190 protein-coding genes, 6 tRNA genes and 3 pseudogenes (2 of these 199 only partly in view) are annotated in these 230,686 nt (G+C 63.6%); 83 read left to right on the top strand and 116 right to left on the bottom strand.

Annotated elements, in window-relative coordinates; translation table 11 throughout:
* Window positions 1-883 carry the 3' portion of a presqualene diphosphate synthase HpnD gene (gene hpnD / locus CDV44_RS06470; RefSeq protein ID WP_087687132.1) on the top strand. Its footprint begins 86 nt before the window's first position, so only the last 883 of its 969 coding nucleotides appear in the window; its start codon lies beyond the left edge, outside the window; it ends in the stop codon at window positions 881-883.
* Between the two features lie 39 nt (window positions 884-922).
* On the opposite strand, the gene CDV44_RS06465 is transcribed toward hpnD, so the two are convergent.
* The 3 genes from CDV44_RS06465 to CDV44_RS06455 form a co-directional block, all read right to left on the bottom strand.
* Window positions 923-2,158, bottom strand: coding sequence for a DUF1501 domain-containing protein (locus CDV44_RS06465; protein WP_087687131.1), 1,236 nt, complete (start codon window positions 2,156-2,158; stop codon window positions 923-925).
* 8 nt (window positions 2,159-2,166) lie between these two features.
* Window positions 2,167-3,726, bottom strand: coding sequence for a DUF1800 family protein (locus tag CDV44_RS06460; protein WP_249277415.1), 1,560 nt, complete (start codon window positions 3,724-3,726; stop codon window positions 2,167-2,169).
* Window positions 3,727-3,926: 200 nt separating this feature from the next.
* The gene (locus CDV44_RS06455) at window positions 3,927-4,241 is read right to left on the bottom strand and encodes a hypothetical protein (RefSeq protein WP_140413464.1); all 315 of its coding nucleotides are present in this window, start codon (window positions 4,239-4,241) and stop codon (window positions 3,927-3,929) included.
* Window positions 4,242-4,410: 169 nt separating this feature from the next.
* Between CDV44_RS06455 and ompR the strand changes: the two genes are divergently transcribed.
* From ompR to CDV44_RS06435, 4 genes are all read left to right on the top strand, one after another.
* Window positions 4,411-5,136 carry a two-component system response regulator OmpR gene (gene ompR, locus CDV44_RS06450; protein ID WP_058378278.1) on the top strand — a complete coding sequence of 242 codons (726 nt, stop codon included), beginning with the start codon at window positions 4,411-4,413 and terminating at the stop codon, window positions 5,134-5,136.
* A gap of 144 nt (window positions 5,137-5,280) precedes the next feature.
* Window positions 5,281-6,624: an ATP-binding protein gene (locus CDV44_RS06445; protein ID WP_087687128.1), complete on the top strand. Its 1,344-nt coding sequence runs from the start codon at window positions 5,281-5,283 to the stop codon at window positions 6,622-6,624.
* A 257-nt stretch (window positions 6,625-6,881) separates the two neighbouring features.
* Window positions 6,882-7,430, top strand: a complete 549-nt coding sequence (locus tag CDV44_RS06440; RefSeq protein WP_058378276.1) for a peroxiredoxin — start codon at window positions 6,882-6,884, stop codon at window positions 7,428-7,430.
* Between the two features lie 59 nt (window positions 7,431-7,489).
* A complete protein-coding gene (locus CDV44_RS06435; protein WP_058378275.1) occupies window positions 7,490-8,017 on the top strand; it encodes a carboxymuconolactone decarboxylase family protein in 528 nt (175 codons plus the stop codon).
* Between the two features lie 131 nt (window positions 8,018-8,148).
* Here the strand turns inward: CDV44_RS06435 and ispF are convergent, their stop codons facing one another.
* The gene (gene ispF / locus CDV44_RS06430) at window positions 8,149-8,670 is read right to left on the bottom strand and encodes a 2-C-methyl-D-erythritol 2,4-cyclodiphosphate synthase (protein ID WP_087687127.1); all 522 of its coding nucleotides are present in this window, start codon (window positions 8,668-8,670) and stop codon (window positions 8,149-8,151) included.
* Between the two features lie 30 nt (window positions 8,671-8,700).
* Window positions 8,701-9,423 (bottom strand): 2-C-methyl-D-erythritol 4-phosphate cytidylyltransferase, encoded by a 723-nt coding sequence (gene ispD, locus CDV44_RS06425; protein ID WP_087687126.1) that lies wholly within the window; start codon window positions 9,421-9,423, stop codon window positions 8,701-8,703.
* Between the two features lie 108 nt (window positions 9,424-9,531).
* Here ispD and mfd point away from each other — a divergent pair, with 108 nt between their 5' ends.
* The 7 genes and pseudogenes from mfd to CDV44_RS06390 all read left to right on the top strand — a co-directional run bounded on the left by mfd (window position 9,532) and on the right by CDV44_RS06390 (window position 19,834).
* Complete coding sequence (gene mfd, locus CDV44_RS06420; protein WP_087687125.1) at window positions 9,532-12,996, top strand: transcription-repair coupling factor; 3,465 nt, start codon at window positions 9,532-9,534, stop codon at window positions 12,994-12,996.
* 204 nt (window positions 12,997-13,200) lie between these two features.
* Entirely contained in the window at window positions 13,201-14,418 is a 1,218-nt protein-coding gene (gene argE, locus CDV44_RS06415; protein ID WP_087687124.1) for an acetylornithine deacetylase, read from the top strand.
* Between the two features lie 253 nt (window positions 14,419-14,671).
* On the top strand, window positions 14,672-15,955 hold the full coding sequence (locus CDV44_RS06410) for an MFS transporter (protein WP_087687123.1): 1,284 nt from the start codon (window positions 14,672-14,674) through the stop codon (window positions 15,953-15,955).
* A 64-nt stretch (window positions 15,956-16,019) separates the two neighbouring features.
* Window positions 16,020-17,026, top strand: a pseudogene (locus CDV44_RS06405) (threonine/serine dehydratase).
* Window positions 17,027-17,032: 6 nt separating this feature from the next.
* Window positions 17,033-18,085 (top strand): ornithine cyclodeaminase family protein, encoded by a 1,053-nt coding sequence (locus tag CDV44_RS06400; protein ID WP_087687122.1) that lies wholly within the window; start codon window positions 17,033-17,035, stop codon window positions 18,083-18,085.
* 111 nt (window positions 18,086-18,196) lie between these two features.
* Window positions 18,197-18,763 (top strand): cysteine hydrolase family protein, encoded by a 567-nt coding sequence (locus CDV44_RS06395; RefSeq protein WP_087687121.1) that lies wholly within the window; start codon window positions 18,197-18,199, stop codon window positions 18,761-18,763.
* Window positions 18,764-18,808: 45 nt separating this feature from the next.
* On the top strand, window positions 18,809-19,834 hold the full coding sequence (locus tag CDV44_RS06390; protein WP_087687120.1) for a GlxA family transcriptional regulator: 1,026 nt from the start codon (window positions 18,809-18,811) through the stop codon (window positions 19,832-19,834).
* A 57-nt stretch (window positions 19,835-19,891) separates the two neighbouring features.
* Here CDV44_RS06390 and CDV44_RS06385 read toward each other — a convergent pair whose 3' ends face one another.
* From CDV44_RS06385 to CDV44_RS06370, 3 genes are all read right to left on the bottom strand, one after another.
* Window positions 19,892-25,906 carry a hypothetical protein gene (locus CDV44_RS06385; RefSeq protein WP_087687119.1) on the bottom strand — a complete coding sequence of 2,005 codons (6,015 nt, stop codon included), beginning with the start codon at window positions 25,904-25,906 and terminating at the stop codon, window positions 19,892-19,894.
* Between the two features lie 2 nt (window positions 25,907-25,908).
* Window positions 25,909-31,128, bottom strand: coding sequence for a hypothetical protein (locus CDV44_RS06380; RefSeq protein WP_141118684.1), 5,220 nt, complete (start codon window positions 31,126-31,128; stop codon window positions 25,909-25,911).
* A gap of 670 nt (window positions 31,129-31,798) precedes the next feature.
* Window positions 31,799-37,630, bottom strand: a complete 5,832-nt coding sequence (locus CDV44_RS06370) for a hypothetical protein (RefSeq protein WP_087687116.1) — start codon at window positions 37,628-37,630, stop codon at window positions 31,799-31,801.
* A gap of 334 nt (window positions 37,631-37,964) precedes the next feature.
* On the opposite strand from CDV44_RS06370, the gene serB reads away from it, so the two are divergent.
* Complete coding sequence (gene serB, locus CDV44_RS06365; RefSeq protein WP_087687284.1) at window positions 37,965-38,861, top strand: phosphoserine phosphatase SerB; 897 nt, start codon at window positions 37,965-37,967, stop codon at window positions 38,859-38,861.
* 502 nt (window positions 38,862-39,363) lie between these two features.
* Window positions 39,364-42,234, top strand: a complete 2,871-nt coding sequence (locus CDV44_RS06360) for a hypothetical protein (RefSeq protein ID WP_141118683.1) — start codon at window positions 39,364-39,366, stop codon at window positions 42,232-42,234.
* A gap of 124 nt (window positions 42,235-42,358) precedes the next feature.
* On the opposite strand, the gene CDV44_RS06355 is transcribed toward CDV44_RS06360, so the two are convergent.
* From CDV44_RS06355 to CDV44_RS06305, 10 genes are all read right to left on the bottom strand, one after another.
* On the bottom strand, window positions 42,359-43,585 hold the full coding sequence (locus tag CDV44_RS06355) for a cystathionine beta-lyase (RefSeq protein WP_249277414.1): 1,227 nt from the start codon (window positions 43,583-43,585) through the stop codon (window positions 42,359-42,361).
* A 53-nt stretch (window positions 43,586-43,638) separates the two neighbouring features.
* Window positions 43,639-44,820, bottom strand: coding sequence for a beta-ketothiolase BktB (bktB, locus tag CDV44_RS06350; protein ID WP_087687114.1), 1,182 nt, complete (start codon window positions 44,818-44,820; stop codon window positions 43,639-43,641).
* 97 nt (window positions 44,821-44,917) lie between these two features.
* On the bottom strand, window positions 44,918-45,862 hold the full coding sequence (locus CDV44_RS06345) for a sugar kinase (RefSeq protein WP_087687113.1): 945 nt from the start codon (window positions 45,860-45,862) through the stop codon (window positions 44,918-44,920).
* Window positions 45,863-45,971: 109 nt separating this feature from the next.
* On the bottom strand, window positions 45,972-47,339 hold the full coding sequence (gene rimO, locus CDV44_RS06340) for a 30S ribosomal protein S12 methylthiotransferase RimO (RefSeq protein WP_087687112.1): 1,368 nt from the start codon (window positions 47,337-47,339) through the stop codon (window positions 45,972-45,974).
* A 255-nt stretch (window positions 47,340-47,594) separates the two neighbouring features.
* Window positions 47,595-48,209: a polyhydroxyalkanoate synthesis repressor PhaR gene (gene phaR, locus CDV44_RS06335; protein ID WP_087687111.1), complete on the bottom strand. Its 615-nt coding sequence runs from the start codon at window positions 48,207-48,209 to the stop codon at window positions 47,595-47,597.
* Between the two features lie 163 nt (window positions 48,210-48,372).
* A complete protein-coding gene (locus tag CDV44_RS06330; protein ID WP_058378256.1) occupies window positions 48,373-49,113 on the bottom strand; it encodes a 3-ketoacyl-ACP reductase in 741 nt (246 codons plus the stop codon).
* 189 nt (window positions 49,114-49,302) lie between these two features.
* The gene (locus CDV44_RS06325; protein WP_087687110.1) at window positions 49,303-50,484 is read right to left on the bottom strand and encodes an acetyl-CoA C-acetyltransferase; all 1,182 of its coding nucleotides are present in this window, start codon (window positions 50,482-50,484) and stop codon (window positions 49,303-49,305) included.
* Between the two features lie 62 nt (window positions 50,485-50,546).
* Window positions 50,547-52,397 carry a class I poly(R)-hydroxyalkanoic acid synthase gene (gene phaC, locus CDV44_RS06320; protein ID WP_371328729.1) on the bottom strand — a complete coding sequence of 617 codons (1,851 nt, stop codon included), beginning with the start codon at window positions 52,395-52,397 and terminating at the stop codon, window positions 50,547-50,549.
* Window positions 52,398-52,895: 498 nt separating this feature from the next.
* Window positions 52,896-53,741, bottom strand: a complete 846-nt coding sequence (gene pgeF, locus CDV44_RS06310; RefSeq protein WP_087687108.1) for a peptidoglycan editing factor PgeF — start codon at window positions 53,739-53,741, stop codon at window positions 52,896-52,898.
* The gene (locus tag CDV44_RS06305; protein ID WP_087687107.1) at window positions 53,722-54,882 is read right to left on the bottom strand and encodes an RluA family pseudouridine synthase; all 1,161 of its coding nucleotides are present in this window, start codon (window positions 54,880-54,882) and stop codon (window positions 53,722-53,724) included. The genes pgeF and CDV44_RS06305 overlap by 20 nt, the downstream gene beginning before the upstream one ends.
* Before the next feature lie 21 nt (window positions 54,883-54,903).
* Here CDV44_RS06305 and CDV44_RS06300 point away from each other — a divergent pair, with 21 nt between their 5' ends.
* Both CDV44_RS06300 and CDV44_RS06295 read left to right on the top strand, forming a co-directional pair.
* Window positions 54,904-55,728, top strand: a complete 825-nt coding sequence (locus CDV44_RS06300; RefSeq protein ID WP_087687106.1) for an outer membrane protein assembly factor BamD — start codon at window positions 54,904-54,906, stop codon at window positions 55,726-55,728.
* Window positions 55,729-55,885: 157 nt separating this feature from the next.
* Complete coding sequence (locus CDV44_RS06295) at window positions 55,886-56,614, top strand: glutamine amidotransferase (protein ID WP_249277412.1); 729 nt, start codon at window positions 55,886-55,888, stop codon at window positions 56,612-56,614.
* A 66-nt stretch (window positions 56,615-56,680) separates the two neighbouring features.
* Here the strand turns inward: CDV44_RS06295 and CDV44_RS06290 are convergent, their stop codons facing one another.
* The 3 genes from CDV44_RS06290 to CDV44_RS06280 all read right to left on the bottom strand — a co-directional run bounded on the left by CDV44_RS06290 (window position 56,681) and on the right by CDV44_RS06280 (window position 60,158).
* A complete protein-coding gene (locus CDV44_RS06290; RefSeq protein WP_087687278.1) occupies window positions 56,681-58,912 on the bottom strand; it encodes an ATP-dependent DNA helicase in 2,232 nt (743 codons plus the stop codon).
* A gap of 134 nt (window positions 58,913-59,046) precedes the next feature.
* Complete coding sequence (locus tag CDV44_RS06285; RefSeq protein WP_058378251.1) at window positions 59,047-59,250, bottom strand: YdcH family protein; 204 nt, start codon at window positions 59,248-59,250, stop codon at window positions 59,047-59,049.
* Window positions 59,251-59,324: 74 nt separating this feature from the next.
* A complete protein-coding gene (locus tag CDV44_RS06280; RefSeq protein ID WP_140413462.1) occupies window positions 59,325-60,158 on the bottom strand; it encodes a hypothetical protein in 834 nt (277 codons plus the stop codon).
* A 171-nt stretch (window positions 60,159-60,329) separates the two neighbouring features.
* Here CDV44_RS06280 and CDV44_RS06275 point away from each other — a divergent pair, with 171 nt between their 5' ends.
* On the top strand, window positions 60,330-62,681 hold the full coding sequence (locus CDV44_RS06275) for a Tex family protein (protein ID WP_087687104.1): 2,352 nt from the start codon (window positions 60,330-60,332) through the stop codon (window positions 62,679-62,681).
* 78 nt (window positions 62,682-62,759) lie between these two features.
* Here the strand turns inward: CDV44_RS06275 and CDV44_RS06270 are convergent, their stop codons facing one another.
* From CDV44_RS06270 to CDV44_RS06200, 16 genes are all read right to left on the bottom strand, one after another.
* On the bottom strand, window positions 62,760-64,613 hold the full coding sequence (locus CDV44_RS06270; RefSeq protein WP_058378248.1) for a potassium transporter Kup: 1,854 nt from the start codon (window positions 64,611-64,613) through the stop codon (window positions 62,760-62,762).
* Between the two features lie 408 nt (window positions 64,614-65,021).
* Window positions 65,022-65,753: a DUF2968 domain-containing protein gene (locus tag CDV44_RS06265; RefSeq protein WP_087687103.1), complete on the bottom strand. Its 732-nt coding sequence runs from the start codon at window positions 65,751-65,753 to the stop codon at window positions 65,022-65,024.
* A gap of 537 nt (window positions 65,754-66,290) precedes the next feature.
* Window positions 66,291-67,688 carry a sigma 54-interacting transcriptional regulator gene (locus tag CDV44_RS06260; protein ID WP_058378246.1) on the bottom strand — a complete coding sequence of 466 codons (1,398 nt, stop codon included), beginning with the start codon at window positions 67,686-67,688 and terminating at the stop codon, window positions 66,291-66,293.
* A 95-nt stretch (window positions 67,689-67,783) separates the two neighbouring features.
* Window positions 67,784-69,931 (bottom strand): pilus assembly protein TadG-related protein, encoded by a 2,148-nt coding sequence (locus CDV44_RS06255; protein ID WP_087687102.1) that lies wholly within the window; start codon window positions 69,929-69,931, stop codon window positions 67,784-67,786.
* Between the two features lie 6 nt (window positions 69,932-69,937).
* The gene (locus CDV44_RS06250; RefSeq protein ID WP_170935862.1) at window positions 69,938-70,561 is read right to left on the bottom strand and encodes a DUF3613 domain-containing protein; all 624 of its coding nucleotides are present in this window, start codon (window positions 70,559-70,561) and stop codon (window positions 69,938-69,940) included.
* A gap of 76 nt (window positions 70,562-70,637) precedes the next feature.
* Window positions 70,638-71,735 carry a tetratricopeptide repeat protein gene (locus CDV44_RS27750; RefSeq protein ID WP_141118682.1) on the bottom strand — a complete coding sequence of 366 codons (1,098 nt, stop codon included), beginning with the start codon at window positions 71,733-71,735 and terminating at the stop codon, window positions 70,638-70,640.
* Between the two features lie 2 nt (window positions 71,736-71,737).
* Window positions 71,738-72,772, bottom strand: coding sequence for a type II secretion system F family protein (locus tag CDV44_RS06245; protein WP_087687100.1), 1,035 nt, complete (start codon window positions 72,770-72,772; stop codon window positions 71,738-71,740).
* A gap of 16 nt (window positions 72,773-72,788) precedes the next feature.
* On the bottom strand, window positions 72,789-73,712 hold the full coding sequence (locus CDV44_RS06240; RefSeq protein WP_087687099.1) for a type II secretion system F family protein: 924 nt from the start codon (window positions 73,710-73,712) through the stop codon (window positions 72,789-72,791).
* Entirely contained in the window at window positions 73,709-75,088 is a 1,380-nt protein-coding gene (locus CDV44_RS06235) for a CpaF family protein (RefSeq protein ID WP_058378240.1), read from the bottom strand. The genes CDV44_RS06240 and CDV44_RS06235 overlap by 4 nt, the downstream gene beginning before the upstream one ends.
* Window position 75,089: 1 nt before the next feature.
* Window positions 75,090-76,421, bottom strand: a complete 1,332-nt coding sequence (locus tag CDV44_RS06230) for a hypothetical protein (RefSeq protein WP_087687098.1) — start codon at window positions 76,419-76,421, stop codon at window positions 75,090-75,092.
* Window positions 76,422-76,449: 28 nt separating this feature from the next.
* Window positions 76,450-77,847, bottom strand: a complete 1,398-nt coding sequence (locus CDV44_RS06225) for a type II and III secretion system protein family protein (RefSeq protein ID WP_087687097.1) — start codon at window positions 77,845-77,847, stop codon at window positions 76,450-76,452.
* A 101-nt stretch (window positions 77,848-77,948) separates the two neighbouring features.
* The gene (gene cpaB / locus CDV44_RS06220; RefSeq protein WP_087687096.1) at window positions 77,949-78,968 is read right to left on the bottom strand and encodes a Flp pilus assembly protein CpaB; all 1,020 of its coding nucleotides are present in this window, start codon (window positions 78,966-78,968) and stop codon (window positions 77,949-77,951) included.
* Between the two features lie 102 nt (window positions 78,969-79,070).
* Window positions 79,071-79,550, bottom strand: a complete 480-nt coding sequence (locus tag CDV44_RS06215; RefSeq protein WP_140413460.1) for a TadE/TadG family type IV pilus assembly protein — start codon at window positions 79,548-79,550, stop codon at window positions 79,071-79,073.
* A 162-nt stretch (window positions 79,551-79,712) separates the two neighbouring features.
* Window positions 79,713-80,192, bottom strand: coding sequence for a prepilin peptidase (locus tag CDV44_RS06210; RefSeq protein WP_087687094.1), 480 nt, complete (start codon window positions 80,190-80,192; stop codon window positions 79,713-79,715).
* A 13-nt stretch (window positions 80,193-80,205) separates the two neighbouring features.
* Window positions 80,206-80,403, bottom strand: coding sequence for a Flp family type IVb pilin (locus CDV44_RS06205; RefSeq protein ID WP_087687093.1), 198 nt, complete (start codon window positions 80,401-80,403; stop codon window positions 80,206-80,208).
* Between the two features lie 24 nt (window positions 80,404-80,427).
* Window positions 80,428-80,613, bottom strand: a complete 186-nt coding sequence (locus CDV44_RS06200; protein ID WP_058378234.1) for a Flp family type IVb pilin — start codon at window positions 80,611-80,613, stop codon at window positions 80,428-80,430.
* A 1,144-nt stretch (window positions 80,614-81,757) separates the two neighbouring features.
* Here CDV44_RS06200 and CDV44_RS06195 point away from each other — a divergent pair.
* From CDV44_RS06195 to CDV44_RS06175, 5 genes are all read left to right on the top strand, one after another.
* The gene (locus tag CDV44_RS06195; RefSeq protein ID WP_087687092.1) at window positions 81,758-82,069 is read left to right on the top strand and encodes a hypothetical protein; all 312 of its coding nucleotides are present in this window, start codon (window positions 81,758-81,760) and stop codon (window positions 82,067-82,069) included.
* Between the two features lie 27 nt (window positions 82,070-82,096).
* On the top strand, window positions 82,097-83,725 hold the full coding sequence (locus CDV44_RS06190) for a collagen-like triple helix repeat-containing protein (protein WP_087687091.1): 1,629 nt from the start codon (window positions 82,097-82,099) through the stop codon (window positions 83,723-83,725).
* A gap of 315 nt (window positions 83,726-84,040) precedes the next feature.
* Window positions 84,041-85,300: a collagen-like triple helix repeat-containing protein gene (locus CDV44_RS06185; protein ID WP_140413443.1), complete on the top strand. Its 1,260-nt coding sequence runs from the start codon at window positions 84,041-84,043 to the stop codon at window positions 85,298-85,300.
* An 83-nt stretch (window positions 85,301-85,383) separates the two neighbouring features.
* Window positions 85,384-86,115, top strand: coding sequence for a MarR family winged helix-turn-helix transcriptional regulator (locus CDV44_RS06180; protein WP_087687089.1), 732 nt, complete (start codon window positions 85,384-85,386; stop codon window positions 86,113-86,115).
* A 98-nt stretch (window positions 86,116-86,213) separates the two neighbouring features.
* The gene (locus CDV44_RS06175; RefSeq protein WP_087687088.1) at window positions 86,214-87,524 is read left to right on the top strand and encodes a collagen-like triple helix repeat-containing protein; all 1,311 of its coding nucleotides are present in this window, start codon (window positions 86,214-86,216) and stop codon (window positions 87,522-87,524) included.
* Between the two features lie 287 nt (window positions 87,525-87,811).
* Here CDV44_RS06175 and CDV44_RS06170 read toward each other — a convergent pair whose 3' ends face one another.
* The 3 genes from CDV44_RS06170 to CDV44_RS06160 form a co-directional block, all read right to left on the bottom strand.
* A complete protein-coding gene (locus CDV44_RS06170; RefSeq protein ID WP_249277425.1) occupies window positions 87,812-88,222 on the bottom strand; it encodes a DUF2147 domain-containing protein in 411 nt (136 codons plus the stop codon).
* 265 nt (window positions 88,223-88,487) lie between these two features.
* Entirely contained in the window at window positions 88,488-88,964 is a 477-nt protein-coding gene (locus tag CDV44_RS06165; protein WP_170935861.1) for a DUF2147 domain-containing protein, read from the bottom strand.
* Window positions 88,965-89,153: 189 nt separating this feature from the next.
* Complete coding sequence (locus tag CDV44_RS06160; protein WP_170935860.1) at window positions 89,154-89,777, bottom strand: DUF2939 domain-containing protein; 624 nt, start codon at window positions 89,775-89,777, stop codon at window positions 89,154-89,156.
* A gap of 273 nt (window positions 89,778-90,050) precedes the next feature.
* Here CDV44_RS06160 and CDV44_RS06155 point away from each other — a divergent pair, with 273 nt between their 5' ends.
* Window positions 90,051-90,377 carry a hypothetical protein gene (locus tag CDV44_RS06155; RefSeq protein ID WP_087687084.1) on the top strand — a complete coding sequence of 109 codons (327 nt, stop codon included), beginning with the start codon at window positions 90,051-90,053 and terminating at the stop codon, window positions 90,375-90,377.
* 28 nt (window positions 90,378-90,405) lie between these two features.
* Here the strand turns inward: CDV44_RS06155 and zapE are convergent, their stop codons facing one another.
* From zapE to CDV44_RS06135, 4 genes are all read right to left on the bottom strand, one after another.
* Window positions 90,406-91,503 (bottom strand): cell division protein ZapE, encoded by a 1,098-nt coding sequence (zapE, locus tag CDV44_RS06150; protein WP_087687083.1) that lies wholly within the window; start codon window positions 91,501-91,503, stop codon window positions 90,406-90,408.
* A gap of 108 nt (window positions 91,504-91,611) precedes the next feature.
* A complete protein-coding gene (gene lpdA, locus CDV44_RS06145; RefSeq protein ID WP_058378225.1) occupies window positions 91,612-93,042 on the bottom strand; it encodes a dihydrolipoyl dehydrogenase in 1,431 nt (476 codons plus the stop codon).
* A gap of 93 nt (window positions 93,043-93,135) precedes the next feature.
* Window positions 93,136-94,395 carry a 2-oxoglutarate dehydrogenase complex dihydrolipoyllysine-residue succinyltransferase gene (gene odhB / locus CDV44_RS06140; protein WP_058378224.1) on the bottom strand — a complete coding sequence of 420 codons (1,260 nt, stop codon included), beginning with the start codon at window positions 94,393-94,395 and terminating at the stop codon, window positions 93,136-93,138.
* Between the two features lie 89 nt (window positions 94,396-94,484).
* Window positions 94,485-97,346, bottom strand: coding sequence for a 2-oxoglutarate dehydrogenase E1 component (locus CDV44_RS06135; protein WP_087687082.1), 2,862 nt, complete (start codon window positions 97,344-97,346; stop codon window positions 94,485-94,487).
* 564 nt (window positions 97,347-97,910) lie between these two features.
* On the opposite strand from CDV44_RS06135, the gene CDV44_RS06130 reads away from it, so the two are divergent.
* Complete coding sequence (locus tag CDV44_RS06130; protein WP_087687081.1) at window positions 97,911-99,743, top strand: assimilatory sulfite reductase (NADPH) flavoprotein subunit; 1,833 nt, start codon at window positions 97,911-97,913, stop codon at window positions 99,741-99,743.
* A gap of 53 nt (window positions 99,744-99,796) precedes the next feature.
* On the top strand, window positions 99,797-101,521 hold the full coding sequence (locus CDV44_RS06125; RefSeq protein WP_087687080.1) for an NADPH-dependent assimilatory sulfite reductase hemoprotein subunit: 1,725 nt from the start codon (window positions 99,797-99,799) through the stop codon (window positions 101,519-101,521).
* Between the two features lie 109 nt (window positions 101,522-101,630).
* Here the strand turns inward: CDV44_RS06125 and CDV44_RS06120 are convergent, their stop codons facing one another.
* Window positions 101,631-102,026: a hypothetical protein gene (locus tag CDV44_RS06120; RefSeq protein ID WP_087724677.1), complete on the bottom strand. Its 396-nt coding sequence runs from the start codon at window positions 102,024-102,026 to the stop codon at window positions 101,631-101,633.
* Between the two features lie 103 nt (window positions 102,027-102,129).
* Complete coding sequence (locus tag CDV44_RS28650) at window positions 102,130-103,749, bottom strand: methyl-accepting chemotaxis protein (protein WP_087687078.1); 1,620 nt, start codon at window positions 103,747-103,749, stop codon at window positions 102,130-102,132.
* A 292-nt stretch (window positions 103,750-104,041) separates the two neighbouring features.
* Between CDV44_RS28650 and CDV44_RS06110 the strand changes: the two genes are divergently transcribed.
* From CDV44_RS06110 to CDV44_RS06090, 5 genes are all read left to right on the top strand, one after another.
* Window positions 104,042-104,344, top strand: a complete 303-nt coding sequence (locus tag CDV44_RS06110) for a hypothetical protein (protein WP_087687077.1) — start codon at window positions 104,042-104,044, stop codon at window positions 104,342-104,344.
* A 236-nt stretch (window positions 104,345-104,580) separates the two neighbouring features.
* Window positions 104,581-105,213, top strand: coding sequence for a LysE family translocator (locus tag CDV44_RS06105; RefSeq protein ID WP_087687076.1), 633 nt, complete (start codon window positions 104,581-104,583; stop codon window positions 105,211-105,213).
* A gap of 131 nt (window positions 105,214-105,344) precedes the next feature.
* Window positions 105,345-107,861, top strand: a complete 2,517-nt coding sequence (locus CDV44_RS06100; protein ID WP_371328728.1) for a penicillin-binding protein 1A — start codon at window positions 105,345-105,347, stop codon at window positions 107,859-107,861.
* 289 nt (window positions 107,862-108,150) lie between these two features.
* Entirely contained in the window at window positions 108,151-108,900 is a 750-nt protein-coding gene (locus CDV44_RS06095) for an AzlC family ABC transporter permease (RefSeq protein WP_087687075.1), read from the top strand.
* The gene (locus CDV44_RS06090) at window positions 108,897-109,220 is read left to right on the top strand and encodes an AzlD domain-containing protein (protein WP_087687074.1); all 324 of its coding nucleotides are present in this window, start codon (window positions 108,897-108,899) and stop codon (window positions 109,218-109,220) included. The genes CDV44_RS06095 and CDV44_RS06090 overlap by 4 nt, the downstream gene beginning before the upstream one ends.
* Before the next feature lie 138 nt (window positions 109,221-109,358).
* On the opposite strand, the gene gshA is transcribed toward CDV44_RS06090, so the two are convergent.
* Window positions 109,359-111,011, bottom strand: a complete 1,653-nt coding sequence (gshA, locus tag CDV44_RS06085; RefSeq protein ID WP_371328735.1) for a glutamate--cysteine ligase — start codon at window positions 111,009-111,011, stop codon at window positions 109,359-109,361.
* 470 nt (window positions 111,012-111,481) lie between these two features.
* On the opposite strand from gshA, the gene CDV44_RS06080 reads away from it, so the two are divergent.
* Entirely contained in the window at window positions 111,482-112,255 is a 774-nt protein-coding gene (locus CDV44_RS06080) for a sulfite exporter TauE/SafE family protein (RefSeq protein ID WP_087687073.1), read from the top strand.
* Window positions 112,256-112,302: 47 nt separating this feature from the next.
* On the opposite strand, the gene CDV44_RS06075 is transcribed toward CDV44_RS06080, so the two are convergent.
* Entirely contained in the window at window positions 112,303-113,991 is a 1,689-nt protein-coding gene (locus tag CDV44_RS06075) for an AMP-binding protein (protein ID WP_170935859.1), read from the bottom strand.
* 268 nt (window positions 113,992-114,259) lie between these two features.
* Between CDV44_RS06075 and CDV44_RS06070 the strand changes: the two genes are divergently transcribed.
* Window positions 114,260-114,336: transfer RNA gene (locus CDV44_RS06070), tRNA-Pro, on the top strand.
* Window positions 114,337-114,396: 60 nt separating this feature from the next.
* On the opposite strand, the gene CDV44_RS06065 is transcribed toward CDV44_RS06070, so the two are convergent.
* The 4 genes from CDV44_RS06065 to CDV44_RS06050 all read right to left on the bottom strand — a co-directional run bounded on the left by CDV44_RS06065 (window position 114,397) and on the right by CDV44_RS06050 (window position 117,874).
* Complete coding sequence (locus tag CDV44_RS06065; RefSeq protein ID WP_087687071.1) at window positions 114,397-114,768, bottom strand: lactoylglutathione lyase; 372 nt, start codon at window positions 114,766-114,768, stop codon at window positions 114,397-114,399.
* A gap of 15 nt (window positions 114,769-114,783) precedes the next feature.
* The gene (locus CDV44_RS06060; protein WP_087687070.1) at window positions 114,784-116,178 is read right to left on the bottom strand and encodes a DUF1254 domain-containing protein; all 1,395 of its coding nucleotides are present in this window, start codon (window positions 116,176-116,178) and stop codon (window positions 114,784-114,786) included.
* 152 nt (window positions 116,179-116,330) lie between these two features.
* Window positions 116,331-117,083, bottom strand: a complete 753-nt coding sequence (locus CDV44_RS06055; RefSeq protein ID WP_087687069.1) for a YoaK family protein — start codon at window positions 117,081-117,083, stop codon at window positions 116,331-116,333.
* A gap of 125 nt (window positions 117,084-117,208) precedes the next feature.
* Window positions 117,209-117,874 (bottom strand): hypothetical protein, encoded by a 666-nt coding sequence (locus CDV44_RS06050; RefSeq protein ID WP_141118681.1) that lies wholly within the window; start codon window positions 117,872-117,874, stop codon window positions 117,209-117,211.
* 196 nt (window positions 117,875-118,070) lie between these two features.
* Here CDV44_RS06050 and CDV44_RS06045 point away from each other — a divergent pair, with 196 nt between their 5' ends.
* The 3 genes from CDV44_RS06045 (at window position 118,071) to CDV44_RS06035 (ending at window position 119,477) form a co-directional block, all read left to right on the top strand.
* On the top strand, window positions 118,071-118,259 hold the full coding sequence (locus CDV44_RS06045) for a hypothetical protein (RefSeq protein ID WP_058378210.1): 189 nt from the start codon (window positions 118,071-118,073) through the stop codon (window positions 118,257-118,259).
* A 28-nt stretch (window positions 118,260-118,287) separates the two neighbouring features.
* Entirely contained in the window at window positions 118,288-119,088 is an 801-nt protein-coding gene (locus tag CDV44_RS06040) for a class I SAM-dependent methyltransferase (protein WP_087687067.1), read from the top strand.
* A gap of 143 nt (window positions 119,089-119,231) precedes the next feature.
* Complete coding sequence (locus tag CDV44_RS06035) at window positions 119,232-119,477, top strand: hypothetical protein (protein ID WP_058378207.1); 246 nt, start codon at window positions 119,232-119,234, stop codon at window positions 119,475-119,477.
* An 82-nt stretch (window positions 119,478-119,559) separates the two neighbouring features.
* Here the strand turns inward: CDV44_RS06035 and CDV44_RS06030 are convergent, their stop codons facing one another.
* A complete protein-coding gene (locus CDV44_RS06030; RefSeq protein ID WP_087687065.1) occupies window positions 119,560-119,916 on the bottom strand; it encodes a hypothetical protein in 357 nt (118 codons plus the stop codon).
* A gap of 240 nt (window positions 119,917-120,156) precedes the next feature.
* On the opposite strand from CDV44_RS06030, the gene CDV44_RS06025 reads away from it, so the two are divergent.
* A complete protein-coding gene (locus CDV44_RS06025; protein ID WP_141118680.1) occupies window positions 120,157-121,245 on the top strand; it encodes a hypothetical protein in 1,089 nt (362 codons plus the stop codon).
* A gap of 55 nt (window positions 121,246-121,300) precedes the next feature.
* Here the strand turns inward: CDV44_RS06025 and CDV44_RS06020 are convergent, their stop codons facing one another.
* Complete coding sequence (locus CDV44_RS06020) at window positions 121,301-122,833, bottom strand: diguanylate cyclase (protein WP_087687063.1); 1,533 nt, start codon at window positions 122,831-122,833, stop codon at window positions 121,301-121,303.
* A 29-nt stretch (window positions 122,834-122,862) separates the two neighbouring features.
* On the opposite strand from CDV44_RS06020, the pseudogene CDV44_RS06015 reads away from it, so the two are divergent.
* Window positions 122,863-123,321: pseudogene (locus CDV44_RS06015) on the top strand (BLUF domain-containing protein); the annotation flags it as partial.
* Window positions 123,322-123,489: 168 nt separating this feature from the next.
* On the opposite strand, the gene CDV44_RS06010 reads toward CDV44_RS06015, so the two are convergent.
* From CDV44_RS06010 to CDV44_RS05980, 7 genes are all read right to left on the bottom strand, one after another.
* Window positions 123,490-124,536, bottom strand: a complete 1,047-nt coding sequence (locus tag CDV44_RS06010) for an ABC transporter substrate-binding protein (protein ID WP_058378197.1) — start codon at window positions 124,534-124,536, stop codon at window positions 123,490-123,492.
* A 103-nt stretch (window positions 124,537-124,639) separates the two neighbouring features.
* Window positions 124,640-125,785, bottom strand: a complete 1,146-nt coding sequence (locus CDV44_RS06005) for an FAD-binding oxidoreductase (protein ID WP_087687061.1) — start codon at window positions 125,783-125,785, stop codon at window positions 124,640-124,642.
* On the bottom strand, window positions 125,778-127,253 hold the full coding sequence (locus tag CDV44_RS06000; RefSeq protein WP_087687060.1) for an NAD(P)/FAD-dependent oxidoreductase: 1,476 nt from the start codon (window positions 127,251-127,253) through the stop codon (window positions 125,778-125,780). The genes CDV44_RS06005 and CDV44_RS06000 overlap by 8 nt, the downstream gene beginning before the upstream one ends.
* Window positions 127,250-127,684, bottom strand: a complete 435-nt coding sequence (locus CDV44_RS05995; RefSeq protein WP_087687059.1) for a (2Fe-2S)-binding protein — start codon at window positions 127,682-127,684, stop codon at window positions 127,250-127,252. Before CDV44_RS05995 ends, CDV44_RS06000 begins: the two co-directional genes overlap by 4 nt.
* A gap of 23 nt (window positions 127,685-127,707) precedes the next feature.
* Window positions 127,708-128,502, bottom strand: a complete 795-nt coding sequence (locus CDV44_RS05990; RefSeq protein WP_058378193.1) for an ABC transporter permease — start codon at window positions 128,500-128,502, stop codon at window positions 127,708-127,710.
* Window positions 128,503-128,540: 38 nt separating this feature from the next.
* On the bottom strand, window positions 128,541-129,446 hold the full coding sequence (locus CDV44_RS05985; protein WP_087687058.1) for an ABC transporter permease: 906 nt from the start codon (window positions 129,444-129,446) through the stop codon (window positions 128,541-128,543).
* On the bottom strand, window positions 129,439-130,572 hold the full coding sequence (locus tag CDV44_RS05980; protein ID WP_087687272.1) for an ABC transporter ATP-binding protein: 1,134 nt from the start codon (window positions 130,570-130,572) through the stop codon (window positions 129,439-129,441). Before CDV44_RS05980 ends, CDV44_RS05985 begins: the two co-directional genes overlap by 8 nt.
* A 298-nt stretch (window positions 130,573-130,870) precedes the next feature.
* On the opposite strand from CDV44_RS05980, the gene CDV44_RS05975 reads away from it, so the two are divergent.
* Both CDV44_RS05975 and CDV44_RS05970 read left to right on the top strand, forming a co-directional pair.
* A complete protein-coding gene (locus tag CDV44_RS05975; protein WP_087687057.1) occupies window positions 130,871-131,743 on the top strand; it encodes an IclR family transcriptional regulator in 873 nt (290 codons plus the stop codon).
* Between the two features lie 157 nt (window positions 131,744-131,900).
* Window positions 131,901-132,377: an OsmC family protein gene (locus tag CDV44_RS05970; protein WP_087687056.1), complete on the top strand. Its 477-nt coding sequence runs from the start codon at window positions 131,901-131,903 to the stop codon at window positions 132,375-132,377.
* A 24-nt stretch (window positions 132,378-132,401) separates the two neighbouring features.
* On the opposite strand, the gene CDV44_RS05965 is transcribed toward CDV44_RS05970, so the two are convergent.
* The 3 genes from CDV44_RS05965 to CDV44_RS05955 all read right to left on the bottom strand — a co-directional run bounded on the left by CDV44_RS05965 (window position 132,402) and on the right by CDV44_RS05955 (window position 134,842).
* A complete protein-coding gene (locus CDV44_RS05965) occupies window positions 132,402-133,049 on the bottom strand; it encodes a glutathione S-transferase family protein (protein ID WP_058378189.1) in 648 nt (215 codons plus the stop codon).
* A 110-nt stretch (window positions 133,050-133,159) separates the two neighbouring features.
* Window positions 133,160-133,771, bottom strand: a complete 612-nt coding sequence (locus CDV44_RS05960) for an alpha/beta fold hydrolase (RefSeq protein WP_087687055.1) — start codon at window positions 133,769-133,771, stop codon at window positions 133,160-133,162.
* Window positions 133,772-133,879: 108 nt separating this feature from the next.
* The gene (locus tag CDV44_RS05955) at window positions 133,880-134,842 is read right to left on the bottom strand and encodes a DUF72 domain-containing protein (RefSeq protein WP_170935857.1); all 963 of its coding nucleotides are present in this window, start codon (window positions 134,840-134,842) and stop codon (window positions 133,880-133,882) included.
* A gap of 409 nt (window positions 134,843-135,251) precedes the next feature.
* On the opposite strand from CDV44_RS05955, the gene CDV44_RS05950 reads away from it, so the two are divergent.
* The 5 genes from CDV44_RS05950 to CDV44_RS05925 all read left to right on the top strand — a co-directional run bounded on the left by CDV44_RS05950 (window position 135,252) and on the right by CDV44_RS05925 (window position 140,959).
* Complete coding sequence (locus CDV44_RS05950) at window positions 135,252-135,818, top strand: flavin reductase family protein (RefSeq protein WP_087687270.1); 567 nt, start codon at window positions 135,252-135,254, stop codon at window positions 135,816-135,818.
* Entirely contained in the window at window positions 135,815-137,107 is a 1,293-nt protein-coding gene (locus CDV44_RS05940; RefSeq protein WP_212677076.1) for a sensor domain-containing diguanylate cyclase, read from the top strand. The genes CDV44_RS05950 and CDV44_RS05940 overlap by 4 nt, the downstream gene beginning before the upstream one ends.
* An 89-nt stretch (window positions 137,108-137,196) precedes the next feature.
* Window positions 137,197-137,778, top strand: a complete 582-nt coding sequence (locus CDV44_RS05935) for a TMEM175 family protein (protein WP_058378185.1) — start codon at window positions 137,197-137,199, stop codon at window positions 137,776-137,778.
* 67 nt (window positions 137,779-137,845) lie between these two features.
* On the top strand, window positions 137,846-138,064 hold the full coding sequence (locus CDV44_RS05930; RefSeq protein WP_058378184.1) for an RNA-binding S4 domain-containing protein: 219 nt from the start codon (window positions 137,846-137,848) through the stop codon (window positions 138,062-138,064).
* 231 nt (window positions 138,065-138,295) lie between these two features.
* Window positions 138,296-140,959, top strand: a complete 2,664-nt coding sequence (locus CDV44_RS05925; protein ID WP_087687052.1) for an EAL domain-containing protein — start codon at window positions 138,296-138,298, stop codon at window positions 140,957-140,959.
* A 46-nt stretch (window positions 140,960-141,005) separates the two neighbouring features.
* On the opposite strand, the gene CDV44_RS05920 is transcribed toward CDV44_RS05925, so the two are convergent.
* Window positions 141,006-141,239, bottom strand: a complete 234-nt coding sequence (locus CDV44_RS05920) for a DUF3717 domain-containing protein (RefSeq protein ID WP_087687051.1) — start codon at window positions 141,237-141,239, stop codon at window positions 141,006-141,008.
* Window positions 141,240-141,626: 387 nt separating this feature from the next.
* On the opposite strand from CDV44_RS05920, the gene CDV44_RS05915 reads away from it, so the two are divergent.
* The 4 genes and pseudogenes from CDV44_RS05915 to CDV44_RS05900 all read left to right on the top strand — a co-directional run.
* Window positions 141,627-142,061, top strand: a complete 435-nt coding sequence (locus CDV44_RS05915; RefSeq protein ID WP_140413446.1) for a hypothetical protein — start codon at window positions 141,627-141,629, stop codon at window positions 142,059-142,061.
* A gap of 90 nt (window positions 142,062-142,151) precedes the next feature.
* Complete coding sequence (locus CDV44_RS05910; protein WP_087687049.1) at window positions 142,152-142,466, top strand: hypothetical protein; 315 nt, start codon at window positions 142,152-142,154, stop codon at window positions 142,464-142,466.
* Window positions 142,467-142,847: 381 nt separating this feature from the next.
* Entirely contained in the window at window positions 142,848-143,186 is a 339-nt protein-coding gene (locus CDV44_RS05905; RefSeq protein WP_087687048.1) for a hypothetical protein, read from the top strand.
* Window positions 143,187-143,398: 212 nt separating this feature from the next.
* Window positions 143,399-143,566: pseudogene (locus tag CDV44_RS05900) on the top strand (rubredoxin); the annotation flags it as partial.
* A gap of 7 nt (window positions 143,567-143,573) precedes the next feature.
* Here CDV44_RS05900 and CDV44_RS05895 read toward each other — a convergent pair.
* The 15 genes from CDV44_RS05895 to CDV44_RS05825 all read right to left on the bottom strand — a co-directional run bounded on the left by CDV44_RS05895 (window position 143,574) and on the right by CDV44_RS05825 (window position 160,648).
* Entirely contained in the window at window positions 143,574-143,837 is a 264-nt protein-coding gene (locus tag CDV44_RS05895) for a hypothetical protein (protein ID WP_174554605.1), read from the bottom strand.
* A gap of 158 nt (window positions 143,838-143,995) precedes the next feature.
* On the bottom strand, window positions 143,996-145,579 hold the full coding sequence (locus tag CDV44_RS05890) for a sensor domain-containing diguanylate cyclase (protein ID WP_087687046.1): 1,584 nt from the start codon (window positions 145,577-145,579) through the stop codon (window positions 143,996-143,998).
* Window positions 145,580-146,040: 461 nt separating this feature from the next.
* The gene (locus CDV44_RS05885; protein ID WP_087687045.1) at window positions 146,041-148,314 is read right to left on the bottom strand and encodes an EAL domain-containing protein; all 2,274 of its coding nucleotides are present in this window, start codon (window positions 148,312-148,314) and stop codon (window positions 146,041-146,043) included.
* A gap of 329 nt (window positions 148,315-148,643) precedes the next feature.
* The gene (locus tag CDV44_RS05880) at window positions 148,644-149,039 is read right to left on the bottom strand and encodes a MerR family transcriptional regulator (RefSeq protein WP_087687044.1); all 396 of its coding nucleotides are present in this window, start codon (window positions 149,037-149,039) and stop codon (window positions 148,644-148,646) included.
* A gap of 65 nt (window positions 149,040-149,104) precedes the next feature.
* Window positions 149,105-149,497, bottom strand: coding sequence for an integration host factor subunit alpha (locus CDV44_RS05875; RefSeq protein WP_058378175.1), 393 nt, complete (start codon window positions 149,495-149,497; stop codon window positions 149,105-149,107).
* Between the two features lie 61 nt (window positions 149,498-149,558).
* Window positions 149,559-152,000 (bottom strand): phenylalanine--tRNA ligase subunit beta, encoded by a 2,442-nt coding sequence (gene pheT, locus CDV44_RS05870; RefSeq protein ID WP_087687043.1) that lies wholly within the window; start codon window positions 151,998-152,000, stop codon window positions 149,559-149,561.
* Window positions 152,001-152,085: 85 nt separating this feature from the next.
* The gene (gene pheS / locus CDV44_RS05865; protein ID WP_058378173.1) at window positions 152,086-153,099 is read right to left on the bottom strand and encodes a phenylalanine--tRNA ligase subunit alpha; all 1,014 of its coding nucleotides are present in this window, start codon (window positions 153,097-153,099) and stop codon (window positions 152,086-152,088) included.
* A gap of 138 nt (window positions 153,100-153,237) precedes the next feature.
* Window positions 153,238-153,597: a 50S ribosomal protein L20 gene (rplT, locus tag CDV44_RS05860; protein ID WP_058378172.1), complete on the bottom strand. Its 360-nt coding sequence runs from the start codon at window positions 153,595-153,597 to the stop codon at window positions 153,238-153,240.
* A gap of 25 nt (window positions 153,598-153,622) precedes the next feature.
* Entirely contained in the window at window positions 153,623-153,820 is a 198-nt protein-coding gene (rpmI, locus tag CDV44_RS05855) for a 50S ribosomal protein L35 (RefSeq protein WP_087687042.1), read from the bottom strand.
* A gap of 176 nt (window positions 153,821-153,996) precedes the next feature.
* Entirely contained in the window at window positions 153,997-154,515 is a 519-nt protein-coding gene (gene infC, locus CDV44_RS05850; protein WP_084656116.1) for a translation initiation factor IF-3, read from the bottom strand.
* Between the two features lie 52 nt (window positions 154,516-154,567).
* Window positions 154,568-156,475: a threonine--tRNA ligase gene (thrS, locus tag CDV44_RS05845; protein ID WP_087687041.1), complete on the bottom strand. Its 1,908-nt coding sequence runs from the start codon at window positions 156,473-156,475 to the stop codon at window positions 154,568-154,570.
* 240 nt (window positions 156,476-156,715) lie between these two features.
* Window positions 156,716-156,792: transfer RNA gene (locus CDV44_RS05840), tRNA-Val, on the bottom strand.
* Window positions 156,793-156,978: 186 nt separating this feature from the next.
* On the bottom strand, window positions 156,979-159,288 hold the full coding sequence (locus CDV44_RS05835; RefSeq protein WP_371328727.1) for a bifunctional (p)ppGpp synthetase/guanosine-3',5'-bis(diphosphate) 3'-pyrophosphohydrolase: 2,310 nt from the start codon (window positions 159,286-159,288) through the stop codon (window positions 156,979-156,981).
* 47 nt (window positions 159,289-159,335) lie between these two features.
* Entirely contained in the window at window positions 159,336-159,692 is a 357-nt protein-coding gene (locus CDV44_RS05830) for a RidA family protein (protein WP_087687040.1), read from the bottom strand.
* 68 nt (window positions 159,693-159,760) lie between these two features.
* Window positions 159,761-160,648, bottom strand: a complete 888-nt coding sequence (locus tag CDV44_RS05825) for an alpha/beta fold hydrolase (RefSeq protein ID WP_087687039.1) — start codon at window positions 160,646-160,648, stop codon at window positions 159,761-159,763.
* Between the two features lie 180 nt (window positions 160,649-160,828).
* Between CDV44_RS05825 and CDV44_RS05820 the strand changes: the two genes are divergently transcribed.
* Window positions 160,829-161,620, top strand: a complete 792-nt coding sequence (locus CDV44_RS05820) for a 3-hydroxybutyrate dehydrogenase (RefSeq protein ID WP_087687038.1) — start codon at window positions 160,829-160,831, stop codon at window positions 161,618-161,620.
* Window positions 161,621-161,802: 182 nt separating this feature from the next.
* On the opposite strand, the gene CDV44_RS05815 is transcribed toward CDV44_RS05820, so the two are convergent.
* Together CDV44_RS05815 and CDV44_RS05810 are read right to left on the bottom strand one after the other, a co-directional pair.
* The gene (locus tag CDV44_RS05815; RefSeq protein ID WP_058378165.1) at window positions 161,803-162,441 is read right to left on the bottom strand and encodes a CoA transferase subunit B; all 639 of its coding nucleotides are present in this window, start codon (window positions 162,439-162,441) and stop codon (window positions 161,803-161,805) included.
* 23 nt (window positions 162,442-162,464) lie between these two features.
* Window positions 162,465-163,163: a CoA transferase subunit A gene (locus tag CDV44_RS05810; RefSeq protein ID WP_058378164.1), complete on the bottom strand. Its 699-nt coding sequence runs from the start codon at window positions 163,161-163,163 to the stop codon at window positions 162,465-162,467.
* A 238-nt stretch (window positions 163,164-163,401) separates the two neighbouring features.
* Between CDV44_RS05810 and CDV44_RS05805 the strand changes: the two genes are divergently transcribed.
* Window positions 163,402-163,947, top strand: coding sequence for a PAS and helix-turn-helix domain-containing protein (locus CDV44_RS05805; RefSeq protein WP_058378163.1), 546 nt, complete (start codon window positions 163,402-163,404; stop codon window positions 163,945-163,947).
* 32 nt (window positions 163,948-163,979) lie between these two features.
* Here the strand turns inward: CDV44_RS05805 and CDV44_RS05800 are convergent, their stop codons facing one another.
* The 3 genes from CDV44_RS05800 to CDV44_RS05790 all read right to left on the bottom strand — a co-directional run bounded on the left by CDV44_RS05800 (window position 163,980) and on the right by CDV44_RS05790 (window position 166,521).
* On the bottom strand, window positions 163,980-164,393 hold the full coding sequence (locus CDV44_RS05800; RefSeq protein WP_140413447.1) for a thioesterase family protein: 414 nt from the start codon (window positions 164,391-164,393) through the stop codon (window positions 163,980-163,982).
* 94 nt (window positions 164,394-164,487) lie between these two features.
* Window positions 164,488-165,549, bottom strand: a complete 1,062-nt coding sequence (gene dctP / locus CDV44_RS05795; RefSeq protein WP_087687037.1) for a TRAP transporter substrate-binding protein DctP — start codon at window positions 165,547-165,549, stop codon at window positions 164,488-164,490.
* Between the two features lie 195 nt (window positions 165,550-165,744).
* Window positions 165,745-166,521, bottom strand: a complete 777-nt coding sequence (locus tag CDV44_RS05790) for an SDR family oxidoreductase (RefSeq protein ID WP_058378161.1) — start codon at window positions 166,519-166,521, stop codon at window positions 165,745-165,747.
* A 178-nt stretch (window positions 166,522-166,699) separates the two neighbouring features.
* Here CDV44_RS05790 and CDV44_RS05785 point away from each other — a divergent pair, with 178 nt between their 5' ends.
* Together CDV44_RS05785 and CDV44_RS05780 are read left to right on the top strand one after the other, a co-directional pair.
* A complete protein-coding gene (locus CDV44_RS05785; RefSeq protein WP_058378160.1) occupies window positions 166,700-168,370 on the top strand; it encodes an electron transfer flavoprotein-ubiquinone oxidoreductase in 1,671 nt (556 codons plus the stop codon).
* A gap of 236 nt (window positions 168,371-168,606) precedes the next feature.
* Window positions 168,607-168,837, top strand: a complete 231-nt coding sequence (locus CDV44_RS05780) for an MliC family protein (protein ID WP_170935856.1) — start codon at window positions 168,607-168,609, stop codon at window positions 168,835-168,837.
* A 111-nt stretch (window positions 168,838-168,948) separates the two neighbouring features.
* Here CDV44_RS05780 and aroC read toward each other — a convergent pair whose 3' ends face one another.
* From aroC to CDV44_RS05765, 3 genes are all read right to left on the bottom strand, one after another.
* On the bottom strand, window positions 168,949-170,052 hold the full coding sequence (gene aroC, locus CDV44_RS05775; RefSeq protein ID WP_058378158.1) for a chorismate synthase: 1,104 nt from the start codon (window positions 170,050-170,052) through the stop codon (window positions 168,949-168,951).
* A gap of 64 nt (window positions 170,053-170,116) precedes the next feature.
* On the bottom strand, window positions 170,117-172,036 hold the full coding sequence (locus CDV44_RS05770) for an MFS transporter (RefSeq protein ID WP_087687035.1): 1,920 nt from the start codon (window positions 172,034-172,036) through the stop codon (window positions 170,117-170,119).
* Entirely contained in the window at window positions 172,033-172,488 is a 456-nt protein-coding gene (locus CDV44_RS05765; protein ID WP_058378157.1) for a CBS domain-containing protein, read from the bottom strand. The genes CDV44_RS05770 and CDV44_RS05765 overlap by 4 nt, the downstream gene beginning before the upstream one ends.
* Window positions 172,489-172,977: 489 nt before the next feature.
* Here CDV44_RS05765 and CDV44_RS05760 point away from each other — a divergent pair, with 489 nt between their 5' ends.
* The 3 genes from CDV44_RS05760 to CDV44_RS05750 are packed head-to-tail and all read left to right on the top strand — an operon-like array spanning window position 172,978 to window position 175,467.
* Window positions 172,978-174,270, top strand: coding sequence for an O-acetylhomoserine aminocarboxypropyltransferase (locus CDV44_RS05760; RefSeq protein WP_087687034.1), 1,293 nt, complete (start codon window positions 172,978-172,980; stop codon window positions 174,268-174,270).
* 14 nt (window positions 174,271-174,284) lie between these two features.
* Window positions 174,285-175,103 (top strand): alpha/beta fold hydrolase, encoded by an 819-nt coding sequence (locus CDV44_RS05755; RefSeq protein ID WP_087687033.1) that lies wholly within the window; start codon window positions 174,285-174,287, stop codon window positions 175,101-175,103.
* 40 nt (window positions 175,104-175,143) lie between these two features.
* Window positions 175,144-175,467 (top strand): DUF962 domain-containing protein, encoded by a 324-nt coding sequence (locus CDV44_RS05750; protein WP_087687032.1) that lies wholly within the window; start codon window positions 175,144-175,146, stop codon window positions 175,465-175,467.
* Here the strand turns inward: CDV44_RS05750 and CDV44_RS05745 are convergent.
* On the bottom strand, window positions 175,457-176,782 hold the full coding sequence (locus tag CDV44_RS05745) for a YihY family inner membrane protein (RefSeq protein WP_087687031.1): 1,326 nt from the start codon (window positions 176,780-176,782) through the stop codon (window positions 175,457-175,459). The two genes, CDV44_RS05750 and CDV44_RS05745, sit on opposite strands and share 11 nt — an antisense overlap.
* Window positions 176,783-176,959: 177 nt before the next feature.
* Here CDV44_RS05745 and wrbA point away from each other — a divergent pair, with 177 nt between their 5' ends.
* From wrbA to CDV44_RS05695, 10 genes are all read left to right on the top strand, one after another.
* Window positions 176,960-177,547, top strand: a complete 588-nt coding sequence (gene wrbA / locus CDV44_RS05740) for an NAD(P)H:quinone oxidoreductase (protein WP_058378154.1) — start codon at window positions 176,960-176,962, stop codon at window positions 177,545-177,547.
* A 102-nt stretch (window positions 177,548-177,649) separates the two neighbouring features.
* Window positions 177,650-178,186 carry a DUF2069 domain-containing protein gene (locus tag CDV44_RS05735; RefSeq protein ID WP_087687030.1) on the top strand — a complete coding sequence of 179 codons (537 nt, stop codon included), beginning with the start codon at window positions 177,650-177,652 and terminating at the stop codon, window positions 178,184-178,186.
* Window positions 178,183-179,604 carry an FAD-binding oxidoreductase gene (locus CDV44_RS05730; RefSeq protein ID WP_087687029.1) on the top strand — a complete coding sequence of 474 codons (1,422 nt, stop codon included), beginning with the start codon at window positions 178,183-178,185 and terminating at the stop codon, window positions 179,602-179,604. The genes CDV44_RS05735 and CDV44_RS05730 overlap by 4 nt, the downstream gene beginning before the upstream one ends.
* 613 nt (window positions 179,605-180,217) lie before the next feature.
* A complete protein-coding gene (locus CDV44_RS05725) occupies window positions 180,218-180,571 on the top strand; it encodes a hypothetical protein (protein ID WP_087687028.1) in 354 nt (117 codons plus the stop codon).
* A 223-nt stretch (window positions 180,572-180,794) separates the two neighbouring features.
* Complete coding sequence (locus CDV44_RS05720) at window positions 180,795-181,295, top strand: MerR family transcriptional regulator (RefSeq protein WP_087687027.1); 501 nt, start codon at window positions 180,795-180,797, stop codon at window positions 181,293-181,295.
* Window positions 181,296-181,310: 15 nt separating this feature from the next.
* Complete coding sequence (locus CDV44_RS05715) at window positions 181,311-182,930, top strand: MFS transporter (protein ID WP_087687026.1); 1,620 nt, start codon at window positions 181,311-181,313, stop codon at window positions 182,928-182,930.
* A gap of 123 nt (window positions 182,931-183,053) precedes the next feature.
* On the top strand, window positions 183,054-183,896 hold the full coding sequence (locus CDV44_RS05710; protein WP_087687025.1) for a zinc-dependent peptidase: 843 nt from the start codon (window positions 183,054-183,056) through the stop codon (window positions 183,894-183,896).
* Window positions 183,897-184,062: 166 nt separating this feature from the next.
* Window positions 184,063-184,329, top strand: a complete 267-nt coding sequence (locus tag CDV44_RS05705) for a type B 50S ribosomal protein L31 (RefSeq protein ID WP_058378148.1) — start codon at window positions 184,063-184,065, stop codon at window positions 184,327-184,329.
* A 270-nt stretch (window positions 184,330-184,599) separates the two neighbouring features.
* Window positions 184,600-186,330 (top strand): glycosyltransferase family 39 protein, encoded by a 1,731-nt coding sequence (locus CDV44_RS05700; RefSeq protein ID WP_087687024.1) that lies wholly within the window; start codon window positions 184,600-184,602, stop codon window positions 186,328-186,330.
* A 17-nt stretch (window positions 186,331-186,347) separates the two neighbouring features.
* Window positions 186,348-187,715, top strand: a complete 1,368-nt coding sequence (locus tag CDV44_RS05695; protein WP_087687264.1) for an MATE family efflux transporter — start codon at window positions 186,348-186,350, stop codon at window positions 187,713-187,715.
* A 57-nt stretch (window positions 187,716-187,772) separates the two neighbouring features.
* Here the strand turns inward: CDV44_RS05695 and CDV44_RS05690 are convergent, their stop codons facing one another.
* The gene (locus tag CDV44_RS05690) at window positions 187,773-188,459 is read right to left on the bottom strand and encodes a hypothetical protein (RefSeq protein ID WP_249277411.1); all 687 of its coding nucleotides are present in this window, start codon (window positions 188,457-188,459) and stop codon (window positions 187,773-187,775) included.
* A 136-nt stretch (window positions 188,460-188,595) separates the two neighbouring features.
* Between CDV44_RS05690 and CDV44_RS05685 the strand changes: the two genes are divergently transcribed.
* From CDV44_RS05685 to gudD, 3 genes are all read left to right on the top strand, one after another.
* Window positions 188,596-189,525: a LysR substrate-binding domain-containing protein gene (locus CDV44_RS05685; protein ID WP_087687023.1), complete on the top strand. Its 930-nt coding sequence runs from the start codon at window positions 188,596-188,598 to the stop codon at window positions 189,523-189,525.
* A 128-nt stretch (window positions 189,526-189,653) separates the two neighbouring features.
* Complete coding sequence (locus tag CDV44_RS05680) at window positions 189,654-190,373, top strand: SDR family oxidoreductase (RefSeq protein ID WP_087687022.1); 720 nt, start codon at window positions 189,654-189,656, stop codon at window positions 190,371-190,373.
* Between the two features lie 257 nt (window positions 190,374-190,630).
* Window positions 190,631-191,959 carry a glucarate dehydratase gene (gene gudD, locus CDV44_RS05675; RefSeq protein WP_087687260.1) on the top strand — a complete coding sequence of 443 codons (1,329 nt, stop codon included), beginning with the start codon at window positions 190,631-190,633 and terminating at the stop codon, window positions 191,957-191,959.
* 227 nt (window positions 191,960-192,186) lie between these two features.
* Here gudD and CDV44_RS05670 read toward each other — a convergent pair.
* From CDV44_RS05670 to CDV44_RS05640, 7 genes are all read right to left on the bottom strand, one after another.
* Window positions 192,187-192,263 (bottom strand) — tRNA-Asp (locus CDV44_RS05670).
* 99 nt (window positions 192,264-192,362) lie between these two features.
* Window positions 192,363-192,439: transfer RNA gene (locus CDV44_RS05665), tRNA-Asp, on the bottom strand.
* Between the two features lie 97 nt (window positions 192,440-192,536).
* Window positions 192,537-192,612: transfer RNA gene (locus CDV44_RS05660), tRNA-Glu, on the bottom strand.
* Between the two features lie 174 nt (window positions 192,613-192,786).
* Window positions 192,787-192,862, bottom strand: a tRNA-Ala gene (locus CDV44_RS05655).
* A 215-nt stretch (window positions 192,863-193,077) separates the two neighbouring features.
* Window positions 193,078-195,225: a polyribonucleotide nucleotidyltransferase gene (pnp, locus tag CDV44_RS05650; RefSeq protein WP_058378143.1), complete on the bottom strand. Its 2,148-nt coding sequence runs from the start codon at window positions 195,223-195,225 to the stop codon at window positions 193,078-193,080.
* Between the two features lie 305 nt (window positions 195,226-195,530).
* Window positions 195,531-195,800 carry a 30S ribosomal protein S15 gene (rpsO, locus tag CDV44_RS05645; RefSeq protein WP_087687021.1) on the bottom strand — a complete coding sequence of 90 codons (270 nt, stop codon included), beginning with the start codon at window positions 195,798-195,800 and terminating at the stop codon, window positions 195,531-195,533.
* Window positions 195,801-196,051: 251 nt separating this feature from the next.
* A complete protein-coding gene (locus tag CDV44_RS05640) occupies window positions 196,052-197,326 on the bottom strand; it encodes a branched-chain amino acid ABC transporter substrate-binding protein (protein ID WP_087687020.1) in 1,275 nt (424 codons plus the stop codon).
* A gap of 142 nt (window positions 197,327-197,468) precedes the next feature.
* Here CDV44_RS05640 and CDV44_RS05635 point away from each other — a divergent pair, with 142 nt between their 5' ends.
* Window positions 197,469-197,984, top strand: coding sequence for a hypothetical protein (locus tag CDV44_RS05635; RefSeq protein WP_087687019.1), 516 nt, complete (start codon window positions 197,469-197,471; stop codon window positions 197,982-197,984).
* A gap of 9 nt (window positions 197,985-197,993) precedes the next feature.
* Here CDV44_RS05635 and CDV44_RS05630 read toward each other — a convergent pair whose 3' ends face one another.
* The 8 genes from CDV44_RS05630 to CDV44_RS05595 form a co-directional block, all read right to left on the bottom strand.
* Window positions 197,994-199,136 carry a MerR family transcriptional regulator gene (locus tag CDV44_RS05630; protein WP_087687018.1) on the bottom strand — a complete coding sequence of 381 codons (1,143 nt, stop codon included), beginning with the start codon at window positions 199,134-199,136 and terminating at the stop codon, window positions 197,994-197,996.
* A gap of 224 nt (window positions 199,137-199,360) precedes the next feature.
* Window positions 199,361-200,905 carry a 2-isopropylmalate synthase gene (locus CDV44_RS05625; RefSeq protein ID WP_058378138.1) on the bottom strand — a complete coding sequence of 515 codons (1,545 nt, stop codon included), beginning with the start codon at window positions 200,903-200,905 and terminating at the stop codon, window positions 199,361-199,363.
* Window positions 200,906-201,120: 215 nt separating this feature from the next.
* Window positions 201,121-201,606 carry a peptidoglycan-binding protein LysM gene (lysM, locus tag CDV44_RS05620; protein WP_058378137.1) on the bottom strand — a complete coding sequence of 162 codons (486 nt, stop codon included), beginning with the start codon at window positions 201,604-201,606 and terminating at the stop codon, window positions 201,121-201,123.
* Between the two features lie 222 nt (window positions 201,607-201,828).
* Window positions 201,829-202,707, bottom strand: a complete 879-nt coding sequence (locus CDV44_RS05615; protein ID WP_058378136.1) for a phosphatidylcholine/phosphatidylserine synthase — start codon at window positions 202,705-202,707, stop codon at window positions 201,829-201,831.
* A 181-nt stretch (window positions 202,708-202,888) separates the two neighbouring features.
* Window positions 202,889-203,524: a phosphatidylserine decarboxylase gene (locus CDV44_RS05610; protein ID WP_058378135.1), complete on the bottom strand. Its 636-nt coding sequence runs from the start codon at window positions 203,522-203,524 to the stop codon at window positions 202,889-202,891.
* Window positions 203,525-203,746: 222 nt separating this feature from the next.
* Window positions 203,747-204,763, bottom strand: a complete 1,017-nt coding sequence (gene ilvC / locus CDV44_RS05605) for a ketol-acid reductoisomerase (RefSeq protein WP_058378134.1) — start codon at window positions 204,761-204,763, stop codon at window positions 203,747-203,749.
* A gap of 79 nt (window positions 204,764-204,842) precedes the next feature.
* Window positions 204,843-205,334 carry an acetolactate synthase small subunit gene (ilvN, locus tag CDV44_RS05600; RefSeq protein WP_023595471.1) on the bottom strand — a complete coding sequence of 164 codons (492 nt, stop codon included), beginning with the start codon at window positions 205,332-205,334 and terminating at the stop codon, window positions 204,843-204,845.
* A gap of 87 nt (window positions 205,335-205,421) precedes the next feature.
* The gene (locus tag CDV44_RS05595; RefSeq protein ID WP_058378133.1) at window positions 205,422-207,191 is read right to left on the bottom strand and encodes an acetolactate synthase 3 catalytic subunit; all 1,770 of its coding nucleotides are present in this window, start codon (window positions 207,189-207,191) and stop codon (window positions 205,422-205,424) included.
* A gap of 447 nt (window positions 207,192-207,638) precedes the next feature.
* Between CDV44_RS05595 and CDV44_RS05590 the strand changes: the two genes are divergently transcribed.
* The 11 genes from CDV44_RS05590 to CDV44_RS05540 all read left to right on the top strand — a co-directional run bounded on the left by CDV44_RS05590 (window position 207,639) and on the right by CDV44_RS05540 (window position 216,244).
* Window positions 207,639-208,211 carry an RNA polymerase sigma factor gene (locus CDV44_RS05590; RefSeq protein WP_058378132.1) on the top strand — a complete coding sequence of 191 codons (573 nt, stop codon included), beginning with the start codon at window positions 207,639-207,641 and terminating at the stop codon, window positions 208,209-208,211.
* Window positions 208,208-208,639: a DUF3619 family protein gene (locus tag CDV44_RS05585; RefSeq protein WP_058378131.1), complete on the top strand. Its 432-nt coding sequence runs from the start codon at window positions 208,208-208,210 to the stop codon at window positions 208,637-208,639. Before CDV44_RS05590 ends, CDV44_RS05585 begins: the two co-directional genes overlap by 4 nt.
* Window positions 208,640-208,661: 22 nt before the next feature.
* Window positions 208,662-209,540, top strand: a complete 879-nt coding sequence (locus CDV44_RS05580; protein WP_170935855.1) for a DUF3106 domain-containing protein — start codon at window positions 208,662-208,664, stop codon at window positions 209,538-209,540.
* 262 nt (window positions 209,541-209,802) lie between these two features.
* Window positions 209,803-210,306 (top strand): RDD family protein, encoded by a 504-nt coding sequence (locus tag CDV44_RS05575; protein ID WP_087687016.1) that lies wholly within the window; start codon window positions 209,803-209,805, stop codon window positions 210,304-210,306.
* Window positions 210,303-211,289, top strand: coding sequence for a triacylglycerol lipase (locus tag CDV44_RS05570; RefSeq protein WP_087687015.1), 987 nt, complete (start codon window positions 210,303-210,305; stop codon window positions 211,287-211,289). The genes CDV44_RS05575 and CDV44_RS05570 overlap by 4 nt, the downstream gene beginning before the upstream one ends.
* A 269-nt stretch (window positions 211,290-211,558) precedes the next feature.
* The gene (locus CDV44_RS05565; protein WP_371328734.1) at window positions 211,559-212,485 is read left to right on the top strand and encodes a UDP-2,3-diacylglucosamine diphosphatase; all 927 of its coding nucleotides are present in this window, start codon (window positions 211,559-211,561) and stop codon (window positions 212,483-212,485) included.
* 113 nt (window positions 212,486-212,598) lie between these two features.
* Window positions 212,599-213,636, top strand: a complete 1,038-nt coding sequence (locus CDV44_RS05560) for a glycosyltransferase family 1 protein (RefSeq protein ID WP_087687014.1) — start codon at window positions 212,599-212,601, stop codon at window positions 213,634-213,636.
* Window positions 213,637-213,674: 38 nt separating this feature from the next.
* The gene (locus tag CDV44_RS05555; protein WP_058378126.1) at window positions 213,675-214,109 is read left to right on the top strand and encodes a diacylglycerol kinase; all 435 of its coding nucleotides are present in this window, start codon (window positions 213,675-213,677) and stop codon (window positions 214,107-214,109) included.
* Between the two features lie 141 nt (window positions 214,110-214,250).
* The gene (locus tag CDV44_RS05550) at window positions 214,251-214,919 is read left to right on the top strand and encodes a TetR/AcrR family transcriptional regulator (RefSeq protein WP_058378125.1); all 669 of its coding nucleotides are present in this window, start codon (window positions 214,251-214,253) and stop codon (window positions 214,917-214,919) included.
* Window positions 214,920-214,922: 3 nt separating this feature from the next.
* The gene (locus CDV44_RS05545; protein WP_087687013.1) at window positions 214,923-215,519 is read left to right on the top strand and encodes a TIGR00730 family Rossman fold protein; all 597 of its coding nucleotides are present in this window, start codon (window positions 214,923-214,925) and stop codon (window positions 215,517-215,519) included.
* 194 nt (window positions 215,520-215,713) lie between these two features.
* Window positions 215,714-216,244: a DUF2062 domain-containing protein gene (locus CDV44_RS05540; RefSeq protein WP_087687012.1), complete on the top strand. Its 531-nt coding sequence runs from the start codon at window positions 215,714-215,716 to the stop codon at window positions 216,242-216,244.
* Window positions 216,245-216,283: 39 nt separating this feature from the next.
* On the opposite strand, the gene CDV44_RS05535 is transcribed toward CDV44_RS05540, so the two are convergent.
* Window positions 216,284-216,928 carry a DUF924 family protein gene (locus tag CDV44_RS05535; protein WP_087687011.1) on the bottom strand — a complete coding sequence of 215 codons (645 nt, stop codon included), beginning with the start codon at window positions 216,926-216,928 and terminating at the stop codon, window positions 216,284-216,286.
* A gap of 43 nt (window positions 216,929-216,971) precedes the next feature.
* On the bottom strand, window positions 216,972-217,703 hold the full coding sequence (locus CDV44_RS05530; protein ID WP_087687010.1) for an alanyl-tRNA editing protein: 732 nt from the start codon (window positions 217,701-217,703) through the stop codon (window positions 216,972-216,974).
* Between the two features lie 302 nt (window positions 217,704-218,005).
* Here CDV44_RS05530 and CDV44_RS05525 point away from each other — a divergent pair, with 302 nt between their 5' ends.
* Together CDV44_RS05525 and CDV44_RS05520 are read left to right on the top strand one after the other, a co-directional pair.
* Entirely contained in the window at window positions 218,006-218,521 is a 516-nt protein-coding gene (locus CDV44_RS05525; RefSeq protein WP_140413448.1) for a tetratricopeptide repeat protein, read from the top strand.
* Between the two features lie 25 nt (window positions 218,522-218,546).
* The gene (locus CDV44_RS05520; protein ID WP_087687008.1) at window positions 218,547-219,449 is read left to right on the top strand and encodes a hypothetical protein; all 903 of its coding nucleotides are present in this window, start codon (window positions 218,547-218,549) and stop codon (window positions 219,447-219,449) included.
* Window positions 219,450-219,476: 27 nt separating this feature from the next.
* Here CDV44_RS05520 and CDV44_RS05515 read toward each other — a convergent pair whose 3' ends face one another.
* Genes CDV44_RS05515 through CDV44_RS05505 form a run of 3 tightly spaced genes read right to left on the bottom strand, consistent with a single transcriptional unit; the run spans window position 219,477 to window position 223,091 of the window.
* A complete protein-coding gene (locus tag CDV44_RS05515; RefSeq protein WP_058378118.1) occupies window positions 219,477-219,923 on the bottom strand; it encodes a group II truncated hemoglobin in 447 nt (148 codons plus the stop codon).
* 35 nt (window positions 219,924-219,958) lie between these two features.
* The gene (locus CDV44_RS05510) at window positions 219,959-222,508 is read right to left on the bottom strand and encodes an ABC transporter permease (RefSeq protein WP_249277410.1); all 2,550 of its coding nucleotides are present in this window, start codon (window positions 222,506-222,508) and stop codon (window positions 219,959-219,961) included.
* Window positions 222,495-223,091 (bottom strand): DUF4126 domain-containing protein, encoded by a 597-nt coding sequence (locus tag CDV44_RS05505; protein WP_058378117.1) that lies wholly within the window; start codon window positions 223,089-223,091, stop codon window positions 222,495-222,497. The genes CDV44_RS05510 and CDV44_RS05505 overlap by 14 nt, the downstream gene beginning before the upstream one ends.
* On the opposite strand from CDV44_RS05505, the gene CDV44_RS05500 reads away from it, so the two are divergent.
* Entirely contained in the window at window positions 223,090-223,344 is a 255-nt protein-coding gene (locus CDV44_RS05500; RefSeq protein ID WP_087687007.1) for a hypothetical protein, read from the top strand. The genes CDV44_RS05505 and CDV44_RS05500 overlap by 2 nt on opposite strands.
* Before the next feature lie 21 nt (window positions 223,345-223,365).
* Here the strand turns inward: CDV44_RS05500 and sugE are convergent, their stop codons facing one another.
* The 6 genes from sugE to kdpA form a co-directional block, all read right to left on the bottom strand.
* Window positions 223,366-223,683 carry a quaternary ammonium compound efflux SMR transporter SugE gene (gene sugE / locus CDV44_RS05495; RefSeq protein ID WP_058378116.1) on the bottom strand — a complete coding sequence of 106 codons (318 nt, stop codon included), beginning with the start codon at window positions 223,681-223,683 and terminating at the stop codon, window positions 223,366-223,368.
* Between the two features lie 211 nt (window positions 223,684-223,894).
* Window positions 223,895-224,605, bottom strand: a complete 711-nt coding sequence (gene kdpE / locus CDV44_RS05490) for a two-component system response regulator KdpE (protein WP_087687006.1) — start codon at window positions 224,603-224,605, stop codon at window positions 223,895-223,897.
* Window positions 224,598-227,435 (bottom strand): sensor histidine kinase KdpD, encoded by a 2,838-nt coding sequence (locus CDV44_RS05485; protein ID WP_087687254.1) that lies wholly within the window; start codon window positions 227,433-227,435, stop codon window positions 224,598-224,600. Before CDV44_RS05485 ends, kdpE begins: the two co-directional genes overlap by 8 nt.
* A 217-nt stretch (window positions 227,436-227,652) precedes the next feature.
* Entirely contained in the window at window positions 227,653-228,237 is a 585-nt protein-coding gene (gene kdpC / locus CDV44_RS05480; protein ID WP_087687005.1) for a potassium-transporting ATPase subunit KdpC, read from the bottom strand.
* A gap of 54 nt (window positions 228,238-228,291) precedes the next feature.
* A complete protein-coding gene (gene kdpB, locus CDV44_RS05475) occupies window positions 228,292-230,418 on the bottom strand; it encodes a potassium-transporting ATPase subunit KdpB (RefSeq protein ID WP_058378113.1) in 2,127 nt (708 codons plus the stop codon).
* Window positions 230,419-230,446: 28 nt separating this feature from the next.
* Window positions 230,447-230,686, bottom strand: the 3' portion of a protein-coding gene (gene kdpA / locus CDV44_RS05470; RefSeq protein WP_087687004.1) for a potassium-transporting ATPase subunit KdpA. The gene runs 1,566 nt beyond the window's last position; only the last 240 of its 1,806 coding nucleotides appear in the window; its start codon lies beyond the right edge, outside the window; its stop codon occupies window positions 230,447-230,449.

Here is a 230,686-nt window from a genome sequence, read left to right as displayed (position 1 = left end):
GAAGCGCATGCAACCCCACGAGACAGCCGACGACGATGTCGGCACCCCCGCCGGCCCCACACAGGCCAACGAGTATTGCCGTCAGAAAGCGGGGCCGCAAGGCTCGGCGCTCTACTACGCCCTGCTGCAACTGCCGCCGTCCAAACGCGATGCCGCCTATGCCGTGCACGCGTTCTGTCAGGAAATCGCCGACATTCACAGCGCCGTGCACGACCCCGGCGTCGCGCACGCGAAGCTCGACTGGTGGCGGCAGGAACTCACGAATCTCTTTGCAGGCAAACCGGTGCATCCGGTCACGCGGGCGCTCGCGCCGGTGGTCAAGGACACGGGACTGTCGCGCACCGCGTTCGATGCGGTACTGCATGGCGCAGAGATGGATCTGTCGCAGATGCGCTATCTGGATTTCGCCGGTCTGAATCACTACTGCGACGCCGCCGGTGGTGCCCCCGCCGAACTCGCCTCGCATGTGTACGGCTTCGACGACGCGCAGACGCCTTCGGCCGCCCGCGCACTTGGCCATGCCATCGCGCTGGCACGGCGCGTCACCGAGGCGGGCGTCGATGCCCGCGCCGGTTATGTCTATTTCCCGATCGATGAATTGCAGCGCTTTGGCGTGACCGCCGCGGATATTCAGAACGGCAAGTATTCGCCGGAATTTCTCGCCCTGATGAAGTTTCAGGATGCGCGGGCGCGCAAAGCCATTCGCGAGGCCATGGCCGCCATCCCCAAGCGCGACCGCCGCAAGCAAAAGCCGCTGCTCGCCCTCGCCGCCCTGCAACTCGCCCTGCTCGATGAAGTCGCCGCGAGCGACTATCAGGTGCTGCACCAACGTATCGATCTCACGCCGCTGCGCAAGTTCTGGCGCGCCTGGCGAGCACGATAAACGGCTGGCGGCACGTTGCCGCCAGCCAGCAACACCGTGCTATGCCCGCAAAATATCCAGCGGACGGAACGGGCCGCCCAGCACCGATTGCGGGTTGAGCCCCCACCACCGCTGCAACACCGTCGCGTAGACATCGCGGAAGTCGACCGCAAACGGCAGGTTGCCGTTACCGTCGAGCCGGTCCAGTCGCGGCACGTCGCCATACATCCCGCCACGCACTCGCCCACCCGCCACAAAATGCGGCGCCACCGTGCCGTGATCGGTACCGCTGCTCTGATTCTCGCGCGGGCGCCGGCCAAACTCGGCATACGTCACGATCATCGTCGACTGCCAGCGATTCAACTCGGTCAGCCCGGCGCGCAATGCCATCATCCCGTCCGCCAACTGCCGCAGCAGGTTGGCCTGCTGCCCCGGCTGGTTCTGGTGCGTGTCGAATCCGTTCAGCGTCAGGCGAAGCACGGCCACGCCGCGCCCGGGTTGTGGCACCCCCGTCGGTGAATCGGCCGCAGCCACCACCTGCAAGGCGGTCTTCACTACGTTGCCGAATGCGCCTTGCGGCATCGGCGTCTTGAGCACGTATTGCCCCTGACGCGGGCGCAAGCCGTCGGCGGCCTTCACGATATCGTTCTCAACGCGCAGCACATGCGCCAGCGCCGGGTTGCTCACCTGCGCCGCATTGGCAGACGCGAGACTGGCGTCGCGCAGAAATTGCGCCGGGTTGGTCAGCGTAACCGCGCGTGCACCACCCGCCAGCGGCCCTAGCTCCGCACTGCCGACGATCACGCCATCGGCGTCGAAACCGGTCGGCACCGCGTGTTCGGCAAACGCCCGCGAGAGCCAGCCGTCTCGCAGGTACTCGTCAGAGCGCGACGCGGTGTTCCAGATTTCGATCGAACGGAAGTGCGACAGATTCGGCTGCGGATACCCCACGCCCTGCACGATCGCCAATTCCTTTGCCTGCCACATCGGCATGAGCGCCCGCAGCGACGGATGCAGCCCGCTACGGTCGTCGAGCTGCACGACCTGATCGCGCTTGATGCCGATCGTCGGGCGCAGCGTCGCGTAGGCAGAATCGGCGTAAGGGATCACGGTATTCAAACCGTCATTGCCGCCCTTCAGCTCGATCAGAATCAGCAGATTGCCGTAGTTGCCCGCCCCGGCAAGCGCCCCCGGGAACGCACCGCCGAGCGATTGCGTGGCGGCCAGCAACGGTGCCGGGGTCAGCCATGCGGCCCCGAGGCCACCGGCGAATGTCAGAAAATCGCGTCGATGCATGTCACACCTCACTTCAACTGATAAGCCGGATCCATCAACAACGACTGCAAATACGCTGCACTATTCTCGCTGGCCGTTTGCGGTGCGGCCGGTGCAAACGGCAGTACCGCCCGCTGCAAGGCGTCGCGCGTGCCCGCCTCGGGCACATCGACCGGCCCCAATGCATAGGGTTGCAGCCAGCGCGCCAGATCGAACCGAACGCCGGCCACCGTGCGCGGCATCGAAGACGGCGGCTGGAACGCCGTGCGCTGCACGCCCGGGCGCGCCGTCACCATCTGCGGCGCCATCGCCGGGCCGCCCGCGTTGGCGTTCTCCGTCGCACGGAACATGCGCTCGACGAACTGCTTGCGCGCCAGCAGCGTCGTGCTGTCGATCCACGCATCGCCGCCGGGCCAGCCCTTCACATTGGGCGGGCGGAACAAGTCCTGCCCGAGTACCCGCATCTGCTGCGCGAGCATCGCCGGATCGTCGTAGCCGATGTCGAACTCACGCACCGTGTCCGTCACGAACTCCGATGGAGATTTGACTAGCGTGCCGCGCGTTCGTGCGTCCCAGAATGCAGGTGTGAGAAGCAGCGCCTTCAACGCCGCACGAATGTCATAACCGCTCGAACGGAACACGTCGGCCACGCGGGTGACTTGTGCGGTGTCGGGGGTCGGCGAAACGAACTCGCGCCATAACTTGGTGGTGACGAACGTCGCGGTCTCAGGCCGGGCGAGCAGAATGTCGAGCATCTGGTCGCCGTCGAAATTCCCCGTCTGGCCGAGCACGGTCTTGGTGTCGGTGTCGTGGAAATTCGGCCGCCAGAGGTAAGTCATCGTCGGCCGGTCGATGCTCCAGCCGGTGTAGGCCCTTGCCGCCTCGCGCACGTCCAGTTCGGTGTAATGCCCCTCGCCCAGCGTGAACAATTCCATCACTTCGCGGGCGAAGTTCTCGTTCGGGTGCCCCTTGCGGCTGCCTGCCCCATCGAGATAGATCAGCATCGCCGGGTCTTTCGACACGCTGTGCAGCAAGGTGCCGAAGTTGCCCAGTGCATTGGCACGCAGCAATACGTTCTGGCGATAGAGCACCCCCGGCTCGCGCACCTTGTCGTCGCTTGAGACGAAGTGGTTATGCCAAAACATGGTCATGCGCTCGGTGAGCGGTGACGGCGTGGTTGCCATCTCCTGCGCCCACCAGCCGGCCAACTGGTTCGCCATGAGATTGCGGCGCTGGTCGAGTGCGCGGCGCTGCTCTTGGGTCAGGTTTTTGACCGCCTCGCCGTAGAGCGGCCCCTCGTTGACCCATGCGGGCACCGGCGTCACCGCCGTGCGGCGGGTCTGCGCGAGCAACCGGTCGACCGCCTCGGCACGGGTCAGGCCGACAAACGGGGCCAGCTCACGCGCGTCGGGGGCGTAACCGGTCCGTGTAAGGAGATAGCGGGCATCGCTTTCGCTCAACGTGCGCTGAGCCGGATCGGCAGCGGTGGGGGCGTGGGTTGCGCGGTGTGGGGCATGCTGCGTGGGCGTGGCTGGCTTGGCGCTGGCGTTCTGCCCGGGTAGTGCTGTCAGCGCGACTACCGCCACCATCGCTGCGGCGAGAGATGACCGGGCAATTGCCGCGCTATCGGGCCGAACGAACCGTTCGGACGCTATACGTCCCGGCCAACGGCGGGCGCAAAAAAAGCCAGCGTCGATCGAGGCTGGCTGGATTCGGTTCGGCTTCATGAGGCGCTCGCATCACAGGGGGCAACGTTGGCGAACGGGGCTGGGCTTCGTCTTTAAACGGATCAGTGGCTATACAACTCGCGCACTGCATCCTGAATATGCTGACGAAGCAAGCGCCGGTCTTCCGGGGTCATGTGGCCGTTGGGACGGCGGCCCGCCGGCGGATTCGGCAGATCGTCGGCACGACGCTCGGCATTCGAATCGTTGGCGGGTGAATTCTTTGGCGCGTTGCGTTGCTGCGGCGAAGCACGCTCGACCTTCGGGGCGGCGTGCGTCTGGGCGCTGAAATGCGGCACGGGACGGGCATACGTCACGCTCAGGTGTCCCCAGAGCATGATCCCCCCGAACAGTAGCGAAAACTCAGCAGCCCATCTCATCTTTTGCGTATGTCCTTCATGCCACGCGGCAGGTTTTCGCCCTGGCAGGGGTGCAAGTGTACCCACTGCCTATGGTCAGCGCACAAGCCGTAGGGTAAATTATGTAACCCTTTGTAACCCGCTTTGGCGGCCTCCTCAGTTCGCGGCATTTCGAGCTAAGATACGTGGCATGGAAAATAAAAACGCTTCCAAAATTCTGGTTGTCGACGACGATCCGCGCTTGCGCGACTTGCTGCGTCGTTACCTCGGGGAACAGGGCTTCAATGTCTTCGTGGCCGAAAATGCCACGGCCATGAACAAGCTTTGGGTGCGCGAGCGTTTCGATCTGCTCGTGCTGGACCTGATGCTCCCCGGTGAAGACGGTCTCTCTATTTGCCGCCGTCTGCGTGGCGCGAACGACCGCACGCCGATCATCATGTTAACGGCCAAGGGCGAGGATGTCGACCGAATCGTCGGCCTCGAAATGGGTGCGGACGATTATCTGCCGAAACCCTTCAATCCGCGCGAACTCGTCGCCCGCATTCACGCCGTGCTGCGCCGTCAGGCCCCGCCTGAACTCCCCGGTGCGCCCAGTGAAACCATGGAGACGTTCGAGTTCGGTGACTTCGCCCTGAACCTCGCAACGCGCACGCTCACCAAGAACGGTCAGGAAATTGCACTGACCACCGGCGAGTTCTCCGTGCTCAAGGTGTTCGCCCGCCATCCGCGCCAGCCGCTCTCTCGCGAGAAGCTGATGGAGCTGGCACGCGGTCGCGAATACGAAGTCTTCGACCGCAGCCTCGACGTGCAGATCTCGCGTCTGCGCAAGCTGATCGAGCCGGACCCGGGCAGCCCGCGTTTTATTCAGACGGTCTGGGGCCTGGGCTACGTCTTTATCCCGGACGGCGGCGCGTGATCGCTCGGCTTCACGTCTCACGCATTAAAACGACGCCGGTCGCGACCTCTTCGCGCACCGGCGTCGTGTCTTATCCGAGCAGGCCACTGATGGCTGGCCGGGCAACCGTGCACGCACGCATTTCGCATTAGACGGAGCAACCCCATGCATCCGATCCGGATGGTACGCGGGCTGTTCGGCGGTCTGTTCTGGCGTACTTTCTTCCTGATTGCCCTGCTGATCGGCGTGAGTCTGGCCGCCTGGTATCAGAGCTTTCGCGTGATCGAGCGCGAACCGCGCGCGCAACGCGTGGCGCAGCAACTCGTCTCGATCGTCAAGCTCACGCGCACCGCCCTGCTCTATTCCGAGCCCGACCTGCGCCGCGCCCTTTTGCAGGATCTCGAGAGCAACGAAGGCATTCGCGTGTACCCGCGCGAGCCCGCCGACAAGATCGAGAAGCAAGCCAGCGGCGTGGTGACCGATCTGATCACGCGCGACGTGCAGCGCCGGCTCGGCACCGACACGGTCATCGCCTCGTCGGTGAATGAAATCCCCGCGATGTGGATCAGCTTCAAGATCGATGAAGACGACTACTGGGTCGCCATCGAACAAGATCGCATCGACACCGCCACCGGTTTGCAGCTGTTCAGTTGGGGCACGTTCGCGCTGGCGCTTTCACTGATCGGGGCGGCCTTCATTACGGCGCTGGTGAACCGGCCATTCGCGCGGCTCGCGCACGCCGCGCGCGCCATCGGCGGCGGCCACCGGCCCGACCCCTTGCCAGAGCGCGGCATGGGTGAGGCCGCCGAGGCGAACCGCAGCTTCAATCAGATGGTGCAGGAGCTTGAGCGGCTGGAAGCCGACCGGGCGTTGATGCTCGCGGGCATCTCGCACGATCTGCGCACGCCGTTGGCACGTCTGCGGCTGGAAACCGAGATGAGCCCCTCGGAAGAATCGGTCAAGCGCGACATGATCAGCGACATCGAACAGATGGACGAGATCATCGGCCGCTTCCTCGATTACGCCCGCCCGGCCTCGCGCACTGTGCTGCAAACCATCGATCTCTCGGAAACCGTGCGCGAAACGGTGCACGCCTTCGAGGGCCGCGAAGATCTGAACATCACCGTCGAACTGGGCGAAGAGGCCTTCGTGCTCGCCGAGCGCACGGACCTGAAGCGCCTGCTCAACAACCTGATCGAGAACGCCCGCAAGTACGGACGCGATGCCGAGAGCGACATCGCCAACGTCCACATCACGACACGCGTGCTCGGTGAGCGCGTCGAGATGCGCGTGCGCGATACCGGCCCCGGCATTCCCGAGGAACAACTCGCACTGGTCTTCCGTCCGTTCTACCGTGTAGACACCGCCCGCACCAAGGCCGACGGCACGGGGCTCGGCATGGCCATCGTGCAGCGCATCGCGTCGCGCTACAAAGGGCAGGCAACGCTGAGTAACGTGCGCCCCGGCTCCGGTCTTGAAATCATCGTGTCATTTCCGCTTGCTAAATAAGGCGTATCGTGCGGAAATTGGCCCTCGCGAATGGGGTTCCGAATCGCTTCATGATGGCCCTCACCCCGGGCCACTCACAAAATCCTATCGACGGGATTTGATTTAACTATCCCCGCAATAAATACAAACTATTGCTGTCGATAATTCGATAGCGTATAATCCGTTAGTTGCCCGGGATCGCGTGAACCCGGGTAGTTGCAGGTTGCGATGTATTTGAAGACATCCAACGTTAACCGCATCAATTAAGGAGTAAATCGATGAAAACTGTCGGCGACAAACTCGAAGCGTTCTCGGTAGAAGCGGCAAAGCCTGGTTTCAACAACCACGAAGAAAACGGCGTGTCGGCTTTCGAAACCATCACCGAAGCCTCGTTCCCGGGCAAGTGGAAGATCATTTACTTCTACCCGAAGGACTTCACCTTCGTGTGCCCGACCGAAATCGTCGAATTCGGCAAGCTGAACGGCGACTTCGCCGATCGCGACGCTGTGCTGCTCGGCGGTTCGAGCGACAACGAATTCGTGAAGCTGGCATGGCGCCGTGAGCACAAGGACCTGAACAAGCTGAACCACTACTCGTTCGGCGATGTGACCGGTTCGCTGATCGACCAGCTCGGCGTGCGTGACAAGGAAGCTGGCGTGGCCCTGCGTGCAACGTTCATCGTTGACCCGCACAACGTCATCCAGCACGTTTCGGTGAACAACCTGAACGTCGGCCGTAACCCGGAAGAAGTGCTGCGTATTCTGGACGGTCTGCAAACGGACGAACTCTGCCCGTGCAACCGTGCGGTCGGTGGCAACACGCTGTAAGTTTTGCCTCGAAGCCCGCGCGAGCGGGCTTTTTCAGCCCAACGCAATAGGAGAAATTTATGGAATTCCTGAACGCGATTAAGGCGCAGATTCCCGATTACGCCAAGGACATCCGCCTGAACCTCGACGGTACGATCGCTCGTTCCTCGCTGGAAGGCACCGATGCCGTGGGCGTGGCCCTTGCCGCTGCGTTTGCCGCGAAGAGCCAGCCGCTGATCAAGGCCATCCGTGAATCGGGTGTGCTGCCCCCGGAAGAGCTGGAAGGCGCGTTGACCGCTGCCGCGCTCATGGGCATGAACAACACGTGGTACCCGTATCTTGAGATGGCTGACAACGCCGAGCTCAAGAACGAGAAGGCCCAACTGCGCATGAACGCCTACGCCACCCGTGGCGGCGTGGATCAGCGACGCTTCGAGATGTACGCGCTGGCCGCGTCCATCGTCGGCAAGTGCCACTTCTGCGTGAAGTCGCACTATCACCTGCTCGCCACCGAACAAGGCATGAGCACCGCGCAACTGCGTGACGTCGGCCGTATTGCCGCTGTCATCAACGCTGCCGCGCAAGTGATCGCCGCTGAAGCGGCATAAAGCCGATAGGTCGAAAGGTCATCGTCAGGCTTTCGTCTGACGACGCATCAAGCAAAACGGCGCTGCCGGGTTTATCCCCGCAGCGCCGTTTTCATTGGCAAGGGGGCATGCCCCCCCTCACATCTCAAGCCTTACGCGCCGATCAGCAACGCCGCCGCCTGTGCCTCGATACCTTCCTGACGGCCGAGATAACCGAGCTTCTCGTTGGTCTTGGCCTTCACATTGACCTGACCGACGGTAATCCCCAGCGCATCGGCAATCGACTGCGTCATCGCGGCGATATGCGGTGCCAGCTTCGGCGCCTGTGCGATCACCGTGCAGTCGATGTTGACGATCTCGTAGCCCTGCGCACGCACCCGGCGCATGGCTTCTTGCAGCAACACGACGCTGTTCGCGCCCTTGAACGTCGGGTCTGTGTCCGGGAAGTGACGGCCAATGTCGCCGAGCGCCGCCGCGCCCAGCACGGCATCGGTGATCGCGTGCAGCAGCACGTCAGCGTCCGAGTGGCCGAGCAGGCCGCGATCGAACGGAATGATCACGCCGCCCATCACCAGCGGGCGCCCCGGGACGAGCGCATGCACGTCGTAACCCTGACCGATGCGAAGTTTGGACAAGGCGGCGAGCGAAATAGAAGAAACAGCTTGTTCAGTCATGAAGGGATCGTCAAATGCAGGAGACCCGGCTTATGCCGGGCGAGCCGTGCCGAGAAATGCCTCGGCCAGCGCGAAATCTTCGGGATACGTGACCTTGAAGTTACGCAGACTGCCACGCACGAGCTTGGGGGCGTGCCCCATGCGCTCGATGGCGCTGGCCTCGTCAGTCACTTCAGCGCCGGCGGCAAGCGCGTCTTCGAGCGCCTGACGCAGCATGCCGAGACGGAACATCTGCGGCGTTTGTGCCTGCCACAGGCCATCGCGCGATTCGGTGGCGGCCACGGCCGCCAGTGCGCCGGCAGCCGCCGGTGCGGCTTCACGCTTGAGCGTGTCGGCCACGGGCAGCGCCAGAATGCCGCCGACGGGGTCGTCGCGCAGGGCTTCGACCAGCGTGCGGATCAGCGCCGGCGTGATGCCCGGGCGGGCGGCGTCGTGCACCAGCACCCAGTCGCTGTCCTGCGCGCCGAATTCGGTGAGCGCCTGAAGGCCGCCAAGCACCGACGCGTGACGCGACGCCCCGCCGCAGCGGCGCACGGCGAAACGCAGCGGGCCAAAGCGGCGGCCATCGAAGTGATTGTCGTCCGGCGCCAGCACCAACACGGTCTGGGCGAACTCGGAACAGGCGTCAAACGCGGCGAGCGCATAGTGGAGCATGGCGCGTCCGCCCACGCTCCGGTACTGCTTGGGCACGTCGGCCCCGGCGCGCACACCGGCCCCGGCGCACGGGATGACAGCAAAAAGTCGGTCGCTCACGATAAAACGCAGGTAAGGGTAAAGCGGGGATTTTATAATAGACGCTGATCTTCACGGGGCCCCATCTTCATGCAGCCCCGTGCTTTGCCATTTCTGCAACGCTTTTCTATGTCATCCGCTAACGCCATATCCCGTAATACCGTGCCTGTGCCGCTCGTAAAAGCGGGACAGCGTTACGCCTTCGCCGGTGCCCACGCGTCGTCTGACGCCCTGCTCATCGCCCGCTACTTCGCAGCCAATCGGGAGCGCATGCCGCTGCTCGCGGTTGTCTGCGCGCAGGCGACCGACGCGCTGCGACTCCAGCAAGAACTCAAGTGGTATGCGCCTGATGCGCGCGTGCGTCTGCTGCCCGACTGGGAAACGCTGCCGTACGACACGTTCTCGCCGCACCAGGACCTGATCTCGGAACGGCTGGCCACCTTGCACGATCTCGGCGAAAAACGCTGCGACATCGTGCTCGTGCCGGCCACGACCGCGCTCTACCGCATGGCCCCCGCCAGCTTCATGGCGGCCTACACGTTCTACTTCCGGCAAGGCGAACGGCTCGACGAAGCGAAGCTGAAGTCGCAGTTCACGCTCGCCGGTTACGAGCATGTATCGCAGGTGATGCGTCCCGGCGAGTATTGCGTGCGCGGCGGCCTGATCGATCTGTTCCCGATGGGCTCGCCCCTGCCTTACCGTCTCGATCTGTTCGACGACACGGTCGACAGCATCCGCGCCTTCGACCCGGACACGCAGCGCAGCCTGTATCCGGTCAAGGAAGTACGCCTGCTCCCGGGGCGCGAATTCCCGTTCGACGAACCCGCCCGCACCGCGTTTCGCGGGCGCTGGCGCGAGGTGTTCGAGGGCGACCCGAGCCGCAGCACGATCTACAAGGACATGGGGAGCGGCGTGCCCTCCGCAGGCATCGAGTACTACCTGCCGCTGTTCTTCGAAGAGACCGCCACGCTCTTCCACTACCTGCCGCCCGATGCCCAACTGGTGTTCGTCGGCGATCTGGAAGGCGCGATCCAGCGCTTCTGGAGCGACACGCGCCAGCGCTACAACTTCCTCTCGCACGACCGCGAGCGCCCGGTGCTGCCGCCCGAGCAACTGTTCCTGCTCGATCAGGACTTCTTCACATTTGCCAAGCCCTTCGCCCGCCTGACGCTGGCGAAGCCCGGCGACGGCAGTTGGGCGATCCCGCTGCCGGCGATCTCGGTCAACCGCCGCGCCGACGATCCGCTGGCCGCCCTGCGCGCCTATCTCGCCCGTACGCCCGCGCGCGTGCTGCTCTGCGCCGACTCTGCGGGCCGTCGCGAGACACTGCTGCAACTGCTGCACGACAACGATCTGCGCCCGGTCCCGGTCGAATCGCTCGAAGATTTTCTGACCTCGGATGCGCGCTTCGCGATTGGCGTGGCACCGCTCGCTTCAGGCTTTCTGCTGCCGACGGAAGACCTCGCGTTCATCACAGAAAACGAGCTTTACGAAGGGTTGGCGCGCCGTGTCGGCAAACGCCGTCAGGAACAGGCGACGTCGGTCGACTCGATGGTGCGCGACCTCGCCGAGCTCAAGGTCGGCGACCCGGTGGTGCATAGCCAGCACGGCATCGGCCGCTATCAGGGGCTGATCAGCATGGACCTCGGCGAAGGGGAAACCGAGTTCCTGCATCTCGACTATTCCGGCCAGAGCAAGCTCTACGTCCCCGTCTCGCAACTGCACCTGATCTCGCGCTACAGCGGCGCCGACCCGGACACCGCGCCGCTGCACTCGCTGGGCTCGGGCCAATGGGAGAAGGCCAGACGCAAGGCCGCGCAGCAGATTCGCGACACGGCAGCCGAGCTGCTCAACCTGTATGCCCGCCGCGCCGCGCGCTCGGGCTATGCGTTCGAACTCTCGCCGCGCGACTACGAAAAATTTGCCGACAGCTTCGGTTTCGAAGAGACCCCCGATCAGGCCGCCGCCATCAACGCCGTCATGGCCGACATGACCAGCGGCAAGCCGATGGACCGGCTGGTGTGCGGCGATGTCGGCTTCGGCAAGACCGAAGTCGCGCTGCGTGCCGCGTTCATCGCCGTGCTCGACGGCAAGCAGGTTGCCCTGCTCGCCCCCACGACGCTGCTCGCCGAACAGCATGCCCAGACCTTCTCCGATCGCTTCGCCGACTGGCCGGTGCGCATTGCCGAACTCTCGCGCTTCAAGACCACCAAGGAAGTGAACACGAGCGTGAAGGCCATCAACGAGGGGCAGGTCGACATCGTGATCGGCACGCACAAGCTGCTCTCGAACGACATTCGGTTCCAGCGTCTGGGGCTGGTCATCATCGACGAGGAACACCGCTTCGGTGTCCGTCAGAAGGAAGCCCTCAAGGCGTTGCGCGCCGAAGTCGACGTGCTCACACTCACGGCGACGCCGATTCCGCGCACGCTGGGCATGGCGCTCGAAGGCCTGCGCGACTTCTCGGTGATCGCTACCGCGCCGCAAAAACGTCTGGCCATCAAGACGTTCGTGCGACGCGAGGAAGACGGCGTCATTCGCGAAGCCATGCTGCGCGAACTCAAGCGCGGCGGTCAGGTGTACTTCCTGCACAACGAAGTCGAGACCATCGAGAACCGCAAGCTGGAACTGGAGGCACTGGTGCCCGAAGCGCGTATCGTCGTCGCCCACGGGCAGATGCACGAGCGCGATCTCGAGCGCGTGATGCGTGACTTCGTGACCCAGCGCGCCAACGTGCTGCTGTGCACGACGATTATCGAAACCGGCATCGACGTGCCGACCGCCAACACGATCCTGATGCACCGCGCCGACAAGTTCGGGCTTGCGCAGCTGCATCAGTTGCGTGGCCGCGTCGGCCGCTCGCATCACCAGGCGTACGCCTATCTGCTCGTGCACGATCCGAAATCGCTCACCAAGCAGGCTCAGCGACGTCTGGAAGCGATTCAGCAAATGGAAGAACTCGGCGCCGGCTTCTATCTGGCCATGCACGATCTGGAAATTCGCGGCGCAGGTGAAGTGCTCGGCGACAAGCAGTCGGGAGAAATCCACGAGATCGGCTTCCAGCTCTACACCGACATGCTCGCCGACGCCGTAAGCGCACTCAAGGCAGGCCGCGAGCCGGACCTGAACGCCCCGCTGGCTGTCACCACAGAGATCAACCTGCACGTGCCCGCCATCTTGCCGAGCGACTACTGCGGCGACGTGCAGGAGCGTCTGTCGCTGTACAAGCGCTTGGCCAACGGCACGAACGCCGACGCGATCGACACGATTCAGGAAGAACTGGTCGACCGCTTCGGCAAGCTGCCGCAGCAGGCGCAGGCGCTGATCGAGACGCACCGCATGCGTCTGCTCGCCAAGCCGCTGGGCATCACCAAGATCGATGCGAGCGAAGAAGCCATCGCCCTGCAATTCGAGCCCACGCCCGCCGTGGACCCGATGCGCATCATCGAACTGGTGCAGAAGCATCGCCACATCAAACTGGCCGGTCAGGACAAACTGCGCATCGAAGCGAAGCACCCGCAACTGACCGATCGCGTGCGTGCGATCAAGGAAACCTTGCGCGCCATCAGTTCACCCGGCGCCCGTGCGGCCTGACATGAGCAACACACCGTGGGCAATTCATCGGAAGAAAACCAAGGGCAAACCCGCATGCGCGTGCGTGGCTTGCATGGTTTACCCGCGCAAATAACGATGAATTCCCGCAATGCAAGAATGGTTGTGCAAGCAATCTTTTACCTCTAAATTATTTTTGAGTACCATTTCCCGGTACGTATGACTGGAAGATTCCCGGAGATTCGAATGACAAGCGCTTCCCCCCTGAGCTCTGCGACGCAAGCCGCCAACGACGCCCAACCCGCATCGCTCGACTGGATCAAGAAGCTGGTCAGCATCGACACGACGAGTCGCGAATCGAACCTCGGCCTGATCGAGACGGTGCGCGACAGCCTGAAGGACGCCGGCGTCGAGCCGTGGCTGTCGTATGACGCCACCAAACGCAAGGCCAATCTGTTCGTCACGCTGCCCGCGGCCGACGGCAACACGCAAGGCGGCATCGTCCTGTCGGGCCACACCGACGTGGTGCCGGTCGACGGCCAGCCGTGGGACACCGACCCGTTCAAGCCCGAAGTTCGCGATGGCAATCTGTATGGCCGCGGCACCTGCGACATGAAGGGCTTCATCGGCGCGGTCATGACCCAACTGCCCCAGATGCGCGACGCCAAGCTCAAGACGCCGTTCCACTTTGCGTTCTCTTACGACGAAGAAATCGGCTGCGTGGGCGCACCGGTGATGCTGGCCGAACTGCGCGAGCGCGGTATTCGCCCGGATGGCTGCATCGTCGGCGAGCCGACCAGCATGCGCGTGATCGTGGCGCACAAGGGCATCAACGCCTATCAGTGCTGCGTGCGTGGCCATGCCGCGCACTCGTCGCTCACGCCGAAGGGCTCGAACGCCATCGAATACGCCGCGCGCCTGATCTGCTACATCCGCGATCTGGCCGATCACTTCAAGCAAGTCGGCCCGTTCGACGAGTTGTTCGATGTGCCGTTCACCACGGCGCAAACGGGCACGATCTCGGGCGGTATCGCACTGAACACGATCCCGGCGCTGTGCGAATTCGTTTTCGAATACCGCAACCTGCCGGGCGTTGACGCCGAAGGCATCTTCGCGCGCATTCAGCAATACGCGATCGAAGAGCTGGTGCCGAAAATGCAGAAGGAACACCCGAACGCCGGCATCGAGTTCAAGAAGATTGCTGCCGCCCCGGCGCTCGACGCTTCGGAGCAGGACGCCATCACGCAACTCGTGCGCGCCCTCACCAAAGACACTGACAAGCGCAAGGTGGCCTATGGCACTGAAGCCGGTCAGTTCCAACTGGCAGGCGTGCCGTCGATCGTGTGCGGCCCGGGCAATATCGAACAGGCCCACAAGCCGAACGAATTCGTTTCGCTCGAACAGATCGCCCAGTGCGAATCGTTCCTGCAAAAGCTGATTCGTAGCAACACCGTCGGCGCCTGAGCCCCTGCCTGAGCCACTTTCGGCAACCGCACCGACTGACGTATCACCGGGCCGCATTCCGCTTCTGGATGCGGCCCGTTGCCATGGCGCTTCACCCCTGAAGCGCGTTGCAGTACCTGATCGCAGTACCAGACGCCCGTCGAAAGCAACGCAACGCCAAGACTTTCGCAAGAGCGCACAGGACGTCCAAACGAGCAAGATAACAAGCACTCAACGCATACATAACGCACGACAGGATCTGGAGATCTCGCACATGAGCGCAGCAGCCCCCGACGCGACGGCCCCGGCCGCCCGTACTTCCCCGCACGCCTGGCGTGTGATTGTCTCGGCCTCGATCGGCAACGCCCTCGAATGGTTCGACCTCGTGGTGTACGGCTTCTTTGCCGTGACCATTGCCAAGCTGTTCTTCCCGACCGGTAACGACACGGTGTCGCTGCTGATCGCGCTGGGCACGTTCGGCGTGTCGTTCTTCATGCGACCGCTCGGTGCCATCGTGATCGGCGTGTATGCCGACCGCGCAGGCCGCAAGGCTGCCCTTACGCTCTCGATCCTGTTGATGATGGTGGGCACGCTGCTCATCGCCATCATGCCGACGTATTCGTCGATCGGCATTCTCGCGCCTATCGGCATCGTGCTCGCCCGCATGATTCAGGGCTTCTCCGCCGGTGGCGAGTTCGGCAGTGCCACGGCGTTTCTGGCCGAGCACGCGCCGCAACGCCGTGGCTTCTTCTCGAGCTGGCAGGTCGCGAGCCAAGGCCTCACCACGCTGCTCGCAGCCGGTTTCGGCGCATTGCTCACGGGCAACCTGACGCCCGAAGCCATGGCCTCGTGGGGCTGGCGCGTGCCGTTCTTCTTCGGTCTGTTGATCGGCCCGGTCGCGTACTACATTCGCCGCCGTCTGGATGAGACGCCTGAATTCCTCGACGCCGAACCGACGCAAAGCCCGCTGCGCGACACGTTCACGAGCCAGAAGGAGCGCCTGCTGCTGGCCATCGGTGTGGTGGTCATGGCGACCGTTGCCACGTATCTCGTGCTTTACATGCCGACGTATGCCGTCAAGCAACTGGGCATTCCGTCATCGGCTGCCTTCTCGGCCGTGCTGCTGACGGGCGTGGTGCAGCTGATCGTCGCGCCGATCGTCGGCCACTGGTCGGACACGCATGGCCGCACCAAGCCGATGCTCGCCGCCGCCGTGGCACTGCTGGTACTCGTCTACCCGATGTTCCGCTTTCTGGATGCCAACCCGACGTTCGGTTCGCTCATGGTGTTCCAGATCGTGCTGGGTCTGCTGATGACGACCTACTTCGGCGCCCTGCCCGCCCTGCTCACCGAGTTGTTCCCGGTACAGGTGCGCACCACGGGCCTGTCGCTGGGCTATAACATCGCGGCAACCGTGTTCGGCGGCTTCGCACCGTTTATCATCACGTGGCTCATCGGCGCTACCGGTAACAAGCTCGCGCCGAGCTTCTATCTGATTGTTGCGGCATTGATCAGCATTACCGCCCTGCTGCGCGTGCGTAGCATCGGTCTGCGCTAACGCTATCCGCCGCGCCTATTCTGGAGACAATGTCCAAGTGACTCACCCGAACGCCACCCCGGACCTGCACGCTGAAACCATCGACGGCCAGCCCGCGCCCACCAAAGAAGCCATTGCCGCGCTGCACGAGCAACTCAAGCCGTACGTGCGCAATACGCCGGTCTTCACGCGTCGCGATTTCCCCACGCTGGGCGACACGCAACTGACCTTCAAGTACGAACTGCTGCAAGCCTCGGGCACGTTCAAGGCACGGGGGCGTTCTCGAATCTGCTGGCGCTCAGCGATGCGCAACGTCAGGCCGGTGTGACCTGCGTTTCTGCGGGCAACCACGCCGTGGCTGTTGCTTACGCTGCGCAGGCGATGGGCGTGAGCGCGAAGACGGTGATGCTCAAGACGGCCAGCCCCGCACGTTCGTCGCTGTGCCGCGAGTACGGTGCCGACCTCGTGCTGGCCGAGAACGTGCATGAGGCGTTCGAGACGGTCAAGCGCGTGGAGCAGGAGGAAGGCCGCTTCTTCGTGCATCCGTTCAACGGCTATCGCACGGTGTTGGGCACCGCAACGCTCGGCTACGAATGGGCACAACAAGCCCCCGATCTCGACGCCGTCATCGTGCCGATCGGCGGCGGCGGCCTGATCGCGGGTGTCGCGACTGCATTCAAGCTGTTCGCCCCGCACGTGAAGGTCTACGGCGTGGAACCGGCAGGTGCCGATGCCATGGCGCAGAGCTTTGCGAACAACGGTCCGGTCAAGATGGGGCCGATGACGGGCATTGCCGACAGCCTGATGGCACCGCACACCGAGCTGTACAGCTACACGCTGTGCCGCCGTCATATCGACGAACTTGTGACGGTGACCGACGACCAGATGCGCGCCGGCATGCTGACGTTGTTCCGTCAGTTGAAGCTGGCCGTGGAACCGGCTTGCGCGGCAGCCACCGCTGCCCTGATGGGGCCGCTGCGCGAGACGCTTGCCGGCAAGCGCGTGGGCGTGCTGTTGTGCGGCACGAACACCGACCCGGCCACGTTCCAGCGCCATATCGACGCCGCACTGGCGGCAGAAGCCAACGCCTGACCGACGATGACCGCTACTTCGCCCTCGCCTGCCGTTCTGCTGCTCGACGCCGCACAAGTCGCGGCGCTGATGCCCGTTGCCGACGCGATTCCCGTCATGTCGGAGATGTTCGCCGCACTGGCGCGTGAGCAAATTTATTTGCCCCTGCGTCAGATCATCCGGCCGCCGGAAGCGCTCGGTGCGAAAGGCATGCTGGGGATGATGCCGGCGTTCATTGCCGGAAGCGCAGGGAATGGAGCGGGCGGAGACAACCCGCCGGTCTACGGCGCGAAGGTCGGCACATTCTTCCCCGGCAACAGCACGCTGGGGAAAGACCCGCATCAAGGCTGCGTCGTGCTGATGAGCGGCGAGACGGGCGAGTTGCTGGCGATCATGAATGCCGCCGAGATCACCGGCATTCGCACCGCCGCCGTCACCGGGCTGGCGACCCGCCTGATTGCACGCCATGACGCGACCCGTCTCGCGCTGATTGGCGCGGGCCATCAGGCGCACTGGCACCTTGCCGCCTTGGCTGCCGCGCGACCGTTGCAACACGTTCGCGTGGCCAGCCGCTCGCGCGCCAGTGCACAGGCGTTTGTCGACAAGGAACAACCGAACTACGGCTTCACGCTGGAGGCCGCCGACAGCGTCGAAGCCGCCGTGTGCGACGCCGATATCGTCGTGACCGTCACCAACACCACCGAGCCGGTGCTGCACTCGGCTTGGCTCGCACCGGGCACGCACGTCAATCTGGTCGGCAGCAGCACGCCGCGACATCGCGAAGCCGATACCGAGTTGATGGCACGCGCCAGACTGTTTGTCGACCGCCGCGAGTCGACCGTCAACGAATCGGGCGACTATCTCGCCGCCGCCGCCGAAGGCCGCATCGGTCCGGAGGATCTGCTGGCCGAACTCGGCGAGTTGGTCATCGGCCGACACCCCGGCCGGACCAGCGCAGAGGAGGTCACGCTGTTCAAATCGCTCGGCATGGGTGCGCAAGACGTCGCGCTGGCCGCCGCGCTGTATCGGCGTGCGCAGACCCCGTCAGGCGAAAACGTTGGGGTACGCGCCGCCATCTGAGCGCCGCAGGCCTGTCCGAATCCGTCCGATTCCCGTCCGCACAAGGTCTGTCGCCCGCGCGTGAACCTCCGTAATATGGGGCCATCGTCACACCACCCCACGGAGTTCGTCATGTCGCAAGCTCAATCGTCACAAGCGTCCCGCACCGCCCTGCTCGTCATCGATGCTCAGGAATCGTTCCGCCAGCGCCCGTACTGGCGTGAAGACGATCTGGCCACGTACTTCTCGCGTCAACAGGCACTGGTCGACGGCGCAGTCGCCCGTGGCGTGCCGGTCGTGCAGGTCTTTCACATCGACTCGGGCGTGTTCGCGCGTGCCTCGGGCTTCGTGCGTACGCTCGAAGAGCTTCGCATCGAACCGGTCTTTACGGTGGATAAGGTCAAGCACAGCGCACTGGCCGGCTCCACGCTCGGCCCGTGGCTGGTGGAACATGGCATCACGCGCCTGATCGTGTCGGGCATCCGCACCGAACAGTGCTGCGAGACGACCACGCGTGCCGCGTCCGACGCGGGTTACCAAGTCGATTTCGTCACCGAAGCCACGCTCACGTTCCCGATGACGCACCCGCGCACTGGCCGTGAACTGTCGGTGGCAGACCTCAAAGAACGTACCGAAACGGTGCTCGTCGACCGCTTCGCGCGCATCGTCACCGTTGAGGAAGCGCTCGCGGCGGTGTAACGTCGGGGTCTGTCCGAAATTGTCCGTCGTCTGGGCGCTCACGTGATGCCGCGAATTCAACCTGTCTACCTGCTGGTCATGCCTGACGCGCTGCTGCTCGATATCGCCGCGCCAGCCGAAGCGTTGCGCATGGCCAATTTGCAGCAGGATACGGTTCGCTTCGTGTTGCATTACGTGGGCACCCGGGCGTCGGTCGACACGTCGATCGGGTTGCGGCTTTCCCCATTGACCGTGCTGCCCGATGGCGTCCCCGAGGATGCATGGGTTGTCGTGACCGGCACGGTGGAAAAGCCGCTGCCGATCGCGGCGGCCCACGACGACGCGGCGGCTTCGGCGGCACTGGCCGGCTCAGTTGACTCGGGCGACGAAGCCGAATCACTGGCCGTCGCGTGGCTGCGGCGCACGGTGCGTCCCACACACCGGCTGGCCTGCATCTGCACCGGCGCGTTGCTCGCCGCACGGGCGGGGTTGCTCGACGGGCGCATGTGCACCACACATCACGGCAGTTGCGACGCACTACGGGCGCTGGCACCGGGCGCACGTGTGGCCGACAACCGGCTCTATGTGCAGGATGGCAACGTCTGGAGCAGCGCGGGCGTGACCACCGGCCTTGACCTGATGCTCACGCTCATTGCCGAAGTCACCAGCCCGCTGTGTGCGGCTGCAATTGCCCGCCAGATGGTCGTCTATTCGCGCCGCGCAGGCGCCGACCCGCAACTCTCGCCGTGGCTCGAAGGCCGCAATCACCTGCACCCGGCCTTGCACCGCATGCAAGACGCCATCGCCGCCGATCCCGCGCGCGACTGGACACTCGCCGCCATGGCAGAGATCGCCAGCACTAGCGAGCGGCAGGTCACGCGGCTCTTTCGCGAACACTCCGGCACCGCCCCGATCGACTACTTGCATCGCCTGCGCATTGCGCTGGTGAGAGAAATGCTCGGCAACAGTCAGCTTGATCTTGAACGTATTGCCGAGCGCGCGGGTTTCGCTTCGGCGCGTCATATGCGCCGCGTGTGGCACAAATTCGAAACGGTACCGCCGAGCCATGCACGCCGCCCCGTGAACCACTAACCGCTAAACACTAACCGCTAAACACTGACCACTAAGCGCCGCTGATGCCCGCCGGTGTCATCGGAAGTTCTGCCGCGGGTGCCAGCCCGGCTGCGGAAAATTCGGCCATGCCGGAGCGTGCAACAGCAACGCATTCTCCTGGTAGTCGAACGGCAACACGCCCCGCGAATCGGCAAACGTCGGCGCGGCATTCAGAGCGTCTTCAATCGTGTCGAAATCAACGTATTTGACGTGTCGCTTACCCGCCCGCGCGATGTAAGCGGCCTGCCACTGCGCTTCGCTGACGATGTACCCAAAGTACGGGGGATGCAGCGTATCGGGCAGCGCATGACTCGCGAAAATATCGACGACGACCCGGCAAGGCGTCTCGCTTCGGCGGAACGGCTTTTCGGCATCGCCGACCAGCGCATAGGACCAATCGGGTTTGAATTGATTGGCGTGCGACCACGTCAGCACGACACGGCACCGAATGTTGGTCACATTGAACCGTTGCATGGCCGCGTGAATCGACGCCAGCAGATTGGCGTCGGCGCCGTCCGAGCGCCGCTCGATGGCCGTGAGCACCAGCGGCACCGCCACGATCTCCTGCTCCAGCAGCGTCCCGTCGACCGTCCCGTTGCTGGCAGGCGGGCAGCGGGGTTCGATATGAATTCCCGGTGTGAGCCCTTCTGCGCACATCGAGACGGGCGTGCCGTCTTTCAACACCACACCGTCGCCGGTAAATGCGAGCAACGTATTGTTTGCCAGCAGATCGATGCGCTCCAGACGGGGCGGCAGGCGTCCATCTTCGAAGCGTCTCGTCCATCCCGCCACGACGCCCTGCCCCAGACTGAACATTTCGTACCACACCTGCACGTCGTAGTCGTTCCCCAGCGGGCTGGTCAGAAAGAGGCGATAGCCCGGCGGCACGGCGGCGAACGATGGTGCGTCGCTGATGCGGATGAGTCCCCGCCCGGACGTCCCGGACGTGTAGCCATCGGCGCTGATCGGCATCGAATCCCAGATGGTGTCGATGACTGCCGCAAAGCGGTCGGTCGCCTGCATATGGAAGCTGGCGTTGAGCAGCGACCGGCCGAACGTGCTGCTGCCCACGCCCCACTCGACGAGGCCGGCCATCTCGCCACGCGCCACGCCCTTGGTGTAAGGCGTCAGGTGCGCATCGACAAAGTTGATCGCCTGCATCACCGCATCATCCGGTGCCTTGCCGGCCAGCGGGTACGTGCCGTTCGCGGCAGCCGCTTCACGTGCCATCAGTCCGATGGAATGAGCCAGCGAGAGATCGGGGCCCGTCCATCGGGTATGGACCAACGCCGCATCGGTGATCTCGCGGGGCGGTGCAAACGGCGTATCGGATGTCCTCGGCCGCAAGAGCGCACGCACCGCGCGGGTGAGTTTTTTTGCATCGTCCGGCGGCAACACGCTGGCGGCATAGGCCACCAGAAACAGCAGGTCGTGCGAGCGGTCGTCCTGCATACAGATGTCGACCGCGCTGGCCCGGCAATGCAGGTCCCAGAAGATTCGACTATGCAGGTCGTTCACCATATCGCCATGCCCGCCCCGACGGGTCACGAAGGTCACGGCGGCCAGCGGGTCCGGGCTCGCGTCGCCGGGCACGCCGGGCACCGCACCATCCTCGTTCAGCAAGCCCCGGTAGACCCACAGCCGGTGTTCGCTGAGATGAGGCCTGACGAAGGCTTGCAAGGCCTGCCGTCCCTTGATCGTGAGGTTGCCCGTCCAGCCGAACGCGTCTCCCGTGATCAGCGACAGCAGCAGGTAGTTGCGCACACCGTCCGACACCCGCGCTTCATCCAACCGGTCGACACCGCTCAATGCGACCACGCCGTACAACGTGGCGTCGTACAAGCGCGCCGTACGCAGTGGCTCGACCCCTTGTAGCCGCCGCAACGCCAGCCCCTGATTCGCCGCGTCGAGAAACGGCAGGTGCCAGAGCAGCAGCCCCGTCTCGACACGGGCGAGCACGTCGGACAATGCTGCCTTGAATTCGGACACATTCCAGCGCTGGAATATCTGATGACGAAACCCGGACACTTGATAGGCTGCAATCTGATCGATCTTGCGCAACCGCATGCCTAACCGATTGGCTCGCCACAGCGCCACGATATCGGACCACGACACCTTTTCTTCAAACGTTTGCGATGCCGGCAGCAGTCTCGCCAGTGGGCTCAGCGGCGGGCCCGGCAGCGGATTCAGGGGAGGATTCGGCAGTATCGTCTCGGGCGCTGCCGACGGCACGGGCCGCACCGCCACGCGCCCCGCGTCGGGGTCGAATATCGGGATGGCGGGCACGCGCTGGCGAATCGTTTCGTCGATGAACATCGAGAACATGGCACCGGAGACCTCCACGCTGCCGTTGCCGTGAAACGTCAGAATGTCGGCATGCTTGCCGGCGAAATCGATGACCGCAAAATCCGTCGGCAACGTCACGATGGCGGGATCGGTGCCGCTGCCCACCACCTCGCCGTCACCACACGTCATGCCGGCGAAGAACATTGTGCCGAACTCGTCCGCCAATGCGATGGCGTATCCCTGCGGCAATCGCAACAGCTCATCACGCGTCGTGACCGGGGCGAGTCGCAGCCCGAGAAAGCCGTTGACGTTGCGGTTTCGGATGGCCACCGTCCTGCGTATATTGCTGTCGCTGCTCCCGCCATAGGCCGCGCGCACATGATCGATGACATCCCACGGGCGTTGCGGCGTTTCCATCGGCGATGCGTTATCAGGCAAATGCAGGTCGGCGAGACCGACAAGGCTCTGCACCATGGCGCGGCGTTCGTCGGAATTCGGGGACGGCATGGCGTCCATGGCCGCATGACTGCTGCGTAGCAAATGGCCCGACGCCGCCAGCGTGTAGCCGAACGCCGCCCTGAAGATCCGCCATTCGGCCGCGCCGATGGGCAAGAGATGCACGAACATCATCAGCGTGCCCAGCTTCATGTCGTGCTGCGCTTTGCGCATGCCGGCCAGATCGGTGTCCTTGGCCTCCGCCGAAATCAGCATCAGGTTGGCGAAGCTGGTCGCCACCCCGGTGCCGAACGCGGCCGGTGATACCCAGACTGACAACGGGAATGCGCCGAACAGGAGCGGGAAAAACACCCCGGAGCCTTGCAGCATCGCGTGCTGTATCGCGAGCCGGTCGCGGCGATCGCGCCATGACTTGGTGGCAATACGTACGCCCATGTTTTCGCGCACGGTGCGGACTTCCGCCTTCCACAACTCGTCCCGGATCGCGTTGCTCGACTGGAACTCGAAGTCGGGTTGATACATCTCCCGCCGCGTCTCGGTATTGGCGAACCATAGGCCGACCGGCCCGCCGTCGCCCGGCCCCCAGCCGATGCCCGACCCCGGGCCCGTCTTCCTGCCGATACGGAACTGAAGATCGCTGATGTGTACGGGGTTGTCGAGCTTGACGAGATCGCGCGCCGACAAGTGACTCGTCATGAACTCCCGGAAGAGCGCGCCTCGCTCGACCGTTCGATCCCACCAGAGCCAAGTGCCGCTCTTGAGCGAGACCAGCAATGCGTTTTCACCGTTGGTATGGCGCGCCGCCAGCAAGCCGGGCATGACTCTTTTGTGGAACGTCAACAGGCGCAACGTGTTGCCTCGCTCGCTTTCGGCAGCGGCCTGCTTCACGATGTCGGCGGCCCATGCGGGGCTGCCTTCGGACAATCTCGCCTGCAAGATCATGGCAAACGTGCGGGCATTGACGTAGTGCCCAAACGCCGCGACCGCCTCCGGCGCACGTTCCAGTTGCGCCAGATGGGCGATGTCGGCGTCGTACAAGGCCTGCCGGAAGTCGTCGTTGTTGACCGCGTTCAACAGGCGGGCCACCTCGGGATTACCGTCGCTGACCGCTACCGACCGGACTTCCTTTGTCGCCCCCAGCTTCAGTGACTCTTTCTGGTAGTGATGCCCCAGTGCGACGTCCCGCAACCGGTACTTCTCGACGGTCGTCAACGTCATGGACGGCACGCCATGCGCGTTCCCCATGACGAGAAACGGGATCGAGCGATACGTCACGTTGACCCATTCGTCGAGCATCGCCGTCACGTTCGACGGCACAAGGCCCGCACTGCGCTGCGTCAGCACGTCCTTGATCAACCATGCGGTGTGCGAGTCCGCCGCATCCCGGTAAGTGTGCGCGGCGTCGTCCCATGCCATCCAGTCGCCCAGTGTCAGCAACTTGCTCAGACTCAAGCCATCTCGCAGATCCCGGACGGCCGGCGGTGGCGGCGGTCCCTCTGCGCGCCGGGCTTCGCTGATGGGCGAAGCCGAGGGCGATTCTGCGGATGAACCCGCCGGTGACTCTGCCTGCAAATCCGTTGGCGAATCCACCCGCAGCGGATCGTCGCTCAGCCATGACGCGGCCCGGTCGTAGGCATATCGGGCCGCTGCGGCCACGCTCACCGCGCCAAGCGCAAGCCCGCCCACCTGCACCGTGCGCGACTTCAGTCCCACGCGTAATGCGCGGGTCATGGTCCAAGTGGCGATGGCACTTCCGGTGTTCAGTAACGGGTCGGTGGGGTCGGTGGGATCGGTGGCATGGCTCGCCGCGCGCACATCGTCCGGCGCGAATGGCGGTGCGGCATACACACCGCCCGCGATCGCGGGTGATAACGGTTCGGGTGTGACACGCGGGGGCGGCGCGATTCGGATCGATGGCCACGATACGGCCGCGTGCCGTGGCCGCAACGTATGGTTCGCGAACGGCAGTCGTTCGCCGCGTTCGACGGGTTCGACAGGCTCGGCAAGTTCGCCGTGGGCAGGGGGTTCGGCACTTTCCGCTCGCCCGGCCTGCGCGGTTTGACTGTCAGGTCCCGGCAAGTACCGGATCGCAGCGGCCCGTTGCCACGCCGCACGATCCCACGCGTACAGCTCGTCTTGCCATGCCTCGGCGCGCCGGGACTGACGTGCCGACGCCACCTCATCGCCCCACGGACTCAACAGCCCGTGCTGGCTCGCCAGATCCAGCAACGTCTCCAGCGCCTGCTTGCCGCACGTGAGGTTTGGCGTGCGCCGCGTGTTCTCGCGCTCGGCCCGCTCGAAGTCGCGTACCGGCAATCGACGCACCACGTCGCCGGGTGTTTGACCTGCCGTGCGCGCCTCGAGTCTGCGACGAATGGCCGCCATCAAATGGAAAAAGTCGAGCCGCACGTCGGCCCCTTCGAGCCGTGCCATCAGTGCCTTGAGATCGGCGCGTCCGAGTTCCGGCAAGCTGAGCGCCAGCGCAGCTTCGTATTTCGCACGTTCCGCCGGATCGGCATGGCTCGATAGCGTCGAAACCGCCCTTCGCAACGCACTCCCCAATACGCCGATTTGCAGGGCCCCGGCGGTGATCGCTCCGGCCAGCGGCAAACTCGTTCCGAGTGCGCACGCGGCCGTGCCTGCCGCAGCCCACAGCGCGCCACGTGCAAACAGCGCGCTCGCCGCGACCGGTTCACTCACGTGCCCGCCGTCGGCGGGGCCGCCCATCAGGTCGTGCCACAAGGCCTGCGCCACGTCGGGGGCTTCGCACACGATGTCCGGCAATGACGCGACCATCGCTTCAACGTCGTCATCGACAACATCGGCAAGCTCGGCGAGCGCGCACCGTGACGCCGAGGCGATCAACACATGACACAGGCCACCGTACGGCTGGCGTTCATCGGACCACTCGACACCCCCCTCCCGCCAGAGGCCGAACCGGGCGCCGACGCGGCAAATCTGCCAGTGCCGATCGGCGCCGGTCGTCTCCCGCTCATGCGGGGCGCTCACGTCCAGACGTTCAACAGGTGCCCCACAGGCATCGACGATGTCGAACACGCCGCCCGAGCCGAGACGGCCGCACCGGGCAATCAATCGTGGCGCCAGCACTGCCCCCACCTCCCCCCATCGCTCGGGTTGCGCGAGCAGCCAGTACACGGTCTGCGCGCGCCAATCCATGTTGGTGACCTGCGTTGGAGTGGCGGCGTGTGTTTGCGCCTGCCAGCCGAGGCGCAGACGCGTCGCGGCGTCGCAAGGCACCTGCGCGCCGCACAGTTGCCACGGGTTCCGCCCGCCCGATTCGATTCGCATCGCTATTGCCCCCGGCTCGGATGCCAGCCCGGGGGCGGATAGCGCCGCCAATCGGGCATGTGCAGGAGAATGGCACCATGCCGGTAATCGTATGGCCCCACGCCCGGCAAGGTGTCGTATTCATGCGCGGCGTCGAGCGCCTCGGCCGCATTGTTGAAGTCGATGTATTTGAGGCAGCGCTCCCCTGCACGGGCGCGATACACGTCCCGCCACGCTGATTCGCTCACCACGTACCCGACCGAGGATTCGCCCTGTCCCAACGTTCTCGCCGCGAACAGATCCACCACCACCCGGCAGGGTGCGCAACCCGGCCGCAACTTGCCGTTGGCCTTCGCCTCAGCAATGACGATGAAGGACTTGTCGGGCTTGCATTGCCACGGCGCAGACCATGACAGCAGGATGCGCACCTGCGCATTGCGCACGTCATAGGCGCCAAGTTGCAGCCGGATCTGCTCGAGCAGGTCGGGATCGCCACCGTCGGCGTGCCGCTGAAATGCGCGATTGACGATCGGGAAGCGAGCCAGTTCCTGAAGCAGTTGCCCGCCATCGAGCCCCCCTTCGCTCACCCACGCACAACGCGGCTCGGAAAAGACCCCGGGCACGTCGCCCTCTGCCCACAATCCGGCCGGCCCGCCGCCCACCCACGCGATGCCGTCGCGCGTGAACCGGATCAAATCGTTCTCCCCCGCGAGATCGAGACGCTGCAACCGGAGCGCGGGAGCGGACTCATTGGCGGTACGATCCCACGCGGCCACCGTCCCGTTGCCCAGCGTGATCATCTCGTACAGGAGTTCAGGCCTCGCGTGGTACGCGCTCGATTCGCCGACGAACAGGCGATAGCCCGGTGCAATGGCGCAAAGCGTCTCTTTGTCGGTGATCTTGACGAATGCCCGCACCGAACCGGACATTCTCCGCTCGGGCATGCCCCGGCGAATTTGCCCCAGCGTCGCGGAGATCGCGGCCGCGAATCGGCCGTTTCTTGCCGCGCGGCCGGCGACCGACATCGCGTACCCGAAGGTGTCGTCGTCGATACCGGATTCGACCAGTGCGCCGATGTCACCGTGCGCCAGATGCCATGCGTAGTGCGGCAGTTGTTCTTCGGTAAACCGCCGCGCAAACGCCGCCGTCTGCGCCAGTGTCCTGCTGCCGGGAAGGCGGCGGAAGGCGTCGGCCGCGAAGCCTTCGATTCTCTGCCCGAGGAAGTGGGCAAACGGCAGATCGGGGCCGTTGTGGCCCCCGCGCACCTCGCGATCGAACGCGTAGACGTAGGGCGGCCGCTCGCCGCGTCGCGGCCCCGGCCCCCGCAGCATTTGCACCACACCGAGCAACACGTCCCTGTCGGCCGGCGCCAGCACGATGGCCGCGCAAGCCACGAGATACAGCATGTCGTCCGCACTGTCGTCGCGTGCACATCCGCGGCGAACACCGGCCCGGCAGCGCAAATCGGATACCAGCCGGTCGCGCAAGTCCTGCGAGAGTCCGCTGTGCCGGTCGGCGCCGACCGGGAAGTTGATCTGCACGTCGTCATCCGCAACGTCACGCCCCTCGCCGTCGTGCAGCAAATGCGAAAAACCGAAGCGGTCGTATTCGCTCAAATGATGCGACACGAAGTCCTGCAACTCGGGTTTCCCAACCGGCCGCCGGTCGCCCCGCCACGTCAGCACCTCACCCGTCGTGAGCGAGAGCAGCAGGTGCTCGCTCTCACTGGTCAGCGCCACCACGCCGTACAGCGGCACCTCTCCGAGGCAGGCAGTTCGCGCGCTGTCGTTGCCCTGCACGTGCCGACGGGCCATGTCCTGCTGCCTCCTCGACAACTGCGGCATATGCCAGAGCAGCAAGCCGGTTTCGATGCGCGCCAGCACCGCCGCCATGGCGATGGCAAACGCCGGCGTAAGCCACGCCTTGGTCACGACATCGCATTGCTCCCACAATTGCTCAAGCGTGATCGAAGCCGGGGCATTGAAGATGATGGCCGGCGCCCGCTGCGGCGCAGTCGCGGTACTCGTAGCGTTGGTGGCATCAGTGGCATCAGTGGCGTTAGGGGCGCTGGGGGCGCTAGGGGTAGTCGTGGCGCCGGCGGTATCGGTGGCAGTGGTCGTGACAGTGCCCCCGCGATCACTCCGCCACCGCGTGACGATCTCCGACCACTGGCGCACCGGGTCGTCAAACATGCGCTCCCATGGCCGTCTTTCCGGCATAGTGGTCTCGCCGATGCCGATAGCCGTCGGGTTCGAGCCATCGCCCGGTGCCGCCTCGGTTGTCGCGTCGGACGGTGGCCGGCTGCCGGGTGAACCGGCCTGCGGTGACGCGTGGGTGGTCGATACCGGCACCCGCCGGGGAATGGTCGTGTCGGGCATGGGAAGCGCCGGCACCAGTGCCCGAATCGACTCGTCGACGAAGATTTTCAGCGTCTCGCCGTCCGATTCCACCTGACCGTCGAGACCGAACGTCAGAATGCCGGCATGCATCGTCTCGTCGGCAAAATCGAGCAATGCAAATTCTGTGGGCAACAATGCGTTGTTGTCGTTGATGCTCTTCCCCACGATCCTGCCCGCGCCCAAGGTCATGCCCGCCAGAAACATCGTCTCGTCACTGCCCACGAACGCGATCGGAAAACCCGACGGCAATCGCAACAGCTCGCTATACGTCGTCACCTGAATCAACCCGCTGCCCAAAAAGCCCCATGGCAAGCCGTCCATGACCGCGACCGCCCGCTGACTCGTCAGGTAATCGATGCTGCCGCTCTCGGAGCGTAGCCGGGCAATCGTGTCCCACGGCAACTCCGACACTCGGGATGTCCTGCCCCCGGGCACCGACGCTTCGCGCACGAACCGCTGGACACGTTCGTCCTGTAGCGAAAGCGGCCGCTTGCCGTCATTGGGCGGCGAATTTACGATGGCTTCGCCGCGCTTGATGATGTCGCGTGCCGCTGTGCCCGAGTAGGAGAATGCCGCGCCGACGACGCGCGACACACGCGTATCGCTCGGGATGAAATTCATGACCAGCATCATCCCGCCGAATTTCAGATCGCTGTGGGCCTTGCGTAACTCACGCAGATCGGCGTGTTCCGTGCTTTGCGCAATCGACATGAGCGACGCCACCCCCGAGCCGAGCGAGCCACCGAGCACAATCGGCGCGATCAGCGGTGCACCGGGGAACGCACCGAACAGCAGCGGGAAAAATGCCCCCGAGGCCTGCAACATGGCCTGCTTCACCTGCTCCCAGTCTCGCTGTTCGCGCGCCGTCTTCGTGACGATCTTGACGTCGAGGTTGTCTCGGAAGCACCGCATTTCTGCGGCCCACAGTTGCTCCTGTATCGCTTCGCTCGGGAGAAACTTGAAATCGGCGTCGAAATAGTTCAGCGACAACATGAACGAGCGCAGCCCGGGGTTCAGCGCAAGCGCGAGCGTTTTCGCCTCGTCGTCGGCGGACGCCGGGCCCCCGGGGCTCGTCCGGCATTGTTCTGTCTGCATGGGCGGCGGGCCGATGCGAAAATACAGATCGTCGATGCGCATGGGGTTTTCGAGCCGCTCGCGCTCGATGACCGACAAATGACTGCGCATGAAGTCCCGAAACGGCGCGGTCGTCTCGATGCTGGTATCCCACCAGAACCACGTCCCGTGCTTCACCGAAATCAATAGCGCAGACGCGCCGTTGTCGTGCACCGCAGCCATCAGACCTGCCACCACACACCGCTGAAATGTCACCAGTTGCAGGGTTTGCGTCGCATCGACCCCGCCCCCCCATTGCCCTGCGACGGGCCCGCTCCGGTCGTCGGTGATGGCCGCTTTCGCCTGCATGACCACATGAAACGCGCGCGCATTGACGTACTGCGAGAACGCGGCAATGGCGGCCGGGGAACCGCTCAGACGACTGAGATGCTCGTTGTCTTCGTCATACAGCGCCTGCCGGAAGGCATCGCTGTCGACGGTACGCAGCACCTCCGCAACGTCAGCGTCATCGCCGGACACACTCACCGAGGTGACGCGGCGGCTGCCGCCGATTTTCAGAAACTCCTCCCGAAAATGCTGACCGAGCGCAACGTCGCGCAGCGAAAACGTCTTGTAGGTGTGCATGGCCCCGTACCCCACTCCATAGCCCACCCCGCCGACGGGAAAGGAGTTCTCGACAAGGCTCACGGTGAGCGGCGCGTCCAGCAACGCCGGGAGGTTTGCCGGTGCGCTCCCATTGCCCAGCCGGGCGAGCGCATTGCCCAACAGCAAGGCGGCATACGTTCGGGCTCTGGCGTCGTAGCCGGCATCTTCGTCGGCCCATGCCAGCCACTCGTGGAGGGTGAGTATCTGGTCCAGCGTCAGCCTGTCTTGCAGGCCGTCCGAAGGTTCGGCGCGCCCGCGACGATAGGCGTCGACCGACAACCTGTTGTCGATCGGGACATCACTTTCCAGCCACGACCGGGTCCGTTCGTACGCGTATCGGGTGCCAGCCAGCACCGTCGCGACGCTCAACCCGGCAACGCCCGCCTGTACCGCGCGAAAGCTCGGGCCACGGCGGAACACGGCCCCCATGACCGCTGAGGTGGTGGCGATCGTGGTATCGAGGAGCGGATCGCTGACGCTGGCGGGCGATTCGGCATCGGTGTGCGTTTGCGCCGTGACGCCGAATGCCGGTGCGCGGCGCGTCGCGTTACCGGCGACATGATCGATGCCCACACGCAACCGGCCCGACGCCTGCCGGTCCCACGCATCGAGTTGCGCGCGCCAGTGGGCGACTCGCTTGTCATAAGGCTCGGTCGATACTTCCTGCGCGCCGCCCCACGGACACAACAAGCCGATTTCGTGCGCCAACGCCAGCACGGTTCTCAATACCGGCTCACTACCGATACGCTCGGGCGCATTCTGCCGCCGGTCATTCTCCCGTGCCGCTCGCTCGAGATCGCGCATGGGCAGCCGGGCGATCACTCCGGCGACCGTCTCGCCATCGCTGCGCGCGGCCAGCCTGCGACGGATCGTACTGGTCAGGTGGAAGAAGTCGAGCCGCGCGTCGGCGCCCTCGAGCCGCAGCATCAGCGCCCGGATGTCGGTGCCCCCCAACGCCGGCAACGTGAGTGCGAGCGCCGCCTCGAATCTGGCCCGCTCGGCCGGGTCGGCCTGACGGCGCGACAGTCGTGCAACGGCCTCGCCCGATACGGCGACTTCCAGCGCGCCGGCGCAAGTGGCAGCCAGTAGCGGCGCACCCACCGCGCCAAGGGTGTACGCGGCCACGCCTCCCGCCGCCCATAGCACCCCCGCCGCACCATCCCGCCCATGCCGATCGGGTCGCAGCGACGGTCGTCATCTACGGTGTCCGTGCCCATCATGTCGTGCCACATGAGGACAGCCATGTCCGGTGCGTCGCAAACGATCATCGGCAGCAACTCGATCATCGGCCGGACGTCGTCGTGCCTGACGTCGGCCACCCGGCCACCGCACGCCGATGCCATCAACGCATGACACAGTGCGCCGCCGGGCAATCCGTCGTCGCCCCAGTCGACACCGCCCGCATGCCATACGCCAAAGCGTGCCCCGTCGCGGCAAATCAGCAGGTGCAGGCCACTGACGGCCACGGCGGCGGCACGTGGCGTGGCGATGTCCAGACGCTCAATCATGGCCCCCGACTTGTCGACGATTTCGAGCACCCCGGCAACGCGCAACCGGCCGCTCCCTGCCAGCAGCCTCGGCGCGAGTTCAGCTGCGAGCACGCCCCAGCGCGCCGGTTGCGCGAGTAACCAGTACACGACCTGGGCGCGCCACGCCATGTTGTGCACGATGGGCGGTGCCGGCATTTGCACGCGCGCGGCCCAGCACTGACGCTGCCGTGTCGCGGCATCGGCGGGGGTGTCTGCGCCATGCAGTTGCCAGTGGGTGCTGCGTCCTGCCTCGACGATGACAGGATTCATCGCCGGTCCGGGTGCCAGCCCGGTGGCGGGTAGCGACGCCAGTCGGGCACGCTCAGGAGCACGCCGCCGTGCCGGTGGTCGTAAGGCCCCACGCCCGGCAAGGTGTCGTATTCGCTGGCCGCTTCGAGCGCCTCGGTGGCATTGTTGAAGTCGATGTATTTGATGCAGCGATCCCCCGCATGCTGCGCGTACACCGTCTGCCAATCCGCCTCGCTGCTCACATAGCCGACACGCGACACCCCCTGTCTGCGACCCAGCACGCGTGTCGCAAACAGGTCGACCACGACGAGGCAAGGCGAGCAACTCGGCTGTAGCTTGCCGTGCGCCTTCGCCTCGGCAATCACCACGAACGACTTGTCGGGCCGGCATTGCCATGGCGCCGACCACGACACGAGCAGGCGGAACTGAACGTTGCGCACGTCGTAGACGCCCATTTGCAGTCTGATGAGTTCGAGCATCGCCGGATCGTCGGCATCCATGGGTTGTTGAAGCGCCCGGTTGACGATCGGAAAGCTCACCAGTTCCTTCAGCAGTGACTGCCCGTCGACCGCCCCGTGGCTCACCGGCGAGCAACGGGGCTCGACAAAGACCCCCGGGGTACCTCCCTCGGCCCACAGCCCGACCGCCTCGCCGCTGATCCATGTCAGTCCCTCGCGAGTGAACCTGATCAGATCGTTCTCTCCCGCAAGATCGATGCGTTGCAACCGGCGAGGTGGTCCCCCGGTCGTAGGACTACGATCCCATGCAGCCGCCGTCCCGTTGCCCAGGCTGATCATTTCGTACAACCTCCCCGGCGGTTCGGCCAGCAATGCCGCTTCGCCGAGGAACAACCGATAGCCGGGAGGAATCGCGCGGAGCGTGCCGCTGTCGGCGATCTTCAGGAACGCCCCGCCGGGACCGTGCGAACGGCTCTCTGGCATGCCCTTCAGAATTTGCCCCAACGTGGCCGATATGGCCGCCGCGTATCGTCCATTTCTCGCCGGACGGCTGGCTTCCGAGAGTGCGTAGCCGAATGCATCGTCGCCAACCCCCGATTCGACGAGCGCCCCGACATCGCCGTAGCCCACATGCCACGCGTAGCGCGCCAGTTGTTCTTCCGTAAAAATGCGTGCGAACGCGACGGTCTGTGCCAGCGTTTTGCTACCGGGCAGGCGCCTGAACGCATCGGCAGCAAAGCCCTCGATCGTCTGCCCGAGAAAGTGTGCAAAAGGCAGATCTAAGCCGTTATCGCGGCTTGGCGCAAATTGGTCGAAGGTGTAGATGTGCGGCGGATGCCGGCGTCGACGACCGGCCGTCCCATGCACTGCCTGCACCGCGCCCAGTAATGTGTCTCGGTCGCCCGGCGGTAGTACTTGGGCGGCATATGCCACCAGATACCGCGTGTCGTCGTCCATGCTGCCGTATCGTGCGCATCCCCCGCGGACACCGGCCCGGCAACGCAAATTCGACGTCAGCCTGTCGCCAATATCGCGCGCGACGGCGGCGTGCTTGTCGAGCCGCGTGACGAACGTGAGGTGCGGTGAATCCTCCCCGACGGTGCGCCCCTCCCGAATGTCCAGCGCATGCGAATAGCCAAAAAGGTTGAACTCGCTGAGGTGCCGCGCGATGAAATCCTGCAATTCGGGCTTGCCAACGACCGCACGATCGCCATGCCATAACAGCACCTCGCCCGTGGTGAGCGATAGCAGCAGGTGGTCGCTGTCGTTGCTGAGCGCGACAACGCCATGCAACGGCGCGTCGTCGAGCTGCGCCGTCATGAGGCTGTCGTTGCCCTGCAAGTGCCGCCGCACCATGCGCTGATGCGCCACGGGCAATTGACTCATCCGCCAGAGCAGCACCCCCATTTCGATGCTGGCCAGTACCCGCGCCATGGCGTCGGCAAAGTCCGGTGTCTGCCACTGTTTGACAAAGGCCTCGCTCAGTGCCGACACGGCTTTACGCGCAATGGTCGCGGGCGGGTTGTAGGTGATGGCCGGCACTGGGGGCCCATCGGAAACCGGCGTGCCGGCGCGCCAGCGGGCAACGACGTCTGTCCACAGGCGTACCGGGTCGGGAACGGGGCCATCCGAGGCTTCTCCCGAATGTCCGGATGGGCGCGTGGCATTCCCCGATGCCCCTGTTCGATTGCCGGCGTCGTCCGGCACGAGCGTCGGCCGGATGCCTGAGGGCCGGGGCCGGCCTGAAGGCCGCGACGGCCGCATGGGCCGTGGTGCGAGTTGCGGAATTGTCACGTCCGGCATCGACAGCGGAGGTACCAGTTCCCGAATCGATTCATCGACGAAAATCCGGATCGTCTCGCCGTCGGAGTTGACACGCCCATCGCTGCCGAAGCTCAGCACGTCGGCATGCATTGCCTTGTCGGCAAAGTCGAGCAGTGCGAACTCGGTAGGCAGCAACGCGTTGTTGTCGTCGGCGCTTTTGCCCATGACCCTGCCCGCTCCCAGCGTCACGCCGGCGAGAAACATCTTGCCCTCACTGTCTGCGAAGGCGATCGGGTATCCCGGCGGCAATTGCAACAGTTCGCTGAATGTCTTCACCGGCACCAGACGGCTGCCAAGAAACCCCCAAGGCAATCCATCCATCACGGCCACGGCGCGCTGGCTCGACTGATAGTCGATCACACCGCGCTCGGAGCGCAGCCGGGTAATGGTGTCCCACGGCGACTCCAGCGCTTGCGGCGTCAGTGCGCCCGGCATCGAAGCTTCGCGCACCAGCCGTTCGGCACGTTCGACCAGCAGCCGGCGCCGGCGCCGTCCGCCCGCAGGCGGCGCGTTCACGATGGCCTCGCCGCGCGTGATGATTTCGCGTGCTGCGGTGCCCGTGTAGGAAAACGCCGCCTTCACGGCGCGCGATACCTGCGTATCGACCGGCATGAAATTCGTGATCATCATCAGGCCGCCGAACTGCAACTCGCTGTGTGCCTTGCGCAAGTCCCGAATGTCCGCCTTCTCCGTGCTTTGTGCGATCGATAACATCGACGCTACGCCCGCACCGACCGAGGTACCGAAGACAATCGGTGCGACCAGCGGCGAGCCCGGGAAAGCACCGAACAGCAACGGGAAAAACGCACTCGATGCCTGAAACATGGCCTGCTTCACTTGCTCCCAATCGCGCTCGTCGCGGGCCTGCCGGGTCACGATCTTGACGTCGAGGTTATCCCGGAAGGCCCGAATTTCCGCCTGCCACAGTTGTTCGTGAATGGCATCGCTGGGGAGGAATTTGAAATCGGGATCGAAGTAGGTCAACGACAGCAGGAACGTGCGCACGCCGGGGCTGAGCGCAAGCGCCTGCGCCTCGTCGAGTTGGGGCTGCGGCTCGGCCACGCTGACACGGCACAATTCCGGGACCTCAGGGGGCGGGCCGATCCGGAAATACAGATCGTCGATACGCAGCGGGTTTTCGAGTCGCTCCCGCTCGATGACCGACAGATGGCTGCGCATGAAATCGCGAAACGCGTCGGTTGTCTCGACGGTGGCATCCCACCAGAGCGAGGTGCCGTGCTTGAGCGAAATCAACAACGCAGAGGCGCCGTTGCTGTGCACTGCCGCCAGCAGGCCCGCCACGACACACTTCTGGAACGTCACCAGTTGCAGTGTCTGCATCGTCTCGTACTCGGCCGCCGATTGCGTGGCGATCGGTTCGCTTTGGTTGTGAGATGCCGTCGACATCGCCTGCATGACCGTGTGGAAGGCCCGTGCGTTGATGTACTGCGAGAAGGCACCGATGGCGGCCGGGGACCGGCTCAGATCGTTGATGTGCGCGGTGTCCTGATCGTATAGCGCCTGCCGGAAGGCATCCGTGTCGACTTCACTTAACACGCTGGCGACGTCGGTGACATTACCGATCGCGTTCACCGAATTGACGCGGCGGCCACCGGCGATCTTCAGAAACTCTTCGCGGAAGTGCTGACCGAGCGCGATGTCCTGAAGCGTAAAGGTCTTGTAGGTCAGGAGTGTTCCGTGGGGCACGCCGTAACCCGCCCCGCCCACCGGAAACGGAGTCTCGCGATACCGCACGACGACCGGCGCCGACAGCAACGCCGAGAGGTTCGCGGGCACGCTGCCGTTGGTGCGCCGGGCGAGTACGTTGCTGAACAATTCCGCGGTGTAGGCCGCCGTCATGGCCGCTTGGTCGGCCTCGCTCTCTTTCCACAGCAGCCATCGGCTGAGCGCCAGCAGCTGGTCGAGATTCAGACTGTCCTGCAAGCCGCGCGACGCCTCGGCGCGCCCATGCCGGTAGGCTTCGCCCGGCGGCAGATCGTCGATGGGAACATCGCTTTCACGCTGTAGCCACGCCCGGGTGCCTTCGTACGCGTATCGGCCGACGGCAAGGGCGGTCGTCCCCGCGAGCGCCACGCCAGCCAACTGCACCGCGCGCGATTGCGCCCCCTGCCGTAACGCCGCGCCGATCCCGGACGACGTGATGGCGATCGCCGCATTGAGCAGTGGATCGGTGGCGTCGCTGGGGGTGTCGCTGGTGTCGCAGCCGTTCGGCAAGTCGACCGCCTCGTGCACACTCGCCATCACACCGAATGCCGGTGCGTGTGCGGTCGCGTTGCACGCCACATGCACGACGGCGGCGCGCCGTTGCGTCGACGCTTGCCGGTCCCAGATGTCGAGTTGGTGGTTCCAGTGCGCGACGCGTCTGGCATAGGGCTCGGTGGAAATTTCCTGCGCGTTTCCCCATGCGCGCAGAAGCCCGCTCTCGTGTGCCAGCTCCAGCAGCATTCGCAATAGCTGCTCACCACCCGGGCGGCCGACCGGCGCGCACGCTCGCGCGCGCCACGCGTTCTCCCGTGCGGCCCGTTCGATATCGCGCACAGAAAACCGGGCGATCACGTCGCCTGCCGTCTGGCCGGGTGCGCGCGCCGCCAGTCTGCGGCGCAGCGCACCGGTCAGATGGAAGAAATCCACGTCCGCGCCGGCGCCTTCGAGCCGCGCCATCAGCCCCTTGATGTCGGCGCGCGCCAGCGGCGGTAACGCGAGCGCCAGTGCCGCTTCGTATTTCGCCCGCTCCGCCGGGTCGGCGCCGGCACATGACAGACGTACCACGGCCTCGGTCAATGCGATAGCCTCCAGCGCGCCCGCCGATATCGCGGAAACTGCCGATATCGCCGTCAGCCCCGGCGCACCGCCAGCCTCCAGCGCGTACGCTGCCACGCCGCCTGCCGCCCAAAACAAGCCGCGCTGGAGCATCGCGCCGGCCGGCATCGGCACGCTGTCGCAACGCGCCTGCGTGGGCTCGCTGCCCATGAGTTCCTGCCACAAGGCGACGGCCGTGTCGGGGGTATCGCAAACGATCGCGGGCAGCGACTCGATCATCGGCCTGACATCGTCGTCCGTCACGCCGGCGACATCGCTCCCAGTCACCGTGGCCACCAGCGCGTGGCACAGGCCGCCGTAACGCTTGCCCGCGTCGGGCCAATCGACGGCACCATTGCGCCAGACACCAAAGCGATCACCGTCACGGCAGAGTTGCAAGCCTGACCCGGCTTCAACGACTGCCCCCTGAGGCGTCGCGGCGAGCTCGATTCGTTCGACGCTCGCGCCCGATGTGTCCAACATCTCCAAGATGCCGGCGATACCGGTCCGGCCGCTGCCTGCGAGAAGCCGAGGCGCCAGTATGGCGCCCAGCACGCCCCAGCGTTCCGGCGCTGCCAGTAGCCAGAACACCGTCTGCGCACGCCAGTCCATGCCGCGCACCGACAGTGGCAACGGCAGGTGTGCCTGCGCTTGCCAAAGGTGGCGCAGGCGCGCTGCCGCATCGGCCGCGACCTCTGCCCCCTGCAATTGCCACGCAGGACAGCCGCGCGTCGTATCTATCCGCATATGAGCTCCTAACAAACGGGTCAGGCAGGCCCCTCCCAAGCGTGCCCACGTCACGCCATCGGTGTCCGCAATTCGATAATTCGATGCCAATCTTCTGGCGGGTGCCGGCTTGTGCGCTGTCACGTTTCGCTCATCGCCGCGGCCCGGCGTCTGCCGGCACGTGGTTTGCGGCAAAGCCCCAAGCGTCCTGTCCACGCACCGTTGGCACCGGAGTCCGCCCCGCGTAGCGGCAACCCGGTAGAATGTCGGTCGCGCCCGCGGTGTGCGCGCCGGAAACCGGCCCGCGACATGACACACGCCAGTGGCTGCACCTTTGCCGAACTTTTCCTTCAAGATGGCCAACGATCTCGTCATTCTGGGTGCCACCCCGCCCCAAGCCGCCCACGCGGGCAACCCGTCCGACACCGTGAATCTTTCGGCCCTGACCGACGGCATCCGGGCGCTCGCCCCCGGCGCCGCCACGACGTTCGCACCGGGCGTGGCACGCGTGGCCGATGTCACCAATACCCCGGCGCTGCGCACCGCCATGGCGGCTTTCGCGCAGGCACATGGTGTCGACGCCGTGCTGGTCGATAGCGCGCGCCGCCTGTCGGATTTCAAGCTGGTGGCGATGGACATGGACTCGACGTTGATCACCATCGAGTGCATCGACGAGATCGCCGATTACTGCGGCCTGAAGGCCGAAGTCTCGGCGATCACCGAAGCCGCCATGCGCGGCGAGATCAAGGACTTCAACGAAAGCCTCACGCGCCGCGTCGCCCTGCTCAAAGGGCTGGATGCGAGCGCGCTGGAAAAGGTTTACGAGGAACGCCTGCAACTCTCACCGGGTGCCGAAAACATGCTGCGCGGCGTGCAAGCGCTGGGCATCAAGACGCTGCTCGTCTCAGGCGGCTTCACGTTCTTCACCAATCGGCTGAAAGCCCGGCTGAATCTCGACGTCACCCGCGCCAACACGCTGGAGATCGTCGACGGCAAGCTGACCGGCCGCGTGATCGGTGAGATCGTCAACGCCGAAGTGAAGGCGCGTACGGTCGCCGAAGTCGCCGCACAGTTCGGTGCAACGCCTTCGCAAGCCATCGTCATGGGCGACGGGTCGAACGATTTGCAGATGATGGCCATCGCCGGGCTGTCGGTCGCGTTCCGCGCCAAGCCGGTCGTGCGCGAGCGCGCCTCGGTCGCGTTCAATCACGTGGGGCTCGACGCTCTGCTGTCGCTGTTTCGCAAGGACTGACGCGGGCACATTCCCACACTCGGGAACGCTGAGCGAATCATGAAAGTTTCGCTGCGGACAACTTGCCACGCTTGCTCGACACTCCTTCGACGCGAGCCAGCGCAAGTCCATGAATCCTTCGTCCATTGTCCGCACGTCGACGCCTGCGGCACCTCCGCCCGCCGGGTCTGAGTCGCCGTGCACGAGCACTCGCGACGGTTTTCGCCTGCGCGCCCCGAATGCAACGACCACCGCCACGCTCTGCACGCCCGCGAAAGCGCCGGCGTCGCAGCCTGCGTGGCCCAAACTTCACGCAAGCACTTCGCGCCCGGCGCTCAGGGACTTCCTCCCCGAAGAGACGACAGGACGCGTGCGAGGCGACACGGCGATCCCGTCAACGTCGACCAGCGGCGCGGCAGATCTTATGTCGCAGGTCACCGTCACACCCGGCACCGTATTCGCGATAGATGCTTCAGGCCTCCCGGCGCATCCGCAAGGCCTTTTTGTCCACGACGAAAAATACGTGAGGGTAACGGGCAAGCAAGCCCACAAGCGTTATTTGGGAGACGAGGACACCCGAAATCTGGCGCTTCCCCCGAAGCCGGTCTACCGTCAGTCCATCAAGGGAACCCCCACCAGTCCCTTGCCGATACCTCGCGTACCCACGCAGGCCGATCTCTCCAACAGCCAGTTCACGCCGCTTGACTTTGAACTCACGCAGGTCGAGCTAGACGACATTGTCGACGGCGTGCCGTTCCGGAAGACCGTGAACGGTTTTCGAATCGGCGGCATGTCGCCCCATGTCGTCGTCGAGGCCGATCCGGGCAAGTACTACGCAGCAGGCACCATGCGCACCAGCAATCTCCCCGGACACTTGCGACGTCTGGACCCGATGGTGCCGATGGACAAACGTTGCATCGATCTTTTCAACGAGTACAAGAGTCGGCTGAACGCGTTGCCGGAATTGGTCACCCCAACACCAACCTTCGCCAATGTGTCGCAGCACCTCTCGCAGTATCCTTCGCCGATTGCCCAGGATCAGGCGCTCGCGTTCAAAATCATCACGTCCGGACCGGTGCAGAACGGATACGTCGAGATGTGCAAGAGCAGCATCGACAGCCGCGAACGATTCGATGGCGCGCGGCACGCCAACGATGCGCTCACCTATCAGACAATTCTCGGTCCGGACCTCGTGTTCACTGTCGACGACCAATGGAATATCGCCGACGCCGCAGGCATCACCGATCTCAAGACGCATTTGCAGGGGGGCAACATTGCGTTCGCCTCGCTCGGCAGCGAAGACGGCCGGGTCCTTTACTTCTCGACCTCCGGCGGCAAGCGTTTCGATACGCTGAAACTGCACATCCATGAATCGATGGGCGATGCCGACGAGGTCACGATCGATGACGTCACCTACGTCGACGCGAGACGGCGCATGACGCGAGCGTTGCAAGGCGTCTCCGGCACACACACGGTCGGCCTGGTCGATCTGCCGGTGCTTGGCGACGACAGGGAAAGCGGCCCCTCCCGCCTGAAGGATTCCGAACAGACGATCGCCGCGGCTATCGTGCATGACATGCGCAGCCGCCCCATCGTCACCAGCATTCATGTCAATAGTCTGCTCGACACCTGCGACTCGTGCGCGAGTGCGCTCTCGATGCTTCAGACGTTGACGGGCCACTCAGTCGATTTCGTTTATCACCGAGATTACGGCGCCCCTACGGAGAACAGCACTCACAGAACGGTTCGCACACTGCAAACGCTTCTCGCCACCGCAAGTGCACTGCGTGCCCACGGCATGGTGAACGACACCACGGCGAAATGCCTGACGGCGCGACGATTGCTGACACCTGAACTCTTGCAGGAGCTGGCCATCGGTCTGCGTTTCGCAAACGGCGACAGGGCCGACCAGCTCGCGTTTCGTGTCAACGTCGATTACTTGCGGTTGCTCGCCGGTCTGGTCAACGACGACACACTGCCCGCGCGTGCCGTTCTCAACGCATTGTCGAGCGAAGTGGGACTCGTCTACGCCTCACTACTCGGGCATCGCGCGCCAACGCTCGAATCGCTGGCCCATGCATGGGCAGACCTGCTGCACGAGATGGTGGACAAATCGATCAAACGCGACGATGTCTTGCGTTTGCTGCTTGGCAGGGGAGCCCCTTGCCAGACCTGCTTCCTTGTCGAACTTCTGAACGCCCCCCGTGAGTCGGGTGATTGCCGGCGTGCATTGCTGAACCAGTTGCGTGCGGAGAGTCTGATGCCGTCATTTCGAGATTTGCTCGCCTCGCAGGGGCGACTGGGCGCTGCGATCATCGTCTTCCGGCTGCGTCCCCGCTGGCGGCAGGTGCCGGAAATGGCGCTCGAACATCACGACGTGCCAACGGTCATCGACGGCATTCGGCGCGTGATTACCGAAAAGATCCTGCTTCGGCTGGAGGCGGATCGCCTGCAAACGCGCCTACACGAGATCATGCCGACGATCACAATCCGCGAACAGCAGGCCATGCGGGAGATGGTCGGCAATGCCGTACAGAACGCGTGGCAAAAAGCACTGCCGGGGGAACATCCGCCCTCGGAAGTGGCTCGTCAGGTGCTTGACGACATCGGCCCGGCCTACGGCCGCGACCTCGCCAGATCACGCAAGAAAGCACGCGACGCGATCATCCGCGAGGAAGTGTCGGCCTATGTCGAATTCCTTCGCGCCAACCCGGAGGCCGACGCGGACGTGGTGAAAATGGTGTTCCAGAACCACGTCGCCAAGGCAAAGGCCACGCATGGGCAGATGATCTCGCCGGATGAGGGCCAGATGTTGCCCACAGCCGACGTCGCAGAGCAAGCCGAGCAACGGGTCGCGCCCGAAGTCCTGAGCATTGCGACGACACGTGCGGCCGCCGCAAAACGTGATGAAGCCATGTCACAGACGACGCAACTTGCCACGACATCGAAGGCCACAGTGACCTCGCTTGCCAACCGCACTGCACAGACGCTAAAGGAAACCATCAAAAAGCAAACCCAGTTGTTGCACCAAAACGGGGGCTATGCGGCACTTGCGGCCGCCAACGAATTGTCCAGAGAAAAAGCTTCAAAAAAGGCGGGACAAGAGGCTGAAGCCAAGTCCGAACGAGAGGCCAACGCGCGGAGCAATGCGGCGACGGAAAACATCGCGGAACGGCTTCGGTACCTGCAAGGCACCACTTTGCCCCAACTTCAGGATCGGAAGGACGCACTCAGTAGCAACGACAAGACGGAAGCGCTGGTCGTGCGGCACGCGAACCTGAGCAAACCGTCGACGTCCGCGAGTGCGCGCGCCGCCGAAGCGTTGAGTCTTCCTGCGAGCGCGCAATGGCAAGCGCCCGACGGGTCGATCCGGACGAGTAACAAGGAACACTAGGGCGGAGTCAGGTCAGTGCCAAACGATCGGACACGCACAGGTGTGCGACCGTTTGGCACGTCATACACGGAATTCGCGCTCTGCCGTCAGTCAACCGGCACGCAGCGAATCGACGCCGGGTGGCTTACCCGGCCAGATGGGCGCTCAGGCTGGTTTCGATATCAGCTTGCAGATCGCGCACATCTTCCAAACCGATATAGAAGCGCACGAGCGCACCCTTGTGCGGCCACGGCATCGCCGTGCGCATGGAAGGCACGCGGTACGGCACCACCAGACTGTGGGCACCGCCCCAGCTGAAGCCGATCTTGAAGAGACGCAGCGCCTCGATGAAGGCATCGATCTGCGCCTGCGAATAGCGTTCGTCGAACACCACCGAGAACAAGCCGCCCGCGCCGGTAAAGTCGCGGCGGAAATTCTGATAGCCCGGGCAATCTTCGAAGGCCGGATGCAGCACGGCGACGATTTCAGGGCGCGTCTTGAGCCACGTGGCCAGCGTCATCGCCGCACGGTCGTGGGCGTCGAAACGCAGTTGCATGTTCGGCAGGCTGCGCAGCAGCAGACTGCAATCGTCCACCGACACGCCCACACCCATGCGCATACGGGCCTGCTTCAGGCGATGGTGCACGTCGTCATCGATGGTCACCACCGAGCCCATCAGCACATCGCTGCCGCCCGATTGGTACTTGGTGAGCGCCTGCACGGAGATGTCCACCCCGTGATCGAACGGGCGGAATGCGATGCCTGCCGAGTAGGTATTGTCGATCGCCGTCAGCACACCGCGCTCGCGCGCCACGCGGGCAATCGCGGGGATGTCCGGCACTTCCATCGTCACCGAACCCGGCGCTTCCAGCCAGATCAGTTTGGTGTTCGACTGAATCAGCGCGCCGATGCCGTCGCCGATCAGCGGGTCGTAGTAGCGCACGGTGATGCCGAATGAGGCTTGCAGCCAGTCGCCGTGCTCACGGTTCGGGCTGTAGGCATTGTCGGGAATCAGCACGTCGTCGCCCGACTGGATCAGGCCGAAATAGACGTTGGAGATGGCGCCCAGACCGGACGGGAACAACAGGCAGTGCTTGCCGCCTTCGAGCGCCGCCAGACGCCGCATCAGTTCCATCGACGTGGGCGTGGCATGCAGGCCGTAGCGCCACTGGCTGTCGTTCTTCCAGTCCAGCGCACGCATGGCGGCCAGATCGGGGAAGATCACCGTCGAGGCGCGCGCCACGGGCACAGGCATCGCGGCAAAACCGGCAGGCAACTGGGTGTCGGCGTGGAGGATATTGGTTTGCCAATGCCAGCCGTTGGCGTCCGGCTTTTCGAGCGCCCCAGAGGGCTTGCGGTTGTCTTGCGTCATCACAGCTCCGGAATCACACGGGCCGGCAACACCGCCGGCCCCCGGGGTGTAACTTACACGCGCTCGAACACGGCGGCAATGCCCTGCCCGCCGCCAATGCACATCGTCACGAGCGCATAGCGGCCGCCGATGCGCTGCAACTCATGCAAAGCCTTCACGGTGATCAGTGCGCCGGTGGCGCCGATCGGGTGGCCCAGCGAGATGCCCGAGCCGTTCGGGTTGACCTTGGCCGGGTCAAAACCGAGATCGCGCGTGACGGCGCAGGCTTGCGCGGCAAACGCCTCGTTGGCTTCGACCACGTCGATATCGCTCACCTTCAGGCCCGCTCGCTCCAATGCCTTGCGCGAGGCCGGCACCGGGCCGATGCCCATGTAGTTCGGATCGACGCCGGCATGCGCGTAGCTGACCAGACGCGCAAGGGGCTTGGCGCCTCGGCGTTCCGCTTCGGCACGCTCCATCAGGATGAGCGCGGCAGCGGCGTCGTTCAGGCCCGAGGCGTTGCCTGCGGTGACCGTGCCGTCTTTCTGGAACACAGGGCGTAGCTTCGCCATGTCTTCCAGCGTGACGTCCGCACGCACGTGTTCATCGGTCGTGAACGCAATATCGCCCTTCTTCGACTTGATCGTGATCGGCACGATCTGGTCGTTGAAGTAGCCGGCGGCCATGGCGCGTGCCGCGCGTTGGTGCGACTCCACGGCGAGACGGTCCTGATCTTCGCGCGTGATGTCCCACTTCTTCGCGATGTTCTCGGCCGTCACCCCCATGTGGATGTTGGCAAACGGATCGTGCAGTGCGCCGAGCATCATGTCGACGAGCCGCGATTCGCCCATGCGCGTGCCCCAGCGTGCGCCCGGCATCACGTACGGCGCGCGGCTCATGCTCTCGGCACCGCCGGCCATTGCAATGTCGGTGTCGCCAAGCAGGATCGACTGCGCAGCGGAGACCACCGCTTGCAGACCCGAGCCGCACAGGCGGTTCACGGTCATGGCCGGGGCGTGCTGGCTCACGCCGGCCTCGATCGAGGCCACGCGCGCCAGATACATGTCTTTGGGTTCGGAATGGATGACGTTGCCGAAGACGACCTGACCGACGTCTTCACCGCCAACACCCGCGCGCGCCATGGCTTCGCGGGCAACGATCGCGCCGAGCTGGGTCGGCGCGAAATCCTTCAGGCTGCCACCAAAATCACCGATGGCCGTACGTACACCACTGACGATCACGACGTCTCGTTGCATGTCTCTTCTCCGTGTGGATATAAGTTTGCAAACGAGTATACCGCCGCCCGGGTTACCGCGATGGGCGGCTCAGTGGAGGGAAACGTCAGTTGTTTTGTCAGGCGCCCATCAAGGCCAGCACTTGCTCGGTGCGCGGCACCGGTGCGACGGCGCCGTAACCGGTTGTCGAGAGCGCCGCACAGATGTTGGCGTAGCGCGCGGCCGTGAACGGATCGTCGCCCAGCGCCAGACGCGCCACGAACGCACCGCCGAAGCAATCGCCCGCGCCGGTCGCGTCGAGCGCCTGCACCGGGTACGGCGCGACGATGCGGCGCTCGGTCGGCGTCGCGACGTAGCAACCTTCGCGGCCCAGCTTGAGCGCTACGACCTTCACACCATGGGAGAGAAGTTCATCGAGAATCGCATCGCGATCTTCCAGACCGGTGACGGCGGTGACATCGTCCCAGCTCGGCAGGCACACATCGGTCAGGCTGAACGCTTCACGCATGGTCGCGCGGGCACGGGCCAGCGGCCACAGCTTGAGGCGCAGATTGGTGTCGAACGACACCTGACCGCCCGCGGCGCGAATCTTCGACATGGCGTCGAAGGCTGCGTCGCACGCGTTCACGCTGATGGCCAGACTGATGCCCGACAGGTGCAGAAACTGGGCGCTGGCCAGTGCGTCGCGCGGCAAGTCCTGCGCGTGATAGCGGCTGGCGGCCGAGCCGGCGCGCAAATAGTCGAAGTGGTGGCCGTTCTCGTCGTGCGATACGAAGTACACGCCCGTGGGGGCCTGCGTGTCGACGCGCACGGTCGTCGTATCGACACCCTCGTCTCGCCACAGGTCGAGCAGCATGCGGCCGAACAGGTCGTCGCCGACCGCACTCACGAAGCCCGTGCTCACGCCCTGACGGCGGGCGGCGATGGCGAAGTTGGAGGTATCGCCGCCGAAGCCCTGAAGGTACTGACGGGCATCGCCGGGCGACTGGTTGAATTCGACCATGGCTTCACCCATGGCCAGCACTTGCGGCGTTTGCTGAATTTGTGATGGGGCTTGTGTCATCGTTCGAGCGTCGGGGGAGCGGTTCGAAAGTGAAAGGCGATGTGGGACAGTGTTACCGGACCAAAGGGGTCAAGACGAAAAGTGGGGCGGCATATGCCCCACTTCTGCTTCAGACCACTTCGCCCCACAGGTCGTGGCCGTCGGCGCCGGTCACCGTCACGTTGACGAACTCGCCAACCTTCAGGCGCTTGGCCGCCTTGGCGGTCGGTTCGATGTACACCAGACCGTCGATTTCCGGCGCGTCAGCGGCCGAGCGGGCAACGCCGCCGTCCTGATTGATTTCGTCGACGATCACCTGAATCGTCTTGCCAACCTTGCGCTGCTGGCGCTCGGCCGAGATTTCTTCCGCCACTTCCATGAAGCGCGCGCGGCGCTCTTCACGGACTTCGTCGGGCAGTGCGCCCGGCAGTTCGTTGGCCTTGGCGCCTTCGACCGGCGAGTACGCGAAGCAACCCACGCGGTCGAGCTCGGCTTCTTTCAGGAAGTCCAGCAGGTATTCGAATTCGGCTTCGGTCTCGCCCGGGAAACCGGCGATGAACGTGCTGCGGATCGTCAGGTCCGGGCATGCCTTGCGCCACGCCTGAATGCGCTCCAGATTCTTCTCACCCGACGCCGGACGCTTCATACGCTTGAGCACGTCGGGGTGCGCGTGCTGCAACGGCACGTCGAGATACGGCAGGATGTGGCCTTCGGCCATCAGCGGGATGATTTCGTCCACGTGCGGATACGGATACACGTAGTGCAGACGCACCCACGCGCCGTACTGCTTGGCCAATTCACCCAGCGCCGTGACCAGTTCGGTCATGCGCGTGCGCAGCGGACGGCCGTTCCAGAAACCGGTGCGATATTTCACATCGACGCCGTACGCGCTGGTGTCCTGCGAAATCACGAGCAGCTCTTTCACGCCGGCCTTGAACAGGTTCTCGGCTTCGAGCATGACTTCGGCCACCGGGCGCGAGTCGAGATCGCCGCGCATCGACGGGATGATGCAGAACGTGCAGCGGTGATTGCAGCCTTCGGAAATCTTCAGATACGCGTAGTGGCGCGGCGTGAGCTTGATGCCGGCGGCCGGCACGAGATCGCTGAACGGATCGTGCGGCTTGGGCAGGTGCGTGTGCACCGCCGTCATGACTTCGCCCAGCGCATGCGGACCGGTCACGGCGAGCACCTTCGGGTGGACGGTGGTGACGATGTCTTGCCCGGCGGCGTCCTTCTTGGCGCCCAGACAGCCGGTCACGATGACTTTGCCGTTCTCGGCCAGCGCTTCGCCGATGGCATCCAGACTTTCCTGAACGGCGGCATCGATGAAGCCGCAGGTGTTGACCACCACGAGATCGGCACCATCGTAGGTGCCGGAAATCGCATAGCCTTCAGCGCGGAGTTGGGTCAGGATTTGCTCGGAGTCAACCAGAGCCTTGGGGCAGCCGAGCGAAACGAAGCCGACTTTGGGAGTGCCGGCGGGCAATGGGCGGGACATGGGGCGAAATCCTGATCTAGTAAATACGGTGTAACGACCGGACAGCGAGCCTCTGGGTGCCCTGACGAGGCCATTTCACCGCCGTCAACGCCCTGCTCGCCTGCCGATACTCGCGCCACGGGCACAACCCGCAGCGAAGAACCGCGCATTTTACCTTGTTCGCCCGTTGTGCGTTCCAACTATCGTTGCGGTGTGCGCCCCGAGCCACACCGCAACGTCATGCCGGCGCGAAGCACTCGCGCCCGACGCCGTGCCTCAGGGTTTCTTGTTGGGATCTTTGCCCGGCGTACCCGGTGTACCCGGCATGCCCGGCATTCCCGGTCCGCCCGGTCCCCCCGGGAACGGGAAGGTGCTGAACATGTTTTTGGCCTGACTCTGCATCTGCTCCTGCATCTGCACGAACAGGTTCTTCGACTGCTCGATGTAGTTGGTCATCATGCCCTGCATCATCGGCGCCTGCATGTTCATGAACTGCGCCCAGACGTCCGGGTTGAAGGCCGCGCCTTCGTAGATGCCCTTCGACTGATCGGACAGCTTGTTCTGAATCTCGATGAAAGTCTGGATGTTCTTCTCGAGGTACGTGCCCATCATCCCTTGCAGCGCATGGCCGTAGAAGCGGATGATCTGGGACAGCATGGCGCTCGAGAACATCGGCACGCCGCCGGTCTCTTCTTCCAGAATGATTTGCAGCAAAATGCTGCGGGTCAGGTCCTCGCCCGTCTTGGCGTCGACAACCTTGAACTCCTCGGTCTCGAGCACCAACTGCTTCACATCGGCAAGGGTGATGTACGTACTGGTCTGCGTATCGTACAAACGCCGGTTCGGATACTTTTTGATCAGGCGCTCGTCAGTCTTCTTGCTCGCGGTCATGCGGTGGGTTTCCTGCTTTTATGAAGGACTTCCCCGACCGACGGTCGGGGTTAGTCACATATTATCGATTTTAGGGCGTTTGCTGCTATGCGGCAAAGCCCTAACCCGCGGCGGAAAAGGTGCATACCGTTGGCCCGCACCCGCGCTTCCGCCCTGCCACCGCTCAGCCCATGTGCAAGCCGCCGTTGAGCGAGAAGTCCGCTCCCGTCGAAAAGCCCGATTCTTCCGATGCGAGCCACGCCACGATCGAACCGATTTCGGCCGGCTCGCCCAGACGCTTGACCGGAATCGTCGCTACGATCTTGTCGAGCACGTCCTGACGGATCGAGCGCACCATGTCCGTGCCGATATAACCCGGCGACACGGTGTTGACGGTCACACCCTTGGTGGCGACTTCCTGCGCCAGCGCCATCGTGAAGCCGTGGATACCGGCCTTGGCCGTCGAGTAGTTCGTCTGACCGAACTGCCCCTTCTGACCGTTGACCGACGAGATGTTGATGATGCGGCCCCAGCCACGCTCGCACATGCCCTCGATCACCTGCTTGGTGACGTTGAACAAGCTCGTGAGGTTGGTCGCGATCACCGCATCCCAGTCCTCGTGCGTCATCTTGCGGAACACGACGTCGCGCGTGATACCGGCGTTGTTCACCAGCACCTCGATCTCGCCCACTTCCGCCTTCACCTTGTCGAAAGCAGCCTTGGTCGAATCCCAATCACCGACGTTACCTTCGGAAGCGACGAAATCGAAACCCAGCGCCTTTTGATCCTCCAGCCACTTCACGCGGCGCGGCGAATTCGGGCCGCAGCCCGCCACGACCTTGAAGCCGTCTTTGTACAGTCGCTGGCAAATGGACGTACCGATACCGCCCATCCCGCCTGTCACGTATGCAATGCGTTGAGTCATGGAACGCTTCCCCCTAAATAACGGCAAATCTGCCGCCTGTTGCGACTGCCAATTGACCGACGCGCAGGCCACGCGTTCCCACGCGAACCTTCCGTCTCCTGACTGCCTCCGGCAACAAGCCCGCGCGCGTTGCACGCACGGGCGTCACCGGTTTGATTCGTTGTGGGTTACTGCACGCAACGAGTGCGCTCAAACACGTTCTACTGCCAGCGCAACGCCCATGCCGCCGCCGATACACAGCGAGGCCAGACCGCGACGTGCGTCGCGACGCGCCATTTCATGCAACAGCGTGACGAGAATACGGCAGCCCGACGCGCCGATCGGGTGACCGATGGCAATCGCGCCACCGTTCACGTTGATCTTGGACGTATCCCAGCCCATCTGCTTGTTCACCGCCAGCGCCTGCGCAGCAAACGCTTCATTGATTTCCATCAGGTCAAGGTCTTTTACGTCCCAGCCCGCACGCGCCAGACAGCGCTGCGATGCCGGCACCGGACCGATACCCATCACCGACGGATCGACACCGGCGTTGGCATACGCGACGATGCGAGCGAGCGGCTTGAGACCGAGTTGCTCGGCGCGCTTGGCCGACATCACCACCACCGCGGCGGCGCCGTCGTTCAGGCCCGATGCGTTGGCGGCCGTGACCGTGCCGTCTTTCGAGAAGGCGGGCTTGAGACCAGCCAGCGATTCGGCCGTCACGCCATGGCGCACGAATTCATCGGTGTTGAACAGGAGAGGATCGCCCTTGCGTTGCGGAATCGAGACCGGCACGATTTCGGCGTCGAAACGGCCGGCCTTCTGTGCGGCTTCCGCCTTGTTTTGCGAGGCAGCGGCAAAGGCATCCTGCATTTCGCGCGTGATGCCGTATTCCTTCGCAACGTTCTCGGCCGTGATCCCCATGTGGTACTGGTTGTACACGTCCCACAGACCGTCGACGATCATGGTGTCGATCAGCTTCGCATCGCCCATGCGGAAACCGTCGCGCGAACCCGGCAGCACGTGCGGCGCTGCGCTCATGTTTTCCTGACCGCCGGCAACCACGATGTCGGCATCGCCCGCAGCGATGGCGTTGGCTGCCAGCATCACAGCCTTCAGGCCCGAGCCGCACACCTTGTTGATCGTCATGGCCGGCACCATCGTCGGCAGACCTGCCTTGATGGCCGCCTGACGCGCGACGTTCTGCCCCGAACCGGCCGTGAGCACCTGACCCAGAATGACTTCGCTCACATCTTCGCCCTTGAGCTTGGCGCGCTTGAGGACCTCGTCGATCACGATGGCGCCCAGATCCGGCGCGGCCACCTTGGCGAGCGAACCGCCAAACTTACCGACTGCGGTGCGCGCAGCCGACACAATCACGATATCCGTCATGTCTCTTTCCTCGTTTTCAAAATAAGTCGAACCAAAGGGCTTTCCCGCAATGCCGCTCCCGCTCAGGCTTTCGCCTTGACGTAGCGGCCGGGTGCCGGCTCGATGGGGGCATAAGCAACATTACCATACGACTTTGGCGCTTTGACGCGTTTTCCGGCGTAGCCGGCGAGCCAGTCGCTCCAGTCCGTCCACCAACTTCCCGGGTGCTCCGTGGCACCCGCGAGCCAGTCGCCGGACTCGACGCCCACGTCGTCATTGCGCCAATAACTGCGCTTCTTCTTGACCGGCGGATTGACCACCCCGGCGATGTGTCCCGACGCGCCAAGCACGAAGCGGCGCTCGCCACCCAGCAACGGCAACGAGCGGAACGCCGAGGTCCACGGCACGATGTGATCTTCCCGGGATCCGAACACATAGGCCGGGGCATCGATCGTTCCCAGATCAACTGGCACGCCGCAGGTCTGCACCACACCGGGCTGCTTCAGTTCGTTCTGCAAATAAAGATGGCGCAGATACCAGCAGAACATCGGGCCCGGCAAATTCGTGCCGTCGCCATTCCAGTAAAGCAGATCGAACGGCTGCGGCGCGTTGCCCTTCAGATAGCTGTCGACCACGTAGTTCCAGACCAGATCGTTCGGGCGCAGGAACGAGAACGTGTTGGCCAGCTCCACCCCGCGCATCAGACCCGGCGGCTGGCCGAGCGCGCCACCGATCGTCTTCTCGCGATACTGCACATGCGGCTCGTCGACGAACACGTCGAGCACGCCAGTATCGGAAAAATCCAATAGCGTGGTCAGCAACGTCACACTCGCCACCGGCGACTTGCGGCCGTTTTGGCCCTTGGCGGCGAACACGGCAAGCGCGGCGGCCAGCAACGTACCGCCGACGCAGAAGCCCAGCGCGTTGATCTGGGGCTGTCCGGTGATCTCACGCACGACGTCGATGGCCGCGATCGGGCCTTCGCCGACGTAGTCATCCCACGTCTTGTGCGCGAGCGATGCGTCGGGGTTGCGCCACGACACGACGAACACCGTGTGACCCTGCTCCACGGCGTAGCGCACGAGCGAGTTCTCGGGTTGCAGATCGAGGATGTAGTACTTGTTGATGCAAGGCGGCACCACCAGCAGCGGCCGTTGATGCACGGTCGGCGTGAGCGGCTTGTACTGGATAAGCTGGATGAGGTCGTTCTCGAACACGACCGCCCCTTCCGTGGTGGCAACGTTGCGCCCCACTTCGAACGCGGCCTCGTCGGTCTGCGATACCTTGCCCTTGCCCATATCGACGAGCAGGTGCTGCATCCCGGCGAGCAGGCTGTCACCGTGCGTCTGCACGAGACGTTGCTGCGCGTCGGGGTTGGTCGCGATGAAGTTGGCCGGCGAGCTCGCCGCCACCCACTGCTCGACGGCAAAGCGAATTCGCTCGCGCGTCTTCGCGTCTGCGTCGACCAACTCGGCCATGCGCATCAGAAAACGGCCGTTGAGCAGGTAGAGCGCTGCGGGCAATGCGTAGAACGGGTTACGCCAGCCGTCGCCGGCAAAGCGCCGATCGCCGAGCGGCGGTGCGTTATCGAGCCCGGGCTGGTTGAAACTCGCGACGAGTTCGGAAAATTCACGCCCATATTCCGTCTGAAGCGCATTCAGACGCGCAGGGTCGACGTGCAGGGCGGACGGCTGCGGCAACTTGCCGGCGCTGCCGAACATTTCGAAGAGATGGCTGAAGGGATTCGCGGGATTCGCTGCACCGTGGGCGCTCGCGGTGGTCGGGCCCGCAGCGCCCGGCAATGCGCCGAACAGTTGTTGGGCGGCACTGAACCACTGCGACATGTCCTGAGCGGAGAGCGAAGCGGAGGGAAACTGCTGAGCAAACGACGCGGCAAACGAGGCCGGATCGAAGTTGGCACTGGGGCGATTCATGATAGCCTGAGCGTCACGTCCGTTGCGTTCACGGGCCAGTGCCCGAAACGCGGCGGCGTGCTACGCCTCGCGAGCGTTGCGCCCCGCCTGAAATGCATTCTTGCGTGCGAGCGCAGGCGTGTCAATGCTTGCGGCGTACGTCCGGTGGGAATTGTCCTGCCGCCCCGCCAATTTTTGAATGCGCGTTTGTCCCGATGCTGATTGTCGCTCTCGGCTGGCTCTATGTTCTGGCGATGGTCGCCATCACCGCCCCGTCGGTCTGGCTCGGCCTGTTCATCTTCATTGGCGGCGGGGTCGCGCCCGTACTGCTCTTGCTTTATATCGCCGGTGGCCGCATGCGGCGAGCCAGACGGCTACACGTTGAACGGCAATCCGAACTGCGACCCGATGACGCAGCGGCGGGCGAGGCCAATGCCGGCGTGACGCCCGTCATCGACCGTGACACAGATCCCACAGTCAGCGGCGCCGTCACACCCGCGTCATCAAATACACGATGGATTACGCCACCCGCCACACCAGCGCCGCCATCCGGCCAGTCGTCCGATCGCGGCGATACGAGTAGAACCGCGCCGAATCGCTGACCGTACACCACTGCCCGCCTGACACGCTTGTCACGCCCTCGCGCGCCAACCGCAGGCGCGCCAGCGCATAGAGATCGGCCAGCGACTTGCCCACGGCAGGGTCGCCATGTGCGACAAAAGCCGCGAGCGTCGCATCGCGTTCGGCAGGCGTTGCGGCGTCAAGAAACGCTTCACGCACCTCCGGGCCAACCTCGAATGTCTGTGGCCCGATACACGGCCCGAGCCACGCGAGAACTTCGGCGCTTGCGCCCGTTTGCGGCAAACGCGCACGCAATGCTTGCACCGTCTGCTCGATCACACCGGCACAAAGCCCGCGCCAACCGGCATGCGCCGCCGCCACGGCCTGCCCCTGCGCATCGCACAGCAAGACGGGCATGCAATCGGCCACCATCACCGTGCTCGCCAGACCGATCGCATTCGTGGCACTTGCATCAGCCTGCAACGGATCGCCAGCGCGAACGGCGTCGAGTGCGTCTTGTGCATCGACCACACGCGGGCCGTGCACTTGCGCCACCCACGCCGACGGCACGCCGGTGCGCGATGCCAGCAACGCGCGATTCGTGGTGACCGCAGCGGGATCGTCATCTGCCTTGAATCCGAGATTGAAAGTGGCCTGCGGCCCTTCGCTTACCCCGCCCGCACGCGTCGTAAACACGGCACGCACGTTCGACGGCGCTGGCCAGTCAGGCACGATCCAATCATCGGGAAAGGCGTTCTGCTCACGTTCTCGCGCATGGTCGATGTTATGCAGGGAAGAAGTCATCGAGCGAATCGGGGAGGGTTGAGAAGTCGAATTCGAGGCCCAGCGCGGCCATGAGTTCACGCATATCGTCAGGCAACGGTGCCTGCCAGTGCATCGCGCTGCCGTCGACCGGATGAATCAGTCCCAGACGCCACGCATGCAGTGCCTGCCGTGAGAAATCGCCCGGCAATGCCGGACGTCGATGGCGTGGCTTATATAGTGGATCACCAAGCAGCGAATGTCCGAGGTGCGCGAGATGCACGCGAATCTGGTGGGTACGTCCGGTGTCGAGTGAGCACAACACCAGCGAGACCGGCGAGCTCTCCCATTCCGCGCTCGCCACGGTGACCACCCGGGTGCGGGCCGGCTTGCCGCCATTCCCGTGCACCACCGCCATACGGGTGCGCTCACGCGGATCGCGTCCGATCGGCGCGTCGACGACGGTACGCAACGGGGGGCGCCCCCACACCAGCGCCGCGTAGTGACGCTTGACGGTGCGCGCCTGCAACTGCCGCACCAGATCGGTCTGCGCAATCAGGGTGCGGGCCACGACCATCAGGCCGGACGTGTCCTTATCCAGACGATGCACGATACCCGCGCGCGGCAGATCGGCTGCCGCCTGCCCGTACCGGTGAAGCAGGCCGTTCAGCAAGGTGCCCGACCAGTTGCCGGCCGCCGGATGCACCACGAGCCCTGCCGGTTTGTTGAACACGGCGAGCGCGGCGTCTTCGTGAACGACATCGAGCGGCACCGGTTCCGGTGTATACGCCTGTTGCTCGGGCAACGCTGCTGGTGTGATCGTGACCGCCTCACCACCCGCAACTTTCTGGCGAACTTTCGCCGTCACGCCGTCGAGCATCACGCGGCCGTCTTCGACCCACGCCTGTAACCGGCTACGGGAATACTCGGGAAAACATTGTGCGAGTGCCTTGTCGAGGCGTTCGCCAGCGAGTGCATCGGGGAGTGTGGCGACGAGCGGTGCGGCATCGTTAGCCCCTGCCACCGTGGCAGAGGTAGAATCGCTGTCGGAATTGGGGGTGCCACCGAGGGCACCTGGGAAAGCCACGGGAAGCGAATCGAGGTCGTCGTCAGACGAGTCCTCCGCATTTTCCGTGGCAAATGAGGCGGTTACGCTATAATCCGGCACTATTGAACGGGTCATCGAGAAGTGAAGCCAACGAGCATGCAAGCCCTGAAACTTGTCAAACATCTTACGCTGGCCGTTATTCTGGTCGGCGGCGTGGCCGCCTGCGGCATTCTGCCGGAGAAAGTCGACGAAACGGCCAGCTGGTCGACGAACAAATTATACTCGGAAGCCAAGGACGCCTTCGACGGTGGCGACTACTCCAAAGCCGCCAAGTATTATGAGTTGCTCGAAGGGCGCGACCCGTTCGGCCCGCATGCCCAACAAGCGCAGATCAACACCGCCTACGCTTATTACAAAGACAACGAGCAGGCTCAGGCGCTTACCGCCATCGACCGCTTCATCCGTCTGCATCCGGATAGCCCGTCGATCGATTACGCCTATTACCTCAAGGGCCTGATCAACTTCAATGACGATCTGGGTCTGCTCGGCCGCTTCTCGGGTCAGGATCTGAGCGAGCGCGACCCGAAGGCACTCCGCGCGGCGTACGACAGCTTCAAGTATCTGGTCGAGCACTATCCGTCCAGCAAGTACGCGAACGACGCCGCCCTGCGCATGCGCTACGCCGTCAACGCGATGGCCGCGCACGAAGTGCACGCCGCCGAGTACTACTATCGTCGTGGTGCATATCTGGCTGCCGTGAATCGCGCACAGAGCGCCCTGCAAGACTTCGACAAGGCACCGGCGCTCGAAGATGCACTGGGCATCATGATCAAGTCGTACGACAAACTCGGCATGACCGAACTGCGTGACGACACCCGCCGTGTGATGGAAAAGACGTATCCGAACAGCGGCTACCTGACGGTCGGTCATCGCATCGACGATGGCACCGGCAAGAAGTCGTGGTGGCAACTCTGGCGTTAATGTCGCACCAATGCCGCACTAATGCAGCATTGATTCGGCGCTGAACCAGCATCGGGTCGAATGTTCCAGCATCATCGAAAAGCCCTCGCTTGCGAGGGCTTTTTGTTTTCCGCTTACATTGTGGCTTTCACCGGATATTGCCTGAGGAGTTTGTCGCGTGAGTTCCCCCCCTTCTGCCGCCCTGCCCGCCAAAACCCTGCTCGCCCTGCGCCACGTACATTTCGAAGATCTCGGTACGCTCGCGCCGTACTTCCAGCAACGTGGTTACGCGATCGAGTATGTGGATGTCCCCATTGCCGATTTACGCACGGTCGATGCGCTGTCGCCCCATCTGATGGTCGTGCTCGGCGGTCCGATCGGTGCATTCGACGAGGCCGTTTATCCCTTCGTTACCGATGAACTGGCGCTGGTGAAAGCGCGGCTCGATGCCAAGGCCCCCATGCTCGGAATTTGTCTGGGCGCGCAGTTGATGGCGCGCGCACTCGGTGCACAGGTGGCGCCGTTGGGTGTGAAGGAGATCGGCTACGCGCCCGTCGAACTGACATCGGCCGGTGAAGCCTCGCCGCTGGCCGCTTTGGACGACGTGCCGGTGCTGCACTGGCACGGCGACCAGTTCGACATTCCGCCCGGCGCCACACATCTGGCGCGAACCCACATCGGCGAGAATCAGGCGTTCTCGCTAGGCAAGCACGCGCTGGGTCTGCAATTCCATCTGGAAGCCGATGCTGCGAGCATCGAGTCGTGGCTCGTGGGGCATGCGTGCGAATTGGGAGGTGCCGGCGTGAACCCGGTGACGCTGCGTGCCGACGCGCGCGCCAACCAGGCGCGCCTCGCCGAGGCAGCGCCGGCCGTCGTGGGACGCTGGCTCGACTCGCTGGAAACCTGAAGCCTGAGGCATTGCCAACGCGAGGTGCGCTGAAGCCTCACAAGCCGTCGAAGCCGCCGAAGCCGATCAGGCCTCGGCGTCCGCCGCCATCTCGTCGAAGAAGCCACGCACGATCGGCAGTTCGCGCGTGCGCTTGAACGGCGGCAAGCTTTGCCAGATGCGCCGGCCATAAGGCTTATCGACCAAACGCGGATCACAGATCATCAGCACGCCGCGATCACGCTCGGAGCGAATCAAGCGGCCCGCCCCCTGCTTGAGCGTGATGACCGCCTGCGGCAACTGGTGCACGGCAAACGGGCTCAAGCCCTTCTTGGTCAGTGCATCGAGCCGGGCAGCAAGCACCGGATCGTCGGGCGGCGCGAACGGCAGCTTGTCGATGATGACGAGCGAAAGCGCTTCGCCGCGTACATCCACCCCTTCCCAGAAACTCTGGCTGCCGATCAGCACCGCATTTCCGAGTGCCCGGAAACGGTCCAGCAACTCGGTACGGCTCGCCTCGCCCTGCACGAGCAGCGGATACGGCCAGCCACGCCGGTCGAACTCTTCACGCAAACGCTCCGCCGAACGATTGACCGCTCGCAGCGTAGTACACAGCACGAACGCCCGGCCGCCGCTCACCTCCAGCACCGGCAGCGCGGCATCCAGCACCGCATCGGTGAAGCCCGGCGCAGACGGCTGCGGCAAGCCGCGCGGCACATACAGCAGACTCTGATTCGGATAATCGAACGGACTCGCCAGCGTCAGCGACTTGCCCGCATCGAGCCCAAGTTGCGCGGCGTAGTGATTGAAATTGCCCTTTACCGAGAGCGTCGCCGACGTGAAAATCCATGCGCGCGGCGCGCCTGCCCGTTGCTTCGCGAAGATCGGCGCGATCGACAGCGGCGTCTGATGCAACTGCACCGCCTGCGAGAACACTTCAATCCAGCGCACCGTTTCGGGCGGCGTATAGGTCTTCTGCTTGCTGCCCTCGCCGTTTTGCGCGTCCGCTGACGCTTCGGCTTCGGCCGCCGCGCGCGCGGCTTCTGCCTCACGCGCGATGGCCGCTTTCGCCGCCTTCTCGCGTTTGCCATCGGTCACACGCGGCGCGTCGGGATCGAGCAACGGCAACGGGGCTTCGCCCGGCGTGGGCGGCGTCGCCCCCGTCTGCCAGCGCTCAAGCTGTTGATGCAACTCCATCGCACGGCGCAGGCAAGCACCGAGCGCTTCGGCGCGTTCCGCCTGATGCTGGAGTGTCTCGATCAGGTCCTGCAACGCGACGTCCACGCTATCGAGCGCACCGAACAATTCATGATCGTCGGCCAACTGCGCCACCGACATGCGCGTGTTGTCCGGCCCGAACGTCAGTCGCACGTCGCGTGCCGCCCGTTCGAGATTTGCCCCCAACTTCACCCAGTCGGCCGCATCGCGCGCATGAATCAGGCCTTCGGCCACGCAATCCCGCGCGAGCTCGAGAATCTGGCCAGTGGACACCGTTTCCCCGAAGAACAGCGTCGCTGTCTCGGGCAACTGATGCGCCTCGTCGAAGATCACGGTATTCGCGCTGGGCAGCAACTCGGCCATGCCCGTGTCGCGCAACATCACGTCGGCAAAGAACAAATGGTGATTGACCACGACGAGGTCGGCCTGCTGTGCCTCTTTACGGGCCAGCATTACAAAGCAATCCTTGTAACGCGGGCATTCCTGCCCCAGACAGTTGTCGCGCGTCGACGTCACCTGCGCCCAGATGGGTGCGTTCTCAGGCACGGACGCCAATTCGGCCTTGTCACCGCTTTTCGTGATCTGCGCGAACGTCACGATCTCACGCAACTGCGCGGCTTCATGGCGCGACGCGAAGCGCGCTTCCTGCTGCGCCCGTTCAAGGTAGTAGTGGCACAGATAATTCGAGCGGCCCTTGAGCATGGCCACACTCACCGGCACGGCAAGGGCGCGGCGCACTGTCGGAATATCGCGCGCGAAAATCTGGTCCTGCAAGTGCTTGGTGCCAGTCGAGATGATCGTCTTGCCGCCCCAGAGCATGGCAGGCACGAGGTACGCGTACGTCTTGCCGGTGCCGGTGCCGGCTTCGGCAATCAGCGAGTCGTGCGTGTCCATCGCAGACGCCACCGCGCGGGCCATCTCGGTCTGCGGCTCACGCGAGCGATAGCCGTCGATGGCGCGCGCCAGCATCCCGCCGTCGCCGAAAATCTCCTCCAGTTCTCGCTCGCGCCGCGCAGCAAGCGGCTTGAGTCCATGGAAGGTCGTCGTGTCGTCGGAAGTGGCGTCGTCGGGGGAATCGCTGGCAGTGGCGGTTGAATCGATCAAAACGGCAAATAAAACTCAAAGGCGCCGCGAATCGAGAACTGACGATTCGCGGCGCCGGCAATGAAAAAGTGTCGCGCAGACGGTTGGATTCACGTCACGCGGAGAAGGCGCTATGGCCGGTCCAGCCCGCGTCAGGCCGGCAGATCCGGCGTTTGCTGCACTTGCAGCAGGGTAATGGTGTCCTTGATTTTCAGACGGCGCTTCTTCAGGCGCGTGACTTGCAGTTCGTCGTACGTCGGCTCCGTCAGCAACTTGTCGATCAGGAAGTCGAGATCGCGGTGTTCGATCTGCAACTCGATGATGCGGCGTCCAATGGAGTGAAGATCGTGCTGCATCGTGGCAACTCTCCTGCAACTCTCAAGTGATGCCGGCACCGGCCACATTGGCCGGCCCGGTGGCCCGGCCTCGCTTACTGTCCGGGCAGCGCCTTTTGCGCCGGCGTGTTCCCCGACTGCGACTGATTTTTACGCTCGTCGGACTTCTTCTGGCGCTCGATGGCGTCCGCCTGCTTCTCGCCGTACTTCCGTACGTTTTCGGCACGCTCGGCAGCCTTCTGATCCGCCGTCGCCTTCGCTTCGTCGAGCTTCTTCTGCTGCTCGGCCTGCTTGGCATTGTACTGCTCGCTATTGGCCGCGCGCTGTGGCGCCTGCCCCGTGCGCTCGGTCACACGCTGCTGATATTCGGCCTGCTTGGCCTGATAGTCCGACACGTTCTGCGCCCGCTCGGCGGCGCGCTGCGGTGCTTCGGCGGCCGTTTGTGCGCGCTTCGCTTCCAGACGCTCATCACGGTCCGCCGCGCGCGCCTTGCGCTCGGCATCTTCCAGCACCAGACGCTGGCTCCGCACGGCCTTGAGGGCTTCGCGCTGTTCGTCGCGCGCCTTGTCGACACAGTAGTTCACGAAGAACTTCGACGCGCATTCGTACTTCGCCTGCTGGAAGCGATAGTCGATCCACGCGCGCTGACGCTCGAGCACGGCGCGGCGCCCCGCGAAGTCGTCGTCATCCGGATGCATATCGAGCTTGTCGTCGTACGCGACCGGCTTGTCGTCCTCAGCGGCCGCAGCCGCCGAGGCGCTGCTGGCCGGCGACGGCGTGCGATCGGCCGTGGCGTCGAAGGGGACATGGGGCACGCGAATCTGATCGGTCGTGCGGCCCGCGGCTTCGACAGCCGAAAGTCCCTGCGCGAACGACGCGGAAGGCAAAGCAACGATGGCTGCGACGGCAGCGGCCGCCACGGCCGTCATCGCACCAAATGCAGCGAATGACGTACCAGCGCGACGGCGCGAAAACAATTTTGCGAAGGAAATCATGAGGTTGGGCAGAGTGATGCCAAATTTTAGCATTGCCTGCCCGGACGCGCCCGCGGTTTATGGCAAAATGCCCCGCTCCTGGCACTTGGGTAATTCGCAACACTCATGACGCAAAACGTAGCCCTTCAGATCGTTCAACGCATCGCCGCCGAACTCAGCGTGCAGCCACGCCAGGTCGCCGCCGCCGTCCAATTGCTGGACGAAGGCGCCACCGTGCCCTTCATCGCGCGCTACCGCAAGGAAGTGACCGACAACCTCGACGACACGCAACTGCGCACGCTCGAAGAGCGCCTGCTGTACTTGCGCGAACTCGAAGACCGTCGCGCGGCGATCCTCGCGAGCATCGAGGAACAAGGCAAGCTCACCGACGAGCTGCGCACGGCCATCGTGGCCGCCGAGACGAAACAAACGCTCGAAGACCTGTATCTCCCGTACAAGCAAAAGCGCCGAACCCGCGCGCAGATCGCCCGCGAAGCCGGCCTTGAGCCGCTCGCCCACGCGCTGCTCGCCGACCCGACGCTCGACCCGCAAACCGAAGCCGCCAAATTCGTCGACGCCGAGAAGGGCGTGGCCGATGTGAAGGCTGCCCTCGACGGCGCGCGCGACATTCTCTCCGAACAATTCGGCGAGACGGCCGAATTGCTCGGCAAGCTGCGCGACTACCTGTGGAATCAGGGCGTGGTGTCGTCAAAGGTGATCGAAGGCAAGGAAAACGAGGAAGGCGAGAAATTCCGCGACTACTACGACTACGCCGAGCCGATCGCTTCGGTGCCGTCGCACCGCGCGCTCGCCCTCTTCCGTGGCCGTAATCTCGGCATCCTGATGGTCAAGCTGGGGCTTGGCGAAGAACTCGACGTGCAGGTGCCGCATCCGTGCGAAGGCGTCATCGCCGGCCATTTCGGCATTCGCAACCAGAGCCGTGCCGCCGACAAGTGGCTGGGCGACGTGTGCCGCTGGTGCTGGCGCGTGAAGGTGCAGCCGCATCTGGAATCCGAATTGCTCACGCAAATGCGCGAGAGCGCCGAAAGCGAAGCCATTCGCGTGTTCGCGCGCAACCTCAAGGCGCTGCTGCTCGCCGCACCGGCGGGCCCGAAGAGCGTGATCGGTCTGGACCCGGGCCTGCGTACCGGCGTGAAGGTGGCCGTTGTGGACCGCACGGGCAAGCTGCTCGGCACGGACACGATTTATCCGCACGAGCCGCGTCGCGACTGGGACGGCTCGCTCGCCCGTCTGGCCAAGGTGGTTGCCGCGACCGGCGCCGAACTGGTCAGCATCGGCAACGGTACGGCCTCGCGCGAAACCGACAAGCTCGCCCTCGAACTGATCAAGCGTCACCCGGAACTGAAGTTGCAGAAGATCGTGGTGTCGGAAGCCGGCGCCTCGGTCTATTCGGCTTCGGAATTCGCGGCGAAGGAATTCCCGGAACTGGACGTTTCGCTGCGTGGCGCGGTGTCGATTGCCCGCCGTCTGCAAGATCCGCTGGCCGAGTTGGTGAAGATCGAGCCGAAGGCGATTGGCGTCGGTCAGTATCAACACGACGTGAATCAGCGCGAACTGGCCCGCATGCTGGACGCCGTGGTCGAGGATTGCGTGAACTTCGTCGGTGTCGACGTGAACACGGCCTCGGCGCCGCTGCTCGCCCGCGTGTCGGGGCTGAACAGCACGCTCGCGAAGAACATCGTGGACTTCCGCGACAGCAACGGTCCGTTTGCCAGCCGCGAGGCCCTCAAGAAGGTGCCGCGTCTGGGCGACAAGACGTTCGAACAGGCCGCCGGCTTCCTGCGCGTGAACGGCGGCGACAACCCGCTGGACCGCTCGTCGGTCCACCCGGAAGCCTACCCGGTGGTCGAGCGCATTCTGGCGAAGATCAAGAAGAGCATCGGCGACGTGATGGGCAACGGTTCGGTGGTGCGCAGCGTCTCCGCGACCGAGTTCGTCGACGAGCGCTTCGGTTTGCCGACGGTGAAGGACATCCTGACCGAACTGGAAAAGCCGGGCCGCGATCCGCGTCCTGAATTCAAGACGGCGACGTTCCAGGAAGGCGTGGAAAAGATCACCGACCTGAAGCCGGGCATGCAGCTCGAAGGCGTGGTCACGAACGTGGCGGCATTCGGCGCGTTCATCGACATCGGTGTGCATCAGGACGGTCTGGTGCACGTCTCGGCCATGTCGACCAAGTTCATCAAAGACCCGCACGAAGTCGTGAAGGCCGGCGATATCGTGAAGGTGAAGGTGCTGGAAGTCGACCCGCGTCGCCAGCGTATTTCGCTGACGATGCGCCTGAATGACGACCTGCCGGTGGCCGGCGAGAACGATCGTCCGGGCGCGGGTGGCGGCGGTGGCGGCCATCGCGGCGGTGGTAATGGTGGCAACCGCAGCGGGGGTGGCGGCCAACGTCAGCGTGAACCGGAAACGGTGAACGCCATGGCAGCCGCGTTCGCCAAGCTCAAGCGCTAAGTCAGTCCGGCATAAGAAAAAGCCCGCGATCTTCGGATTCGCGGGCTTTTTTCTTGACGCTCAGATCGCTTACGTCGATTAAATCTCGATCTTCGTCCCCAACTCGACCACCCGGTTCGCCGGGATGCTGAAGAAGTCGGTCGGCTTGGCCGCGTTCTGATGCATCCATGCGAACAGGCGTTCGCGCCAGATCGACATCCCCGGCAACTTGGTCGGCACCACGGTTTCGCGGGCCAGGAAGAACGACGTATCCATCAGCTCGAAATGCATGTCTGTCTTCTCTTCGAGCAGATGCAGCACTTCCTTCACGTCCGGCGTTTCGTTGAAACCGAAGGTCGACACCACGCTATACAAGCCGCCCGTGTGGTCCTTCACTTCCATGCGCTTGTCGTCTTCAACATATGGCACGTCGACCGTGCGGAACGTCAGGAAGATGGTGCGCTCGTGCAGGATACGGTTGTGCTTGAGGTTATGCAGCAAGCTCACCGGCACCAGCGTGTTGCCGCCCGTCAGATAGATCGCCGTGCCCGCCACGCGATGCGGCGGATGGGCCAGCAACCCTTGCAGGAACGGTCCCAGCGGAATACCGTCGGCAGCCGTGCGCTCACGCAGCAACTGGCGCCCCTTGTGCCACGTCATCAGCATGAAGAACAGGAACGCGCCGAGCGCCAGCGGCAGCCAACCGCCCTCTTCGACCTTGATCAGGTTCGCACCGAAGAACGCGAAGTCGACCACGAGGAAGCCGGTAATGATCAGCGCCACGAGGAACTTGTTCCAGTTCCAGACCTTGACCATGACCACGCACGCCAGAATCGTCGTAATCACCATCGTCGTCGTGACGGCAATACCGTACGCCGCCGCGAGGTTGCTCGACGACTTGAACGCCAGCACGATCCAGATGATCACCAACAGCAGCGACCAGTTGATCACCGGCATATAGATCTGGCCGATTTCGCGATCAGACGTATGCAGGATCTTCATGCGCGGCACGTAGCCGAGCTGAATCGCCTGACTGGTCAGCGAGAACGCGCCCGAGATCACGGCCTGCGATGCAATCACCGTCGCCGCCGTAGCCACCACCACCAGCGGCAGCAGTGCCCAGTCCGGTGCCATCAGGAAGAACGGGTTCTCGATCGCCTTCGGGTTGCTCAGCAGCAGCGCGCCCTGACCGAAGTAGTTCAGCACCAGCGCCGGGAACACCAGCGCCGTCCACGCGAAGCGAATCGGACGGATACCGAAGTGCCCCATGTCGGCATACAGCGCCTCGGCACCGGTCAGCACCAGGAACACCGAGCCCAGCACGATGTAGGCCTGCAAGGCGTGCGTATGAATGAAATGGATGCCGTAGTACGGGTTGATGGCCTTGATGATCTCGGGCGCCGCGAACATGTTGTACACGCCCAGCACGCCGAGAATCACGAACCACACGACCATCACCGGACCGAACAGGCGGCCCACTTTGGCCGTGCCCGACTTCTGCATCGAAAACAGAATGATCAGGATGACGATGGTGATCGGCAGCACGAACCGTGTGAGCGATGGCGCCGCAATTTCCAGCCCCTCGACCGCCGACATCACGGAAATGGCTGGTGTGATCACCGCATCGCCGTAGAACATGCAGGCCCCGAACATCCCCAGCATCATGAGCACGGACGCCCACTTGCTGCCCGCGCGCACGCTGCGAAGGCTCAGCGCCATGAGCGCGAGCACGCCGCCCTCGCCCCGGTTGTCGGCGCGCATCACGAACAGCACGTACTTCAGGGAAACGACGATGACCAACGCCCAGAACAGCAGCGAGATGATGCCGAACACGGCTTGCTGGTTAAACGGAATGCCGTGTTGCGGATCGAAACATTCCTTGAGCGCATAGAGCGGGCTGGTGCCGATATCGCCGAAGACGACGCCAATGGCTGCGACCATCAGCGCAGGCATGGGCTGAGGGCGATGCCCCTGTCGTATGGTTTGCGTCATAAGGTTTGGGTAATCGCTTTATTGCGCTGCACAAAATGGGCGCTATTCTAACTGGCTGCCGAGTCCCTAGCTAGTCGGGACGGCCCCCGAGTGCCGGACGCCACACACGACACGTTCGCCTAGGATAATTGGAGCCGCGCCCCGTGACCAGCGCGCCGCCACGTGGTTTTCCCGGGGCCGCATGGCACCCCGGGCGCACCGGGGCAACGCGCTTTTCCCGGCAATTCGAGTTGCAAATGCGAGACATGCGCGATTCGCTGGTCGACAGTCCCGGCAATTGCGTGTAGCGAAAGGGGCATCCTTCTCGATTCCCCATGAAAAAAGCCGCCCGAAGGCGGCTTTCTCACACGCTGACGGCAAGCAATCGACTTAGTGACGCTTGGTCGTCTTGCGGTTGCCGGTGCTCTTGACCGAGCGGACCAGATCGGAGTCGGCGCTGTTCTGCTCGGCTTCGAGCGAACGGATCTGACCCTGAAGGTCCGTCAGGCGAATACGCGCTGCGGTGCGTTCGGTTTCAAGCGCCGAAGCCTGCTCACGCACGGCCTGCTGGTTCTGTGCCAGCGCTTGTTCCTGCTGACGCTGGATCGCCAGATCGCTCTGCACCGCGTTCAGGCGGGCTTCGCTCTCGGCCAACTGACGCTCCATCAGCGACTTCTGCGCTTCGAGCTTGATGCGGCGAATCTCCACATCGGCCAACACCTGCGTCTGACGCACGAAGTCACCGTACAGGGCTTCAGCCTTCTTCTCGTTGTTCAGCTTGACCACACGCCAGAACTGCCCTTCATGGAACAGTGCGACGTAATACCCCATGGTCTGCGGATAGAACAACAGGCTGGCGCCGTAGCGGCCGTTGTACGTCGTACGAAGTTCGGTAACTTCCTTATTCTGGATGCGATCGCGCAGTTCCTGAATCGTGCCCGAGGCCGAAGCCGGGGCCGAGAGACCTTGCGCGGGCACTGCCGGTGCGGCGAATTGACCTGGCGTCGTCGAGCCGGTCACATCCTTGACCGCATCCGCGGCCCCCGCTGACGTCCCCCAGGCTGCCAGGCATGCCACCCCCACGCCCAACCAAAACCGCCCCCGGCAATCACTGATTTTCATCTGATCTGTTTTCCTGTTATCGACCGGATCGTTTAACGACCCTTATGCGTCGCCTTCATTCGCCCCCCCGGACTCCGCCCCGAGGATCTGAGACCTGCGTATTTTTGCCACGACAGTGTAACGGACATCATGTCCCGTCGCCGTCCTGCCTCGCTCGCCGATACGCTGACTTGCCCCATCCGGATACCTCTGTGGTCCCGGCAGGTGCCCGCGCTGCCGGCAGATAATAACCGCACGCTCACAATAGCCGCCAATTCTATCCATTGCGCGCCGCTCTTCCAAGCGCGGAATGCAATATTGGCCCGGTAGGATTTCAACTGTTGACACCACGCAACCCCGCCGCCGAAGGTTTTCCCTTAAGTCGAAGTTGTGTGTCAGACAAATCCCTGCATTGGCGGGTTTTAAACGGCTATCGCCTACGCATTGCGCGGAAGGCTGGTCAAGGCGCTTTTGTGATCATGACTTGCGCCCCGTTTTGTGCCCCGTTTGTGTCCCGTTCGCGACACGCTTCAGCGGCATCGCCCCGCCCTCATCGCGTCAGCTTTCGTATTCGCTGGCCAGTTCCGAGTCGTTACCCAGAATCTGATACTTGCGCATCTTTTCCCACAAGACCTTGCGGCTGATGCCCAGCGCGTTGGCCGTGTCCTGACGGCGCCAGCCGTTGGCATCGAGCGCCGCGACGATGCGGGTACGCTCGGTGGCGTCCCAGCGCGCCCGGTCGGTGAGCGCTACAGCGCGGGCCGGGTCGTCGGGGCGTACGATCACGCCGGTCGCCAGCGCCTCGAAGATCGCCCGGATGCGGCGTTCGTCCCACGTCCCCAACTGCCGGTAGATGATGCCCACCCGCTCGGCGATGTTGCGCATTTCGCGCACGTTGCCGGGAAACACCCCGCCTTCGACCAGCTCGCGCAACCACGGCGGCACCTTGCCGGCGATGTCCGGATCGGACGCGACCTTGCCGAGATACGTGCTGAACACCGCCAGCTTGTCGATCGGCCCGCGCTCTTCAAGGCTCGGGATGTGCAGCTCGATCACCGCCAGCCGGTAGAACAGGTCGGCGCGGAACAACTCGTCGCGCACCATCGACTTCAGATTCTTGTTGGTAGCCGCCACCAGCCGGAAATCCAGCTTCACGGGCTGGACCGAGCCCAGACGCGTGACCGCACTGTCTTCCAGCACGCGCAGCAGTTTTACCTGCTGATATAGCGGAAGGTCGCCGATTTCGTCGAGGAACAACGTGCCGTCGTTGGCTTGCTCGAAATAGCCCTTGTGCGAATACAGCGCCCCCGTGAACGCGCCCTTGGCGTGTCCAAAGAAATGCGACTCGAACAGGCCGTCAGGAATCGCCCCGCAGTTCACCGCGACAAACGGCCCTTGCCCGTAGTGAGTCTGTTTGTCGTGCAGCAACCGGGCGATGCGCTCCTTGCCGACACCTGTTTCGCCGTGAATCATCACGTTGGAATCGCAATCGGCGAACGCATCGACTTCGGCCAGCAGGTTGAGCATGGCACTCGACTGCGCCACGAGCGGATCGGCCGGCGCCGGTGCGCGGTCGGCTTCGGCAATCGCACCCGACAGCTTGAAAATGAGCGTGCGCAGCTCCGCACCGGAAAAATCGAGCGTGAGGATGTTGCTGTACTCGGGCGGATACGTGCGCGGATCGTTCTCGCGCGGCGCGGTCGCGACCCAGATCACCGGCATGCCGTGGCCGAGTTGCCACTCGTGCGCGTTGGTGGCCGCCCCTTCGATCACCGAGACGCTCACCACCGCGATGGACGCCCGCGTCTTGGTGCGCTCGCGCGACAGGTCGGCACCGTCGGCGCGAATCACTTCCATGTCGAAGCTGGCGAGGCAATGCGCCACCCGGTCGGCAATATCGGACTTGCCTTCCCACACATACACGTCGAGGTCTTCACGTACTGGCTTGCTTTTCATGCTTTTCCGCTGGTCGCCGAACGCCCCGGGCGTCCGTCATGGTGAAGTTTTGTCGTCGGGTTATCGCGTTATCGGGTGATGTCTTGTGAACTCCGCTAATACACCAGTTGCACCAGCCCGTTCTGGCAGTTAATGCTGTCCACCGTCACCGTCGTCATGCCGAGCGTGATACCCAGTGCGTTGAGCAGCGTGTTGAGCAACGTGCTGATCGGCGTGAGGAGCGGGTTGAGCAGTGTGTAGAGAATGCTGCCGAGCACCGGCGAGATGTTGCTAGTGCTGATCGAACCCGACACCGCGTTGATTCGGCATTGATTCGGCGAAGTGAGAATACTGAGGTTGCATAAAGTATCGGACAATCCAGACACCAATCCGGAGACAAGTCCCCCAAGCGTTTGGCCCAACCCGCTAATGAGCGTCCCCACACCATTCAGAACTTGCGGAATGTTGAGCGTCAATACACCCGCGAGTGCACCTGTGAGTCCATTCGCAGTGCTCTGCAGCCCCGTCGCAGCATTATTCAGGAACTGATTGACCGTAGAAATTGTGCTGGTCACAGCGCTGGCAGGTACGTTATTGACGAGTCCAGAACCGATCGTCCCTGAGGTTGACGTCCCTGCGACGGCGACATTGAGCGACAGTCCCGTAAGCAGAGCATTCACGATCTGCGTCAAATCGACGGACGTTCCGATCGGCCCCACCTTCTGCGGAAAGGGGCCCGTAAATGTGATAGGCGGCGGGGAATTTGTCGCCAGCGACACGTTCACATTTCCTGACACCGTAATCAACCCAAGCAGTGTTGCAATGGGTGTCGGCACAGTCGTGCAAGTTGCCGGATTGAGCTGCGGATTCACGCCAGTTGCAGGGTCGGCCACGCAGACATTGACAAGCCCTGAATTGACTTGAATTGTGGTAGATGGACTTGCACCGCATTGCACGGCCGTGACGGTTGCTGTCGACTGAGCGACCGTCAAGACCAACGGAAGCTTCAGCACCGTCCCGGTCGAACTGAGCAAGCCCCCTACCAGCGAGCCCAATGCACCGGATGCCGCTGCGGTATTGACTTGAAGAAACACCCTCACCTGAGCCGTCGTCGCCGTTGCCCCGACACCCCCAATACCCACCTGTGGCGGTGAAATCACGTTCGCCGAAGCCGTCACAGCATTACCGAGAATACTAAGCCCGTTGATCGCAATCGCGTTATTGCCGTTCGCACCGACGACAGCCGCCGTAATCAGATCTGCCACGCCGATGTTGGCCGTGAGTGCGTTGGCCGCCGTGACACCGGCCGCGTCGATGTTGGCGATGATGCCGGGACTCGTCGCGGTGCCGAGCAACTTTACCGGCAGATTCAGTATCGGGAGAGTGCCAAATACGTTGATGAGATTGCCGAGTGCGCTCACCGACGCCGACAACGCACCGTTTTGCGTGGCCAGTGCCGTGTTGGTTGCACTCAACAATTGCCCTAATGTCAAGTTCTGAATCGCCGCCACGCCAGAGAGCGAAGCCACCGACACATCGCCTGTCACCGGCACGCCGAGCGCCTGCAACAACCCTTGCGGGGTGATGTTGACCCCCACGAGCTTCTGCGCCGCACCCACATAGACCGATGGAGTGAGGCCGATCGATTGAAGCAACGGCGCAAGTACCGAGTTATTCGCGTTAAGCGCCAGCAGCCCCGAATCCACAGTGAACGTCACCACGGCCGGTGCCTTGCGCGCAATCGCCGTCGCCGTGATGTTTCGCGTTCCCGTCAGTTGGAAGAACGAGACCACCGGCAGCGTCAGCGTCACCTGCACGGCATTGCCGCTTGCCGGGCCGCCCGAACCGACCGGTGCGAACGTGCCGGGTGTCGTGGCGCTCGCGGTCGGATTCGTCCAGATACCGCACGCGGTTGCCACCGTCGTGTTGGCCGCGTCAGCCCCCAGATTGGCCGTCACGTTCGCGCGGGCCACCGTGTCGTAAGAAGTCGCATTGGCGCAACCCGGCAGGGTCTGCGCCCCTGCGAGCGCCGCCATGTCGGCGGTGCGTTGCAGGTCGCGCCGCTTCATGAAGGCATAGCCCGCGTCGATGGCCAACGCGAGAATCAGCACCACGATGACGAAGGAAAACGCCACGATCGGCACCGAGCCACGCTGCCGCCCACCCGCCCAGCGCAAGTTGCCCAACCATGTCGCATGGTCGTCACGAGGCGCGGCAGATGCTGCGGAGCGAGCCGTTTTGCGCGTGTGCGCACGGGGTGTCATGACGAATTACTGGCTCGCGCCAGTCCCTCCACCGGATGCCGCCCCGCTACCGCCACCACCACCGCCGCCCGCCCCATCGCTTTGCACCATCGTCGGATAGAACGCGGGAATGGCGTAGGTGAAGCTATCGAGATAGCGCTTGTAAGCCCGCGACGCCGTCGCGCCGAGCATCGGCAAGCCGCGCCCCGCCGCCTGATTGCTCGCCTGCAATGCGAGCAACGCCTCGGTCTCGTCGCCCAGCATGCCGTCTGCGGCGTGCTCGCCCACGCGTAACGGCGTCGTACGACGCACGCTATTCGGCGGCACGCGGCTGGCCTGCGGCGCCTGTGCGGGTTGCGTTGCCGGTGCTGCCTGCGTGGCCTGCGCAACCGTTGCATCGGTTGCGGCGGCCTGCGGTACCGCGCTGGCCGCCGCCGGCGCCGCAGTGGCCTGCGCCACCGTACGCGCGTCGGCACCGCCCATCTGACCGGTCAGGGGAGCCGACTGTGCGCCGGCCCAGCTCGCGCACAGCGCCAGTGCGATGCCCGCAAGGCACTGCGCAGCGAGACCGCTCTGGCCCGGCACGTCCCGATCTGTCGCCCGGGTCTGCGGGGAGAACCTCTCCCATCGTTGCATTTGGCCTGCCATCATCACGTCTCCCTGAAGTTGCGTGACTACTTTTACGTGACGCGTTCTGTGGGCGTCGTCGCAAACGCGACGCCCGCGCCTATTGCGAATTGGACGAATTGGCAAACCGGTCGAGCATCGACGTCGGCATGTCGCTGCGTGCGACATCGCTGGCCCGTGCAAGCTTGGCGTCGGCGCTGTTCGCCCCTGCGTTTGCCGTCGTGCGATTCGGTGCCGCATCGGCCGTCGCTGCCACGCCACGTGCACCGGGCTCCGGCAGACGCACGACCACGGTGCTGGCCGAGGCCGACGGCGTTGCAACCGGCGCCGCCTGCGCGGGGGTTGCCGTTGCGGCCACGGTGGCTGCGCGTGCGACTGGTGCGACCGTGGCGGGCGCTACCGTCGCCGCGGGTGGCACGATCGCAGCCGCTGCCTGTGCCGCTGCCCGGGCCGCCGCTGCATCGGCAGCAGCGCGTGCCGCCTGCGTCTGCGTGCGGATATCGGTCGCCAGCTTGTCGATGGCTTCGCGCGTGGCGGGCGGCATCTTGGCCTGCGTCATCATCTGGTCGGCGCGTGTACGCTCGCCCGTCACCAGCAGATACACGGCCAGATTGCTGAGCACCTTGCGGCTGTCGGGCTTCAGTTCGGCGGCCTGCGCGAGCGGCACCCGGGCACCGGCCGCGTCGCCGTTGCACAACTGCGCAAAACCAAGATCGCTCAGGTAGAACGGTTCGGTCGGCGCACGGCTCACGGCTTCACGCAGGGCCTGCGTCGCGCCTGCATAGTCCTTGCGCTGAGCGGCAACCAGTCCGAGTCCATGCCATGCGGCGGCGGCCACCGGGCTGGCGAGCAGCGTCCGATAGGTCGCTTCGGCAGCATCCGGCTGGCCGGTCTCACGCAACGCGTCGGCCCGCAGAATGTCGACGTCGGGCGAATTGCCGTACTGAATCCGGAACTGCTCGATGTGCGCCAACGAAGCGAAATAGGCACCCCGCTCCTGCATCTCGCGAATCATCGACAGGTACAACTCCTTCGTGTCGGGCGCGGCCGTCTTGGCCCGCACTTCGTCGTCCTGTTGCGCACGCATGAGCGCTGCCGCTGACGGCGCACCGTAACCGCCGCCCTTCGATGCGCACCCGGCGACCATCACCACGCACAGCGCCGCAAGGCCCACCCGCGTCATTTCGGTTCGTGTCATGACTACAAGCCCTCCAGAGTCTTCGCCAGCGACAGAATCGCCGGCCCGGCCACCACGAGCATCAAAGCGGGCAGCAACGTGAGCATCATCGCGAGGGTCATCTTGACCGTGAGCTTGCCGATACGCTCTTTCATCGTCTGCCGCCGTTGCTCGCGCAACCGGTCGCTGAACTGCTGCAACGGCTCCTGCACGGCGCCGCCATGTTGTTCCACCTGCGCAATCAGGCGCACCAGCGCGCGCAGATCATCGTTGTCGTACACCTCCCGCAACCGCACCATCGACGCTTCGCGCCCGCGCCCGGAGGCGTACTGGCGGTTGGCGTTCTCGAACTCCTTCGAAAGAATGGGCAGCACCTCACGGAAGTCCGACACCACCACGTACAAACTCTGATCCATCGACAGCCCCACGCCTTGCAGCAGCCGCAGCAAGTCGATGAGCAACGGCAGTTCTTCCACGATCTCGCGACGGCGCTGTGCGGCACGGCGCTGCACGTAGAACTTCGGCAGCAGCAGGCCCGCGCCCACGGCACCGAGCAACCGCAAGATCGTGCTCAACCCGCCACTGCCCGGGAGCCAGATCCACACGAAGAGCAGCAGCACGGCCGCCAGCGCCACGCGCGAGAACAGGAACAGCGATTTCGCCCGCACACTGTCCCAGCCGCATTGCGCGAGCAGCAGACGATCTTCGGCGGCGATCAGGTACTGCCCGAAACGCGTTTCCGACCACCGCTTGCCGAGCGCCGCCGCGCGGTCGAATAGTGCGCGCCAGCCCTTCGCGCCGGTGTTGGTGCCTTCCTCCTCGTCACCCGGCGACAACGAGCTGCCGAGCGGTGCCGTCGCCGCGCGAAGCGCTGCCAACGTCTGCTGCTGGCGATTCGCCAGCATCTGGTCGATCACGCGCCCGCTGCGGTCTTGGCGCATGCCGCGCAGCAGGATCGCCGAGGCCGCGAGCAACAGACCGGCGGCGACCAGCAGCAGGCCGAACATCAGCCACGTGTGCGACTCCGAAGCGAACGACGTGAAGGACGAAAGGTTCATAAGGGGCGCCTCTCGCTCAGATGGACTTGGCCAGCCGGTACAGAATGAAGCCGCCCGCGATTTCCAGTCCGAGACCGACCGCGAGAATTTTCTGGCCCGACGTTTGCTGGAACATGGGTTCGAAGAACGCCGGATTGAACAGCATCAGGAATGCGCTCACGACGATCGGCAATGCGGCCAGCACCCACGCCGACATCCGCGTCTCGGACGACAACGCATGCAACTCGGCCTGCGCCTGCTCACGATCGCGCATGAAGCCGGACATGCGCGACAGAATCTGATCGGCGCGACCGCCGAACCGCGTCGACAGATCGACCACCGACGCGAACAGATAGATTTCTTCCACGCGGTACACACGGGCAATCTGCTTGAGCGCGACGTCGAGATCGACACCCGCCTGCACCTGCCGCACGGCGCTGTCGAGCAACTCTCGCAACGGCATGTCGGCATTGCCGGACGCCGTCTGGAATGCCGCCGGCAAGCTGTTGCCGACCGTCAGCATGCGCACCATGCCATCGAGAAAGATCGGCAACTGACGCACGATCTCGGCATGCCGCCGCACACCCTTCAGCCAATAACGCAGGACCACGCCGAGCACATAGAGAATCAGCACGATCAACGCCGAGAACGGCCCGTGCCAAACCCAGAAAATCAACGCGAGCGCCAAGCCGCCGCCCACGAGCGTCGCGTAGAACCCCGGTGTCGGAATTACGCCTGCACGCTCGAAGAAGAACTCCCACGGCAGCGCCTTGCGGCGAGCGACACGCCCAATGGCCCCTTCAGCCGCAGCGAACTGCGGCGCGTTGTGGGCAAGTTGGCGCTCGAGAAACGCGCTCGTCGCTTGCTCGCGGGCGCGCTGATAAGTGCGCCGCCAAAGCTCCAGTCCGCCAGCCACCAACAGCAGCGCGACGCAGGCGACCCACAACACGAGGGGGTTCATCGACGCCGCCCGAAGAAGCCGCCGCCACCGGAATCGGGGGGCGTATTGCCCTGCTGCTGCGCGGCGTGCGCAGCGGCAGCCGTCGCGTTACGCGTCTGGTCCTTGTAGCGCTGCAATTTGGGCGAGTGCGGTTGAATGCCCAGCGACACCCAACGGTCTTTTTCTTCCCCGTCGGCACCGGCGAAGGTCTCGTGTCGATAGAGCTCCTGCGTGGAAATCACCGTATCCGAGACGCCGGTGACTTCGGTGATCGACAGAATGCGGCGGCGTCCGCTGGAGAGCCGGCCGATCTGCACGATGAAGTCGAGCGCGCTCGTAATCTGCCGGCGCAGGCTGCTTTCGCTGCCCTGAAAACCCGCGAAGCCCGCCAGCATTTCGAGACGGTAAAGACATTCACGCGGCGAGTTGGCGTGAATCGTCGCCATCGAGCCTTCGTGGCCCGTATTCATCGCCTGCATCATTTCGAGCACTTCGGAGCCGCGCACTTCACCCACGATGATCCGGTCCGGGCGCATCCGCAAGCTGTTGCGGATCAAGTCCCGGATGGTCACTTCCCCCGAGCCGTCGAAGCCGCCTTGGCGCGACTCCAGACGCACCACGTGCGGGTGATTGAGCGAGAGTTCGGCGGTGTCTTCCACCGTCACCACGCGCTCGGTGGCGGGGATGAAGCTGGCCAGCGCGTTGAGCAGCGAGGTCTTGCCCGAGCTGGTCCCGCCCGACACGAGAATGTTGCAACGTGAGCGCACCGCCGCTTCGAGCAGTCCGTAGATTTCTTCGTTGAAGCTGCCGAGCGCGAGCAGGTCGGACGGCTTGAGCGGGTCTTTGCGGAATTTCCGGATCGACACCACCGGCCCGTCCACCGCCAGCGGTTCGATCACCACGTTCAGGCGGCCGCCGTCAGGCAAGCGCGCATCGACCATCGGGTTCGATTCGTCGAGCCGGCGGCCGATCGGCGCCAGAATGCGTCGCACGATCCGCAGCAAATGCGCGTTATCGGAGAATCGCAACGCCTCGCGCGCCAGCACCCCTTTGCGCGACACGTACACGTCGTTGTAGCCGTTGATCAGAATATCTTCGACCTCAGGGTCGCCCAGCAGGTCTTCGATCGGACCAAAACCGGCCAGCTCTTTCGTGAGCGCGTCGGAGATCTGACGCAACTCGGCTTCGTTGATCGGAATGCGGCGAAGGCGGACGAAGCCGTCCATCTCCAGATCGACAAACTGTTGAATCGCGCCCCGGCTCCAGCGGCCGAATTCGGCGCCGAGTTCCTCGATCCGCGCGAGCAAATGCTCGTGCGCTGCGGTCTTGATGTCCTGAAATTGCTGCGAGTTGGCAAATGCGCGCCTGTCGTCCGCAAATTCGATCGAGTCGGTCATATCAGTGCTTTCCAATGAAGCGGCCAAGCCAGCCCGAGGCCTGACGATGTGCCGCAGCGCCAGCGTGCTGCGCGGCGAGCAGTCGTTCGGCGAGCGGTTGCAACGCCCGCACGTACGGATCGCTGCGTGCCGTATCAAGAATCAGCTTGCCTTGATTGGTTGCCGAGAGCATCGCCAGCGGCCGGTCGGGCAGCGTCGCAAGCAGCGGCACGTCAAAGCGTTTGGCAATCTGGTCGGCCGCCATGCCGTAACGCGGGTCATAGCGATTGAGCACCAGATGCAGATGACTGCGCTCCACGCTCTTCTCTTCCAGATCGCGCAGCAGCGAGGCGAGCGAGACGATCGCCCCCACGCTCTGATCGACCACGAGCCACACCTCGTCGGCCGCGCGCACCAGACTCGACACGAACGACGGATTCGAAAACCCGCCCAGATCGGCCACGATCAGATCGAAGAACGAGCGCAGGCGATCGGTGAGGGCAAGCGCATCGGCGGCCGCCACACTGCGCATATCGCCGAGATCGAGCGGCAACGGCAGCACAGCGAGCCCACTCGAGGCGTGCGAGACGGCCGTGTGCACCAGCGTCTCGTCAAAGCGGCGCAGGTTCTGCACGGCTTCGGCGAAGCTGAACTGGCTCTGCGTATTCAGATACAGCAGGCCATCGCCCGACGGCAGCCCGAGATCGAGCAGCGCGACGTGGCCAAGCAAAGAGACATCGAACTTGTCATCCTTGCCCGCCGGCGCCTTGACCGGTTTGTTCGAGGGCGTGCCGACCGCGAGCTCCTGCGACAGTTGCGACAGATGCGCGGCCAGCGTGCTACAGCCCACACCGATGCGCGCGCCGAGCAACACCACGAAGCGGCCGTGTCTGGCCGGCCCCGAAGCACTGGGCGGCGGCGTTTGATCGATGACGCGTCGAATGACGTCGAGCGCCTCTTCGTGCGTGGAGTGCATGTCGATGAAGTCATGCACGCCTGCGCGAATGGCGGCCTTCATGCCGTCGGCACGCACCATCGAGCCCACCGCCACGAGCGGCAGCTTGGGTGCCACGCGCTTGAGCATTTGAGCGAGTTCGGCGGCCTGAGCAATGCCGCCATCGGCCGGCTCGTCGGCGTGGCCGGTCGGTTCGCCCGAAAAATCGAGCAACACCACCTGCGGATCGAGATCGCCGATGCGCTGCTGCAACTGCGCAGGGCGTCCCGCTTCCTGTAGCAAGACGCCCTCTTCGCGCAGGGCCGCCGAGAGCCACTGACCGTGGCCGGCATGCGCGCTGCAAAAGAGGAAGCGATGCAACTCAGTCATGGTGTCCAGTATTCGCGTCGGTGCGTTCATGTTTGCACTCCTTACTGCTCCGCCAGTGTTATTTCGAGAACCCCGGCAGTTCGCTGTCACTTGCCACGCCCATCAGGTAAGCGCCCCACACCTGACCGGGACGCTGCTCGCGCGTGTCGCCCGGCAACGGCATGGTCACACCGGCGGCGACCGGCTTGACCAGATGCGGCGTTACGATGATGACCAACTCTTTTTCAGCACTCGAGTACTTCAAATCACGGAAAAATGCGCCGATGAGCGGCAAATCGCCGAGCAACGGAATCTTGTCGACCGAAGCGGTCGTCGTGCGTGAAATCAACCCGCCGATGACGAAGCTCTCGCCATCGCCCAACTCCACCGTGGTGTCTGCACGACGCGTGGTAATCGCCGGAATCTGCACAGAGTCAGACACGATGGCGTTGGTGTAATCGATGTCCGAGGCTTCCGGCGCCACCTTCAATGCAATGCGGTTGGGCGAGAGAATCGTCGGCGTCACCGTCAATCCCACCCCGAACGGCTTGTACGTCACCGTCGTCGTGCCAAGACCGCCCGACTGCGGCACCGGGATCTCACCGCCCGCGAGGAAGCTCGCGCTCTGGCCCGACAGTGCGACCAGCGTCGGCGCCGCCAGAATGCGGCCCAGTCCGTTGGTCTGCACGAGATCGATGGCCGCCGAGAGCGTGAAGGCCCCTCGCGTGATCGAGCCGAAGAACGTGCCGAAACTGGAGACCTGACTGCTGCCCGATCCCGAACTCGATCCGCCGAAGGCCGAGGCCAGTTGCGAGACCACGCCAAAGCTCCCCGACCCGCCCTTCTTCATGACGCCGAAGCTCGCGCCGATCTGATTCAGGATGTTGCGGTTGATTTCGACGATCTTCACGTCGACCTGCACTACACCGGTTTCACCCACCGTCGAACGATCGACCACCACACCGCCCTTGCCCGTCGCATCGACCGCCGCCGATTGCAGACCGCTGTGCTCCACCAGCGTGTTCGCGTGGCCCTGAATCAGCGCCGCGTTGCCACGTGCATCCACGCTCGCCGTGCCGGTATCGCCCAATGCGCTTTGCAGGTCGCCCGTCACATGCACTTCCCAGCGCACGGCGTCACCACCGCGCGGCCATGCCGACACCTGTGTCGTGCCCGCCTTCTTGCCGACCACCAGCACCGAACCGCGACGCCCGCCGGTGCCACGCAGCACCACGACGTCGGCAACGGCCGGGTCGGCCACGGCTACCCGTTCGAGCGTGCCGGGCAGCGGCAGCTCACGCTGCTCGTGCACACCCAGCGTCAGCGAGCGCGTGCTGGCGCTCTGAGAGGCGTCAGCCGCTTTCGCCAGACGCACCGACACTGTGGCTGCGCACGCGACCAGCGCGGCAAAGCACAACAGCGTCCCCGTGACACGTCTGACGTCTCGTCTGGCAGTGCGAACCTGGCTTCTGATCATGGCGTGGCTGTATCGGTCACTGTTTCGATTGAACTTGAAAGCCTTGGGTCAAGCGTTTCTGTACGTGGTTCTCTCCACGTGGTCGTCAAAAGTTCTGCGTTTCAGAATGACGCCGTCGAGCGCTCGGCGCCGCGCACGACTTCGATCGTGCCGCCACCGCCCTGCCCACCGCCCGCCGGGCGCGGTGCGGCGGCCGCCTTGACCGGCGCGCCAGCCAGCCCGGTGGTCGCGATGCCCGCGTAGGCCTGGTTCTCGGGGGTATCGAGCGAAGCCTTGTCGTCACCCTTCAGACTGGCCTTGCCCGCGAGTACCGGCGGCGGCGACGGGAACAGCGAGGTATCCGGTTTGGCGTCATCGGCCGGGTTGCGCAGCGCGAGCGTGATCCGCCCCTGCTGCGTGCCGAGCACGACACGGTTGACGTCAGCCACCGGCACGGCCACCACGGCGGCAGTCGCCGGCATCGGCGGCTGCACATTCACATTGGGCGGCGGGGGCGGCGGTGCCGTTGCCGCAGCGGCTTGCACCGTCGAAGCGACGCCGGGCGTGGCGGGCGGCGGCGTCACGTCATCGAGCGACGCATTCCCATAACTCAGCACGCGCACCCGCGAAGCGAGCAGGCGTGCCTGCGTATCGTCGGCCAGCCCCACCGCGGGGCCCGGGGCCTGATTGGTCTTCATCGTGAAGAACACGTCGACGTAGTCGCCCGGACGAATGCGGTTGGCGACGCCCACGGCTTCGGTGACCGGCAGCGCGACGGCGCGCTCGCCCGGCGCGAGTTGCATCGCCAGGCCACGCGCGAGGGTGTTCTGGGTGACCGGGACGCCGGCGGCAAGGGCCACCAGCGGCACGCGGCCCACGACATCGGCAGGGTTGGTAAAAGCGCCGGGCGTCTGGGCGTCGAACTGCACGAGCTTGACCGCGTCGGCAGCGATGACCTGCCCGGGCGACAGTGCCTTGGCCGCCACCACGGCCGGATAGCGCTGCGTGAGCGTCTGCGTCACCGGTGAGGGCGTTGCCGTCGGCGCCGGTGCGTTGGTCGTTCCCAATCGCAGCGCAAGGAGCGCCAGCAGCACCCCGATGACAACCAGCAGCGTTGCGAGAATCTTGGTGGCTTTGTTCATGGCTTGGGGCCTTGCGGCCGTTCGGTCACAAATTTCGGGCGCCGGGTAACGTGTAACCGTGTAACCGGCGGCATGACATCGACTGCCAACTCAATTTCAGACTCAACTGCCGCCGAGCGTCGACGTGTCGAGCGTTACCGCGGTGGTGCCGTTGATGGTCGACGGCACCAGACTTCCCAACCCGGGCCAGTTGACGGTCATCGTCTGGTTCAGGCTGAGATTGACGTGAACGATGCACTGCGACGCGCTGCTCGATGCCCCGGAAGCTGGGCACGGATACGTGGTATCGGGCACAAAACTGGTTGTCACCGCACTGGATGCAGGCCAGGCGAGGGTGTTGCCAACCGCCTGTGCGGCGTAACTCTGGCGCTGTGCCAGCGTGCCGGCGCGCAGCATGGCGCGACCGCCCTCGGCGGCAGCCTGCGTGAGCATTTGTCGGGCAAGAATGGTGATGGAGAACGCGACGGCGACGTAGAACGCAGGCAACAGGATCATCAGAATGAGCATGAATTCAAGAGCGGCAACCCCACGCGAGCGCGCCGGTCGCAACCCTGATCCTGCCTGTGTCCTGTACCGCTTCATGACGACACTCCCCGTCGCGCACGGCGCTTGCAGGCCGTGTTTGGCGACGCATTGGTCCCACTCATTCGCGCGGCGTCGCCCGCGCCTCCCATTATTGCGGTGCCGCTTTCTGCGGCACTCGACACGCTCATTTCAACTGCTGTGTTCTGTTGCCGTGAAACGCTACCGCACCACCAGCGCAGCCACCGCCAGATACGCCCCGTAGGGCAACCCGATGCGCCCGGCCCGCCAGCGCTCGATCCGTTGCCACGTTGCCGTGGCGCTCGTGCGCTCCCGCCAGCCGGTCAGCCACGCAAGACGCCCGGCGAGCAAGACGAGTGCATGAAGGCCGGCCGCGACACTTGCCAGACACCACACCGGCAGCAGCACCGGGTAGCCGGCAATCAGGCCGATCAGTGCGAACAACTTGACGTCGCCCGCCCCCATCACGCCCCGCCACCAGAACGGTAGCAGTACGATCAATCCCAGCAGCGCGCCCAGCCCGTGAACCCACAACACACGGGGTTCGCCGTGCCATGCTTGCCACCCGATCCAGACCAGCGCAAGCGCGCCAACCCACAACAGCCACACGTTAGGAATTCGGCGTGCGATCAGATCGGTGACCACGATCGGCACGCAAAGCAACCACAACAAGGTGAGCACGCTGGCCCTCGTGTCAGTGCGAAATCACCGAGATGGCGGCTGACGACATCGTGCTGAAGATCGACGAAATCGCGCTGCCCAACTGGGTGTAGACGGTCGTCCCGATGATCAGCGCCACGATGGCGGCGAGAATGCCGTACTCCAGCGCCGTAACTCCCTGCTGACGCCGCAGTCCCCGCCGCCCGTAGCGCTTACGCTGCGCGATTCGCATAGTCCGCACCCCGCGCAAGCGCCGTCAGGCACCCGCAGATGTCACGACCGACTGAACCTTCGAGAAAACCGATGTGAAGACACCCTGCAATGCCGGGGAGACAGTGACGCCAATAATCACGGCGACAACAGCAGCCAGAATGCCGTACTCCAGCGCGGTCACACCACGCTCATCGCGCGCAAACAGTCGAATACGATTGCCGAGTTTCATCTCACCCTCCCTCACTATTAAGGCGCTTTGCGCCCGTTGGCATACATGGCGAGTCACTCTCAGGTTTTTGCCTGAACGACGAGAACTCGCCATATCGCTTATCAGTTCTGGACTTCGGCCTCGGGTTCGTTGCGTAGCAAGGCTTACGAACCTCTTTTACTTTGTACGCCATTATTTCCCGCCATGCTGTAACAACCATCGGGATCGCGCACTATTTTTTTTCGATGCTAATTTAAACTAAAACGCAAAAACTAGAGCCTTCCTACCAATCACCCTGGAGAATGTAAGAAAACGTTACGCGGGTTGATCAAACAATACTCCAAAACTAAGCAATGCAACACGCGCGAGGGAAAACCATGATTCTGCGCGTGTGAGCGAAACAACGCCTCTAATGCAGCGGACATTTAAATAACTATTCATTCATCGTCCGTTCGCCATGTTTCGCGGCCGCTATGCCCGTCACGTCCGCCCTTGATTCCGGCAATTGCTTCGCAACCCTTGCCAATCACGGCACCGAGAGGAATCTCACATGCCGGCGCCCTTGCGCGCAACCACCGAATCTTTCGAAATCTTTCGCCATCCGTGGTATTTCCGCATCGTCTGTATTAGCCCGGCGAGTGCCAATCGTATTCCGTCTCATTTACGTCCTGCACAGGCCCTTTTCCGCAGGGCCAATCATCTTTGCCACAGCGCAATCGACACGGCTTCTCGAACGGCAGTCGTAACGTGATTTCGAAAAATTACGTCGCACTGGCAACTGTTCCGATCCCTCTTTACGCGAATTTCCTGCAATAGCCGCTGCACGTACCGGCATTCGGGTTTTGACGAGCGTATTTACCCGAACTCACGGGAAGCGCGTTACGTAACGTTCCCCGTAACGCCCCCCGTAACGGGAACGGCAATTCGCCGGAATTACCTCCGCTTTCACCTTTTCCCGATCTCGTTAACCCTGACTTTTGATCAGGCGTGCCAGTGCTCGATCTCTCGATCCAAAAGATTCTTGTTTTGCGAAACGCAAATAAATACAGGCTTTCCCGGCGATCGACAAAAAAACTAGAGCGATTACTCAAACCCGGATTTAGAGATTGGCACACCTCTTGCGGATATCCCTGCATCGCAACGCTAAAGATCACCGGGGGACACCATGATCATTGGCATTACCAAACAAACGACGCTCGGCACCGCAGGCCTTACCGCCTCGCAGCAGCGCGTCAGGGCCATGCAGCGCAGCGCTGCCGCCCAAGACGATCGTAGAGGCGCAAGCCCAGGGAGGAGCGGTGAGGACGGCGGTGGCGTACACGCCACCGCCACACCGTTCGGCACGGCAGGCACTCAACGTACGAATCAGGCCCTGGCGATGACGGGCCCCACAAGCGCAGCCGTCGAGGCGCTCCTGTTCGCACTCATCGCACAACGCATGAACACCCGACTGGCTGCGCAAGAAGCGCTCGCCTGATCACATAAACGACCAGAGGACACCATCATGAACAGCATCCAACGCAACCTTATCGCTTCGGCCTGCCTTCTCGCCATCGTCACCATGACCGGCTGCGCCAGCTCCGGCTCGGGCGGCACCAGCGGCTCTCTCGGCGGCGGCACCAGCGCCGGTTCCAGCGGCGGCGACGGCAGCGGCGGCGGATCGGGTACCGGCACGGGCACCGATGGCGGCAGCAGCAGTGGCGGCAGCAGCAGCGGCGGTAGCAGCAGCGGCGGCAGCAGCAGCGGTGGTAGCAGCAGCGGCGGTAGCAGCAGCGGTGGCAGCAGCAGCGGCGGCAGCAGCGGCGGCGCGTCCACCAACCCGATCGGCACGGTCGCCGGCACTGCCAGCACCGGTGTCGTCACGCAAGTGGGCAAGACGGTCAGCGATCTGGGCACCACGCTCGGCAGCACGCAACTGCCGCTGGTCAGCACGCAAACGAAAAGCGGCCTCTCGGGCGCAGTCGTCTCCACCGGCAACGCCGTGCAAACGCTGGGCAACGGCCTGACGAACGGTCTGGGCAAGCTGGGTTCGGTCTCCGACCCGCTCAACCCGACGCTCGCCAGCTTGGGCGGCGTGGTCTCGAACCTGGGTACCGCCGGCACGCAACTGGGTAGCGCCGTCGCCGGTCTCGGTCAAACGGGTCCGCTGGCCAACACCCCGATCAACGGCGTTACGACGCTGCTTGGCGGTGTCGTGACGGCCGTCGGCAACGGTGGCGTCGCCATCGGCAACAGCCTGACGAGCACGATCACCAGCGCCCCGGTGCAACAACTCACCACGGGCCTGTCGTCGGCCATCACGCCGATCACGAATGTGGTGACCAACACCACGCAAACGGTCGGCAACGTCACGGGCCTCGGTACGCCGGTGGCTGGCCTACTGGCGCAAGTCGGCGGCGGCCTGGCCGGTGTCGGCACCAAGGTGGCCTCGCAACTCAACAACCCGATTGCCACGGACGTCGGCGGTCTGGTGGCAGGCGTGGGCAACACGGTGGCCAGCCTCGGCGGCCTCGTGCATGGCACGCCCACCAGCACCAACCCGCTCGCCCCGCTCACCTCGGCCCTCGGCGGTCTCGGTGGTCTGGGAGGTCTTGGCGGCACGGGCACGGGCAGCGGCCCGCTCGCACCGGTCACGAATCTGCTGACCGGTCTGACGGGCGGCCTCGGCGGCGCCGCTGGCGGCACCTCGGGCAACAACCCGCTGGCCCCGGTCACGAACCTGCTCTCCGGTTTGACGGGTGGCCTCGGTGGTGCCGCAGGCGGGTCGTCGGGCAGCAACCCGCTCGCCCCGGTGACCAATCTGGTTGCCGGCCTGACGGGTGGCCTCGGTGGCGCGACGGGTGGCACGTCGGGTAGCAACCCGCTGGCCCCGGTGACCAACCTCGTGGCCGGCCTGACGGGCGCGCTGGGTGGTTCGGCCTCGGCAGGTGCCGGCGGCTCGGCCGGCTCGGGCGGTGCTTCGGCAGGCGCAGGCGGCTCGGCCTCCACGGGTGCCCTGGCACCGGTGACCAACCTCCTTGGCGCAGTCACGGGTGCCGCAGGCGGTGCCACCGGTTCGGCAGGTTCCAACGGCGGTCTGCTGGCCCCGGTGACGGGCTTGCTCGGCGGCCTGCTCGGCGGCGGCAAGAAGTAAGCCGCCCCGGCCCAGCCATCGACCGACAGACGCGAGAACAGGAGTCACGATCATGACCCGAGCGATTCCCCCACCCGCCTGCGATCGCCGCGATCCGGCCCTCCTCCCGATGTCCGCACATCGGGTCGAGAAGGTCCGGATCCGGTCCACCCCAAACGCCGCCCGCCCTCGCCGCCTCACCAGACTTCAGCGGCTACAGAGCGACCGGCCCAGGTTTCTGAAATGGAAGTAACCCGGCAATCGAAGACATAACCACAGACGACTCCGCGCGGCACGCCGCCGGGACACAGTAAAACGATCAGGGAGATGAACATCATGTCGAACGCACTGCAACGTACCCTTCTGGCCTCTGCCGCTATCGGCATGATCGCACTCACCGGCTGCTCCAGCGGCGGCGGCGGAAGCGGCGCCACGGCCACCGGCACCACGGGCACCCCGAATGCTGTCGGTACCACGGCCACCGGCGCCGGCGGCGTCGTCAGCTCCGCCGGCAACGTCGTGAGCGCCTTGGGCAATCAGGTCGCCAGCACCAACCTGCCGCTGGTCTCGCCGCAAGCCACGCAAGGCATGGGCAACGCTCTCGTGCAGACCGGCAACGCCGTCACCGATCTCGGCAACGGCGTGAGCAGCGGCCTCGGCCAGATCGGCGCGTCGAAAGACCCCGTCGGCACCACGCTCGCCAGCACCGGCAACGTCGTGACCGATCTCGGTAACGCAGGCGTCTCGCTGGGTAGCGGCGTCGCCGGTATCGGCAAGAGCGGCCCGCTCGCCGGTACGCCGGTCGACACGCTGACCGGTGCCCTCGGCAACGTCGTGGCCACGGTCGGTCAAGGCGGCATCGCCGGCGGCGCGATCCTCAAGCAGGCCTTCTCCGGCGGCCCGCTCGTGACGGCGACCACCGCACTCTCGTCGGCCATCACCCCGATCACCAATGTGGTCTCGGATACCACCCGCACCGTGGGTAACACCACGGGCCTCGGCGGACCGGTACAGAACCTGCTCACCACGCTGGGCAACACCGTGGGCACCGTCGGCACGACGTTGCGCGGTGCGTCCTCGAACCAGGTCGTCTATGCCCTGGGCGGCACGGTCATCGCTACCGGCAATACGGTGGCAGGGCTGGGTGGCTTCGTGAATGGTCAGACGTCCACCGGTTCTTCGAACCCGTTCGGCTCGCTGCTCGGCAACCTGGGCACCACGGCCGCAGGCGGCGGCACCGGCTCGGCGGGCAACCCGCTCGGCTCGATCACGGGCCTGCTGGGCGGCCTCGGTGGTGCGAGCGGCGGCAGCAGCCCGTTGGCCCCGGTTACCAACTTGCTCTCGGGCTTGTCGGGTGCCGCAGGCGGCTCGGGCGGCAGCAGCCCGCTCGCCCCGGTCACCAACCTGCTCTCGGGCGTGTCAGGCGCCGCAGGCGGCTCGGGCGGCAGCAGCCCCCTCGCTCCCGTGACGAATCTGCTGTCCGGTGTCACCGGCGCGGCAGGCGGCAGCACCGGCTCGGGCGCGGCAGGTGGCCTCGGCGGACTGCTCGCACCGGTCACCGGCTTGCTCGGCAGTCTCGGAACGGTGGCGAAGTAACGCGCAGCGTTCTAGCGAAATACCCCTCGCGCAACGGTCACCCACTGACTGGTTGATGCGCACTTGATCGATAAGGAGATGCCATGGCCCGCTTCATTCCCGACACCGGCCTTTTGATGCGCGGCCATGGCGAATCTGCCACGCAAATGACCGAACCGGCAGCCATTCGCGATACCGGCAACGGCGCATTTTCGAACCACTTGCACAACACCTCCGGCACCGACCACGGTGCCGCTTACGGGGCGGCGTCGTCCGCCTCCCAGCTCAACGGAGCGCACAGCACCATGAGCGATCGACACACGAACCGCAACGATCTCGTCTCTGGCATCGTCCGCTCGCTTGGACGCCGGCTCGCCGTGTACACCGCGCTCTATCACGCCGCACTCGCCGAACAACTCGGCCTGAACGTCACCGATCTGAACGCGCTCGATCTGATTCTCGAACTCGAATCGATTACCGCGGGGCAACTCGCCGAACTCATGGGTGTGAGCTCCGGCGGCATCACCACCGTCATCGACCGGCTGGAGCGCGCAGGTTTCGTCGAGCGCGAGAAGAACCCGCACGATCGCCGCATGGTGATGATTCACCCCATCGAAGAACGCTGTGCACAAATCGAACAGTTCCTGTCGTCGGTGTCGCGCGAACTCACGGCCGTGAGTGCCGCGTACGACCAGAACGAACTCGCCGCCATTCACGACTTTCTGGTGCAGAGCATTCGCACGCTCAAGAGCGAGACCTTCCGTCTGCGCTTCGAAGCGGATCAGGACATCGCCGGACTGGTTTCGACCGGCCGGCCGGCCCCGGCGCGCACGTGAGTGTGCGCGACGCATCTGCCGCCGGGCCGGCCCTCGAGTTGGCCACCGGGTTTGCCACCGGGTTTGCCACCGGGTTTGCCACATTATGGAGACACGTCATGTCGAAGCACTTGCGTCCTACCCTGCTCGCCGCGCTGGTGGCAGGTGTCGTGGGAGTTACGGGTTGCTCGAGTTCGGGCAGCGGCAGCGGTGCGACGGGCAACACGCCCACCAACCCGACGAATCCCACCAATCCGACGAACCCGACAAACCCCACCAACCCGACCACGCCCACCAGCAGCAATGGCGTTGTCAGCTCCGTGGGCTCGGTGGTGAGCGCAGTCGGTAATCAGGTGTCGGGCACCACGATTCCGGGCGTCTCGCCGCAAGTCAATCAGGGCCTTGGCGGCGCGCTCACGCAAACCGGCAATGCCGTCACCGACTTGGGTACCGGCGTGGGCAACGGGCTCGGACAACTGGGTAAATCCGGCACCGACCCCGTCGGCACCACGCTCGCCAGCACCGGCAACGTGGTGACCGATCTGGGCAATGCCGGAGTCTCGCTCGGCAGCGGTATCGCCGGTATCGGCAAGAGCGGTCCGCTCGCCGGTACACCGGTCGACACGCTGACGGGTGTGCTCGGGAATGTGGTCGCGACCGTCGGTCAGGGTGGCGTGAAAGGCGGCGCGGCACTCACGCAAGTGCTGACCAGTGCACCGGTCGTGCAGGCGACGACAGCACTCTCGTCCGCCGTCACGCCGATCACGAACACGGTGGTGAACACCACGCAAACATTGGGTAACACCACCGGGTTGGGTGCGCCGCTTTCCGGGCTGCTCGGTACCGTGGGCGGTGCCTTGAATTCCGCTGGCGCACAGGTCAAGGGCGCGGCACCGAATGCGGTGGTGGCGAGTCTCGCCAATCCGCTCATGGCACTCGGCAACACCGTGACCAGTGCGGGAGGATTGCTGACCGGCAGCACCAGCGGCTCGAGCGCCAATGCGCTCGGCACAGTACTCGCCAACGTCGGCAATACGACCGTCACGCCGACATCGGCCAGCGGCACGAATCCGCTGGGCGCGCTGACGGGCCTGTTGGGTGGTCTCGGTGGAGCGACGGGTTCGTCGGGCGGGACAGGCAGCAATCCGCTCGGGGCCGTTACCGGTTTGTTGGGCGGGTTGTCTGGATCGACGGGGTCAGGGTCATCGGCCAGTAATCCGCTCGGTGCTGTCACGGGCCTGTTAGGCGGTGTGACCAACACGGCGGGCGGCTCTGGCAGCGCCAGCAATCCGCTCGCACCGGTGACCACATTGCTGAGCTCGGTGACCGCACCGCTCACGTCGATTGCAGGCAATACGTCGGGCGGTTCTGGCAGCGCAGGCGGCCTGCTCGCGCCGGTGACGGGCTTGCTGGGCGGGCTAGGAAAATAAGCGGTGAATCGGCATCGAATGCAGGGCCGGTAGTTCGCAGTTCGCGAGAGGGAGCAGTGCTGGGGGTGGAAGGCGGCGTAGTGCAGACAGCCTGAAGACGGCGTCTTGAAATGAGTGTCTGAAGGGCGAGGGAGGGCGGCAAGCCCGGACAGTGTGGCGACACTGCCCGGGCTTTGTCGCATGCGTGTTTTTGTACTCCTACGTGCGTGTCGCGTTCGTGATCTGAGCCCCAAACAAAACACCCGCCGTAGCGGGTGTTTTTGTTTCGTGCCGAGAACGCGTCCGGCTTACTGTTCGCGAATCCAGGTTTGCGTGCGGCCCAGCAGCGATACGCCGATGTAGCCACGCACCTCTAGCTTCTTGCCGCCTTCGATCACCGTCATCTTGCAGCGATATTCCTTGCCGTTCTCCGGGTCGAGAATCTTGCCGCCGTCGAATCCGTCGCCGTCGCGGCGCACGCCGTTGATGATCTGAAGTCCCAGCATCTTCTGCCCCTTGCGGGCGTCGGTGCAAGCCGTGCAAATACGTTCGGGATCGTCGCTCTCGCCAAGACCCTTGGTAATCGTGCCGATGTATTCACCGTCTTTTTCGGTGATCGTCACGAGCGCCTTCGGCTTGCCGGTGTTGTCGTCGATCGTCTTCCAGACACCTGCCGGTGTCATCGCGTCGGCGGCCATAGCCAACGTCGCGCCGCCCATCAGGGCCACCGCCACCAGTGCACGTGCACCCAGACGTCGCCACGACGTCGCATTGGAAATCTGCATCATGATTGTCTTCCTCCCAGATACGGAATTGATTCTCGTAGGACTCACTCGCCGGCAAGTCTCGTGCTGCCGCGCGCGTCAGCCGTTTTGAAGATTACGCCAAAGGCGTGGCCCCGTGCTGAGGAAGTCCTCTAGCGCGGGGCCGCTTCAATGCGTCAATTCCGGTAGTTTCCTGCGATCTCGGGGAGGCGGTTGAGCGCTACTCTTCGCGCACCCACGTCTGGGTTCGCCCCAGCAGGGTCACGCCGAGGTAGCCGCGCACTTCGAGCTTCTTGCCGCCGTCGACCACCCGCACCTTGCAGCCATATTCGCTGCCGCTGTCCGGGTCGAGAATCTTGCCGCCGGTATATTCGTCGCCCTCTTTGTGCAGGCCGCGAATGATCTCAAGCCCCTGAAGCTTTTTCCCCTTGCGCCAGTCGGTGCACGCGGAGCACACACGTTCGAGCGCGTCGTGCCGGCCGAGACTTCGCGTGAGCGCGCCGACGTATTCCCCGTTCTTCTCGGTGATGGTGATGAGCGCCTTGGGCTCACCCGACTTGTCGTCGATGATCCGCCACACACCAGCAGGTGTCGTCTCGTCGGCAAACGCGGCATGTGCCGCGCCGCCCATCAGTGACATGGCCAGCAGCGCACCGGCGCCCAGTCGCCGCCATGACGTCGTATTCAAAATCTGCATCAGACTTACCTTCGTCCCATAGAAGGGAGGTTCTGTTTCCTTGTGCGACTACCCCTGACTCGTGCGCCAGACGGAATTCCGTTGGCCGAAACCGGGCATTGTCACCGCATTTTGCGTCGTTTTTATTTCCGGTGCTTACCACGCTGCCCGGGATGGCCCGAACGCGGCACGGCGACGGCGCTCGGTCGATTACAGCGGGGGCACCGCAATGGCCGTCAACCGCCACTGCACAAGGTTTCGGCGCGTGAGCGTGAACGTCACCACACGCTCGGGACGGTCGCTGCGTGAGACGTGCACGAGGAAGTGGTTGAAGTCCTGAAACTCGGTGCGCGTGAGCGTGCGCGCGCGCTCGTTGGCCGGTGCCGCGCCGGACGGTGCGGTATCGCCGCTGCCGGTGGAGGGTGTGGCCGGTGCCGGGCTGCCGCCCTCATTCGCCGCGCTCGGTGGCGTGACATCACGCGGCGCAGGCGCGCCCGGTGCGGGCGGCAAGCCGGTGCTGTCGCCACGCAACATGGCGGCCACCGCCTCCGGCGTGAGCAGCGCTTCGACCACCCGGTCCGACACCCAGCCGCCGAACGCCAGCGCCAGCGCGCCCAGTGCATTGCCGCGCTGTTTGTCCATTTGACGCGAGAGTTCGTCGTGCAGGCTCGATTTCAGGCTTTCGCGCACGGCCGGATAGTCGACATACGTCGACAGCGTATCGGCGTCACGCGCGTTCGCCGCGTCGCGTGCGCGCCACAACGTGTAATAAGGCGTGCCGAACAGCAAGCCCAGCACCACCAACGCCACTAGGGCAATCCACAACTTACGCATTGCGCAGACTCCGACGATAAACATCGCATGGTACGTAGCACATTACGTTGCCTGCGTACCGGCTTACATTGCTTTACAAATCTTTACAGCAAGTGGGACCCAGCCCTCTTACTCTCGAAGCGTAGCCGCACGATCCGTACACGCGCGAGCGTCAGTTTCCCCTTTCGGGACGCTGATGGCGCACGCGCCGTCACTGGCCATACGATTGGCCGGCTGGCAGACCGAATTTCAGGCTGAACCGAGCGGCAACTTAACCGACAAGGAGGTGGCAGCATGCGTCACACCCGACTTGTCCCGATACTCTGTTTCGTCCTGCTGGCCGGTGCCTCGATGGGCACCATGGCGCAGACAACGTCGCACAGCCGGTTCTTCGCCGGCTGGTTTGCGCAGGGAAGCGAGCGCCCGGACGGGCGCGGCAATGGCAACAACAACGGCGGTAACAATGGGGCTCGCGGTGGCCCGGGCGGGCCGTCGCGTCCGCCGCAAGAGGTGCGTCCGCAAGGTGACTTGCGGGGCGATATCTACAACCACATTCGCGAACAGCGCCAGGCCCCGCCGCCGCAACCGCCGCGCGAGCGCAACAACAATCGCGGGCGCTGATTAGCGCCGCGGCATCAGACCGGCCACATCACGTCAGCGACGTGTCCACCACACGGCGCGGTGTTTCGAGATATTCCAGCGACTGCATCTCAACCAGACGCGACACCGTACGGGTGAATTCGTTGGCGAGCGTGCCCTCGGTGTACAACTGCTCGGGCGGCACCGCCGCCGACATCAGCAGCTTCACCTTATGGTCGTAGAACACGTCTACGAGCCACGTGAAGCGACGCGCTTCCGACGCCATACGCGGCGTCATCTGCGGCACATCCGACAGCACCACGGTATGGAAACGGTTCGCCAGTTCGAGGTAATCGTTCTGTGAGCGCGGGCCGCCGCAAAGCGTGTGGAAGTCGAACCACACCACACCGCCTGCGCGACGCAGTGCCTTCAATTCCCGTTGTTCGATATGCAGCAGCGGGCTTTCGTCCGGCACCCCGGCAATCTCGGCAAACGCGGCGCGCAGCGCGCGGTTCGCTTCATTGCCCAGCGGGTAGTGATAGACCTGCACCTGCGCCAGCGTGCGGCGGCGATAGTCGATACCGGCATCGACGTTGAGCACGTCGAGCTTCTCTTCGAGCAGCCTGATGGCGGGCAGCACGCGATCGCGATGCAGGCCGTCCGGGTACAGCGTGTCCGGGCGATAGTTCGAGGTCATCACGAACTGCACGCCGTTTTTGAACAGCTCCGAGAGCAGGCGGTGCAGAATCATCGCGTCGGCCACGTCGGACACGTGAAATTCGTCGAAGCAGATCAGGCGATACCGCTTGGCGATGCGCTTGGCCAATTCGTCCAGCGGATCAGGCAAGCCCTTGAGCGCCTGCAACTGGTGGTGCACTTCGCGCATGAACTCGTGGAAGTGCAGGCGCGTCTTGCGCTGCAACGGCACCACCGAATAGAAGCTGTCCATCAGGAAGCTCTTGCCGCGCCCTACCCCGCCCCACAGGTACACGCCCTTGGGCAGATCCGGGTGCACGAGCCACTTCTTGAGCGTGTTCGAGCGCTTGGCCTTGTAGGCCGCCCATTCGTCGTAGCACTGTTGCAGTCGATCGACGGCACGCTCCTGCGCTTCGTCGGGCTGGTAGCCGCGCGCGGCCAGTTCTTGTAGGTAGTATTCGCGAACGTTCATGCGGACAGCGCGCCGGAAGACGGGCCAAAAGAGCAACGTGGATCAGGAGTCGGGAAAAAACAAAGGCGAGTTGCCTCGCCTTTGTTCGTACTTCTCAGTGCAACCCGCTTACTTGTTCAGCGCGCGCTTCTCGACATCGAGGGCGGCTTCGCGCATCACTTCGGACAGCGACGGGTGCGGATGGCAGATACGGCCGATGTCTTCCGACGCCGCCTTGAACTCCATCGCCACCACGGCTTCGGCAATCAGGTCCGAAGCGTTCAGGCCGATCACGTGCACGCCGAGGATTTCGTCGGTCTTGGCATCGGCCAGCACCTTCACGAAACCATCCGACGAGCCCATGCCCAGCGCACGGCCGTTGGCCGCGAACGGGAACTGACCCGGCTTGAACTCACGGCCTTCGGCCTTCAACTGCTGCTCGGTCTTGCCGACCCAGGCGATTTCCGGCGAGGTGTAGATCACCCACGGAATGCAGTTGTAGTCGATGTGGGGCTTTTGACCGGCGATGACTTCGGCCACCAGCACGCCTTCGTCTTCCGCCTTGTGGGCCAGCATCGGGCCACGCACCACGTCACCGATCGCGTACACGTTCGGCAGCTTGGTGGCGCAGTGGTCGTCCACCGGGATGAAGCCGCGCTCGTCGGTCGCGAGACCGATGTTGCCCAGGCCCAGATCGTCGGTGTTCGGCACGCGGCCGACCGACACGATCAGACGGTCGACGACGAGCGTCTTGGCGTTGCCCGCGTTGTCCGTGTACTCGACCGTGACGTTATCCTTGCCGGTCTTGACTTCGCCGACCTTCACGCCGACGTTGATGTCCAGACCTTGCTTCTTGAACTGCTTGGCGGCTTCCTTGGCGACGCCGGCGTCGGCGGCAGCCAGGAATTCCGGCATGGCTTCGAGCACGGTGACTTCGGCACCCAGACGGCGCCACACCGAACCCAGTTCCAGACCGATCACGCCAGCGCCGATCACGCCCAGCTTCTTCGGCACGGTGTCGAACGAGAGCGCACCTTCGTTATCCGAGATGAGCTGGTTGTCGACCGGCATGCCCGGCAGGTGACGGGCCTTCGAACCCGTGGCGATGATGATGTTCTTGGCGTTGACCGATTCGTTCTCGGCGCCCGTCACATCGATCTGATAGCCAGCGTCGTTCTTGGCGATGATCTTGCCGTGACCCTTGAGCCACGTGATCTTGTTCTTCTTGAACAGATACTCGATACCGCCCGTCATCTTGTCGACGATGCCTTGCTTGCGCGTGAGCATCTTGGCGATGTCGATCTTCACGTCCGACGTCGTAATGCCGTGATCGGCCAGGTGATGACCGACCTTTTCGAACTCTTCCGACGACGCGAGCAGTGCCTTCGACGGAATGCAGCCCACGTTCAGGCACGTACCGCCCAGCACCATCTTGCCGGCCGGGTTGGTCCACTTCTCGACGCAAGCGACCGAGAAACCGAGTTGGGCAGCGCGGATCGCGGCGATATAACCGCCGGGGCCGGCGCCGATAACGACGACATCAAATTCTTTGTTTGCCATTTTGAGACTCAGTGAGGTTGACGGCAGGGGGAGGCGCGGTGCGCCGGCCGCGCGAACACGGCCGGGCAGACACCGCGCAGTGCGCGCTAACGCTTACAGGTCGAGCAGCAGGCGCGCCGGATCTTCCAGCGCTTCCTTCATGGCGACGAGGCTCAGCACGGCTTCGCGGCCGTCGATGATGCGGTGGTCGTAGCTCATGGCCAGATAGTTCATCGGACGGATGACGATCTCGCCGTTCACCACGACAGCGCGTTCCTTCGTGGCGTGCACGCCAAGAATGGCCGACTGGGGCGGGTTGATAATCGGGGTCGACAGCATCGAGCCGAACACACCGCCGTTCGAGATCGAGAACGTACCGCCGGTCATTTCTTCGATCGACAGCTTGCCGTCGGCAGCCTTCTTGCCGTACTCGGCGATCTTCTTCTCGATGTCGGCCAGGCTCATCTGGTCGGCATTGCGCAGAATCGGCACCACCAGACCACGCGGCGAGCCGACAGCGATACCGATGTCGAAGTAGCCGTGGTAGACGATGTCGTTACCGTCGATCGAGGCGTTCACGGCCGGGTACTTCTTGAGCGCGTGCACAGCAGCCTTGACGAAGAACGACATGAAACCCAGCTTCACGCCGTGTTCCTTCTCGAACTTGTCCTTGTACTTGTTGCGCAGGTCCATCACCGGCTTCATGTCCACTTCGTTGAACGTGGTCAGAATGGCGTTGGTCTGTTGCGATTGCAGCAGGCGCTCGGCGATACGGGCGCGCAGACGCGACATCGGCACGCGCTGTTCCGGACGGCCTTCCAGCGACGTGTCGCGGCCAACGGCGGCAGCCACCGACGGCAGCGAGGCGCGTTGCGCCGGGGCCGGGATCGAAGCAGCAGCGGCCGGCTTGGCGGCGCCAGCGGCCAGGGCGTCGCCCTTGGTCACGCGGCCGTCGCGGCCCGAGCCGGCAACGTCGGTTGCCGACAGGTTCTTCTCGGCCAGCACCTTGGCAGCGGCCGGGCTGGCGATGCCACCCGAAGCACCACCCGTGGCAGCAGCGGCTGCGGGGGCAGCGGCCGGTGCAGCGGCTTCCGCCGGCTTGGCGGCGACCGGCGCAGCAGCGCCTGCCTTGGCTTCGGTGTCGATCTTGGCGATGATTTGTTCCGACGTCACCGTGTCGCCAGCGCTGGCCGTCACTTCGACGAGCACGCCTGCGGCGGGGGCCGGCACTTCGAGCACGACCTTGTCGGTCTCGACTTCGATCACGGTTTCATCTTGGGCGATGGCTTCGCCGACTTTTTTCTTCCAGTCGAGCAGGGTGCCTTCGGAAACCGACTCGGAAAACTGGGGGACTTTGACTTCAACAATGGCCATTTCTGGATCCTGGATTCGATAAACGTTCAATTCGGAAATACGGCAGCGGCCGTCCCTGGGGGAGGACGACCGCTGTAAGACCTAACCGGTTACTGCACCACGGTCGCGCCCTTCAGGCGACCGAAAGCCGTATCGAGCAACTGCTTGAGTTGTTCGTAATGCTTGGCGTAGTAGCCCACCGCAGGCGAGGCCGAGGCCGGACGACCGGCGTAAGCCAGCTTCTGACCGGCGCTCATGCTCTCTGCCAGATGGTGTTCGATGTAGAACCACGGACCCTGGTTTTGCGGCTCGTCCTGGGCCCACACCACTTCGGCGAGGTTTTCGTACTTCTTCAGCTCGTTCTCGAACGCCTTGTGCGGGAACGGGTAGAGCTGTTCCACACGGACGATCGCGGTGTCGGTCGACTTGTCTTCGCGACGGCGGGCAATCAGGTCGTAGTACAGGCGGCCCGAGCAGGCGACCACGCGCTTGACCTTCTTGGCGTCGATCGAAGCATCGGTCTCGCCGATGACCGTCTGGAAGCCGCCCTTGGCGAGTTCCGACAGGTCGCTCACGGCTTCCTTGTGACGCAGCAGCGACTTCGGCGTGAACACGATCAGCGGCTTGCGCAGCTGGCGGATCATCTGACGGCGCAGCAGGTGGAAAATCTGTGCCGGCGTGGTCGGCTGAACCACTTGCATGTTCGTATCGGCGCACAGTTGCAGGTAGCGTTCGATACGTGCCGACGAGTGCTCCGGACCCTGGCCTTCATAGCCGTGCGGCAGCAGCATCGTCAGGCCCGACACGCGGCCCCACTTCACTTCGCCGCTCGAGATGAACTGGTCGATCACGACTTGGGCGCCGTTGGCGAAGTCGCCGAACTGACCTTCCCACAGCACCATCGTGTTCGGCTCAGCCGTCGAGTAACCGTATTCGAAGCCCAGCACGGCTTCTTCGGACAGCACCGAGTCGATCACCGTGAAGTTGGCCTGACCTTCGGCCACGTGTTGCAGCGGCACGTACGTACCGTCGTTCCAGCGTTCGCGGTTTTGATCGTGCAGCACCGAGTGGCGGTGCGTGAACGTGCCACGGCCCGAATCCTGACCGGTCAGGCGCACTGCGAAGCCCGACGAGACCAGCGATGCGAAGGCCAGGTGTTCGCCCATACCCCAGTCGAGCGGCTGCTCGCCCAGACCCATCTTGCGACGGTCGTTGATGACCTTCTCGACGAGCGGGTGAACCTTGAAGTTCGCCGGGATCGTCGTGATGCGCTCAGCCAGACGCTTGAGTTCAGCCAGCGGCACGGCCGTGTCGGCCTTGTCGGTCCACTGCTTGTTCAGGAACGGCACCCAGTCCACCGAGTACTTGCTCTTGTAGTTCGAGAGCACCGGATCGATGGTGTGATGACCGTCGTCCATGGCCTTGCGGTAGGCCTTGACGAAGCCGTCGCCTTCTTCGGCGGTGATCACGCCTTGCGTGACCAGCTTCTCGACGTACAGCGCGCGCGTGCCCGGGTGTTGGGCAATCTTCTTGTACATCAGCGGCTGCGTGACCGCCGGGGTGTCTTGCTCGTTGTGACCCAGCTTGCGGTAGCAAACGATGTCGACCACGGCGTCCTTCTTGAATTCCTGACGGAATTCGAGGGCCAGTTGCATGGCCAGCACGACCGCTTCCGGATCGTCGCCGTTCACGTGCAGCACCGGCGCTTCGATCATCTTGACCACGTCCGAGCAGTACGTCGTCGAACGGGCGTCACGCGGGTCCGACGTGGTGAAGCCGATCTGGTTGTTGATGACGATGTGCACCGTGCCGTGCGTGCCGTAACCACGCGTTTGCGCGAGGTTCAGCGTTTCCATCACGACGCCCTGGCCTGCGAAGGCCGCGTCGCCGTGCACTTGCACCGGCAGCACGCTGGCGGCATCGGCTTCGCCACGGCGGTCCATACGGGCCTTGGCCGAACCTTCGACCACCGGGTTCACGATTTCCAGGTGCGACGGGTTGAACGCCAGCGACAGGTGGACCGGGCCACCGCTCGTCGAGACGTCGCTCGAGAAGCCCTTGTGGTACTTCACGTCACCAGCCGGCAGGTCGTCGACGTGCTTGCCTTCGAATTCGGCGAACAGGTCCGACGGCATCTTGCCGAGGGTGTTGACCAGCACGTTCAGACGGCCGCGGTGGGCCATGCCGATCACGATTTCTTGCACGCCCTTGGCACCGGCGTGGTGAACCAGTTCGTCCATCGCCACGATGAACGATTCGCCGCCTTCGAGCGAGAAGCGCTTCTGGCCGACGAACTTGGTATGCAGGAAGCGCTCGAGGCCTTCAGCGGCCGTCAGGCGTTCCAGAATGTGCTTTTTCTTTTCAGCAGTGAAGTTGGGCGTTGCACGCGCCTTCTCCAGACGCTCTTGCCACCAGCGCTTCTGCACCGGGTCGCTGATGTACATGTACTCGGCGCCGATCGAGCCGCAGTACGTGTCGCGCAGCGACTTCAGGAGGTCACGCAGGCTGGCTTGCTCGAAACCGAAGTACGTGTTCTCAGCGGAGTACACGCCATCCATGTCGGCTTCGGTCAGGTCGTAGAAGGCCGGTTCCAGTTCCGGAATGGCCGGGCGTTCCTGACGCTTGAGCGGATCCAGGTTGGCCCAGCGGGCACCCAGAAAACGGTAGGCGGCAACGAGCGACTGCACGTGAACCTGCTTGCGGGCCACGGCCATGTCGGACGCACCGGTACGCGGCAGGAAGGCATTGGCCTTCGCGCGTTGGGCGAACGACTCCACGATCGGGGCGTGAGCCACGTCGTTGGCGTTGGAACCATCAACAGCGGGAACGTTTTGCAGCGCGTCGAAATACTGGCGCCAGTTGTCCGGCACAGAAGCCGGATTATCAAGATACGACTCGTACAACTCTTCAACGTAGGGGGCATTGCCGCCGAAGAGATACGAGTTCGCTTGGAATTGTTCCATCAAACTCATTTTGCGCTCACCTTTTCTACGAGTAGCTCGAGAAATAGCGGGTTACGAAACCTTCCGCGACACGGCCTGACCGGATAGCGGATTGCGTGAATCAAGTGGTGCTTGGAAGGACCTGATCAATCACGGCGAGGAGCATAGCACGTTTTCCCCGCACCCACCGGGCCGGAAAGCCGTCACACGGGGCTGACCGGCGTTACCGTCCGTTACGCGCCCGGACGGCCTTCACAGCCCCGCAAACGGGCGTTTGACGCGCTGACGCCCCAAAACCGGCTGCCGCTAACCTGCCGCTATTCGACCCCGATTTTGCGACACTGCCCCTCGAATGCGCCGTCAACACGCCGTCATCACGCATGACGCGGTAACGCCAGATGTCATCGGCAAACGGTTTCCGCTTTATGCTTATATGGAAATTGGATATATAGGAATTAAATTTTATTATTTTAATTTCTAATCAGTGACCGATATCGTGTCGACTATCCCCTTGCCGGTCCATCTGGGGGTGGCTTGACGGGTCAGACCCGCCCGGGCTTCCGTGCTGGTCCGGCCCCTGGAGCCAACAAAGACATGCAAGAGACGACGCCTCTCACTGCCCAGCAGGCCCAGTTGCTCAGCCAACTGGTCCAAGGCCTTTCTACCGAACAGCTCGCGTGGGTGCGCGGCTTTCTCGCCGGTATCAATCACTCGGTCAAGCAAGCAGGCACGCAAGCCCCGGCCGCGACGGCCAGCGCCGCCGCCCCGCAGCTGACCATTCTGTATGGTTCGCAGACGGGCCACGCACAGGAAGTCGCCGAACACGCGAAGGCACGTGCCGTCGCCGCCGGCTTCAAGGTCGACCTGTTCGCGATGGGTGACTATAAAGCGTCGCGCCTGAAGAACGACAAGCTGCTGCTCGTCGCAGTCTCCACGCAGGGCGAGGGCGAACCGCCCGACGATGCCCGCGATTTCTATGAATTCCTGCATGGCGAGAAGGCCCCGAAGCTTCAGGGCACCCGCTTTGCCGTGCTGGGTCTGGGCGATTCGAGCTATGAGAAGTTCTGCCAGGCCGGCAAGGACTTCGATACGCGCCTCGCCGCGCTGGGCGCCGAGCGTCTGGTCAACCGTGTCGACAGCGACGTCGACTACGACGCCCCGGCCGAGCGCTGGATCGAAGAAGCCGTTGAAGCCCTCAAGCGCGTGGCCGCACCGGCCACGGCAGGCGCCGGCAATGCCGCAGGCAACGACGGCTTCAGCCTCGCCGCCCTCGCCAGCGGCGTAGCCCCGGCCGCCGCGGCCAGCCAGTACAGCCGCAAGCATCCGTTCGAAGCGACCGTGCTCGAGAACATCAAGCTCTCCGGCCGTGGCTCCTCGAAGGAAGTGCATCACGTCGAACTCTCGCTCGAAGGCTCGGGCCTCACGTACGAGCCGGGCGACGCGCTGGGTGTGGTCGTGAAGAACGACGACACGCTGGTCGACGACCTGATCGATACGCTCGCCCTCGACCCGCAAGCGACCACGACTACGCAAGACAGCACCCTCACCCTGCGCGACGCATTCCTGCGCGCTTACGACATCACCACGCTCTCGCGCGCCTTCCTCGAGAAGTACGCCGCGCTGGCCGAGTCGACCGAACTCAAGGCGCTGCTCGCGGCGGGTAACGAAGCCGCCCTGCGCGACTATCTGTATGGCCGCGACGTGCTCGACGTGGTGCGCCAGTTCCCTGCCCGCAAGGTGAAGGCGGCCGAATTCGTCGGCACGCTGCGCACGCTTCAGCCGCGTCTGTACTCGATCGCATCGAGCCTCGCCGCGAACCCGGAAGCCGTGCACATCACCGTGGGTGCCGTGCGCTACGACAGCCATGGCCGCGCGCGTCGCGGGGTGGCATCGACGTATCTGGCCGACATCGCCCGCGAAGGCGAAACGGTGCCGGTCTATATTGAAGCGAACCGCAACTTCAAGTTGCCGGGCGACACCAACGCCCCGGTCATCATGATCGGCCCGGGTACCGGCATCGCCCCGTACCGCGCCTTCGTCGAAGAGCGTCAGGCGCTCGACGCCCCGGGCAAGAACTGGCTGTTCTTCGGCGACCGCAACTTCCGCACCGACTTCCTGTATCAGCGCGAATGGCAGCGCTACGTGAAAGACGGCGCGCTCAACAAGATCGATCTGGCGTTCTCGCGCGACACCGAAGACAAGGTCTACGTGCAGCACCGCATGCGCGAGCAAGGCAAGGAACTGTACGCATGGCTGCAAGAAGGCGCGCACCTCTACGTGTGCGGCGACGCCGACCAGATGGCACGTGACGTGAACACCGCACTCGTGGACATCGTGGCCGAGCATGGCGGTCTGGCCGCCGACGCCGCCGCCGAGTACGTGAAGACACTGCAACGCGAAAAGCGCTATCAGCGCGACGTGTACTGATCGAAGAACGATTCAGCCTGAACCGATAACAGCAGTCGATAACAGCAGCCCACATGACGCAAACAACGCAAGCCAACGCCGCGCCCGCGGCAGCGCGCTCCGAGGTCGAGAAGATCAAGGACGTCAGCAACTACCTGCGCGGCACCATTGCCGAAGGCCTCGCCGACCCGCTCACGGGCGCGATCTTCGAGCGTGACGCCCAGTTGCTCAAGTTCCACGGCTCGTACATGCAGGACGACCGCGACCTGCGCGGCGAACGTCAGAAGCAGAAACTCGAACCGGCCTACCAGTTCATGATCCGGCTGCGCATGCCGGGCGGCGTGTGCACGCCCGAGCAATGGCTCAAGCTCGACGATCTGGCGCAGAAATACGGCGGCAACACCATTCGTCTGACCACGCGTCAGACCGTGCAGTATCACAACGTGCTCAAGCACCAGTTGCGCCCGCTCATTCGCGGCATGGACGAAGTGGCCATGACCAGCATCGCCGCCTGCGGCGACGTGAACCGCAACACGCTGGTGTCGAACAACCCGCATCTGTCGCCGGCTCACGCGGCCGCGCTCGACTGGTGCCTGAAGATCGACCAGCACCTGCTGCCGCAAACCACCGCGTACCGTGAAATCTGGCTGGGCGACAAGCGTCTGGGTGCGGGCAAGGAGGATCACGAGCCGATCTACGGCAAGCACTATCTGCCGCGCAAGTTCAAGATCGCCATCGCGATTCCGCCGAACAACGACGTCGATATCTACGCCAACGATCTGGGCTTCATCGCAATCGTGAACGCCGACGGCCAGCTCGAAGGCTTCAACGTGACGGTAGGCGGCGGCATGGGCATGACGCACGGCGACGCCGCGACGTATCCGCGTGCGGGCACCGTCATCGGCTACACGCCGGCGGACCGCATCGTCGACGTGGCCGAGAAAGTGCTGCTCGTGCAGCGCGACTTCGGCGACCGTACGAACCGCAAGCATGCACGCCTGAAGTACACCATCGACGACCGTGGCGTGGAGTGGTTCAAGGAAGAACTCAATCGCTATCTGGGCTGGAATCTCGAGCCGGTGCGCGCATTCAGGTTCACCACCAACGGCGATCAGTACGGCTGGCTCAAGGGCGCCGACGATCTGTGGCACCTGACGCTGTTCATCCAGAACGGCCGCGTGAAGGACTGGGACGACTACCGCCTGATGACCGGCCTGCGCGAAGTCGCCAAGGTGCACGACGGCGACATCCGCATCACCGGCAATCAGAACCTGATCATCGGTCGCGTCAGTGAAGCGAACAAGCCGCAGATCGAAGCACTGGTGAAGGAGTACGGTCTGCTCGACGGCAAGCATCAAGGGGCCCTGCGCCTGAACTCGATGGCCTGCGTCGGCTTCCCGACCTGCGGTCTGGCGCTGGCAGAAAGCGAACGCGCGCTGCCCGAACTGGTGACGCGTCTGGAAAAGGTCTTGGACGACACCGGTCTTGCCGGTGAACCCATCACCATTCGCACGACGGGCTGCCCGAACGGTTGCGCACGCCCGTATCTGGCCGAGATCGGTCTGGTCGGCAAGTCGACCGGCAAGTACAACTTGTATCTGGGTGCCGGCTTCCACGGCCAGCGTCTGAACAAGCTGTACAAGGAGTCGGTGAACGACGACCAGATCGTGGCGGAGCTCACTCCCCTCTTCCAGCAATATGCCAAGACGCGCGAAGCCGGCGAGAAGTTCGGTGACTTCCTCGTGCGACAAGGCATCGTGAAGGAAGTGGTCGAAGCCCGCGAGGACTTCCACGGCTGATCGGTACGGTGGGAGCAGAAAACAAAAACGCGACGGTTTTCCGTCGCGTTTTTGTTGATGGCTTACCGTACGAGTGCGGCACCGAAGTCCCGCATCACCACCTCATACGTCAGTCGTTGCTGCCTGCGTACGGCACCATGCAGCGCCTGACGGTGGCTTCGAAGTCAGGCGAGACCTTGCTGCCCGGCGTCTCGTAGTACTGCACGCGGGCGCCGAAGCCGCCCTGCATGATGTCCACGTACGGGTTGTAGGTCGCCTTGCCCTCGGCATCCGGTCCGCGGTAGACGCGCACGCGGTCGGCGCCTTGACGCGCATAGCCGGTCGAATCGACGTTCGGAGACAGTTCGCTCCAGCCGTGATAGATGCAGTTGAGCACCATGAAGCGGTCGGCTTCGGTCCCCTGGTCGAGCAGTCGCCCCGTTGCCGGATCGGGCCGGCTCATCTGGTTGATCGGACCGCAACCTGCCAGGATCGCTACTGCCGCCAACAGCGCCATTCGCTTCATACCTCGACACCCTCAACTGAACAAAAGATGCCGAATGTTACCCGGTTCGGCGCGCCGCCGCCATGAACGCGCCCAAAGCGAGGCACGGCAACGGCTGCCGACGTCATGCCGCCAACGTCAACGGCGGCGTCGCCACGGCATGCAGCGCGGCACGCCGTTGGCCGCCAGCGTGACTTTCATCGCCTAACCGGAAACGGGCCATCTCGGCACGCAAGGCACTCGTCTGATCTTCGAGCGAGGCGGCTGCGGCGGCCGCCTGCTCGACCAGCGCCGCGTTCTGCTGCGTGACGGTATCCATTTGCGTGACGGCCTGATTCACCTGCTCGATGCCGCCGCTCTGCTCGTCGGACGCTGCCGAGATTTCGCCCATGATGTCGGTCACGCGCTGCACCGCTTGCACGATGTCGTTCATCGTGCGGCCAGCTTCGGCCACCAGCGATGACCCGTCAGACACCTTTTGCGCCGAGGCCTCGATCAACGCCTTGATCTCGCGGGCTGCCGTGGCGCTGCGTTGCGCGAGCGTGCGCACTTCCCCGGCCACCACCGCGAAGCCCCGTCCCTGCTCGCCTGCACGCGCCGCTTCCACCGCCGCATTGAGCGCCAGAATATTGGTCTGGAACGCTATGCCGTCGATCACGCTGATGATCTCCACCACCTGCGACGAGCTGCTGGAAATACCGTGCATCGTATCGACCACACGTGCGACTACCTGTCCGCCGCGCGAAGCAATGTCCGATGCGTTGACGGCAAGCTGGCTCGCCTGACGCGCATTGTCGGCATTCTGCTTGACGGTCGCGGTCAACTCTTCCATCGACGACGCCGTCTCTTCCAGCGAGGCCGCCTGCTGCTCCGTACGGGCCGACAGATCCGTGTTGCCTGCCGCAATCTCTGCCGTCGCCGTGGCCATGGCGTCGCAACTGCGGCGCACACCGCGAATCGTCCCTGCCAGCCGCGACTGCATCGCATCGACGCCGCGCATGAGCAGCGACATCTCGTCCTTGCCCCGCACTTCAATTTGGTTGTCGAGTTGACCGGCCGAGATGGCCTCGAAATGTGCCAGCGCGTCGTGCAGCGGCCGCATGATCGCGCCGCGCAGCGAGAAGTAACAGGCAATCGAGAGCAGCACGCCCAGCACGGTGGCGGCCACGCTCACCCAGCGGAATATGGCGAGCTCGGCCATCGAGGCCTCATAGGTCTCGCGTCCGAGCTTCATCTTGTAGGCCGCCAGCGCGTCGCTCACCGTCGTCAACGCCGCATAGTTCTTGGGCAGCGAGTTCATGGTGATGTCGTCCATGGCCACGCGATCGCCCGCGTTGATGGCGGCGATCATCGGGTTCATGCCTTTCTCGAAGAACGTCGCACGGCGCGCAGCAACCTCATCGGCCATGCGTTGCTCCTCGCCGCCACGGGGCAGTGCCAGATAGGCAGCCCACGCCGCGTCGGCATCCTTGAGCATGCCCTGCGCCCGGCTGACGACCTTGGGGACGTCGGGAGAATCGGGGTGAAGCACCACCCGGTCCAGAATGGCGCGCGTGCGGGCCAGTGTGGCGTTGTCCTTGCCCAGTGCCACCGTCGCCGCAAGATGACTTGCATACGTCTCACGCAGTGCATCGCCCGTGCGCGTCATGCCGGCGATACCCAGCGCGCCCATCAGAATCAACAATGCCGCCAACAGCGCCATGGTCAAACCCAGGCGCGCCTTAATCGAAAAGCTCCGCAACATGCTGTCGTCTCCGTCTCTATCATGGGTGGCTCACCCCCTGTCCGGCCTCTGACGGGCCGGTCATACTTGTGACATCGGCGCGGCGCGCGCCAGACTTGAGCATCCTGCGGGTTTACGTGCCCACCCGCCAAGCCTTTGACACACGCTCGTCTTGACGTAAATCAAGCGCGCGATGCACGCCTCACCGCCGCGCAGCCGTCTTGTGCAGCAAAACCAGAGATGTACTCGACGGACTGGGGAGCCGGTCCGATGATATGTCATATTTTATATATCTAAACAACTTATTCGAATCATGATCGAAGGTCTCGAGAAGCTATTGGCCGCTGGCAAAGACAACGCGTTGCTGCGATTCGGGCTGGGAAAAGCCTATCTGGATGCCCAGAACTTCGCGGTGGCGGCTGAGCACCTCACCCATTGCGTGGCGTTCGATCCGGCTTACACCGCCGCGTGGAAGCTGCTGGGCAAAGCACGTCAGGGGGCGGGGGATATCGAGGGTGCCCGCGACGCATGGACGCGTGGCATTGCGGCGGCCCAATCGCACGGCGACCGTCAGGCGGAGAAGGAAATGACGATTTTTCTGAAACGGCTGGGCTGACCCTGCTGAAATGGCGGGGAAGCCCGCCAGATAAGGGTTTGACGTCACCCACGGCACTCAACCGGCGTGCACGCCATTGACGTGGTATCTTGCAGCTTACGTTTTTTGACCCGCTGGTATACCCGAGATCGTCGTGATTGCCGCGATCGCTGCCATGGCTGCAATGTCTGCCCTCGCACCCTCGCCACGATTGCCCCGGGTCATCCACCGGCCCCCACTCGACTGCCTCGCCCAACATGCCTTCAATCGCAACCTGGCTGGCCTTCGCGCTTGTCGCCATCGGTATGGCCCTCACGCCCGGGCCGAACATGATGTATCTGATCTCGCGCTCCCTGTGTCAGGGGCCTGCGGCGGGACTGGTCTCGTTGGGCGGTGTCGCGCTCGGCTTCGTGGTCTACATGATCAGCGCCGCCTTCGGCATTACCGCCCTGCTCTTCGCGGTGCCGTTTGCGTACGACGTGCTGCGCTTCGGCGGTGCGGTCTATCTGCTCTGGCTGGCGTGGCAGGCACTCAAGCCGGGCGGGCGTTCGCCGTTCGAAGTGCGCGCCTTGCCGCGTGACAGCAATCGCCGCCTGTTCCTGATGGGCCTGTTCACCAGCGTGCTCAACCCGAAGATCGCCATGTTGTATCTGGCGCTGCTGCCGCAGTTCGTGCACCCGGAAAATGGCAGCGTGCTCACCCAGTCGCTGGTGCTGGGGACCACGCAGATCGTTTGCAGCGTACTGGTGAATGCCAGCGTGGCGCTATCGGCCGGTGCCATTGCGACGTTCTTCGCACAACGCCCGGCGTGGCTGCGCATTCAGCGCTGGCTGATGGGCGGTGTGTTGGGTGCGCTGGCCCTGCGCATGGCCACCGAAGCACGCCGTTGAGTTTTTGGAGGTGGCCCGCCATGGCGTGGCATACTTCTGCGATTTTCCGATTTCCCAAATTCGCCGCGCGGCGGGGATCCACGCAGCGCTAGGCCGGCCGGCCTGTTCCCATCCTGCAATTTTCGTTGGGTATGTCCTTGAAGCATTATTTGCCGCCTCGTGCGCCGTCTGATCCGGTGCCCAGTACTTCAGCTACTTCCACTCCCGCCCTTACATCCGGCACTCGCCGCGGCAGGCTCGCCCTGCGCGCTGCCGGCCGCCAGCGCGGCTTCGGCACGCTCGGCGTCATCATTACCGCGTTTGCCGGGCTGGCCGTGATCGGTGCCCTGATCGTCGGCTATGCGCTGATCGTCATGCGCCCGAACCTGCCGCCGCTCGACGTCATCACCGACTACCGGCCCAAGGTGCCGCTGCGCGTGTACACGTCGGATAACGTGCTGATCGGCGAATTTGGCGAAGAGCGCCGCAGTCTGGTCACCATCGACCAGATTCCCGACGTGATGAAAAAGGCCGTGCTCGCGATCGAGGACTACCGCTTCTACGATCACGGCGGCGTCGACTTCATCGGCATTCTGCGGGCGGGCGTCTCCGACGTTATCCACCGTGGTGCGGCGCAAGGCGCCAGTACGATCACGATGCAGGTGGCCCGCAACTTCTTCCTCTCCCGCGAGAAGACGGCCACGCGCAAGATCTACGAAATGCTGCTCGCCTACAAGATCGAGTCGGCTCTCTCCAAAGACCAGATTCTCGAGCTGTACATGAACCAGATTTATCTGGGTCAGCGTGCTTATGGCTTCGCGAGCGCCGCGCGGATCTATTTCGGCAAGGATCTGAAGGACATTTCGCTGGGTGAAGCGGCCATGCTGGCCGGGCTGCCCAAGGCACCGTCGGCGTACAACCCGATCGTCAATCCGAAGCGCGCCAAGATTCGTCAGGAATACATCCTCAAGCGCATGCTCGATCTGGGCTACATCACGCGCAATCAGTACGAAGATGCCCTGCACGAGCCGATTCGCACACGCACGGCCGGCAACGAATACAACGTGCATGCCGAGTACGTGGCCGAAATGGTGCGTCAGGCGGTGTACGACCAGTACAAGGACGAGACGTACACGCGTGGCCTGACCGTCATTACGACGCTCGACTCGAAGAAGCAGCAGGCGGCGTATGAAGCGGTGCGCATGGGCGTGCTCGATTACGAGCGCCGTCACTCGTATCGCGGCCCCGAGGGCTTCGTCGAACTGCCCGCTCCGATGCCCGACCGTCAGCAGTCGATTGAAGACGCCCTGCTCGAACACCCTGACAACGGCGATCTGGTGGCCGCAGTCGTGGTCGCCGCCAGCTCGTCGCAGATCACGGCGATTCCGCTCTCGGGCGATGCCGTGACCATCAGCGGCGACGGTATCGGTTTTGCTTCGCCGGCCCTGTCGGCGAAGGCTGCCGAGAAAGTGCGTATTCGTCCGGGCTCGATCATTCGCATCATGAAGGACGCGCGCGGCAAGTGGCGCGTGACTCAATTGCCCGAGGTGCAGGGCTCGCTCGTGTCGCTCTCGCCTGACGACGGCGCCATTCGTGCGCTGGTCGGCGGTTTCGACTTCAATCAGAGCAAGTTCAATCGTGCGACGCAGGCATGGCGTCAGCCGGGCTCGACGTTCAAGCCGGTGGTGTACTCGGCCGCCATCGAGAAGGGCGTGAGCCCCGCGACGATGGTCATGGACGGCCCGCTCAACCTGCCGCCCGCCCAGACCGGCGGACAGGCCTGGGACCCGCACGACGACGACGCCTTCAGCGGCCCGATGACCGTGCGCGAAGGGCTGCAACGCTCGAAGAATCTGGTCGCCATCCGACTGCTGCAATTCGCAGGCACGCAGTTCACTCAGGACTTTGCGACCCGCTTCGGCTTCGATGCCGACAAGGTGCCGCCGTATCTGCCGATGGCTCTCGGTGCCGGTCAGACGACGCCGTTGCAACTGGCCGGTGCGTACGCCGTGTTCGCGAATGGCGGTTACCGCGTGGCGCCCTACCTGATCAGCGAAATTCGCGATGCGCGCGGCAACGTGCTGAACAAGGCCACGCCGGTGATCGCGGGCATCAATGCCGCTCGTGCGATCTCGGCACCCAACGCGTTCATCATGAACAGCCTGCTGCAAAGCGTGGCCCAGCGCGGCACGGGCTCGGGCACCAACGTGCTCAAGCGCAACGACTTGGCGGGCAAGACGGGCACGACCAACGACGCGCTCGATGGCTGGTTTGCCGGCTATCAGCACTCGCTGGTCGCGGTGGCGTGGCTCGGCTTCGACCAACCCAAGACGCTGGGCAGCCGCGAATTCGGCGCGCAACTGGCATTGCCGGTGTGGACGAAGTACATGGGCGTCGCCCTCAACGGCGTGCCGCAGCAGCAGATGGCCATGCCCGACGGCGTGAGCGTGGTGAACGGCGAGCTTTACGAGTCCGACAAGATGCCGGGCAACGGCTTCGTGGCGAGCATCGGCATTGACGACAACAGCGGTGGTTTCTCGCTGCCGTTCTTCGGCAACAACTCGAACGCGCCGGCCGCACCGCCGCCGGCTGCCGGACAGGCACCGTCGCCGGGTGGCGTGGACGCGAGCGAGAAAGCCCGTATTCTCGACATGTTCAAACATCCCTGATGATTGACCGGGCTTGACCGGCCAAAGCCGCCGCAGGCTTTGGCTGGAATGCAGGACTGAAACGGCCGCCTTCATGGCGGCCGTTTGCATTTGAGGCATTTGACGCGGGACGGACTCGCTGCCGGGCGGCGGCTGTGCGCCGCCCTTCCGGGCTTCCAACGGCTGACTCGCCGCTAGTTCGGGACCGACTCAGGGCTTACCCGCCGTTCGCAAGAACGTACAAGTCAGCGCCGGGGCGGCACGATATGCTCACAGCCATTCGCAACCGCTTTTTGAGGTCAGCACCGTCATGTCCGTCCCGTCCCGCGCGGCCAGCTTTACCGCAGGCATTCGCGACACCTTCCCGATGATCGTCGGCGCCGCGCCCTTTGGGCTGATCTTCGGCGCGCTGGTCGCCACCACGCCAATGGCTACGTGGCATGGCCAGCTCATGTCGCTGACCGTCTTTGCCGGCTCCAGCCAGTTCATCGCGGCCGGGCTGTTTGCAACGGGCGTCGGTTACGCGGTGCTCTGGGCAACGACCTTCATCGTCAACTTGCGTCACATGCTGTACGCGGCCAACTTGCTGCCGCACGTGCGCCATCTGAATCTGCGCTGGCGCTGCCTGCTCGGCTTTACGTTGACGGACGAGACATTTGCTGTGACCAGCAGCCATTTCCACAAGCATCCCGACGACCCGATGGGGCACTGGTACTTCCTCGGCTCCGGTCTGTCGATGTATGCGAACTGGCAGTTCTGGACGCTGGTGGGCTTGATCTTCGGGGCGGCTTTCCCGCGCTTGCAAACGCTCGGTCTCGATTTCGCAATGGTGGCAACGTTCATCGCGATCATCGTGCCGCAGATGGCACGCATGCCGTGGGCCGTGGCCACGGTGGTGGCGGGCGCCGCCGCATATCTCTGTCAGGGGCTGCCGTACAAACTGGGGCTGCTCGCGGCGGTAACGGCCGGTATCGTGGCCGGTATGGTGACGCTGCACGCACGCCGACGCGGCGACGCACTGACACGCAAATCCACGCCGGGACCGGGAGGTGCGCAATGAACTACGTCGTCGCCATTCTCGGCATGGCCGTGGTGACCTTCGCGGTGAAGGCCGGCATCTTCGTGCTGGGCGACCGGGTGCGCTTCCCCGAGTGGCTGCGCGAGGCGCTGTCGTTCGTCCCCGTGACCGTGCTCACGGCGATCATCGTGCCCATGACGCTCGCACCGCATGGTCACGGACTCGAGCTGACGTGGCGCAATCCACAATTGGTCGCCGCGCTCGCTGCGATTGCGGTATGTGCGGCAACGCGGCATCAGTTGCTCACCATCGGCCTCGGGTTGGCCGTGTTCTTCGGCTGGCAGTTCGGTGTGCTGGGCTGATATCGCGCCACCGGTGATCGAATCACCGGCTTGGCCAAAAGAAAAAAGCGCCCTTGCGAGGCGCTTTTTTCATTTGAGCATTTGAGCAATGGATTTCGATCGCCCAGTGCCGAGGGGGAAACCCCTCTCACGGCAACGTCAGACCGACACCGTCCCGAGCGTGCCTGCGCGATACGCTGCGACGAAGGCGTCGAAGTCGCCCACTTGCGTGCGCTCCAACTCGGCTTGCGTCTCCAGCGACTTGCGGGCCAGCGTTTCGAAGTGCTCGACGATCTTGTCATCGAGCGGCATGGCGCGCAGCGTCTGCGCATGCCGCTTGCTCTGTGCCAGCGAGAACGCCTGAAACGCGCCGCCCTCGGTGCCGCGCAGCGGTTCGAGCGCCGCCATGACGCGGGCCGACGGCGTGAGCGTCACGTCCTGCACCTTGGCGCGTTGCACGGCCATCGTGTGGGCGTAATGCGCACCGCCACGCTGGGCGTCGAACGCGGCCGCCGTGCGGTCGATGCGATCGAGCAGTTGCTCGGCCCAGTCGAACAGCGTGATGGCTTCACCGGCGCGATGCAGCACGAGGCCCGGCTTGCGGCCTTCCTTGACCACGTGCGCGAAGTTGTCGCGGTTCTCCATGTTCTCGGCATTCGAGCACGACGGGCTGTCTTCGAACGCGCAGAACAGCATGAAGGCGTCGATGAAGCGTGCCGTATCCACGTCGATACCGACCGGCAGGAACGGGTCGATGTCGACGCAACGCACTTCCACATACTGCACACCGCGACGCGCGAGCGCCTGCACCGGGCGCTCACCGCTGTATGTCACGCGCTTCGGGCGAATCGTGGCGTAGAACTCGTTTTCGATTTGCAGCAGGTTGGTCGAGAGCTGAATCCACTCGCCGTTGCGCTTCGTACCCAGCGCCTCGTAAGGCGGATGCGGCTGGCTGACGGCTTGCGTGAGGGCGTCGATATAGCTCGGCAGGCAGTCGTAGCACGGCGAGACTTCCGATTGCGCGCTGTTCTGATAGCCCAGATCGCTCATGCGCAGGCTGGTCGCGTAAGGCAGACCGAGCGTGCCGGCGTCGAACGAATCGAGCCCATGTTCACGCCCGCGCAGAAACTCGGCATGCAGCACCGGCGATGCGCCGAACAGATACATCAGCAGCCAGCTATAGCGGCGGAAGTTACGAATCAGCGCCACATAACGCGCGGACTGATAGTCGCGAGCGGACGCCGTCGCGTCGGTGACACCCTCTTGTTCGCGCAGCAGTTCCCAGACGGGCTCTGCGAGCGAGAAGTTGTAATGGATACCGGCGATGCATTGCATCGGCTTGCCGTAGCGCAGCGCCAGACCGCGACGGTACACGTGCTTGAGCAGGCCGATATGCGACGTGCCGTAGTCGGCGATCGGAATGATCTCTTCCGGCGGCAAGGCGGGCGGCATCGAGTCGCTCCAGAGCAGTTCAGTGCCGAGCTTGCGGTAGGCGAACTGATGGATCTCGTCGAGGCGGGCGATGACTTCGGCGGCGTCGTGCTGGGGCGGCGTGATGAACTCGAGCAGCGATTCCGAGTAATCGGTGGTGATTTCTTCGTTGGTGAGGGCCGAGCCCAACGCACGCGGGTGCGGCGTCAGTGCGAGGGCGCCGTTGTCTTCGACGCGCAGGGTTTCGCGTTCGATACCGGACAAGCCCTGGCCAAGCAGCGCGCGATGCGCGGGCTGCATGATGAGTGCGAGGCGCCGGTCGAGCACGTCACCGGCGGTCGACGCGTCGCGTCGTTCGTTCTGGCAATTCTTGTTTTCCAACTTCCATCCCTCTGGTGAGGCGCGATGCTGTACGGCATGGCTGTCGCCGCCGGTGCCTGTCACGGCAAAGCCATGATCTGTCGAGGGCACGGTGGCGTACGGTGGTCTACGGGGTGCCGATGGCCTGACGCGGCGCTCGCCGGGGCATGGCTCCGGGAGGCACTTCAGGCGCGGCACGGCGCGAATTTGGCCTGAGCATAACTGAAAACGCCAAAGCGCGTCGGACGCCGCCGAAAACGCCATCATCACGCGTCAACGCCTGCCGATCGCGAGTGCGCTGGCCGTTGGCTGGCGGCGTGAGAGCGCTTCCCGGGCGGCCCGGCGCACGCCAGTGCGGCGGCCTTTTCAACCCCATCGCGGGGGTTGGGTCAGGGCCGGACAGCGGGAAACAAGAGCCTCAGTGTCAGCCTGAGTCCCCCTGCGCGAATGCCACATTGGCGATGGGGTCATGCGCACCGATACTGGGCAGCATGATGAATACACAACACCTTAACGACCTCATCCCCCTGCTCTCGCTGGGGCTCGTCACCTTCTTGCTCGCGGGCTTCGTCAAAGGCGTGATCGGGCTGGGGTTACCGACGGTCGCCGTCGGCCTGCTCGGGCTGGCGATGCCGACGGCAGAAGCCGCCGCCCTGCTGATCGTGCCCTCGTTGGTCACCAACGTCTGGCAATTGCTTGCCGGCCCGCGTTTCGTGGCGTTGGCAAAACGGCTGTGGCCGATGCTCGCGGGTATCTGCATCGGCACGTGGGCGGGTGGCGGGTGGCTGGCAGACGGCGGAAATACGCCGGGCATTGCACTGGGCGTGGCGTTGCTGGCTTATGCGGCGCTGGGGCTCGCGGCGGTGCGCATGCGGATTCCGCCGACGTGGACGCACGGGCGGGTCAGCGCGTTGGGCGGCGTGATCGGGGTGATCACGGGGCTGGTGACAGCGGCGACCGGCGTCTTCGTCATTCCGGCCGTGCCCTTTCTGCAAGCGCTAGAACTCGACAAGGACGATCTGGTGCAGGCGCTGGGGTTGTCGTTCACCGTGTCGACGGTGGCGCTCGCCGCCGGGCTGGCACGTGATGGCATTTTTCACGGACATGCCATCGGTGTGTCACTGCTGGCGCTTGCCCCGGCGCTCGGCGGCATGTTCTTCGGACAATGGGTGCGTGGGCGTGTCAGCGCGCCGGTATTCCGCCGCTGCTTTTTCGTCGGTCTGGCGATGCTGGGTGCCGAGCTTGTGATTCAGCACATGCGGTGAAACCGGCAGGCAAGCAGAAAGCGGCGTGGGGCGAGCGCCCCGCCGCATCACTTCAAGTCGGCGAAATCGACATCCCAGAACTCAAGTTCGCGCCGGGCGTCGAGACTTCGCCCTTCTTCCGTACGGCGTAGTTCGACGCGTCGAATCTTGCCCGAGATGGTCTTCGGCAATTCACAGAATTCCAGACGGCGAATACGCTTGTATGGCGCCAGATGATCGCGGCAGAACCTGAGGATATCGAGCGCGAGTTTCTCGTCGGCCACGAAACCGGTGCGAAGCGAGACGAACGCCTTGGGCACAGCGAGCCGCACGGGGTCGGGGCTGGGTACTACGCCCGCCTCTGCTACGGCCGGATGCTTGATCAGTTCGCTTTCAAGCTCGAACGGGCTGATGCGATAGTCCGAGGCTTTGAACACATCGTCGGCGCGCCCGACATAGGTGAAGTAACCGTGGTCGTCGCGCATGGCGACATCGCCCGTGCGGTAGTAGCCATCGCGCATGACGTCGGCGGTCTTCTCCGGATCGTCTTCGTAGCCTTGCATCAGCCCCGTTGGGCGCTGCGAGATGACGAGTGCGATCTCCCCTTCATCGGCCGGCACGCCGTCGTGGTCGAGCAAGACGACACGATAGCCGGGCATCGGCCGCCCCATCGCTCCGGCTTTGACGGGTTGTCCCGGCGAGTTGCCGATCTGGCAGCACGTTTCGGTTTGCCCGTAGCCATCGCGAATCGTGATGTTCCACGCGCGTTTGACCTGATCGATCACTTCGGGATTGAGCGGCTCGCCTGCACCGATCAGTTCACGGAATTTCACCGGGTGCCGGGCAAGGTCTTCCTGAATCATCATCCGCCAGACAGTGGGCGGTGCGCACAACGTGGTGACGCCACAGCGCGCGGCCGTCTCGAGCGCGGCACGCGCGTCGAAGCGTGAGAAGTTGTAGATGAAGATCGTCGCGCCCGCGTTCCAAGGGGCGAAGAAGCAGCTCCACGCGTGCTTAGCCCAGCCGGGTGAGCTGATATTCCAGTGCACGTCGCCCGGCTGTAAGCCAAGCCAGTACATCGTGGCGAGGTGCCCGACGGGATAGCTTTGATGCGTGTGAAGCACGAGCTTCGGACGCGACGTGGTGCCGGACGTGAAGTACAGCAGCAACGGGTCGGTGGCGAGCGTGGTGCCGTCGGGCGTGAAGGTGTCGGGCTCGTCGTAGGCGGGCGCGAGGGAGGTCCAGCCATCGGGCGGATGTTCACCGACGGCAATGCGTTGGTAGTTGCCGGGCAGGCTGGCGAACTTGAGCGCGTCGCGTGTGGTGGTGACGACGTGCCGCACGCGGCCACGTTCGATGCGATCGACGAGATCGCCCGCGGCGAGCAGTGTGGTGGCGGGAATCATGACGGCACCGAGTTTCATGCAGGCGAGCATGAGGTCCCAGAGTTCGACTTGATTGGGCAGCATCAACAGCACGCGGTCGCCACGCGCGACGCCTTGGGCACGCAGGAAGTTGGCGACCTGATTTGAGCGAGCGGACATCTGAGCGAAGGAGAGGCGCGTTTCGCTGCCGTCTTCTTCGACGACCCAGAGGGCGGGTTGGGAGTTGTTCTGTGCTTGCGGATCGAAGAAGTCGAGGGCCCAGTTGAAGCGGGTAAGCACGGGCCAGCGGAAGTCACGGTACGCCACGTCGTAGTGGGCGCGCTGCGCGAGCAAGAGGTCGCGCGCGGCGTCGAATCCCTGGATATGCGGCATCGCTTGTCTCCAAGCCTCGATAGGCAGGATTCCATTATGAGGAGGCCCCCTGAATGTGACATTCGGGATAACCATCATGGGGTTCGGGTGTGCACTTGCGGGGGGATGCCGGAGCGATGCGCGAGGGTGAGGCGTTGGGTGTGCGAGGGTGGGTGATGTAGGCAGAAGAAAAAATATGCGGAGAAAGCGCACAGACGCTTTCATTCCTGCAAAAAGCTCTGCTATAATCGCCTGCTTTCGAGCGATACATTTAACGATGTGTCTCTCACGGGGCGTAGCGCAGCCTGGTAGCGTACCTGCATGGGGTGCAGGTGGTCGGAGGTTCAAATCCTCTCGCCCCGACCAGAATAGAAAAACCCGCACAGTCTTTGGCTGTGCGGGTTTTTTCGTTTCAAATTGGTCAAATCAGTCAGGCTGCGCGAGTTGGAACACATTGCCTTCCGGGTCTTCGCCGTCGCACATAAATAACGGAAAGCCGTCATATCGCTTGAGCTCACGCATGCGCACGCCATCGTGGATCAGGCGCTCACGCAATTCGGGCAGTCCTGAGGGCACGGTGAACACCAATTTGGCGTTCGACGGAGTTCCCGTCGGCAACTGGCCCCGAAATGGCTCGCCAACCAGATGCAGCGCAAGTTCGACAGCGCCGGCGCGAAGGACAACCCACTCGCCCACGATTTCCTCGACCACAGGAAGATCGAAGTGCTTTTGATAGAACGCGCTAAGCAAGCTGACGTTGCGAACGTAAAGAATCACTCTCGACATGTGCAATGACATGTTGGCACCTCAGTATTAATTGACCTTCACAAGATCCGGCAGCACCCACGTCTTGTCGAAGAGCGGTTGCGTGGGTCCGTATAAACGGAACAGCAACTCAAACTTCTCTCCGCGCTTCGTTGGCACCCAGTTCTTCTCGTGGCCCGATGGCGCTTCGGGTCCAAAGTAAATCGTCACCGAACCGTCGGGCCCCTTCTCCATATCGGGGACTTGCGAGGAACGGCTCGCGCCCGGCACGTCTTTAATAAGCGCATGCGTGGCGCGGCTATATGCCGTCACCGACCAATACTGGCGCATCGGCGCGTCACGCGGCACCGTCAGCCGATATTGCTGCCCGCCATCAAGCGCCTCTCCGCTCTTGTCTTGCCACGACAGCAGATAAAACTGCCCCGCGCCCAACCGCTTGATCCCCACGTACCCCATCGAATAAACGATCGCACGGGCATCGACAGGATAGATGTCGGGTTCCGTATAACCCTTCGACGCATCCTGAACCAACGCCGATGCCGCAGGAACCACCCAACGCGTATTAGGAAAATAAGGTTCGTAGGCCCGCTCCGACTGATAGGCGATCCAATCGTGCGCGTTGCGCGCGCCCTCGTTGAGCGCGGCAACTCTCCTGTCGTCAGGAGCGAACGGTTTTCCTTTCTCAATGCCAATTGATCGGAGCAAGTCGATCATGACCTTGTCCCGTTCGAGCCACGGTTCGTTCTGGACGATACGATCCAGCGACTGGAAATAGCGAATGTCGTAAGGGATCGTCGAATCGAAAAGCGCATTGTTCGCGTCGACGAACCGCGTCGGCGGCGGTTTGGCGGCATTTGCAAGCGCGTACAGCTTGACCCGCTTGCCATAAGCGACAGCTTCGGCAACATCGGCATCGCTGTGGCTGCGCAACGTGGAGCGGATCAATGCATAGCCGCTGTACGTCGGAGAACGCAGCACGATGTAGCCCTTCGGAATCTGACCGCGATAGCTCGGCGGAAGTATCAAGTACTTGCCACCTGCCCCCTTGTCCGCCCCCGATGGACCGGCATCCTCGAGCGGCATCTGCCACACGTCGTCAATGTTGCCGGTGATCGAGCCATCCCGACCGGCCGACGGAATCTCCAGCACCATCGGCCCTTGCTTCGTATTGAAGAAGGGCATCAGGTAGATCGCATCTGGATTGGGTGTGAGCGTCTGGTTGCGCCAGTCCACCGGACGCGACCAATAGACGATCTGGTTCTCCCCGGCACCTGCCTTGATGGCGGCTTGCCGCATCAGATCGGTATTGACGGCCGGCATCGCCCAGATGACCGCCTGCTCAGCGCGGCTGACCTCGGTTCGATTCAGCGCTGGCGGTGTTTCGGCGTTGGCCAACATCGCTTGGGAGGACAGCAACAGCGCAACGAGAATCGCATTCTTCATTCATGCTCTCCTGGTGTCGGAACATCGCGGTGCGTTCAAGCGACGGTGAATCCGTTGCGCTCCGCCGCAGTCAATCCGTGACTTCTGTTTGCCATGCCAAAACAGCAGACCTGACCATACTCGATTAAAGCGTCGGTGTCCTGTTGAATTCATTACCGCATCGGCCGATGCGAAATATCATCCAGCAACGGCACGATCGCCAGCATGATGAGAATCAGCGCCAGCGGCACTGTCGACACGAAGCCAAGATGTTTAAAACCGAGGGCACCCGCGACGCCGCCGAGGAAGAACATCCCGAGCAGCGATGCCAGCAGCCGAAGCTTGCCCTGATCGGCGGCGACCCGTTGCGGTTCTGCCGAGAGACCCGGTCGATTCCAGTACAGCATTTTCCCCAGTTCGATGCCAATGTCGGTCACTAAACCGGTGACATGCGTCGTTCGTATTTCCGCCTTCGATATCTTCGTGATGATCGCGTTCTGAAGCCCCATCACGTAGCACAGCAGTGCCACCGTTGCCGACGCAAACAGCCATCGATGATGTTCGAGGCTGGCCCCCAGCAGTCCGAAACCAATGAGCAGTACCGCCTCCAGCAACAATGGCGCGGCGTAGGCGCTGTGCGTCTGATGACGGCGTCCCCAGTTGACGAGGATGGAGGAAGTGGCCGCGCCGAAGAGAAACGCGAGAAGTGCGCTGACGCCGGTGAGCACGTACACCAACTGTCCCAGCACCAGATCATCTGAGAGCGACGCCACGATGCCGGACATGTGAGATGTGTACTGCCCGACCGCGAGAAAGCCGCCCGCGTTCGCGGCACCGGCAACGAACGCCAGCGAGCACCCCAGCCGGCGATTGGCCGCCTCCGTGCGCACGGGTTGGGTGAATCCTCGCAGGTAATTGATCGGCATGACGCAACTCACTCAAAGCAAAGGCGCACGGGAACAGATATGAAAGCCGATTCTAACGCGTGGCGTTAAGGTGCCCTCGCATCACGTGTTCGTCGCTCTCACCGTCCTCGCTGCCCCCGCAGCACTCACTCACGCGTCATGGCGCAGACGGCACAACCACCATCCTTGTTGCACCAGCGATCCGTCAGCACCTGTTCATCCGTCGACAGCGACATTTCGTGCGTGCTGCCGACACTGCTGCTCACTCGCGCGCTCCCGGCGACGAGCGTCCCGGTAAGCGATGCCGAATACGAATATGCCGAGCTGTGTTCGCTCAGCGCGCCGGAAACCGCCCCACCATTCGCGCTCAACGTCATGGTCACGTCACGTGGCGGCCCGCCGCCGCCCCACCATCCCGGCGCGCCCGGACAGGCAGACGCGTGCCATCGCCCGCCAATACCCAACACGCGCTTCACCTCGTTGTCCGACGGTTTCGCAACGTTGCCGCCAACTTGCCGGCAAACCTTGCAGCTCACGTCGGAAACATTCTTTCGCGTTATCGGCTGGGTTCCAAAGACGCGATCGTCGCCTTGATTTCCCTGACTGAGAATCGTGAAGTAGGGTGTCCCGTCGACGTAGTAATCGACCTTGGCACACATCGGGCTGGTCGACGTGATTTTGATATCCGCCCCATAACTCCCCTTTGTGGATTCCGTCGGAACCACAACGATCGAGGCAGCACATGCCCCGACGATCTGCTGACAGTCGCAGTTGTTCCCCTGTGCAGACACCCCTATCGAGACGCCCGCCAACAACGCTCCGAGTATGCTTCGCATCGCTGCCCCCTTCCGTTTTCATGCGATTGTATGAGCCGCCGACCACGTGGGCATCCTCCACCTGACGGAGTCGCAACGAGACGTGTCCGGCTGCGCGCCGTCGCAGCTGCCACGGGCTTATTCAACCGCTATGGCACAATCGCGGCTCTTGTCACAACATCGGAGTCACAACATGGCCCTCTACGAACTGCCGGAAGCCCGGCAAATTGCACGAACCTTCGTCCAGGAGCTCATCAAGGCTCAAGGCATTCCCCTGACAGGATCGAAGGGCGTCACCGACCCGGCAGCTTCAGGCGAGCGCGATGCAGCGTATCTGCACAGCCTTCTCGAAAACCTGACCAAGAAACTCGCCGGCGGCTGAAATACAACCATCCCGCGTAATACCGCCGATGTCCACAACGACGACTCCCCCTCTCGACTTCCTCTCGCACAATCGCGCCGCATGGGACAAACAAGCGGCTGAAGTGCGTGAGTGGTCACGTCCTGTGAGTCCGGAAACGGTGGCGGCGGCCAAGCTCGGCAACTGGAACGTGCATCTCACGCCGCGTCCGTTGCCGAAGGACTGGCTGGGCGATGTTGCCGGGAAACGCATCCTCTGCCTCGCCTCCGCAGGCGGGCAACAAGCCCCCGTGCTTGCGGCTGCTGGCGCGCTCGTGACGGTCTTTGACATCTCGGACGCGCAGCTTGAACAGGATCGCAAGGTCGCCGAGCGCGACGGCCTTACGCTAAACACCCGCCAAGGCGACATGCGCGATTTAAGCGCATTCGATAACGCATCGTTCGACATCGTCTTTCACCCGATCTCGAATCTTTACGTGCCCGATGTGCGCCCGGTCTGGCGCGAATGCCATCGCGTATTAAAAGCCGGCGGCGCATTGCTCGCGAGTTTCTACAATCCGGTCGTGTTCATCGGCGACCGTGATCCCGACTTTGCGAAACAAGGCCTGATCCGTCCGCAATACACACTGCCCTACTCCGATCTGAACGATCTGCCGCCTGACCAGCTTCAAAAGAAGCGCGACGCCGGTGAAGCGTTGGTCTTCGGTCACTCACTCGGGGATTTGATCGGCGGACAACTTGACGCCGGTTTCGCGATCGAAGGGTTTTACGAAGACGAGCAGCCCAACCCGCGTTTCGTTGTCGATCGCTTTCTGCCCACGTTTCTCGCAACGCGCGCGCGCAAGCGCTAAAGCACCGCAGCCATAACCGTGCTGCGGTCGCCTCCCACCCCGCGGCTCGCTCTCAAAAACACTGTACATTTAAACATTACTGTTTTTTTGTACAGTATCTTATGCTACATTCCCTTCACCAATGTTCCTTGGGGAGTTGCATCGTGAGTGATCCGAAATCCGTCAAATTCATCGTCGTGCCCTATCGCAAGAACAAGGACGGCGCCCTGCAACCCGGCGAGCTTCGCCAAGCCAGTACCGAATTCGGTGCCGTGCGTATCGCACAGGCCATGGCCTCGGGGTTTGCCGGCATCGCCGCCTACGAAGTGCTGGTCGATGACGAGTCCGGCACGATGGATTCGCCGCGCGTTCTGTTTCAGGAGGGCGCGATTCCGGCACTCGCCGAATAAGCAAACGTTCGATTCACTCGTCATGGATTCACCGTATTCATCGCGAACACCGCTGAACGCCCGGCGCTCCCATCCCGAGTGATCAGTCAGGCCGCGACGGACGAGCAATCGCATCGAACGTGCGGGTCTGCCGCGGATGCTGCAAGTCACGCGTATCGAGCGCCCGCTGCGTTGCGGCGACATCCTGAGCGCTCGGGCCCGGCTGCGCACCATTGCGCTCGCTCGCGGCACGGTTGATCGCTTCGCTGGCCGATTGCGCGTCGGCAACAGGCGCCGAGGCACGGAGTCCGGTCGACGGGTGCAGTGCAGGCGCCGCCTGATTGCCCTGACGAATGCTGCCGAGATCACTCGCGCCCAGATACGACTGGGCGCTGGCGTTGCCGCCGAACAATGCAACCGCCAGACACAGACAGACAGCGATGAAGTTGGTGCGGATCATATAGGCCCCCGTTTGGCTTAGTTGATGACCTGAGGTCATCCTGTTGTGGGTCTTTCGACATGACTGAATTGTCCCAGCCGAAAAGCCATTTGTCGCCCGCACAAATCACAGTTGCGTCACCGTTCAACTGTGCCCCCGAGGGGTATCCCCAACCCTGTCATTTCCGGTAGTTTCTTCTGCTACACTGCGCAAAAAACGGGCCTCAGGTCCACGGGATAGCAGGTGATGACGGGGGATCCCATGTCGGACGACATCAGTTTTCAACGGGCGTCGGACGCCGTTCAGGCGGTCGGTGCCGGTCAGGCAGACTGGCTCGACGTTGTACAGACCGCACGCGACTTTCTCGGTGCGGAAGCGGCCACGTTCCTGTGCCACGACAAACAAAGCCGCTCGGTGCGTTTCATTGAGCAGGCGGGGCACGAAGACAGCCTGATTCAGGAATACGCGCAGCATTACTACCAGTACGACGACTCGACCCGCCGCTTCTGGGACGCCCCCGCAGGCACTTGGTACGACTCGTCCATCGCGCTCAAGCACGAATCGCCGAACGACCGCGTGTTCTGGAACGAATTCATGCGCCCGTACCAGCTTCAGCAACTGGTCGGCGTCGTCATTTGCAACGACAACGACGTGCTCACCGCCCTGAGCATCCAGCGCATGCATGTGGTCGAACCGAACTTCGCCCACGCCGCCCGCATCGCCGAATACGAACGCCTGCTCGCCGCAGCGTTCGCCGCGCGACGTGCGTCCACCCGCATGAGCCTCGATGCGCTCGGCCAGATGCTCGATCCCACGCGTGAGGGCTTCCTCATTGCCTCGCCCGACGGCTGGACCCTCGACGCCGCCGCAGGTCTCGACGTCCTGCTCGGCAGCCCCGACTGCCAACTCGTGCTCAAACAACGGCGCCTCACACACCGGCAGTCCGACTGGCAGGCACGGCTGGCAGCGACGCTCGCCGAAGTGAGTACTACCGGGGTGGCCGCCTCGCTCGTGGTCCCCGACTCATGGGGCCACGCGTTCCGGCTGACGTTGCGCCCGCTCGGCAACCAAATGAATCACGGGCTGCGCTCGGCAGTCGGCATTCGGGTAGAACGGCGCAGCATCTTCAACGTGCCGACCGAGGCCGCGCTGCGCGAACACTTCGCGCTCACACGGGCCGAGGCGCGCCTGTTTCATCATCTCGTGGCAGGTCTCACGATCGGCGAATGCAGCGACGTGCTGCAACTAGGCACGAGCACGCTGCGCACCCAGTTATCGGCGATTCTGCGCAAGACCGGGTGTCATCGTCAGGGGGAATTGCTGCGTCTCGCCGCCATGCTCAGTCCGTGATCCCAGCCTGAGCGCAGACTGAGCGTGGCCTAGTTGCGGCTCAATCGCGTCGTGATCAGGCTTTGAGTATCGTGCTGCGCGTGCAGTTGCGGCCCGCCTGTTTGGCCAGATAGAGTTGCTCGTCGGCCGCACGCAAAATTGCCTCGCCACTCTCGCTTTCGGCGGCCAGCCCGGTCGCCGCCCCCACACTCACCGTCACCGTGCCCATTGCGCTGCCCGTATGCGCAATTTGCAAGCGCTCAATGGCGTGCCGGATCTGCTCGGCCATCTTCGCTGCCCCCGCTGCCGGGGTATCGGGCATGACCACGGCGAATTCTTCGCCACCGAAGCGCGCGGCCATATCGGCGTCGCGGCGCATGTGCCCGGCGATGTTGTGCGCCACCGCGCGCAACACGTCGTCACCCACGGCGTGGCCGTACTCGTCGTTGAAGTGCTTGAAGTAATCGACGTCGATGAACAGCACAGACAGCGACGTGCCCGAGCGTTGCGCCCGCCGCCATTCCAGCGCGAGCTTGCTGTCGAGAGCACGGCGGTTGCTCAGCCCCGTAAGACCGTCGGTCACCGACAGACTCGCGAGCCGCGTCATGGCCGTGGTGCGCATACGAATCGCAGCGACCAGCAGCCACGACCCCGCAATCAGGGTGGCCGCGCAGGCCAGCGCAATCGAGCCGAAGGTCGCCACGTTCCAGCGCCATTCGCGCATCGTGCCCGTGGTCAACGGCGTGATCACCACGTACAACGACGCCCCCGGCACTCGCACCGACCGGTAGTCATGGGCGCGGGCGCCTGCGGGAAACGACAACGCTGTGAGCAGATCGCCGTCACGTGTGGCATTGCCGGGCAACCTCACGACAGTCCCCGGGCGTACGTCGCCACAGGGCGCACACGCCAGCACGGTGCCCTTGTCTTCCACGATCTGAATGGTCTTGATATCGATCGATTCGACCTCCGTCACCAGATTCTGGAAGTGATCGAGCCGCAGGGCGATGACCGCCACCCCCGCAAACGAATGATCGGGTGCGTTCACACGGCGCGTGAGCGCGACCGACAACAGGCCGCCATGCACGCGTGACGCATACGGCTGCGAGATATACAGCCCGAGCGAGGGGTTGCCCAGATGCGAGCGGAAATAGTCGCGATCGGAAACATCGACCAGCCGGTCGGAATCCGGGTGCAGAGGTGCCGCGATCTGGCCCGTCTTGTCGACCACGTAAGCGTCGTCGAGAAAATCGCGGCTCAGCATCTGGCCGAATCGCACGCGGTCGCGCACCCGGTCGGTAAAGAGCGGCGTGGCGGGGTTCTCCGCGTCGCGCACCATGTCTTTGAGCAAGGTGTCGTAGACGGCGATGTTGCCACCCAGACTGGTCGCGACCACGGTCGCCGCGCTCTGGGCGCGGTCCAGCGTGGACTCGATCCGCCCCTCGCGGTTGTTCTCGAGCGAGATGGCCACGCCGATCAGGATAGCCAGCGCGATGACCGTGCCGACGATGCCGATCATGACCGGCCGGCGGTCGAACTTGTCGACCACCCGCCGCAGGCGTTTGCCTGCCCAGATCTGAAGACGGTGAGGGCCTGGAGGTGTCGACATGCCCGTCCTTTCCTCGCGAGGAGATGAGGTATTCTAATGCGCGTCACCCCGATCCATCATCGTATTTCATTGCCGCCTTCCGGACCCCTCCCATGACCGAGTGCTATGCGTACCTGAGCCGTGCCTTGCCCGACCTGGATCCGCTCATGCTCTCGAAGATCATCGTCAATTCGCGAGGCTTCAACGCGACCTATGGCATCACCGGGGTACTGCTCTACGACGGCGTGACGTTCTATCAATACATTGAAGGTCCGAGCGAGCCGCTCGCCGACGCGCGCCAGCGCATCGAAGCCTCGCAACATCACGACGACATTCACGTGCTGCTCGATGGCACACCCCGTACGCCGGGCGCTTTCCCGACCTGGAGTCTGGGCTATCTGATGCTCGACACCCCGGCGCAGGCCCTGCGCGCGTTCGTCATGCCGGCCGATCATGCCGCGCTGGTGGCCGCGTTTGCCAGTCTCGCCGAAAAATCGGACGCGATGTAATCCTCTCCGGCGCAAGCGAACGACAGGCCAACAACAAAACGCCGGGCAGCCCCCCAGAGGTGCCCGGCGTTTGTCGTTACATCAGAGGCGCTTGCCAGCCGCTGGATCAGGCGGCCATGTTGTCATGCCGTCCCGATCCGACGCTGCGCCCGGTCGTAGCGCGCAATCTTAGCGCTCGACCTGACGGTTCCAGCGCTGATCCCACTGGGCACGGCGTTGGTTGATCGCGTCCCAGTCCACGGTCTTGATGTCCTTGACCAGATCGTCGATCTTGCCCAGACGCTTTTGCATCGATGCCGGCACGGTGGCCTGCGGATTGGTCGGGATGTAGGCGCCCGCCGCAGCGGCCAGCGTTTGACCGCGTGCCGACAGCAGGTACTGGGCGAGCTTCTGCGCCAGAGCGTTGTCCGGGCTGTTCTTCACCACGCACAGGTCGACCAGCAGTTGCACCGCGCCTTCCTTCGGTGCCACGTAGGCCACCGGGATGTTCTTGTCCTGAAGATCGCTGACGGCCGTCGGCGTGAGCGGGAAGATGGCAGCCTCACCCGTCTGGATCATTTCCGAGAGCTTGGCCGAATTCGGGATGTACTCGACCACGTTCGGGCCGACGGTCGTCGCCCACTTCGTGAAGCCCGGCTCGACGTTGGTCTCGCTGCCGCCCCAGATGCGGTTGAGCGCCAGGAAGCCATGCAGGCCGAACGTGCTGCTCGATGCCGACTGGAACACTACCTTGCCCTTGAACTTCGGATCGGCAAAGTCGGTCCACGAGGTCGGTGCCGCCCAGCCCTTTTCCTTGAAGATCTTGGTGTTGTAGCCGATGCCGGTCATGCCCAGTTGCACGCCTGCGCCCATGTCGTCTTTCACACGTGCGAACGGGTACAGCTCCTTGAGCACGGGCGAGTCGTCGAGCTTCTGGCACACACCCATGCTGATGGCGCGCGCCATCACGCCGTCGTCGAGAAACACGACGTGCATCTGCGGGCTGTTACGGTTGGCGAGCAGCTTGGCCAGCACGTCCGACGACGTGCCCGGCACCACCACGACCTTCACGTTGTTGGCCTTCTCGAACTCCGGAAAGACCTGGCTCGTATAGGCCTTTTCCATCGGGCCGCCGTTCATGCCGATGTAGAGCGTTTTGGCCTGCGACCAGGCTGCGCTGCTCGTGCCCAGTGCCAGCGCCGCAGCGCACATGACGACCTTCTTGGATAGCTTCATCGTGGTTCTCCTTGCGTTTCGAGAGGTAAGGAACGTGTGAGTGACGTTTTTTGACGTTGAGTGATTGCGTAACTTATGAAATAGCGAGCGACTGCGTGATGCGTCAGGCGAGCGCGGCATTCGACGCCACCTGAGTGAAACGGTCGATCCCGAAGGCGTCGATCGGCGTGACGGTCTCGCCTTGCGTCACGAGATCGGCCAGCACTTCGCCCACGCCCGGGGCCAGCAGGAAGCCGCCGCCCGAGAAGCCGAACGCATGCAGCAGGCGCGGTGTCGTGCGGCTCGCGCCGATGATCGGGTTGTTGTCCGGCGTCTCGCCCTCCACCCCGCTCCACGTACGGATGAGCAGCGCGTTGCGCAAGGCGGGTACCAGTGCACAGGCTTCGCGCATCACCGCGCGCGTGGTGTCGGCGGACGGCTGGGCGTACTCGCCGTTGCCGGTGCCGCGTCCACCGCCGATCACGCAGTTGCCGCGCTCGACCTGACGCGCGTACACACCGCCGCCATACACGCCGAGGTTGTGGCCGATGCACTTCGGCAGCGGTTCGGTTACCCACATGTTCGGATAGATGGGGTGCATCGGCACCCGCTCGCCAAACGTGCCGGCAATGTGATTGGCCCACGCGCCGGACGTGTTGAGCAACCAGTCGGCGCTCACGCGCAGCGTGTCGCCCTCGGCCGGTTGCGCCGTCAACTGAAAGCGCGCGCCGTCGTGAGCGATGGCGGTAATCGGTGTGCGTTCGCGCACGTCGGCACCGAGTGCCCGTGCTGCGCGCGCGAAGGCAGGCGACACGAGACGCGGGTTGGCATGGCCGTCGCTCAGGCACAACGAGCCGCCGACCGCACCGTCGCCTAACCACGGAAAACGTTGCCGAAACGCCGCGCCACGAAACACTTCCGTTTCCAGACCATGCGTGCGGGCCATCGCCGACCACGCGTCGAGCGGTTCAAGATCGGCCTCGCGACGCGCCAGCCGCAGGTGGCCCGAACGCACGAACTCGCCATCGATGCCGACCAGTTCGGGCAAGCGGTCCCACAGGCGGCGAGCGCGCATGGCCAGCGGCAATTGTTCTTCCGGGCGGCCCTGACAGCGCACGCCGCCGTAGTTCACGCCGCTCGCTTGCGCGCCGCAGTAACGTCGCTCGAACAGCGCCACGCGCAGGCCGCGTTCGGCCAGCGCACGGGCCGCCGATGCGCCGACGAGGCCACCACCAGCCACCACGACGTCGTAATGCAAGGGCTCACTCATCGCGCGCCTCCTCGGGAATGGCGGCGACGTTTTCGTCAAAAAGCATCGGGGCAATCGGAATCGGTTTGATGGGGGCTTGGGCACGCAGGCGTCCGACCTGCGAGAGCGTCTGCCCCGTCGCTTCAGCCAACAGATGGCAGGCCGCCTCGCCACACATGCGGCCCTGACAACGGCCCATGCCCACGCGGGTCAACGCCTTCAGCCGGTTGATTTCGGTGACACCGTCGTGGCGCACGCATTCGCGCAACGTGCGCGCGTCGATCTCTTCACAACGGCACACCAGCATGTCGTCGGGCCATTGGGCCGACGGGTCAGCGGGCAACGCAAACGCTTGCTCGATGCCGACGCGAAAACGCCGGATGCTCGCGAGGCGTCGCTCAAGCGTGAGCGCGTCCAGGGCACCGGGGAGTGACGGTGCAGCGATGCCGAGGTCTTCGAGCATCGCGAGTGCCACGCGACGGCCAGCCATCTCGGCAGCATCGGCACCGGCGATACCCGCGCCATCCCCCGCCAGATAGATGCCCGCTTGCGAACTACGGCCCGCCGCGTCACGCGCCGGCAGCCAGCACTGATTCAGATCGTCAAAGATAAAGCGGCAGCCGGCGAGGTCGGCCAGTTGCGTCTCGGGACGCAGCCCGAATCCCAGACCGAGTGCGCTGCACCCCAGTGTGTGCTCACGTCCGTCGCGCTGCCAGCGAACGGCCCGCACGCCGGCGGTTCCATCGATACCGTTCAGTGTCACGCCATGTTCGATGCGAACGCCCCGCGCACGCAGCCAGCCAACGTAATAAAGGCCCTTTGCCAACGTGCCGGGCTGGTTGAGCAGACGCGGCGTCGCCTTCACCTGCGCGGCGAATTCGCTGGTGTCGAGCACGGCAACGACGTTAGCGCCCGCTTTCACGTATTGATACGCGACGAGGTACAGCAACGGCCCGGTGCCCGCGAAGACCACGCGCTCGCCGATGGCACAGCCTTGGGCCTTGAGCGCCACTTGCGCGCCGCCCAGTGTGTACACACCCGGCAGCGTCCAGCCGGGGACGGGCAAGATGCGATCGGTCGCGCCGCTGGCGATGAGCAGATGCGTGAACGGCACCGCGATCTCGCGTCCCGCATGCATCGTGTGAAGACGTTGCCCACGGCTCGCGCCTTGCGATGCATTCACTGCATCCGCGGAGGGGTCTGCCGGATCGCACGCCCAGACGAGCGTGTCGGGGCGGTAGTCGATCTGCGGCAGCAGTGCCGCCATGGTGGTGTGTACGGCATCCGCCTTCGCCGCCTCGAAACCGTAGAGCGTCTGCTTACTTCGGGCAAAGCCTGCGTCGGCCGGCGGCTGACGGTAGATCTGGCCGCCCCAGCGGGCATTTTCATCGAGCACGATCGGGCGAATGCCTGCCGCGACGAGTGTCTGCGCCGCGCGAATACCGGCCGGGCCGGCGCCGACGATCACGACCTCGGGACGGGCGCTCATGCCTGACCTCCGGGCGCAGCCTCGGCGGAATCGGCGGAATCGGCGTCGTTTGCAAACGGCGCGATCGCGGCATTCGTCACGATGCGCATGCCCGGACGCACGAGCGTCGAGCACGCGCGCAGGCGCGTCAGTTGTTGTGCGGCGTGACCACGCGCGGCATCAGCCGCGTCAGTGACATCCGCCGAATCCGCCTCGCAGCGCACCCAGCAATCCTGACAGGCACCGATCAGGCAGAAGCCTGCGCGCGGCGCACCACTGAATTCGCTGATGCGCACGTGGCGCTGATGCATGAGGATGGCCGTGAGCACCGTGTCGCCCGTGAGCGCTTGCACGGGGGCACCGTCGAGATAAAACGTCACCGGCGCGCGCGAGGTCTCGGCCAGACGCGCCAGTTGCGGGGAATGTTGCAGATCTTGCATGAGGCGGGACATGAGAAATCTCTGTGAGCGCTCGCTCAGTGCTGACCGATCAGAATGCGGTTCAGGCCGTAGACGCGGTCGAGCAACAACATCGCGCCCAGCGTGATGACGATCACGAGTGCCGACACCGATGCCATCATCGGGTCGATCGACTCGGTCGCGTACATGTACATGCGCACCGGCAACGTGATGGTCTGCGGCGACGTGATGAACACCGACATCGTCAGTTCATCGAAGCTGTTGATGAACGCCAGCAGCCAGCCACCCGTGATGCCCGGCAGGATCATCGGCATGGTGACGCGGCGAAACGTCGTCCACGACCCGGCGCCCAGCGACGCGGCGGCATGTTCCACGCTGCGATCGAGCCCGCTGATCGATGCGAGCACGAGCCGCATGATGAACGGCGTGATCACGATCATGTGAGCAAACGTCAGCGCGGCGAACGACCCCGTCACGCCGAGCATGGCGAAGAAACGCAGCAGTGCGATGCCGAGCACCAGCCCCGGAATGACCAGCGGCGAGAGCAGCAGACCATTGAGGAAGTTACGCCCCGGAAACCGTGCCCGGCCGATGGCCAGCGCCGCCGGCAGCGAGATCAGCAGCGACAGCGTGGCCGAGAGGAACGCGAGCTTCAGACTCGTGAAGAACGAGGCAATGAAGTCCGGATAGTCGAGAATCGCGCGGAACCAGCGCAGCGAGAAGCCGTGCGTGGGCAGCGAGAGCGTTTCTTCCGGCGTGAAGGCAACCAGCGTCACGATGATCAGCGGCGCGAGCACGAAGAGAATGACGAGCGTGTGGAACGCGAGCGCCAGAGGACTGTTTTTACGCATGATGGTGGCAGTAGAGTTCGGTTCTGCGGTCGCTGCGCTCAACCCATGCTGCGCGCATAACGGCGCTCGAGCACGCGGTAGTAGGTCAGCATCACGATCAGGTTTGCCACGAGCAGCAGCACGGCGATGGTGGCGCCCAGCGGCCAGTTGAGCGAACTGAGAAACTGGTCGTACACGGCCGTTGCCGCCACTTTCAGACGCCGTCCACCCAACAGGCTCGGAATCGCAAACGCGCTGGCCGACAACCCGAACACCATCAGGCTGCCCGACAGAATGCCCGGCACCAGTTGCGGCAGCACGATGCGGCGCAGCGTCGTGGCGGGCGAGGCCATCAGCGACAGCGCAGCGTTTTCCGTCTGCGGGTCGAGGCGTTGCAGCGACGTCCACACCGGAATCACCATGAACGGCAACATCACGTGCACCAGCGCCACGACGATGGCGAAGTTCGTGTACTCCATCTTGTACGGACCCATGCCCACGAACGCGAACGCCTGATTGATCAGGCCGCCGGAGCTGAGCAGCATGCTCCAGCCGAACGCGCGCACCACGATCGAGACCAGCAGCGGCGAGAGAATCACCAGCAGGAAAATCGAGCGCCACGGGTCACCCATGCGCGAGAGCACATAGGCTTCGAAGGTGCCCACGACGGCACACACCGCCGTGACCGTCAGCGAGATGCCGAACGTGCGCAGAAAGATCGTGTGGAAGTACGAGTCGAACAGGACTTCGGCGTAGTTATCGAACTGGAACGCCGCAATCGGGCCGCTGGCCGGATCGAACTGATAGAACGTGAGGGCAAGCGTCATCAACAACGGAATGAGCACCAAGGCCGTGAACAACAGCATGGCCGGCGCGCTCATCACCCACAGCGGCAGATAGGCATGCCACGGCGCGCGCGCCTTGGGTGCCGGTGCCGCCCGCGTCACTTGCAGCGCCTCAGCCATGAGCCGGACCTCCCGCAGTGATCGACGCTGCCGATGCTGCCGGCGCGATGAAGCGCACCGCGTCCGCATGCCAGTCGAGGCCGACCGGCGCGCCTTCTGCCAGCGGCTCGCCGCCTTCGTTCTGACAACACACCAGCACTTCGCCCAGCGCGCTGTCCACGCGGTACAGCCACTGGCTGCCGAGGAAGAACCGGCTTGTCACCGTCGCCGACACACGGCCCGCGTTCGGCGCACACAGACGCACCTTCTCCGGGCGCAGGCACAACGTCATGGCGTCGCCCACGGCGACACTGCGCTCACGCGGCGAGAGGTCGGCGAGCGGCGCGCGCTGCGTGAGTTGACCACTGAGCTGGCCGTCGAGCTCCACATGCAGATGGTCGCCGTCGCGTGCCGACACACGGCCCGCCAGCATGTTCGCCTTGCCGATGAACTGCGAGACGAACTGGTTTTCCGGGCGCTCGTAGGCGCGGTACGGCGTATCGACCTGCGTGATGCGGCCCGCTTCCATCACGACCACGCGGTCGCTGATCGACAGTGCTTCCGACTGATCGTGCGTGACCATGATCGTAGTCGTGCCGATCTTGCGCTGGATCGAGCGGAGTTCGAACTGCATGTCCTCGCGCAGCTTGGCGTCGAGGTTCGACATCGGCTCATCGAGCAGCAGCACCGGCGGCGCGATGACCACGGCGCGTGCAATCGCCACACGCTGGCGCTGGCCGCCCGACAGCTCGCGCGGGAAACGATGGCCCAGTGCATCGAGGCGCACGAGGGCGAGCGCTTCGCGAATCCGGTCCTGACGTTCGGTCTTGTCGACGCCGCGCATCTCGAGACCGAAGCCGACGTTGTCCGCCACCGTCATGTGCGGAAACAGCGCGTAGCTCTGGAACACGATGCCCAGACCGCGCTTGTTGGGGCGCATGTTCGTGATGTCGCGCCCGTCGAGCGTAATGCGCCCGGTCGTGGCTTCCACAAAGCCCGCGATCATCTGGAGCGTGGTGGTCTTGCCACAGCCCGAAGGGCCGAGCAGCGAGACGAACTCGCCCTTCTCCACCGAGAGATTGACGTTCGAGACGGCATTCAATTCGCCGAACGTTTTGGAGACATCCGTCAGAGTCAGAAAAGACATGGTCACTACCTTCGGGCGCGTGAGCACCGCAGTTGATGCAATTGCATCGAACAGTAGCGAGCCAAATTCCTTGTCGCAAGATAACGATTCCACGAAACGAGATAAATTTTATGATTATTTCGTTTGACGGAATATATACACCAATGCTTTGCGCATTCGTTTCGCGTCAGCGTCTCGGGATAATCCCTAACTTATGATGATAATTCACTGTTTTCGCGGTTCTCGACGTATTGCGCCAGTTTTCAAGCCGCAGTCGATTGCGATAGTATTTCGTTTGACGGAATAATTCGAGACCCTAATGCGCACTTCCGATTCACCCCGCGAGGCCAATGCCCCCGCAGCCACCGACGCCGCCGGCGCGGGGATTCTGCAACGCACCTTCGCCGTCATCCGCGCACTCGGCATCGCCAAACCCGAAGGCGAGCGCGTCACGCACATTGCCAAGGCGGTCGGGCTCAGTCAGGCCACCGTCCACCGCATCTTGCACGCCCTGATTGCCGAGCAAGTCGTCGAGCAGGACGAAACCTCCAAGCTGTATCGGCTGAGTGTCGACTTCTTCGCCATGGCGGCACAGGCCGGCAACCCGAGCGGCATGCGCACGCTTTGCCGCCCATCGCTGCTGCGCCTGTGCGCCAGCCTTGGCGACACGATCTTTCTGCTGGTACGCAGCAGCTTCGATGCCGTGTGTCTCGACATGTGCGAAGGCCCGTTCCCGATCCGGTCGTTCACCGGCGACATTGGCGGACGGGTGGCGCTGGGGGTTGGTCAAGGCAGTCTGGCGATCCTCGCCTTTCTGCCCGAAGCCGAGCGCGAAGAGATCATCCGCTTCAACGTGCCGCGTCTGCGGGGGTACGGTGTGCTTGACGAGGTCTATCTGCGCACCGAGATCGAGCGCGTGCGGCAGTTGGGTTATGCGGGCAGCAACAGTGGCGTGCTCGAAGGCATGGCGGGCGTCGCCGTGCCGATCTTCGACCGCACCGGACATGCCGTGGCCGCGCTGAGTATCGGCACACTGGCGGCGCGGCTCTCACAAGACCGTTTGCCGATGGTGGTGGAACTGCTGCGGCGTCAGGCCGAACTCATCGGCCCGCAGACCAACCCGTTCGACGTCGCCATGCGCCGGCCGATGCACGGCCTCACGCGTGCGCTGACGACCGAACCGATTGCCTAAACGGCATGGTGTGATGCGGCGGGAGAAGCACAAGAATTTGATGGCCGAAAATGGCTAGCGGTGATCGCGCGCGCCTGCAAAAATGGCGCGTTGCACGTCGCCCCCATTTTGGTTTTTCGATTTTTCGACTTCTTGACCCTTCGCAGAGAGACACGTCATGGCATCAGGAGAACACCAGTACCGCGTTCGCATCGAGTGGATCGGCAATCAGGGCACCGGCACCTCGGGCTACCGCGAGTACGGTCGCAATCATGTGATCGAAGCCGACGGCAAGCCCGAGATTCCGGGCTCTGCCGATCCGGCCTTCCGGGGCGACGCCACGCGCTGGAACCCCGAGGAATTGCTGGTGGCCTCCGCGAGTACCTGTCACAAACTCTGGTACTTGCACCTGTGTTCCGACGCGGGCATCCGGGTCGAGCAATATCGTGACGATGCCCTCGGCACGATGATCGATACGCCGCAAGAAGGCCGCTTCACGCGAATCCTGCTGCGCCCGCACGTGACCTTACGCGCGGGCAGCGACGCCAAGCTTGCGGCCGAGCTGCACCACGAAGCCCACGCCAAGTGCTACGTCGCCAATTCCGTCAACTTCCCCATCGACTGCGAACCGCAAATCGACGTGCTGCCCGACTGACGAAAGCTCACGCAGCGGGTGGCGTCACGTGCCACTCGCCGCGAGGCTCTTGGCCAGTTCGGCGTCGTGCGCGTGTCCGCGCTTGACCGAGTCGCGCGCGCGAAAGCGTTCCACGTACGCCGCAATGGCGGGGCTGGCCGGCACCATCTTGAACTGCGTGAGAAAGTGCAGCGCGTTGCCCCACAGCGCATCGGCGGCAGTAAACGACTCGCCCAGCCACCAAGGACCGGGGTTCTGCGTCAGGTGTCGCTCGATCGTCCACATCACTTCGTCGTAATCGCCATAGGGCGAGCGTGAGTGTTCCATCACCGGGCGGGCCAGCGCCTTGTCGGTCACCGCGGGTTCGACACAAGAACCGTAGAACACCATCCATCGCAGGTACGCGCCACGGCGGGGGTCTCCCGGCGGCGGCGACAGGCCCTTCTCCGGATACAACTCCGCGACGTACATGTACACCGCCGCCTGTTCCGTGACCACGGCATCGCCGTGGCGGATGGCCGGCACCTTGCCCATCGGGTTGATATCGAGAAAATCAGCGCTGCGTTGTTCGCCGGTGGCGAAGCGCAGCAGATGCAGGTCGTAATCCGCCTGCAATTCGTCGAGCAGCACCAGCACGCCGGTCGAGCGCGTGTTGGGTGCGTGAAAAAACGTGATTCGCCGGTCGGTCGTCATGTTCGTCTGCCTCCAGAGGTGAACACAGGTGCGGCTATCAAAACATGTTACTGCGTCAAAAACCGTCAGCATGACAATCGCGGCGAACCCTTCGCCGCGACCGGGTTGCATCAGACACGTGCGAGATGTTCGTCGATGAGCGGCACCACGTCTACCGCATGGGCGTTGGCCAGATCGTGCGCCCCGCCGTCCACCACGTGCAGGCGTGCGTCGGACAGCAAAGTGTGCAAACGCTCACCGACGGCAACCGGGCTGAGCGGGTCGGCGTTCCCCCAGAGCAGTAGCGTTGGCTGCGTGATTCGCGAGATATCGGGCGAGAGATCGGCGCGGTAGGTCAGAAACCAATCGGGCAACGTTGGGTTGGCGTCGGCAAACCCGTCGCGCCAGTCTTTGGCACCGAGGTCATGCATATCGACGCCACCCGAGGTGACCGACAGCACAAGGTGCGTGACCATTTCCGGACGAGCGAGGGCAGCCCGGATGGCAAGTATGCCGCCCATCGACTGCGCGATGATGGCCGTGGGCCGGTCGAGACGAGCGATGACGGTTTGGGTCAGCGCATCGATATCGTTCACCACGGGGTCGGCCGGGGTAGCGCCAAAGCCGGGATACCCGAGCACGACACGGGTTGCCGGATGAGCGAGTTGGTCGGCCACCGGTTGCCAGAAAGCGGTGTTGCCCGAAGCGCCGGGCAGGAAAAGCATTTGAGACGGCGTGGGCACGCGCAAAGCTCCAAGCGAATAGAGAGAAACGAAGCACCGGTAAGCCTCGAAGCAACCTGACGGTTTCGTGAGAGATACCGAAGAGGAAGAGAGGATAGACCGAACCGATCAGAAGAGTGAAGCCACGTCATCGGGTGGGCGTTGCGTCGGCTCAGTGGTTGGCAGGATCGCGCCGTCGCCAAGCAGATTCATGAGCGCCAGCGCGTTGCGTTGCCCCTGATCTTCATAGTTGTTATTGAACACCACGTACACGCGGGCAACTTCCTTGGCGATGACGCGAATCGGGTCGATGAGCGCGGCGAGTTCCGCTTCGCGATAGTCGTAGTTGAAGCGATCGGACGCGGCCGTGCTGTCGCGCACGTTCCAGGTTTCGTGATTGCGCCCGTGCAGCCTCAGGACAGCGGCGCGTGGCGAAGTGCTCGCCCAGACCGTCGGGATGCTGTTCGTAAAGCCCTGCGGTTCGTCGACGATGGTGTTGACCCAGCCCAGCTCGCGCAGCCACGCGAGTGTGGCGTCGCGATGCGCGTCGTCAAACCAGTGGTGGTGGCGAAACTCGGCAGCCACGCCATAGCCTGCCATGCGCTCGGCACACATTTCGATGTGCGTGCGGCTCGCTTTGTCGCCGGTGAGCCAAGGCGGAAACTGGAAGTGAACCAGACCGAGTTTGTCCACCTGCGCGAGCGGTGCGAGCGCTTCGAGATAGCGCCGCCAGATTTCATCTTGCAGCGCAGCGGGCACATCCTTGTAGTAGACATTCGCGCGCGGACCGGGTGGCAGGGCCCCCTGTAAATCTTTGGGGAAGGCGACGCGTGGCGTCTGGTGGCCCGTGAGCAGGCGGAATGCCTTGATGTTGAACACGAACGGCGGCGGCGAGCGTTCCGCCCAGAGCTGCGCATTGGATCCCGACGGCATCGCGTAGTAGCTGCTGTCGACTTCGACCATCGGAAAGCGGCTCGCGTAGTAGCGCAGACGCGCTTCGGCCGACGCGTGTCCCGGTGGATAAAACCGCTTGCACGCGATGAGCGACTTATCCGTCCACGATGCCGTGCCCACGTATACGTTTGCGCTCATACGCCCTCCTTCCATTTCTAAAACGCTGGAAACTTCAGAAACTCGCGCTGGCCTTCTTGCACATCGCACGCATCGGCCACGCGCGTTGCATCAACGTCGCAATGCCGACCGGGTGTCGCGTTTTGCATCAGTATAGGACGCGATATCGCCACGCCTCGTGGGGACCGGACTGGGACGATGCCATTGCATACTAGCTTCACATCTGATCCGGCACGAGCTCCCCGCACCGTGCCGTTTGTCGGCCCGCAGCTCACCCTGCGGGCCGTTTTTTCAGATTGCATCGCAGGGCATCATCTGACTCCCGCGATATCCGCTATACCCGCTATTGCAAGCGTCGCCGCCGCGCGAGCCGCGCTATCATGACCCGCTCTACCGAAGCCAAGCTTGTCGAGTGCCCGCCATGACCGAAATGACCGAACGCCTGTCCGTCGAATTGCCCAAAGCCTACCGGCTGCTCAACCACGGCCCGACCGTGCTCGTCGGCAGCGCCCATGACGGGCGTCGCAACGTCATGGCGGCAGCGTGGAACATGCCGCTCGACTTCTCGCCGCCCAAAGTCGCCGTGGTCATCGATCGCAATACGCTGACCCGCGAACTGGTCGAAGCCTCGGGCGAGTTTTCGTTGAACGTGCCGGCACGCATCATCGCCCGCGAAACATTGGCCGTCGGCAGCGTCTCCGGCCGCGACACCGATAAGTTCACCGACGGCACCGGCGTTCATGCGTTCGAAGGCAGTCACATTCAGGCACCCCTCATCGGGGGTTGTGTCGCCTGGCTGGAATGCCGCGTCATCCCCGAGCCGCACAATCAGGATCGCTACGATCTCTTTCTCGGCGAGGTCGTTGCGGCCTGGGCCGATCCGCGTGCGTTTCGCGATGGGCACTGGCAGTTCGCGCCCGGCGTGTCGCGCAGTATTCACTACATCGCCGGCGGCAACTTCTTCGAGACCGGTGAAGCCTTCGAAGTCAAATCATGACCCACAGCGCTCCGACACCGGCGTCCGGCGACAACACACGTGCCGCCCATGAACTCTGGCACGGCGAGTTGCTGTCGCCGTCCCATTTGCCAAGCGACGACATGCGCGGCAGAATGGGCGCCACACCCTTCGCGCAGTCGCCGTCGTCAATGCTGCCCGTGACGGAGCTGCTGTCATCCACTCGCTACGCCATGCCTGCCCGTCGCGATATGACCACACCCGGAGCGCATTCACCGCAGCCGCAACCGCTAACGCAAGAGTCTCTGCATAGCCTGCTGCCCACATCATTCGCCGCCAACCGCGGCGCGACCATCGACGAGGCGGCACGTCTGGCGGCCCTGCGACGCTATGACATCCTCGATTCTTCCCCGGAACCCGCGTTCGATCGCATCGTGCGAATCGCCTCGTACGTACTCGGCACGCCGATCTCGCTCGTGTCGCTGATCGACGAGTCGCGTCAGTGGTTCAAGGCGAAACAAGGCATCGACGCCACCCAGACGCCCCGCTCGATGGCGTTCTGCGCACACGCCATCCTGAGCGACGACGTGCTCGTGGTACCCGACGCCCACGCCGACCGGCGCTTCGCCGATAACCCGCTCGTCACTGGCGACCCACACATTCGCTTCTACGCCGGCGCCCCGCTGCGCACGCCCGAAGGTCATCGGCTCGGCACCCTCTGCGTGATCGATCGCCGCCCGCGCACGCTCGACGCCGAAATGCGCGGCCTGCTCGCCGATCTCTCGGCGCTGGTGGTCGACGAACTCGAACTGCGCCGCGTCAATCAGGTACTCGGCGACATGGCCATGCGCGACGGCCTGACCGGTGCGCTCAACCGGCGTGCGTTTCTCATGCAGGCCGAACAAGCGTTTGCCAACGCCCGCGCCCAGCGCCGCCGGCTCGCCGTGCTGATGATCGACATCGATCACTTCAAGGCCATCAACGACACCTGGGGCCATGCCATCGGCGACCGCGTCATCGTCGAATTGACGCTGGTGGCGCGCGCCACGCTGCGCAAAGGCACCGTCATGGGACGGCTCGGGGGGGAAGAATTCGCCGTGCTGCTGCCCGAAGCCGATGCGCATCGCGCCGTGCAGGCCGCCGACCGTCTGCTTTCTGCCATCAGTAACACCAGCGTGCCGGGCGCCACCGGCCCCGTGCGCTTCACCGCGAGCATCGGCGTGGGGAGTCTTGGCCCCGACGACGCCGATTTCGGTGCAGTACTGCAACGCGCCGACCGCGCGATGTACGCAGCCAAGCAAGCCGGCCGCAATCGCGTCGCCATCGTCTGAATGCCGGCGGCGCGTGGCGAAGTGTTTTGCCCGCCGCGCCGCCCTGCGTTTTCGCTTCCCACTTTGACCAGCACCAACCAACCGACACCATGGGCAAAAGCCGACTGGAAGCCTTCAGCGATGGCGTGATCGCCATCATCATCACCATCATGGTGCTCGAGATGAAAGCGCCGCACGGCACCGATCTCGACGAGTTGCTGCCGGTACTGCCGACCTTTCTGACGTACATCATGAGTTACATCTACGTCGGCATTTACTGGAACAACCACCACCACCTGTTTCATGTGGTGCAGCGCGTCTCGGGCGGTGTGCTGTGGGCCAACCTGCATTTGCTGTTCTGGCTGTCGTTGATTCCGTTCGTCACCCACTGGCTGGGCGAGAACCACCTCACCGCGTGGCCGACCGCGCTCTACGGCGTGGTGCTCTTCATGGCCGCCGTGGCCTATTACATTCTCACGCGCGCCCTGCTGGCCGTGCATGGTGAAGGCGCCAACCTCAAGCTGGCCGCCGCCATCGGCCGGGACGCCAAGGGCAAGCTCTCCGTGCTCGGCTATGCGCTGGCCATCGGCCTGGCGTTCGTGGCGCCGGCGGTGTCGCTCGGCCTGTACGCGCTCGTCGCCATCGTCTGGCTCATTCCGGACCGCCGTATCGAACATGTGATCGAGAGCTGACAAGCTGACGACCCGAAACTTCCGACAGTCGACGCGCATCGGGTTTTTACGTAGTATCCGGTCCATCATGCAAAACGTTACTTTTGAACTGACTGGCGAATTCATCGCCCTGAACGACTTGCTCAAAGTCGCCGGCGTGGCCGACTCCGGAGGTGCCGGCAAGGCGCTCGTCGCGAGTGGCCTCGTACGCGTCGACGGCAAGCCCGAATCCCGCAAGACGTGCAAAATCCGCGCCGGGCAGATCGTTTCGCTCGACGGCGTCCGGATCAAGGTGGTTGGCGCCTGACGAGTTGCCGCTTCAGTGACCGCCACCTCACGGGTTGCCGCCTGAAATCCAGCCCCACGTCCAGCGCAAGCCGCCCCGCACCCAGCCCCAGCGCGCACGCAAGCCGTGCGCTCTCCCGGTTTCTCCCATGTCGGCCTGCCCCCGCAGGCCGCTATACTTGAAAGCGTTTTTGGTGTGCCAGCCCCTGTAACACCCGACAATGTCCGCAGGTCGTCTGAGGAGGCCCTTGCGATGGCCGTGCCCGGTTCACCGTCGTCCACCGCCGGCGCAACACCGACGCCCGGGCGCGATGCGTTGCTCGCAGCGCTCGACCGCTCGCTCGGCATGCTCACCCTCACCCCCGAGGGCACGATCGTCGACGTCAACGACAAGTTGCTCGGCGTGGTTGGCTACACCCGCGACGAACTGATCGGCCAGCCACATGCCACGCTTTGCGATGCGGGCGACCCCACCTGCGGCGACGCGCTCGAGCGCGTGGTCAGCACCGGCCGGGCCCACACCGATCAAGTGCGCCGCCGCCGTCGCGATGGCGGCACCGTCTGGTTCGAAGCCACCTACAACCCCGTGTTCGATCGCGACGGCAAGCTCGCCTTCGTGATCAAGCTCGCCGCCGATGTGACCGATCGCGTCGAACGCGAAGCGCAGGACAACGCCCGCCTGCACCTGCTCTCGCTCGGCGTGGACGAAACCGATAACGCCGTGCTCATCACCGATGCGCAAGGCGTGGTCTGTTATGTGAACGCGGGCTTCACCCGCATGCTCGGCTATCGCGCCGACGAAGTGGTCGGCAAATCGGGGCATAGCCCGTTCGGCGACACCCCGGTGGACGAATTCGCCAGCGGTGCAGCTGCCGTCGACGTGCAGCAGGCCCTCACGGGCTGCCTCGTATCAGCCCGCGACGGACGCAGTTGCCATTGCGAAGTGCTCGTGCGCACGGCGCAGGGCCAACCGCTCTGGGCGTCGATCGTCACCAACCCGATCCTCGACACGAACGGCAAGCTCGTGAATGCCGTGGCGCTTTTCACGGATATCACGCAGTCCAAGATTCAGGAAGTGTTGCAGCACAAGGCACTGGCCGCGATGGTGCGAGACGCGCCCCTCGTGGAAGTGCTCATGCTGATTTGCCGTGAGCTGGAGCAGATTGCGCCGGAAGTCATGGCCTCGGTCGTGCGCGTGGACGCCGAAGGCCGCTTGCGGCCGCAAGCCGGCCCGAGCTTGCCGGCGCAGTATCACCAGTTCATCGACGGCATTGCCATCGGCCCGAATGTGGGCACTTGCGGCACTGCCGCCTTTCAGGCGCGGCGCGTCATCGTGACCGACATCGCTCACGACCCGCGTTGGGCCGATTTCCGCGACATGGCAGCCACCTACGGACTGGCCGCCTCGTGGGCCATGCCGATCATCGCCAACGATGGCCGGGTGCTCGGCGTGCTCGCGTTCTATTACCGCACCCCGCGCGGCCCCGACGCCTTGCACGAGCGGCTGGTCGACGTGTGTGTGCACCTGTGCAAACTGGCGTTCGAGCGCGACGAATCGCGCACGCGCATTCGTCAACTGGCGTTCTCGGACAGCCTCACCGGCCTGCCAAATCGCAGCATGCTCGGCGTGCTGGCTGCGCAGGCCATCGCCAGCGCGCATGAGCTGAACACGCGCATGGCGGTGATTTTCCTCGATCTGGATCGCTTCAAGCAGGTCAACGACTCGCTCGGCCATCAGGCCGGCGACGTGTTGCTGCGCACGATTGCCCAGCGCCTGCGCCGGTCGCTGCGTGGCGCTGATATCGTTGCGCGCCTCTCAGGTGACGAGTTCGTGGCCGTGCTCACCGAGTGCGACCCCGAACGGCTCGACGCGGCCATCGAACGCATGCGCAATGCGCTCACCGCACCGTGTCAGGTCGACGGTGTGACGCTCACCCCGTCGGGCAGCTTCGGCATCAGCCTGTATCCGAATCACGGGCAGGAGTTCGACATCCTGCTCCAGCGCGCGGATATGGCGATGTATCAGGCGAAGATGGCCAGCCCGGGCAGCGTGCGGTTCTATCACGAGGACATGAATATCCACGCGCAGGAGCGCCTTGAGCTGGAAACGGCCATGCGCGACGCGCTGCGGCGCGACACCCTGCGGCTGCATTACCAGCCGCAGATCAATCTGCTCGATGAGTCGGTGTGCGGTGTGGAAGCGCTGACCCGATGGGTGCATCCGCAATACGGCGACGTCTCGCCGACGCGCTTTATTGCGCTGGCCGAGGAATGCGGATTGATCGGCGAACTGGGCGCGTGGACGCTACGCGAATCGTGCCGCCAACTGGCGGACTGGCGCCGTCGCGGGGTGGCGATCGGCAACATGTCGGTCAACCTGTCGCCGACCAACTTCCACGATCACGACCTGCCGCGCATGATCGCCGATACGCTCGCTGCCAATGAGTTGCCGCCGACGTGTCTGGCCATCGAAATCACCGAAAACGTGCTGATGGACCACAATCCGAGCACGCGACGCATCATCGAAGAGGTGCACGCCATGGGCGTGCGCCTGTCGATGGACGATTTCGGCACGGGCTATTCGAGTCTCGGCTATCTGCGCCGCCTCCCCGTCTCGGAACTCAAGCTCGACCGCAGTTTCGTGCACGACGTGACGCGCGACGAGACCGTGCGTGCGCTCACCAATGCCATCATCAGCATCGGCCGGAGCTTGCATCTCACGGTTGTCGCGGAAGGTGTCGAAGACGAAGCCCAGCGCGATCTGCTGATCGCACAGGGCTATCGGGTGGCACAGGGCTTTTTGTTCGCGCCCGCACTCAGCGCGGAAGACCTCGAAAAGTGGCTGGAACGCTGGGATGCCCGGCGACGCGCGACCACGGTCACATCAACCACCGTGACGACCATCGTTCGGCCCTGAGGGCATTGCGGCGCTCGGGCGCTGACGGCTCGGGGATATCAGTTGGTCAGGGGGCGAGCCCCAACTCCATCTGATGCAGGGCGGTCTCGATCGCCTGACTCTGGCGCTCATTGAGGGCATCGGCCGCAATGCTGGTGTCGTGGCGGTAAATCATCTCTCCGTAGATATCGGCCAGCACACGCGCCGACGGGCACAGCGCCCAATGGCTGTCGGCCGCCTGACGACGGGTCCAGTAGTTGATCGCCTGCTCGATTTCGGCGATGGAATAGTTGGATTTCATCGGAATTTCGGTCTCGCCGTTGAATGGAATACTGTGATTATATACAGTAATCGCAAGATCAGAGAATCGCCTGAATCGCCTTTTACAGAGTCCGATTCTCAGGCCCACGTTTCGGAACTGCAACACTTGATGCAGGTTTCGGCACCGGCACCTTCCATCCGGCACTGAAAACCCCATAAAAATCATCGCATTACCGCTTCCGGCACGATATTGGCTTATGGCAGCTATGAAGTGCCGGTATTGCATCGCCCGGCACCGACGATGTTCGACGATCCAACGCTCGTCCCGACGGAGCCCGCCATGCCGCCGAGCCCTGCCAGACCCCGCAAGTCCCGCGCAAGCTGCGCTCCGTGGATCGCCCAAGCGCCCGAAGGTATTGGGAACGTCATGCCCGGGCCATCCCGGCGGTTCATGGCGCTCTGTGCGCTGAGTGCCCTATCCGCGCTATCCGTGCTGTATGCGCCGCACGCCCATGCGCAGGGCATCCCGCCGGGCACCGGTGCGCCGGCCGACCCGTTCCATCAGCCTTGCGTCGAGATACGCGTGACACCGCACGGTGACGGTGCGGTACTACCGTCGAGCGACCCGCAGGCGCCACTGATCAGGCCGATCCAATCCATCAAGCCACTCAAGCCATTCAAGCGCTACGTCGACCTCGATGACCGCTGCGCGAATCTCCCGGAGTTCGCTCCGACGCGCGACACCGACACCACCAGCGTCTGGTACGTCAGCATGCCAGCCCACGCGGCGCATGAATCTCACGCGACGCGTGCTGTGCCCACGGCGTCACCCGGTGTTACCTTGCCCACGGTTGCCTCCTGAGCGTCGACGGTCGACGTTTGCTATGCTGCGGCTTTCGCGCGCGAGGCAACCCCGACGCCCGTGCAAGTCACCGCATTCTCCGGAGCCTTGATGCCCAACGAAACACCCGACACGCCCCGTCAGACCCCGCGCGCCGCTGCGGCCACCGCTTCGAGCGTCAAACCGCCGCCGCCCGGCGCCACGCCGCTGGCCTGGATCGGCCTGCTGGCCGCCGCCGCCTGGGTGCTGAAGAACCCCAATCCGACCTGGGGCGTCGGCGTGCTGTGCCTCTGCGCCGGCCTGATCTCGTCGTTCGGCGCGCGCCGCAAGGGTCGTGCGCCGTGGCCTGCCTTTTTCACCGGTCTGCTGCCAGTCGGCGTCGCGCTGTTTTTCGCGCTGCTCATGCTGCGCCCGCTCTTCCGTTGATCGGCCAACGCGGGTAAACGTGCTGGTGAATATCGAAAAGTTACCCACAGCTTCTGTGGATAACCCACTGGATAACCCGGCACCACCCACTGAAAAGCCCCGCCGTTCCACGCTGTCAAGAGGATTGCCCGTTTCGGCGTCAGCCTTGAGCAAATTTTTTGCGCTTGACGATTTGCCCCGCATCTGGGCGTCGATGTCATGGCTTTGACATGCATTAAGTTGCCGCTGAAAACCTCGCACGCCCCTCTGTTTTACCCATCATGGGAGGGTTCGCAGCGCCCCTGAATCGGCCTATGATGGAGTCAAGCCGCCGCACTTCGCGCTACATTCGCGGCGCGATGGCGGCGTGGCTCTTCAGTGACTTCCGGGAGAACGTCTGGTATGACCCAATCCGACAAGCCGTCTGCTGCACCGTCGTCCGCTGCACCATCGTCCCCCTCCCCGGCTACGGCCAATACCGACAATATCAGCGAGGCCGAACGCGTCCATCTGGACGAATTGCTCGCGCACCACTCGGTGACCGAAACGGTCGACCGCGCCTCCGTCATCGATCTCATCAAGGAGCTGCGCTCCCCCGACGTGAAAACGCCCGAAGACCGGCAACGGATCGTCGAGCGAAGCCGGTTGTGGCGGGAAGTGTCGAACCGGGATACCGCCATGTCGCTGCTCAACTCGCTGGCGCAAATGGCCCCGATTCTGCTCAATTCGATCCACTGGTAACTTCCGGCCGGACCCGTCACATCGTCGACAACGCATACGACAACGCCCGCCGCATCCCTGCGCGCGGGCGTTTTTGCATTTGATCTGGATTAACTTTCCCGTCGGCGGGTATCGCATGAACGGGAATTCGGCGGGCACGTGTTTTACAATGCGGGTCGCGTCAGTTTCCCTGCTACCAAAACGTCATGACCACCACGCTGGATACCCCGATCGAATTCAAGAGCTGGATCTGCCTGATCTGCGGCTGGATTTACAACGAAGCCGAAGGCGCACCGGACGATGGCCTTGCCCCCGGTACGCGCTGGGCCGACGTGCCCGCCGACTGGCGCTGCCCGGAGTGCGACGTCTCGAAGGAAGACTTCGCCCTCTCGGAGTTCTGAGCGCGTCTTAGTGGTGCCAGCCCCAGCCGCCACGGCCGCCCCAGCCTCGGCCACGCCAACCGCGGTAGTAACCGCCGCCGTAGTAGCCGCCCACGCCGACGGTCACGACCGGCGCAGGTGCGACGGCGTATCCCGGCGCGTAGCCGTAGTAGTTGTAGTAGTCGGAACCGTAGGCCGTGCCGTACGCCGGGCCGCCATAAGGCACAGCGACGCACCCCGCCATGAGCGTCGCGATTGCCGCGCCGCCAGCCAGCATGAGTAAGCGTTTCACGATGATGTCTCCCGCATGAGTCACTCGGGTCACACCGCCGAAATGCGGTGCGACGCTTGCTCGTTAGACATGCGGGTTCCCGCAAGATGCACGATGCGTACACCCTCTTTGGTTACCAAACGTGACATTGGTAACGGCGCCGGAATACTGCGAACCGCTTAGAACACCCAGCAGCGATCGCGTCCGGCGCGCTTGGCACGATAGAGCGCCATATCGGCGCGCTCGACCATATTCATCGGCGAATCTTCATCCTGCCATTCGGTGATACCGAAGCTCGCCGAGAAGCGCAGCGGCGGCTCGCTGCCTTCGAGCGACTCGCGCTTGCAACGCTCGCGGATACGGTCGGCCACACGCAGCGCGTCGCGCTCGCTCGCCCCCGGCAGCAAAATCGCAAACTCTTCGCCACCGATGCGCCCGATCAGATCGTCACCTCGCAGCGTCGACGAACAGACCAGCACGAAGCGGCACAGCACCTGATCGCCGATCGCGTGCCCGTAGGTGTCGTTGATTGACTTGAAGTGGTCGAGATCGGCCACGATCAGGCTCATCGGTTCATTCTTGCGCTGTGCCGCCTCCAGCAACTGATCGAAGCGGTGGAAGAAGTAACGGCGCGTGAGACTGCCGGTCAGTTCGTCGTAGCTCGCCTCGAAGGCCAACTGGTTGTTTGCGGCGCGCAATTCCTCGTTCGACTGACGCGTCTGCCGGTGCAGTGTGCGCTCGCGCCAATAGATGCGCCCGGCCATCATCAGGATGATCACGCCGCCCAGATACAGCAGAAAGCACAACGCAAAATCCTTAGCGTGCTGGCGAGTCAGGCTCTCCCACGCGTCGACGTTTTCCACCGCGTAGACGGTCAGATCGTTGCTCGAACTCGCGCGCGTGGTAATGACAAACGGCTTGTGGAACTCGTCGAATTCCGACATTTGGTCGAGCAGTTCCTGCGGCACCCAGGCGTTGGCACGGCCCGGTGCCCGCTTGAACGGAAAGATGGGCATCCGCGAGAAATCGTTGCGCTGGTAAAGCGCCTGCCGCTCGGGCTCGGACAGCCCGCCGAGTTTGCCATCGAGCATGAAACGGTTTTCGAAGCGCGGATCGTTGGCCATGATGACCACGCCGTTGCCGTCGGTGATGAAGGACTCGCCGTTAGCGACCCAGTGACGCAGGCGTGCCAGCCCGATCTTGGTCATCACCACGCCGATGAGAATGCCTTCGCGATATACCGGCGCACTGAAATAGAGGCCGGGGGCCTGATGCTCCCAACCCGCCGCGTAACTTTCGAAGCGTGCGCCCAGAATAGCGTTCGTGAAGTACGGCATTCCCGCCGCCGATTGCCCGACGGGCGAAGGGGTATCGCGGAAATTGCTCGCGGCTACGCAAACGCCCCGCGTGTCGATGACCCACACCCGGTCGACGCCGAAATAGCCCTGTGCCGATTGCAGGAAGTCGTTGGCACGCGCCACGACGTCGGGTGCGCTCGCCGGCCCGTTGGCCGGGCGCAGCACGTCGCGCAGCAGGTCCACTTCGGCCAGCGTCGACGGAATCGCCCTCACCATGGACAAATCCGTGTTGATGGCGTGAATCATGCCGTCGGCCACGCGATCGGCCACGGTCTGCCCGGCCTCCACGCTCTGCGCGAGCTTATCGCCAACCAACGAGGTGGCGGTCCGGTCCGCCGCGACCCAGCAGGCGACCAGCACGCCAACCGCAACGCAGGCGGCATAAAGCCAATGCCGTATCCTCATCCGAAAATCAAACGCTCGTTCTAATATTTTTCACTTGTTACGTTGGCAAAGCGGTTCGCCTTAATTGATCGCGCTTCTGTCTTTCCCCGGACAGAAGTTCTGGTCGCGACCGGCATCCGATGCGCCGGCAAATACCTGCCAATTCTGGTCTGCGCGTCTAACTCTTTTCCCCGTTCCCGATCCTCGGCTTGTCGCGCCCCGTGCCTCCGGATCCTTGCTGCAAACTATTCTCCACCCCGACAATTGCAGGCTGTTGACAGTCTGCCGTGATCATTCTCGTGGTCTGCTTCCGGTGGTCTTCTTGCGTTCCGCTTGCGCTCTCTTTATCTGGCGAAGTCCCGCTAATTCTATAGCACTCCGACGGTCTGCCAGAACCAAAGACTACCAAAACACCGACTTATTACGAATCCCTATTTAATCTATTAACTAGAAAGGTTCGGCCTTTATCATTTCCGCTTCCTTTATCCGCAAATACCGAAACGCTCAATTACCGATTCCATCTGTTCGATTTCCACCGGCCGGGAAAACCAGTAGCCCTGGGCTGCCAACGGAACAAAGTGACGCAACCATGCCAGTTGCCGTTCGTTCTCCACGCCCTCGACGATCAACTCGATACCCAGCGAGCGCGCGATGTTCACGATGTTCGAGATCATCAGGCACGAGCGCGACGAGTCGGGAATCGATTCGACAAAAGACCGGTCGACCTTGAGCGTGTCGACAGCAAAGCGCGTCAGATAGGATAACGACGAATAACCGGTACCGAAGTCGTCGAGCGCGATACGCACGCCGGTGCGCTTGAGCTGGTTGATCTTCGACTCGACCAGCGCCGGGTTCTTGACCATCACCGACTCGGTGATTTCCAGCTCCAGACGGCTGGGCCCGATGTCATATTCGCGGACGTAGCGCTCGACCAGCTCGCAGATATCACCACGCCAGAACTGCACCGATGAGACGTTCACCGCGAGGCGCAGCGATGCCATCGGCGTATCGCGCCATGCGGCCAATTGCCGGCAGGCCTGCGCCAAAGCGAATTCACCGATGGCGACAATCTGGCCGGTCGTCTCCGCCAGCGGGATGAATTCCCCCGCAGCAATCACGCCACGCTCGGGGTGACGCCACCGGATCAACGCCTCCATACCGCAGATGCAATCGGACTCAAGCGCGACGATCGGCTGATACGCCAGGAAAAACTCACCGTTGGCGAGCGCTTGCTCCATCTGACGCTCCCACACCACTAACTGATGCGCCTGATACGTCATCTGTTGCGAGTACACCCTCACGACGCTCTTGCCCGCCTCTTTCGCGGAATACATGGCCAGGTCGGCCTTCTTGATGAGATCGGCTTCGGTTTCCTCCGGCTTGGACCAGAAGGTCACGCCGATACTCGCGTGCAGCGCAAACGACGTGCTGTCGGCCACCATCGGTGCCTTCAAAACGGCAAGCAGGGCTTCAGCGAGCGGCTCGGCTTGGGTCACCGCCTCGTCGCCCCGCAACACCACCATGAACTCGTCGCCGGCGAAGCGCGCCAACAAGGCGTCGGGCGGCACGCGCGCGATAAAGCGCTCCGCCACCTGCCGGATGATCTCGTCACCCTGCGCATGCCCCAGGGTGTCGTTCACGCTCTTGAAGTTGTCCAGATCAATATGCAGCAAGGCCACTTTGCCGACGCCGCCCGTATCGGCCAGGTCGTTTCGTAACGATTCCATCAATGCGTAGCGATTCGGCAACCCGGTCAGCGCATCGTAGGAAATCAGGCGCGTGAGTTGCTGATCGCGACCGATCAGGCGTTGCATCAGATAGGCAATGAGCGCGAAGAACACCACCAGTGCCACCGAGACGAACGTCGCCATCGTGAGATAGACACGCTCCACGTGACGATACTCAGCCAGTTCCTCGTCCATCGACAGGCCAACCTGAACGGCCAGCGGATAGTCGCCGAGGTGGCGGTAAGCCACCACGCGTTCGACGCCGTCGATCGGGTCGCGCTGTACACCCGAGTTACGCTGTGCGGCCGGAAATGGCGGCAACTCGCCCGTCCCGGTCACGGCCACCCCGGCGCCGGTACTGCGCGCAAGCAGCGTGCCATCGTCGGCGATGACGGCGATCTGACCGTACTGCCCGAGCACGGCGTTAGTGTAAAAGTCTGCGGTGAAGTAACTGGGCTCTTGCGAAACGACGACGACCCCGGCGAAGCTGCCATCCGGGTTATTCAGACGACGCGAGAATTGCAGCACCCACTTGCGTGACACGCGGCCGAATACGGGGTGACTGATGAAGAGGTTCTCGCTCGCATCGTCGAGATGCACGCGAAAGTGCTCGCGATCGGCAATACTCACGCCGTTGCTACGCCCCGGGATGGTGGCGGCCGTGATGTTGCCTTTGGCGTCGGCCAGACTCACGAGCACCATGTGACGGTCGGCAACGATCCCCGCCTCCAGCGTCCCGTTCAGGCTGAACTCGCTGCGATGATGTTCGAACTCGAATTTGACGAAGCGGGTGATCTGGTCGACCTGACGGATGGCGCGCAAGGTCTGCTGTTCCAGCGCGCTGGCGACGGTCGACGCCGACGCAGCGGCGTCTCGCAGAATGGCCTTGTGTTCGAGGGAGATGCGCCACAGCACCGCTGTCCAGACGAGGACAAGGATCAGGAAACCGAAAATCAGAATCGCGACGATTGAACGATAGGACGTCGTCCAGCGCCCTCGCCTCGCTCCCGTCGTGCTCGGTTCCACCATAGGTCGAGATCCTTTCAGCCATCGCGCCCCCGCTCGATGGTCGATGTTGGCCCGGAATGTTCAGAGGATCCAACGGGTGGCGAATGATATCGCCGCCATGTTTTCCGGCAAGTGTAAGACAATCGGCCCGGCGCTGAAAGCCGTTCCACGTCACTCAATCGGGGGATGTTTATCGCGCATCCGGATACTTGCCGTGTCGATTTTGCCACCGGCGAGCGCAGCCCCGCCGTAACGGCGTCTCTTATCTCGGATTACGGAGTTTTCGGCGTTCGCTGCATCGGGAGAATCCCGGAGACAGACGCGTTACAGGGAAAGCGCCGACGCGGAGTTCAGGGCTTCAGCAGATCGATGACCGCTTCGAGCTTGCGGCGCAGATCGTCCACGTCGAAACCGGTCTCGGCATCGTCCGCGCCCGCCTCGGTGGCGGCGCGTGCCGCAGCAGCAACGGCGTTGCGGGCACCGCGCGGCGTGTCGGCTTCAAGCCGGTTGCGCGCCCCGTTGATGGTGAAGCCCTGCTCATAGAGCAACTCCCGGATACGCCGGATCAGCAGGACTTCATGATGTTGGTAGTACCGTCGATTGCCGCGGCGTTTGACCGGGCGAAGTTGCGTGAACTCCTGCTCCCAGTAGCGCAGCACGTGCGGCTTGACACCACACAACTCGCTCACTTCACCGATGGTGAAGTAACGCTTGGCGGGAATCGGCGGCAAGGCAACGTGATCCATCGCGGCGTCAGCGTGTTTGAACGACAGTTAGGATACGGCCGCCACAGAAAGCGGCGGCCGGGGACTTACTTGCTCAGTACGCCAGACTCCACCATCGACTTGAGCTTCTGACTGGCGTGGAAGGTCACGACACGACGGGCGGCGATCGGAATCGCCTCCCCTGTCTTCGGATTGCGGCCCGGGCGTTGCGGCTTGTCGCGCAACTGGAAGTTACCGAAGCCGGAGAGCTTGACGCTATCACCCGATTCGAGCGCATCGCGGATCGATTCGAAAAACGCTTCGACCATATCCTTGGCCTCGCGCTTGTTCAGACCCACGTGCTCGAACAACAACTCGGCCAGTTCGGCCTTGGTCAGCGTCGGCGCTTCGGTGCCGACTTCATTCACTTCGCTACGACCCAGCGCGATTCGCTGCGCCGCGAGCATGGCTTCAAATTCACCAGGATTCATTTCGTTCATACGTCCCACGCGATGGCGATGACAGTGCGATAAACCACTCGCAACCAGACTCTACAATGCTTTACGCGCGCAAACGTGCGCCGAACGCGTCTCCAACCCGTTGTACCAACGCAGCGACAGCGCGCTCGACGGTCTCGTCCTGGAGGGTACCCGAGGGGTCTTGCAGAGTAACACGAAACGCCAGGCTTTTGTCTTGCGCGCCAAGCGATCCCGACGCTGCGCCGGCCTTCGGACGGAACTCGTCAAACAGGCGCACGGACTGCACCACGCTGCATGCCGGGTCGTCCTCACGTGCCGCCAGCATCGCGTCGATCAGCGGCTGCACCGCCTGCGATTGCGACACCACGAGTGCGAGGTCTCGCGTGACCGGCGGGAACTTCGAGATCTCCTCGTAGCTCGCCACATCGCGCGCGAACAGCGCTTCCGCTTCGATCTCGAACAGCACCGGTGCGTGCGGCAGATCGTACTTCTGCTGCCAACGCGGATGCAGTTCACCCACGAAGCCGACGCGCTTGCCGTCCACTTCGATGGCCGCACTGCGTCCCGGATGCAACGCCGGATGCTCGGCCTTCACAAAGCGTGCCGTACGCGGTGCAAGCAGCGCTTCGAGATCGCCCTTCACATCGAAGAAGTCGACCTGACGCGATGCGGCGCCCCATTGCTCGTCGAACACCGGACCGTATGCGAGTGCCGCCACGGTCACCGGCTGGCGATAGCCGCCCACCGTCAGCTCACCCGATGCCACCGTGTTGTCGCGGTGGTACGTGCGGCCGATTTCGAACACGCGAACGCGCGATGCCTTGCGGTTCAGGTTGTAGCGCGTGGTGGCGATCAGGCTGCCGATGAGCGTAGAGCGCATCACGGCAAGGTGACTCGCGATCGGGTTGAGCAACTTGATCGGATTGTCGTTGCCGGCAAAGTCGGCTTCCCACTCCACATCGACGAAGCTGAAGCCCACCGTCTCGTGATAGTCGCGTGCGGCAATGGCATGACGCACCGCGTGCTGCGAGCGGCGGCCTTCCTGCGTCGGACGCATGGCGCTTGCCGCGACCGGCGGGTTGGCCGGAATGCGGTCGAAACCGTAGATGCGCGCGATTTCTTCGATCAGGTCTTCTTCGATTTCGATGTCGAAGCGATACGACGGCGGCGTGACTTCAAAGACACCGTCCTTCAGCGCGAACGGCAGACCGAGGCGCGTGAAGATGTCACCCATCTCCTGCTCGCTCACGGGCACGCCCAGAATCTTGACGGCTCGGGCCACACGCATCGTCACCGGCTTACGCTCGGGCAGACGGGCGACCTGATCTTCCAACGGGCCAGCCTGACCACCGCAAATCTCGAGCACGAGTTGCGTGGCACGCTCCAGCGCACGCACGTTGCCGGCGAAGTCGACGCCGCGCTCGAAACGGTGCGACGCATCGCTCGTGAAGTTGTACTTGCGGGCGCGGCCCTGAATGGCTTGCGGGAAGAAGAAAGCACCTTCCAGGAAGATGTTCTGCGTTTCCAGACCGGCCTTGGTCGAGTCGCCGCCCATGATGCCGGCCAGCCCGATCGGGCCGCTGGCGTCAGTAATGGCGAGCACGCTCTCGTCGAGCGTGACGGTTTGCTCGTTGAGCAGCTTGAGTGTTTCGCCCGCGCGGCCGAAGCGCACGTCGATGCCGCCTTGCAGGCGGTTCAGGTCATACACGTGCAGCGGCTGGCCCAGTTCGAGCATCACGTAGTTGGTGATGTCGACCAGTGCCGAGATGCTGCGCTGACCGGCGCGCTCGAGGCGCTCGACCATCCAGCGCGGCGACGGCGCCGCAGCATTCACGTTGCGGATGATACGGCCACCGAAACGACCGCAGCCTTCCGGCGAGCTGATCTTGACGGGGAACGTGTCGGTGATCGTCGACGGCTGCGCGCCTTGGCCCGGCAAATCTTTCAGCGGGGCGCCGGTGATCGCGGCCACTTCGCGCGCGACGCCGAGCAACGACAGGCAATCGGCCTTGTTCGGGGTGAGCTTCACGACGAAGACGGTGTCGTCCAGATCGAGATACTCACGGATGTTCATGCCGACCGGGGCATCTTCCGGCAGGATCATCAGACCGCCATGGTCTTCCGAGAGCTTGAGCTCACGGGCAGAACACAGCATGCCGAAGCTTTGCACGCCGCGCAGTTTGCCGATCTTGATCTGGAACGGGGCCGCGCCGGGTTCTGCCGGCGGCAGTGCGGCGCCAACGGTGGCGCACGGCACTTTGATGCCCGGGGCAACGTTGGGCGCGCCGCACACGATGGTGAGCGTCTCGCCGGTGCCGGCATCCACCTGACACACATTCAGGCGGTCAGCATCCGGGTGACGGGCCACTTCGAGCACCTTGGCCACCACGACACCGGTAAACGGCGGCGCGACAGGGTCGGTTTCCTCGACTTCGAGCCCGGACATCGTCAGGGCGTGCGCCAACGCGTCGGTCGACAGATCTGGGTCGACCAGGGTACGCAGCCACGATTCAGAGAATTGCATGGATCAGTTCGCTCGCAGTTAAGTCTTCACATCCGAGAGCCCGGCGGCAGCGGCTTGGCGCGCCAGCACAGGGCCGTCGACTTCATTACATGAATTGGCGCAGGAAGCGCAGATCGTTCTCGTAGAACAGACGCAGATCCTGCACGCCGTAGCGCAGCATCGTCAGGCGCTCAAGGCCGGAGCCGAATGCGAAACCGATGTAGCGCTCGGGGTCGAGACCCATGTTGCGCACCACGCTCGGATGCACCTGCCCCGAACCCGAAATCTCCAGCCACTTGCCGGCGTTCTTGCCGGTTTCGAATTGCATGTCGATCTCGGCGGACGGTTCCGTGAACGGGAAGTACGACGGGCGGAAGCGCACCTGAATGTCGTCGCGCTCGAAGAACTTGCGCAGAAAATCGGTGTACACGCCCTTCAGGTCGGCAAAGCTGATGTCTTCGGCAATCCACAGGCCTTCGACCTGATGGAACATCGGCGAGTGCGTGGCATCGGAGTCGACGCGATAGGTCCGCCCCGGGGCGATGACCTTGATCGGCGGCTTGTTCATGCGCGCGTAACGCACCTGCATCGGGCTGGTGTGCGTGCGCAGCAGCAACGGCTTGCCGGCATCGTCGTTACCTTCGACATAGAAGGTGTCCTGCATCGAACGGGCCGGGTGGTTCTCCGGGCTGTTCAGGGCAGTGAAGTTGAACCAGTCGGTTTCGATCTCGGGGCCGTCGGCCACGTCGAAGCCGATGGAACGGAAAATCTGTTCAACGCGCTCCCAGGTATTGAGCACGGGGTGCAGGCTACCGGCACCCAGACCGCGCCCGGGCAGCGTCACGTCGATGGCCTCGGCGGACAGGCGCGCATCGAGCAGCGCATCGGCCATGGCTTGACGGCGCGCCTGCAAGGCGCCTTCGATCTGTTGCTTGGCCGCATTGATCCGTGCGCCTTCGCTCTTGCGGGCTTCGGGATCGAGCTTGCCGAGGCCTTTGAGCAACTCGGTCAATTGGCCGGTTTTGCCAAGAAAGCGGGCTTTCTCGTTTTCCAGCGCGGCGGCGTCGGGAGCGGCGGCGAACGCACGCTGCGCTTCGCTGACGATAAGTTCCAGATCCATATGCTACAGGCTCAAGTTAGGCGGTCGAATGGCCGCATGTACATGCAAAAAAGCAGTCGAAAAACAAAAGGGGGCTCCGATGAGAGCCCCCTCCTGGCGAATGGCGCGCGGTAAAACGCGCTATACGCTAACTACAGCTTAGGCTGCGACGGCGGCTTTCACCTGGGCGACAACCGCGGCAAATGCCGGCTTGTCGTTGATGGCCATGTCGGACAGCACCTTACGGTCGAGTTCGATCGAGGCCTTCTTCAGACCAGCGATAAACACGCTGTAGGTCATACCGTGCTGACGCACACCTGCATTGATACGCGCAATCCACAAGGCGCGGAACACGCGCTTCTTGTTACGGCGATCGCGATAGGCGTATTGCCCAGCGCGCATAACCGCTTGCTTGGCGATGCGGAAGACGTTATTGCGGCGGCCGCGGAAACCCTTGGCTGCTGCGATGACTTTCTTATGGCGGGCCCGTGCAGTGACCCCACGTTTGACTCGAGGCATATTTCTCTCCTATCTAAGTCGGGGTTTAAGCGAAGGGCAGCATTGCGCGTACGGAGTTCATATCAGACTCATGAACGCCGACGGCACCGCGCAGGTGACGCTTATTCTTGGTGGACTTCTTCGTCAAAATGTGACGCTTGAAAGCCTGACCACGCTTAACGGTACCGCCCGGACGCACGCGAAAGCGCTTCTTGGCACCGCTCTTGGTTTTCATCTTAGGCATGAAAAACTCCGAGGTTTTTAACATGATCACAGGTGTGACGCCAAAATCGCGCCCCTTGTAGAACCCGGGATCACTTGTGTTCAGGGCCTGACTGCACCCTGTATCGCTACTGCGACCCTCTCGGGCCGCAGTGCAATTCTTTAATGCCCGGCAGTGTCAGTCGACACCGCCGCGGCTTATTTCTTCTTCGGCGCGATGACCATGATCATCTGACGGCCTTCCATCTTCGGCATCTGTTCCGGCTGACCGAACTCTTCGAGATCGGACTTCAGACGTTCCAGCATACGAGCACCGATTTCCTGGTGAGCCATCTCACGGCCGCGGAAACGCAGCGTGATCTTGGTCTTATCGCCGTCTTCGAGGAACCGCTTCAGATTGCGCAACTTGACGTTGTAGTCGCCGTCGTCAGTGCCAGGCCGGAATTTGACTTCCTTGATCTGGACAATCTTCTGCTTCAGCTTGTTCTCGTGCGCCTTCTTCTGTTCCGAATACTTGAACTTGCCGTAGTCCATCAGACGGCACACCGGCGGCTGCGCCGTCGGTGCGATTTCCACCAGATCGACATCAGCCTCTTCGGACAGACGGAAAGCTTCGGCCAGTTTCATGATGCCGAGAGCCTCGCCATCAACGCCAGTTAGACGCACTTCAGGCGCGGTGATTTCGCCATTAATGCGATGCGACTTATCGGTAGCGATGTTGCTATTCCTCGAAAAAAGTCAAAAATTTAGCCGCGCTGTCCGACAGGCGTTATTGGAACGATGCGCATTCTTGCGCAAGACGTTCGATGAGCGCGTCAACGGGCATCACACCCAGATCCACGCCGCCACGGGCACGCACGGCTACCGTATTCGCCTCTTGCTCTTTGTCCCCCACTACCACGAGATAGGGAACTTTCTGCAACGAGTGCTCGCGTATTTTATAGCTAATTTTCTCGTTGCGCAAATCGGCCCGAGCCCTAAGCCCTTGTTCTTGCAACTTTTTCGTCACTTCGAGTGCGTAATCGGCCGTTTTTTCGGACACATTCATCACGATCAGCTGCTCCGGCGCCAGCCAGGCGGGCATTGCACCAGCATGGTGCTCGATCAAAATACCGATGAAACGCTCTAACGAACCCAGAATGGCGCGGTGAAGCATGACCGGACGCTTGCGGCTGTTGTCTTCCGCCACGTACTCGGCGTCCAGGCGCTCCGGCATCGAGAAATCGACCTGCATCGTGCCGCACTGCCACTGACGGCCCAGTGCGTCCTTGAGCGTGTACTCGATCTTCGGGCCGTAGAACGCACCATCGCCCTCGGCAATCACGAATTCGCAGCCCGAACGGCGCAGCGATTCCATCAGCGCGAATTCGGCCTTATCCCAGTTTTCGTCGGAACCGACACGATGCTCAGGGCGCGTCGCGACCTTGTAGATCATGTCCGAGAAGCCGAAATCCTTGTACACCGCGTGCAACAAGGCCGTGTAGTTCACGCACTCGTCGAGAATCTGGTCTTCCGTACAGAAGATGTGACCGTCGTCCTGCGTGAAGCCGCGCACGCGCATCAGGCCGTGCAAGCCACCCGACGGCTCGTTGCGGTGGCACTGACCGAATTCACCGTAGCGCAGCGGCAGATCGCGATAGCTATGCAGAGACGAGTTGAAAATCAGCACATGGCCCGGACAGTTCATCGGCTTGAGCGCGTAAGAGCGGTTCTCCGATTCCGTCGTGAACATGTTGTCTTTGTAGTTCTGCCAGTGGCCCGACTTCTCCCACAGCGAGCGGTCGAGAATCTGCGGACCCTTCACTTCCTGGTAACCGTTGTTGCGGTAGACGCGGCGCATGTATTGCTCGATCTGCTGCCAAAGCGTCCAGCCCTTCGGGTGCCAGAACACCAGACCCGGCGCCTCTTCCTGCATGTGGTAGAGGTCCAGCGCCTTGCCGAGCTTGCGGTGATCGCGCTTTTCGGCCTCTTCCAGCATGTGCAGGTACGCTTCCTGATCTTCCTTCTTCGTCCAGGCCGTACCGTAGATGCGCTGCAACTGCTCGTTCTTCGCGTCGCCGCGCCAGTAGGCGCCGGCCACCTTCATCAGCTTGAAGACTTTGAGCTTGCCCGTGGACGGCACGTGCGGACCGCGGCAAAGATCGACGAACTTGCCTTCGCGGTACAGGCCGATTTCGTCCGTCGCGGGAATCGATTCGATGATCTCGGCCTTGTACTTCTCGCCCATCGACAGGAACAGACGCACGGCGTCGTCACGCGAGAGCACTTCGCGCGTGACCGGCTCGTCCTTCTTGGCGAGCTCGTGCATCTTCTTCTCGATGGCTTCCAGATCTTCCGGCGTGAAGGGGCGGTGGAAGGCGAAGTCGTAGTAGAAGCCGTTCTCGATGACCGGGCCGATCGTGACCTGCGCCTCGGGGAACAACTCCTTCACGGCATATGCCAGCAAGTGAGCCGTCGAGTGACGAATGACATCGAGACCGTCGGCGTCCTTGTCCGTGACGATTGCCAGGTTGACGTCGCGATCGATCAGATAGGACGTATCGACGAGCGTACCGTCGACGCGGCCGGCGAGAGCCGCCTTGGCCAGACCCGTGCCGATCGAGCCGGCCACCTGGGCCACCGTCAGCGGGGCTTCGTACTGGCGTTGCGAACCATCAGGCAAACGTACCGAAATCATGTCGCACTCCCATGCGCTAAAACGTCACGCGCGGCCCACGCCACGCGGCAAAACCACGAAAAAAAACGGCCTCGACTGTCGTCGAGGCCGTCTCTTCATTCCTTGCATCCAGACGAAAAACACCCTCGACTAACGTCGTACCTTCACCACTGTGAAAGTTCGGGCCGTTTTCAACATGAGTGTTTTCTTCCAGCGTCTGTGTCTGCGGGGTCTCGCGGACTGTAATGCTTCAAAATTCGTTGGTAGGCTCGATTGGACTCGAACCAACGACCCCCACCATGTCAAGGTGGTGCTCTAACCAGCTGAGCTACGAGCCTATTGCAAGAGAACGAGATTCTAGCAAGATTTCCGCACATCGCCAAGCGATTATTGTGCCTGATCACTAAAAACCGCGTCGGGTGGGGCTTTCCGGCAGCTTCCTTGCGCAGAAACCGCGCCACCGTTCAGCCTTGCCCACCCGGTTTTGTCCCGCTTTTGCCGTGCGTCCGTCTTGCTTTGCCCGTCTATCGCCGCCGGGACGACACGACGCCCGTCACCCCGGTGAGTTGCGCCAGTGCCCGCTGCAATTGACCGCCATCGCGCACTTCGACGGTGAATTGCATGAACGCCTGCGCCCCCTTCGACTGGGTGCTCACGCCCGTGACATTGAGCTTCTCGCGAGAAAACACTTCCGAGATGTCGCGCAGCAGCCCCTGACGGTCCGTCGCCTCGATCTGAATATCGACCGGATATGCCGCTACGCCACGGCCCTCGAGCACGTCGCCCGACCAAGCGGTCTGGATCACGCGCTCCGGCGCACACGCCTTCATCGCCTGAAAACTCGTGCAGTCCTGCCGGTGGATCGACACGCCTTTGCCTCGCGTGACAAACCCCACGATCGGGTCAGGCGGCGCCGGACGGCAGCATTTGGCCAACTGCGTGAGCAAGGCACCCACACCGACCACCAGCACGCCGCTCTTCGCACCCTGCGCAACGCTCGTATCCAGACTCTTCTTGGCGACGAGCGTATCTTCGTCGCGCGGATCGGGCCCGGGCAGGTTGCCCGAGAGCGCCTGCTCGACGTGACGCAGACTGAACTCGTCCTTCGCCACCGACGCGTACAGGTCGTCCGGCGTCTTGAAGCCCAGCCGCGCCGCCAGCTCTTCCAGATTGACCGACGTCTTGCCTTCGCGCTGCAACGTCTTGTCGATCAACGCGCGGCCGTGCGAAATCGTCTCTTCGAGATCGATCGTGTTGAACCATTGGCGCACCTTCTGCCGCGCCCGGTGGCTCTGCAAATACCCCAACTGCGGATTGAGCCAGTCGCGCGACGGCCCACCCTGCTTGACCGTCACGATCTCGACCGTCTGGCCGTTTTGCAGTCCGGTGTTGAGCGGCACCATCGCGCCATCGACCCGTGCGCCGCGGCAGCGATGCCCCAGCTCGGAATGCAGGTGATACGCGAAGTCGATCGGCGTGGCGCCCTGCGGCAACGAAATTACGCGCGCTTGCGGCGTCAGGACATAGATGTGGTCGTCGATAGTCGCGCGCTTGAGCTGCTCCCAAGGCTGCGCGGCCCCTTCGGCGCCCACCGTGTCCGCAACATCGTCTTTCCACGCCAGCAACTGCCGCAACCACGCAATCTTCTCGTCGTAGGCGTCGCCGGCCGAAAACGCGCCGCCATACCCACGCTGCCCCGCTTCCTTGTAGCGCCAGTGCGCGGCGATGCCGTACTCGGCGAAGTGGTGCATCTCGTGCGTGCGGATCTGCACTTCGAACGCCCGGCCGTCGTCGCCGATGACCACGGTATGCAGCGACTTGTAGCCGTTGGGCTTGGGCCGCGAGATGTAATCGTCGAACTCTTTCGGAATGGGCTGCCACAAGTTGTGGACAATGCCCAGCACCGTGTAGCAATCCTTGATGTCGTCCACGATCACGCGAAACGCGCGCACGTCGTAAAGCTCGGCAAAGTCGACGGCCTTGCCGCGCATCTTCTTCCAGATGCTGAAGATGTGCTTCGGCCGGCCAGACACTTCGGCCTTGACGCCGGCACGCGCCAGCTCGTCCTGCAACCGCTCGATCGCCCCTTCGATGAAGGTCTGCCGCTCGACCCGCTTCTCTTCGAGCAACTTGGCGATCTGCTTGTACGTCACCGGCTCGAGAAAGCGGAACGCCAGGTCTTCCAGCTCCCACTTCAGTTGCCAGATCCCGAGACGGTTTGCCAGCGGCGCGTAGATTTCGAGGACTTCGTGGGGCATGTCCTCCGGCGGCGCCTTCTTCTGCGCGGCATACCAGCGCAGCGATTGCAACCGGGACGCGAGCCGGATCATCACGACGCGAATATCCTGCGCGAACGCGAGCAGCATCTTGCGCAAGGCTTCTACCTGCGACTTGCGTTCATCGGAGGCATCGCGGTCGCGCCCGTCCGACGGCATCGCATGGGCTGCCAGCGAGCCCGCGCCCGAGAGACGCTGCAATTTACGGACGTCGATGACCAGCGCAGAGACCTCTGCGCCGAACTTCTGCGTCAGTGTCGTTTGGGTATCGGAGAGAAATTCGCCCGCGCAGAAAAGCGCTGCGGCCTGATGCGTCGCCTCGTCCACGCGCAGCGTGTCGAGAATGGCGAGCATGCCACGCGCATGCGCCATGACAGGCTCGCCGGACGAGAGGACGTTCTCGCCGCACAGCACGCCGGCAAACGCGAGCGCGTCGTCGAGCGTCGCGGGCAATGATGTGGACGGCGATGCGTCGCCCACACCCGCCGCGGCACTCGTCGGATTCTTGGAATTCGTCGAGTTCGGGGCAGCGGGCGTTGGCGCTTGATGTTGGGTCATGTCGTTACACGGGGCACCGGGTGCCCCTCAGGGTACGGATCGGGCACTCAGCTTTCGCGCTGTGCGGCCACGATCACAATTTCAACGAGCATTGCGGGGTCGGCCAAAGCCGCCTCGACCGTTGCGCGCGGCGGCGCATTGCCGGCAGGCACCCAGTCATCCCACACCTGATTCATTTCACCGAAGTGCTTCATGTCGGAGATAAAAATCTGACACGACAGAATCAGGGTCTTGTCGCTGTTGGCCTCGGCGAGCAGGCGATCGATGTGGGCGAGTACCTGACGCGTCTGCCCCGCCATGTCCTGCGTGCGGTCGTCGGGCGTCTGGCCGGCCAGGTAGACGGTGCCGTTATGCACAGCCATATCCGACCAGCGTTTTTCGACGTAGAAACGTTGTACTGCCATGATGTAAGACTCCTCGTATTCTTCTAAGACTTCGGACCCACCGCCGTCTGGTGCGCTTCGGCACCCCTTCAGTCGGCGTATCCGTCAAAAAACCGGCGTGCGATCCGAATCTGATCGTCATGCACGAAAGTGGGCGCGTGACCCACGCCGGGAATTTCTACGGCACGCGCATGTTGTGCGTGTGCCAGCATTTGTTCTAGCGTCGTACGCGAGAGCAGATCGGACTGCTCGCCGCGCACGATCAACGTGCGGCCCGGGAATGCGGCGAGCGACGCCCAGAGTATCGCCTCACCGGCCGCAATCGCCTCTGCCGGGACCGCCGAAAACGCAGCACCGATCGCCGGATCGTAGCGCAGCACATAGCCATCGCCGTCCGCCTTCAGCAACGGCTCACTCAGCGTGCGCCACTCCTCTCGCGTGTGCGGCCCGAACGACGACGAGATCGACCAGAGGTAATCGACCGCTTCATCCATCGACGCGAATCGTTTCGGGATGCCGACGTACTGACCGATGCGCACGAGCGACGACGCATCGATATGCGGCCCCACATCGTTGAGCACCATATTGCGAATAGGCGAGTCGGGCAAACCTGCCAGCCCCATGCCGATCAGTCCGCCCATCGACGTGCCGAACCAGTCGACCGTCGCAACGCCAAGACGCGCAATCAGCGTGACCATGTCGGAGGCGTACTGCGGCACGACGTAGCCTGCCGCGTTGCGCAACCAGTCCGATTGACCGCGCCCGACGACGTCGGGACATACGACACGATAGTCGTCGGCAAACGCACGCGCCATCGCGTCAAAATCGCGACCGCAGCGCGTCAGCCCATGCACGCATACCAACACGCGCGGGTTCTCGGGGTCACCCCACTCCGCATACGCCATGCGATGCAGACCGGAGGGGCTCAGACACTGAACGCTCGACAGACGTGGCACGTGGTTCGCATGGATCGGCATGGCAGACTCATCGGATCGATGTGGATCGGTAGGGATCGTATAGATCGGTATTCAGCCCGAATTCTACCGCGCTTGCCGCGAACCGTAAGCTAGAATGGGTCGACTCATGGGCCGCATATCGCGTCAGTCGCGGCGGCTCGCGGCAACTTTCACGCGCAATATGCCAACGGAGACGACGTAATGCTGAAAGGAAAGATCGCCCTCGTGACCGGCTCGACCAGCGGTATTGGCCTGGGGATGGCACAGGCGCTCGCGGCGCAAGGGGCCACGCTGATCGCGAACGGATTCGGTGACGCCGACGCTGCCCGCAAGGCCATTGCCGAGGCCGCCGCCAAGGCCGGCCACGCCGCCACGAAGGTCGGTTACCACGGTGCCGACATGAGCCGCGCCAGCGAGATCGAAGCGATGATGCAATACGCCGAAGCCGAATTCGGCGGCGTCGACATTCTCGTGAACAACGCCGGCATTCAGCATGTGGCCGAAGTTCAGGATTTTCCGACGGACAAATGGGACGCGATCATCGCGATCAATCTGACGTCGGCCTTTCACACCACGCGTCTCGCGCTGCCGACGATGCGTGCGCGCAACTGGGGCCGCATCATCAACATCGCCTCGGTGCATGGTCTGGTCGGCTCGGCCGGCAAGTCGGCCTATGTTGCGGCGAAGCACGGCATCGTCGGTCTGACGAAAGTCACCGCGCTGGAGAATGCACAAAGCGGTGTAACGGCCAACGCCATTTGCCCGGGGTTCGTGCTCACACCCCTCGTGCAGAAGCAGATCGACGATCGCGCCGCGCGTGAACACCTGTCGAGCGACGACGCCAAACGCTCGTTGCTGGGCGAGAAGCAACCGTCGGGCGAGTTCGTCACGCCCGATCAGCTCGGCGCGCTCGCCGTGTTTCTTTGCAGCGATGCCGGTGCGCAAGTGCGCGGTGTCGCGTGGAATATGGATGGCGGCTGGGTCGCGCAGTAATCGCGATCCGAGCGGCGCCGGGCAGCACCGGGCAGCACATGGCAGCACCGGAAACGGCGCGGCCAAACAAAACGGGCGGGGATATCCCCGCCCGTTTTGCCTTCCATCGACAACCGGGTTCAACGGCCCGGCTGCCCTCAGCGCATTAACGTTTCAGCAACGTTTCAGTAACGCTTCAGCCCTCAGACGGCGCTCGTATCGAGCGGTGCCCCGGTCTTCTGCGAAATTTCTTCCTTCGTCACGCCCGTTGCCAGCTCGACGACCTTGAGGCCGTCCGGCGTCACGTCGATCACACCGAGGTCGGTGATGATGCGATTGACCACGCCCACGCCTGTGAGCGGCAGATCGCACGCCTTCAGAATCTTGTGCGCGTCGCCCTTGGCCACGTGCTCCATGAGCACGATCACACGGCCGACACCAGCCACGAGATCCATCGCGCCGCCCATGCCCTTGATCATCTTGCCCGGAATCATCCAGTTCGCCAGATCGCCCTTCTCGCTGACCTGCATCGCCCCGAGGATTGCCAGATTGATGTGACCGCCGCGAATCATCGCGAACGAGTCGGCCGACGAGAAAATCGACGAACCCGCCAGCGTCGTCACCGTCTGCTTGCCGGCGTTGATCATGTCGGCGTCAACTTCGTCTTCGGTCGGGAACGGGCCGATGCCCAGCAGACCGTTTTCCGATTGCAGCCAGACTTCCATGCCGTCCGGCACATGGTTGGCCACCAACGTCGGCAAGCCGATGCCGAGGTTCACGTAAAAGCCGTCTTCAAGCTCACGCGCAGCGCGCGCCGCCATTTCATCACGATTCCATGCCATGGTTATCTCCTTGATCCCGGCGCTTACTTGGCACGTACCGTGCGCTGTTCGATGCGTTTTTCCGGCGTCTTGTTCAGCACGATGCGCTGAACGAAGATGCCTGCCAAATGCACATCATCCGGATCGATGGCACCGGTCTCGACCAGCTCTTCGACTTCCACGATCGTGACTTTTCCGGCCATGGCGGCCATTGGGTTGAAGTTGCGCGCCGTGCGATGGAACACGAGGTTGCCGGCGCGGTCGGCCTTGGCGGCCTTGATCAGGGCGACGTCGGCGCGCAGCGAGCGCTCCATGACGTAGGTTTCGCCGTCGAATTCGCGCGTTTCCTTGCCTTCGGCGACGACCGTGCCCACACCGGTCTTGGTGAAGAATGCCGGGATACCGGCACCGCCGGCACGCAGCTTTTCGGCGAGCGTGCCTTGCGGCGTGAATTCAAGTTCGAGTTCGCCGGCCAGATACTGGCGCTCGAACTCCTTGTTCTCACCGACGTACGACGAGATCATTTTCTTGATCTGACGCGTCTCGAGCAGCAGACCGAGGCCGAAGCCGTCGACGCCCGCGTTGTTGCTGATGCAGGTGAGCCCCTTCGTACCCGAGTCGCGCAGCGCAGCGATCAGGGCCTCCGGAATGCCACACAGGCCGAAGCCGCCGACAGCGAGCGTTTGCCCGTCTGCGACGACACCGGCGAGCGCCTCCTTGGCGCTGGCGAATACCTTGTTCATCGTTTGTCCCTTTCCCTCGGTTGAGAATTGAAATTATGCCGCGCGCTTGCGCGTTGCGTCGCTCGCGCTGCCCGGTCCCACCTTGCGGCCACGCGTCTCATGCAATCATAGAGCTTACGGTGCCGTGCAAATGGGGCACAATACGTGAAATTACATATCTTCCCGCGTGCCGGGCCGCTGCACGCGGCGCTCCGGCGCAGGGACCGACCCGATCAGCCCCCTGCTCCGCCCAGCCCCCATGCCGACGTTCGACTACCAGACAGCCTTTCACATTGCCCCAGTGGGTCTGGTCATCTCCCGCCAGCGGATCATCGAAGACTGCAATCGCGAGCTTGGCAAGATCTTCGGTTATGAGCACGAAGCGCTGATCGGCCAGTCGTTTCAGGTGCTCTACCCCTCACCGAAAGAGTTCGAACGCATTGGCGAGCGCATTCCGCCGATCATGAGTTCGCAGGGCGTATATTCCGACGAGCGCATCATGCGCCGGGGTAACGGCGAACTGTTCTGGTGCCATGTGACAGGACGCTCGCTCGACGTGAAGGATCCGCATGCGGCTGGCCTCTGGACCTTCGAGGACATGTCGGCCACGCGCCGCGTCGCCGTCGCCCTCACCGCACGCGAGCGCGAAATTGCCGCACAGCTGGTGCAAGGCAAGACCAGCAAGCAGATCGGCAAGATTCTCGAAATCAGCCCGCGCACGGTCGATATCTACCGCGCGCGCCTGATGCAGAAATACGGCGCGGGCACCGCCACCGAACTGGTTCAACGGCTGTTGGGCAACTGACCCACCAGCCATGCCCGCGCGCTGACGCCGGCTTACGCCACCAGCGCGCGAATCGATGCCGGCAGCGGCACCGACTTCTCTTCCAGATAGTTCACCCATACGATCTTCGCGCCACCCTCGGCGGCGATAACGTCGGGCGTGTCGGCCCGGCGCAGTTCGAAACGGGTGTCCACGCTCGTGCGTCCCGGCTCGCCAATGAACATGCGGCAATCGATATCGCCCGGGTAACGCAGTTGCTTCAGGAACGTCATGTGCGCATTGATGATGACCGGGCCCTCGCCCGCCGAGCGCTCTTCCGAGGCGACGTCGAGCGTCTCCAGCCAACTGATCCGCACCTGCTCCATATAGCGGAAGTAGACGGTGTTGTTGACGTGACCGAACGCATCCATATCGCCCCAGCGAATCGGCATGCTCATGCGAAAGACTTCCTTGTATTGCGACGACACTGCGAATTCTCCATGGTGAAAAGACAACGCCCCGCCGACGGTCGGCAGGGCGTCATGGAGACAAAGTGTAGCGCGTTGGCCCGTTGGCCGGGCACTAGCGCCGTAGGGGCTGGCTTCGGTTGGCCGCGACCTCGTCGCCTTTCACCGCAGCTTCGGCCCGTTCCACAAGATCGCGGCCGACGAGCACCTTCCACTTCATATAAACCGGGCGCGTCGCGTCGATGAACCGTTGGCGCTGGTCGGGCGTGAGCCGCGTGACCTTGACGCCGCGCGTCTCCAGCTCTTCCCACATCGCGCGCCCCGAGCTGAGCAGATCTTCCCGCGCGAGCGTAATTTCGAAGCGAGCGGCTTCGACGGCGGCGTCGCGCACGATGTCGCGGTCCTGCGCCGACCAGCTATCCCACACCTGCCGGTTGACGACGAAGACGATCGGGTCGGCGACGTAATCCCACACCGTGACGTAACGCTGTCCGACCGTATCGAGCCGGACATTGTTATAGATCGTCATCGGATTTTCCTGCCCGTCGATCTTGCGGGTGCGCAACGCGCGAATCGCATCGTTCCACGTCATCTGGGTCGGATAGGCCCCGAGTGCCGTGAAAATATCGTTGAACAGCAATGAGCCGACCACGCGAAAACGCAAGCCACGCATGTCGTCGGGCGAGCGAATCGGGCGGCGGGAGTTGGTCAGTTGCCGGAAGCCGTTTTCGCCCCACGCCAGCGGCACCACGCCCTGCTCCTCCACACGGCGGAACAGTTCGCGGCCGACGTCACCGTGTGTGAGGGCATCGAGCGAGCGATATCCCTTGAGCAGGAACGGGAGCGAAAACACATTGAATTCGGGAATCGCCGACGACCAGTTGATCGTCGAACCGACGGCCATGTCGATTACGCCCTGACGCAGCGCCGAAAATTCGCGCGTCTGGTCGCCGCCGACCAGCGCCGCCCCCGGGTGCAATTTGATATTGATGCGCCCGTGCGTGCGCTCCCGGACCATATCGGCCCAGAGTTGCGTGCCTTTGCCCCAGGGCGTGCCCGCATCGGGCACGATCGACAGTGTGTATTCGGGCTTGTAGGTTTGAGCGGCAACGGGCAATGCCGTTGCGGCGAGGGCAAGCGCGACTCCGATGAGCCCCCGCCAGCCTGGATTACGCATGGTGTCCTCGAGACGATTCGGGTTCCGGCGTCTGGCGCGACCTGAAGCGCGACGTCGTTCACAACCCCGTGTGCATCGACGAATTATGCGCCCGCCTCCCGCACACTGACTGCCTCGGACAATCCCCGATTGCCGCATTGCAGCGAGCCTGCGCAATCGGGGGCCAACTTGCAGCATGCGGTCAATTCACGTCATTCAACCCACGGCCAGACCGTCGTCGATGGTCATGATCGAGCCGTTGATAAAACGAGAATCGTCCGACGCCAGCAGCAGAATCAACCCGTCGAGATCGCTCGGCTCGCCGACGCGCTGGCGCGGCAGCATCTGAATGAGCTTACGGCCGGCTTCGGTCTGCCAGTGGTCGTGATTGATCTCGGTGTCGATATAGCCCGGACACAGCGCATTCACATTGATGTTGAAACGGCCCCATTCGAGCGCCATCGCACGCGTCATGTGAATAACGGCGGCCTTGCTCACGCAATACACCCCGAGCATCGGAATCGCGCGCTGACCGGCCACCGACGCCACGTTGATGATCCGGTGCTGACGCTGCGGGTCGCCCTTGGCGCGCCGGAGCATCCGCTTGGCCACTTCCTGCGCCACGAAGAACGCGCCGCGCGTGTTGGTGTCGAGTACGTAGTCGTATTCCTGCGGCGTGACATCGACCAGCTTCTGCTGTGTCGAGACGCCGGAGTTGTTGATGAGAATGTCGATGGCCCCCGCCTCGGTCTCGGCATGCGCCACCCCCGCGCGAATGCTGTCGTAGTCGGTCACATCGAGCGGTACCACGTGGGCCGCCCCGCCCAGCGCCTCGATTTCAGCGCGCAACTCCTTGAGCCGTTCCACGCGGCGGCTGGCCAGCACGACCTTCGCCCCGGCCTGCGCGAGCACCTTGGCAAACTGCATGCCGAGCCCGCTCGACGCGCCAGTGACCAAGGCCACCTTCCCTTCCAGATTCAGCGAACGCCCCATCCTGATCTCCCTCGCGCCCGGACGCGCATTGAATAACGACACTGCCGCATAGCCCGCCGCTAGAGCATCTTACCTAGCAAACCGAACGATCGTGCTATTAATATGCGGTTGCGAGGTGTTCCCCATTCCCGGAAAATGGCCGCACCCACGAATTCTAACGTTTATAACAGGAGCATCAATGGATCCCAAGCTGCTCGAGCAGTACGGCCCGAGGGAATCGATGGAGTATGACGTCGTCATTGTTGGCGGCGGTCCGGCCGGTCTGTCCACGGCCATCCGTCTGAAGCAGCGCGCACAGGAAGCCGGCAAGGAAATTTCCGTTTGTGTGTTGGAAAAAGGCTCGGAAATCGGCGCTCACATCCTGTCCGGTGCCGTCATGGATCCGCAGGCGCTCACCGAACTCATCCCCGACTGGAAGGAACGCGGCGCGCCGCTCGACACCCCCGTCAGCGAAGACCGTTTCCTGTTTCTGACGGAAACGGGCGCGACCTCCACGCCGTCGTGGCTGCTGCCTGCCTGCTTCCAGAACCATGGCAACTACGTCATCAGCCTGGGCAATGTGGTGCGCTGGCTGGGCCAGCAGGCCGAAGCACTGGGCGTCGAAATCTTCCCGGGCTTTGCCGCCGCCGAAGTGCTCTATGACGAGAACGGCGCCGTGATGGGCGTTGCCACCGGCAACATGGGCGTGGGCAAGGACGGCGAGCCGACCGAGAACTTCCAGCTCGGCATGGAACTGCACGCCAAGTACACCATCTTCTCGGAAGGCGCGCGCGGCAGCCTCGGCCGCCAGTTGATGCGCAAGTTCAATCTGGACGAAGGCCGCGATCCGCAGGCCTATGGTCTAGGCATCAAGGAATTGTGGGAGATCGATCCGGCCAAGCACAAGGAAGGTCTGGTGGTTCACACGGCCGGCTGGCCGCTCAATTCGCACACCTACGGCGGCTCGTTCCTGTATCACCTGCCGAACAATCAGGTCGCCGTCGGCTTTATCGTCGGTCTCGATTACAGCAACCCGTATCTGTCGCCGTTCGAAGAATTCCAGCGCTACAAGACGCACCCGTCGATTCGCCACTTCCTCGAAGGCGGCAAGCGCGTGTCGTATGGCGCACGTGCGATCACGGCCGGCGGCCTGCTCTCGTTGCCCAAACTCGTCTTCAAGGGCGGCGCACTGGTCGGCTGCGAAGCCGGCTTCCTGAACGCCAGCCGCATCAAGGGCAGCCACGCCGCGATCAAGACCGGCATGATGGCCGCCGATGCAGCCTTCGACGCACTCACGGCCGAGCGTCAGCGCGACGAATTGAGCGCCTATCCGGTGGCGTTCGAGCAATCGTGGCTGTTCGAGGAACTGAACAAGGCGCGCAACTTCAAACAGTGGTTCAAGAAGGGCCTGACGGTTGCCACGCTGATGACCGGTATCGAGCAGAAGCTGCTGGGCGGCAAGATGCCGTGGACGATCCACCGCAAGAAGGCCGATCACGAATGTCTGCTGCCGGCGGCGCAGTGCCAGCCGATCGTCTATCCGAAGCCGGACGGCAAGCTCACGTTCGATCGTCTGTCGTCGGTGTTCATCTCCAACACCAACCACGAAGAGAACCAGCCGGCTCACCTCACGCTCAAGGATCCGAGCGTGCCGGTCGGTATCAACCTCTCGGAATATGCCGGACCGGAACAGCGTTATTGCCCGGCCGGGGTGTATGAGTTCGTGAAGAACGACGACGATTCGGAGCGTCTGCAAATCAATGCGCAGAACTGCGTGCATTGCAAGACGTGCGACATCAAGGACCCGACGCAGAACATCGTGTGGGTCACGCCGGAAGGTGGCGGCGGGCCGAACTATCCGAACATGTAATTCCCGACAGCCGCCGGTTCGCCCGGCGGTTTGTCGTTTCGCGGGTCGCTTCGCGAACGCTGACTGACGATCGCGAACCCTCGCTCGATTCACGCCAAAGGCAAGGAGGCTTCATGCCAAGAACTTCCCCAACTTCGCTGTTTTCCCCGATGTTTTCCCTTCGTTCAGCGGCTATATCAGGTGCCGCGCTCGCCGGTGCGCTATTGATCGCCAGCCCGGCAGCGCAGGCAAAGACCATGAGTTATCTCTGCGAAAACGGTCACGTCGCGGTCGTGGTCTACGACGATCACAATCTGGGCGGCGACGTCACGCTGTATTGGGCCGGCAAGCGCGAAGTGCTCAAGCCCACCCGTGCCGCAAGCGGTGAGAAGCATGTCGGGCGGACACTGATCTGGTGGAGCAAAGGGCCGCAAGGCACGCTGTACACCGCGAAGGGTGAGCAACCGATCACGCAGTGCAAGGAATAGGTCGGTAGCGATCGGTAGAAAAGCAAAACGCCAGACAACTCTGTCTGGCGTTTTTTTATGCAGCTTGCGAGCGTTGCGAACGGTCAGCGCCGCCGCAAACCTGTCGCAAATTTACTCCGGTGCGTGCGAAGCGATCACCGGCGTGCCGACATGAACGTCGCCACATTGCGCGCGATGACGCAGTGCGTGGTCGATCAGCACCAAGGCCAGCAGCGCCTCGGCAATCGGCGTTGCGCGAATGCCGACGCACGGGTCGTGACGCCCGAACGTTTCGACCGTCGCCGCATCGCCGGCCTTGTCGATGGAGCGACGCGGCGTGCGAATGCTCGAGGTCGGCTTGATGGCGATAGAAACGTCGACATCCTGCCCGGTGGAAATACCGCCCAGAATCCCGCCGGCATTGTTGCCGACGAAGCCTTCCGGGGTCAGCTCGTCACCGTGCTCCGAGCCCTTTTGCGTCACGCTGCGGAAACCCGCACCGATCTCGACGCCCTTCACGGCGTTGAGACCCATCATCGCGTGAGCGATGTCGGCATCGAGGCGATCGAACAGCGGCTCGCCGAGACCCACCGGCACGCCCGTCGCCACCACGCGCAGCTTCGCGCCGACGGAGTCGCCCGCCTTGCGCAGGTCATCCATATAGGCTTCGAGTTGCGGCACGACGTCGGCATTCGCCGCGAAGAACGGGTTTTGCGACACTTGCGACCAATCGGTCTGCGGCACTTCGATGTCGCCGAGTTGCGTCATGCACCCGTGAATCTGCACGCCATAGCGCTCGGCCAGCCACTTCTTGGCAACGGCGCCCGCTGCCACCACCGGTGCCGTCAGACGCGCCGACGACCGGCCACCGCCGCGATAATCGCGCACGCCGTATTTCTGCCAGTAGGTGTAGTCGGCATGGCCGGGACGGAAGGTCTCGACGATATTGCCGTAGTCCTTGCTGCGCTGATCCGTATTGCGGATGAGCAAGGCGATGGGGGTGCCCGTCGTCACGCCCTCGAAGACACCGGAGAGAATCTCGACGGCATCGGGCTCGTTGCGCTGTGTGACGTGGCGCGACGTGCCGGGGCGGCGGCGATCCAGTTCGACCTGAATGTCGGCTTCCGTGAGCGCCATTCCCGGCGGGCAGCCGTCGATGACGCAGCCGATGGCCGGGCCATGCGATTCGCCGAAAGTGGTGACGGTAAACAGGGTTCCAAGCGTATTGCCAGACATACGGGGATCAGGTTGGGGTGAGACGGGAAGGCCCTATTATGCCAGCGATCCCGCCCCGCCGCGCTCAGACTGGCCAAGGACCTCGCAATTCAAGGACACGCTCGCGCAGCACCTCGGGGGTCGCCTGCACGGCCGTCACCGGCTCGCCGATGACCAGTTCCAGCCGGTTGAGGATGCCGCGCTTGAACGGACGCGTCATCGCTGCGCCGCCATGCCGCGAGAAGAAGCTGCCCCACAGCCCGCGCAGCGCCATGGGCACGACCGGCACGGGCGACCGATCGAGAATACGCCGCACCCCTTGCCGGAACGCCTGCAACTCGCCGGACGCCGTAAGTTTGCCCTCCGGGAAAATACAGACCACTTCTCCCGCGTCGAGCGCCTGCGCAATAGCTTCGTAAGCGCGCGTCAGACCTTGTGCATCTTCGTGCGCCGGCGCAATCGGAATCGCCTTGACGGTCCGGAAGAACCAGGACAGCACCGGGATACGGAAAATCCGGTGATCCATGACGAAGCGCACCGGCCGCCGGATGGACGCACCGATCACCACGGCGTCCGCGAAGCTCACGTGGTTGCACACCAGCACACACGGCCCCTCATCCGGAATACGCTCGGCGCCTTTGACCCCGATGCGATAGACCGTATGCAGCAGCAACCACATCACGAACCGGATCAGGAACTCGGGCAACAACGCATAGAGATACACGGCCACCAGTGCGTTGAGAATCCCGGTCACGAGATACAACTGATCGATGGTGAAACCGGCGCGCGTCAGTGCCATGGCCATCAGCGACGACACGACCATGAATAACGCATTGAGAATGTTGTTGGCGGCGATGATGCGCGCGCGGTGCGACGGTGCGCTGCGACTCTGAATCAGCGCGTAGAGCGGCACACTGTAAAACCCGCCGAACATCGCCAGCAGGAACAGATCGGCCAGAATGCGCCAGTGGCCCGGCTGGGCGAGAAACTGGCCGACGGTCTGCAAGGTCGCGCCGGGCACGCCGCCGCGACTCGCAAAGTACAGATCCACCGCGAAGACGGTCATGCCGATCGAGCCGAACGGCACAAGCCCGATTTCCACCTTACCGCCCGACAAGCGTTCACACAGCATCGAGCCAATACCGATACCGACCGAGAACATGGCGAGCAGCAGCGTCACGACATTCGGGTTGGCCCCCAGCACATCGCGCGAGAAATTGAAGAACGACGCGAGAAATGTCGCCCCCAGAAACCACAGCCACGAAATGCCCAGCAGACTCAGGAACACTGCGCGATCGGTGCGGGCGATGCGCAGGTTACGCCACGTTTCCGTGAACGGATTCCAATTGATGCGCAGATCCGGCTGCGCGGCCGGTGTCGACGGCACCCACGTGGAAACGAGCCGCCCGAGCAGCGCCAGCGTGACGCACACGCCACCGAGCCACGGCAGCGCCGATGCCCCGACGCCCGCAATCTCGCCGCCGATGATCGTGCCGATCAGGATGGCCACGAACGTGCCCATCTCGACCAGCCCGTTGCCCCCCACCAGTTCATGGTTACCGAGATGCTGCGGCAGATAGGCGTACTTCACCGGCCCGAACAGCGTCGAGTGCAACCCCATGAGGAATGTGCAGACGTAGAGCAGCGGTGCGCTCGCCCAGAGAAAGCCGGCCGCACCCACGACCATGATGGCGATCTCCAGCGTCTTGACGAAGCGGATCAGGCGCGCCTTGTCCCACTTGTCGGCAATCTGACCGCTTGTGGCAGAAAACAGCAGAAATGGCGCAATGAAGATCGCGGAAATCAGGAACGCGGCCGTCTTGCCGTCGACATTCTGGAAGAGGGTCGCGTGATACGTCACGAGCGACGTGAACGCGATCTTGAACACGTTGTCGTTCATCGCGCCCAGGAACTGGGTCCAGAAAAACGGCGCGAAACGACGCTCTTTCAATAACCGGGATTGGTGGCCCTCGCCGCGCACCCCGCGCTGGCTCGGTTCGCTCACTTGGTACTTTCCGCTTCCTCAGCCGGCCAGTCGCGAATGTAGGCCTTGAGCATACGATTCTCGAACGACTGCTCTTCGACAACGGCACGCGCCACGTCGTAGAACGAGATCACGCCCATCAACGTGCGGCTGTCCATGACCGGCAGATAGCGGGCGTGACGCTCCAGCATCATGCGGCGCACTTCGTTGACGTCCGTTTCAGGCGTGCACGTGAGCGGGTGATCGTCCATGACCTTGCGGATCGTCGACGTCCCGACGGTGCCGCCGTTCTTGCTGATCGTATTGATGATTTCCCGGAACGTCAGCATGCCCACCAGATCGCCGAACTCCATCACGACCAGCGAACCGATATCGTGCTCCGCCATCGTGTCGACGGCTTCGGCCAGCGACGTTTCCGGGGTCACGGTGAAAAGGGTGTTGCCCTTTACCTTCAGGATGTCAGACACACGCATGGCACACACTCCTCTTTGCATGACTCGGGCGGCGATTTCGGAACGCTGCCGAAAACGACCGCCGGACTTCGAAAGTTCGAAAATTCAAAAATCCGAATGGCGACGCGAATCACCGGCAGGTCTGCCAGCGTCTCCGCACTGAATTGTAATTAGTTGAAGTGATGCTATCGGAAAGCTTCCCAAAAGGAAAGGCGCGATGGGCCGTCCATCGCCGTGTGGCGCGGGTTTTCGGCCGATTCTGCCCTCTCGCTCGGACAACACCTGATGCACCGGCTCGGATAGCACCGCAATTTCCCTGACGCCCCCACGAAAGCCTGTCGATGCGCACGAAGGTGGTGCTAGGATTGCCGTATACGTCAAGTGAGCGTGCCGTGAACATGACATTTCAGTGTCGCCGGCGCGTCATGGGTCTTGCCGCCGACGTTCTCGCTCGTGACTTGCCAGCCCATTTTCCGTTGTTCCTTCTTGTGCTACGAGGCCATCACCGATATGTCCGTACCGCATTTCGACACGCTCGCCCTGCATGCCGGGGCCGCCCCCGACCCCACCACGGGGGCACGCGCCACGCCGATCTACCAGACCACGTCGTTCGTCTTCACTGACTCGGATCAGGCCGCCGCGCTCTTCAACATGGAGCGCGCCGGGCATGTCTACTCGCGCATATCGAACCCGACAAACGCGGTGTTCGAAGAGCGCATGGCCGCACTCGAAAACGGCGTCGGGGCGATTGCCACCGCGAGCGGTCAGGCAGCGCTGCATCTGGCCATTGCCACGTTGATGGGCGCGGGCGCGCACATCGTGGCATCGAGCGCGCTGTACGGCGGCTCGCACAACCTGCTGCATTACACGCTGCGCCGTTTCGGCATCGAAACCACGTTCGTGCGCCCCGGCGATCTCGACGGCTGGCGTGCGGCGGTACGGCCCGAGACGCGCCTCTTCTTCGGTGAGACGCTCGGCAACCCGGGGCTCGACGTGCTCGACATTCCGAACGTCGCACAAATTGCCCACGACGCCGGCGTGCCGCTGATGGTAGACAGCACGTTCACCACGCCATGGTTGATCAAGCCGTTCGATCACGGCGCGGATCTCGTGTATCACTCGGCCACCAAGTTTCTCGGCGGACACGGCACGACGATCGGCGGTGTGCTGATCGACGGCGGCACGTTCGACTTTGAAGCGAGCGGCAAATTTCCCGAGCTGACGGAACCTTACGACGGTTTTCACGGCATGGTATTTGCCGAAGAAAGCTCCGTTGCCCCCTTCCTGCTGCGCGCGCGCCGCGAGGGGTTGCGCGACTTCGGCGCGTGTCTGCATCCGCAGGCGGCGTGGCAGTTGCTGCAAGGGATCGAAACACTGCCGCTGCGCATGGCCCGGCACGTCGACAATGCGCGCCGCGTGGTCGAGTTTCTGGCCGGGCATGAAGCGGTGGCGTCGGTCGCCTACCCCGAACTGCCCACGCACCCGGATCACGCGCTCGCCAAGCGGCTGTTGCCGCGCGGCGCGGGGGCCGTGTTCAGCTTCAATCTGAAAGGCGACCGGGAAGCCGGGCGCCGATTCATCGAATCGTTGCAGTTGTTCTCGCATCTGGCCAACGTCGGCGACGCCCGCTCGCTCGTCATCCATCCCGCATCGACCACTCACTTCCGCATGGACGCGGCTGCGCTGGCGGCGGCCGGTATTGGCGAAGGCACTGTGCGTCTGTCGATCGGTCTGGAAGACCCGGACGATCTGATTCAAGACCTCAAGCGCGGCCTGAAGGCATCGGCATCGACCAAACGATAACGGGGACACGATTCATGAACTTCAATGTCGCGGGCAACACCGTCTACGCGTACACCGCAGGCAAACCGATTCAGCCGTCACAGCCAACGGTCGTCTTTTTGCACGGCGCCCAGCATGATCACAGCGTGTGGGGGCTGCAAAGCCGCTATCTCGCGAATCACGGCATGAACGTGCTCGCGCTCGACCTGCCCGGCCACCATCGCAGCAGCGGCGCGCCGCTGACGAGCATCGGCGCGCTGGCCGATTGGGTGGCCGCCGTGCTGGATGCGGCAGGCGTCGATACCGCCGCGTGGGTCGGCCACAGTATGGGCTCGCTGATTGCGCTCGACGCGGCCGCACGTCATCCGGCGCGCGTGTCGAAAATTGCGCTGGTCGGCACGGCGTATCCGATGAAAGTCTCCGACGCGCTGCTGGACGCCGCCGCACAGCGCGAGCCGGAAGCCATCGCCCTGGTCAACGAGTGGTCGCACAGCACGATGGCCGCCAAGCCGTCAGCCCCCGGGCCGGGTTTCTGGACGTGGGGCGGCAACCAGCGGCTGATGGAGCGCGTGGCGAAGCGGAATCCGGGGGAAAAGGTGTTCCTGACCGACTTCGAAGCCTGCAATGGCTACGATCGGGGTTGGGAGGCCGCCGCTCAGGTGAAGTGTCCCGTGCTGGCGGTGCTCGGGCAGCGCGATCAGATGACGCCCCCGCGCGCCGCGAAGGCACTGCTCGACGCCTTGCGTGAAGGCGGCGCCCCCGTGACGGTTCAGACCGTCAACGCAGGCCACGCGATCATGACGGAACAGCCAGACGCACTGCTCGATGCCCTCGTGCAATTCATGCGACACTGAGCGAGACACTTAATGCGTCAACTCGCAAAGGAGGCCGGTCATGCGAGATTCCCACGACGCCGCACCCGCGTTTCAGCGGTTTGCGGATTTCTACCCGTTTTATCTGGGCGAACACCGTAACGCCACCTGCCGCCGACTGCACTTCGTCGGCTCGTGGGGCGTCATTGCGTGCGTGTTGGTGTTTGCGTTCACCGGCAACGTCTGGTGGCTGCCGGCGGCCGTCGTGTGCGGCTATGCATTTGCGTGGGTCGGCCACTTCTTTTTCGAGAAGAACCGGCCGGCCACGTTTCGCCACCCGCTCTACAGCCTGCTGGGCGATTGGGTGATGTTTCGCGACATCTGCCTCGGGCGCATCAAGCTCTAGCGCCTTCACCTTCACGGCCTTCGCCTCGTTCACTGTTTTCGCCACTCTCAGGCACCGCCGCCGACGTGCCATCGTCCGGCGGGACTTCGCGCGGCAGCGCGTCGATGAGCGGCACGTCCCATTTGCCCTCTCGCAGAATCTCGGCCACGTGCGCCCCATCGAGCGCGTGGCGCTCCATCTGCCGGGCCAATTCCTCCACGTTCAACGCGAATTTTGCGACCAGCGGGGATAGCGTTGCCGTATGCGGATTTGCCAGCAGCAGCCAGCGCTCGGCAGGCGGTTGCATCATCAGGCGGCCAACCCAGCCCATTCGTTCGAGCCGCAAAAGCAGCTCGTTGGCATGGTCGAGACTCGTGCGCATGGCACGGGCCAGTTCCACCGTCGTACGGCCATTTCCGCCCGACTCCCGATCCTCATTGAGCAAATGGATGAGCGTGAGGCCATCGAGCAGATCGCTGCCCGGAAAGCGCGGGTACTGAAAATGCCCAAGCCGCAGCGCGGGCAGAACGGATGCGATCGTTGCGCCAAGCAGCGCCACCAGCCACGACAGATAGATCCACAACAGGAAAATCGGCACGGCCGCAAATGCCCCATAGACCGCCGTGTACGTCGGAAACTGCCGGATGTACAAACCGAACCCGCGCTTGGTCAGATCCAGCGCCACCGCGGCCACTACACCACCGGCAAGCGCATCGCGCCAGTCGACTTTGCAGTTGGGCATGTACAGATACATCAACATGAACGCCACGGCCGTCAGCGCCGGGGGAATCAGACTGAGCAGCGAGGCGACGGCAGGCGGCAGCGTGCTGACCAGCGACATCGACTGCGTGAAAATGTACGAGCTGATCGACAGGCTCACGCCGAACAGCAGCGGCCCGAGCGTGAGCAGGCTCCAGTAGATCAGCAGCCGCTGCGCCAGCGGACGCGGGCGCGGCACGCGCCAGATCACGTTGAACGCGGACTCGACAGTCATCAACGTGAGCACGGCAGTCACCAGCAGACCGATCAGGCCGAACGCGGTGAGGCTCGTGGCCTTGGACGCAAACTGGTTGAGATAGCCGAAGATTTGCGCGTTGACGCTCTCCGGCATCAGGTGCTCGATCAGAAAGCCCTGTAGCGAGTCGCGAAACGATTTGAAAATCGGGAACGCCGTGAACAACGCGAACGTCACGGCAAAGAGCGGCACGATGGAGAGGATCGACGTGAACGTGAGGCTACCCGCAACCTGGGGAATCCGGTCGTCCTGAGCGCGCGCAAGCGCGTATTTCAGCAGTTGGCGAACGTTGTTCCAGTTAATGCGGGACAGCTTGATCAAATCGGGCTCCTGAATACAGACAGAGAACAGCAGAGGAACGAAAGCAGAACGAAAGCAGAACAACCGAGGGACAACGGAGAAGCCGTGCCACGCAAGGACAAGAGCCACGGTACTCGCGTAGGAACGCCCTATAATACCCGTACTTTTTGCTGGGTTTTCACTCGACACGCACGCTTCATGACCGAAATTCTCGTCTTGTACTACAGCCGTCACGGCACGACCGCTCAACTCGCGCAGTGCATCGCCTCCGGCATCGACAGCGTGCCGGGCGCGCAAGCTCGCGTCCGCACGGTGCCCGCCGTCTCGACGGTATGTGAAGCCAGCGCCCCCGACATTCCCGACAGCGGCCCGCCTTACGTCGAACTGCGCGACCTCGAAGAATGCGCTGGTCTCGCGCTCGGCTCGCCCACGCGCTTCGGCAACATGGCCGCCGCGCTGAAGTATTTCCTCGATGGCACCACGCCGCAGTGGCTCTCGGGCGCGCTCTCGGGCAAGCCCGCGTGCGTGTTCACGTCGTCGGCCAGCCTGCATGGCGGTCAGGAAAGTACGTTGCTGTCGATGATGATTCCGCTGTTGCATCACGGCATGTTGCTGATGGGGCTGCCCTACACAGAGCCGGCATTGTCGAGCACGCGCACGGGCGGATCGCCTTATGGCGCAACGCACTTCGCGCACGACGGCAACCCGCTCTCGGCGGACGAGCGCCAGTTGGCGTCGGCACTCGGCGCGCGTCTCGCACGCGCGGCACTCAAGCTGGCAGAATGACGTTCTTTGCGTGACTGCGCCGGGAACGCCCATCCAGAGGCGACGCGCGCCGCACGTCACCCCATGCAGTAGTCGTAGTAGTTAAGGCAACCGAGACAGCCCATGACTGCAACACCGCCCGAGTCTGAATCGATCGATCCGCGTGACTTGCCTGCCCCGCAGCAGGCAACGTCGGGAACGTCGAAAACGCCCCATGCTTCTGGCTCGGCCGGTGCGGCCACGGCAGCGGCATCGACCGCTCCGGGCGTCGCTGACGCGTCCAGCACGCTACGCCGCATCAGCATCGCCAGCCTGCTCGCCTTGATTGCCCTCTCGGTCGCGTGGGAGCTCTGGCTTGCGCCATTGCGTCCGGGCGGGTCGTGGCTGGTGCTCAAGGCGCTGCTGCTGTTGCTGCCGTTGCGCGGTGTGCTGCGCGGCAATCTGTACACGCTGCAATGGTCGAGCATGTTCATCCTGCTGTTTCTCGCCGAAGGGGTCGTGCGCGGCATGACCGATACGGGGCCGTCCGTCTTGCTCGCATGGATCGAAACGGCGTTGTCGGCCGTGTTCTTCTTCGCCACCGTTTTCTATCTGCGCCCGTTCAAGCGCGCCGCGAAGGCTCGCGGCCAGCAGGCAACGGCAGCGCGTCAGCCGCAATGAACGACACCGCATTCCTCACCGCCTGCATCGACCTGCTCGGCCGTGATCACGTGTTGCATAAAGACTCGGACGTCGCCCCGTATCTGATCGACCAACGCAAGCGTTACGTGGGCCGCGCGCTCGCCGTGCTGCGCCCCGCCGATGCCATGCAGACGGCTGCGCTCGTGCGGTTGTGCGTCGCACATGGAGTGTCGATGGTGCCGCAAGGCGGCAACACGGGGCTCGCAGGCGGCGCGACACCGGATGCGAGCGGGCGGCAGGTGGTCATCAGCCTGCGACGTCTGGACCGCATTCGTCAGGTGGATGCGGACAACATGACGCTCACCGCCGAAGCCGGTTGCCTGCTGGCCAATGTGCAGGCCGCAGCGGCATCCGCGCAGCGCCTGTTCCCGTTGAGCCTCGCGGCGGAAGGCAGTTGCACGATTGGTGGCAATCTGGCGACGAACGCAGGCGGCACCGCAGTGCTGCGTTACGGCAATGCGCGTGAATTGTGTCTCGGTCTGGAAGTGGTCACGCCGCAAGGCGAATTGTGGGATGGCCTGCGCGGCCTTCGCAAGGACAACACCGGCTACGATCTGCGCGATCTGTTCATCGGCGCGGAAGGCACGCTCGGCCTGATTACCGCCGCGACGCTGAAACTCTTTGCACAACCCGCTGCACGTATGACAGCCCTCGCCGCGCTCGATAGCCCGGCGCAGGCGTTGGCGCTGCTCAATCTCGCGCAGTCGATGGCAGGCCCGCTGCTCACGGGCTTCGAGCTGATGTCGGATTTCTGCCTGCGTCTCGTCGCGCAGGTCTTCCCGCAGCAGCGTTATCCGTTTGCCGAAACGCATCCGCAAGCGGTGCTGCTCGAACTCTCCGACAACGAGAGCGAAGCGCATGCGCGCGATTTGCTGGAGCGCCTGCTCGCGGCCGCCATCGAGCGCGGCATCGTGCGCGACGCCATCGTCGCGGCCAGCCTCGCGCAGTCGAATGCGCTCTGGCACCTTCGCGAGAGCATTCCGCTCGCCCAGTCGGCCACCGGCTTGAACATCAAGCACGACATTGCGGTGCCGGTGTCACAGGTCCCTGCATTCCTCACAGCAACCGATCCGATCGTGCAAAAGATCGCACCGGGCGCCCGCATGGTGACGTTCGGGCACTTGGGCGACGGCAATCTGCACTACAACGTGATGGCACCGGACGGCGTCGATCCGGAAACCTTCCTGCGCGACTTGCAAACGCCGGTCACGTTGGCGGTACACGACAGCGTGCATGCCCATCGCGGCACGATCAGCGCGGAACACGGGCTCGGACAGTTCAAGCGCGACGCCTCGGCACATTACAAGTCGCCTGTGGAACTGGCACTGATGCGCCAGATCAAGGCCGCGTTTGATCCGCTCGGCCTGATGAACCCGGGCAAGGTGCTGCCGGACTGACGTCTCGGCCGGTTTCAGCGCCTTTCGCTCGAAAAGCCCCGTTTTCCGTAAAAATATCGTCAATTTCGCGACAAAACGCCGCGAAATCGCGCCACGTTCTTTACAGAAGCGCGGTAAAAACCTAAAATCACGTCTTTCCAATAACGACGGAGTTTTCCGTGGGCAGTTGCTCTAGTAGCACGCAAGCGTCGGCAATGACCGACGAGGCGTTGGCCCGGTAACCCGCAGTCGTCCCCCGACTGCCGCTGCCGGCCCCCAATGTCGCAGCGGTAGTGCATCGATCGCACCGATTTCATCGGCAGCGATCACGTTTCACAGCACCCCCACCGCAGTTCAGCTATCACCGGATGCCTTCGCGCACCCGGGTACGACACGCTTGATGCGCGTGTTGGCTCGCCAGCCCACTGGCAGCAAACACACGCACGCCTAGCCTGTCGACGCTTGCGTAGCCTTCACGTGTTTCAGCATTCGCAGCGCCGCCATGTGCGCGGGCCCAAGGCCTGCACGCGTGCCCTGCATTTCGCTGCACTACGCTGCATTAGCGAAACACGCCGCCAAGCCCCGGCATCCGCCGTCTCAGGCCACGCACCCGGCCTTTGATTCAGGAGGACCCATGACGCTGCAAATGCTCATCCCCACGCTGTTCGGCCGCCATCGCGCCCGTACGCCCGCCACGCCAGTCACCGCGACGACTTCGCCGCAATACCGGCTGGTCGTGCTCACGCTCGCCTCGAAGGCCAGCGCCATCGACGTCAAGGTGCGCACCGCTCTTCAAACCCATCAACTCAAGCTGGAAACCGCCGCACGCGCCGATCGCTCGGGCGGCTACCTGCTGGAACTCGACTACGTCCTGCGCTGCGAACGCAGCCGGCGCGCCGCGCTGGTCCACCTTGTCTCCACCCTCGGCGATACGCCCGGTGTTCGCGCCATTCGCTGGGAAACCGCACCGAATGAAGCAGGGCGCTAACGCCTCGTCGTAACCGCCCGCCAAGGCCGACCGAAGCCCCTTTCCGCAACGCATAGGAAGGGGCTTTGGCCACCCGCCCGCACCTCCGCAGGGGGCCTCCTGCGAAGCCCCTGTTCCCCGCCTCTCCAGCGGCTTGCGGTCCAACTTCCCTCGCCCCACTCAGACCTGTACGTTCACGTACATGTTGTGCTACGATGCGCCATTCTCGATCGGAGGCGCAGCCATGCCCGCAGATCCCACCGAACACGCTTCACCTAGCGACGACGCCCTGCTGACGGTCAGCCAAGCCGCGACGGCACTCGGCGTCACGGCGCGCACGCTGAAGTACTACGAGGAACTCAATCTCGTCGTGCCCGCCCGCAGCGAAGGCCGCTACCGGATGTACACGCAGGCCGACCTCGCGACCTTCGGCCGCATTCTCCGCATGCGCTCGCTCGGCTTCTCCATCGCCGCCATCACCGAGATGCTCAAACGTCCCATGCGTCTGGTCGAAGCCGGCAAGTCACGCATGAATGACGAAGACCTCCAAGTCGTGCGCGACGCGCTCCATTCGCAACTCGAAACGCTGCGCGAACGCACTGCTCAAGTCCGGCGCGAACTGCGTGAAGCCGAAAAGATGGAAGCGCAAATCACCCACGACCTCCAATACATCGACCAACGGCTTCAAGGCGTTCCCGCCGACGAGTTACTCGCCGAACGCGCGGCCAAACTGCGCAAATCGTAACGCCCCTCGCCCGCCATGACCTCTGCCACCCCGCCCACCGGTTCCGCTTCTGCACCGCCGCCCCGCGCGCCGGCGCCGGGTGGTGCCAGCAGCGCCAGTGGCACCGGCTCGCGGCGCCCCATCCGCGCCGAAGCCTATCGCTACGCGCTGGGCCTGATCCCGGGACTCGAATTCTTCGAGAACGCGCTGCTGGTCTACTTTGCGGTCTACGTCTCGGGCGGCGTCGACGCCTCGCCCAAAGAATTCGTCTGGATGACGACGGCCTACGGCATCGCCTCGGTGCTCGCCATTCTCAAACAACAATGGTTCGTCGAACGCATCGGCTACCGGCGCTATCTCACCGCCTCACTGCTGCTCTACGCGTGCGGCGCGGTGCTCGCGGGAACCAGTGAAAGCGTCACGCAACTCGTGATCGCCCGGGCCTGCCAAGGCTTTTGCGCGGGCAGTTGGATGAGCTCTTGCCGGATCCTCGCGCAAGTCAGCGTGCCCCCTGAGCGTCGCGGCAAAACGGTACAGACGTTCGCCCTGCTGCTGTTCACGGGCTCGGCCGCCGCCCCGCTCATCGGCGGCATGCTGGTCTCGGCGTACACGTGGCGCACGCTGTTCCTGTGCACCGCACCACCCGCCGTGCTGCTCGCCGCCCTCGCCTGGTTTGCCATTCCGGATGTCGGCCGATTGCGTGATCGCGCCACCGGCGGCAGCTACCCCTTCGCACCGTTCATGGCGTTCGCGCTCGCGATGGGCGCGTTTCAGGTCGTGCTTCAGGAAATGCGTTACACGCTCTGGCTGCAAACGCCCTGGCTGCCGCTACTGACGGTTGCCGGCGTGGGCGCGCTGGTGTGGTTCGGCTACCACCAGTGGCAACACCCGGCACCGTTCATCCGATTGCAGTCGCTGCGCCGACGCGAGTTTCAAGTCGGTTTGCTGCTCTACGCCGCCTATTACTATCTGGCGAACACGCAGAGCTATCTGATGCCGCGCCTGCTCGAACAAGGGCTCGATTTCACGGTGGAGCGCACGGGGCAGTTGCTCGGCTATTCGGCGCTGCTGACGGTCATCCTGCTCATGGCCTATTTCCGCGTAGCGAAGTTCATTACGCGCAAGAAGTACCTGATCGTGAGCGGCTTCGTGATGACGATCGCCACCAGCCTGTGGCTCGGCGCCATGCCACCGGATGCCGGACAAAATCAGCTCTACGGGGTGCTCGCGCTCAAAGCGGTATTCGGGATCTTCACGGTGCTGCCGGTCGCGAATCTCACGTTCCGTACGTTCGATCACGAAAGCTTCGTGCACGGCTACCGGCTGAAGAACATCCTGCGCCAGCTCTCGGGATCGTTTGCCGTGTCGACCATCGTGGCGTTCGAGCAGCATCGCGAAGCCCTGCATCGCACCCGCCTCACGGAAGTCGCCAACCCTTACAACCCGATCTTCACGCAGACGCTCGACACGCTCGCCAATGCGCTCACGCACGCGGGGGTCGCGGTCTCGCAGGCGCACGGCGCGGCGCTCGCCCAGATTGCACAGATGATCGAGCGGCAGGCAGCGTTTCTGTCGTTTATCGACGGCTTTCATTTCATTGCCATCGTGGCGCTGTGCGGCGCGATATTTGCAGCGTTCCAGAAGCAGCTAAATTAGAATCGTGACGTGCCCGCCGGAGGGCGCGCTCATGGACGCACACGGGTTCAGGCCTGTGTTTCAAGCCTGTTCCTGCGACCCCGCTTCCGGCGCCCCACTCTTGCTGTCGCTGCCCCGGCCGTCATGCTCAAAGCCCTGCTGTCACGCCTCATGCCGTCGCGCACGCCAAGCCGTGCCATTGACGATGACCTTTGGCGCGAAGTCGTCGATGCCCTGCCGTTTCTGGCCTCCCGCAGCGCCGCCGATCTCGACAAGCTACGCGCACTGGCTGCCGATTTTCTCGGCGGCAAACACTTCTCCACCGCCCATGACCTGCCGCTCACGGAAGCCATGCAGGTGTCGGTGGCCGCGCAGGCCTGCCTGCCGATCCTCAATCTGCCGCCCGCGCTCTATCGCGGCTGGTCGGGCATCGTGCTCTATCCGGGCGAGTTTCTGATTCGCAAGACGGTGCAGGACGAAGACGGCGTCGTGCACGACGTGGCACAAGAGGCCAGCGGCGAAGCCTGGGATGGCGGCCCGGTCGTGCTTTCATGGCAGGACGTGCAAGCCAGCGACGTGCTGGCCTACAACGTGGTGATTCACGAGTTCGTCCACAAGATCGACATGGAGAACGGCGAAGCCGATGGCGTTCCCCCGCTGATCCGGCGCCTGCACGGAGATCTGACGGAACCGGTGTGGTGCGAGGTCTTCGACCCGGCTTACGAGGAGTTTTGCCACCACGTGTCGAATGTGCCGGACGCCCACTGGGACGCCTTCGCGTCGACCTCGCTGCTCGACCCTTACGCCACTGAGCACGAATCGGAGTTTTTCGCGGTCTGCGCCGAAGCGTTCTTCGTCGCCCCGGTGGCGTTCCGCACCGAATATCCAGCGCTGTACACGCTGTTTTCCCGGTATTTCCTGCAAGATCCGGCCGCGACACCGCCAACGGCCGGCGAGGCGCCGCCGCCCGGCGCGCCAAGCCCATGAAATCGTTGCAGAATTCCGGATTTCCGTGGCATAATGCGCGTTTTGCTCACCCGGAAAGTGGTTGACGCCATTTCAGTCGCACAGGTTTGTATGTTCAAACGCGCGCGACGGCGTTAGCGGGGAATCTCCCGCGCAGACTGGCTACCGACTTAACCTAAGGTCCATCATGAAAGAAGGCATTCACCCGAATTACCGCGAAGTCGTGTTCAAGGACATGACGCCGGGCATCGACTTCCAATTCATCAGCCGCTCGACGATCCAGACGAAGGAAACCGTTGAGATCGACGGCAAGTCGTACCCGCTCGTGAAGCTGGATACGTCGTCGGCATCGCACAACTTCTACACCGGCGAAACGCGCATCATGGATGCCGAAGGCCGCGTCGACAAGTTCAAGAAGAAGTTCGGCACGCGCGCCGGCGGCAAGGTCGCCTAAGTTTTACAGGCGACACGCCGCACAACGCAAAACTGGCCCACGGCATGTCCGGCGGGCTGGCAAATGGGGGAGAAATTCCCCGGCGTTGGAAAGCATCGGAAAGGGGCAGCTCAGGCTGCCCTTTTTTGTTGGGCGTGGCCTGCGCCATGCTGCGGGTTACTGTCATACTGTCGGCTTTTCTGGTTTCCCCGAATTTTCTCCTGAGCCATTTCTGGCTCGCGCCCTGTTTTTCCGCGATCCGGCCCCATGGCCGGTAACGTCGTCCGGCCTATGAAACGAGTTCGCATCACCGCCTCTGCCACCAGCGCGCTTCCTCGCTCGCTGCTCTTTGCCATTTGCGTCATCTATGTGCTGGCGGGGTTGTTTGGTCGCGATCCGTGGAAGAACGAAGACGCCGCCGGTTTCGGCATCATGTGGACGATGGCGCACGGCCAACTGTCCGACTGGCTGCTGCCGAACATCGCCGGCAAGCCGATCTATGACGCGGGTCCGCTGGTCTCGTGGCTGGGCGCCCTCGCCATTCGCACTTTCTCGTGGCTCGACGCGCCGGACGCCGCGCGCATCGTCACCGGTCTGTGCTTCTACGCCACCTGCACGTTCATCTGGTACGGCACCTATTTGCTGGGCCGCCGCCCGGAAGTGCAACCGTTCAAATATGCCTTCGGCGGCGAACCCGAACCGCGCGACTACGGCCGCACCCTCGCCGATGGCGCGCTGCTGATTCTGCTCGCCTGCTTCGGTCTGGCCGAACGCGGTCACGAAACCACCGCCACGGTCGGGCAACTGACGCTCATCTCGATGGCGATCTACGGTCTGGTGCGCAGCCTCGACAAGCCGCGCCAGGGCGCTGTCTGGTTTGGCCTCGCCCTCGGCGGCATGGCGCTCGCGTCGTCGCCGCTGATGACGCTCTCGCTGTGGATTGCCGGTATCGCCGTGGGCGTGCTGTGCCGCGCCGTACCGCTGCGCATGCTGCTGATCGTGTCGACACCCGTCGCGCTAATCATCGCCTGCGCATGGCCGCTCGCCGCACTCAAGTTCGCCGACGGCGCACGTAGCTGGCTGGGCGAATGGGCCGACATCGGTGTCGACGCCTTCAGTGGCCCGTCGATCAACTCGCTCAGCTACATCACCAAGAATCTGGCGCTGTTCGCGTGGCCGGCATGGCCGCTGGCAGCGTGGTCGCTGTACTCGTGGCGCGGCATGCGCCGTGCCCCGCACATCGCCATTCCGCTGGCGCTCGCGGTGCCGGTGCTGGTGTTGATCGTATTGCAAGCGCATCAGGGCAATCAGCTCTTCATGCTGGCCCTGCCCGCGCTCTCGATCATCGCCGCGTTCGGCCTGCCGTCGCTCAAACGCGGCACGGTCAACGCCATCGACTGGTTCGCCGTGCTGTCGTTCACGGTGCTGGCCGGCTTCGTATGGATCGTGTGGCTGGCAGGTGTTTTCGGATTCCCTGCGCAGATCGCCCGCAACCTGCGACGTCTGGTGCCCGGTTTTGTGCCGGAATTCAGCTGGGTGACGCTGATCAGCGCGCTCGCCGTAACCGGTGCCTGGGTCACGCTCGTCGCGTGGCGCGTGTCGCGCAGCCCGAAGGTCATGTGGCGCAGCGTGGTGCTCTCCTCGGGCGGCACGACCCTGATGTGGGTACTGCTCATGACGCTCTGGCTGCCGGTGGTGAACTACGGCCGGACGTATCGCGACGTGGCCGCACAGATTTCGGCGCACCTTCCGGCGGACTACACCTGCATTCGCACGGTGCGCGTGGGCGATGCGCAGCTCGCGTCGTTCGCTTACTTCGGCAAGATGCGTTTCGGCTCAAGCAACGACGATTGCGACGTACTGTTGCGTCAGGACTCGCAGGACTATAGCGAACCGCTCTCGCTTGCCCCTTACGAATGGCGCCAGCTCTGGGAAGGCCGCCGTGCGGCCGACCGTGACGAACGCTTCCGTCTCTACGTGCTGCAAGAGCGTCCGTGGCGCCGTTCGGCGCGTCCGCGTTGACCTCTCCCTCGCTTCCCATGTGGCATGACATCAAACGCATCGCCGCGCTCGCGTGGCCGGTACTGATCGGCCAGCTCGCGGTCATCGCCTTCGGGGTGATGGACACGGCGATGGTCGGGCGCGCCTCGGCCTTCGATCTGGCCTCGCTCGCGCTCGGCGGCTCGATCTACATCACCGTGTACGTCGGGCTGATGGGCATTCTCGTCGCGCTCTCCCCCATCGCCGCCCAACGCTTTGGTGCCGGTGAGCGACTGGAGATCGGCGAGGAAGTGCGTCAGGCGATCTGGCTCGCCCTCTTTCTGGCGATTCCGGGCTTCCTGCTGCTCACGCATCCGCAATTCATCCTGCGCCTGTCGGAAGCCAATCCTGCGTTGGAAGTGCGCGCGAGTGCCTATCTCCAGATTCTGGCGTTCGGCCTGCCCGCCGCGTTGCTGTTCCGCGTGTACTCGTCGCTGTCGACGGCCGTCGCGCAACCGCGCATCGTCATGGCGATTCAGGTCACGGGTCTTGCGCTAAAGGTGCCGCTCAATCTCGCACTGATTTATGGCGTCGAGCGCATCGGCATTCCGCCGCTGGGCAGCACGGGCTGCGCCATTGCGACGACAGCGATCAACTGGGTGTCCTGCGCGCTGGGGCTCACGTTGATAGTGCGGCACTCGAAGCTGCGCGAATTCGGCATCTTCTCGCACTTCTGCTGGCCGCAATGGCACGCCATTCGCACGCTGCTGAAGCTCGGCGTGCCGATGGGATTGAGCTACCTGATCGAAGTCACGGCGTTCTCGTTCATGGCGATCTTCATCACGCGCCTGGGCGACACCACACTGGCCGGTCACCAGATCGCCGCCAACCTCGGCGCATTGACGTACATGCTGCCGATGTCGATCGCTATTGCCACCGCAACACTCACGGCGCAGGCCATTGGCGCGCGCAACTTCAACGCCGCTCACCTCGTCGGACGCCACGGCATCTTGTTCGCAGGCACGCTCAGCGCAGGGCTGGCGAGCCTCGTCTGGCTGACCCGCCCATGGATCGTGGAAGCCTACACGGCCGACCCGGCGGTCGCCGCCGTGGCCACACCGCTGCTGGCCTTCGTCGCGTTCTATCACCTGTTCGACGCACTGCAAGTGAGCGCCGTCTTCGTGCTGCGCGCATGGAAAGTGGCGATCATCCCGACCGTCATCTACGCGGTGTCGCTGTGGGGTGTTGGTTTGGGTGGCGGTTACGTGCTGGGCTTCGATAGCTGGGGGCTCTCCCCGGCATGGCTGCACGGCGCCACCGGCTTCTGGTTTGCCAACGGCGCGAGCCTCGCGGTCGCGGCGTGCGGCCTGCTGTGCTACCTGCGCTGGGTCGCCAGCGCGAAAGGTGGACGAGGTCTGGCGAGCTAACGCGCAAGCCAGCCCCGCTCCTTTGCGCTGCTTCTCTCTGGTCCGCGCTGGTCCGCGTTAGTTGGCTCGAACGGCCAGATCCAGCGCGCTGAAGAACCCGTCGTACACATCCTTCTCCAGCACGGTCTCAGTCCGCGCATCGCCATTGCTGTCCCATACGGTGCGATCGAATCGCACCCGCACCAGCGAACCCTGCTCGACGTGCTGAACCCGCTCACCCCGTTCCCCTAACTTGCCCTGTTTGCCCTGTTCGCCCTGCGTCGAGCGCACCGCGACGATCACCGCCATGCGCTCGTGATCCGGCTTGGCCGGCAGACCACCGATGCGCGACTTCAGAACGCCCCGCGCAATCTGACGCCATTTCGGCACCAGCACCGTGTTGCGCTCCGCCTCGACGACACCCATCTCGGCATCGACCGACACCGGCGCGTAACCCTCCTTGGTGAGCGTTCTGGAGATCGCCTCGAGAATGCGCGCCTGCTGCGTTTCGGCGAGCACATGATCCCGCAGTTGCCGCAGCGTCTCGCGTTGCGCATCGGTCAGATCGACGCTGACCTGCCGCGAGCTATAACGCACCAGTTGCCCGCCGCTGCCCGTCTCCCGCTCGTTTGCCGGCGGGCTCGCGCAGGCGGAAATCCCGGCGAGCAACGAGAGACCTGCGATGGCAGTCCCCACACCGGCCAGCAGGCGACGGGCAGTACCGCTGACAGGACAGACTAAGGCAGGAAGGCAAGGCGATTTCACGACAGACGCGTGCGGCGGCGAGAGATGACTCATGAGCTTAGGAGGACGAGAGAGCGCACCTATAATAGGAACCCGCGATGCCCGCCACAAACGACTTATTCTTGCTAACGCATTAGCCGTTCTACAAGGTTCCGCCATGCGCCCCCTGCGCCCCTCGCGCCGACTGCCACCCCTGAACGCTCTGCGAAGTTTCGAGGCCGCCGGCCGGCTGAACAGCCTGACGCTTGCCGCCGAATCGCTGAACGTCACCCAGAGCGCCGTTGCCCAGCAAATTCGCGTGCTCGAATCCTTTTTCGGACAAAAACTGTTCGAACGCGATGGCCGCACCGTGCGCCTCACGGTGCGTGGCCGTCACTACTGGACGGACGTATCGGCCTGCCTAGGCCGGCTCGCCGAAGCCACCGAGCAGATGCTGGATGGCACCCACCACCTGCCGATTCGCGTGAACGCCTCGACGTCGTTCACCCACGCGTGGCTGCTGCCGCATCTGGCCCACTTTCGCAGCCATCATCCCGATATCGAAGTGGAAATCGTCACGACGCCGGATCAACACGTCGGGCAGCTCGACGAAACGAGCGATGTCGTGATTCGCCGCTACACCCCGGAACTGCGTCGACAAGGCTTCATCTCGAAACCCTGGCTGCGCAGCGAGGCCGTGGCAGTCTGCGCACCGGATCTCCCGTCGCTTGACGCGCTGCACACCCCCGCCGATCTGCTTCATGCGCCGCTGCTGCACTACGCGGGTCTGCCGCAAGGCTGGCAATACTGGTTCCACTGCGCGCAGGTCAGCGTGGGCGAAACGCTACGCGGGCCGATCTTCGACGAGTTTCTGCTGGCGCTGCGCGCGGCGGCGAGCGGACACGGTATCTGTCTCGCCCCGCGCGCCGTGATTCAGGACGATCTGGATCGCGGCAAACTGGTCGCCCTCTTCGACGACACCGTCCGTCTCGAAGGCCCGCCCTATCACTGCCTGTATCGGGCCGACGACGACCCGCGTCTGACCACCTTCATCGATTGGCTGGTCAGCCGGGCACCCGATACGCATCGGCCAGTGATCGCCGGGTGATATCGGCGGGGTATCGGGCCATCCGAGCCTGCCCGGCAGTCGGCGCACTTCAGGCATACACTCATTCGTTCTGCCACCTTTGAGAACGCCGGCCGACCTCGCAGGCTCGCTTCGGCGCCCGCTTCCAAATGCCTCAACAAACGTTTCTCGTCACCGGTGCCACACGCGGCATCGGCTTCGCGATCAGCGCCCTGCTCGCAGAACAAGGCCACCGCGTCGTGGGCATCGCGCGCCATACGGCCGACGTCAATTTTCCCGGCACGCTCGTCGAATGCGATCTCGCCGATGTCGACCAGACAGGCAATGCGTTACGCAGTATCGGCGAGCGCTTCGAGATCACCGGCATCGTGAACAACGCGGGCATCGCGTCGCCGCAACCGCTCGAACAACTGGACTTCGCCACTCTGCAACAGGTCTTCGATCTGAACGTGCGTGCAGCGATTCAGGTGACGCAACACTTCGTCGGCGCCATGAAGGCGCGCCGTTACGGGCGCATCGTCAACATCACCAGCCGGGCCATCTACGGGGGACTGGATCGCACCGCGTACGCCGCAGCAAAAAGCGCGTTAGTGGGTTGCACGCGCACGTGGGCACTCGAACTCGCGGAATACGGCATCACCAGCAACGCCGTCGCGCCGGGCCCCGTGGAAACCGAGTTGTTCCGCAAATCGCGCCCCGTCGGCAGCGACGCCGAGCGCAGGATTCTCGCCACGATCCCCATGCGCCGTCTGGGCGACCCCGCAGAAATTGCTTCGGCCGCCGTCTTCTTTCTGTCGGAATCGGCCAGCTTCGTCACCGGGCAGGTGTTGGGTGTCGATGGCGGAGGCAGTCTTGGCGGACGCTCCTGACGCATCGTTGTACGACAACTATTTCATCAAGAACATGGCGGATCGGTACGAGATTCGGCAGGCGCGTCCGGGTGGGTGATGCCATCCCTTCCCTCTCGGCTGAACACCTGACTGAGTTCTATCGCCGGTAATTTCATTCGTAAAAGGGTATACCCGGAAAGGCATCGGAAAGAAGTTTCCCTAGAATGTTGTCTGACGACATACAACAAGCCTGTATGTACCCACTCACGCTTTCGTCAGACAAGACCTCACTCGCCATGACCCGAACCCCCATCGTTACCGAACTGCGCGTCGTTCCTGTCGCCGGACGCGACAGCATGCTACTGAATCTGAGCGGCGCCCATGGCCCGTTCTTCACGCGCAATCTGGTGATTCTGAAAGACAGTGCCGGGCACACCGGCGTTGGCGAAGTGCCCGGTGGCGAATCGATTCGCAAGACGCTCGAAGATGCACGTCAGTATGTCGTTGGCCAGTCGATTGCCAATGTGCAGGCGATTCTCGGCCAGACGCGCCGCGCGTTTGCCGATCGCGATGCCGGCGGCCGAGGTCTGCAAACCTTTGATCTGCGTACGACGATTCACGCCGTCACGGCGCTCGAAGCGGCGCTGCTCGATCTGCTGGGCCAGCATCTCGAAGTGCCGGTCGCAGCGCTTCTTGGCGAAGGTCAGCAACGCACTGAAGTGGCCATGCTGGGCTATCTCTTTTTCATCGGTGACCGGCATGCGACGGACTTGCCGTATGACGACAACCGCCACGCCCGCGACGACTGGGAGCGCGTGCGCACGGAAGTGGCCATGACACCCGATGCTGTCGTGCGTCTGGCAGAAGCGGCCCACGCGCGATACGGCTTTCAGGATTTCAAACTCAAAGGCGGCGTGCTCGACGGCGACGCAGAAATCGAAGCCGTCGCGGCGCTGGCGAAACGCTTTCCGCAAGCCCGCGTCACGCTCGATCCGAACGGCGCATGGTCGCTCGCCGAAGCCATTCGCCTATGCCGCGACAAGCACGACGTGCTCGCCTACGCCGAAGACCCGTGCGGCGCAGAAAACGGCTACTCGGGACGCGAGGTGATGGCGGAATTCCGGCGCGCCACCGGCCTGCCGACGGCCACCAACATGATCGCGACCGACTGGCGTCAGATGGGCCACGCGATTCAGTTGCAGTCGGTGGACATTCCGCTGGCCGACCCGCACTTCTGGACGATGCAAGGCTCGGTGCGCGTCGCGCAAATGTGTAACGACTGGGGCCTGACGTGGGGCTCGCATTCGAACAATCACTTCGATGTGTCGCTCGCCATGTTCACGCATGTGGCGGCTGCGGCACCGGGCAACATCACCGCGATCGATACGCACTGGATCTGGCAGGACGGTGAGTACCTGACGCAAAACCCGCTCCAGATCGTGAATGGCAAGGTGCAGGTGCCGTCGACACCCGGGTTGGGTGTGACGCTCGACATGGACGCCGTGGAAGCTGCTCATGCGCAATACCTTGAACACGGACTCGGCGCGCGCGATGACAGCGTGGCGATGCAGTATTTGATCCCGAACTGGAAGTTCGATCCGAAGCGTCCCTGCCTCGTGCGTTGAGGGCACTGGAGAGGGTCATCGGAAGGTGGCTGTCACGACAGGGACGTAATGCGAGCTAACTGCGCGATTTTGGAAAATCGCGCGAAACATCCGCAAGCCACTTTTTGAAGAAAATTCAGATGAATTCGCGGTAAATAACGCTCCCGGGAAACCTATCGGGAGCGCGTCAAAAAACGCCGCACCAAAGAAAAAAGCCTGTCCAACTTTCGTTGAACAGGCTTTTTATTTGGCGGAGCGGACGGGGCTCGAACCCGCGACCCCCGGCGTGACAGGCCGGTATTCTAACCAACTGAACTACCGCTCCAAACTTGCTGTGGCATCGTGACGTCAATCACTTTGCTTTCCTGCTAGTTGTCCGGCATTGCAGCATTTTCATGCGCAGATCACCGAACTTCGTAGGTTTTGGCGGAGCGGACGGGGCTCGAACCCGCGACCCCCGGCGTGACAGGCCGGTATTCTAACCAACTGAACTACCGCTCCAAAACCGACAAAAAAACCCGCCAAACTTTCAGCGGGCTTTTGCCACCGACTTCGTGGCATTTTCAAACTGACACCGACTCGCTACCGGCACCAATTCTGGCGTCCCCTAGGGGATTCGAACCCCTGTACTCACCGTGAAAGGGTGATGTCCTAGGCCTCTAGACGAAGGGGACAAAATCGTCAAAACTTTGTCTGTTTCGCGTTTGCTTCTCTTTACTGCATTTCGCGAAGAACGCTATTCTAAACAACATTTCTTCGCTTGTGAAGCTTTATTTTCAAGTTTTTTGCATCGTTTTTGCAAGAATCTTGCTCTTTCGACGCGCCCAAAAATCAAGCTTCGGAATCCGTGGTGGAGGTAAGCGGGATCGAACCGCTGACCTCTTGCATGCCATGCAAGCGCTCTCCCAGCTGAGCTATACCCCCCGAACAGAGAAATGAGATTCTAATGACAAACCCATTTCCTGTAAATACCCCTCTCGCACTTTTTCCGCATTATTTTGCCGATTCGTGCGAAAAATGAAAAACGGCGACTCCGTAGAGTCGCCGTTCTCATTCAGTGCGGCAGCATGCAAGCATGCCACCTCACCGAAACCACTGCGAAGCCGGGTTGATTAGTTCAACGACCGGCCCGTCGTGGCTTACCCTTCGTGCTTGGTCACAACCGCTGCGCCAACGCGCTCTTCTTCGGTCAGTGCCTTGTGCGACAGGCGCAGACGGCCCTTGTCATCCTGCTGGATCACCTTCACACGCACCGACTGACCTTCCTTCAGGTAGTCGTTGATGTTGTTGATGCGCTCGTTCAGGATTTCCGAGATGTGCAGCAGACCATCCTTGCCCGGCAGCACCGAGACAATCGCGCCGAACTCGAGCAGCTTGAGCACGGTGCCGTCGTAGACCTGACCGACTTCCACTTCCACAGTGATCAGCTCGATGCGGCGCTTGGCTTCAGCAATACCTTCAGCGCTCGGGCTGGCGATGGTAACCACGCCGTCGTCCGAGATGTCGATGCTGGTGCCCGTTTCTTCGGTCAGCGCGCGAATCACCGAACCACCCTTGCCGATCACGTCACGGATCTTTTCCGGGTTGATCTTGATGGTGACCATGCGCGGTGCGAATTCCGACAGTTCCGTACGCACGCCCGACTGGGCTTCGGTCATCTTTTCGAGAATATGCAGACGGCCTTCCTTGGCTTGCGCCAGCGCGACCTGCATGATTTCCTTCGTGATGCCCTGGATCTTGATGTCCATCTGGAGTGCGGTCACGCCGTTCGACGTACCTGCCACCTTGAAGTCCATGTCGCCCAGGTGATCTTCGTCGCCGAGAATGTCGGTCAGCACGGCAAACTTGTTGCCGTCGAGGATCAGGCCCATGGCGATACCGGCGACCGGCGAGGTCAGCGGCACACCGGCGTCCATCATGGCGAGGCTGCCGCCGCACACCGATGCCATCGACGACGAACCGTTCGACTCGGTAATTTCCGACACCACGCGCACGGTGTAGCCGAAATCGTCAGCGCCCGGCAGGCAAGCCACCAGAGCACGCTTGGCCAGACGGCCGTGACCGATTTCGCGACGCTTGGGCGAACCCACGCGACCCGTTTCGCCCGTCGAGAACGGCGGGAAGTTGTAGTGCAGCATGAAGCGGTCACGGTACTCGCCTTGCAGCGCGTCGATGATCTGCTCGTCGCTCTTGGTGCCCAGCGTGGCCACCACGAGTGCCTGCGTTTCGCCACGCGTGAACAGTGCCGAACCGTGCGCACGCGGCAGCACGCCGGTGCGAATCGAGATCGGACGCACGGTGCGCGTGTCGCGGCCGTCGATACGCGGCTCGCCTGCCAGAATCTGGCTACGCACGATCTTGGCTTCCAGATCGAACAGGATGTTGCCGACTTCGATCGCGTCCGGAGCCGCTTCGCCCTTGGCAGCAGCAGCTTCGCCCAGCTTGGCCAGCACGTCGCTCGTCACGGTACGCAGTTCTTGCGTACGTGCCTGCTTTTCACGCGTTTGGTAAGCGGCGCGCAGCGAGGCGTCAGCCAGCTCGGTCACTTGTGCGATCAGGGCTTCGTTCTTGCCGGCCGGGGTCCAATCCCACTCGGCCTTGCCACCGTCACGCACCAGATCGTGAATCGCGTTGATGGCCGTTTGCAGTTGCTCGTGACCGAACACCACAGCGCCCAGCATCACGTCTTCCGGCAGTTCCTTGGCTTCCGATTCCACCATCAGCACGGCTTGTTCCGTACCGGCGACGACCAGATCCAGTTGCGACTTGGCGATCTGCTCACGCGACGGGTTCAGCACGTACTGGCTGTCGACGTAGGCAACGCGTGCGGCACCGACCGGGCCGTTGAACGGCAGACCCGAAATGGCCAGCGCGGCCGAAGCACCGATCAGGGCCGGGATATCGGCCGGCACTTCCGGGTTCAGCGAGACAACCTGCACCACCACCTGGACTTCGTTGTAGAAGCCTTCCGGGAACAGCGGGCGGATCGGACGGTCGATCAGGCGCGACGTCAGCGTTTCGTTTTCCGACGGACGGCCTTCACGCTTGAAGAAGCCACCCGGGATCTTGCCGGCGGCGTAAGTCTTTTCAAGGTAATCGACGGTCAGCGGGAAGAAGTCCTGGCCTGCCTTGGCCTTCTTTGCGCCAACGACCGTTGCCAGAATGACGGTATCGTCCATGTCGACGAGCACAGCGCCCGACGCTTGACGAGCGATCTCACCCGTCTCCATGCGAACCGTGTTTTGGCCCCACTGGAAAGACTTGACGACTTTATTGAACATTTGCACTCCTTTATCGAATCGCGCGAATGCAGCAGCGGCGCGATATCGCTGCCGGGGTGGTCCCGACGCCGCACAGGGGGGAGTGTTATGCCATTCCAGCGTTGCTCGGCGCGTTGCCGTGCTGCTCTCTGATGCGACCCTGGAATGACACAAGCCCTGCTTGCCGACGAGGCCCCGTAACTCGGAAACCCGGTGCGAGGACCGGGCTGGCCGCCTGAAAAACATCAAAATGATGCTCGTCTGGCGTCGCCCAAAAACAAAATGCCTGCATCAGCACGCTGATACAGGCATCTCGTCGTAATCGTAATCGCTTACTTACGCAGGCCCAGCTTCTCGATCAGGGCGCGGTAGCGGTCTGCATCCTTGCCCTTGAGGTAATCGAGCAGCTTACGACGACGGCTCACCATGCGCAGCAGACCGCGGCGGCTGTGGTGATCCTTCATGTGAGCCTTGAAGTGCGGCGTCAGTTCGTTGATGCGCGTGGTCAGCAGCGCAACTTGCACTTCGGGGGAACCCGTGTCATTGGCCGTGCGGGCGAATTGCGCCACGACGTCCGACTTCTTGATTTCTGCGTTCGACATTTGCTTTCCTTGGATACAAGCGGTCACGGAAGAATGGCCGTGCCGTGAACTTACAAAAACATGCGCGACATCGCCGCGCATAAACAAAAACTGCAAGTGCGCGATTATACGGGAATTGCCATCAGGCCGCCACAATTTTCCGTGCCCCGCCCCGGCGGGCGGGCCTGACGCCTCGATTTCGGGGTGAAAAATCCGGAAATCCGCCGGACAATCGGCCCAAAATCAGTCGATTGTCGCGAAAATCGCATCAATCACCGCTGACGTGCCATCCGGCAGGTGCTCGGCAGCGCCACCTTGCTGGCGGGCAATTCCATCACCGTCTTGAAACCGTAGCCCGAGCCCTCGTTGTCGAACTTCACGCCCGGCTCGCCGGCACGGCGCATGACCGAGACATACAGCGGCTCGATCATCTGGTGATCGTTCGGGCGCATCCACGCGTCGGCGGGCGCCTCGCGAATGCGGCGGTTCTCCAGCGCGCGGCCCACGGTCGTCACGTCGGTGGTGCCCGCCTGTTCGAGCGCGGACGCGATCATGTCGACCATCACGCTCATGCGAAGCAGCGGATAGTCGTCACGGGCCTCCGGATAGCGCGCGCGAAACGCTTTGTAGAACGCGTCCGAGGCCTCGCCGCCTACGTTCGGGTGCCACTCGGCCACCGCATACACGCGCCCCACCCCGGCGTCACCGAGGGCAGCAGGTGCGCCCAGCGCGTTGCCGTAGAACGTGTAGAACTTCAGTTCCATGCCCTGCTCACGCGCGGCTTTCACCAACAGCGTGAGATCGTTGCCCCAGCTGCCGGTCACCACGGTATCGGCACCCGCCGCGCGGATGCGCGCGAGGTACGGCGTGAAATCCTTCACGCGGCCCACCGGGCTGAACTGCTCACCCACGATCTGCACGTCGGGGCGCTTCGCCCCGATCATCTGGCGAGCCAGCCCGGCGACCTGCCGGCCGAAGCTGTAGTCCTGATTGAGCAGATAAACCTTCTGGATGCTCGGATCTTCCTTGATCGCCTCGGTCAGCGCCTGCATGCGCATGGCGGCATTCGCGTCGAAGGCGAAGTGCCAGAAGCTGCATTGCTCGTTGGTGAGCGCGGTATCGACCGCCGAGTAGTTGAAGAACAGCATGCGCTGGCCCGGCTCGCGGGCGTTGCGCTTGTTGATCGCGTCGATCAGGGCCGACGCCACCGCCGAGCTGTTGCCCTGCAAGACAAAGGGAATGCCCAGATCGCCGGCTGCCTTGAGCTGCACCAGACTGTCTTCGACCGCCCCTTTGCTATCAAAAACGGTAAGTTCGAGCGGATGGGCGCCGTCGCGCAACTTCACGCCGCCGCGGGCGTTCACGCGCTCGATCGCGAAGCGCAGATTGCGCTCGACCATCGCCCCCGCATTGCCGAACGGCCCGCTCATGCCTTCGATGAGCGCGAGGCGAATCGGCGGCGCAGCGTGCGCCAGTCCAGTGGCAGCCAACAGGCCAACAGCGCAAAGGCACGGCAACAAGCGCGCCAGCAAGACGTGAAGTTTCATCGAGGCCCCAGTAACTCTCTCGGCGCGAATCATAACTGCCCGGTCCGCACCCGGCAAGCCGAGGCGCCCCACGATAAGTCACACGGCGGTATGCTAGCGACATGCCGCTGTGCGGTATTTCCGCGTCAATGCGAGGCTATTCATGACCCTGATTTCCAGAGTGTGCGCAACGCTCGCCACCACTGCGCTGGCCCTGGCGCTCACCGCCTGCTACACCCCGGCATGGCAAACCTTGTCACCGAATCTGTCGCAAGCCGACGTTCAGGCCCAGCTCGGCAAGCCGAAGGAGGTCTACCCGCTCGCCCCCGGCGTCACCCGATGGCTCTACCCGACCAAGCCGTTCGGGGAAGAAACCATTGCCGTGGACTTCGACGCACAGGGCCGCCTGCTGAAAACCACGCAGGTCCTGTCCACACCGGAGTTCAACAAGGTCGAGATCGACAAGTGGACCAAGACCGACGTGCTGCATCATTTCGGCGAGCCGGTCGAGACGTCGGCCTTTCCGCTGATGAAGCGTGAAGTCTGGACTTACCGCTTCAAGCAGGATGACGTGTGGTTCACGATGATGAATTTCTACTTCGATGTCGATGGTGTCGTGAAGACCACACAGATCAGCCCGGATCCGCTGCACGAGAAGCGCGACAACAACATGTTCTGAGCCGTTGGCTCAGGTCGCGGGCGGGCGCCACGAGATCATGCCCTGCGTGCGCGCCCGCACATCGATCGGTGCCAGACACGACGCGAGCGCTTCGTAGCCTCGCGCGCCGGGATACGGCGCAACGCTGAACGGCGGCGCGTGATTTGCCGGGCACAGTATCAACAACTCGTTGGGCCCGACGGCGGACAGATCCAGAATGTGTACCGAGCGCGTCATCAAGATGAGCCGCTGCGACGACATGCCCGCACGGTGGCGCAGAAAGCGGATCAATGCTTCCTGCGTCGCCTGATTCAACCCTTGCTCCACCATGTCGACAACGACGACAGGAGAGGTGTGTTTCCCGTTGGCCTCGTTGGCTTCGCCAATTGCGTCAGAGGCATCCGCCACAGTGGCCACGTCGTCCCCGACGGTGTCGTCAACATCGAGCGCCACCAGCAGCGCACGCAAGTCGGCACTGACCTCTCCGCCCTCATCCAGCATCCATGCCGTAGCTCGTTCGACACGCGCCATGCGCGCGGCATCGTCAGCGGAAGCCCGCGCCAAAACAGGGGCTCCCTCCGGCGCGACTCGATCCAGACCAACGAACGTGGCACCCGGTATCGATTCGGCGAGTTGCAGCGCCAGCCGCGTCTTGCCGCTGCCCAACGGACCGGTCAGAAAGGTGATCGCTGGCAAGTCCTTCAATTCGAACCATTCGCCGCCCCACGGCCAAGGCAACGCGAAGCCGACGTCCAGCGGCGCCCCACCCGGCTCATCGTGACGCTGATCGCGCAGCAGTTGTGCCAGCGCGCCGGTGGCCGGCATTCGTCCATCACGAAGCTCGGCGCGCAACTCGCGCACCCGGGCAATCTGCTGCGCCCGGGCAGCCATGTCGCGCAGAAGCCTCGCTTCATGCATATCGAGCGCTCGCACCAGCGCCTGTGTATCGCCGTCCAGCACCGCCTTGACCTCCGCGACGCTCAGGCCCAGTTTGCGCAGTGCCACGATCACCCCGGCACGCGCCATATCCGTCGCGCGGTACTGGCGATAACCGGCAGCGGTGCGCCCCGGCGCCAGCAAGCCATGTTGCTCGTAGAGGCGTAGCGCCTTGCCTGATGCGCCAAGCTGTCGCGCCGCCTCGGACGCCGTGAGATTTCGATCGGAAGACACCATACATCGCTCCTTCATGGGCTAGGGATGAGCGCATGTTCGGGTCGGCCCCGGGGGCCGGGTCAAGCGAATAGAATCACGCCGCCAGAGACGACAAAGCCGCCGCCCTCGTTGCAACGAAAGCGGCGGCTTTTTCTACGGCCCGGAGGAATAAGGTGCCGGATGAAACGACAGCCAATCAACCCTGTCATTGCACCGCAGTCTCCCTTACCCGCCCACCGGCAACATTACGGCGTGAGTTGCGGGTTGAGCTTCTCGGCCTTCGAATACAGCTTGTTGAGCGCCGACAGGTACGCCTTGGCGGACGCAGCCACGATGTCCGGATCAGTGCCGACGCCGTTCACGATACGGCCGCCCTTCGACAGACGCACGGTCACCTCGCCCTGCGACTGCGTGCCCGTGGTGATCGCGTTGACCGAGTACAACAGCTGCTCGGCACCGCTTTGCACCTGCGATTCAATGGCGTTAAGCACCGCATCGACCGGGCCGTTGCCCTCAGACTCGCCCACCAGTTCCTTGCCCTGCGCCGTGAACACCACGCGCGCGCTCGGGCGCTCGCCGGTCTCGGAGTGCTGCGCCATCGAGACCAGATAGAAGTGCTCGCCGCTCTCCGCCTGCGCTTCGTTCGAGACGATGGCCAGAATGTCTTCGTCGAAGATTTCCGACTTCTGATCGGCCAGTTCCTTGAAGCGGGCGAACGCGGCGTTCACGTCCTGCTCCGACTCCATCTCGATGCCCAGTTCCTGCAAGCGCTGCTTAAACGCGTTGCGGCCCGAGAGCTTGCCCAGCACGATCTTGTTCGCGGTCCAGCCCACATCTTCCGCACGCATGATTTCGTAGGTATCGCGCGCCTTGAGCACACCGTCCTGATGGATGCCCGACGCGTGCGCGAAGGCGTTGGCGCCGACCACGGCCTTGTTCGGCTGCACGTTGAAACCGGTGATCTGCGACACCAGCTTCGACGCCGGCACGATCTGCGTCGTGTCGATGCCCAGCTCCAGACCGAAGTAGTCCTTGCGCGTCTTGAGCGCCATGACCACTTCTTCGAGCGACGTATTGCCCGCGCGCTCGCCCAGACCGTTGATCGTGCACTCGATCTGGCGCGCGCCGCCCAACTGCACGCCCGCCAGCGAGTTCGCCACAGCCATGCCCAAGTCGTTGTGGCAGTGCACCGACCAGACGGCCTTGTCCGAGTTCGGCACGCGCTCTCGCAGCGTACGCACGAGCTGACCGTAGAGTTCCGGCACGCCGTAGCCGACCGTGTCCGCCACGTTGATGGTCGTGGCGCCCTCGTCGATCACGGCTTCGAGCACGCGGCAGAGGAAGTCCAGATCCGAGCGGCTGCCGTCTTCCGGCGAGAATTCGATGTTGTCGGTGAACTGACGCGCAAAGCGCACGGCAAGCTTGGCCTGCTCGAACACCTGATCGGGCGTCATGCGCAGCTTCTTCTCCATGTGCAGCGGGGAAGTGGCGATGAACGTGTGGATACGCGAGGAGTTGGCCCCCTTGAGCGCCTCGGCGGCACGGGCGATGTCACGGTCGTTGGCGCGCGCCAGCGAGCACACCGTGCTGTCCTTGACGATACCGGCGATTGCCTTGATCGACTCGAAGTCGCCGTTCGAGCTGGCCGCGAAGCCGGCTTCGATGACGTCAACGCGCAGACGCTCCAGTTGGCGGGCGATACGAATCTTCTCGTCGCGCGTCATCGAGGCGCCGGGCGACTGTTCGCCGTCGCGCAAGGTCGTGTCGAAAATGATCAGCTTGTCAGCCATGACTTACTCCTGTGGGGATCTCGTAGGGTTTGGTGTGTTCTTGGCGTCTTGTCGTCACGCTTGCCCGGGTGGCAAGCGGCGCGCGCGGGCGGGGCCGGCCGGGAGACGGCGGGCTGCGTGGCGATAGCGGTGCGAAATCATTGCCCAAAAAAACGGCCCGGTCAATTCACAATTGCCGGGCCGTTTTGTCTCAACAGGAGACGAATACCACCATGTCAGGCCGGTGGAATGCGCAGCACCTGCCCCGGGTAGATCTTGTCCGGGCTGGAGAGCATCGGCTTGTTCGCCTCGAAGATGACGTTGTACTTGTTGGCATCACCGTAGACCTTCTTCGAGATGGCTGAGAGCGTGTCGCCACTCTCGACGGTGTGATAAGTCGCCTCGGCAGACGCCGTCGACACCGACATCTTGTCGTCGACCTGGGCAACCCCCTTCACGTTGCCGCAGCAAAGCAGAATCTTTTCCTTGGTCGCCTGATCGGCTGCCACGCCGAAGACCGTCACGGTGCGCGATGCGCCGTCGAAGGTCACGGTCAGCCCCGTGGCATCAAGGTTCTGCGTCTTGATGTAGTTCTCGATGGCCTCGGCGGCCGTCCGGTTGGCGGCGTCCGCATCGGGGCCCGGCGGGGGCGGCTCGGCGGCTTGCGCCTTGCTGCCCAACAGTGCCTGACCAGCTTCCTTCACGAAGTCCAGAATGCCCATGATTTCTCCTTCGTCACGTAGAACTACGGAAACGGCGCCGAACCGGGGCCCGGTCAAATTGACCGGGAGGTGTCCGCGCCGAGGGGGTAATTCGGAGCCTGCGCTCGCAAGACAACAAGTCACTAGACTACAGCATCGCCACACAGGTTCACCTGACAATACTGACAGGCAGATGTGACAAGGGGCGCCCTTGGACGCCCCTTATGTGATTCAACCGCGCTTTTACTCGTCCACCTCGCCGAAGATCCGCTGGCGGCGGCCCTTCACGAAGCGGATGACCCACAGCACGTAGCCCGAAATGCTGTACAGGCAGAACATGCCGAACAGCACCAGCGGCGGGTCGGACGACACCAGAATGAAGCCGACCATGAACAGCAGCACCACCCCGAACGACACGCGCTGACGCACGTCGAGCGCCTTGCCGCTGTAGAACGGTGCATTCGAGACCATCGACATCCCGGCGTAGATCGTCAGACCGAACGCCACCCAGGGCATCCAGAACACGTTCACGGGCAGCTTGTTGTCGATCGTGATCCAGACGAACCCGGCGATGAGCGCCGCCGCCGCCGGACTGGCCAACCCTTGGAAGAAGCGCTTGTCGACCACGCCGATGTTCGCGTTAAAGCGCGCCAGACGCAGTGCCGCACCGGCCACATAGACGAAGGCCGCCAGCCAGCCCCACTTGCCGATCTCGTGGAGAATCCATTCGTACATGACCAGCGCCGGCGCCACGCCGAACGACGTCATGTCGGAAAGCGAATCGTATTGCTCGCCAAACGCGCTCTGGGTATTGGTCATGCGGGCCACGCGTCCGTCCATGCCGTCGAGCACCATGGCGAAAAAGATGGCGATGGCGGCCTGTTCGAAACGGTCGTTCATGGCCTGCACGATGGCAAAGAAGCCACAGAACAGCGCCGCCGTCGTAAAGGCGTTCGGCAACAGGTAAATACCGCGGCTGCGCGGGCGTACCGGCAGCTCTTCGTCCACAACCTGGTCGTGGTCTTCGTTCATCGATGCGTCCGCGGAAGGGTTTTTATGACGGCCAAACGGCGAAAGGTGTCTGACATTGTTGCGCAAGCGGCCGCGATGGTTTTCCGGCATCTGAACCTCCTTGACGATGCTAAAGGCTGCGGGCAGGGGCCTGATCACCCCGTTGCGCGACGGATCACCGCTATTGGAACGCGAGAAGCGAAAGCAGTTGCAGACCGCGGCAGGGTGACGCACCCCAATTCACAAAAAGTGGCGTCGCCCCGCACGGCCCGACGGGTTCAAACCGTGTCGATCACAGCTCGGCGAGGATCGTCGACGTGGCCGACACCTTGTCGCCGATGGCCACGCGCGGACGCGAGCCCAGCGGCAGGTACACATCGACACGCGAACCGAAACGGATGAAACCGTAACGCTGGCCACGCGTGAGCGTCTCGCCCGGCTTCACGTAGCAGAGAATGCGGCGCGCGATCAGGCCGGCGACCTGCACGCTCGTGACGATCTGACCGCCCACGTCGATCACCAGCGCATTGCGCTCGTTCTCAAGCGATGCCTTGTCGAGATCGGCGTTGAAGAAACGCCCCGGGAAATATTCCACCTTGGTCACCGTGCCGTCAACCGGGGCACGATTCGAGTGAACGTTGAAAACATTCATGAACACGCTGATCTTCAGCGCTTCACGGCCTGCATAGGGGTCCTGCGTGGTTTCGATGGCGACGATGCGGCCGTCGGCCGGCGAAAGCACGGCGCCTGCCTGCTGCGGCACCTGACGCGGCGGATCGCGGAAGAATTGCAGCACGAACAGGGCGATCACCCAGAACGGCGCGGCCCACAACACGCCTGCCAGAAAGTGCACGACAAGCGCGACGGCGACGGCGATGCCCAGGAAGGGCCAGCCCTCGCGGGCGATGATCGGGTGAGGATAATTCATGCGATTGACTCGCGTCCTTGGGAAAACGGTTGAGTGAGCGGGTCGGCCTGCTTTGGGCCAAACCGTGGCGTGGCGGCATTGTAGCAATGCGCGGGACGAGACGACACTTTTTCGCCATCTGACACGCCCACGTCACAAAAAAAACCGTCCGCCGGGCCGCGGCGGAGGCCACGGCACGGCGGACGGCTGATACTGCTTGAACCGTTACGTCGTGGTTCGTGCTTAGTTCTTCGACTGGTCGACCAGCTTGTTCTTGGCGATCCACGGCATCATCGCGCGCAGCTTGCCGCCAACTTGCTCGATCTGGTGCTCGGCCGTGATACGGCGACGCGAGATCAGGGTCGGGGCGCCAGCCTTGTTTTCCAGGATGAACGACTTGGCGTATTCGCCGGTCTGGATGTCCGTCAGGCACTGCTTCATCGCCTTCTTCGTCTCTTCCGTCACGACGCGCGGGCCGGTGACGTACTCGCCGTACTCGGCGTTGTTCGAGATCGAGTAGTTCATGTTGGCGATGCCGCCTTCATAGATCAGGTCGACGATCAGCTTGAGTTCGTGCAGGCACTCGAAGTACGCCATTTCCGGCGCGTAGCCGGCTTCCACCAGCGTTTCGAAACCGGCCTTGATCAGCTCAACGGTACCGCCGCACAGCACGGCTTGTTCGCCGAACAGGTCGGTTTCCGTTTCTTCGCGGAAGTTCGTTTCGATGATGCCGGCACGGCCGCCGCCGTTAGCCGCTGCGTACGACAAAGCGATGTCGCGAGCGGCGCCCGACTTGTCTTGTGCCACGGCGATCAGGTGCGGCACGCCGCCACCTTGCGAGTACGTCGAGCGCACCGTGTGGCCCGGAGCCTTCGGGGCGATCATGATGACGTCCAGGTCAGCGCGCGGGATCACGCAGCCGTAGTGAACGTTGAAGCCGTGTGCGAAGGCCAGGGCAGCGCCTTGCTTGATGTTTTCGTGCACTTCGTTCTTGTACACGTCGCCGATTTGCTCGTCCGGCAGCAGCATCATGACGATGTCAGCCGACTTCACGGCTTCTGCCACTTCTTGCGTGTTCAGGCCGGCGTTGACCGCCTTGTTCCACGAAGCGCCGTTCTTGCGCAGACCGACCGTCACGTTCACGCCGCTGTCCTTCAGGTTCTGTGCGTGGGCATGGCCTTGCGAGCCGTAACCGATGATCGTGACTTGCTTGCCCTTGATGAGGGAGAGGTCGGCGTCTTTGTCGTAGAAAACTTTCATTTTGAAATTGTCCCGTATTACTAAAATTAAACTGAAATCAGAATGGATCGAAATCCGCTTACCGCGTTGCCGTTACCGGTCAGACCTTCAGGATGCGCTCACCGCGACCAATTCCCGAGCCGCCGGTACGTACCGTCTCAAGAATCGCCGTGCGATCGAGCCCTTCGATGAACGCGTCGAGTTTCGACGAGTTGCCCGTGAGTTCGATCGTGTAGGTCTTTTCAGTTACGTCAATGATGCGGCCGCGGAAAATATCCGACATCCGCTTCATCTCTTCGCGCTCCTTGCCCACGGCGCGCACCTTGATGAGCATCAGCTCACGCTCGATATGTGCGCCTTCGGTCAGATCGACCACCTTCACCACTTCGATCAGCCGGTTCAGGTGTTTGGTGATCTGCTCGATGACATCGTCGGAGCCCGTCGTGACCACCGTCATGCGCGAGAGCGAACGATCTTCGGTCGGCGCGACGGTCAAGGTCTCGATATTGTAGCCACGTGCGGAGAAGAGGCCGACAACGCGCGACAGCGCGCCCGGCTCGTTCTCGAGCAAAACAGAAATAATGTGCCTCATGGTGTATCCCGGATTGTCCAATTTTGTGGGTTCGCTGCGCCCGTGCGCCGGCCTGGGCCGTTCGCACTGCGGCGCGCACGCGCCTTGTTACAGATCTTCCGAACCCAGCAGCATCTCGCTGATGCCCTTGCCGGCCTGAACCATCGGCCAGACGTTCTCGGTGGGATCCGTTTGGAAATCCATGAATACCGTGCGGTCCTTCAGGCGCAACGCTTCGCGCAGTGCCGGCTCGACGTCCGACGACTTCTCGATGCGCATGCCCACGTGACCGTAGGCCTCGGCGAGCTTCACGAAGTCAGGCAGCGCATCCATGTACGAACTGGAATAACGCTTGCTGTATTCGATCTGCTGCCACTGACGAACCATGCCCAGATAGCGGTTGTTGAGCGACAGAATCTTGATCGGCGTGCGGTATTGCAGGCACGTCGAGAGCTCCTGAATGCACATCTGGATCGAGCCTTCGCCGGTAATACAGGCGACTTCAGCATCCGGATGCGCCATCTTCACGCCCATGGCGGCCGGCAGGCCGAAGCCCATCGTGCCCAGGCCACCGGAGTTGATCCAGCGGCGCGGCTTGTTGAACCGGTAGTACTGCGCGGCCCACATCTGGTGCTGACCCACGTCCGAGCACACGAAGGCATCGCCTTCCGTGAGCTTCCAGTAGGTTTCGACCACATGTTGCGGCTTGATGATTTCGCTCTCGCGATCGAACGCGAGGCAGTCGCGCGAGCGCCATTCCTCGATCTGCTTCCACCAGTCGGCCAGGGCCCCGGTGTCCGGGCCATGTTCGGCCGTTTGCAGGTTTTCGATCATTTCGCGCAGCACTTCCTTCACGTCGCCGACGATCGGGATATCGACCTTCACACGCTTCGAAATCGACGACGGGTCGATATCGATGTGAATGATCTTGCGAGCCGTCGAGGTGAAGTGTTCCGGGTTACCGATCACACGGTCGTCGAAGCGCGCACCGATGGCGATGAGCACGTCGCAGTGCTGCATGGCCATGTTGGCTTCGTACGTGCCGTGCATGCCCAGCATGCCGAGGAACTTGGGATCGCTCGCGCGATACCCGCCCAGGCCCATGAGCGTGTTGGTCACCGGGTAGCCGAGCAGGTCGCAGAACTGGTTCAGTTCTTTCGATGCATCGGCCAGAATGATGCCGCCGCCGGTATAGATATAGGGACGCTTGGCCGAGAGCAGCAGGCTCATCGCCTTGCGGATCTGGCCCGAGTGGCCCTTCGTGACCGGGTTGTACGAGCGCAGCGACACCGACTTCGGATACTCGAAGCGGCAGCGTGCCTTCGACACGTCCTTCGGAATATCGATCAGCACCGGGCCGGGACGGCCGGTCTTGGCGATATAGAAGGCTTTCTTGATGGTGGCGGCGAGGTCGCGCACGTCCTTCACGAGGAAGTTGTGCTTGACGCACGGACGGGTAATACCGACCGTGTCGCATTCCTGGAAGGCGTCCAGACCGATGGCGGCCGTGGGCACCTGCCCGGTAATGATCACGAGCGGGATCGAATCCATGTACGCCGTGGCAATGCCGGTGACCGCATTGGTCACGCCGGGGCCAGACGTCACGAGGCACACGCCGACTTTGTCGGTGGAACGCGAATAAGCGTCGGCCGCATGCACGGCAGCTTGCTCATGGCGAACCAGGATGTGCTGGATCTTGTCCTGCTTGTAGAGTTCGTCGTAGATATAGAGCACCGAACCACCGGGGTAACCCCACAGATGTTCGACACCCTCTTCCTGAAGCGAGCGCACGAGAATCTCGGCGCCAATCATGTCTTCGGAAGTGTTTTGATGGCGAGTTGCTTCCGCCTCGGAGAATTCCGCGCTTGGCATGTTCATTGTCGACCTTTCAAAGTTTCGGCAAAAATTTTGATCGGGTGCTCTCCCCGCGAACTTATGGTCCGGGCTCAAGCTGCGCGTCTGAATGATGGACACACCTTTTAAGCGTGCCGATATTGAGACAATCACAGATATTGCGAACTGGCAAATTTACTGGTTTGCAGCAAAATGGTCAAGCAGGTTTATGCATTTGCAGCATGATTGCGAAGTCCGCTTCGCAACATTCCCACACCATGCGCTATTGCGCCCCATGCTGGTGCACAATCCTTACACGATAGGAAGCCTTTCGGCTCATTACGTGTGGCAATGAAGCACACGCGGTGAAAAGCGGTTACATGGGCGCGCGTTTTTGGTAGCATCCGCTCCGACTACGCGATCTTTACGTAATCTTTACGCTTACACGGCATTTCAAAGGCGCAGCGGGCAACGCTGCGTGCACCCCACCGGATGGCATCTGACAAGGAACTGGCGGATTTTCTCGCGGGCATCGAACGGCGCGCCTTCAAGCAGGCCGTCTATGCCGTTCGTGACGACGAGGCCGCCCTCGATATCGTTCAGGATGCGATGATCCGCCTCGCCGAGAAGTACGGCGACAAGCCGCCGGCCGACCTGCCGCTGCTCTTCACGCGCATTCTGCAAAACACGATTCACGACTATTTCCGGCGTCAAAAGGTGCGCAACACCTGGGTGACGCTATTCTCGAATCTCGGGGGCGCCGCCGACGACGACCGCGACGATTACGATCCGCTGGAAACCTTGCTATCGCAGGATGGGTCAGTACAGACCGAGAGCAGCGAGGACCAGGTTTCACGAGCGGAAATCCTCTCCATTATTGAATCCGAGATACAGAAGCTACCTGCACGTCAACGAGAAGCCTTCCTCATGCGTTACTGGGAGGACATGGACGTTGCCGAGACCGCTGCCACGATGGGGTGCTCGGAAGGCAGCGTCAAGACGCACTGCTCACGCGCCACACACGCGCTGGCGGCAGCGTTGAAGGCAAAAGGGATCAGGTTATGAGTCACGATCTGGAAACGAGGGAAATTCGCTTCGCACATCGCGTGCGACTGCTGCTTGACGAAGCATCCGACGCACCGTCGCCGAACATCGCGGCCCGGTTGGCGGCTGCACGTCAGGAAGCGCTTGCGCGCAAGAAGCCCGAACCGGTGGCCGTTGTGCAACCGGCGCTGGTGCTCGCAGGTGTCGGTGCCGTGGGAGGTACGCCGGAAATCGGCGGGCCGCGCCGCGCATTCGACAAACTGGGCCGTCTGGGCTTGCTCTGGCCGCTCGCCGCATTGGTGATCGGTCTGGCGGGTATCGCCTACTGGGAACATCAGCAACACATTCAGGACCTTGCGGACATCGATGCCGCAGTACTCAGCGACGAACTGCCGCTGTCGGCTTACGCCGATCACGGTTTCAACGCCTATCTGAAGCGTGCCCAGTAGTCCCACCCTCCAAGACCGCCCTGTGACGCGACGCAACGTACTTTTTCTGGTCGCCGCGCTTATCGTGGCCGCGCTCGCCGGCACGGCAGCGCTGCGCCGCTCGCAAGCCCCTGAGCCGATCTCCGACGCACCGCCGGTCATCGCCGATGCCGGTGCCTCGGGTGCATTGGGCGCCTCGGCAACGCCGGGCGTGCCCGGTGTCGCCAGCGCCGCCGTAGGCAGCCTCTCGGGCGCCGCTGCCAGTGCCCCGGCAGCCGCCCTGCCGTCGCCCGGCGGTTACTGGGCCAAACTCACCCCCGCCCAGCGTGAAGCCCTGTCGCCACTCGCGCAGGACTGGAATCGCATGAGCGATCGCCAGCGCGAGAAGTGGGTCGAAATCGCCAAACGCTTCGATACGCTCTCGCCCGAAGGCCGCAAGCGCCTGCACGACCGCATGGCCGACTGGGTCCGCCTGACGCCCGAGCAGCGCCAACTGGCACGCGAGAGCTATCAGAACGCCAAGACATTGCCGCCTGACCGTAAGGCGCAGGTCTGGCAGCAGTATCAGCAACTGACCGACGATCAGAAGAAGCGCCTGGCCGCGGACGACAAGAAGCAGTCCAACCGTCCCAACGTGGTAAGCGCGCCGCCGTCGGGCCGCACAGGCGTCAAGAATCCATACGCCGCGGTGCACCGCAAGGATGCCGGCACCACGGGCAAGAACGGCGCCCTGCCGGTACCGGGCCCGTCCACGCCGGGCGGTGCATCGTCACCGGCGGCCGCACCCGGCACGGGCCAGAGCGCCTCGGCCGCCGCCGCAGGTGGCACCGCTGCCGCCGCCAGTGCCGCGACAGCCAACGGCAATTCGGTCAACGACCGCGGCGACGCTGTCTTCAACTCGGATCTGTACCACCACAATTGATCGCTTGGCCTTGCCAACGCGTCATCAGACGGCCGCCTCCGGGCGGCCGTTTTGCATTGGGCCGCCCGCTCGAATTGCCCGTTGGCTGGCCCATCGCCGCAATCTTCCGCATAATGGGCGACGCATTGCCCAGTGCGGGCGCGCCGCAACCGGCGCACCCGACTATAAGACCTCAGACCACGCTGCGATGACCGACTCCGCCACGACCCGCGATCCCTCGTCCGCCTCACCCTCCACTGCCCAGTCGCGCCCCGGGTCGGCCATGCCCGCGCCTGATGGCGGCAGCTACGCCGTGCCGACGCTGCGCCGTCGCCTGTTGTCGATGGTCTACGAGTCGCTGCTGCTCTTCGGCGTGTTGTTTCTCGCGGGCTACCTGTTCAGCGCACTGACCCAGCAGCACAGCGGGCTGATGTACCGCCACGCGATGCAGGCGTGGCTGTTCCTCGTGCTGGGGGCCTATTTCGTATGGTTCTGGACGCATGGCGGACAGACGCTCGCCATGAAGACATGGAAGATTCGCGTGGTCGATGCCCACGGCCAACCGCTCGGCTTCGGTCGCGCGATTGCGCGCTACGTGCTCGCGTGGCTCTGGGTTCTGCCTGCGATGGCGCTCGACTGGACGCTGGGCCTGACCGGCTGGAACAGCGTTGCGCTGCTCAGTGGCTGGATCGTGCTCTGGGCGCTGGCCATGCGCGTCATGCCCGATCATCAATTCGTGCATGACCGCCTCGCGGGCACGCGTCTCGTGAGCGTACTGGGCAAATGAGTCCACCGCGCGACGCTGGCCCCTCGGGTCCATCCGGCACCACCGGGGCAGTCCGCCCCTATCGCGCATCGCGCCCGCACGTCATCTTCGGCGGCGTCGAGGTTCTGCTTTCGCTCGTCGTCGCCATCGCCACATGGGCCACGTGGCACAGCCCATGGACCACGCTCCTGTGGACACTGCTCTGGCTGCCGGTGTCGCATGCCGTCGGCCTCGCGGCGGGCTTCACCATGGCGGCCAACGCCGATCCCACGCCGGAGCGGCGCACGAGCGGGGGCACGAACATCGCCGTCTGGGCGTATGAGTGCGCGGCCTCGATCCTGCTGCTCGACATCTACCAGCCTTGGCGCAGCACCGCCCCCACGGCCTCACCGACCGGTCCGGCCCGCCCGGTCGCCGTGTTGCTGCTGCACGGCTACGGCTGCAATCGCGCTTTCTGGCTGCGCTTCTCGCACCATCTGGCCGATGCGGGATATCACAACGACGCGATCAATCTCGGGCCGATATTCGGTGACATCGACGACTACGCCGAGGCCATCGCCAACGCCACCCAAGCCTTGGCCGAACGCACCCGTCTGCCGGTCGTGCTGGTCGGACACAGCATGGGCGGTATTGCGGCACGCGCCTGTCTGCGCCGCTTCCCGACGCTGCCCGTCATCCATACCGTCACGCTGGGCTCACCGCATTTCGGCACGCTGCACGCCCGTCACGGCATCGGACGCAACGTGCACCAGATGGGCCTTGGCAGCGAATGGCTGGTCGCCCTTGCCAACGGCGAAAGCGACGCCGAGCGCACGCGCATCACATCGATTTACACGTATCACGACAATGTCGTGTATCCCGTGCGCACTTCCGTATTACCGGGCGCCCGCAACATCGCACTCGACAAGCTCGGCCACGTGTCGCTCGGCACCCATCCGCGGGCGCGGGCGCTCGTGCTGGAAACCCTCGAACGTGTCGCGCAAGGCCTTCGCCACGGGGCTTGAGGCCGCTCTTCGGTAACCTCGCCCAGCACGCAGCGCCGATCTCGCATGCCCACCCTGCCCGCAAACTCCCCGCTGTAATCCGCAGTAATCGACACGCAGGCCCCCGCCGCAAGGGCGCGAAACCCTGTCGCATCGCCGCCACGGTCCAAGACACATTCAAGACACGTCCGTGACTGTCATCGTGCCTTCACGAAGGCACGGCGTAATGCACGCATGTTCAACGCGACGTGCGAGCCGCTATGACGACGACACCCACCTTTGAGCTGCCGATCACCCCCCCTGCGGCTCGCGCCGGTCGCTTTGCCGACGCACCACCGGGACGCCCCACCGCCCCGCCCGCCACGCCCCCCGCCGCACCGCCCTCCACGATCGACCTGCCGCCCGACACTCCCGATCCGCTCGATCCGCCGCCCGAAGGCATCACGCGCTATCGCACGATCTGGCTCTCGGACATCCATCTGGGCACGCAGGGCTGTCAGGCCGACTACCTGCTCGACTTTCTGCGCCACCACGAGTCGGACTACCTCTATCTCGTGGGCGACATTATCGACGGGTGGCATCTGCGCAAGGGCTGGCACTGGCCGCAAGCGCACAACGACGTCGTGCAAAAGATGCTGCGCCGGGCGCGCAAGGGTACGCAGGTGGTCTACGTGCCGGGCAATCACGACGAAGCGGCGCGGCAGTTCTGCGGCCTCGCGTTCGGTGACATTGCCGTGCGCGACGAGGCCTTCCACACCACGCTCACCGGCAAGCGCCTCTGGATCACCCACGGCGACCTGTTCGACGGCGTGATTCAGCACGCCAAGTGGCTCGCGTATCTGGGCGACTCGCTCTACACGCTCACGCTGCTGCTCAACCGCTGGTTCAACCGTGTGCGCACGCGCTTCGGCTTCCCGTACTGGTCGCTCTCGCAGTACCTGAAGCATCAGGTGAAAAACGCCGTGAACTTCATCTCGGCGTTCGAGAACGTCATGGCCGACGAAGCGCGCCGCCGCGGTTGCGACGGCGTGGTGTGCGGTCACATCCATAAGCCGGAGATTCGCGAAATCGATGGCCTGCTGTACTGCAACGACGGCGACTGGGTCGAGAGCCTCTCGGCGCTGGTCGAAACTACCGAAGGCGAGTTACGCATCATCTACTGGACGCAAAAACGTGGTGTCCGCGCCACGGCCAAGAGCACGCCGGTCAGCGCTTAAGTGCTTATGTGCGTAGGCGCTTGAGCGCATCAACGCATCAACGCATCAGCACGTCAGCGCTGGCCCCGATGACTTCACCTATGACTCGCGCCAAGTGCGCGAAGGAGCGCCCGATGAAAATCATGATCGTCACCGACGCCTGGGATCCGCAGATTAACGGTGTGGTCCGCACGCTGAAGAACACGCGCGCTCAACTGGAAGCCGCCGGCCATCGCGTCGAGCTGCTCACGCCGCAGGAATTCCGCACGCTGCCGTGCCCCACCTACCCCGAGATTCGACTGGCCTTTTTCGTCGGCGCTCAGGTGAAGCGCCGGATCGAAGAGTTCGCGCCCGACGCGCTGCACATCGCCACGGAAGGCCCGCTCGGCATGGCCGCGCGCAAGTGGGCCAAACGCAACGATTTTCCGTTCACCACGGCCTATCACACGCGTTTCCCCGAGTACGTGCAGGCGCGTTTCGGCTTGCCGCTGGCCACCACGTACCGCTTTCTGCGCTGGTTCCACAAGCCGTCGCGCGCCGTGATGGCCCCCACGCCCGTGGTCAAGCGCGATCTCGAAGCCAACGGCTTCAACAACGTGGTGCTGTGGACGCGCGGCGTCGATCTCGACATCTTCCGCCCGCAGGAATCCCATGTGTTAAATTCAGCCCATCCGATCTTCCTCTACGTAGGACGCGTTGCCGTGGAGAAGAACATTGAGGCATTTCTGAAGCTTGACCTGCCGGGCTCGAAATGGGTCGCCGGTGAAGGGCCGCAACTGGCGGAGCTTCGCTCGCGTTATCCCGATGTGAATTATCTCGGCATGCTCTCGCAGCCCGAGCTTGCGAAGGTGTACGCGTCGGCCGACGTGTTCGTCTTCCCGAGCCGCACCGACACATTCGGTCTGGTGCTGCTCGAAGCGATGGCCTGCGGCCTGCCCGTGGCGGCCTACCCGGTCACCGGCCCCATCGACGTGATGCATGGGTGCCCGGAAGGTGACGCGGGGGCTTTGCGCGAAGATCTGCGTGAAGCGTGCCTTGATGCGCTCAAGGTTTCGCGCGAAAGTGCGCGGGCATGGGCGGAACGTTTCTCGTGGCAGGCTGCCTCAGAAGAGTTTGTTTCGCACCTGCACCCGCGCACGCCCGAGTCGTCATCGCTCGCGCCTGCCCTCTGATCTCCCTCTCAAGCCCGTTGCGGCGAGGAACCTGACGCTTGTTCATCGACCATCCGCCGCCACGCGACAAAACGCCGAATCCGTACAAGGGCAACCGGGGCGTCATGCGCGCCTGGCGTGCATTGAAGTACTCCTTGTCCGGATTCAAGTTTGCCGTGTTCGAAGAGAGCGCTTTCCGGCAGGAGCTGGCGCTTGCCGCCATCTTGCTGCCGGCAGCGATCTTCCTGCCGGTCACCGCCGTCGAGCGCGTACTGCTCATCGGATCGATCCTGCTCGTGCTGATCATCGAGCTGGTCAATTCGAGTATCGAGGCGGCCATTGACCGTATTTCCCTTGAACGGCACGAACTCTCCAAACGTGCCAAGGATTTCGGCAGCGCCGCCGTGCTGGTTGCACTCGGCCTGTGCTTGCTCACCTGGGCGTCTCTGGCTGGCCCCGTCATCGTCGAACTCGTTCGCTCCGCGTTTTTCTAAGATCGCTCACGGCGCACCTTCCCACGCTTGGCAGCGCCCCGCTGCCGGGTATAATCGGCGCCGTACCCAGTGATACTTATTTCATAAACGCAAGCGGAGAAACTCCTTCGCCGAGCTTGCCGCCAACCGGGGCCGACAGACATGGAAGCAAAGCCGCCACGCCGAACCCGCGAACGAATTCTTGAGGTGTCGCTTCGACTCTTCAACGAAATCGGCGAACCCAACGTTACGACCACCACGATTGCCGAGGAGATGAAAATCAGCCCCGGCAATCTGTACTACCACTTCCGCAACAAAGACGACATCATCAACAGCATCTTTGCGCAGTTCGAGCAGGAAATCGAACGGCGACTGCGGCTGCCCGACGATCACAAACCGACGCTCGATGAAGTCTGGACGTATCTGCAATACATGTCCGAGTTTCTGTGGCGCTTCCGCTTCCTTTACCGCGACCTGAACGATCTGCTCGCCCGTAACCGTACGCTCGAGACGCACTTCAAACAGATCGTCGGCCACAAGAAGCGCTTCGCGCGCGAGATGTGCGACATGCTCGTCGCCGACGGCGAAATGGAAATCACGTCGGAGCAGATCGAAGTGGTCACCACCAACATGGTGGTGCTCTCCACGTACTGGTTGTCTTATCAATTCGTGATGAATCCGCGCAAGTACAACGATCCGGAGGAGATCGGCGCGGGCCTGCATCAGGCGAGCTATCACATCCTCTCGCAAATGGCGCCGTATCTGAAAGGCAGCTCACGCGCGATGTACGACCGGATGGCTCACGAATCATCGTCCAAAGGAGTGCAGTAAGGCATGACCCCGGAAGTCAAATCCATTTGTATTTATTGCGGCGCCGCGACCGGCGTGCGCCCGGCCTATGCCGAAGCGGCACGTGAGCTGGGCCGTCATATGGCCGAAGCCGGTATCCGGCTCGTGTATGGCGGCGGCAAGGTCGGCCTGATGGGCATCATTGCGGATGCCGTGCTCGCGCATGGCGGTCAGGTCATCGGCATTATTCCGAAAGCGCTGATGGAGAAGGAAGTCGGCCATACCGGGCTGACCGAATTGCATGTGGTCGAGAACATGCACCAGCGCAAGCAGATGATGGCCGACCTGTCGGACGCGTTCATCGCCATGCCGGGCGGTATCGGCACGTGCGAAGAGCTGTTCGAAGTGTTCACGTGGTTGCAGATCGGCTACCACGCCAAGCCGATCGGTTTGCTGAACGTCGAGCAGTATTACGATCCGCTGCTCGTGTTCCTGAAGTCGATGGTTACGGAGCAATTCCTCAAGGGCCCGCAACTCGATCAGTTGCAGGTTGCCGCTTCGCCCGAAGCGTTGCTCGACACCGTGCGCCACTTCAAGCCTTCGCAAATCAATCGCTGGTCCGACCAGCGCACGCAGATCTAAGGGTTCAACGCCCTGCCGCGCGGTCATTGTGATGGCCGCGCGGGCTTCCTCCTCGCCCTCCCCCTCACTTTGCGCCGTCGCGGCAAGCGTTCGCCCATGCCGGGCCTGCCGTTGAACTCTTGTGACGCACGCAACTCAGACATCAGTTGCCCCGTGCCCGCCCGGGTTCCCCTTCCTCGACGAGCGACCTGCCCATGATGTTAAAGATGCTTCGCCCGATGCGGCTCTTGCGCTCTCGCTGGCTGCGCCCGCATGCGGGCCTGTTGCTGCGTCGCAGTCTTTGGCAGGCTACGCCACGCGGTGTGGCAATCGGGCTCGCGTGCGGGGTGTTCTTCGGCATTCTGTTCCCGGTGGGACAGATTCTCGTGGCGTTGCTGGCAGCGGCTTTTCTGCGCGGCAATTTGTTTATCGCCGCGGCAGGCACCTTCATCACCAACCCGTTGACGGTGCCGTTCGTGTATCTGGGGGCACACCGTCTGGGGCGTTGGATGCTGGAATGGTCACCCCGGGAAGAGATCGAGGCGGGCGTTGCGGCCGCCACACGCGCGAGTGAAGGCCTGTGGACGCAAATGATGAATTTCGATTTCGGCGCGGCAACGCTGCATCTGGCCACCGGCCTCGCCACCAGCGCGTGCGTGAGCGCCGCACTGGCTTACGTCATCGGATTCTTTGCGATCCGCTGGCATCAGCAGCGCAAGGCGATTGCGGCGGCGGCACGGCAATAGCCGCTCGCCAGCCGCCAGCACGTCGCCACGCACCGGCCGTCAGAACGACGAGCCAGGCTCCTTCAGAAACGCGATTTCCTCGGGCGTCGATGCACGTCCCAAGGCCGCATTCCGATGCGGATAGCGCCCGAAACGCTCGATGATCACCGCGTGGCGGCGCGCGTAATCGAGGTTATCGACCATCCCATGCGACTTGGCGAGTTGTTCGTATAGCTCAAGCGAGACATGCTGACTTTCGAGCGATTCGTCATGCTCGAACGGCAGGTAGACGAACACACGATGCTGGGGCGTCGGCAGACGCTGATCGTCGCCCGCCTCCACCAACCGGCGCGCTACCGCCAATGCCCGTGCATCGCCGGCAAACGCCCCTGCCTTGCCTCGAAACAGATTCCGCGAGAACTGATCGAGCATCACGATCAAGGCGCACGCGCCCAATGGCGTGTTCGCCCAGTCATCGAGTTCACCCGCGAGCGCTTGCGCGTAGCTGACGCCGAAGCGTGTGCGAATCTCCTCGTCGAACGCGTCCGACTTGCGGAACCACTCCGGCCGGGCCAGCCCGTATACCTCGGCGTCAGGCGTGCCGAACCAGAAATCGAGGACCGCCTGCCATGGCGAGTCGTTCGCCGCGTTCGTAGCGTTGGTAGCGTTCGTCGAGGGTGCAGTTGCGGGGGAGTGGTTCGACATGGTGCCTCTCATCTCGGGACGGGAAGCCCGCATGATGCCAGACTCACGCAAACGCCAACACGACACGGCGCGTACGCGACGTCTTCTTCTCGATCTTGCTCACGCGCAACGCACCGATTTCGGCCGTGTTGGCCACATGCGTGCCGCCGCAAGGCTGAAGATCGATCCCTTCGATGCTCACCAGACGCACGCGGCCGAGCCCCATCGGCGGCTTCACGCTCATCGTGCGCACCAGTTCCGGACGCGCCGCCATCTCTTCATCGCTGATGCTGTCGATGCGCACGGCACGCGCCGCTGCCACCAATGCCGCCAAACCGGCTTCGACGGCCTCGCGCTCGATGGGGTCGTTGGTCACGAAGTCGAGCCGCGCGTATTCCGGCGTGATGCTGCAACCGTCCACCGGATGCGGCAACACGGCGCACATCAGATGCGACGCGGTGTGAAAGCGCATATGACGAAAACGCCGCTCCCAATCGATCTCCGCTTGCACGACGTCGCCGACCTTGAGAACGGCAAGCGCCTCGGCCTGCCCTTCGGCGGGCACGTGCACCGCGTCGTCAGGCGTCGCGCCTTCGTGCTTCGACTTACGGGTGTCGGCAATCGTGAGGCGCGTGCCGTCGGCCAGCACGAACGCGCCCGCATCGCCGGCCTGTCCGCCGCCAAGCGGGTAGAACACCGTGCGATCGAGCATGATGCCGTTCTCGTCGATATGGGTGATACGCGCCTCGCATTGGCGCAGATAGGCGTCTTGTCGGAACAGCGCTTCTGTGGACATGGTGTCTCCTTCTGGAATTGGACATAGTCGCGCGGTTTCGGCTGCCATGACAAGGGCCAATCCCTCGCTTTCGGACCAGTACGGTGCACGGCGCAAGGCATCGCCCGAGTTCCCGGCATCCGGCCAAAGTCCGGACGAACGAGTCACGGCGCATAAAGAAACGGTCAGCGATTCCCAATCGATCTGACATTCGTCTCGCAAACCAAAGCAATGTCTTGCCGCAACAGAACGGGGCGAGAGGGCCACTTAGGATGATTCCGAGTGCCGCAGTCGATGTGGCACGTCAACAGAAAGGAATCCAGATGAGACCAGAAGCCGCTCACAGTGCCCCCCATCGTCCCGAGTCGGCCGATACCGCGCAACCTCCTCGTAGCGAGTTGCCGGGCACCACGACGCCGAAGCCGCCGACGCGCGAATTGCCGAACGCAGCATTGCAAGAACTCGACGGCGATCCGGACGATCGGGCGTCCTTCCTGCATGCCTGTGCCCGATACGACGCGGGCGACCATGAAAGCACGGTCGCCCACCTGACGGCGCTCTTGCGCAAGCGCCCGTTGCATCTGGGTGCGCTCAAGCTGCTTGGCTATGCGCTGTATGCGCGCCAAGCGTACGCGCTGGCCGCGAGCCCGCTGATCACCGCCGCCATGCTTGACTCGGAAGACCCCGAGCCGGCGTACGTCGCCGCCTGCTGCCTTATCAAGACGCGAGACCCCGAACTGGCGCGAAGCCTATTGCAAGCGGTAGCGGAAATCAGTCGCCGCCTTCCGCTGCATGCCGAATTCGGCCTCCGGGCCCGGCAACTGCTCGCCACCCTCTGAACACCCCTCCCCCCGAGATATCGCTATGAATTTGAGCTTCAGCACACACCCTGCCTACATCGAACCCACAGTCAACACCGGCCATCCCGCCGCCAACGAGGCGGGCGCCGCCTCGTCAGGTATCGGCAGCGCGTTGACGCAGTTGCGAGACGGATTCACCGACCGAATCCGGCACTTCGCATCGAAATTGGCGAACGTGCAGCTTCTCGACCCGGCTCCGGAACGCCGGGAATGTCAGCATGCCATTGCCAAGGGAATGATCGGCACGGCGGCACGAATCATGAGCTTCGCGGTGCCATTTACGGACATGATGGAAGCGGAATTCGAGAGCGAAGAAGAGAGTTACCGCGAGTGGGTGCGCGTCGATGTCGCGTTGTCGATCGGCGTTTCCGGCGTGCTCAACGCGCTGGCGCAAATCGACCATTACCGAACCCACCCCGACGCCAAAGCCAGCGACATCAGTGGCATGACGTGGATGCACTGGCTGGCGAACAAGCGCGGGTACTCGGAGACTGCCCAAAAGCGTCTCGACACCGTCGAACACGTCGTCGGCATCGCCGTGGCCGGGGGCCTGGCTGTTGCGTCACAGGCCCACGCCCACAACTCGACCAAGCAGCGTACCGAAACCGCAGAGACATTCGACAGAGATCTGGGGATCGCGGCCACCGTGTCGATGATGACCGGCGCGGCCGGAGCCGCCTTCTACGACAGCAGCCGCAGCCTGCTCAACGCGCTACCCGAGTGGGCGAGTGACCTCAAGCGCCGGCTGTCCGGGGAAGACGCCCCGGCAGCCGTGCCCAAAGTGGATGAAACGCCCATCGAGCCAACGGCCGACCCCGCCACGGGCATCACCCGGGAGGTTGCCGTCGACATGCGGCATATCGACATTGGAAGTGGCGAGACCCCGGCAGCGCACACGCAGGTCTGACAGCGCGCAACGTCGGCAACGCTGGCGTTAACCTGCCCGGTTGCGCATCCAGTCGGCGGTGCCGTAGAACGCCTGCATGAGCCGTTCCTGAAGCGAGGCTTCCACACCGATGTCCTGCATGGCCAGAGCGATGCAGCGCAGCCACTGGTCGCGCTCGCTGCTGGCAATCGGGAACGGCAGGTGACGGGCACGCAGCATCGGATGGCCGAACCGCTCGATATAGTGGTTCGGGCCGCCGAGCCACCCGCACAGGAACCAGAACAGCTTGTCGCGCGAGCCATCCATCGATTCGGGATGCAGGCTGCGGATACCGGCGAATTCCGGCTCCAGGTCCATCAAATCGTAGAACCGGTCGACGAGTTCGCGTACGCGCGCTTCGCCGCCGAGCAAGGAGAACGCGGTCGGCTGCGCAGGCGTGTCCTGCGCATCGTCGTCCGCGATCGGGGAAGTTTGGGAGGAGTTTTCGGTCGTCATGGCCGCTATTGTGCCCGAGCGCTGAAACAAACGCCTTACACCTCGCGCAGCGTGCGCAGCGCCGACTGGCGCAACACCGCCCGCAGGCCGCTCCACCCGCCAGCCAGCGCACACAGCACGCCCGCCGCAATGCCCAGCAACGGCAGCCATGGGTTGAACGTCAGCGAGAACTCGAACACGTAGCGCGCGAGTGCCCAACCCAACGCCCCGGCACCGAACGCTGCCAGCAAACCAGCCAGCGCCCCCACCGTCACCAATTCCGCCAGATGCACGTCGCGCAACTGCCGCGACGACGCACCCAACGCGCGCAAGATGCCGCTCTCGCGCATGCGTTCGTCACGCGTGCCCGCGAGCGCCGCATAGAGCACCAGCACCCCCGCCGCGAGCGTGAACAGGAACAACGCCTGCACGGCATCGATCACCTGCGACAGAATCTGCTGAATCTGTGCGAGCAACGCGCCGGTATCGATCACCGTCACGTTGGGGAACTGGCGCACGAGCGCATCGGCCACGCTCTGCTGGGGCGCATCCAGATGGAACGACGTAATCCACGTCATCGGGAAGTCGCGCAATGCCGCCGGCGGCATGACCACGAAGAAATTCACCCGCATCGAACCCCAGTCGAGCTTGCGCAGGCTGGTAATCGGGGCATCGATCGTCTGTCCGGTCACTTCAAAACGCAGCGTGTCGCCCAACTTGAGGCCAAGCGTCTTCGCAATGCCCTCTTCCATCGAAATCTGCGGTGTCGTTGAATCGCCATACCACTGGCCGGCCGTCACGCGATTGCCGTCGGGCAATGCCGTCGTGTACGACAAATTGAATTCCCGCGCCGCCAGCCGTCGCGCCCGTTCCTCCGTGTAACGGTCACCCGTCACCGGCTGGCCGTTGATCGCCGTCATCCGCGCCCGGATCATCGGCGAGAGTTGCACGTCGGGCAAACCGGCCGCGCGCAGTTGGGCCAGCACCGGGGCATCCTGACCCGGTTGAATATCGATAACGAAGCGGTTGGGCGCATCGACCGGGCTCGACTGCCGCCAGCCCGCGACCAGATCGTTACGCGTGACGGCGAGCAGCAACAGCGCCATCAAGCCCAGCCCCAGCGCGACCACCTGCAAGGCGCTGCCGAGTCCACGGCGACGCAGCCCGGCCAGCGCATATCGCCAGCCGATTCCCCCCATCGCACCACCCACCGGACCACTGCGGCGTGCCCACGCGGCCAGCCCGCGAATCGCCAGCCACGCGAGCGCCGCGAACACGATCGCGCCCGCCACAAAGCCCCCCGCCACCATCGCCCCAAGGCGCAAATCACGGGCGGCAAAAAGCAACAGCGCAGCGAAGGCCAGCGCACTTGCCCCATAGGCGAGCCAGCCCTGACGACGCGCGCCGCCGACGACATCGCGGCGCAGCACATGCAGCGGTGCCACTTCAGACAGCGGCAACAGCGGCGGCAGGGCAAAGCCCAGCAACATCACCAGCGCGCTGGCGAGACCGAATGCCGCCGGACGCCACGTCGGCGCAGGCAGCCCTGCCGGAATCACATTCCCCAATTGGGCCAGCAACGCCCAGTGCGCGGCATAGCCGAGCGCCACGCCCAACACGCCCCCAATCAGCGCGAGACCAACGAATTCGAGTGTCACCATGCCGCGCAGCGAACCCCGCGACACGCCAAGGCAGCGCATGACAGCACACGCGTCGAGGTGCCGCTCGCTATACCGGCGCGCAGCAATACCGACGGCGACTGCGGCCAGCACGGCCGCCAGCAGCGCCACGAGCGAGAGGAAGCGTTCGGCCCGGTCGAGTGTCTGGCGCACTTGCGGCTGGCCTTCTTCGAGCGATTCGAGATGCACGCCACGGGCTTGCTCGGCCGCCGGCGCGGCCCATGTGCGGAATTGTCTGACCTGCGCGTCGGTCCCGGCAACGAGCAACCGGTAAGTGATGCGGCTGCCGAACTGCACGAGACCGGTCGACTGAAGTTCATCGAACCGCATCATGACGCGCGGTGCGAGCGACCCGAAGCCGTAGCCGCGATCCATTTCACGCGTGATGACGGCTGCGATGCGCAGCGAGCGGTTGCCCACGCGAACGTTATCGCCGGGTTTGACGTGCAGCGCGTCGAGCAGCGCGGCATCGACCCAGACCGTACCGGGCGCCGGGATATCGGCGGCTGGGGCGTCGGGCGTGTTGGCGGCGGCATCAGCCGCAGTGCGCACGCGTCCGCGCAACGGGTAGCCGTCGCTGACGGCCTTGAGCGAGGACAACCGGCTGGCGCCTGCCTGACCGTTCTCGCCGATGGCACTGGCCATGCTGGGAAAATTGGCGACGACCGCCGTGGCGAGCCCGTCGGCATGGGCCTGACGGGAGAAATCGGGAGTTAACGGCGCGTCGCTGCGAACGACGAGATCGGCGGCGAGCATCTGGCGCGCATCGCGCTCAAGGCCGCCCTGCATACGATCGGAGAGAAAACCGACGCTGGAAAGCGCGCCGACGGCCAACAGCAGTGCCACGAGCAACAGGTGCAGCTCGCCTGCACGCCAGTCGCGCAGGAACATCCGCCACGACTGGCGGGCAACATCAGTGAACCCCATCGTTCCTCAATCCTTTGACCCGGGCCAGCACGGAGCGCCAGCCACGCCAGACACGCGGCAGCCACCACCACGCCAATACGACGAAAACCAGCAACATCAAGAGAAAGACGGCCGGCAGGAAGAATGCGAGCGCGAGACCGCCCACCGTGGAAACATCTTCGCCGGCTGAGGCCGCCACATTAGAGAAAGGTTCCGGCGATGTATTGATGAGTGCCCGGCTACCGGCCTTGGCCAGATGCGCCGTACTCGCCAATGCGCCCCCGGCCAGTCCGGCCAGCACGGTCACCGTCGGGTCCATCTGGCCGAGCGCCGCAGCGCCCAGCACGATGCCCGCCGGAATGCGAATGAACGTATGCACCGCATCCCATGCGCTGTCGACGAAGGGAATTTTGTCGGCGAAGAACTCGATCGCGGCCAGTACACCGGCCGCCGCCAACACCCACGTGGACGCCAGCACCGCCAGCGATGGCGGCAGATGCAACCACCCGAGACGCGCCGCCAGCCCTGCGCAGAACACCGTCAGGTATAACCGCAGGCCGCTGCCCCAGGACAGCCCTGCGCCAAGCGCAATCGATTCCAGCATGGTGACCCTCGCTGCCGCCGGTATGGCGGCGTCGTGCGATCACGCGCCTCGCACTGCCGGCGCGGTAACGGTGTTCAAGGTCGATGTCACCGGCATTTCGGATATTGCCGAGTTTGCCGACATCACCGGCATCGTCGTTACGGCGTCATTATGCCGCGCGTTGCGGCAACGCACCACCGGTGACATTTTTGGGGCCCGGCACGAGTGCCGTTCCGGCGGGCGCCGCGCGCGCCGGGGGGCGTTCGGCCCATAGGCGCCGGGGCACTTGCCGTGCTTACGCCGCGGTGAGCTTCAGGCCGACAAGCCCTGCCAGAATCAACGTGACGCTGGCGATGCGCGCCGCAGAGGCCGATTCGCCGAACAGGATGATGCCGAGAATGAAGGCGCCCACCGCGCCGATACCGGTCCAGATGGCATACGCCGTGCCCAGCGGCAGCGTGCGAACGGCCAGCGCCAGCAACCACACGCTGCCGACCATCGAGACGATGGTGAAAACGGACGGCACCAGCCGCGAAAAGCCTTGCGTGTACTTCAGACCGACGGCCCAAGCCACTTCCAGCAATCCCGCAAAGACGAGAAGGATCCAGGCCATGAATGACTCCGATGAATGGACAGATCGGGGTCGTCCCCGGAAGAAAGGTGAATCCGTGCACCGGGTCGTCCCGGCACGACGGGTTCCATCGGAAACCGAATCAAATTCGGATCATGGCCGCATGAGGCGGCCGACGGAACCCACGGATTTTAGCAAAGCAAGCGCCCTTCCGTAGGACGCCCTACCGGTGACATGGAATTGATGCGGGAGTCTACGCCGTCGTATCGACTTCCAGCCGGTACCCGACGCCCGTCTCGGTCAGGATGTGCTTCGGCTGCGCGGGGTCAGCCTCCAGCTTCTGGCGTAGATGGCCCATGTAGATGCGCAGATAGTGGTTGCTTTCGACGTGCGACGGCCCCCACACCTCCTTGAGCAATTGCCGGTGTGTGAGCACGCGTCCGGCATGGCGCACGAGCGTCACAAGCAAGCGGTATTCGATCGGCGTCAGATGCACGGCCTCACCGGCCCGCGTCACTTTTCGCCGTGCAAGATCGATGCTGATGTCGCCAAAGGCGAAGGCTTCGCCCAGCGTCTCGGAATTGCCGCCGCGATGATGGCGGCGCAACTGGGCGCGAATGCGCGCCAGCAGTTCGGATACCCCGAACGGTTTCGTCAGATAGTCATCGGCCCCCACGTCGAGCGCGACTACCTTTTCCGATTCTTCGTTGCGGGCGGACAGCACGATGATCGGCATATCCGTCCAGCCACGCACTTCGCGAATGACTTCCACGCCGTCGATGTCGGGCAGCCCGAGATCGACAATCAGCAGATCGGGTTTGCGCGTGGCGGCTTCGACCATGCCTTGGCGCCCGGCTTCCGCTTCGTGCACCACCATGCCTTCGGCTTCCAGCGAGGTGCGCAGAAACCGGCGGATCTGGCGTTCGTCTTCAATCACCACGATGGTGATGGTCGGTTCACTCATAACTTTTTGTGACCTTGGCGTCAGGCGAGGCTGGCGGTTCAGGTGATTCAGGTAACTCGGAAAGATCGTGGTTCAACCCGGATTCCCCCGACGACTCGTTCATGTCAGGCACTTCCGGCTCGACGGGAGGCGTTTCCACCGGCAGCGTGAAACTGAAACGCGCGCCGTGACCCTGCGGCACGTTGGCGGCCTCGATTCTACCGCCGTGCGCTTCCACGATGGCGCGGCAGATCGCGAGCCCCAAACCGATCCCCGGCTTGGCCGACTCTTTCTCGCCGCGCATGAATTTCTCGAAGATGCGCCCCTCCATCCCGACCGGCAGTCCCGGCCCGTCGTCGCTCACGCTGACTTCCACTTCATCGCCGAGCGTACGGGCGGCAATCTCGATGTGCGAGCCCGATGGCGAGTATTTGGCCGCGTTTTCCAGCAAGTTGGTAAAGAGCCGCTCCAGCAACACGGCGTCGAAGCGCAGCAGCGGCAGATCCGCCGGCAACCGGGTACTGACCTCGTGCCCGGCCAACACCCGGCGGCACGCGCGCAACGACGTGCCGACCACTTCTTCGAGCATCTGCCACTGACGATTGAGCTGCACCCCGCCCGCCTGCAACTTCGCCATATCGAGCAGATTCGTCACGAGCCCCGTCATGCGCTGTGCTTCTTCGTGAATCGCGTCGACCAGCTCGGTGCGCAACGGCCCCGGCGTCTCGGCATTGCGGCTGAGCATGCTCGCAAAGCCGACGATGGACGTGAGCGGCGTGCGCAGATCATGCGAAATCGCCGACAGCAGCGAGTTGCGCAGCCGCTCGGACTCCATGGTCACCAGCGCATCCTGTGCAATCTCGACGTAATGCACGCGCTCAAGGGCCAAGGCAATTTGCGCGGCGAAGGTATCCAGCAAGCGGAGTTGCTCCGGCGTCGCAATCGCCCCCGTCGCGGGGTTGTCCGGCGCCACCACCAGCACCCCGCGCGTACGCATGGGGGCGCGCAATGGCAGGTAGTAGGCGTCCGACGCGGGCAACGTGTCGGTGCCCTGCCCGGCGGCCTGCTGACGGTCGTAGACCCATTGCGCGACATCCGTGTCGATATGCGCCGGCATGGTCTCGGCCTGTGCGTTCTCCACCGGCTGCCGCACGCTGCCTTGGCTATCGGGCAGCAGCAAAGCCACGCGCGCCTGAAACACTTCACGCACGTGACGCGAGCCGATCTCGATGATCTGCGGCGTCGTCAGCGCCGCCGCCAGTTCTCGCGCCATCGCATAGACCGCGCCGGTACGCCGCTCGCGCCAGGTCGCCAGGCGCGCCTGAAAACGCAGGCTCGTCGTCAGATGGCTGATGACAAGGGCCACCGTCAGCATGACGGCAAAGGTGAGCAGGTACTGCGTGTCCGAGACCGACAGCGACATCTTCGGCGGCACGAAGAAGAAGTCGAACGCGACCACCGACAGGAACGACGCCAGCACGCCTGGCCCACGGCCCAGCCGCATGGCCGCGATGATCACGCCCAGCAGGTAGAGCATGGCGATATTGGCGAGATCGAGAAACCGCGTCAGTTCCGCCGCCGCGAGCGACACCACCCCGCAAATGCCGACTGCCCACGCGTAAGCGCGCCACGGCCCGCCCACCAGTCCGAGTTCCGGCGCGGTATCGAACCAGTCGCGCCAGTCGCCCCGCACCACGCGCTTGTCGGCCGTCGCATCTCCCGCTGCCGGGCCGATCAGCACAACATCTACGCCTCTTGCGAGCCTTATCAAGGCTTCATGCAACGGCGTACGTGCGGTCCACCACCGGCGCGCGCCACTCGCCCCCACAACAATCTTCGACACGTTGCGCATCTGCGCGTAGGCGAGCAGCGTGGGCGCGGCATCCGCACCGTCGAGCGTCAGTGTCTCTGCGCCCAACTCCTGCGCCAGCTTGAGCGTGGCGTATGTGCCTTCGCGACGCACCTGCGACTGCCGCAAGATGGCTGGCGTTTCGACATGCACCGCCAGCCAGTCGGCCCGCAGGCTCGCTGCCAGCCGCGCCGCCGCACGCACAAGCGCCACACCTTCCGGGCCCGGTCCGATCGCGACCAGCAGGCGTTCGCGGGCTTGCCAGATATGACTGATCGACTGATCGGCGCGGTACTCGCGCATCTGCGCGTCCACCCGATCGGCCGTGCGGCGCAGCGCCAGTTCGCGCAAGGCAATCAGGTTGCCCTTGCGGAAGAAGTTGCGCACCGCCCGTTCGGCTTGCGCGGGCATGTACACCTTGCCCTCCCGCATGCGCTCGAGCAGTTCATCGGGCGGCAGGTCGACGAGTTTGACTTCGTCCGCCAGATCGAACACCCGGTCAGGCAACGTCTCCCAGACGCGAATGCCCGTAATCTGGCCGACCACATCGTTGAGCCGCTCCAGATGTTGCACGTTGAGCGTGGTGTACACGTCGATGCCGGCTACCAGCAATTCTTCGACGTCCTGCCAGCGCTTCATGTGACGCTCGCCGGGCACGTTCGCGTGGGCCAGTTCGTCCACCAGTGCGACGGCCGGTTTGCGCGCCAGCATGCCGTCGAGATCGAACTCGCGCAGCAGCCGCCCGCGATACTCCACCGACTTCTGCGGCAGGACTTCCAGCCCTTCGAGCATTTGGGCCGTCTCTTCGCGGCCGTGCGTCTCCAGCACCCCGACTACCACGTCGGTGCCTTCTTCGCGCAGCTTTCGCGCCGCTTGCAGCATGGCAAACGTCTTGCCGACCCCCGCCGACGCGCCAAAGAAAATCTTCAGCCGGCCGCGCTGCTCGCGTGCTTCGTCGCGTTGCAGTTTGTCGAGCAAGTCGTCGGGGTTCGGGCGTTCAATGCCAGCCATCGGATCAGTCCATCAGGAAGACTCACGCCATCTCGCCAGTTAGCGAGACCTGCGTAAAAATCGGTTCACGTGCCGTGCGCATTCCCTGCGCATCCGGTACCTCAGGCAAAGCAAAAACGGCACGCGTCGAGGGCGTGCCGCCAATCTACCGCACGCTGCCGGACAAGACCAGCGATTCGCCAGCCTGCCCGGCAGCGTTACCGGCTTTTCAGACGCTGCCGGATGCCAGCCCATCCAACGCCAGATTGAGCTTCAGAACATTCACCCGGGGCTCCCCGAAAATTCCCCATTGGCGCCCCTGCGTGTAGCGGGCGACGAGGGTTTGCACCGCATCCGGCGTCAGGCCACGCGCCTTAGCGACACGGCTGACCTGATAGGCCGCCGCCGCCGGGCTGATCTCAGGGTCGAGACCGCTGGCAGAAGCCGTCACCAGATCGGCCGGCACCGGCAGGGCTGCCGTCGGGTCGGCTTCGCGCAGCGCCGCGATACGGCCCTTCACGGCGTCGGCGAGTGCGGGATTGAGGGGGCCGTAGTTCGAGCCACCCGACGCGAGACCGTTGTCCGGCATCGGTGCCGTGGCCGACAGGCGGCCCCAGAAGTACTTCGGCTCGTCGAAGTTCTGCCCGATCAGCGATGAGCCGACCGGTTTGCCGTCCTTGTAGATCAGGCTGCCCGAAGCTTCGCGCGAAAACGCGACCCGGCCGATGCCGGTCACGACCAGCGGATACACCAGGCCCGTAATGACCGAGAGCACGACGAACAGGCTCAGCATCGGGCGTAACAGTGTTTTCATGACGTCTATTCCTTTGAGTTCTGCAATGACCAGGTGAGCACAAGCGCCCGCCGATCAGGCCCAGCCCATCGCGGCGATGATCATGTCGATCGCCTTGATGCCCACGAACGGCACGAGAATGCCGCCCAGCCCGTAAATCACGAGGTTGCGGCGCAGCAGCGTTGCCGCACCGAGCGGGCGATACTTCACGCCCTTGAGTGCCAGCGGAATCAGCACCACGATGATCAGCGCGTTGAAGATCACGGCCGACAAAATGGCCGACGACGGGCTGGCAAGGCGCATCACGTTCAACTGATCCAGTTGCGGATACGTGGTCGCAAACGCCGCCGGAATGATCGCGAAGTACTTCGCCACGTCGTTCGCAATCGAGAACGTGGTGAGACTGCCGCGCGTCATCAGCATCTGCTTGCCGATCTCGACGATCTCGATGAGCTTGGTCGGGTTCGAGTCCAGATCGACCATGTTGCCGGCCTCTTTCGCGGCCTGCGTCCCCGTGTTCATCGCCACGGCCACGTCGGCCTGCGCGAGCGCCGGGGCATCGTTGGTACCGTCGCCGGTCATCGCCACCAACTTGCCTTCCGCCTGATACTTGCGGATGGTCGCGAGCTTGGCTTCCGGCGTGGCTTCGGCGAGGAAGTCATCGACACCGGCTTCCGCCGCAATGGCTGCGGCCGTCAGGCGGTTGTCGCCCGTGACCATCAGCGTGGTAATGCCCATCTGACGAAGTTCGGCAAAGCGCTCCTTGATGCCGCCCTTGACCACGTCCTTCAACTCGATCACACCGAGTGCACGCGTGCCCTGCCCGTCTTGCTCGGCCACCACCAGCGGCGTGCTGCCGCGACGCGAAATCTCGTCGACCGACGTCGCCAGCGCCGCCGGCCACACACCGCCGGCCGACTCCACGTAACGCTTGACGGCCTCGGCAGCGCCCTTGCGAATCTGCTTGTCGGCCAGATCCACACCGCTCATGCGCGTCTGCGCCGAGAACGGGAGAAACACGGCGTGCAGGCCGGCCATCTCGCGCTCACGCAGATTGAAGCGTTGCTTGGCGAGCACCGTGATGCTGCGGCCTTCCGGTGTTTCGTCGGCCAGCGACGAGAGTTGCGCGGCGTCGGCCAGCGTGCGCTCGTCCACACCCGGGGCAGGCACGAACTGCGAGGCCTGACGATTGCCCAGCGTGATGGTGCCGGTCTTGTCGAGCAGCAGCACGTCGACGTCGCCCGCGGCTTCCACGGCACGGCCCGACGTGGCAATCACGTTGGCCTGCATCATGCGGCTCATGCCGGCCACACCGATGGCCGAGAGCAAGCCGCCGATGGTCGTCGGAATCAGGCACACGAGCAGCGCCACGAGCACGGTGATCGTGACCGGGTGTCCCGCCTGCGTGACCAGCACGCTGTAGATCGAATACGGCAACAGCGTGGCCGTCGCGAGCAACAGCACCAGCGTCAGGGCGACGAGCAGAATCGTCAGCGCGATTTCGTTCGGCGTCTTCTGGCGCTTGGCGCCTTCCACCATCGCGATCATGCGATCGAGAAACGCCTCGCCCGGGTTGACCGTCACTTTCATGACGATCCAGTCGGACAGCACACGCGTGCCGCCTGTGACCGCGGTGAAGTCACCGCCCGATTCGCGAATCACGGGCGCCGATTCCCCCGTAATGGCCGACTCGTCGACCGATGCCACGCCTTCGACCACTTCGCCGTCGGCGGGCACAACGTCGCCCGCTTCGACCAGCACGAAGTCGCCACGGCGCAGGCTGGCGCTGTCGATGACCAGACATTCGGCATCACGCGCCGCCGCGCGGAGTTGCTTGGCGGGCACGTTCTTCTTGGCCTGACGCAGCGATGCGGCCTGCGCCTTGCTGCGCCCTTCGGCCAGTGCCTCGGCGAAGTTTGCGAACAGCACCGTGAACCACAGCCACAACGTGATGGCGAGGATGAACGGCGCGCTGGCTTCGGCATGCCCCGCGAGGGCCATGCCGAACAGCACCGTGGTGAGAATGCTGCCGACGTACACCACGAACATCACCGGATTGCGCGCTTGCGTGAGCGGGTGAAGTTTGCGGAACGAGTCGACAATGGCCGGCTTCACGATCGAGGGGTCGAACATCGACTTCACAGCCGATGTATGACCCTCGCCGACCGGCCGGGTGACGGTATTACCTGCAGATTGATTCATGAGTGCCTCGAATGCCTCATTTCATTGTTCAATGCGCGCCGATCATCGCCAGATGTTCGGCGATCGGGCCCAGCGCGAGCGCCGGCACGTAGGTGAGCGCGCCCACCAGCAGCACGGTGCCGAGCAACAGCACGACAAAGAGCGGTCCGTGCGTGGGCAACGTGCCCGACGTGGCGGCAATGCGCTTCTTCGCGGCCAGACCACCGGCAATCGCCAGCACCGGCACGATCACCCAGAAGCGGCCGAACCACATCGCAATGGCCAGCGT

This window comes from Pandoraea sp. PE-S2R-1, from assembly GCF_002179865.1.
In the GTDB taxonomy this organism is placed as follows: domain Bacteria; phylum Pseudomonadota; class Gammaproteobacteria; order Burkholderiales; family Burkholderiaceae; genus Pandoraea.
This window is presented reverse-complemented; position numbering and strand designations above follow the sequence as displayed.

Excerpts from the sequence above, each read along its gene's own strand:
- CDV44_RS06465 (WP_087687131.1), bottom strand. The coding sequence starts at position 2,158 with ATGCATCGACGCGATTTTCTGACATTCGCCGGTGGCCTCGGGGCCGCA.
- CDV44_RS06460 (WP_249277415.1), bottom strand. The coding sequence starts at position 3,726 with ATGGTGGCGGTAGTCGCGCTGACAGCACTACCCGGGCAGAACGCCAGC.
- CDV44_RS06455 (WP_140413464.1), bottom strand. The coding sequence starts at position 4,241 with ATGAGATGGGCTGCTGAGTTTTCGCTACTGTTCGGGGGGATCATGCTC.
- ompR (WP_058378278.1), top strand. The coding sequence starts at position 4,411 with ATGGAAAATAAAAACGCTTCCAAAATTCTGGTTGTCGACGACGATCCG.
- CDV44_RS06445 (WP_087687128.1), top strand. The coding sequence starts at position 5,281 with ATGCATCCGATCCGGATGGTACGCGGGCTGTTCGGCGGTCTGTTCTGG.
- CDV44_RS06440 (WP_058378276.1), top strand. The coding sequence starts at position 6,882 with ATGAAAACTGTCGGCGACAAACTCGAAGCGTTCTCGGTAGAAGCGGCA.
- CDV44_RS06435 (WP_058378275.1), top strand. The coding sequence starts at position 7,490 with ATGGAATTCCTGAACGCGATTAAGGCGCAGATTCCCGATTACGCCAAG.
- ispF (WP_087687127.1), bottom strand. The coding sequence starts at position 8,670 with ATGACTGAACAAGCTGTTTCTTCTATTTCGCTCGCCGCCTTGTCCAAA.
- mfd (WP_087687125.1), top strand. The coding sequence starts at position 9,532 with ATGTCATCCGCTAACGCCATATCCCGTAATACCGTGCCTGTGCCGCTC.
- argE (WP_087687124.1), top strand. The coding sequence starts at position 13,201 with ATGACAAGCGCTTCCCCCCTGAGCTCTGCGACGCAAGCCGCCAACGAC.
- CDV44_RS06410 (WP_087687123.1), top strand. The coding sequence starts at position 14,672 with ATGAGCGCAGCAGCCCCCGACGCGACGGCCCCGGCCGCCCGTACTTCC.
- CDV44_RS06400 (WP_087687122.1), top strand. The coding sequence starts at position 17,033 with ATGACCGCTACTTCGCCCTCGCCTGCCGTTCTGCTGCTCGACGCCGCA.
- CDV44_RS06395 (WP_087687121.1), top strand. The coding sequence starts at position 18,197 with ATGTCGCAAGCTCAATCGTCACAAGCGTCCCGCACCGCCCTGCTCGTC.
- CDV44_RS06390 (WP_087687120.1), top strand. The coding sequence starts at position 18,809 with ATGCCGCGAATTCAACCTGTCTACCTGCTGGTCATGCCTGACGCGCTG.
- CDV44_RS06385 (WP_087687119.1), bottom strand. The coding sequence starts at position 25,906 with ATGCGAATCGAATCGGGCGGGCGGAACCCGTGGCAACTGTGCGGCGCG.
- CDV44_RS06370 (WP_087687116.1), bottom strand. The coding sequence starts at position 37,630 with ATGCGGATAGATACGACGCGCGGCTGTCCTGCGTGGCAATTGCAGGGG.
- serB (WP_087687284.1), top strand. The coding sequence starts at position 37,965 with ATGGCCAACGATCTCGTCATTCTGGGTGCCACCCCGCCCCAAGCCGCC.
- CDV44_RS06355 (WP_249277414.1), bottom strand. The coding sequence starts at position 43,585 with ATGACGCAAGACAACCGCAAGCCCTCTGGGGCGCTCGAAAAGCCGGAC.
- bktB (WP_087687114.1), bottom strand. The coding sequence starts at position 44,820 with ATGCAACGAGACGTCGTGATCGTCAGTGGTGTACGTACGGCCATCGGT.
- CDV44_RS06345 (WP_087687113.1), bottom strand. The coding sequence starts at position 45,862 with ATGACACAAGCCCCATCACAAATTCAGCAAACGCCGCAAGTGCTGGCC.
- rimO (WP_087687112.1), bottom strand. The coding sequence starts at position 47,339 with ATGTCCCGCCCATTGCCCGCCGGCACTCCCAAAGTCGGCTTCGTTTCG.
- phaR (WP_087687111.1), bottom strand. The coding sequence starts at position 48,209 with ATGACCGCGAGCAAGAAGACTGACGAGCGCCTGATCAAAAAGTATCCG.
- CDV44_RS06330 (WP_058378256.1), bottom strand. The coding sequence starts at position 49,113 with ATGACTCAACGCATTGCATACGTGACAGGCGGGATGGGCGGTATCGGT.
- CDV44_RS06325 (WP_087687110.1), bottom strand. The coding sequence starts at position 50,484 with ATGACGGATATCGTGATTGTGTCGGCTGCGCGCACCGCAGTCGGTAAG.
- phaC (WP_371328729.1), bottom strand. The coding sequence starts at position 52,397 with ATGAATCGCCCCAGTGCCAACTTCGATCCGGCCTCGTTTGCCGCGTCG.
- pgeF (WP_087687108.1), bottom strand. The coding sequence starts at position 53,741 with ATGACTTCTTCCCTGCATAACATCGACCATGCGCGAGAACGTGAGCAG.
- CDV44_RS06305 (WP_087687107.1), bottom strand. The coding sequence starts at position 54,882 with ATGACCCGTTCAATAGTGCCGGATTATAGCGTAACCGCCTCATTTGCC.
- CDV44_RS06300 (WP_087687106.1), top strand. The coding sequence starts at position 54,904 with ATGCAAGCCCTGAAACTTGTCAAACATCTTACGCTGGCCGTTATTCTG.
- CDV44_RS06285 (WP_058378251.1), bottom strand. The coding sequence starts at position 59,250 with ATGCAGCACGATCTTCACTCCATTGGACGCCGCATCATCGAGTTGCAG.
- CDV44_RS06280 (WP_140413462.1), bottom strand. The coding sequence starts at position 60,158 with ATGACGGCCGTGGCGGCCGCTGCCGTCGCAGCCATCGTTGCTTTGCCT.
- CDV44_RS06275 (WP_087687104.1), top strand. The coding sequence starts at position 60,330 with ATGACGCAAAACGTAGCCCTTCAGATCGTTCAACGCATCGCCGCCGAA.
- CDV44_RS06270 (WP_058378248.1), bottom strand. The coding sequence starts at position 64,613 with ATGCCTGCGCTGATGGTCGCAGCCATTGGCGTCGTCTTCGGCGATATC.
- CDV44_RS06265 (WP_087687103.1), bottom strand. The coding sequence starts at position 65,753 with ATGAAAATCAGTGATTGCCGGGGGCGGTTTTGGTTGGGCGTGGGGGTG.
- CDV44_RS06260 (WP_058378246.1), bottom strand. The coding sequence starts at position 67,688 with ATGAAAAGCAAGCCAGTACGTGAAGACCTCGACGTGTATGTGTGGGAA.
- CDV44_RS06255 (WP_087687102.1), bottom strand. The coding sequence starts at position 69,931 with ATGACACCCCGTGCGCACACGCGCAAAACGGCTCGCTCCGCAGCATCT.
- CDV44_RS06250 (WP_170935862.1), bottom strand. The coding sequence starts at position 70,561 with ATGATGGCAGGCCAAATGCAACGATGGGAGAGGTTCTCCCCGCAGACC.
- CDV44_RS27750 (WP_141118682.1), bottom strand. The coding sequence starts at position 71,735 with ATGACACGAACCGAAATGACGCGGGTGGGCCTTGCGGCGCTGTGCGTG.
- CDV44_RS06245 (WP_087687100.1), bottom strand. The coding sequence starts at position 72,772 with ATGAACCTTTCGTCCTTCACGTCGTTCGCTTCGGAGTCGCACACGTGG.
- CDV44_RS06240 (WP_087687099.1), bottom strand. The coding sequence starts at position 73,712 with ATGAACCCCCTCGTGTTGTGGGTCGCCTGCGTCGCGCTGCTGTTGGTG.
- CDV44_RS06235 (WP_058378240.1), bottom strand. The coding sequence starts at position 75,088 with ATGACCGACTCGATCGAATTTGCGGACGACAGGCGCGCATTTGCCAAC.
- CDV44_RS06230 (WP_087687098.1), bottom strand. The coding sequence starts at position 76,421 with ATGAACGCACCGACGCGAATACTGGACACCATGACTGAGTTGCATCGC.
- CDV44_RS06225 (WP_087687097.1), bottom strand. The coding sequence starts at position 77,847 with ATGATCAGAAGCCAGGTTCGCACTGCCAGACGAGACGTCAGACGTGTC.
- cpaB (WP_087687096.1), bottom strand. The coding sequence starts at position 78,968 with ATGAACAAAGCCACCAAGATTCTCGCAACGCTGCTGGTTGTCATCGGG.
- CDV44_RS06215 (WP_140413460.1), bottom strand. The coding sequence starts at position 79,550 with ATGAAGCGGTACAGGACACAGGCAGGATCAGGGTTGCGACCGGCGCGC.
- CDV44_RS06205 (WP_087687093.1), bottom strand. The coding sequence starts at position 80,403 with ATGCGAATCGCGCAGCGTAAGCGCTACGGGCGGCGGGGACTGCGGCGT.
- CDV44_RS06200 (WP_058378234.1), bottom strand. The coding sequence starts at position 80,613 with ATGAAACTCGGCAATCGTATTCGACTGTTTGCGCGCGATGAGCGTGGT.
- CDV44_RS06195 (WP_087687092.1), top strand. The coding sequence starts at position 81,758 with ATGATCATTGGCATTACCAAACAAACGACGCTCGGCACCGCAGGCCTT.
- CDV44_RS06190 (WP_087687091.1), top strand. The coding sequence starts at position 82,097 with ATGAACAGCATCCAACGCAACCTTATCGCTTCGGCCTGCCTTCTCGCC.
- CDV44_RS06185 (WP_140413443.1), top strand. The coding sequence starts at position 84,041 with ATGTCGAACGCACTGCAACGTACCCTTCTGGCCTCTGCCGCTATCGGC.
- CDV44_RS06180 (WP_087687089.1), top strand. The coding sequence starts at position 85,384 with ATGGCCCGCTTCATTCCCGACACCGGCCTTTTGATGCGCGGCCATGGC.
- CDV44_RS06175 (WP_087687088.1), top strand. The coding sequence starts at position 86,214 with ATGTCGAAGCACTTGCGTCCTACCCTGCTCGCCGCGCTGGTGGCAGGT.
- CDV44_RS06170 (WP_249277425.1), bottom strand. The coding sequence starts at position 88,222 with ATGGGCGGCGCGACGTTGGCTATGGCCGCCGACGCGATGACACCGGCA.
- CDV44_RS06165 (WP_170935861.1), bottom strand. The coding sequence starts at position 88,964 with ATGCAGATTTTGAATACGACGTCATGGCGGCGACTGGGCGCCGGTGCG.
- CDV44_RS06160 (WP_170935860.1), bottom strand. The coding sequence starts at position 89,777 with ATGCGTAAGTTGTGGATTGCCCTAGTGGCGTTGGTGGTGCTGGGCTTG.
- CDV44_RS06155 (WP_087687084.1), top strand. The coding sequence starts at position 90,051 with ATGCGTCACACCCGACTTGTCCCGATACTCTGTTTCGTCCTGCTGGCC.
- zapE (WP_087687083.1), bottom strand. The coding sequence starts at position 91,503 with ATGAACGTTCGCGAATACTACCTACAAGAACTGGCCGCGCGCGGCTAC.
- lpdA (WP_058378225.1), bottom strand. The coding sequence starts at position 93,042 with ATGGCAAACAAAGAATTTGATGTCGTCGTTATCGGCGCCGGCCCCGGC.
- odhB (WP_058378224.1), bottom strand. The coding sequence starts at position 94,395 with ATGGCCATTGTTGAAGTCAAAGTCCCCCAGTTTTCCGAGTCGGTTTCC.
- CDV44_RS06135 (WP_087687082.1), bottom strand. The coding sequence starts at position 97,346 with ATGAGTTTGATGGAACAATTCCAAGCGAACTCGTATCTCTTCGGCGGC.
- CDV44_RS06130 (WP_087687081.1), top strand. The coding sequence starts at position 97,911 with ATGCAAGAGACGACGCCTCTCACTGCCCAGCAGGCCCAGTTGCTCAGC.
- CDV44_RS06125 (WP_087687080.1), top strand. The coding sequence starts at position 99,797 with ATGACGCAAACAACGCAAGCCAACGCCGCGCCCGCGGCAGCGCGCTCC.
- CDV44_RS06120 (WP_087724677.1), bottom strand. The coding sequence starts at position 102,026 with ATGAAGCGAATGGCGCTGTTGGCGGCAGTAGCGATCCTGGCAGGTTGC.
- CDV44_RS28650 (WP_087687078.1), bottom strand. The coding sequence starts at position 103,749 with ATGTTGCGGAGCTTTTCGATTAAGGCGCGCCTGGGTTTGACCATGGCG.
- CDV44_RS06110 (WP_087687077.1), top strand. The coding sequence starts at position 104,042 with ATGATCGAAGGTCTCGAGAAGCTATTGGCCGCTGGCAAAGACAACGCG.
- CDV44_RS06105 (WP_087687076.1), top strand. The coding sequence starts at position 104,581 with ATGCCTTCAATCGCAACCTGGCTGGCCTTCGCGCTTGTCGCCATCGGT.
- CDV44_RS06100 (WP_371328728.1), top strand. The coding sequence starts at position 105,345 with ATGTCCTTGAAGCATTATTTGCCGCCTCGTGCGCCGTCTGATCCGGTG.
- CDV44_RS06095 (WP_087687075.1), top strand. The coding sequence starts at position 108,151 with ATGTCCGTCCCGTCCCGCGCGGCCAGCTTTACCGCAGGCATTCGCGAC.
- CDV44_RS06090 (WP_087687074.1), top strand. The coding sequence starts at position 108,897 with ATGAACTACGTCGTCGCCATTCTCGGCATGGCCGTGGTGACCTTCGCG.
- CDV44_RS06080 (WP_087687073.1), top strand. The coding sequence starts at position 111,482 with ATGATGAATACACAACACCTTAACGACCTCATCCCCCTGCTCTCGCTG.
- CDV44_RS06075 (WP_170935859.1), bottom strand. The coding sequence starts at position 113,991 with ATGCCGCATATCCAGGGATTCGACGCCGCGCGCGACCTCTTGCTCGCG.
- CDV44_RS06065 (WP_087687071.1), bottom strand. The coding sequence starts at position 114,768 with ATGTCATTGCACATGTCGAGAGTGATTCTTTACGTTCGCAACGTCAGC.
- CDV44_RS06060 (WP_087687070.1), bottom strand. The coding sequence starts at position 116,178 with ATGAAGAATGCGATTCTCGTTGCGCTGTTGCTGTCCTCCCAAGCGATG.
- CDV44_RS06055 (WP_087687069.1), bottom strand. The coding sequence starts at position 117,083 with ATGCCGATCAATTACCTGCGAGGATTCACCCAACCCGTGCGCACGGAG.
- CDV44_RS06045 (WP_058378210.1), top strand. The coding sequence starts at position 118,071 with ATGGCCCTCTACGAACTGCCGGAAGCCCGGCAAATTGCACGAACCTTC.
- CDV44_RS06040 (WP_087687067.1), top strand. The coding sequence starts at position 118,288 with ATGTCCACAACGACGACTCCCCCTCTCGACTTCCTCTCGCACAATCGC.
- CDV44_RS06030 (WP_087687065.1), bottom strand. The coding sequence starts at position 119,916 with ATGATCCGCACCAACTTCATCGCTGTCTGTCTGTGTCTGGCGGTTGCA.
- CDV44_RS06025 (WP_141118680.1), top strand. The coding sequence starts at position 120,157 with ATGTCGGACGACATCAGTTTTCAACGGGCGTCGGACGCCGTTCAGGCG.
- CDV44_RS06020 (WP_087687063.1), bottom strand. The coding sequence starts at position 122,833 with ATGTCGACACCTCCAGGCCCTCACCGTCTTCAGATCTGGGCAGGCAAA.
- CDV44_RS06010 (WP_058378197.1), bottom strand. The coding sequence starts at position 124,536 with ATGAAGCTATCCAAGAAGGTCGTCATGTGCGCTGCGGCGCTGGCACTG.
- CDV44_RS06005 (WP_087687061.1), bottom strand. The coding sequence starts at position 125,785 with ATGAGTGAGCCCTTGCATTACGACGTCGTGGTGGCTGGTGGTGGCCTC.
- CDV44_RS06000 (WP_087687060.1), bottom strand. The coding sequence starts at position 127,253 with ATGAGCGCCCGTCCCGAGGTCGTGATCGTCGGCGCCGGCCCGGCCGGT.
- CDV44_RS05995 (WP_087687059.1), bottom strand. The coding sequence starts at position 127,684 with ATGTCCCGCCTCATGCAAGATCTGCAACATTCCCCGCAACTGGCGCGT.
- CDV44_RS05990 (WP_058378193.1), bottom strand. The coding sequence starts at position 128,502 with ATGCGTAAAAACAGTCCTCTGGCGCTCGCGTTCCACACGCTCGTCATT.
- CDV44_RS05985 (WP_087687058.1), bottom strand. The coding sequence starts at position 129,446 with ATGGCTGAGGCGCTGCAAGTGACGCGGGCGGCACCGGCACCCAAGGCG.
- CDV44_RS05980 (WP_087687272.1), bottom strand. The coding sequence starts at position 130,572 with ATGTCTTTTCTGACTCTGACGGATGTCTCCAAAACGTTCGGCGAATTG.
- CDV44_RS05975 (WP_087687057.1), top strand. The coding sequence starts at position 130,871 with ATGCGCACTTCCGATTCACCCCGCGAGGCCAATGCCCCCGCAGCCACC.
- CDV44_RS05970 (WP_087687056.1), top strand. The coding sequence starts at position 131,901 with ATGGCATCAGGAGAACACCAGTACCGCGTTCGCATCGAGTGGATCGGC.
- CDV44_RS05965 (WP_058378189.1), bottom strand. The coding sequence starts at position 133,049 with ATGACGACCGACCGGCGAATCACGTTTTTTCACGCACCCAACACGCGC.
- CDV44_RS05955 (WP_170935857.1), bottom strand. The coding sequence starts at position 134,842 with ATGAGCGCAAACGTATACGTGGGCACGGCATCGTGGACGGATAAGTCG.
- CDV44_RS05950 (WP_087687270.1), top strand. The coding sequence starts at position 135,252 with ATGACCGAACGCCTGTCCGTCGAATTGCCCAAAGCCTACCGGCTGCTC.
- CDV44_RS05940 (WP_212677076.1), top strand. The coding sequence starts at position 135,815 with ATGACCCACAGCGCTCCGACACCGGCGTCCGGCGACAACACACGTGCC.
- CDV44_RS05935 (WP_058378185.1), top strand. The coding sequence starts at position 137,197 with ATGGGCAAAAGCCGACTGGAAGCCTTCAGCGATGGCGTGATCGCCATC.
- CDV44_RS05930 (WP_058378184.1), top strand. The coding sequence starts at position 137,846 with ATGCAAAACGTTACTTTTGAACTGACTGGCGAATTCATCGCCCTGAAC.
- CDV44_RS05925 (WP_087687052.1), top strand. The coding sequence starts at position 138,296 with ATGGCCGTGCCCGGTTCACCGTCGTCCACCGCCGGCGCAACACCGACG.
- CDV44_RS05920 (WP_087687051.1), bottom strand. The coding sequence starts at position 141,239 with ATGAAATCCAACTATTCCATCGCCGAAATCGAGCAGGCGATCAACTAC.
- CDV44_RS05915 (WP_140413446.1), top strand. The coding sequence starts at position 141,627 with ATGCCCGGGCCATCCCGGCGGTTCATGGCGCTCTGTGCGCTGAGTGCC.
- CDV44_RS05910 (WP_087687049.1), top strand. The coding sequence starts at position 142,152 with ATGCCCAACGAAACACCCGACACGCCCCGTCAGACCCCGCGCGCCGCT.
- CDV44_RS05905 (WP_087687048.1), top strand. The coding sequence starts at position 142,848 with ATGACCCAATCCGACAAGCCGTCTGCTGCACCGTCGTCCGCTGCACCA.
- CDV44_RS05890 (WP_087687046.1), bottom strand. The coding sequence starts at position 145,579 with ATGAGGATACGGCATTGGCTTTATGCCGCCTGCGTTGCGGTTGGCGTG.
- CDV44_RS05885 (WP_087687045.1), bottom strand. The coding sequence starts at position 148,314 with ATGGTGGAACCGAGCACGACGGGAGCGAGGCGAGGGCGCTGGACGACG.
- CDV44_RS05880 (WP_087687044.1), bottom strand. The coding sequence starts at position 149,039 with ATGGATCACGTTGCCTTGCCGCCGATTCCCGCCAAGCGTTACTTCACC.
- CDV44_RS05875 (WP_058378175.1), bottom strand. The coding sequence starts at position 149,497 with ATGAACGAAATGAATCCTGGTGAATTTGAAGCCATGCTCGCGGCGCAG.
- pheT (WP_087687043.1), bottom strand. The coding sequence starts at position 152,000 with ATGCAATTCTCTGAATCGTGGCTGCGTACCCTGGTCGACCCAGATCTG.
- pheS (WP_058378173.1), bottom strand. The coding sequence starts at position 153,099 with ATGGATCTGGAACTTATCGTCAGCGAAGCGCAGCGTGCGTTCGCCGCC.
- rplT (WP_058378172.1), bottom strand. The coding sequence starts at position 153,597 with ATGCCTCGAGTCAAACGTGGGGTCACTGCACGGGCCCGCCATAAGAAA.
- rpmI (WP_087687042.1), bottom strand. The coding sequence starts at position 153,820 with ATGCCTAAGATGAAAACCAAGAGCGGTGCCAAGAAGCGCTTTCGCGTG.
- thrS (WP_087687041.1), bottom strand. The coding sequence starts at position 156,475 with ATGATTTCGGTACGTTTGCCTGATGGTTCGCAACGCCAGTACGAAGCC.
- CDV44_RS05835 (WP_371328727.1), bottom strand. The coding sequence starts at position 159,288 with ATGACCCAACATCAAGCGCCAACGCCCGCTGCCCCGAACTCGACGAAT.
- CDV44_RS05830 (WP_087687040.1), bottom strand. The coding sequence starts at position 159,692 with ATGGCAGTACAACGTTTCTACGTCGAAAAACGCTGGTCGGATATGGCT.
- CDV44_RS05825 (WP_087687039.1), bottom strand. The coding sequence starts at position 160,648 with ATGCCGATCCATGCGAACCACGTGCCACGTCTGTCGAGCGTTCAGTGT.
- CDV44_RS05820 (WP_087687038.1), top strand. The coding sequence starts at position 160,829 with ATGCTGAAAGGAAAGATCGCCCTCGTGACCGGCTCGACCAGCGGTATT.
- CDV44_RS05815 (WP_058378165.1), bottom strand. The coding sequence starts at position 162,441 with ATGGCATGGAATCGTGATGAAATGGCGGCGCGCGCTGCGCGTGAGCTT.
- CDV44_RS05810 (WP_058378164.1), bottom strand. The coding sequence starts at position 163,163 with ATGAACAAGGTATTCGCCAGCGCCAAGGAGGCGCTCGCCGGTGTCGTC.
- CDV44_RS05805 (WP_058378163.1), top strand. The coding sequence starts at position 163,402 with ATGCCGACGTTCGACTACCAGACAGCCTTTCACATTGCCCCAGTGGGT.
- dctP (WP_087687037.1), bottom strand. The coding sequence starts at position 165,549 with ATGCGTAATCCAGGCTGGCGGGGGCTCATCGGAGTCGCGCTTGCCCTC.
- CDV44_RS05790 (WP_058378161.1), bottom strand. The coding sequence starts at position 166,521 with ATGGGGCGTTCGCTGAATCTGGAAGGGAAGGTGGCCTTGGTCACTGGC.
- CDV44_RS05785 (WP_058378160.1), top strand. The coding sequence starts at position 166,700 with ATGGATCCCAAGCTGCTCGAGCAGTACGGCCCGAGGGAATCGATGGAG.
- CDV44_RS05780 (WP_170935856.1), top strand. The coding sequence starts at position 168,607 with ATGAGTTATCTCTGCGAAAACGGTCACGTCGCGGTCGTGGTCTACGAC.
- aroC (WP_058378158.1), bottom strand. The coding sequence starts at position 170,052 with ATGTCTGGCAATACGCTTGGAACCCTGTTTACCGTCACCACTTTCGGC.
- CDV44_RS05765 (WP_058378157.1), bottom strand. The coding sequence starts at position 172,488 with ATGCGTGTGTCTGACATCCTGAAGGTAAAGGGCAACACCCTTTTCACC.
- CDV44_RS05760 (WP_087687034.1), top strand. The coding sequence starts at position 172,978 with ATGTCCGTACCGCATTTCGACACGCTCGCCCTGCATGCCGGGGCCGCC.
- CDV44_RS05755 (WP_087687033.1), top strand. The coding sequence starts at position 174,285 with ATGAACTTCAATGTCGCGGGCAACACCGTCTACGCGTACACCGCAGGC.
- CDV44_RS05750 (WP_087687032.1), top strand. The coding sequence starts at position 175,144 with ATGCGAGATTCCCACGACGCCGCACCCGCGTTTCAGCGGTTTGCGGAT.
- wrbA (WP_058378154.1), top strand. The coding sequence starts at position 176,960 with ATGACCGAAATTCTCGTCTTGTACTACAGCCGTCACGGCACGACCGCT.
- CDV44_RS05735 (WP_087687030.1), top strand. The coding sequence starts at position 177,650 with ATGACTGCAACACCGCCCGAGTCTGAATCGATCGATCCGCGTGACTTG.
- CDV44_RS05730 (WP_087687029.1), top strand. The coding sequence starts at position 178,183 with ATGAACGACACCGCATTCCTCACCGCCTGCATCGACCTGCTCGGCCGT.
- CDV44_RS05725 (WP_087687028.1), top strand. The coding sequence starts at position 180,218 with ATGACGCTGCAAATGCTCATCCCCACGCTGTTCGGCCGCCATCGCGCC.
- CDV44_RS05720 (WP_087687027.1), top strand. The coding sequence starts at position 180,795 with ATGCCCGCAGATCCCACCGAACACGCTTCACCTAGCGACGACGCCCTG.
- CDV44_RS05715 (WP_087687026.1), top strand. The coding sequence starts at position 181,311 with ATGACCTCTGCCACCCCGCCCACCGGTTCCGCTTCTGCACCGCCGCCC.
- CDV44_RS05710 (WP_087687025.1), top strand. The coding sequence starts at position 183,054 with ATGCTCAAAGCCCTGCTGTCACGCCTCATGCCGTCGCGCACGCCAAGC.
- CDV44_RS05705 (WP_058378148.1), top strand. The coding sequence starts at position 184,063 with ATGAAAGAAGGCATTCACCCGAATTACCGCGAAGTCGTGTTCAAGGAC.
- CDV44_RS05700 (WP_087687024.1), top strand. The coding sequence starts at position 184,600 with ATGAAACGAGTTCGCATCACCGCCTCTGCCACCAGCGCGCTTCCTCGC.
- CDV44_RS05695 (WP_087687264.1), top strand. The coding sequence starts at position 186,348 with ATGTGGCATGACATCAAACGCATCGCCGCGCTCGCGTGGCCGGTACTG.
- CDV44_RS05685 (WP_087687023.1), top strand. The coding sequence starts at position 188,596 with ATGCGCCCCCTGCGCCCCTCGCGCCGACTGCCACCCCTGAACGCTCTG.
- CDV44_RS05680 (WP_087687022.1), top strand. The coding sequence starts at position 189,654 with ATGCCTCAACAAACGTTTCTCGTCACCGGTGCCACACGCGGCATCGGC.
- gudD (WP_087687260.1), top strand. The coding sequence starts at position 190,631 with ATGACCCGAACCCCCATCGTTACCGAACTGCGCGTCGTTCCTGTCGCC.
- rpsO (WP_087687021.1), bottom strand. The coding sequence starts at position 195,800 with ATGTCGAACGCAGAAATCAAGAAGTCGGACGTCGTGGCGCAATTCGCC.
- CDV44_RS05640 (WP_087687020.1), bottom strand. The coding sequence starts at position 197,326 with ATGAAACTTCACGTCTTGCTGGCGCGCTTGTTGCCGTGCCTTTGCGCT.
- CDV44_RS05635 (WP_087687019.1), top strand. The coding sequence starts at position 197,469 with ATGACCCTGATTTCCAGAGTGTGCGCAACGCTCGCCACCACTGCGCTG.
- CDV44_RS05630 (WP_087687018.1), bottom strand. The coding sequence starts at position 199,136 with ATGGTGTCTTCCGATCGAAATCTCACGGCGTCCGAGGCGGCGCGACAG.
- CDV44_RS05625 (WP_058378138.1), bottom strand. The coding sequence starts at position 200,905 with ATGGCTGACAAGCTGATCATTTTCGACACGACCTTGCGCGACGGCGAA.
- lysM (WP_058378137.1), bottom strand. The coding sequence starts at position 201,606 with ATGGGCATTCTGGACTTCGTGAAGGAAGCTGGTCAGGCACTGTTGGGC.
- CDV44_RS05615 (WP_058378136.1), bottom strand. The coding sequence starts at position 202,707 with ATGCCGGAAAACCATCGCGGCCGCTTGCGCAACAATGTCAGACACCTT.
- CDV44_RS05610 (WP_058378135.1), bottom strand. The coding sequence starts at position 203,524 with ATGAATTATCCTCACCCGATCATCGCCCGCGAGGGCTGGCCCTTCCTG.
- ilvC (WP_058378134.1), bottom strand. The coding sequence starts at position 204,763 with ATGAAAGTTTTCTACGACAAAGACGCCGACCTCTCCCTCATCAAGGGC.
- ilvN (WP_023595471.1), bottom strand. The coding sequence starts at position 205,334 with ATGAGGCACATTATTTCTGTTTTGCTCGAGAACGAGCCGGGCGCGCTG.
- CDV44_RS05595 (WP_058378133.1), bottom strand. The coding sequence starts at position 207,191 with ATGAACATGCCAAGCGCGGAATTCTCCGAGGCGGAAGCAACTCGCCAT.
- CDV44_RS05590 (WP_058378132.1), top strand. The coding sequence starts at position 207,639 with ATGGCATCTGACAAGGAACTGGCGGATTTTCTCGCGGGCATCGAACGG.
- CDV44_RS05585 (WP_058378131.1), top strand. The coding sequence starts at position 208,208 with ATGAGTCACGATCTGGAAACGAGGGAAATTCGCTTCGCACATCGCGTG.
- CDV44_RS05575 (WP_087687016.1), top strand. The coding sequence starts at position 209,803 with ATGCCCGCGCCTGATGGCGGCAGCTACGCCGTGCCGACGCTGCGCCGT.
- CDV44_RS05570 (WP_087687015.1), top strand. The coding sequence starts at position 210,303 with ATGAGTCCACCGCGCGACGCTGGCCCCTCGGGTCCATCCGGCACCACC.
- CDV44_RS05560 (WP_087687014.1), top strand. The coding sequence starts at position 212,599 with ATGAAAATCATGATCGTCACCGACGCCTGGGATCCGCAGATTAACGGT.
- CDV44_RS05550 (WP_058378125.1), top strand. The coding sequence starts at position 214,251 with ATGGAAGCAAAGCCGCCACGCCGAACCCGCGAACGAATTCTTGAGGTG.
- CDV44_RS05545 (WP_087687013.1), top strand. The coding sequence starts at position 214,923 with ATGACCCCGGAAGTCAAATCCATTTGTATTTATTGCGGCGCCGCGACC.
- CDV44_RS05540 (WP_087687012.1), top strand. The coding sequence starts at position 215,714 with ATGATGTTAAAGATGCTTCGCCCGATGCGGCTCTTGCGCTCTCGCTGG.
- CDV44_RS05535 (WP_087687011.1), bottom strand. The coding sequence starts at position 216,928 with ATGTCGAACCACTCCCCCGCAACTGCACCCTCGACGAACGCTACCAAC.
- CDV44_RS05530 (WP_087687010.1), bottom strand. The coding sequence starts at position 217,703 with ATGTCCACAGAAGCGCTGTTCCGACAAGACGCCTATCTGCGCCAATGC.
- CDV44_RS05525 (WP_140413448.1), top strand. The coding sequence starts at position 218,006 with ATGAGACCAGAAGCCGCTCACAGTGCCCCCCATCGTCCCGAGTCGGCC.
- CDV44_RS05520 (WP_087687008.1), top strand. The coding sequence starts at position 218,547 with ATGAATTTGAGCTTCAGCACACACCCTGCCTACATCGAACCCACAGTC.
- CDV44_RS05515 (WP_058378118.1), bottom strand. The coding sequence starts at position 219,923 with ATGACGACCGAAAACTCCTCCCAAACTTCCCCGATCGCGGACGACGAT.
- CDV44_RS05510 (WP_249277410.1), bottom strand. The coding sequence starts at position 222,508 with ATGGGGTTCACTGATGTTGCCCGCCAGTCGTGGCGGATGTTCCTGCGC.
- CDV44_RS05500 (WP_087687007.1), top strand. The coding sequence starts at position 223,090 with ATGGTGACCCTCGCTGCCGCCGGTATGGCGGCGTCGTGCGATCACGCG.
- CDV44_RS05505 (WP_058378117.1), bottom strand. The coding sequence starts at position 223,091 with ATGCTGGAATCGATTGCGCTTGGCGCAGGGCTGTCCTGGGGCAGCGGC.
- sugE (WP_058378116.1), bottom strand. The coding sequence starts at position 223,683 with ATGGCCTGGATCCTTCTCGTCTTTGCGGGATTGCTGGAAGTGGCTTGG.
- kdpE (WP_087687006.1), bottom strand. The coding sequence starts at position 224,605 with ATGAGTGAACCGACCATCACCATCGTGGTGATTGAAGACGAACGCCAG.
- kdpC (WP_087687005.1), bottom strand. The coding sequence starts at position 228,237 with ATGAAAACACTGTTACGCCCGATGCTGAGCCTGTTCGTCGTGCTCTCG.
- kdpB (WP_058378113.1), bottom strand. The coding sequence starts at position 230,418 with ATGAATCAATCTGCAGGTAATACCGTCACCCGGCCGGTCGGCGAGGGT.